Below are 230,686 nucleotides of genomic sequence, written 5' to 3'. Positions count from 1 at the left end.
GAGATAAGCGTAGGGCCAGCCGTAGAATGCGCCCGCTTCGACCTGAGTGAGATAATCGGGGACTAAGCCATCTCCGAGGTTGTCACGTTCGTTTACCGTGGCGAATAATGTTCCAGTTTGGGGGTTGAAGTCGAGTCCAACTGGATTTCTCAGCCCAGCGGCAAAGGTCTGCCGATCGCTCCCGTCTAAATTCATCACCTGAATCGAGGCGCGGGGTAAAGGTTCTTCATCGGCATTTGATCGCGATCCGACAGAAACGTAAAGCTTCTGTCCGTCAGGGGATGCTACAACATTTCTCGTCCAGTGCTGGTTATACCCTTGTCCTGGAAGCTCTGTAATTTTTTCGCCTCGTCCTGAAATTTGATTATTTACGTAGGGAAACCGTAGAACTGCGTCAGTGTTGCCGACAAAAAACGAATCACCTGCAAACGTCATTCCAAGCGGTAAATTTAATCCGTTTTCGGCGGTGGCAAAGGGTCTACGGCTAAACACAGCACCATCTCGGTGCTGAAGCAGCATAATCCGGTTTTGGCGAGTTTCAGTCACCAAGACCTCGCCGTTCGGAGTAAGTGCTAGCCAGCGCGGTCGATCGAGTCCTTCGGCAAAGACATTGACCGTGAATCCTGCCGGAACCCGCAGCACCGGATTGTCTGGAACGGGCACGACAGATGGAGGCTTTGAAGCTCTATCTGGCTGACTCGGCGGTGGAAGTTGCGCCAAATTCACTCGGAGCGGCTGCGGTTCAAGCACTTCTGTGCGAATTGTGCGGCTTGGGGTAGAAGAAGCCTGTGCGGGTCGAGGCTCGCTTCCCGTTTCAGAAGGTTGCGTTGTGCAGGCACTTAATGCTGCGATCGCCAGCAGCATTGCAGCGAAGGCACTTTTAGAAGAACGAATCAGCATGAAGGCAGGAAAACAGTGCAGTTTCTAGCGTACAGATAGAAACACAATTTGACATCTTTGACGAGGTAGATGTTGCTAATCCTGAAGCCTTTTGCAGAACTGATTGGGAATCGCACATAAACCGCTCAACAAAGTGGGGATTCTTCTTGCATTCTTGCCGGTTCCCCGATACGATGAGAATCGAAGAAAAATACGTAAACATTAGCGACAAACCGTAGAATAAGGAGAACACAATGAAGGGTTGGCGGTTCCAGACACAGTGGGCGAAGACTGCCCAAAGATTTCAAGCATTTTGGACACCGCGATCGCTACGCAAATCAGTCTCACTCTTTATGATTGGGGTGAGCTTGAGCTTTGCGATCGCGGCTTGCGGGGGTGGCAATGATGCTTCAACGCCTGCTGCTGGAGGAAATGCCAGTCCGGTTTCCAATTCAGCAAAAGATGTTGAATTGACGCTAGTAAGCTACGCGATTCCGAAAGCGGCGCACGATGCAATTATTCCTAAATTTGTCGAGCAGTGGAAAAGAGAGAAAGGTCAAAACGTTACCTTTAAGCAAAGTTATGGGGGTTCTGGTTCTCAAACCCGCGCGGTGATCGACGGTTTAGAAGCCGACATTACGCATTTGGCGTTAGCCGCCGACACCGAGAAGCTGGTCAAAGCTGGACTGGTGAATTCAGGCTGGGAAGCCAGAGTGTCGAATAATGGCACGGTGGCGAAAACGGTAGCAGCGATCGTCGTGCGTCCCGGCAATCCCAAAAATGTTAAAACCTTCCAAGATTTGACCCGCGATGATGTGAAATGGGTCACGGCTGATCCGAAAACCTCAGGTGGCGCACGCTGGAATTTCCTAGTGTTGTGGAATGATGCCCTCAAACGCAACAATAATGATGAAGCGAAAGCGAAAGAGTTTGTGACTCAGGCCTACAAGAATGTGGCAGTGTTGGCGAAAGATGCTCGCGAATCAACTGACGCTTTTGCGAAACAAGGTCAAGGGGATGCGTTGATTCAATATGAAAACGAAGTCATTCTGGCGAAGCAAAAGGGAGAAGCGCTCGATTATGTTGCGCCCGACGTGAATATCTCGATCGATACTCCGGTGGCTATCGTGGATAAAAACGTAGACAAGCATGGAACCCGCGAGGTGGCTGAAGCCTTTGCAAAGTTCTTGTTTACTCCCGAAGCCCAGGCTGAATTTCTCAAGCTCGGCTTCCGTCCGCTCGATAGTGCTGCTGGAACGAAAGCGGATACGGCAAAACTGCCTCCTGTAACGAAATTGTCATCCATTCAGGATTTTGGTGGCTGGAGCAACGTGCAGACGAAATTCTTTGAAGATGGCGGCGTATTTGATCAGACGCTCGCTGCCTCCAAACAATAGTAGAGTTGATAGTTGATCCGCGATCGCGAAGCGTAGTGTAACTCTCGCTCTTGACGATCGCGGAATTTCTCATTTGGAGTGATTGATGATGGTTGCTTCCAGTCCTACAGGATCTGAGAAAGTCCCAGTTTGGAAAATGATGGTTCGATCGATTGTGCAAGCTCCATGGACGTGGCGCATCATGATCGGGTATCTCGCCGTGATGCTGTTTGTGCCTGTTACCGCAATGTTCTTAAGGGCATCGACGGTTGGCGTGGAGAGATTTTGGCAAATTGCGACCAGTCCGATCGCGCTTGCTACGTATGACATTACGTTTACAACTTCACTGATTGCAGCATTAATCAATGGTGTGTTTGGCACATTGATTGCTTGGGTGTTAGTTCGCTATGACTTTCCGCTCAAACGATTTATTGATGCGTCGGTTGATTTACCGTTTGCGTTGCCCACTGCGGTAGCGGGGTTAACGTTAGCCACGGTTTACAGCGAGAATGGCTGGATCGGTTCGCTGCTTACACCCTTTGGAATCAAAGTCGCATTCACACGATTAGGAGTGGGAGTTGCGATGATCTTTATCTCATTACCGTTTGTGATTCGCACCGTGCAGCCTGTACTCGCTGAAATGGAAAAAGAAATCGAGGAAGCGGCTTGGAGCTTGGGCGCGTCAGATTGGCAAACGTTTCGGTATGTGATTCTGCCGCCGTTGTTGCCTGCAATCATAACGGGTGTGGCGCTAGGATTCTCGCGTGCAGTCGGTGAATATGGCTCAACGGTGATCATTGCTTCAAATACACCGTTTAAAGATCTAATTGCGCCTGTGTTAATTTTCCAGCGTCTTGAGCAATACGATTATGCGGGCGCAACTGTGATCGGAATTGTGTTGCTGTTTATTTCGTTAGTGATGCTGTTGGGCTTGAACCTCTTGCAAGCTTGGGGTCGTCGCTACGATACAGGTTCTTCAACTCGACGAGTAGGACATTAATCATGAGTACGATCGTTTCTTCGCCCCGCTCTAAATCAGGAGCGAAAAAGAAAACTGAGTGGGTGCCGATCGTGCTGATTACGATCGCGATCGGGTTTCTCGCTCTGATTATTTACATTCCTGCGATTAACGTTTTTTACCAAGCGTTTAGGAAGGGAATGGGGCCATTTCTGGCAAATATACGGCAGCCGAATTTTATTACTGCGGTGAGATTAACGATCGCACTGGCAGCCATCTCAGTCCCGCTGAATACCATTTTTGGACTGTGTGCAGCCTGGGCACTGGCGCGGAAACAGTTTCGCGGTCGTACACTGTTGCTTAGCATCATCGATTTGCCGTTTGCCATCTCGCCTGTGGTTGCTGGGTTAATGCTGGTGTTGCTGTATGGGCGAAATGGTTGGTTTGGACCTGCCCTGCAAGCGGCAGATATCAAGATTATCTTTGCGTTTCCGGGGATGGTGTTGGCGACGATGTTTGTGAGCTTGCCGTTTGTGGCGCGGGAAGTGATCCCGGTGCTAGAGGAAATTGGTCCAGAGCAAGAAGAAGCAGCAAGCACACTGGGAGCTAGTAACTGGCAGACTTTTTGGCGGGTCACATTACCCAGTATTCGTTGGGGATTGCTTTATGGGTTGATTTTGACCAACGCAAGGGCAATGGGCGAATTTGGTGCGGTGTCGGTTGTGTCCGGGAACTTAGCTGGAAAGACGCAGAGTTTGCCGTTGTTTGTGGAAGAAGAGTACAAGCAATATGCGACTGAATCAGCTTACTCGGCGGCGGTATTGTTGGCGCTGTTAGCAGTAGTAACGTTGGTGGTGAAGGAGATTATGCAGCGTAAAACGCGGGTTCAAGATGAGCAGGAATAGGAAATCATCGCGCTAAGTGTTCTTCAATCAAGCATTGGTGCTTCGTTTTAGGCGGTCTCAGCCCCCTGGATCTTTTATTCTGGGGGATTTTGAGAAAGATGAAGAAGGCTCGATCTCTAGAACGCTCTAATCGCAAAGTTGAGAAATGCTTTCTCAAGCAGAATCGAGCCAATGAAAGTCTTAATTAATCTCCTTAAAGTTCCCCACTCGTGGGGGATTTGGGGGTACAATCCACCCAAACCGAAGCAAAAAAAATCAGGGCGTAATACCCTGATCCATGTGAAGCGTTTATCAACGGAAACCTAAAAATCTATAAAAACATCCGAGAAGCGAACTTCTCAAAATTTGCTTGTGTTTGATGAAGGAGCTGTTCTCGACTATCTGGCGTATTCGTTAAGCTAGGAACTAGATTCCGGGCTTGAAGCGCCATATGCAATTGGAGATGAGCAACATACTCGCTGAATTCTTCTTGGGAAGCTGATTGTGTCAACGAGGTTTTTAATAACTCTGATGTGCGCGAATCCAAAGTGTTCTCTCCTAGACGATCGACAAATTACCGTCGGTGGTAGTCGAACGAAGCTGAATCATCCGACAGATTGATTATTCCAGCAAAGTTAGGGTTTGCGCCACACTTCTTCAAAGATGTTTACGTTATTCATTAAATTTTCTGATCAAACCTTCGATTCCTTCAACGATCAAGATCTTCGTGCTTAACTTTTGCTCAAGTTCTTCGACGCTCATATCGTCGAGAAATACAGCCTCACCCTGCTTGAGCATCACAGACGGCAACAGAATGCCATCGCCTAAATTCTGCCCCTGAAGCGCAATCAAGATGTCTCGACCCGTGAGCAATCCGGTTACAGTAATGCTTTGCCCCCAGTAATCGCTGTTGAGGGCAACCATGCGAACGGTTAAGCCTTCGACTTGATTGAAGCGATCGAGCAGTGGCATAAAGGCTTTCTCAACTGCATTTCCCAGAACCCAAATATAACTTCGACTACGTGTAACTTTCTTTGGCAATCGTTTTGCTGCCGTCTCAAATTCTTTTAAAAACAGACGAATGGAACCGACTCCGTTTCCAATCTGCGGATAGTCTCCGTAGTCTGCTTCAGGCGGTAAGTCCATTCCCGCGATCAAAAACCACTCGTCGGCTAACCAAACGATCGTCGCTCCGTATTCTTTCCGAAATCGGGCTTGCAGTGCTTGAACTTGGGCGATCACCTCTCGCGCCTTCTCTGGTGAAACGGGAATTAATTCATCTTCAGTTGGGCGAAATCGAGTTAAACCGACCGGGACAACCGCGATCGATGCCACCGCCGGAATTTCTTCTTTATGAAACTGGGCGAGATCTTCGATCGTCCGGGTGAGATGTTCGCCGTCATTAATTCCAGGACACAATACAACTTGAGCATGAACCTGTAAAAGCCGCTCTTGGAACCAGTGCAATTGCTCCAAGATTTGCCCTGCGCGGAGGTTCTTGAGCAAGCGAATTCTCACCTCTGGCTCCGTCGCATGAACCGAAACATAGAGCGGCGAAAGCCTCATGCGCTCAATTCGACTCCATTCGCGCTGAGTCAGGTTGGTTAGGGTGAGATAGCTTCCGTAGAGAAAGCTCAGTCGATAGTCATCATCTTTGAAGTAAAGACTTTCCCGCTTTCCGGGGGGCTGTTGGTCAATAAAGCAGAATGGACAGCGATTTGTACACTGCATCAAGCCATCAAACAAGGCTGTGTCGAACTCTAAGCCCAGATCCTCATCGTAATCTTTCTCGATCTCGATGTGATGGGTTTTGCCTTTCTGATCCAGCACTTCGAGTTCTATGAATTCGTCTGCACATAGAAACTGATAATCAATCAAATCGCGGGGCTTTTCACCGTTGATCGACACAACTCGATCGCCCGCTTCAAACCCAATTTCTTCTGCGATCGACCCTGATAATACACGGGTGATTAAAGCTGGACGGATAGAAAGCTCGCTCATGACTCGAAATTACACGGCTTTTCTAGTCTAAACTTCCTTCAAAACCTTTGTGGCGATCGCAAGCAACAACGTAATACCCAACGCCAAACGATACCAAACAAAGACCCAGGTACTCTGACGCTGAAGGAATTTCAACAACCAAGCGATCGATAAATACGAAAAGATAAACGCCGATACAACGCCCACAAGCAGCGGTAAACCTTTATCGGCTTCTTGTAGCACGTCTTGCGCTTGAACGAGAGTTGCAATTGCTAGCGTTGGAATGCCTAGTAAAAATGAAAATCGTGCGGCGGTCTCTCGACGCAATCCAAGAAATAACGCTGCGGTTAAAGTCGAACCCGATCGCGAAGCTCCGGGCAGCAAAGCAATCATTTGTCCTAAACCTACGAGAATTCCATCTTTAATCTCCAGTTCATCAAAGCCGCGTTTCCGAGTTCCAATTTTCTCTGCCAATCCAAGTAAAAGCGACATGACGATCGACATCGTGGCGATAATCATCACGCTTTCTGGCAGCATATTTAATTTCTTCAGCACAAAGCCCACTCCCAGTGCTGGAATTGTGCCGATCGCAATACCGACCAAAATTTTCCATTCCTCGCGATTCCAGTCTTTGCGCTTAAATGCCGTCAATGCGCCTGACAGAATTGCCCGGATATCTTTCCAGAAGTAAATCACTACGGCAATCACGCTGCCGAATTGAATCGCATCGATCGCGGCTTTATTCCATTGATTCTGCCAGCCGAAGATGTCTGTAAAAATAATCAAATGAGCGGTACTACTAATTGGCAAAAACTCTGTAATGCCTTGAACCAAGCCCAGCACAATGCCTTGAAACAAAGCAAAAAGACCATCGACCTGATTTGCAACGAGAAAAACTGGCATCATGCGCTTCCTTAAACCTACTGAGGGACAACACTCTCGCTGTGAGTTTACAGCCTTTCTAAAAAATGCTGATGATCAATTCCGAAATTCTTCAGCGATTTCCGTAAAATTCCACTACGATTAGAGGTATCCCCCCAGGGGGTATCCGCCGAAAGGAATGATTCAGCCTTTTCGATTGACAGCCTGAAGATTTCCTATGGTAGTGTTAAGTTAAGTTAACAAAATTAACAGGTTTAAGAATCCTTGCTTACCTATCCGCCCCATTCCAAAACCACCTACTCTCCAGAGGCTGAAGTGATTGCGGTTTCTGAATCTTCTTTCGTTGAGTGCTCTGCTCCCCCCCGTGGGCTTCTCATTTTCGGTGCATCGGTCTTTTTAGTTTCGGTTCCCGTTTTTTTTGAAGCTCCCCTTGTACGATCGCTCCCTCTCCTCTGCCTGATGCTAACTTCAGTCTGGGTTTGGCTCTCGATCGCACTTTCCGCAAAACCTCACACAAAGCACTGGGGCGAACTCCTCACAGGATTTACCTGGACTTGGTTGGCTGGATCGCTCTACTGGGGCTGGATGCGCTGGGAACCGACGCTGCACCTCCCGATCGAAGCCATTGGACTGCCGATCGCGATTTGGGGTCTCAGACAAAATTGGTGCAAGCTGGGAAACTTCTTCTACTTAGGCTCGCTGTTTGGGACTGCACTCACCGATCTTTACTTCTATCTCACGGATCTGATTCCCTACTGGCGCAAACTCATGCAGGTTGAACCCGATGCCGTTCAGCCTGTCTTTCAGCAAGCTCTGATTCAGATGTACACACCGTCGGGTATCTTCTGGGTGATTGTACTAGCAGCTTCATTACTCATTGTTGGTATGGCTTCGCTACGAATGAAAACAGCACCTTGGATTGCGTTTGGTGGCGCGGTGCTGAGTACAATCTTGGTTGACAGCTTATTTTGGGTTGCAGCGACCCTGGCATAGCTACTTAGAGTTCATGAATTTCTTCTAAGTAGCTACGCCAGAATTGCGGAAATTACGGGCAAAAATAATTTACCTTACTTTCATATTCCAAGCGCTACTACTGAAACATTTCCGCGTTGAGCGTTGCATCATAAGGGAGGATGCACTCTTTCCTTGTTGAGCCTGTGGTCATTCTCCAACCCATTCCCCACCTTGTGCTGCACAGCAGCGATCTGAATAGCCGCCAGCTTCCGTTGGTGGGAAACAATTGCTGGACGATCGGACGGAGCGAAGACAATACCTTTGTGATTCCCGATCGCTGGATTTCTCGAAATCACGCAATGCTGCAATCGATGGAAACCGGGGAATTTTACCTGATCGATTTGGGCAGTCGGAATGGAACTTTTGTCAATGGGCGACGAGTGAGTATCCCGGTCACTTTGCGGAATGGCGATCGTTTAACCTTTGGGCAAACTGAACTGGATTTTGTTTGCCCCCAAAATCGCCCAACCGCCAACGCTGACGATTCTGACTCTAGAGACTTCACAGCGACCGCAACCCTTCATGTCCGCCGTTTAATCTCAGTTTTGGTGATTGATATTCGAGACTTTACGGTTCTGACGCGCCAACTCGACGAGAAGGTGCTGTCTGAAGTGATCGGGACTTGGTTTCGGCAAGCAGGCAATATTATTCGGGAGTATGGAAGCTGGGTTGACAAGTATATTGGCGATGCGGTGATGGCAGTCTGGACGCACGGAGCGCAGGGAGTCGATCGAGATGAAGCACTGCGGATTTGTCAGGCGATCGCTGCACTACACCAGATGACCAGTAATCTGTATCATCAATACCCGCTACCCTTTCCGTTAAAGATTGGGGCAGGGGTGAATACGGGATTTGCGATGGTGGGCAACACTGGAAGCGGCGATCGACCAGACTATACAGCATTAGGCGACACGGTAAACGCTGCATTTCGGCTGGAATCCGCGACCAAGCAGCTTGGACTAGATATTGCTTTAGGTGAGCGAACTTATCAACATCTCGCGGAACAAATCGGCAATGTGCAGTTTTTGGAGCGCTACTGCGTTGACCTCAAAGGATATGACACGCCGACTCCGACTCATGCTTGCTCGTTTGCCGATCTCGATCGCTTCCTCCGAGCAACGCTAGGGACTGTCCGTTGATTTCGATGCAGCAAGATTCTCCGATCGTATCCGCAAGATGATAGGCTCTAATAAAAGCTGTGTATTGCGTTTGCTCGATCCAGTTGGGAGGGACTAACAATGAAACGTTTGATTCGCTTTTTGGCGGTTTTTAGTTTGGTGGTGGGCTGTCTGGGTTGGTTATCCCAAACCGCAGTCGCAGCAAACTTGAATAGAGTGACGGTGTTAGCGGCAGACTACCGCAACGTCGTGGAAGATAAAATGGCGACCGAGTTCGGTAAGAAGCTCGATTTGAACAACACGAATGTTCGTGCTTTCCGCCAACTGCCGGGATTGTATCCGACTTTGGCAGGCTTGATTGTGAAAAATGCGCCTTATGAATCGGTAGAGGATGTACTCAACATTCCAGGCTTGAGCGACAAGCAAAAGGAACTTCTAGAAGCGAATTTAGATAACTTCGTGGCGACTGAAGTGTCTAAAGAGCTAGTGGAAGGGGGCGATCGCTATAACAACGGCATTTACCGCTAATATAGTTTTCACTTTGTAGGCTGACGCTCTATGCAGGGTTTAATCTGCATAGAGCGATTTTTTATTTCAGGGAAAGCGATGTTGCAATCTGCGTATGATGTGTTGGTGGTCGGGGCAGGCGCGGCAGGGTTATACACAGCGCTCTCGCTGCCCCAGCATTACCGAGTCGGTTTGATTACGAAAGATAGTGTGGCTCGCTCTGCCAGTGATTGGGCGCAGGGTGGGATTGCGGCGGTGATCGACCCACAAGACTCGGCTTCGCTCCATATTACCGATACATTAGTTGCGGGAGCGGGCTTATGTGACGAGGATGCGGTTAAGTTTTTAGTTGAAAATGCGGCGGAATGTATTCATCATCTGGTTGATTTGGGGGTGGCGTTCGATCGTCACAATCATCAACTAGCGCTGACCTTAGAAGCAGCTCATTCCCGGCGGCGAGTGCTTCATGCGGCAGATACGACTGGGCGAGCCGTAGTGAGTGTTTTAGCCGAACGGGTGCTAGAACGACAGAATATTCAGGTTTTAGACCAAACCTTTGTGCTGGATTTGTGGTTGGATTCGGAAAATCAGTGTCAAGGCGTTTGTTTGATTTACAAATCTGAGGTGCATTGGGTTCGTGCTCAGGCAGTGATTTTGGCAACTGGGGGAGGGGGACAGGTTTTTGCTCAGACGACCAATCCGGCGGTGAGTACCGGGGATGGAGTGGCGATCGCGCATCGAGCCGGAGCGATTCTGCGCGATTTAGAATTTATGCAGTTTCATCCGACGGCGTTGACCAAACCGAGTGCGCCAAGATTTTTGATTAGTGAAGCAGTGCGGGGAGAAGGGGCGCATTTGATCGATCGCTCCGGGTATCGGTTTGCGTTTGATTATCATCCTTCGGGTGAACTGGCTCCCCGTGATGTGGTGAGCCGCGCTATTTTCAATCACATTCAAAAAACTGAAGCCGATCCTGCGACTGCTACCGTTTGGCTGGATTTGCGCCCGATTCCCACCGAGACGATTCAGCATCGATTCCCAAACATTATTCAGGTTTGCCAAAAATGGGGAGTCGATGTGTTCAAAGAGCCGATTCCTGTTGCACCCGCAGCACACTACTGGATGGGGGGAATTGGGACGGATTTAGAGAACCAGACTTCGATCGCGCATCTCTATGCCGTAGGTGAAACTGCAAGTACCGGAGTTCATGGAGCCAATCGCTTGGCAAGCAATTCGCTGTTGGAATGTTTGGTGTTTGGAGCGCAGTTCCGATCGCTATCGCTAGACCCGATTTCCGCAGCCCCTCTAAAAGCGGTTGAAACCTTGTCAGTTGAGTTCGACCCGGAGCCAATTGGGCAATTCCGTGCTGCTTTACGTCGGTTGGTTTGGCAGAGTGCAGGAATTTCGCGAGAGCAGAAAACGCTAGATGCTGCGATCGCTCAAGTTCAATCTTGGCAGCAGGAATTTCTGCAACTGCCGCTGAGCCAGCTTTTATGCAATTTCAAGCTCGATCGCGCTCTTAAGCTGAATCTTTCTGCTCAAGATCTTCGATCTTGGGGTGAACTGTACAACTTATTCGATATTGCGGTGTTGATCCTAAAAAGTGCAGCGCTCAGAACGGAAAGTCGCGGCGGACATTACCGATCGGACTTTCCTCAAACGTCTGAAACTTGGCGAGTCCATACGATCGTCAAACAAAATCACTGGACAACTGCGCCCGTTAGAGATATTTCTGCACCACCTGCCAACCCGTGATCGATACCCAGACGAGGCTCAAACACAGCAAGAAGTTTACGCCTACATGCACTGATCGCGCCCAAGGCTGACTCGGAATTTGCACCGCGCTCCAAGCCGAGAGAAATATGAGTTCTACCACTGCCAGCCCTGACCAAAGATGGTTAGAATGCCCTAAACTGCCGTAGTGACCTAGCGTTCCAACGATCCCAATGCCGAGTAAAACTAGAACGAGAACCGCGATCGCAATTCCTACACCGATATGGATCGATCGCAGTCGCTTCGCTCCAAACAGCAACTCTGATCCAGTCGCAACTTGAACCAGATACGCGGCGATCGTTAGACCCATTGCCCAAGCTGCAATCCGCCACAGCCAAATAAAAGAAGGTAAATCCAAAGCCTTCACCGAACTTGTCTTCTTCATTGTGCAAAAAAACAGCCACGATCGGTCATGGCGATCGTGGCTATTGGTTTGAAATCAGTCTTTTAACCCGTAAGCGGTACTCTTAAGCAATGACTAATCTTAAAGAAATGTAAGTATACAAAGCTTTATGAGTCTGTCGAAGCCATTGCTAATCCTAGAGGTTTGGAAAACGGTTCGTCCTCGCCCTCCTCGCTCACCATCAAGCTTGAACAGGGAATAGTGTCCGACAAGATCGCGCTTGCCATCATTCCTGTATGAATTTCAAGTTGAGCGTTTGCGCTCGCTTCAAAAAGCAACCGTTGCCCCGGAAAAACTACACGCTCAAAATACCAATTCGGTACATTTGTAATCCGAGCAATTTGAATTTGACTTGTTGCATTCACATAACAACAAAGAATGGGATCAGATCCACCCAATGGTAGAGGATCAAGAGTTTGAGGCATGGCAGTTAAAGACCCTACGTTAAATAACAGGCTGTTTCTGAACACTAACACTGGGCGATCCCTGACGACTGTAAACGCGATTACCAATGTTGCTTTTTAAGACGATTTGTGCGTTGAAATTGAGCCATATCAAGCGATTAACAAACAATTAAGTCTGCTTAATTTCTGAATACTGAATACAACAAACTTGCATTCAATATTTAGTAAGAAAAATTAATCATGATTGACGACTGCGCTTCTGGAGATAAAACTGGCGCTTAGCCATGCAGAGAACTGAAGTCAGTGATATCGTAAAGTTATGTGAAATAAATTCAGGATCTCGATGCAGGATCTTGCATCGGGTGACTGTGAGTAAAATGCTATGGAAACTCGAATTCTCTACGTTCGACTGCCTTGTAATCCCATTTTTCCGATCGGCGTGGTTTATCTTGCCGATCATGTTCATAAACAGTTTCCAAACATTACGCAAAAGATTTTTGATTTAGGCACGGTTCCGCCCCTGGATTATGTCTCAGCGCTTGATGCTTGCATTGATGAGTTTCAGCCCACTTTGCTGGTGTACTCTTGGCGCGATATTCAGATTTACGCTCCGGTCGGTGGACGGGGAGGCAACCCGCTTCAGTATACGTTTGAATACTATTACGCCTCGAATCCGCTACTGAAAGCGCGAGGCGCAATGGGTTTACTCCGAATTGCATCAGGCTATTACGGGGAACTGTGGCGCAATTCTAATCTGATTCAACGCGGCGTGAAACGCGCCAAACGCTACAATCCCGATGCGAAAGTGGTTGTGGGTGGCGGTGCGGTGAGCGTGTTTTATGAGCAAGTGGCGAAAAGCTTGCCAAAGGGCACGATCGTCTCAGTCGGTGAAGGTGAAACACTGCTAGAGAAATTGCTGCGGGGTCAGGATTTTCTCGATGAACGCTGCTATATCGTGGGTGAAACGAAGCCCCGCGATCGCATGATTCATGAGTTTCCAACTCCGATCGAAAAAACTGCCTGCAACTACGGTTACATCTCTCAGATTTGGAAAGAGTTTGAATATTACTTTCAGTCTCAGGATTTCTACATCGGAGTGCAAACGAAGCGCGGCTGTCCGCATAACTGCTGCTACTGCGTTTACACGGTAATTGAAGGGAAGCAAGTGCGGATCAATCCCGCCGATGAAGTTGTTAAAGAAATGAAGCAACTTTACGACAAAGGCATTCGTAATTTCTGGTTTACCGATGCTCAGTTTATTCCAGCTCGGAAATACATGGATGATGCGATCGAACTGCTGCAAAAAATTGTCGATGCAGGCATGACGGATATTCATTGGGCAGCTTACATTCGCGCGGACAATCTCACGCCGCAGCTTGCGGATTTGATGGTCAAAACTGGAATGAATTACTTTGAAATCGGCATCACGAGCGGATCTCAAGAACTCGTTCGTAAAATGAGAATGGGCTACAACCTCAGAACCGTTCTAGAGAATTGTCGCGACCTCAAAGCCGCCGGATTTAACGATCTCGTTTCCGTGAACTATTCGTTTAACGTAATCGATGAGCGACCGGAAACGATTCGCCAAACGATCGCCTATCACCGTGAACTCGAACGCATTTTTGGAGCAGATAAAGTTGAGCCTGCAATCTTCTTTATCGGTCTGCAACCGCACACCCATCTAGAAGAGTACGCTTTCAAAAACGGCATTCTTGAGCCAGGATACGACCCAATGAACGTCAAACCCTGGACAGTCCGAAAACTGCTTTGGAATCCAGAACCGCTCGGCTCATTCTTTGGGGAAGTGTGTTTGCAAGCATGGAAACGCAATCCCAATGATTTTGGGCGCGAAGTTATGGATATTCTAGAAGAAAGACTCGGATGCGCCGACCTTGAAGAAGCGTTAACCGCGCCGATCGACAAGCCCAACTCTCAACTCGTTACCGCCTCTTAATTCCCTCGCTTTCTTACTTCTCCCACTGATATGCTGGAAGGTTCGATTCTCAATGATCTCCGAGTGGCTCACCAACCGGGAGCGATCGGCAAGCGCCCCCTTAATTTTGGTGTGTACTACAAAAACACGCTCGTTTCGCTCTGTCACGCGCTGGAAGACTGCATCCTCAGTTGCTCTAGTGCGCCGCTAGTGATCACTGCCTTCCAACGGGGAAAATGGTACCTCGCAGAAGCCGATCGCTACGGTGAAATCGCCGATCATGCTCAACAGATTGTGATCATGGCTTCTGGAGATACAGGCTTTGCGGAACATCCCACTAGCCAGCGATCAAATGTGGCATTAGTTGAACTGGAAAAATCCGATCCGGTGGCGCAAGAATGGCACTTGATGATTCTGGCTCCTTCCTATACTGCGATGGTGCTGTGTCAGGAGCTGACACCGGAAGATTACGGGGTACAAGGCGTTCCGACTGAAGATCTAGAGCGGAAATTTTACGGATTCTGGACATTCGAGGCGGGGTTAGTTGAAGAAACGGTTAATATTGCGATCGCTCATATCGAGCGGTACAATCCCGACTTGGCAAATCAACTGCGATCGCGAGTGGCTGAAATTTCTGTTCAAACTAGCGAACAAGACGAGATTTATCAAGCCGTTTCGATGGTCGTGAACTATCTTCAGGTGGGACAGGAAGATTTGCGAGCGCGCTCAAAGCACGAAGCATTGGATAACAATCTGACTTCCAATGAGCTTCAAGCCTTTCTCCGACTGGCTCAACTGATCGATCAAACCGATATCAGCAATCCAAATGCGGCGGCTGAAGTGGCAACCTTGTCTGAGGCAATGGCGCAACTGCTCGATCTTCCCGCGTGGCAGTTGAATCGATTAAAACTCTCAGCCTTGCTGCACCGATTAGCATTCCTGCGGCGAGCGGATAGTGTTTTGAGCCCAGGAAGTTTTGGACGAATTTCTGAGCAGCAAACCGAAGAAGCGCCTTGCTGCCCGATCGTTCCCGGTGCTCAAATTTTGCGGAATATGGGACGAATGAACGCGATCGCCACGATCGTCACGCACCAATCTGAGCAATGGAACGGGCAAGGACAACCCGCCGGACTTGCAGGCGATGAGATTCCCCTAGAATCAAGAATTCTCGGGTTACTGGCAGAGTTTCAGCAGCGAGTCACCCAGGAGCAATCAACGAATCCTGAGACGGCTTTGAACCATGCCCTTGCTCAATGTCAGGCAGAAGCAGGCGATCGCTGGGATAGCAAGCTGGTTGAAGCTTTGGGTCTTTTAGTCAGTGCCATGCAGCAAGGATTGAGCTTACCGATTCAAACTCCCAAAATCGCGGCTGGAATGTGGCTTCTGGATTCACACTCGGATGACGAGCTGTTAGATTTGTCTGACAAAGTAACGGAGCAGGTGTGATGGACATTGGGGCAATTCGATCGGGGAAAGTCAAACAGCTTGCAGGTGCGGATCTCCAGGATGAAGATCTCTCGAAAGCTGAATTAAGTGGTGCGAATCTTGCAGGTGCAAAGCTCTCTGGCGTAGATTTCACAAACGCAAAGTTATCCGGTGCCGTACTAGACGGTGCGAACCTAGTCGGGTGTCAATTGATTGGCACAGATTTGCGGGCGACCTTGACAGGTGCGAACTTGATGCAGGCAGATTTAACCGAGGCGGATCTGCGCGGGAGTAACTTGCGGGGTGCGAACTTGATGCGATCGCGCCTCACTCGTGCCAACTTAGCGGGTGCATTCCTCAGTGGCACAAATTTAATGGGAGTCAGTTTACAAGGCGTTGATCTGCGTGGGGCTGACCTGCGGGGTGCGAACCTGAGCGGTGTTAACTTGCACGGAGCAAACTTGTGCCAAGCCGATCTGCAAGGCGCACAACTCACCGAAGCAAACTTAGAGGAAGCTGACTTACAGGGAGCGAACCTAGCAGGCGCAAACTTGGCAGGCGCAAATTTACTTTGTGCTGACCTCCAGGACGCAAATCTTGAAGGCGTGAACTTGATCGGAGCTTGTACGGTCGGAACAGCGATCGATCAAGCGAGCAATCAAGGCGCGATCGCCTCTAAGCTCTCTTAGCTATCGGCTGGTAAGCTGGTTACAGGCTGCATAGTTGCGAGACCAAGGTGGAGTAGCGCATCTTGAATAATTAGATCCGGCGAGATTTCTGTAAACATCTGCACGCTTTGCCGAACTGGGTTGATCGCTTTGGGATCGTCGAGCAAATCGCGAATTTCTTCACAGAACGGGAGCGATCGCCGAATCTCGTAATTTCACCCCTAAGGTGGAATCGCTTAGATAGAACGGGAAGCTTAGAACTGTTGGCAACAGTTCAGAAATGTTTATGCCTATCTCTTCCCGTCTTTTATCGATCACAGGCTGGAGCTATTTGGTGAGTCTTTTGCTGTGGTTGAGCTTTCGTTTGCTGTTTTTCGATCGCTTCTGGTGGTTAGCGCTGCTCAATACAACTGCACCATATCTGTTCTTGCCGTTAGTCATCCTTCTGCCTTTGGCGCTTTGGCATCGAAGGCGAACACTATTTTTTGGGATGATTCTGGGTTGTCTGCTGTTTGTGATGTGGGTACAACCTCGACTGCACTTTTTCTCTAAGGCTGTACCCACAACTCCAGCAGGTTCGCTACTTAAAGTGATGACGTTTAACATACTGTGGAGCAATCAAGACTACGACAAGATTGCACAGATGATTCGTCAAACAAAACCAGATTTGATTGGGGTACAGGAGCTACAACCGAATCAGCTATCCAACTTGCTCAAAGCGATCGCTCCAGACTACCCGCATCACACAATTCATCCGGTCGATCGCTTTCATACCGTTGCATTGTTTAGTCGCTTGCCCATTGAAACCGCTAAACCCTTACCTGAACCGCCGGTAGAACGCGGAATTCAAGCGATAGTCCGCATCGGGGATCAGCACCTCAATGTTTTAGTCACGCATCTTGCTCCGAATAATATGCCACTATTGCCGATCGATCAATTTATTGCTGAAACTCGCGATCGCTATGCACGCCGAGCCGCAGAAGCGACTTATCTCAAAGAACTGGTACAGCAGCGATCGCTGCCCACCCTGATGCTGTGCGACTGTAATCTAACCGACACTTCTGAGGCTTACCAACAGCTACGCAAGCACCTCAAAGATAGTTTTCAGGAGCGAGGTCAGGGATTAGGACACACACTCTTTATCAGTGGTGTACCCTTTCCAGTTCAACGAATTGATTACATTTGGCACAGTGAGGAGCTTGAAGCGATCGATGCCTCTGTTGCTCCCGATGGCGGCTCGGATCATCTCCCAGTCGTCGCGACCCTAAAGATTCGCTAGGGATTATTTCAAATCAGCGTGTCTGCTGAAATGAGTTCCAACTGATGCAGTTAGCTCGCTGATTGCTTGCTTCACTTCGTTTAAGAACAATGTTTGTCGATCGTAATACCACTGCTGAGCTTCTTGAGCGGCTTCTGGTGATTGTTCAGCGTTAATCGCTGCCATCAACTGTTGAGCAAAGCTTCGCGGCAGATCCGCGATCGCCACAGTTTGCGGCGGATTAGCAATGCCTCGCAGCGCGATCGCAGTCGCTACAATATGAGATCCCGAAGCGATCGCATCCAACGTCTTGATTTGAATTCCACCGCCGCTCAAGGTCGGAATCGCCATCACTCGCGCCTGCATCATAAACACCTGCGAATCTTCGACAAATCCTTGATAGACCAGATTCGGATAGCGATTGCTCAGCCAATCTGCTCCTCGACCCGCGACGTGAATAGTGAGCGACTCTGGAAGCAATGGATACACCGCTTCTAAAAACCATCGCAACCCTTCTTCGTTTGGCTTCCATGCCCAGCTACCAATAATGCCAATGTCAAACATCTTCGCAACAGTTTCAGTCTGTCTGCTGACAAACCCCGAAGGCAAGCTCAGCGTTCTTGCCTTTGTGAATTGAGCAAAATAGTTCGCATCATGCTGCGTCAACGCCCAGACTTCTGCGACTGAAGCTGCCGTTTTTGCTTCTAGCGCCTCAACGGTTGCAGCTTCACGTCCGTAAACCCACTTTGCCAGCCTATTGCTTGATCGCTGATAGTGTTGGCGATACATATCATGTTCTAGATTGTGAGCCACTAAAATCACTCTGGGATGATCAATTACATCGAGCAACCAGCCAAGCTGGGCGTGATCAATCACGATCGCATCATACACCTCAGCCGACAACAGCGACTGAACTTGCTTGATATAGCGGCGTGTGAGATATTTCGCGGCAGAATAAGGCATCCGCTTGATCAGGCTCAGCGCAAACCAGCCCATTGCTTTGAACTTTGCTTTTTTCGTCTCAACAGCACGATCGGCAACGAGTACCTCATGCGCTGCCTTGTGTAATGCACCATCCTCTTTTCGACCATAGCCCAGCACAGTGACCGTGCATCCCGCTTGCTGCAGCGCCTCGACGATGTTTTGAGACGCAATTTCACTGCCATGCAGCTTACGAGCAGGAAGTACAGTGGTGAGAAACAGAACTTTCATGATGATTTAGCTTGGTGAATATAAAGGACAGAAAAGACAGTCAAGGCAACTATGATCGCTGAGGATAAGGGTTCGGAGACAATGCAGCATTCTGGTCAAAATCCGAGGAAGGACTGCCTAAACGATCATCGATCTTGAGGCGGCGATACTGAAGCGCGATCGCGATCGCAAAAGAGACAAAGATACTCCATTCTCCCCCGGCACTCGCCACGCTGAAGCTATCCGCGGAATTAATGCAAGCTGCAAGAATGAGCGATTGAAACACCCAAAACAGTTCTACAGTTTTGAGCCGCAACAGCAAGTAAAACGCTCTGAAAAACAGCGTACACAAGCTAATGAGATAAAGCGTGAGTCCCACAATACCTAACTGTAGAAATAGTTCAAGAAAACCATTGTGAGCATTAAAGCGAACGCCAGCCCGAAAAGAATTCACTGCCCAGGTCTGCGTCAGAATTGGATAAGCTGCACCAGAAGTCCAAAATCCGGAGTATCCATGCCCCAGCCAAAAATGCTCTAATCCCTTCTCTAGCACCATATTCCAGATGGGAAGCCGCCCGTTAAATTCAAGGTTCTTACCCAATACATCGACCACAATGAACTGCAAATTCAAGAAGATTGATAGGGCGACACCTAGACTTACGGCGAGAACGATCGCCGTTGAAGCCACGCGCAGCCTGTAATCCTGCTTGAGAATGCTGTAAAGCGGAAAGAGATACATCGTGATCAAGAGCGCTGCCAAAGCAGTTCTGCCTCGACTCAATAACAACAGCGCCACTGCAATTGCACACACGCTCCAAATCAGCCAGCGCCATCTGGAGCGCTGCAACCCCAGCAGCGTCAGCAACAGAATGGCAGATGTCATTTGAGCCGCAAACAGGTTCTTGAACCCAAAAATACCCTTCCAGGCTCCGATAAATTCACCATCTGTTTGGATGCCATACGTGGGAAAGGCAACCCCTGCGATCAAGCTCAAGACAGCAGCGATACCAAGAACTTTAGCGAGTAGCCGCATTTCACCGCCCAGACCAAAGCGCACAGCAATGTAAACACCGAAAACTCCGGCTCTTATGAATGCTTTGGTTTCGTCGCCCGTGACCTCCGGAGCCATAGACCAAAACACGGAGACAAGCGCCATGACATGTAGCAGCAGCAGAGGAATGTCTCTGGTCATCGCGAACAAGATTTTCTTCCAACAGCCTGAGACTAAAATCAGAAATGCCAGAATTGGATAGCTTATTAGGTTGGCGATGCTCACTGCTTGCGGGGGAAGCGCGATGCCTAAGAAGTACGCAAAGAAGAGTCCAGCGAGCCAGGGTTCTAATTTCTGGATGAGCAGTAGTAGATCTTTGAGTTTCAAGGGTCTGCCTCCGGTTCTAATCTGAGTAACGGGTTTTAGTGTCGCTTGCGATCGTTGCTCTGTAGGATATCTTCAAACAGAGACTGATAGCGATAGGCTTGCTGCGCTTGGGTAAATTCGTGCTCGACTTTTTCGCGAGCACGATCGCTTAATCGACGATGACGATCGCGGTTTTCAAGTGTCCAGGCAATCCCCAGCGCTAAATCGTCGATCCAATAAGGCTGCGCCAGATAGCCCGTTTTCTGATGCTCAATCAGGTCGGGCATTCCGCCAATTTCAAATGCAACACAAGGCGTTCCACAAGCCATCGCTTCCATGATCGTATTGGCAAGATTCTCCTGCGTCGATGGCAGGATAAACACATCTGCGGCGGAGTAAATCAAAGACAGCGATAAGTCATCGCGAAAGGAACCGAGGTAATGGGTTTTCATCCCGAATTCGGGCGGATGCTGCGGACGATCGGCACCGAACACTACTAATTCCAGCGATTCACTCCATCCTGCCTGTGCCAAACTCTGGAGAGCAGGCTGCAACAGATGAAAGCCTTTACGCCGATCGCTCGTCGCTGCCATCGCCCCAAACAGCGCTAGATGCTTGTCTTGGGGCAGACCCAAGGCTTCACGGGCAAGGGTGCGGCTGATCGGTCGGTACCGGGTGATATCTAAACCGTTGGGAATCACTTCAATCCGCGAGTTGCGAAACAGTGAACTCGATCGCGCACAGTCTGCCAGCCATTGGCTCAGCGCCACGATTGTCAAGTCGATCGATTGCCAACTACGGGCTTTGCGCTGCCAGATTGAGCGCGATAAGTCCCGCGCTTTGGAACTCTGCAACTGTGGACAACTGCCGCACGATTGCGTGTAGCGATCGCAGGACAAGCCCCCTGTTGAATCACTTACACCCGTATAGTGACAGCCGCCAGTGAACGCCCACATATCATGCAGCGACCAGACGATCGGACGATTGAATCGGGCGATCGATTCAATCTGAATAAACGCATCGTTAATCCAGTGCAAATTCACCAAATCTGGATTGATCCGATTCACACGAGCAGCGACGGTTTCTGGTAGCCACTGCACCGAAAAGGTCGTGGGCTGGCGCTGGCGATAGCGTTTTAAGGGCAGTGCATCAAAGGTCAACCTCGCTTTTGCGATGCCTTGTTCAAGCTGCGTTCGAGGCGCGACGATCGACTTGTCCCCGCTCGTCTTTGCCTGCACGAGCATCTGAGACGCTACCCCAATCTGGTGCAGCCCCTGATGCAGTCGATACGCCGCTCTTGCCGCACCGCCTTCGACATCATAACTACTTGCCAGTAAAATCTTCACGCTCCCTCCATGATTGTGGCGACTTCCTGAATCGCTCGTGCTGCTGCTTATCTCGGTTATTGCTGCTTGCCCAACGAAAATCTGAGCGGATTCGGGATAATTTTCAGCGTTTGATAAGTGCGAGTGCTAAAAATGGCTCCCCGGATGATGAGGCTAGTGGCAGTGGCGATCGCGGCCCCCTCTAGCCCAAAGCTTGGAATCAATAGCGCGTTCAGCACCACGTTTAAGCCCGCCGTTATCCCTGTGCCGATCGCGGTTTCTCGCTCTCGTCCTGTCATCAGTAGGAGCAATCCAGATAGCTCAAGCGGTGAACTGATTAAGTAACCGAGGCAAAGAATCGTCAGCGCGGCTTGCCCTTGAAGAAATTCTGAACCAAAAATTAGTAAGAACCAATGTCCAAGTACAATCAGCGAGGTTGAGATTGCACCGCAGGCAAGAAACAGCATTCGAGCACCGCTGTGTGCCACCTGCTCCACTTGTGATAGATTTCGCAGTGCATAAGCTTGCGCGATCGCAGGCCCGGTTGCAGCAGAAACGGCTGCTAAGCTGAACTGGATCAACTGCGCTCCTCGCCCAACCACCGTGTAAATTCCTGCCGCACTGGTTCCTTTCATCGCGCCTAGCATCAGCACATCGATTTGCTGATTGATCGTAAACATGGCAACGATCGCTAAAAACGGCAAGCTGCCCTGAAACCAAGCGTTAGTGTGATAGACCGGGGAAGCTTGCTTTGTCTCAACAGGCAATGCGGCATGAAGCTGCTGTGAGCCAATCCAATAGGCCACGCCAACCGTAAGAACATAGATGCCCATGACGGAATACACCGTGATGAACGGGCGGTGAAAGACAAACAGCAGTCCGAGCAAAACTAGGAATAGAATCGGCTTGATCAACAACTCCGGGAAGTCGCTTTTGACGACCTGATTGAGTCCCCGCATACTGCCTTGCCGGAGTGCTGTTAATGTTCCCAAGGGCAGAGAAAACAGACAAAGCCAGAACACCACCAGCGTTTCAAAACTGGCGCGGTTGAGCCACCAAGCAGTGACAGCACCGATCGCACCAATTGTAATCGACAGCAGCAGCACCATCTCGTTCGCTCGCCGCAGCAATCCCTTGAGTGCTCCCCAGTCTGAGTTCGCGTGATAAACCGCAACCTCACGCACAAGATATTCGGGTAAGCCTAAACAGGCGGGCACTCCGAGAAAGCCGACCCAGGTAATTGCATAAATATAGTCTCCATAGCCAGAAGCCCCCAAAGCTCTCGCTAGACAGACATTCGTGATGAAGGCGATGCCGAGCGAAATGACTTTTACAGCGAACGATCCAGCGGCTCGTTTTGCGATTGAATTACGAAGCGCGATCGTTTTAACTTTTCTCAAGCCTTTGATCAGTGAGCTTTGATTCAGCACTCGTGCATCCCCATATCAGTGTCGTCAGTCAATCTGTTATGTGTGCAACCCAGATGCTCAATCCAAGCTGCTTTAGAATTTCTTTCAATCAACGCCCCGCTCTTACCGGAGCCGCGGGTTGGCTTGCACGATTGGTTTGTTCAAGCATTGCCTGGCTCAGTTGGTGGAGCTGAGTTTTTCGATGCTGCATCTGCGGTGTTGGCGGTAAACCAACCGTTGCAAGGATCTTCTCCCAGCGATAAACCCAATCGTGCTTCTGCAAGGCGTGAGCCGCATTGTTGACGTGAATTTGATTGAGGCGATCGGGCTGAGCCTCAAGCTCCGCTAGGAACTGGGCGATATCTGGCGCATGAAACGGCATCGGAATCACTGCATCCGGCCAATCAAAAAGCTGCTGGAATTCCTTGCTCTGGGGCGCACAGCCGATCATAATTGTTCCTGCTGCCGCGCCTTCATAAAAGCGGTAGCCAATTTCCTGAGCAGATGAGGATTTATCTGGCTCATCGGCACAGGCATAGTTCGTAATGAAATAGCGACTTCGTTTCAGCAGATTGGCGTACATGCTGCGATGCTCCTGCGGCACCATGGTTCTTAGGTTTGAGCCAGTATCGTAGTAGTAAAAGAAGTTTGCGCTTTGGCTGAGTTCGAGCAGTGCTGCATGAGTAATCTCCGATCGCCGTCCTAATGAGGCGAGATCAATACTGCGCTTTGGTAGACCCAGGGACGGGGAGAATTTTAGGGTATCGAGTCCGAAGGGCATCCAAGTGCAAGGACGGCGAGTATAGTAGCTCATCGGCTCAACGCTGTTTGTTGATCCCATCAAGATGGCATCAAATTGCTTCAGGGGTTCTAATAGATGACGGCGCTTGTGCAGCCATTCATCGTTAGGCCAGGATTCGGTGATGAAGCAAATCGCAGTCTTACATCTGCTGCGCCAGTTTTTTAGAGACTTTAGCGCTTGCAGTTCAAAGATGTTTCTAAGTACGACAAAGAATAAATCGTAATCTTGCTCAAGGGTCTGAACTGCGTTGAATGCAGGCGTGATCCACTGCGATAACCGTCGCGATCGCGTAATTTTGTACGCTGCCGTGTACATCCGGCGAGAGCGATCGGGAGCACGATCATAAGTGAGTAAGTCTGCTTGATCAAAGTCGCTAATGAGATCTTCAATCTCATAAATCATGGCATCGGTGACGCGATCGCGCACATTCCGTGCGGACAACAAACAGACGCGAGACTGTTGTTCAGAGGCGGGGTGGGACAGTTTGTTTTCTACAACAAAGTTCACTGTATTTATCCTATGCTTTAAAGTTGACAGCATTTCTAGATTTGCCCACAGCCGTTGGTGACTGCTCACGCTCAGCTAATAGGCACCCGTCTTTTGCAGGACAACACTAATAGTTTGTAAGATGATTTTTAAATCCAGCCAAAGCGACCAATCTTTGATGTAAACCATGTCTAATTGCAGCACATCATCAAAATTATCGACATCTGATCGCCCTGAAACCTGCCACATTCCGGTAATTCCAGGTAAAACCGCATGGCGAATGAAGCAGTGTTCTGAAAACTTTTCTACATCCCGCACAGGCAGCGGTCGCGGCCCCACAAAGCTCATCTCGCCAAGCAACACGTTAAAGATCTGCGGGAGTTCGTCTAGGCTATAGCGGCGCAAAAACTTACCAATGCGGGTGACACGCGGATCGTCTTTGATTTTGAAGAGAACGCCATCGCGGGTTTCGTTCTGGCTCTCTAGCTGCTTCTGTAGCTCAGGTGCATTCACGACCATCGTGCGGAACTTCCAGACGCGGAAGGGACGGTTGTGCAAGCCGATGCGAGTCTGACGAAAGAAAATCGGGCCTGGGGAATCCAGCTTGATCAGCAGCGCAATCACCAGATAAACGGGGAAAGTCAGGGCGAGAAACACAACCGAGGCAAGGAAATCAAAGCAGCGCTTCACCTGAAACTCAACGCCAGCGATCGCAGGTGGCGCAAATGTCGAGCAATAAAAGTCAGGCAATTGCCAAACCCGTGAATCAGAGCAACTTTCATCCCGACCCAGTAGCACACAAACATGAAGCGTTATTCCCGCGTTCCGTAGATCCCAGTAGAGCAGCATCAGCTCTCGCGCAGGCAACTGTGAACATAAATAGACTTCAGATACTCCCATCCGCGCCAACCTACGAATGGTTGCTTCTCGCTGCTCATCGCTTAACTGCTGCGAATCATTCCAGCCTGCCACAGTGTAGTAGGATTTCTGCCCCAAAAGCGGCACAATCCGCTTTGCTTGCTCTGGCTGACAGAAGATGAACACCGTGTGCCGCCCCGCTCCGGCTTGGCGCACGCATTGGATTAAAACGCTGGTTAAGCATCGCCCTAAAACGAGGAACACTGTGCCCAAAAGCGCAAACCAAGCGAAGGGAAGCAGTAAACGGGCATCTACCGAATCGGTGAATAGGGTAGTTACTCCGATCGCGCCATCGACCAGCAGTAGCGTTCTGCCTAGCTTGCCAAAGTCCCGCCAGCCGTTGCCTTCGCAATAAAGCCCCACAACTGCAAACACCCCGACCGTCAAAATGGCGGTGGGTGTAAACGAGATGATGCGCTCCTCAACTCGCAAGGAGACGCTGAGATCTGTGCCGCTGACTTGCGCGATTCGCCAAGCGACATACAAGAGCACAAAGTCAAGTGCCATCAAGACCGAAAAGCGAAGCCAATTCATTACGCTTCTTTGATGAATCTGAAGCGAGGCGGGAGAGCGCAAGTCCCTGACTCGTTGCTCAGGTAGAGGGCGCAGAGTGCGGAGGCGCGACTCTGGTGGACGAGAAACTTGAGAGGTCATATAGTGTCTGAATCGTGCAGGAATGAGGAGCAAGAACGGGGTTATAACGCCGGGGCTGTGCTGCTAAGCAGCGAAACAACCCTTCAACAACGATCGACAGCCTTCTCCGAAGCAGCCAGCCCAGCCAGACTAAATTCAGGCAGTCTCCTGCATCAAACATCAACTCAACATTCAGTCTGTTCAAACATCCGTATTCCTATGTAACAGTGTTTAGGAGGTAGGTGCTTGAACGCTGGATTGATGCTTGTATCATTACTGAAGACTTTGCATCAGCTTTGCCTCTCGTTGCCTGGACTGCATCTTAGTACAGCGAAGACAAAGTAGCCAAGCACACGCTAGGGTGACTTCACTTAAACTTTACGCAGTCATCCGTGATATGAGGGAGTGATTAGATAAATTTACGGAAGTCGATACGGTATTCCGCTCAAAATTCAAATCGTTTTGAACATCCTTGAGGAGGTAGCCCCTGAATAGAGCTGGAGGTAGGGTACTGCTCCTTATAGCGCAGGATGAGCCAATCCGACTTGGCGTACTGAATGTCATAGCGCTTCAAACCCTCTCCAGATGAGCAATTACCGACTTTTTAATGGCTTAAACTGTCGAAACTGTAGAGGTGGACCGATCGTTAACTCAGGGTGTTACGGCTTCAAGCGATAAGAAACGCCATATTTTTTGAGCCAGTTCTTCTATAGATTGCACTATTTTACTAACTTTAAAGAAACGGTGAAATTGCGGATATTTGCTTGATTCAGGCTGAGAAAATCATCTAGATTGCGTCCATCTAGCAACGTTATCAGCAAAACGAGAATTGATTACATGAAAGTACTGGTTACTGGCTCTAGTGGCTTGATTGGTTCGGAAGCAGTGGAATATTACGATCGCGCTGGTCATCAGGTCATCGGCGTAGACAACAACATGAGAGCCAAGTTCTTCGGCGCTCAGGGTGACACCCTCTGGAACCTCAAGCGACTGCAAGGTAATACTGCTCAGTTTCAACATTACAGCATCGACATTCGCGATCGCGATCGCTTATTTGAATTGTTCCAAGAACATACATTTGACTTGATTATTCACTGTGCGGCTCAGCCCTCACACGATAAAGCTTGCCAGATCCCCCTCTTGGACTTTGAAGTGAATGCGCTTGGAACGGTCAATCTGCTCGAAGCCACTCGCCAGTTCTCCCCAGAAGCGGTGTTCATTCACATGAGTACCAACAAAGTGTATGGCGATTCCCCCAATGAGATTCCCCGCGCAGAGCTTGAAAAGCGTTACGACTACGCCAACGCAGAGGATTATCACGGTGTGGCTGAAACCTGCCGCATCGATCGTACCCTGCACTCCCTGTTTGGTGCATCGAAGACGGCAGCCGACGTGGTAGCACAGGAATACGGACAGTATTTTGGCATGAAGGTTGGCGTGTTCCGGGGCGGCTGCTTAACGGGTCCGTCGCACTCAGGAGTTGAACTGCATGGATTTCTGTCGTATTTGGTGAAAGTTGCACTGACGGGCGGCACCTACAAAGTCTTTGGCTATAAAGGTAAGCAAGTCCGCGATAATATTCACAGTTACGATGTTATCCAAGCCTTTGAAGCTTTTCGCAATGATCCGAAACCGGGCGAGGTTTATAACTTGGGCGGCGGACGCGACAATAGCGTTTCGATCCTCGAAGCCTTTGACTGGGTGGAGTCGATCAGCGGCCGGAAAGTGAACTGGGTCTATGTGGATCAAAATCGTATTGGCGATCACATTTGCTACATCTCTGACCTGCGGAAAATGAAGTCGCATTTTCCCAACTGGACAATCACGCGCAGCTTGCCGAGCATCTTCGAGGAGATGGTTGCCGCAGAGTCTGATCGCTTAGCAGCACTGGTGTAGCCTTACACCGAAAAATCGTAATGATAAACAATTGGATGCTCCAGCTTCCAGAATTTCATTGCTAGAAAGCGGCAGAGTCGCTACAGGCTGGATCTGAATATCACACACGAAAGCTTGTCTAACTACATTTAGGGTTGCATTGATTTAGTCTTAGTCAGCGTGTCAGTTGACGGGGAATTTATGACAAAAGATTTGCTCAGGACAGACCTCGCGATCGCTGCGTCGCCCCGAAACATCTATTTAACCCTTTTTCGAGTTTGAGCGATGCGTTGAATTTGCATTGCAGTGACTCATGCTTCTTGCTAGGCTTCGTTGATCAAATTAAAACGCTACGGAACTTGAGGCGCTTGGTTATGTTAGAAACACAGGCAATGTACCCCATTGCAAATCGAGGGCGAAACGGGGATCAGGAGCGGTTCCTGCTGTTTGAACTCGATACTCGCGGACATCACCCTGGCTATATTCAGCATCTCGTCAGGTACTGGTGTCAGCACAATCTGCCTGGACAGCTAGACGTGCTAGTTTCGCCAAAGTTTATCCAGCAGCATCACAACATTGTCAAGCTGGCTGAATCCTCCTCAACAGTCCGATTTATATCGATTACCGAGGCTGAAGAAGCGGCGCTATTCAACAGCTTTGATTTAGCACATTCCTTTCGCGGTCGGATTGTTCGAGCATTTCAGGAGTGGCGCTTGTTACGTCAGTATGCACTCTCGCTAGGGACGACGCATATCTTTGTGATGTATTTGGATACAGTTTTACTGCGCTTGGCGCTGAAGGTGACCTTGCCTTGTCCGGTGAGTGCGATCTACTTTCGACCGATTCTGCATTATGGGACGTTTCCAAACTACGTTCCTGAAGGTAAAGAGAGTGCTTGGCAGTGGCGCGATCGCGTCTGCCTAGCTCGGTTTTTACTTTACCCGAATCTGCAAACCCTATTCTGCCTCGATCCGTTTGCGGTGGAGTATATCAATCAGGTCTATGGCACCACTAAGGCTGTGTATCTGCCTGATCCAGTTCAGCGATATACCTATGCTGAGAGTGAGTATGAGCAACTAAAAACGCGCCTAGGCATTCAACCGAATCGAACAGTATTTTTGCTGTTCGGAGCGCTAAGCAGCCGCAAAGGGTTAAGTCAAGTGCTTGACGCGATCGCGCTATTACCCCCCGCCTTGTGTCAGCGAATGGCCCTGTTGTTAGTGGGGCCAATGGAAGAACCCCAACAGCTTGAAGCGCGAATTGCTGAATTATCTACAACCAAGCCGATTCAGATCATCACCGAGCATCGATTTGTGCCAGATGAAGCCATTCATCCCTATTTTCAAATTTCTGATGTCGTCTTAGTGCCTTACCAACGACATGTTGGTATGAGCGCGATCGTCGTCCGAGCGGCAGCGGCACAAAAGCCCGTGCTTGCCTCAGATTTCGGCTTAGTGGGAGAGCTGACTCGACGCTATCAGCTAGGACTCACGGTTGATTCAACGCAGCCAGATGAAATTGCCAAGGGAATGACTCGCTATCTGCTGGAAATTCCTAGCGAGTTATGTGATCCGGCACAGCAAAAGCAGTTCGCCGATCGCAATACAGCGGAGCAGTTCGCTGGCCAAATCTTTCAATGTCTACAGCGCAGTCCTGCGCGTAGAGATCGCAGTTTTGCGAATCCAGCATCCGATTACTCGCAACTCAGCAACTCACAAATCTTATGAATTCTACAGTGTCACCCTACCAGCGCTTCGGGGAAGTCCGCCTCTTAAACACAAAATTTCACAAGCTTACGGTTAATGAGCTAATTGAGTATATTGTTGAAGCTGCTCAGTGGAATCAGAAAACAGTCGTTGCCCATACCAACGTGCGCGGCATGAACTTTGCATGTTCGCTGCCTTGGTACCGTCGCTTCATCAACCAGGCAAATTTGGTGTTTTGCGATGGTTTTGGAGTCATCCTCGGCGCAAAGCTCAATGGCTATGATCTTTGTTCGTGTCATCGCATGACTTGCCCAGATTACATTGAGTCGCTTGCCCAAGCTTGTGAGCGGCAAGGCGTGTCGCTATTTTTGCTGGCAGGCAAGCCAGGCGTGACCGATCAGGCGATCGCCAAGCTCAAGACGGTCGCACCGAATCTTAAAATTGAGGGACATCATGGCTACTTCAGCAAAGTCGGTGCGGAAAACGATGCGGTGATCGAGCAGATTAATCGCTTTCAGCCCGATGTTTTGTACATTGGGTTTGGGATGCCGCTACAGGAGCGCTGGATTGTTGATAACTACGATCGCGTCGATACCCGTGTGTTTCTGCCCCTCGGAGCCTGCCTTGATTTCTACACCGGCACAGTGTATCGCGGTCCGCGCTGGTTAACAGACATGGGATTTGAGTGGTTAACGCGACTGGTGACAAAACCAGGACAGCTTTGGCAGCGATATATTTTGGGGAATCCACTGTTTTTCTCGCGGGTTTTAGCTGAAGCCTTGAAAAGACGGTTAGGCATGAAGAAGTGATAGCGATATTGCATCAGAATTGATTCCTTATTGCCAAGCGATTCTTAGGAGAGCGTGTATGACCCTTTCAAGACGGCGCACTCTACAACTGGGTTTAGGAGCAGTTGCAGCAGGATGCTCTGGAATTGAGCGACAACCCGTTCGCGCATCGGACAATCCGAAACAAACTTTTTCTATGGCCGGAGAGATGCAGCTCAAGCAACGGGCAGCTGCAAAAGGACTGATTTATGGTTCAGCCGCAAGCTATTCTTCATTGAAACAAGATCCGCAGTTCGCTAAGCTCTTTGCTGAGACTTGCGGCATTTTAGTCCCTGAGAACGAACTAAAGTGGGGAGCCTTGCGCCCTGCATCAGATCGCTATGACTTTACACAAGCAGATTGGATGGCAGAGTATGCTCAGCAGAACAACATACTGTTTCGGGGACATAACCTAGCTTGGAAACATTTCAATCCAGACTGGCTAGAAGGTGTAACTAGCCGGAATGCTGAGCAAGTCCTTACCCGACACATCACGACGGTTATGAAACGGTATGCGGGACGGATGCACTCTTGGGATGTCGTGAACGAAGCGATCGCGGGTATTCCAAGTTGGCGGTCAGATGGGCTTCAAACTTCTCCGTGGTTGACGATGCTCGACAAGGACTACATTGATATTGCATTTCGAGCAGCAGCAGCAGCCGATCCGAAAGCGATGCTAGTTTATAACGACACGGCACTCGAATATGAGAAGCCCGAAGATGAGCGGACGCGATCGGCGGTACTGGCTCTGCTGCGGGATCTCAAGTCGCGTAAGATTCCAGTCCATGCCCTCGGCATTCAGGCACACTTAGATGCTGCGGAAACGCGATTTAACGCCAACAAGTTGAGGCGGTTTCTCAGTGATGTGGCCAGCCTGGGTCTAAAAATTCTGATTACAGAGATGGACGTAAAAGATCAGAATCTTCCCCCAGATAGGGAACTGCGCGATCGTAGCGTTGCGCGTACTTATGAAGAATACTTGTCAGTGGTACTTGATGAACCTGCTGTGGTTGCCGTGATGACTTGGGGACTTAGCGATCGCTACACTTGGCTGGCTGAGACTAACCCCCGTAAGGATGGTTTAGCGATCCGTCCATTACCATACGATGAGAATTTAGGTCGGAAGCCAGCTTGGAATGCGATCGCTCGTGCCTTTGATGCCGCACCTAAACGGAGTTAGATCAAACCCCTTGTAGTGAATTCTGTCGAGGGCGAGAACACACGCTTGAGGTACCTGAAATTTTGGGATGTGCTGGTTCCCGCCTAATTCATACTCCTATTTAGCAACGCCCGTTTCCTCAGTACCTCTAACAAAGTTGTAAAATAAGCGGGAACAGGCGCGATCGCTTCGACCCACTTCTCAGTTACAGGATGAATTAATCGCAGCCGCCAAGCATGAAGGGCTTGTCCGGGAAGATTGACCCCAATCGATCGACCAGAGCTATAAACCGGATCGCCCACAACTGGATGCCCGATAAAAGCACTATGCACTCGAATTTGATGTGTTCTTCCGGTTTCTAGCTCGAATTGCAGCAGCGTATAGTTTCCTAAGCGCTCTTTGATTTGCCAATGGGTGATTGCGCGTCTTCCGCCTTTTTCTTCGGGAACGATCGCTTGTTTTTGTCGATCGACGGGATGCCGCCCAATTGGTTGATCAACGGTTCCGCTCTCTTGTTTTGGCGCACCGTAGACGATGGCGTAATAGTCTCGTCGAGCCGTTTTAGTACGGAATTGTTCTTGCAGGTGATGAAAGGCTTGCTCGGTTTTCGCGACAACGATCGCGCCTGTGGTGTCTTTATCTAATCGATGCACAATTCCAGGACGCTGTACCCCATTGATTCCTGGTAGCGTTTCGCAGTGTGCTAACAAGGCGTTTACTAATGTTCCTGATTCATGTCCGGCGGATGGATGCACGACCATTCCCGCAGCTTTATTTACAATGATCAATGAATCATCTTCATACAAAATGTCTAACGGAATTGGTTCTGGTTTTAGTTCAAGGGGTTGTGCGTCGGGTAGTTCAATCTGAATCAAATCACCGTCTTCGACTTCTGCTTTTTTTGATTTGCAAAGTGCGCCGTTGACTTGAACGTGACCGAGTTCGATTAATTTTTGAATGCGCGATCGTGACAGATCGGGAAGCTGATCCGCGAGATATCGGTCGATGCGCTCACCGCTTTCTTCAACATAAAACTGAATCAATTTTGTCTCACTCGCCTAGACAGTCATAATCTATCTTACGCTCTCAATCGAGGCTCCAGCTTTCACGGTTGTGGTTCCAGAATCTGAAAAATACTCTCGCGACTAACCTGTTCTGTTGTTTCACCTTCTGCGCTCGCTCGTTCTCCTCCCGTTTTAGCAAGTCCTAGCTCCTATCTAATCATTTTCCTTGCCTTTGATCGATTACTTCTCATACTCTGAAATAATGCTCCGAATGTCGTCTGCGGCAATATCGACTTGCTCAGATTTTGTGTAAATGGTCAGCAAAATAATGCCCGTTACTGTTCTGAGGTAATAAATTAAGCGATAGCCACCACTTTTCCCTTTCTGAGTATCACTGTTCCGGACTCTGAGTTTGAAGACTGGATAGCCCACTCCCGGTATTTGATCTCCTGGTTGCTCTCCTTGCTGAAGTTTTTCGATGATGGGCTGAATATCTTTCTGAACGCTTCGATATTTCTTGGTTAAGTCCCGCAGATTTCGTTTGAGTGTAGATGAAGTTGAACTTGAATTAAGGGTTGCTCAGTCATCCTCAAGCCCTTCCCAAAGCTGGCTGACTGGAATTGTTTGTCCGGTCATTGCTTCATGCCAAGCTTGCCGAAAATCAGCTAACAGTTCTGCTTTAGATTTATCCTCTATGTCTGTCTCTTCTGGAATGAGAACAATTACTTCTACACGGCTGTTCTTTTCTTGTAGAAGTGGTTGATCTCAGGATAATTGTCCTTGATCATCGATCGTTGCCATGACTTTTAGTGCCTTCATTGCGCCTCCAGCTAGGTCAAGTTGATCTCTAATACTTCAATCTGCTGATTAATCCAGGCGATCGCGCTTTCTTCGTCGGTCTCGATCACTCGTTCTACTCCTGTTTTAGCAAGTTCTAGCAGTTGTTTCGATTGCTATCTCTTTTGATGGGATTCTTCAACCTTGTGACAAAAAGCTTATAAATCCCCTCAATTACGCAGGATTACTTTTCACAGCTAGAATTTCACATCTAGAAATTGTGGGCGACACTGCGACAGAATTTCATGCAGATTGACAACATTCCCGATCACCGCGATCGCAGGCGCACCAAAATTTGCAGACTCCATCTGAGCGCAGATCGTTTCCAGCGTTCCGATCAATTCTTCTTGCTCTGGACGAGTTCCCCAACGCACCATTGCGATCGGTGTTGCTAAACTCATCCCCGCTTGATGCAATTGTTCAATGATGTGCGGCAAATTGTGAACACCCATATAGATGACGATCGTTTCTGACCCCTGTGCGATCGCGCCCCAATTTACGGCAGGGCGATACTTTCCAGCTTCTTCGTGTCCGGTGACAAACGTCACCGATGAACTATACGATCGATGCGTCAGTGGAATGCCTGCATAAGCTGGAGCCGCAATCCCAGAGGTAATTCCGGGAACCATTTCCACAGAAACTCCTGCGGCAATGAGATCCGTCATCTCTTCGCCACCGCGCCCAAAGATAAACGGATCGCCTCCCTTCAACCGAACAACGATCGCCGCTTCTTGAGCTTTTTCGATTAATAACTGCGTAATCTCCTCTTGCGCCATCGAGTGCCGTCCGCGTCGTTTTCCTGCGTCAATGCGTTCGGCGATCGGATTAATCATTGCCAAAATTGGCTCACTCACCAAGGCATCATAAACGACCACATCAGCGCATTCTAGTAAAGCCTTTCCTTTTAGAGTCAGCAACCCCGGATCACCTGGCCCCGCACCGACGAGATAGACTTTACCGATGCAATCTGTGTTTGTTGTAGTCATCGTTAGGAAGATTAAGAAAACGAGTGAAGACTGAGTACCTCACAGTAATCAGTCTAGCCGCTTAAATTTGCTACTTTCGATACATGACGTTTGGAAAATTTGTAAATTTCGTCACGTTTTATCTCAGGATAGGAACTGATTTGTCGATCGCGCAATTGAATTCGGCTGGAGATTGCACCGTAATAAAATCTGTAATCAACCACAGCAAATCTTCACAGAAATCAAATGGAGCCAACCATTGCAGCGTGAGGTCAGGATGTTCTTCGGAAAAAGCCTGAATTGCTCGCTCGATCGCATCTGTAATCCCGCCTGAGAAGAGAAAATATGGCAAGATCGCAATTCTCTGACATCCTTGCTGGTTTAGCTCAAGCAAGCGTGTTTCTAATTTCGGCTCAACTGACCAGTAAGCAGAAACCGCACTGATCGCATTTGCAATTTCTTCAATGGGCGCATTCCCACCCGATCGACGACTGCCATGAGACATCAGAATTCGAGCATCAGCGGGAAACTCACCCAATCTTGAAGCAAGAACCTCTGCCATTCCAGAATGAGTTCCTAGATGCGGCAGAATTTGAAGTTTGGTATCAATCCGAGACTGAGCGATCGCAATTTGTGTGGGAATATCTTCCATTACATGAACCCCCGGCAGCAGAAACAGCGGCAGAATCTGAATCTGCGAAACGCTTTCATGCTGGCGACTAAATTCCTCGATTTGCTCATGCAGCGCAGTTGGGGCGCATTCTAAAACAGCCGCTCCTACCGGAACAGATAACCGTTGCTCTAAGCGATCGCGCAGTTGATCGATCGCCACTTGGGGACGAATATCTCGACTTCCATGCGTAACGAGAAGATAGGCAGAACGCAAAATGCAAGCCTCAATCTACAAATGTAAAGTTAAGTAACATTCTAACGGCTCCGCTGCACCCTCAACACAAGCAATCTTTAAACAGAGATAAAAAGTGAATTGATCAAGACGCTGCGTGCTACACTGACCGAAATTTTATCTTGTCGCTTGGGCATCTATGCGAGTTCAATTGAAACAAATCGGGATTAGAACTGCTGTACAGCTTAGCGTTGCCGTCGTGAGCCTATCAGTTGAATCTAGTTTTGCTCAAGCGCAGAGACTCCCCCCGCCGCCGAATGTCCCCCCCATTCCTACCACTCCTAGTGCGCCGCTTCCTTCAACTAGCCCAGACTTCCCACCGCAAGCCCCCATCAATGTTGCTCCCGATGAACGGATTTACACGGCTCCAGGCGTGAGTCCCGTCAATCCCGTTGCGCCTGTGAGCGGTCGATATCGCGTTTTCGTGGATAGCGATAGTCCATTTGTCTTGCAGCGGGTGCGGGTGATTCAGCCGGATGCTTTTCTTCAAAATGCCAGTGGACGCAGAGTGATTCAAGCAGGGATATTTAACAATGAGGTGAATGCTCGGCAGCAGGTTTCACGTTTATCTACTCAGGGAATTTATGCCCGAATTACAGGGGGACTTTCTCAGCCCGGAAACCCGCAACGGGGCTATTATGCGGTCGTCCCCGGCAATCAATTCGAGGTGCAGGAGCATCGCAATCGAGCCATTCGTCTAGGCATCTCTCAGTCTGCGGTCAGGATTCGCAATCGCCCGCTTGGATTGCATCTCGCAGTGGGTCCTTTCTCGGATGAGGGGGAAGCAGAACGAATGGTGCGAAATTTGCGCGATCGCGGCAGGATGGATGCTCGACTGTTTTATGCTCGCTAAGCAAACGTTGCGAACACCCAACCGAGTCCGAGTCCCAACCACGCGACGACCACGAGAATGATTAGAGCTTGGTGATGAGTATATTCAGCCGTTTGCAAGTCCAATCGCACCAGGGATTCTGCACTCAGCACCATAATGATCGGTACAAAAATCTTAAACCAGTTGAGCAGGATCGATGCAAACGCTGCGATTGCCAACAGTGAAGCAAAAGCAACCGTGTCTGACTTAAACCACTTGGTCAGCATTTTTTCCGAGCTAGTAATCGGGTGCATCAAGATCAGAGCCAGAATTACACCGATGCTCGCAGCAGAAGCAAGCGATGTCCAAAGGTGGGCAGTGGAGATGATTAATTTTCCGAATGTGGCATATGCCGCAAATAGCAGAGATGCAGACAACCAGGGAAATCTCTTCATACAGGCGCTAAACTATGCGGTTTTGGCGGATACACTCAGCGTACCAGTGATAGCTTGATTTCGGTATCCGTCGCTGGGTTTTGTAATCGACATAGGTAATGCCAAATCGCCGATCGTATCCCCATGCCCACTCAAAGTTATCCAGTAAGCTCCAGACAAAATAACCGCTGATCGGATAACCTTCGCTCGCAGCTCGATGAACGCCTTGAAGATGCTGACGCAGATAGAGAATGCGATCGGTGTCAAACACTTCACCAGAATTGGTTAATTCATCTTGAGCAGCACAGCCGTTCTCGGTAATGAAAAGTTTGAGATCCGGACGATTTAAGGTTTCGCTAACGTGCCGAATCCCCCAATACAAACACTCTGGAACAAGATGTAACCAAGGCATATGTAATAGCGGATAGCCTTTGGGAAAATTGATCCATTCACAGCCTTGTGAATTGTCCGCAGCACGAATGTAAGCGCCGGTGTAAATATTTAGACCAAGAAAATCTAAAGGTTGATGAATGATTTCTAAATCACCGGATTGAATGTCTGGAGCATCATTGCTTAACTGTTTCAGAAAGCCTGGATGGTATTCACCTGTTAATGCGGGATAAATCATTCCACCATTGCGAAAGTGATAGGGAAAGGCTTTTTTTGCAGCTTCGATGTGTTCCGGTGCTTCGATGATGGGCACAGTGACTCCAAAGTTATCGACTAAGCCGATCGACGATCTCGCTGAATTTGCTCGAATTGCCTGGCACGCTAATCCATGTGCTAACAACGCATGATACGAGGTTTGCCAGACTTCTTTCAGCGACTTTACCCGCGTTCCTGGAGCCATTTCCGGCTTCTTGTTCACCGCGTAGGCTAAGTGCGTAAAGCAAGTAATTTCATTCAGTGTCATCCAGTTCGTGATCCGATCGCTCAATCGAGCTACGATCGCACCGACATACTCTGCAAAATCCTGCGCCATTTCGCGACTGCGCCAAGATCCGTATCGGTCTTCCAACGCTTGGGGGCTATCCCAATGAAACAGCGTTGCCCAAGGGGTAATCCCGTGATCCAACAGGCAATCGACTAATCGACGGTAGAAATCGACTCCAGCTTCATTGACTGCACCGCGTCCATCCGGGACAATCCGACACCAAGAAATGCTGAAGCGATAGTTCTTGATGCCCAACTCTGCCATCAATTTAATGTCTTCTTCGTAGCGATCGTAATGTTCGCAAGCGATCGCGCCTGTTTGCCCTCGAAAGGTGTTGCCCCGCTTGGCGCTAAAAGTATCCCATACGCTTGGTTTTCGTCCGTCTCGCTTAACCGCTCCTTCGATCTGATATGCCGAAGTTGCAGCACCCCATTCAAAGCCCGTTGGAAACTGATGGTTAACCATGATTGCGTGAGAACTTGAATAAAAGTACGGTTGCTAAAATCAATGCAGGAGATAACACAGCAAACAATACATTAAATAAGGTGGGTTCGATCGCTGCAAAAGGAGCTAGATACTTAATTGCGATCGACACCAGCAACGATACGCCCATCACTTTGAGAATTACATTGAGCGTGTCCATATTACTTCTCGTACTGCTCATAAGCTTCCACAATTCGCTGCACCAGTGGATGTCTGACTACATCAGCTTTGGAGAGCGTACAGAATGCGATCGTGTCGATCGATTGCAGAATCCGATTCGCCATTGCCAATCCTGATTCCTGATGCATTGGCAAATCTGTTTGCGTCAAATCTCCAGTGACAACCATTTTGGATTTAAACCCAAGCCGAGTCAGTAACATCTTCATTTGCGCTGGCGTTGTATTTTGTGCTTCGTCCACAATAATAAACGCATTGTTCAAAGTGCGTCCTCGCATGTACGCGATCGGTGCCACTTCAATAATCCCACGCTCCATCAAGCCGCTAATTTTTTCTGGCTCAACAAACTCATATAGTGCGTCGTACAGGGGACGCAGATAAGGATCGATCTTCTGCTGCAAATCTCCGGGTAGAAACCCTAGTCTTTCTCCGGCTTCCACCGCTGGACGAGTCAAAATCAAGCGCTCATACTGATTCGATAACAGCGCTTGAATCGCCAAAACCGCAGCGAGATAGGTTTTTCCAGTTCCCGCAGGCCCGATACAAAAGGTTAAATCGCGCGATCGTACCGCTTGAATATACTGCCGTTGCTTAAACGTCTTCGCCCGAATGGCTTCACCGCGCCGCGTCTTCCCCAATACGTCCTGCTGAATCGTCTGAAGTTCGCCTTCTTGATGCGTATCCAAGGCATGACGCGCCGTGAGAATATCGACGCTTGAAATCGCTTGTCCCTTGCTCCAAGAAGACTCTAGCGAACCGACTAACCCCTTGACTAGCTCAATCTGATTCGGCGTTCCCGTAATCATCAACTCCTGCCCGCGCAGCACAACCGTAGCTCCAGTCTGACGGGCAAGAATTTTCAGATTGTCTTCTCGATCGCCAGAGAGTGCGATCGCGCTTTCAGGACTTGGCAGGGGCAGCGTAAATGTTTCCATGCAGTACCAAATAAGGATTCTGCTTCTAGTCTAGGACATTCACAATTGTCCCAGCAAAAAAGGCATCTACAGATGAGATGCCTTAATCGATTAATTTCTGGTCGGTCGTCGGGGTGCATCTCCTCGCGGCGAGGGGCGACCTTGGGGACGGGGCGGACGTTCTGAGTCGCCATTCTCTCGCTGCTGACCGCTCCCGTGAATATCTAAATTCACCGTCTGTCCCGCAGCTTTGGCAACCCCCTCGATCGCGCTCCGAATTGCCTGAACATTTCGCCCACCGCGCCCAAACACGCGCCCTTTATCGGTTCCTTCAAACGCTAAACGCACCCAAATTCTCGAACCGTTGGCTAAGACTTCACAGTCGATTCGTAGAGCATCGGGCGTTTCTAGAAAAGGTTGAACAAGAAACCGGATGAGTCCGGCGTAGTCTGGAGTTACAGGTTTCACAAGTCTTAGACGGATTCAGATTTCAGTTGCTCAAGCACGTTGTTCTTGAAGAGGATGTCGCGAACGGTGTCGGTCGGCTGTGCGCCTTTCTTTAACCAATCGAGAATCACAGGCACATCCAGACGGACTTCATCCGATCGGGGGTTATAAAATCCGACTTCTGCCAAAGGGCGACCATCGCGACGGCTGGTGCTTTGAGCGACGACAATCCGATAGCTGGCTTCGCGCTTTTTACCGAAGCGCTTTAATCTCAATTTGAGCATGACTAGAACCGAGGACTCCTTATGAATAGTTACAAAGTGATATGGCGTTTTGCCATACTTCCCGGAATAGACATCCTAACACGGTGAGGGTAGATAAGCGCGATCGCGGCGGATTTCAACGAATATTTCTTGAGAGGAACTGAAAAACGCTTGAGAAGAAAATGACGATCGCGCCGGTCATCAGTGCAAGAATCACTAGAGCAGCAATCGTACTAAACACAACCAATACGCCATCGGCTTCGATTAATCCGAGACTAATCGCGACGATCGCGATCGCAGGCAAGATATTCCCAAACGGAATCGGTAGCACAATCACAAAGGCAAGCAGCAGGAACAGCAAGCCGAGCGATCGTTCTACGAACGGCGTTGTTGCAAAGTGCCAGCGCGGGCGAATCAACCGTTCAAACTTTTGAAGATACCGCAAAATTTGCCGGACAATTTTCTCGAAATCTTTGCGCTTGAAACTACGATTTGCTAGCCAGCGCGGAAGTCGCGGACTGGAAAAACCACACAGTAACTGAATTGAGAAAACGACCAGCGGCAGACCAATAATGGCAGAAACACCTGCGATCGGTAATGGCAAGGCTTCCGGTAACGCGCAAATTAACAATGTTGGCCCAAACGCCCGACTTCCTAAGCTCTCAATCAGTTCACCCAAACGAATTGTTTCGCGATCGTGCTGCTGCAATAAATTCTGCAACATTTCCGAAGTGTGTAACTGAGGCGGGGAGTTGTTTTGAAATTGGCTCATGTTGTATAGGGCGATCTCAGAACCTTTACTGTTGAGCTTGCGCTAGCAGAACAGGATTGAAACAGCAATGCTCAGCAAGTAACCCCCACTAAATTGATTCTTCAAGGAGCAAAACAATTCGATGTTCTCCAGGTGTAATGTCGCTAGGAAGTTGAATCGTAAGATTGCCATCCTCTGCAACGATCGCTCGAACTTCAACCGTTTTAATCTTGGCTTCTCTTACTCCGGCATCAGATTCAATTCTGACTGTTGGTGAAGTTAATCTCTGATGATTTACGTCGAGTTGCGCGGCTGAAATCATACTCAGCGCTTAATTCCTCGCCATCGGAATCCAAGGTTGGTTTAGAGCCCTTGGTCATACATTCTTTTTTCTAATGAGGTTGCGAGTCGAACGCTAAGAATGCAAATGAGATTTAGCTTTTTTCTCATCCCACTTTCCTCATCCCACTCGAACCCAACAGTCAGGGCTTCGCGTTAGTCTCTAACCTCACAAATTACCAAAGCCTTTCTTCTTCTTATCTTTGCCGCCTTTCTTCTTCTTGCCGCCGCCTTGATAGCCTCTATATCCAGGCTGAGGGGGACGCATTCCACCGCCCATGCCGCCGAACGGATTGCCGCCACCAAACGGATTGGGAAGTCCGCCCATTGGCATTCCACCCATACCGGGGAAGCCCATCTGGCCGGAACCCATTTGCTGCATCATCGATCTCATTCTCTGGAAATTCGTCACCAGTTCGCTGACTTCTTTATCCGAGTGACCTGAACCCCTAGCAATGCGCTTGCGGCGACTGGGGGAATTGGAGAGCAGATCGGGATTTTTGCGCTCTTCAACGGTCATCGAGCCGATCATCGCTTCAGCTTTTTTCAGTTGCTCTTCGCCTTTTTGAAGCTGTTCTTCGTTCACCATCTTGCCCATGCCTGGAATCAGCTTCATCACACCACCGAGCGATCCCATGTTTTTGAGCAGGCGGGTTTGTTTGAGAAAGTCTGTGAAGTCAAATTGTGCAGAGAGAATCTTCTCCTGCATTTTTTCGGCTTCTGCCATGTCTACTTCTTCGCGGGCTTTTTCCACCAGCGTCAAGACATCACCCATACCAAGAATCCGCGATGCCATGCGATCGGGGTAGAACGGCTGCAACGCATCCACTTTTTCCCCGATCCCGATAAACTTGATCGGCTGACCTGAAATCCGACGCACCGAGAGTGCTGCACCCCCGCGAGTATCGCCGTCCATCTTGGTCAGAATTGCACCTGTGACACCGATTTGCTCGTGGAACGTCCGAGTCAAGTTTGCAGCTTCCTGACCCGTCATGGCATCCACAACCAGCAGCGTTTCGTGCGGTTTAATTGTGTCTTTGATGCGCTTGAGTTCGCCCATCATCGATTCGTCAATCTGCAAACGCCCAGCCGTATCCACGATCACGACATCAAAGCCGTCGGCTCTCGCTTTTTCCACCCCTTGACGCGCAATCTCAACTGGATCAGCGTCTTTGCCCAACTCGAACACAGGCACATTGATTTGCTTGCCCAGCGCGACTAACTGGTCGATCGCTGCCGGTCGATAGACATCCGTGGCAACCAATAAAGCTTTACGATCTTCTTTCCGCAGGTGTAGCGCCAGCTTGGCAGTGGCAGTCGTTTTACCCGTTCCTTGCAGACCCGCCATGAGAACGATCGTTGGAGCCGTCTCTGCCTCAGCCAAGGGGACGTTGGCATCACCCATGACTTTGACAAGCTCGTTGTAGACGATCTCGATAAACTGCTGATCGGGTCGCACTCCAGCAATGACTTCTGCCCCAAGCGCGTTTTGTTCAACTTCTGCGACAAAATCTTTTACCACTTGCAGGTTGACATCGGCTTCGAGCAGCGCGCGACGAACTTCTCGCAAGGCATCTTTCACATTCGAATCTGTGATTTTGTCTTGACCGCGAACTTTTTTCCAGGCTTGTTCTAAGCGATCGGCAAGAGCGTCAAACATAGGAGGAACTGATCAGGAGTTATCTTTTCCAGAGTAGCGTGTTTCTGGACGTGAGGGGCGCGATCGTAGGGACGGAAATCCCTAATCACTAGGAATGCCCGCGCATTTGCGAAAGGAATAGGGAGTAGGGGGTTGAACAGGGGAACAACGTACCACTTCCCACTTCAATTATTGCTTCACCAGCCTGTAATATCTGTATTCCTCGGTGAGCGGGAAAGCTTCGAGTTTGTACCCTTGTTTTTGCACGTCTGACAACAGAGGCTCGTAAGCGTCGTATAAAAATACTTCAGTGAAGTTATCGGGGATTTTCGGAGCCGTACCCGGTTTTGCTAACAGAAACTTGGTTTTTGGATCAAGGGCGTAGCTCAAGGCGATGATCAGGTTGGGAAAGGGTGAGTTACTCACCACTAAAGGCCGAGCAGTTCGACCCAGGATTGTGGCGGTTTGCTGGGGATTGATTGGAATGGCTTTGTTCCACCAATAAGAGGCTTGTGAACTCGCTGCACCAGAAAATACGCCAGCTAACAAAACGCAAATCAGTGCGGCTTGCCATACTGTCGATTGCCAGCGGGGGTTAGAAGCAGAAGCGATTTTTTTAGTAAATAGATAGGCGATCGCAAATTGAATGCCCAAATAGATCAAAAACAAATAGCGAGTCTCACCGGAAAAGCGATATCTTCTCAAGATTAAGTCTGGCAGCATCAACATCACAACTTGAACGCCGATCAAGCTCAAAAGCAGCAGCGAAGTTTTCTTTTCAGTATGCGTCCACAAGTAATAAAGCGCGTAGCCAGAGAGCAGGAGAGCGGTCAGCGCAAAAGGAACGTGATAGGGAATATCAAACTTGGGGTACCCCAGCCCATAATCTAGAAAAACTCGCGTCATGTTGATTACCCAGCGGTTCACCAAATGCTGCAAGCTGACGCTGTTATTGAAGAAGCCTGCAATATGGCGTGGAGAAAAGTTGTTATAAATGGCGAATCCAATCCAACTCGCAAGCGCCAGTCCCCACATTAGCAGTGAGACCGCAAAGCGACGGACTGATTGATTCCACTGGAGCTTTTGTGTGAATAAAAAGTAGATTGAGTGCGCCACCAGCACTAAACCAAAATAGAGATACGAGTAAGCGCCAACGACTAGAGTGAGTCGATAAAGCCACCAGTGGCGATTCGAGGGGTATCGCAGGGCACGGAGCAGTGCAGCACTAGACACTAAGGTCAGAAAGATCCACAAAGTGTAAGGGCGTGCCTCTTGTGCATAAACGAGATGGGCTGGTGAAAGCGCGATCAGGGCTGTCGTAATCAAGCTTGCGATCGACGAGCCAAACAATTCCCAGGCTAACCAGTAAGCCGCAGGCAGCACCAGCAGACCAAAGAAGACCGATAGCCCTCTGGCAACTGCGATCGAGTCCTGGAACCGCATTCCCCAGTGGGTTAACACAAAATAAAATGGCGGGAGTTGCGGCTCTTCTTTTGCCAAACTTGTGACTACATCAGTGGTCGTTCGGCTTAAATCCATCCGCTGATACTTCATCAGGGCTTCGCGACCGATTACTTGCTCATTCACAATGTCCTGAAACATCTGCGCTTCAGTGTGACCTGTGCTGCGTAGAAGGGTGTAAGACTCATCAAAGGAGATAGATTTGAGATCAAGATTGACAAATCTAAAGCAGATTCCCACGACAAGCAGCAGGATTACTAGAAAACGAAGCTGTTTTGGGAAAGTCATAAACTACACCATTCGTCTTGAGAAAATATCGAATGCGCGAAGAACCCGCGATCGACGAGCTTACTGAAATTCGGCGACAGTCATGAGCAACCGCACACGATCGCACTTTCTAACAAGGTTGTAAAGCGGTTCAGAACACCTGTCTAGGCGATCGGATAGGAACCTTATCCGTACTACACAGAAGGAGATTTTTTATGAAACTCCCGTAAAATTACTGATTCAGAAATCTTCTTCCGATATATTGACAGAAGTGATTCCACAGCGATCTTCGCTTCGCCTATGCCTACCATTTCTGAAAACTCCTCGTTTCTTCCCACACCTTCTGGTGCGCTCAGGATCGATGGCCTTGCATCACTCAGTTCAATCGGGGTTGATCGCAACTCGGCAGATACACTGACTGAACAGGTTCAGCTTTCGTTGATCGTTCCGACCTACAACGAAAGCGGCAACATTCACCGGATTATTCGGATTCTGTGTAATCTTCTCGATCAGGCTTTGCCGAATGATTACGAGTTGATTGTAGTGGATGATAACAGCCCCGATCGCACCTGGGAACTGGCGCAAGCGTTGATGCCAGACTATCCGCATCTGCGCGTGATGCGTCGTCAAACCGAGCGAGGACTTTCAACCGCAGTCATTCGGGGGTGGCAAGCGTCGAGAGGGCGAGTGTTGGGTGTGATTGATGGGGACTTGCAGCACCCGCCAGAAGTGTTGATGAAGCTATTTGCGGCGATCGCTCAGGGTGCAGATGTGGCGGTTGCGAGTCGTCATGTTGAAGGAGGCGGAGTCAGTGACTGGAGCGCGGTGCGACGGTTTCTGTCACGAGGTGCTCAGACGCTGGGCTTGGTGATTTTACCCAATGTGCTTAGCCGAGTTTCAGATCCGATGAGCGGCTATTTTATGGTGAGACGCAGCGCGATCGCAGGACAAGTTCTCAATCCATTGGGCTACAAAATCCTGATCGAAGTGCTGGGGCGTGGTGATATTGCACAGGTTGCGGAAGTTGGATATGTCTTCCAAGAGCGAGAAGAAGGTGAAAGTAAAGTTACTTGGAAGCAATACAAAGACTACATTCACCATCTACTGCGGCTGCGCTTTTCAACTGGTCGGCTGGGGCGAATTTCACACAAATTGGATTTTCCACTGGGGCGCTTTATCCGCTTTGCGTTAGTCGGATTTAGCGGGCTTGCAGTGGATATGACGGCGCTCTACTTGCTTTATGATGTCTTGGGATTTGGGCTGACTCGCAGTGCGATTTTGGCGGCGGAACTGGCGATCGTCAATAACTTTTTGTGGAACGATCTTTGGACATTTAGAGATTTTTCTAAGCAGCAGCGAAAACGGCGACAGATTGTTAAACGGTTTGTGAAGTTCAACATCATCTGTCTGATGGGGCTGATCCTGAAAATCTTGCTGTTGAATCTCCTGTTCAACGGTCTGCATCTCAACGCTTACGTCGCAAACTTCCTGGCAATCATCGCTGTAACCATCTGGAATTTCTGGATCAATCTGAAGCTAAGTTGGCGTGTGACTGAAGTGAAGTAGACTGAAGTTATTTTAGTTTTTCAGTAACGGATAATATAACTGTCCGGTTGCATTAATTAGCCCTGCTTCGTTCCCTGCTTGGGTTCCGGTTCCGGTGAAAATATCCACTCGTCCTGCGCCAATAATCGCGCCGCCTGTATCTTGATCCAACATAAAGCGACTGACCGATCGCGGCTCATACTGCCGATCCGCCTTCAAAATCGGTAGCTGTGTTTGAATCAACGCTAATGCTCCGGGCGGCATGAGTGATTTGTCCGTTGCGATCGAGCGATCGGCAGTCACCGGAACTCCCAGACTTCCCAAGGCGGGCGCTCCGGAGGTATTTCTAAAAAACACAAACCGACGATTCCGAGGCAAATAGATATCTAGGTCTTTTGGATTCTGTTGAAAATACTTCAGCACGTTCGGGAGGTTGAGATCCTTTAGCTTCAGCTTGCCGTCTTTGACTAATTCGCGTCCGATTCCGGTGTAGGGCTGATCGGTTAATCCTGCAACGCCGATCGTCATTGTGGTTCCGTCAGTCAGCGTTAGGCGGGCGGAGCCTTGAACTTGAATCAAAAAGGCTTCTAGTCGATCGCGCATCCACACTAATTCCGAGCCGCGCAGCTTACCTTTACTACTCTGTAATCCGTCTGTACCTTCTAGCTCTAATCGGGTTGGGTGTGGCTTTTTCCACTGTGAGAAGTCAGCAGGAAGTGAGTATAGCGGGTAACGATAGGTAGCGGTTTGAGTGCGACTAGCGGTATGAACTGGCTCAAAATACCCCGTAAACGCAACCGTTCCTTGGTTGTCTTTGCCGATCGATTGATAAAACACAAATTCTCGTGCGATCGCTCTTGATAGCGCTCGGTTCGATTTCGCGGTTAACAGCAATTGTCGAAAGCGCTTCAAGCTGCGAATCACGCGATCGCGAGTAACGGTTTTGACCGGATATTTCTCATAGGCTTGAATTGCTTTCGGAGTTTCTAAGTATCGCAAGCTGTGATCAATCGCGCTTAGCATGGCTCGACGATCGCGCAAAATCTGATCATCAATTGCGACCGGAGATTTCACGAGCGGTTTGAGTGGTACTTGAACCGGAGCAGTAATCGGTTTGGGCTGTGCCAGCAGCGGAACAGTCGGCACCCCAAAAAGTAACAAACTGAGAATGAGCGATCGTTTCATGAATGATTCGGATAAGAACACGATCGGATTTGCCCCACCAGACGTTCATCAAACAATCAAAGTCCCCACTCGTGGGGGATTTAGGGGGATTTCCGCAGACTTCAACGCAAGCCAAAGGCTTTTATCAAACTTATGTCAATGCCATTTGACTCAGAAAATTCGTGCAAGTTCCTAATCGTCTGCGCCACGATGCACTGTTTTCACCCACTTCAAGCGCTTCGGGCGAATTGACATTCTCAACGTTGCCGTAGACACGATCGCAAACCAGTGCAGCATATAAATCGCGCCCCGCAAACCCTGAACCATCAGCGTTGCCCAATCGAGCAACGATTGATGTTTTGCACTCTTGAGCCGTCGAACACGGCGCAAGCCCCCGATCGCGCTGAATAAAAACAGCAACATCATCATCGCGGAAATCGGACTGGTCAGCATCATTCGGTGACGCAGCACTGCCATGAGAAAATCGGGAATTGCAGCAGTCGGCATCACATACTGAAGCGTCCAAAACATCACCAGATCCAGCGTTTTGCGGGTTCCCATGCGGTTTTGCAAAATTAACCGCCAGTAGTCGAGATAGCGCTGATAGCCACCTTCCGCCCAGCGATTTCGTTGATGCCAAAGCGCGATCGCGCTCGTCACACCCTCTTCATACACCGCGGGCTCCGTCACCACTTCAATATCCCACTGATTCAGATGCAGCCGGAAAGTCAAGTCCAAATCATCGGTGATCGTTTCCTCGTTCCAGCCGCCGCAATCGATCAACGCTTCTCGGCGTACCAGTTGACCATTGCCGCGCAGTTCACCCAATCCACCGATCGTCGAACGCTGCTGGTGAATAAACGCATCCAGCGCCATTTCTGCCATTTGTCCTCGAATCCAGAAGTTATTTGCATCTTTTGAATGAAACTCTGGCTCGGCTTGAATAATGGCTTTTCTAACCTGGATTGCACCGACATCACCGCGATCGAACACAGGCAATACGCGCCGGAGAAAATCGGGTTCTACTTGAGCATCCGCATCAAACACAACAATGAATTCGCCTTGTGTGAGCGGCAATACCTGATTCAGCGCGCCGGATTTACCACCGCCTGCATTGGCGGGACGATGAAATACGTTTAACTGCGGGTACTGCGTTGCTAACTGATCGAGAATTTCAGCCGTTTGATCACTACTGTCGTCGTTGATGATCCAAACTTCGTAGCGATCGTTTGGATAATTCAATCCGCACAGCATTTCGACTAAGCGCCCAACGACCGCTTCTTCGTTTTTGGCTGCCACCATCAGCGACACCCTTGGGAAAGCATCATCATCTTCGAGCGGTTTAGGCAAGCTGCAAGGACGCGCCAGAATCAATCGAGCCGCATGAAGGCTCATCAACGTGGTCACACCCAAAACTAACCAGTAGCTCCATGCCATTAGATGCAGCGCGATCGTACTGCCCCAAATCGCAGCAAACACGACCGCCGCTTTCTTCCTACGTCCTTGAAATCCGCGAAAGGTTTTCGGTTCTTCCGGATCGGGTAACTCCGTCATTAATGCGGTCAACGCCTCAAGCTCAAAAGAATCGTTTTCTTGCCAAGATTGCTCGGACATAGTTGCAGTGTCTAACGCCCAGTAAGTGTTTCGTGTCGCTAAAGTTTCGTGTCACTAAAGATTCAAATCGAATCGTAAAGTTTTCGCTACATTGACAGCTTACCGTGCGATCGCTCATTTGCGCGGATTTCTTCTAGCGCTCCTAATGGGCTTTTTCTTCCCACAAATCTGGCACAGACTTTCCACATTGCCGCAGTTCGGAGTCTAAAAACAGCCAGTAAAGAATTTCTTCTGCGCGATCGCGCTCTTCGCGAATTTCGTCTAACTGACGCTTGATCGCTTCATACTGGTTCTCATCAGCACATTCAAACGCCTGCTCAAACTGAACCCGATGTCGATCTTGAATTCTGAGAAATTGATAAGCATACTCATCGACACGCGGATCTTCAACCATCCAGCAGTGATCAATCACATACAAAATATCGGATCGCGACACAGATTGCAGGTTCACTCAGTATCCTTAAACACATGGGTATTCTGTCAGGCAACGCGAAAAATGACGCAGCAGTCGTTGGATCGTAAACAAATTAAGTACCATTGAAGTGTCATCTAGATTACAAAAGATAAAATTCTTTAAGCTCAAAGAAAACAGTTTTTAATATAGAGAATTGCAAAACCTCTTAAGGTTTGAGGATAAAATCCGTTAATTTAAGAGCATTAAAGCTCCTTAACCTCTCATTCCGCATATGAGAATTCAATTAGATCGAAAGTTAACAATCCGCCCTAAAAAACTGCTCTGCACTATCCGCAACACTCCCTTCGAGATGGGTAAAATTCGGCTCTTGCTCTACACCGATCGCGGATTGCTTCTCGGCGATATTTCTCCGGAGTGCCTCAAGCTTTCTTCTGCTGAAATTCGCGCTAAGCTGCGAGAAAGAGCCTGCATCCTGCTGCAAGAAGATGACACTTCACCGAATGACAGCATCAGAGAACGCGCTCTTGAACTTTTGCAAGCGACGCAAGAAGACGTGAAATTTCCAACAGCATTGGACTGGTGGTTTAAGAAGTTTGAGATTTTTTCCGAAGAATCACAAGAACTCGAAGCCACTCGCACAGGACTATCTGACTACTATTTGATGGAGCGATCGCGCTTACAAAAGATTCTTGACGACGATCGCGACTAACTCAAACCCGCAACCCAAACACACCACCCAAGCACACCACCCAAACCTAAAGCGATTTGCGCTAGTGTTGAGGAGTGGTGATGGACAGTTGATCGTGATACCGCTTCAGAAATTAACGGCTTCTTTGGGGTTGGCAATGCTGTGTGTGTTGCCCTTATCCAGTTGTTCTAACCTTCCCGGTGCAAACTCGCTGCGGGATTCACTTGCGGCTGACCCGCGACTGGATGGATCGCCGAGTCCGCAAGCTTCGAGTCAACCGCTCGTCCAGCTGCCCCCGAAGTTTCCGGCAGAAATTCCCAAGTATCCAAATGCCACGCTGATTGATGTTCAATCAACGGGTGAACTCTCCACTGAGCAAAGCGCTGATTTGGTGACGCGATGGAAAAGCCTGGACGCTCGCGATCGTGTCTTCAATTTCTACCGGGATGAACTGCAAAAGAACGGGTGGACGCTCGATCAGCAGAACGCGGATCAAGGACAGTTGATTGCATCGCGGCAGGGGTTGAAAGCCGCGATCGGCATTCAGGCAGCGCAGAATGGAACGAATTTTACGATCGAAACCAAGTCCGACGCGAATCAAGCTCCGAATACCGCACTAAAACCGAGTGATCCTAACTTTGTTGGGCCTGTGCCGCAGACTAATGCTGCTCCACCTGCGAATACTTCTAACGTCCAGTTTTCCGATCTCGACCAAGCACCACAGGAACTCCGCAGCTATCTCAAAGATTTAGCTCAGCTTGGCATCTTTGACACTCAAGCGAAGTCAAACAATAACCGCTTTGACCCGAATAAAAACATTACTCGCCGCGTTTATGCGCGGTGGCTTGTGACAGCAAACAATCGGATTTACAGCGATCGTCCCGCTCGTCAAATTCGATTAGCGGTGAATACGGGGCAAGCTGCATTCCGGGATGTCAACGCCAAAGATCCAGATTTTGGGGCGATTCAAGGATTAGCAGAAGCGGGGTTAATTCCGAGTCCGTTGTCTGGCAATAGTGGGGCTGCCTTATTTCGCCCGGATGCGCCCCTGAGTCGAGAAGACTTAATTTTGTGGAAGATTCCGGTGGATACGCGGCAAGCGTTACCGAATGCCACGATCGAATCTGTGAAGCAATCTTGGGGATTTCAGGATGCCAATCGGATTGATCCAAGAGCGCTCAGAGCCGTGTATGTTGATTTTCAAAATGGGGATCAATCCAACATTCGGCGTGCTTTTGGGTATACGACACTCTTTCAGCCGAAACGCTCGGTGACTCGTGCGGAAGCAGCAGCGGTACTTTGGTACTTTGGATTTCAAGGCGATGGGATTTCTGCTCAAGAGGCGTTGAAAGGTGGGGCAAAGCCCGGATAATGTTTCTGGACAGAAAGTGATCTTACGATTATGAAGTTTCGCTCTTTTCTCAATGCCGTGGCTGCGATCGCGGTCGTTCTCCTGCTAGTGGCAACGATCGGGTTTAGCTGGATTTTCGCTCAAAGTCCGTTCAGTTTACTCAAGGGCAGCCCAAAGAGTACGCCGACTGCGGCGATGTTTGTTTCCAGGCAAGCGCCTCTGATGGCTTCGTTGTTAGTCAATCCAGACCGATTAGAGAGTTTGCGTCAAGTGGTGGCAAAACCGAGCGATCGTGCTGCGACGCGCCAGGAATTTGAGCGGTTTGAGCAAGGCATTTTGGGGGCGGAGCTGGATTATCAACGAGATGTGAAGCCGTGGTTAGGCGATGAGATTACCGCAGCGATTACCAGTCTGGATGTCGATCGCGATGACGAGAACGGCAAAGAAGCAGGTTACTTGCTAGCGTTGGCGACTAAGGATACCGAGCGATCGCGGGAGTTTCTTCAGCTTTTCTGGCAAAAACGTGCGATTGCTGGAGCCGATTTAGCGTTTGAGGATTACAAAGGTACGAAGATTATCTACGGCAAAGTAGAGACGGAATCTGTACCAATGACGATCGCAACCGCCGTGGTGGGTCGTCAGTTTGTGCTGTTTGCGAATAGTCCGAAAGTGCTGCGGAATGCGATTAATAATGTTCAAGCTGTAGAACTCAATTTGGAGAATTCAAGCGAATATCAGCAGGCGATCGCAGAGCTCGATCATGGGCGAGTTGGCGTTATGTTTGCAAATCTGCCGCAGTTGGCTGCGTTGAATGGTCAGGACATCAAAGAGGCTGGCTCTGCCGCGATCGCGCTCGCTTTGGATCGCAAAGGATTAGTTGCGGAGACTGCGCTGATTCGGAGCGGTACAGAGTCTCATTTATCGAAACAGGCGATCGATGCGCTGAAATACATTCCCGCGATCGCGCCCGTTTCAGCAGCCGGAGTGAATTTAGATCAGTTGTGGTCAGGATTATCGAGTGAGCAGGTAGTTTCAAAATGGATTGATTCCTCGATCGCGTCACTTGGAAAGCGATGGAATCTAAACTTACCGCAAGATATTTTTAGCTGGGTCAAAGGTGAATATGCGCTGGCATTGATTCCAAATGCGAAATCATCGGATTGGGTGTTTGTGGCAGAGAAAACCGCAGATGCGGACAGCGCGATCGCACATCTTGACGACTTGGGTAAAGCACAAGGGATTACGGCAGGAACGCTGCAAGTTGGAGATCAACCTGTATCGGTTTGGACGCGATTGGATTCTACCAATGCCGCCAAGAAAATTGATGCTGAAGTGGTTGGAGTTCACACAACGATCGGAAACTACGAAGTTTTCGCAACTTCGATGAATGCGATGAATACGATTCTGAATGCGAAAAAGAACGTCTTAGCAAATAGCAAAACATTCGATCAAGAGATCGCAGCATTACAAAAAGAGAACACCGGATATCTATACGTTGATTGGGAAACGGCACAGCCGATTTTAGAGCAGCAATTACCGATTCTTAAAGTTGCAGAACTCGCAGCCGCGCCAATTTTTGAACATCTACGATCGCTGACCATTAGTAACTACGGCAATCGATCCGGGGTGCAGCGCGGTGGTGTATTTATCCGACTGAGCTAAAGCGATCGAGTGAAACCTGATTTAGCAGTGAATCAGGTTCACCTTTTGCTTGACGTGCAAAACGACGCGCTAGAGGCGGCACGATCGCCAGCGGATTACCAAACCCTGAGAAAACATGAAGATTTTCGCGCCCTGGAATCTTGCCCACCAGGGGGAGACGATCGCCGCTAAATGCCACTAAACAATGCTGCCAATTGCCCGCTAACGCTCCAACTTTCGGCAACACCCGACTAATCTTCTTTCGCAAGTCTGCTTCACTTTGAGTTGCATCGATCGCTGCATTCGGCTCAGTTAAGGTGCGGCTGACTTGTCCAATCAGCAGCCGTCCATCGAGAAATTGCACGGCTCCAGCATCGAGAATAGCAGGTGCAGGTTCTGCGCCCGGTTGATCCCAAATCACATCATCTCGACTGGCATTCGCTTCGAGTTGAAATCGTTCCGCTTCAGCAGGCATCACTAAGGTACTGAGGCGTAAATCCGTGGCTGGAATCTCGATGATTTCAGCATGGGTGAAATATTGGGCGATCGCAATTCCCGCTTTTTTCAAGAATTGTCGCGTCACTCCACCCAGACAAAACACCACATTTTCCCCAAAGAACTCGCCTTCTGTAGTGTTGACTCCACCTTCAATTAAGTTTGTCACCGTAGCAATCTTGTAAGTTCCGCGCGGCGCAAGCACCGCGCTCCGCGTTCGCTGCATTGCTCCAATGTAAGCCTGTGCTGTTTTTCCCGCATCGATATGCCCATGTTTAACCGTGAGCGCTCCAGCAATTCCCGCCGGATCAAGTAAGGGTTCGAGGCCACAAGCGGCTTCAACGGTGAGAAATTGGGGTGGTGTCGCAAAATTGGCGTAGGCGGCGACCAGTTTTGCAGGATCGGATTCGGGGGCGATCGTCAGCAATAAATCAATTTCACGAAATTCTGTTTCGCCGTCCAATTCAGCCGAGAGTGTTGGGTAAATCGCTTTACTTTCAGCACAGAGTTGGCGAGTTAGATCGGTTGTGCCTGACCAGTAAGCAATGCCTCCGTAACTTAATCGAGTTGCAGATTGAGAATTCGGATCAGCCTCTAGGAGAAGCACCGAAAAGCCTTGCTGCGTCAGTTCATAGCTGAGCGATGCGCCAGTAATGCCAGCACCGATCACAATCCAATCGTAAGTCTGCATAAAAAGATGAGGAATGATAGGGCGAATTGATCTTCGGACTAACCCGCTTTTTGCAGTTCATCCAGTTTTGCAAGCACTTCGCGACTATGGATGATCGGGTTCACACCTGTAAAAGTGGCTCGAAGTGTTCCTTCTGGATCAATGATGAAGGTATGACGCGCCGATCTCGCTCCCATCCAAGATCCGTAAGCCTTGCTGACTTTTCCCTTGGCATCAGCAAGGAGCGGAAATCTCAAGCTTTCCGAATCGCAGAAATCTGCATGAGAGTTCACGTCATCTGCACTGATCCCCAGAATTTGAGCGTTGCGATCGAGATATTTCGGCATATCTTCCTGAAATTTCCGCGCTTCTAAGGTGCAACCCGGAGTAAAGTCAGCCGGATAAAAATAAGCAACGACCCATTTACCGCGATAGTCTGAAAGCGAAACCGCTCCGCTCCCTTCATTACTCGGTAGCGCGAATTCCGGTGCGGGCTGATCGATCGGTGGCAGTGTTCCACCCATTGCAAACGCAGGAATCGTTAGATTCAAGCTCATGACGATCGCACAGACACTCACAATCAAACCCTTAAGCAAATTTCGATGCAGCATAGAACTTATTGAAACAAAACTTAATTAGAGTCTACCGTGATTGATGACCGCTAGGATTTCGGGATAGGAGCGCAATCGTATCTATGTCTTACAGCAGAACTTTGTAAGACTGACCAATTCTGGGTATCTCGCAGGGTTTTGCATCTGTCATTGTAGAAGAAGCAATTACGAAAAAATGTAACGAAAGTAGATGGTTTTAGCTTCTAAAGTCAGTATCCGTAAGGAACTCAAAGCGTTTTTACAACTTGCAGTCCCACTCGCCAGCGCTCAAGTTGCCCAACTTGCAACTGGGTTTGTCGATACCGTGATGATGGGGCATTTGGGGCAAGAGACTCTAGCGGCGGGCGCATTAGCAACGATTACATTTTTTTCGTTTGTAGTCACTGCGAGTGGGATTGCAATGGGCGTAAGTCCACTGGTTGCAGAAGCATATGGCGCAGGAGACAAAGCGCGAATTGAGCAAGTCACGCGCCAAGGACTTTGGCTCTGTGCGGGGTTGACCATTCCGCTGATGATTGCGATCGCCCTATTCGATTCCGTGATGCAATCCTTGGGTCAAGAAGTGGCGATCGTCAAACTAGCAAATGTTTATCTCGATATTTTGCTGTGGAGTGTGTTTCCATTTTTGGGGTTTGCCATGCTGCGGGGTGTGGTTGCAGCAATTTCTGAAACCCGCCCGATTATGATCATTGTGATTGCTGGAACTTTGTTTAACATTGTTGGCAACTATGTGCTGGGGTTTGGTCAATTTGGGTTTCCGCGTTTAGGGTTAGCAGGACTCGCGATCGCAAGCGTGCTGAGCTTGTGGGGCATGTTTCTCGCGCTGATCGGCTATGTCTTGAGCCATCCGAAGTTAAGGCAATATCGATTCTGCGATCGTATCTATCCGCCTCAACCGCAGGAGATTTACGAATTGCTCAAGATTGGCATTCCGATCGGTGTGTTCTCCGCGCTTGAGATTAGTGTTTACACCGCTTTGACCTATGCAATGGGACTTTGGGGTGCAACGGGTTTAGCAGCACATCAGATTGTGATGCAGACGATCAATCTGATCTTTATGGTTCCATTGGGAATGTCCTTTGCGACAACAGCGCGAATCGGACAATGGTTGGGACAGCGTAACCCTGTGGGCATTTGGCAGGCAGGAAAAGTAAGTCTCAGCGTCGGAGCGATTTGGACAGGATTGATTGCACTGTTGCTGGTACTCTTTCCGCGCCCGATCGTCGGACTATATCTTGATGTTCAGTCACAAGAAAATGCGGAAGTCATTGGATTAGCGGTCTCAATGTTGCGGATTGGAGCGATCGCGCATTTCTTTGATGGGGTGCAAAAGATTGCGTATGGTGCGCTGCAAGGTTTGAAAGATACTCGTGTTCCAATGATCGTGAGTTTGCTGTGCTATTGGTGCGTGGGATTGTTTACGGCTTATGTGCTGGCGTTTCCGTTGCAGTTAGGCGGAGTCGGATTGTGGCTGGGGATTTTGCTTTCGGTTGCGATCGCGGCTGTTGCGTTTGTATGGCGATTTCAACGATTGACCTCGAATCGAATTGCGAATGCGAGTTGATAGGTTAATACCAAATTGATTTTTGAGTGCTACAGATCTTGGAAGCCCCCTACATCCCCCACGAGTGGGGGACTTCAAGCCAAATCTGTTTCGGATTCTCAAAGTCCCCCAGTATGGGGGATTTAGGGGGCGAAGGATCTGTCGCATCAACAAATTGATTCGGTATAAAACGTTAATGGGTTAAAACAATGAGACATCCAGAATCTCCTCCAGATGTCTCATTGTTTTAGCGATAGTTCACACCTAAACTTTCTCAGCAATCTGATACGGATTGGTTAGTTTCTCAAGCTGTTGAATCAACAAGCTTAGGAACAATCCTACATCTGTCACCACGCCAACCGATTCGATCGAACCTCGATCGCTCAGCTTCGTCACTACGGCTGGATTAATATCCACACAGACCATCTTCACACCAGAAGGAGTCATGTTCCCAACTCCGATCGAGTGCAGCATCGAAGACAGCATCAAAATCATGTCTGCCCCTTCAATCAAACGAGCATAATCCTGCTGTGCTTCGAGCAAATCCATTTTCGTATCGGGTAACGGGCCATCATCTCGGATTGATCCCGCTAACGAGAACGGGATGTTATTACGAACGCACTCATAGAGAATACCGTTCTTGAGAACACCTGCTTCAACCGTTTTGGCAATGCTACCGTAACGGCGCACCATGTTAATCACCTTCAAGTGATGGCGATGTCCACCCCGCACTGAAACGCCGCGCTTCATATCCACCCCGAGCGACGTTCCTAGCAGCGATTGTTCCATGTCGTGAACCGCGATCGCATTTCCACCCAAAAGCGCTTGAACATAGCCTTCCCGAATCAGTTTCGCTAGATGTTCACCACCGCCTGTATGAATCACAACAGGCCCTGCTGTCACAACTACACGACCGCCTTGGTCTCGAATTTGCCGCAGTTCCCAAGCGATTTGCTCGACGACTAATTCAACCCGCCGTTCGCTCGATACACCTGCACCCATAAAGCTGAATTCCTGAGTGTTGCGTTGTTCACGCGAGGATGACTTACGGATTGTGCGAATGCCTTCGACTCCGACCACGACACGATCGCTCGTCGTCAAATCTCGCAGCAATTTACATTGTGCGGATTGACCATCCGGAGAAACCGCGATCGCGCCGTCCATGCGTTGACGATCGACTTTTACCCATTCGCCGTTGACTCGAACTTCAGTTGGGTAAATCGTGGTCACATAGAAATCATCGGGCGCAACGCCATTTTGAATGACAGGTTCAAGCTCGGCATCACAGACTTCTTGAGGACGCGGCAATGCACCCAGATCAATCAACTGCGACATAATCGTTTCCATCACTTCATGCGATGGAGCCGTGACTTTCACTTCTGCCGATGAGGTACTTTGACGCTGAGTCCCTAAGTTGAAGTTCAAGACTTGGAAGCTACCGCCTGCTTCGACAATGATATCGAGCGTGCGATTGATCACACCCGAATCGAGCAAGTGACCATCAAGTTGCACAACTCGGCTTTCGATCGTCGCACTCGCATGGAGTTCCACACGGACGGGTTCTGTCACGCGCAACGTTAAGCATTTCGCGGCACCCCCGGCTTTGAGAAATTCGGTTAGCGGGGTTTCTAGTACCTGAAATCCTGCATCTGCCAAGCGCTGTTTCAGGTCGGCGCTGGCTTTGTTCATGATCACAATGTGATCCACGTTTACCGCATTACAAGCAAAGTTGACGGCATCTGGCTCAGAGATTGCAATGCGCTTTTCAGCCGGAACCCGCATTTCGATCAACCGATTAGAATACGCATCAAACGCAGGTGGATAGTACAGCAGATAGCCATTGTTCAACGGGCAGAAGCAAGTATCGAGATGATAAAACCGATCGTCCATTAATCGCAGCGATAGCACCTCGACATCGAGCCATTTTGCTAAATAAGGATGCGAATCGAGTTCTGACCGAAAGCCATATCCCGCCCAAAGCCAGCGACCTTCGCGATCGAACAGTGCATCGCCCGCGCCTTCAAACGGCAATTCTGGCGGCAGTTCGTGAACCGTAAAGCCATTCTCCTCAAACCACGCTTTGAAATACGGTTCTTCGCCTTGGCGCTCTTTGTGGTAGAAGCGACTGAGAACAGCAGTTTCACCGAGAACTAAGCCTGCATTTGCTGTGAACACCATGTCTGGAACGCCTTTCTGAGGCGGCACCAAATCAACGATCGCGTGTTCCTTGATCAAGTGATGCAGTCCTTGCCATTGCTCCACCGCGCGATCACGTGAAGACTTGTGAATGTTGCCTTCCATCCACGGATTAATCACATAATCCACATCGTAATGGTCAGGCGCACACATCAGAATCCGAATCGAGGAGGTCATAGAAAAATCTGGGTAATGGGATAATCTAGGCAATCTACAAGAGTGAACGTGAGTTTGATCCGCGAAGTTGTATCGGTCAATACGGAAGCTCTAGGACACGGTTCGTGTTAGAAAGCGTGAATCCAATCCATTCTATGAACAAAAGGGAGTGGTTCTCGACAAATTTTAGGGAATAGTTTGAAAGGCGTTATTCACAAATCAAACCACATCAAATTGGGATACAAAAAATTGGGATACAAAAAACCCAGTGGCGCGACACCACTGGGCTGGTAGCTGTGAAAGTTGATACTCTCTAATGAAATGACTTATGCGCTAATCATCGCAGCGCCGATGCAATTCCTCATCTGTAGAATCACCGAAATCTGGTCTGCAAAACGCTGGAAGCTTCGAGAATCATGTCAGAGAATCCGTATTCACACGGTATATTTTTGTGCTGCGTTTGAAGATGATTAGAAGTTTTTCGATCGTTCATTATGCAACGGCGTGCAACTCTGTCGCATTTTGAGTAACCTTACCCGTCTTTAACCAAGCTTCTAGTTCAGCAGGCGGTTGTACTCGACTTAACTCAGCCCGCAATGCTTCACCTTCAAGCACTTCTCGCTCCAGCAAGGATTGAGATAGTTCTTCCAGCAGCGATCGATTGTTCTTCAGAATCGCTAAGGCAATGTGATGCGCGTTATCGACGATCGCTTTGACTTCGCGATCGATTTCTTCAGTCACTTTCGCGCTGATCTGACGACGCGAGGGAGCGTATCCTTCGATGAACTGCTGCTGCATTTTCTCAAAGGCAACCGGGCCTAACTCCTCGCTCATGCCGTAGATAGTCACAGTACGTTCTGCAAGATCCGTGGCTTTTTGAATGTCGTCACTGGCTCCGGTTGAAACCTTACCGAAAATGACTTCTTCTGCCGATCGACCGCCCAGCAAAGTGGCAATCCGTCCCCGAATTTCGTCTTCTGCCATGAGGAAGCGATCTTCTTCTGGTAATTGCAGCGTGTAGCCTAATGCACCTACACCACGCGGGACGATCGAGATTTTCTCAACCTTACCCGCACCGGGCATCAATACCCCAATCAGCGCGTGTCCCACTTCATGATGGGCGACAATCTTCTTCTCAGTTTCGTTCAGGATGCGCGATCTCTTCTCAAGTCCTGCGATCACACGCTCGATCGCCTCATTGAAGTCTGCCATCACCACAGAATCGCGATTGTTTCGAGCCGCAAGCAGCGCTGCTTCATTCACCAAGTTGGCTAAGTCTGCACCTGCAAATCCGGGAGTGCGAACCGCGATCGTTGAAAGATCAACATCGCTTGCTAATTTGACGTTGCGAGCGTGAACATTGAGAATCGCTTCACGCCCAATCTTGTCAGGACGATCGACGACTACTTGACGATCGAACCGTCCAGGACGACGCAGCGCTGGATCTAACACTTCTGGGCGGTTGGTTGCTGCCAGCAGAATCACACCCGTATTCGCATCAAAGCCATCCATCTCAGTCAGCAACTGGTTTAGCGTTTGTTCGCGTTCATCGTTGCCACCGGCGAAGTTTCCAGAACCGCGAGACTTACCAAGCGCATCTAACTCATCGATAAACACGATACAAGGCGCTTGTTGTTTCGCTTGTTCAAACAAGTCACGAACGCGAGAAGCACCAACCCCGACGAATAGTTCAATAAACTCAGAACCTGAGATCGAGAAGAATGGAACCCCTGCTTCTCCAGCGATCGCTTTGGCTAACATCGTTTTCCCGGTTCCAGGAGGCCCAACCAGCAAGACTCCTTTCGGGATCTTTGCCCCTAAGCGTGAATATTTCTCCGCATTCTTGAGAAAATCAACAATCTCTTGCAGTTCGGCTTTAGCTTCGTCTACCCCTGCCACATCAGTAAACTTAACGCCCGTTGTGCCTTCTGAGTAGATGCGGGCTTTACTTTTTCCAACGGTAAGCGCTGCGGCTCCGCCTCCTTGACGGTTAATAAAGAAGCTGTAGATTCCAAAGAAAATCAGCGGCGGTAACACCCAGCTAAAAATTGTACCAATCCAGCTGTAAGGACTTGGCGTAGGCGCGCTAAATTCAACATTGTTATCGCGCAGAATCTTCGGCAAATCGAGGTCGATCGCCACCGGAGCTGTGGTATACACCGGAGCACGAGTCCCATCCTGAGCAGGCTGTGTTGACTTCAGTGTAAATTCAATTTTGTCGTTTCCAATAATTGCCCGATCGACATTGCCTGATCGCACTTGAGAGACGAAATCACTATAAGCAACTTGCTGAGATTGTGAACTAAAGCTTGGCACCACAAAATTCAGCAGTAATAGTAACGCAAATACAATCAGCAATCCGCCTCCGAACTGCCGAGGGCGCTGAGTGCGCTTATTGTTTGTTTCTACTGGCATTGCGGATTTATCCCGAATCGTTTTCTCCATTGTAGAAAATGCACTGCGATCGCTCCCGTCAGGACGCTCTGCCAAAAGGTAAGGATTTCCGTACTTTATCTGTTGTTATTGTTTCAAAATTCGAGGAAACGGCTGTTTTCTGTATGATTGAAGAATGATGGCTAGAGGAGTTCGGTTTTTTGGAGTTTGAGTTTGACCCCAATAAGAGTGCGGCTAATCAAGTTAAACATGGAATCGACTTCAATCAAGCTCAACGGTTATGGACAGATTCGGAGCGCGTTGAGATCCCAGCCAGAACAGAAGATGAACAACGATTCCTTGTCATTGGTAAAATCTCTCAGCAATATTGGGCAGCAGTCATAACATATCGAGCCGAAATGGTACGGATCATTTCCGTTCGACGTGCAAGAGATAGCGAGGTAGAACTTTATGAAAGCAGAAGAATTTGATAAACGGTTTGACAACGCCGAAGATATCATCGAGTTTTTAGACCTGTCAAAAGCATCACGTCCAGGATTAGGACAGAGATCAGTAAGAATTGACTTTCCAGACTGGATGGTTCAAGGAATCGATCAAGAAGCAAAGCGCTTAGGCTTAGATCCGTCAGACAATCCGCTCAAAGGGTTGTCTGACGCGATCGAGGAACACATGACAAAGCTTGGGGCTGAGGATGTGAAAGAGTACGCGATCGCATTCTTTAAGTCTTTCCACTACGCGATCGATCACCCTGACATCCCAATTTTTGAGACGGGCATCGAGATGATTTTGAACGATCGGGTTTTGCCAGATATTGACAGCGCTGTTTTTGCAGTGACGATGAGCTATCTGGCAAAAAGCCTGAAAGACAAAAAATATAACGGCGATGTCGGTGTTATGCTTGCCGAACTTTTGACGGGAAAAATTTCGCAAGCTCCGGCAAGAGAACCAGTGGAATGACGCATTCTTCTCTGCCGCAGTAATATCGCACTCTGTCGATCGCGAATCGTTCTGGGTGCTGCTGGATGCAACAGGCGATCGTTGGATGCAATTCTCTGACTAGGGTTGTGCTCGTCCCCGGTGAATCGCATTTAATCTGAAATGTGCGGTTTGAAATTGTTAACGGTAATCTGTCTAAAAGTTGTGATTTGTCCCCAATCGTTTCGAGTAAAAATTGGATCTCAAATTCCTGCCAGTCAGTCAATCGCTTCTAAAAATCTGGGTTGCAGGCAAATTAAGACAAGATTCGCCGTCCTCTCAGTATTGAGTTGAATGATTGAGGCTTTAATGACAGCTTTACACCATTAAAAATATTAAGATTCAACCTTTATGCTTTTAGAACTAAAGCGAATTGAGGTTCCACCAGGGCAACGAGTGTTGTTACAAGAGGTTTCATGGGAAGAATTTGAGCAAATTTTAGAAGAATTGGGCGATCGACGCTCCACTCGAATTGCTTATGACAACGGAACGCTAGAGACTATGACCCCACTTCCTGAACACGAAGGTGACAAAGAGATTATCGGAGATCTAATCAAAGCGTTATTAGAAGAACTGGACATTGAATTTCTGACATTAGGTTCAACGACTTTTAAGAATCAAGGAATGCTGAAAGGAATTGCACCCGCTCAGTGTTTCTACATTCAGAACGAGTCCAAAATTCGAGGCAAGAAGCGTCTAGATTTGAGTGTTGATCCACCCTCCGATCTCGCGCTTGAAATTGATTTAACGTCTCGGACGCATCCAGCATTTATCAAGCGCTAGGAGTTCCGGAGCTATGGCGATTTGAAAAAGGAAAACTTCAAATCAATGTGTTGCGAAACGGTCAGTAGAAGTTTCAGAGCGAGGAGATATTTTTGCAAATCTATCGATCGCACAAGTCATTCCACACTACCGAGAGCAAAGCGACATCATTGGCAGAAATGCAGCTTTGAAAGCATTTCGACAGTGGATTAGGCAACAGCTTGCTTAATTGGGGCGACCCATAGAAGTTTTGCCAGCCAAATTCGTCAACCTGCGGCAAGATAAGATAAATAACGCACTTGATTGAAATTTTCTGGACTTCAATGGCTACTCCTCTTAGCGGCGCTCAAATTCGGCAGACATTTCTTGATTTTTTCGCACAGCGCGGTCATCAACCGCTACCCAGCGCGTCGCTTGTGCCTGAAGATCCAACTGTGTTATTGACGATCGCCGGAATGCTGCCGTTTAAGCCGATTTTTCTCGGTCAGCGTCAGGCTGAATTTCCTCGCGCTACGACTTCGCAGAAATGTATCCGCACGAATGATATCGAGAATGTGGGACGCACCGCTCGACATCATACGTTTTTTGAGATGTTGGGAAATTTCAGCTTTGGTGATTATTTTAAGTCACAGGCGATCGCGTGGGCTTGGGAGCTTTCGACGAAAACGTATGGTTTGCCGCCAGAGCGCATCATCGTGAGTGTGTTCGAGGAAGATGATGAAGCGTTTGCCATCTGGCGCGACGAGATCGGGATTCCGGCGCATCGGATTCAGCGCATGGGTGCAAAGGATAACTTCTGGAATTCAGGTCCCACAGGTCCTTGCGGTCCTTGTTCTGAATTGTATTACGATTTTCATCCGGAACTCGGAGATGATCACATCGATCTAGAAGATGACACACGCTTCATCGAGTATTACAACCTGGTGTTTATGCAGTACAACCAGGACATCGACGGCAACTTAACACCGCTTCAGAACAAGAACATTGATACCGGAATGGGTCTGGAGCGGATGGCACAGATTCTCCAGCAAGTGCCGAACAACTATGAAACGGATTTAATTTTTCCGATCGTTCAAACCGCTGCAAAGATTGCTGGAATCGATTACGCGATCTCAGATGAATCGACCAAAGTCTCGCTGAAAGTGATTGGCGATCATGTTCGCGCTGTCGTTCACATGATTGCAGATGGCATCATTGCCTCGAATGAAGGACGGGGCTATGTGCTGCGACGATTGATTCGCCGGGTAGTGCGTCATGGACGTTTAATCGGAATCAATCAAGATTTCACGCCTGATGTTGCAGAAACTGCGATCGCACTGGCTGAATCGGCTTACCCGAATGTGCGAATGAAAGAAACCGTGATCAAGTCGGAACTGAAGATCGAAGAAGAACGGTTCCGCAAGACGCTCGATCGTGGCGAAAAGCTATTAGAAGACATCTTGAACCAAGAACAAAAGCAGATCTCTGGAAAAGATGCGTTTGAGCTATATGACACCTACGGCTTCCCGGTTGAACTTACCGAAGAAATTGCGGCTGAAAAAGGTTTAACTGTTGATATGTCGGGCTTTGAAGCTGAAATGGAAGCTCAACGCCAACGGGGACGCGATGCTCATAAAACGATCGATTTAACTGTTCAAGGAACATTAGATACGCTGGCAGAAACCCTCCAGGAAACAGAATTCTTAGGCTACAAACAACCTTCTAGCCAAGCGGAAATTCAACTGTTGTTAGTAGATGGCGAAACGGTTGAGCAAGTCGAATCTGGAACCGAAGTGCAAATCGTTCTGAACCAAACGCCGTTTTATGCAGAATCTGGGGGTCAGATTGGCGATCAAGGTTATCTGTCTGGTGAAGATTCGGTGATTCGGATCGAGGATGTGAAGAAAGAGTCAGCGTTCTTTGTTCACTTTGGACGAGTCGAGCGCGGAACGGTGCGAGTGAGCGATCGTGTCACCGCTCAGATTGATCTGTCCTGTCGTCGTCGCGCCCAAGCCAATCACTCTGCCACACACTTGCTACAAGCAGCACTGCGTAAGATTGTCGATGAAAGCATTTCGCAGGCGGGATCATTAGTTGACTTCGATCGCTTACGGTTTGACTTCAACTATTCCAAGCCCTTAACACTGGAACAACTGCAACAAGTTGAAGAACAAATTAACACCTGGATTGCAGAAGGACATCAAGCAGAAATTGCCATTATGCCGATCGCAGATGCGAAAGCAAAAGGTGCAGTCGCAATGTTTGGTGAAAAGTATGGGGATGAAGTTCGCGTGATTGATTTCCCTGGGGTTTCGATGGAGCTATGCGGCGGAACTCATGTGAGTAACACCGCAGAAATTGGGTTGTTCAAGATTGTTTCTGAGATCGGAGTTGCGGCGGGAGTTCGACGGATTGAAGCAATCTCCGGAGCATCGGTGCTGGAATATCTCAATGTTCGCGAGGCTGTTGTTAAAGAGTTAAGCGATCGCTTCAAAGTCAAACCCGAAGAGATTGCCGATCGCATTACTTCACTCCAAACCGAACTGAAGAACACTCAGAAGCAATTGGAAGCGGTGAAAGGACAGCTAGCGATCGCCAAAGCCGATCAACTGTTAGCTGAAGCTGAAACCGTTGGAGACTTCAAAATGCTGGTGGCTCAACTCGAAGGCGTTGATCCGGCTGCGCTTCAGAAAGCCGCAGAACAACTGCTGCAAAAATTAGGTGAAGGCGCGATCGTCTTGGGTTCAATTCCCGAAGCGGGTAAGGTGAGCTTTGTGGCGGCGTTTAGTCCAGCAGTCGTAAAGAAAGGACTGCAAGCGGGGAAAGTTGTCGGTGCGATCGCAAAAATCTGCGGCGGTGGCGGCGGGGGTCGTCCGAACTTGGCACAAGCAGGCGGGCGAGATACGAGCAAACTACCGGAAGCCTTGGCAGAGGCAAAGCAGCAATTGCAATCTGGCTTAATTTAGGAAATTCGCCCTACCTTCAGCAGCTGAATTCAGCTGCTGAAGGTAGGGCATCGGCTGTGCTAATGTTGAGCTATCTTTGTGCAGGAGAGTTATCATGTCTCCGATTCACCAAATCATTCTCGGAGAGTTACAAAAACTTCCACTTGAGAAACAGGGGGAAGTTTTAAATTTTATTGAATCGTTGCAACAAACAACAGAAACAAAACTTGGTCGTCCCATGCTCAGGGGTATTTGGGCAAACGTAGAAGAAATTACAGAAGAGGACATTGCAGAGGTGCGACAAGAAGTGTGGAGCAACTTTTCAAGAGAGATTGAATGAGTTCAGTTGTTGCAGACACCCATACAATCATTTGGTATCTTCGCAATTCGTCTAAGCTTTCAGTAGTTGCACGCGAAACGCTGGATCGAGCAATTCAAGCGGGTGATTTAATCTACATTTCAGCAATTTCATTCGTAGAAATAGTTTATCTGGTTGAAAAAGGAAGGATTCCTAATGCAGATTTTACTAACCTTCTGAAGCTTACCTCAGACTTTTCGATAGGAATTGCGATCGCACCGCTGAACCTAGAAGTCGCAATAGCGATACAGCAAATTCCGAGAGAGACAGTCCCCGAAATGCCTGATCGCATTATTGCAGCAACAGCTTTCTCGCTAAATCTGCCGCTGATTACCTGTGATCACAAGGTTCAAGCTTTGGCAAACGTTCAGACGGTCTGGTAGTTTCTCAATTCAATTTATCGATGCTTGCTTTCGTTGATGGCGGCGGTAACGAGCTAGACAAGCTTCTAAATCAGTGCAAGACTCAGCATCAGTGCTTAAATCTCCCTGACGATGACACAGTTCTAGGCAGTGTTGTGGCGATCGTGGTTGCGGTTGACGCATTTCTTTGAATAGTAAAAAACAGTCGCGAAACATCTCTTATTAAAGGTGTAAACAACAAAAAACAGATCTCCAACAGCTTAAGAATGTTAGAGATCTTTAACCGTACCTAATTATTGCGATAGTTCGCATCCAGCCAGCAGCGGGGTAATGCCTCACCAGAAGGAAACACTAAAGCAGTTTTGGTATACTTTTCTGGGTCTTGCTCTTCTTGCCCTGCTTGATCGCGGGCAGGAACCATCTCTTCGTTTGGATCAATCAAAAGCTTCACATCCAGAACTTCGAGTAAGTTACCCGTTTCTTTTTCTTGCAGCAACATACAAAGCCTTCCTTGCGACACTGTGATTAGAATAAAGAACAATCAACGAATCGAAATTCCTCCTAAGACAGAGTTTCGTCAGGATTAATCGCATTCTTGAAGTCATCGGCGATCGGCTGTGCTGCTCCAATTACATCTTGCTTCATGCCATCCATCATCTGCGAAAGCTCTTCGCGAGTTTCAACTTTCAACAGGTAGCGGTTCACAAACCAAACCGTGTAACCGATTCCAACCAGTTCTAACAGCCCGCTAATGATTGGAAGGCTCGTCACAAAGCCAATGACTCCGAAGATAAGATTCAGCGCAAACAAGGAGACTAGAATCGCACCAAGCACATAGACGATCGGCTTATACTCTTGCCAGAATGCCGAAATGTACTTCATTGGATCACTGAAAAAGTCTTCGATCTGAGCGCGATCGCGCTCCCACGCAGCAAGCCGACGCGCTTCGATCATCTCTTGCTCAGTCATTTGCTCAGCCGTTGTAGGCGTGGACTCAATAGCAGAGCTAGATGGCATTTCAATTTGAGTAGTCATGTTAGTTTCCTCTAGGATTTACGACAGCGATCGAACCAGGCTTGATAGGTTTCTTTGTGTTTCGAGTCTTTGAGCGTGATTTCGATCCGAATTTCGGCACAGTTATGATCGGGAGTCCGGGCGATCGCGTCGAGCAGATCACTCACTGTTTTAGGTGAATCGAACTCACCCTGAATCGTGTTACCGTTCGCGATCGCGGTTCCGTTCGTGTGCTCTTTGCCATTAATTTGGCTCTGACCCAGATCGATTTCTGCAATCCGCTCGTAAGTCGGGTCAACCCGCTCAACAATCAATTTTTCTCGTCGAACAGGAACCTCAACAATTCGAGTCTCGATCTCTTTGCGGACAACAATTTCGCCAACTTTACGCTTATCAGAACGAACAACTAACCGTTCTTCTAACAGTTGAATAACTTCTTCAGGGGTAAGAACCTCAGAAGTCAGGGATTCATCAGCTTGGGGGATCATAGCGGCAGGATGAAGAATAAAGGATCGAAGGATGAAAGGTAACTTTCATCCTTCAGCAGTCATTGAGATTAGAGTTTCTTCTCGACGATCGGAGTACCATCGACATTGAGATCAACCTCTTCGCGGCGGATTTGATCTTCTGCGGTGACAACATCGTGATCGACAACCTTCTTCACGCGCACTTCTTCACGCACAAAGGCTTCTTTCTGGATGTCGGCTACTTCTTCGTAAACTTCGACTCGCGCCACTTCACCTTCATGAAAATCAGCTTCACCCACAGTCACAGGCATTCCTCCCATCACCGGAGTCCGTTCAATGACGACGCGCTCTTTCTCGATTGGCACAGAAACACGAGCGGTTTCAGTCTCGGTATGCTTACCGACGGTCACTTCACCCGTTTTTTGGCGAGTCTTGCTAGCAATCAAGCGCTCTTGGTAGAGACGTAAGGTTTGATCATTGTCCAATCCATAGAGATCCGGATCGCGATCGTAGCCATAGCTTGAGCGATCGTAGGTCATGTCTGCACTCATTGCAGCGGTTGTCGGGCGATACACTCCCCGAACTTGTTCTTCATGGTCATAATCGATCAATCGCTCTGGATCGTAGGTCGGTAAACTTTCCACTTGAGCCTTGGTCAGACTGTTTGCATAAACCCGATGATCGGGATATGCAATGCGCCCTTGCGCGATCGGCATCAAGACTTTTTTGCCCAAGATCCACAACCCCGTGTTGATCACGAGATAGCGAAACGATCCATCATCATCAACTAGAACATCATCGACTGAGCCGACCTTTTCGTTACCAGAATACACATCAAATCCAATGACATCATTGTTATCGAAGTGTGTGCGGTAGTCAGGGTCAAAATCCTTAATCTTATGAAGAGCCATAGCAGTATTTCATGGTTAATTGTGAATTATTTCTACAATAGAAACCAAAGCGATTGGCGACATCATTCTTTTGGAGCGTCAAATCAAGCCAAAAGCAGTAGTTTTTGAACGGCTTCGGCAGAAATCTATGTGAGAATCAAGAAAACGATCGCCACCGTTTATTTTATGGCTCAAGTTTTATCAAAAGACCTTGATCAACAATTGGTGATTCAAGGAACCTGGGAGCATTTCAAGCACATCCAACAAGGATTTGCAGAAACGCCAGGAGTAAAGCTGTCTTATTACAAGGGAACGATCGAGATCCTTATGCCCGGACTAGACCACGAACGTTTTTCCTGCATTATCAATTATCTAGTCTCAACATTCCTGCTGAAGCAAGGAGTTTGGTTTCAGATGACTGGCTCAGTAACACAAGAGCGGAAACGAGAAGTTTCTGCTCAAGCAGACGAATCTTTTTGTCTGGGCAGATTGAAGCCGATTCCTGACTTATCTATTGCAGTTGTCTTCACCAGTGGCGGCGTGAATAAATTGGCGAAGTATCGGGCGTTGGGTGTACCTGAAGTGTGGTTCTGGGAGGATGGCGTTCTAAAGCTTTATCACCTGCGCGAAGAAGGCTATCACCAGATCGATCGTAGCGAACTACCAGGACTCGATCGCTTGGATATCAATCTATTGCAGCGCTGTATTTTAATCGCTGAAACCGACTTTGTAGAAGCAGTACAAACCTTTCAACAATCGATTTAAAAGCTCCATTCTCGAAGCGCGATCGCAATTCCTTGTCCTAGCCTGGACTCTTCTGGCTCAACTTTGGCAAGTCGCTTCAATTGTTGATGAGCTAACTCTGCGTTCAGTGTTTTCAATGCCGAAATCGCATGAAACCGTACACTATCCTCTGCATCTGCTAAGAGTGCTATCAGAGGACTTAAAGCTTCCACATTGCCTAACTGTCCTAAAGAAAGCGCGATCGCTTGTCGAGTCACAGCGGAACGCAAAAGCGGCAAAACATTTAACAGAATTCCGGTTGCTTGAAACTTTAGGGTGTCTGAGTCAATCCGCCCCATCGATTGAATAATTTCGAGTTGAATCGCCTCCGGCAGCGCCAACTGTAACAACGCATCTTCTAAGTAATTCAAAGATTCAGGCAGTTTCATCCAGCTTAATGCACGCACTAGCTCGATCGCTAAATTTTTTGGAGTATGCGGCGATCTCAAAGTCTCGTATAGTGCCCTTGCTGCTTCAGAAGTTCCCCGTCTGCCAAGCGAGATCGCAGCTTGCCGACACACCTCAAGATTCAAGTCCAGCAGCATCGGGCGAAGATAGATCACTAAATTTGGGTAATCTTGACAAAACCCTAATCCAGCGACCGCAGCTAATCTAACCTGTGTGACTGGATCTTGCAGTGCATCAATGAGAACAGTCACAACCTCAGGTGCATGAAAACTACTGAGCGCTTCGATCGCAATGGCGCGAACCTGAGCGTTTGAATCATGAACCACCTGCATCAACAATGGAACCGTTTCCGATCGCCGAATCTGTCCCAACGCTTGAACGGCAAACAGTCGCGTAGAAACTTCTACCAGCAATGGCTCTAACATCGGAACAGCAGATTTTCCCATGCTGGCTAACACTGAAACTGCCATCGAATTTAATTCCTGACTCTGGGAATTTTTTAGCAGTTCAATCAAAGCCTCAAGCACTTGTGGATGCTTAAAGCTGCCTAAAATACGAACCGCAAACCATTGTGCTTCTAACTCCGCTTCTTCATCGTTTAATAGTTCAATTAAGGGTGCGATCGCATCCGTCCCAAAGCTTGGAAAGAGTTTACCAATCTCCCAGCGCTCCTGAAAACTGCCGCCTTCTAGCACCTGCATTGCTAAGTCGAGCAGCACAGTCGTAGTGTTTGGATTGCAGAATAACGATCGTTCAGTCTCACCCAGTTCATCGTTTAAGAGAATCTGCTGCAATCTGTAGGTCAACTGTCCCCAGTCCTGCTGATTTGCTGCGGACTGAGCCTGCTCTAAAATCTCGGAATAGCTTAAGTTCTGCACAATTTTTGCCTGCCGTTCTGATCACACATCAGCATTTATCGTCTGATGTTACTGTGCCACAGAAGTCGGCGATCGTCTTGGCAGTCATTGACAAAAACGCATCAATTGATTGCAATGTTTACATGAGTGCGGTAGAGCATCAATCCCTACCGCACTCATTGTTTTAGATTCTGTTTTACATTTTACCGTTTTGCATCACTTGTTGAAGATGATGACGGATTTCTTGAGCCGTTTGCATGTCTGCGTCTCTCAGCTTGCGGAATAGTTCAGCACAGGGCTGAGACTGCATTTGTTCTGCGTCTTTGATGTACGTTTCGTATGCTTTTACCGCTTCTGCCTTATTTTGCAACGCTGTGAGCAAGTCATACTCAAGGTTACTAATGGCTTCATTCCGAATTGCAGCCTGAGTCATAAGCCAAACCTCCAATGATTTAGGTCTGATTTAACAGTGGATCAATGCCGATCGACCTTCCTCTATCCAAAAGCGCATTAACCTAATTTCACTTGAACATTCTGTCCATCTATCTGAACCGGATAAGTCTCTAACGGTTTCGCGGCTGGTTCTTTTTGCACTGTACCGTCCGCAGCAAATGCCGCGCCATGACAGGGACAGACGAACGATTTACGCTCTTTACTCCAACCGACCAAGCAGCCCTGATGGGTGCAAGTCGAATTGACTGCAATCAGCGTTTTTGGATCAGATGGACTGCGAATCACCACGATCGGAGCCGGGGACTCGGTTTGTAGGAAACCTTTGGCATCGAGTTCTGCGATCGTTCCCACCGTCTCAAATCTCTTAGCGTTTGCTTGCTCATTGCCCCGCCCCGTGCAAGCCGCAAGAAACGCAGTCAATCCGGCTGGAACTCGACTCATCAGCCAACCCACTCCAGCCCACGATAAAAATGTTCGACGACGCATCGCGTTCTCCTTTTCCTCTTTGTTCTAAGGTACGGTGGCGAACCTCTTTCTAGGGGCAGATGACGAAAACGAATAGCCATTATGCAAAAACGTCATATTACGACATACTTTGTAACAACAGCTACGAATTTTCTCTCTTATCCCGCTTACCTTTACTGCATGGTCAACGTCGCATCCAAAGACATCGAATTGGGGAGACGAAACGATCAGACTTGTGTTCGCTCTGGAACACCTTTATCTATAGGCTCAATCCATGACAGACACCCTTGCATCTGCGCCCACTCAGAATAAGTTTGAAAAACTCAAAGCAGAGAAAGACGGTCTTGCGGTGAAAGCAGAGCTAGAGCAGTTCGCTCATCTCGGCTGGGAAGCAATGGATGAAACCGATCGCGATTATCGCTTGAAATGGCTGGGCGTATTTTTCCGCCCCGTTACCCCTGGCAAATTCATGTTACGGATGCGAATTCCGAATGGAATTTTGACCAGTGGGCAAACGCGAGTGTTAGGAGAAATCCTACAGCGTTATGGCGATGACGGCAATGCGGACATCACCACGCGCCAGAATATTCAACTGCGCGGCATTCGGATCGAAGATTTACCGGAAATCTTCCGCAAGTTCGATCAGGCTGGATTAACGAGCGTTCAGTCCGGGATGGATAACGTTCGCAACATCACCGGATCGCCCGTCGCTGGGATTGATGCGGATGAGTTGATCGACACCCGCGGACTGGTGCGAAAAGTGCAGGATATGATCACGAACAATGGTCGTGGCAATCCGAGCTTTAGCAATCTGCCGCGTAAGTTCAACATTGCGATCGCGGGCTGTCGCGATAACTCGGTTCATGCAGAAATCAATGACATCGCGTTTGTGCCTGCTTACAAAGAGGGGACGCTCGGCTTTAATGTCTTAGTCGGTGGCTTCTTCTCAGCAAAGCGCTGCGATGCAGCGATTCCCTTAAATGCCTGGGTTGATCCGCGTGATGTCGTCGCCGTTTGTGAAGCGATTTTGACCGTGTATCGTGATTTGGGCTTGCGATCAAATCGACAGAAAGCCCGCTTAATGTGGCTGATTGATGATTTGGGTCTCGATGCCTTTCGCGAAGCCGTGGAAAACCGCTTAGGCTACAAATTCACGCCTGCTGCTCTGAAAGATGAGATTCTTTGGGACAAACGCGATCACATCGGCATTCATGCTCAAAAACAGCCGGGACTTAACTATGTCGGATTGCACGTTCCCGTGGGACGATTATTCGCTCAAGACTTGTTTGATTTGGCTCGAATTGCAGAAGTTTACGGCAGCGGCGAAGTTCGCTTTACCGTGGAACAGAATGTAATCATTCCCAATGTTCCAGACTCTCGCGTTTCGGCATTGCTGAGAGAGCCGATCGTCAAACGGTTTTCGATCGAGCCGCAAAATCTCTCCCGCGCTTTAGTTTCTTGCACAGGCGCACAGTTTTGTAACTTTGCTCTGATTGAAACCAAAAATCGTGCAGTCGCTTTGATGCAAGAACTCGAACAAGAATTGCACTGTCCGCGTCCGGTGCGAATTCACTGGACAGGCTGTCCGAACTCTTGTGGACAACCGCAGGTGGCAGACATCGGACTGATGGGTACAAAAGTTCGCAAAGACGGTCGCACCGTGGAAGGTGTGGATCTCTACATGGGTGGCAAAGTTGGCAAACACGCTGAGCTTGGAACCTGTGTGAGAAAAAGCATTCCCTGTGAAGACCTTAAGCCGATTTTGCAAGAGATCTTAATTGAGCAGTTTGGCGCACGTCCTTGGTCAGAGTTGCCCGAATCCACCCGACTTGCTCAAACGGCATGGATTACCCTCGATCGACCCGCAACCGAAACGCCCAACGGTCAATCGACAACCGAAGACTTTGAGTATGTTCTCAGTTCTCCCATGGTCGTGCCAACGCCAGTGGTAACACCCGCTACCGTAAGTTTCGTTCGGTCAGGTAAAGATGTAACCTGTACTCAAAATGACTTCATTCTTGATGTTGCCGATCAGGCAGAGGTTGCGATCGATAGCTCTTGCCGCTCTGGAACCTGCGGTAGCTGCAAATGCACCCTACTCGAAGGTGAAGTTAGCTACGACGGTGAACCGGATGCACTAGACGAGCGCGATCGAGCTGCCGGAAAGATCCTAACTTGCATTGCTCGTCCCGTCGATCGCATCGTTCTCGATGCCTAAGTTTGTTCGCCCTTACACATCAGCACTTGCTGTGCTTTCCCTTTTATTCCCAGTACACTTTCTCTAACCATCATCCATGTCTAATCTTTCAAGACGTAAGTTTCTCTTGACCGCAAGTGCTTCCGCAGCAGGTACGCTGATTATCAATGGTTGCAGCACAGGCTTGAATAAAAGTGCTTCGAGCAGTTCATCTACGACGAATGCGGCTCCTGCTGTGAACGTAAGTGCAGCAGATGCACCAGAAACGACCACCGCTAAACTTGGCTTTATCGCGCTGACGGATTCGGCTCCCTTGATTGTTGCGTTGGAAAAAGGCTTCTTCGCCAAGTACGGCATGAAAGATGTGTCTGTCGCCAAGCAGACTTCCTGGGCAGTGGTGCGCGATAACTTAGAGCTAGGTGCCGAAAGAGGCGGCATTGATGGATCTCACATTCTGTCTCCGATTCCCTACTTCATGACCACCGGGAAGATCACCAAAGGCAATACGCCAGTGCCGATGAGCATTCTGGCGCGGATGAACACCAACGGTCAGGGCATATCGATCGCCAGCGACTACGCAAACCTCAATCTCGGTGCGGATAGTACGCCGCTGAAGGCAAAAGTCGATGAGATGAAAGCTTCAGGCAGAAAGTTCAAGTGTGCGGTGACTTTCCCGGGTGGAAACCATGATTTAATTATGCGCTATTGGTTAGCAGCAGGTGGGATCAATCCCGAAACCGATGTCGAAATCGTGGTAGTTCCGCCGCCTCAGATGGTTGCGAATATGCAAACCAAGACGATGGATTCTTTCTGTGTGGGTGAACCGTGGAACGATCGCTTAGTCAACAAAAAACTCGGCTACAACGCGATCACGACCGGAGAATTCTGGAAAGACCACCCCGAAAAAGCGTTTGCAATGCGGAAAGATTGGGTCGATAAGAATCCGAAAGCTGCCAAAGCCTTGTTGATGGCAGTTCAAGAAGCGCAGATGTGGTGCGACAAGGACGAAAACAAAGAGGAAATGTGTCGTATCATCTCGGCTGAAAAGTATGTTAATGCTCCAGTCGAGGACATTCTAGAGCGGATGAAAGGGAACTTCGACTTTGGCAATGGTCGGACACTGCAAAATAGTCCCTTGTTGATGAAGTTCTGGCGCGACCAAGCTTCATATCCGTTCAAGAGTCATGATCTGTGGTTTGTTACCGAGAATATGCGCTGGGGCAAGTTTGAAGCCAGCACCGATGCGAAAGCATTAGTTGATCAGGTCAACCGAGAAGATCTTTGGAAAGAAGCGGCAAAAGCGATCGGACAAGAAGCCGTGATTCCGAAAGAGACTTCGCGTGGAGTCGAAACCTTCTTCAACAACGTCACCTTCGATCCGGCAAATCCCAAAGCTTACCTCGATAGCTTGAAGATCAAAGTCGCGTAAGTGAGTTCAGCCTGAAGGGTTAGCCAACTGGTTAGTCAACTAGCCCTTCACAGTTCACCGTCATCCTCATCAACTATCTCTTCTGCCATGACTATCAACCCGTCTCTTCGTCCCGCTCGATCGTCCAAGTTCTCAAAAGCGCTGAAAAATTACGGCAATAATTTGATTCCGGTAATTGTCTGTGTCATGGCTGCATTAACGGTCTGGCAACTGCTGTGCATGAGTCCGGACTCACAAATGCCAGGCCCGATCAAGGTGATTCAACAAACCTGGATATTAGTGCTTGATCCCTTCTCGGTCGGGGAAGCGGGTACAGGAGTTGGTTTTCTGCTATTGGCAAGTTTGCAGCGTGTTCTAATTGGATATATGCTGGCGGCTGTGGCTGGGATTGCTATCGGTGTTTTGCTTGGAGTCAGCCAATTTATGCGAACGGGTGTTGATCCGATCGTTCAAGTTCTGCGAACGATTCCGCCGCTGGCGTGGTTGCCGATCGCGCTGGGTATCTTTCGTGATAGTCGCCCTGCGGGTATCTTTTTGATCTTCATCACCGCAATTTGGCCGATCGTAATCAATACGGCTCTCGGCGTACAGCAAATTCCGCAGGACTATAACAACGTGGCTAAGGTACTGAAGCTGTCAGGCAAAGAGTATTTTTTTAGCATTCTGGTGCCTTCGACTGTTCCTTATGTGTTTGGCGGTTTGAGGATTGGGATTGGGTTGGCGTGGTTGGCGATCGTGGCGGCAGAAATGATGACACCCGGCGATGGTATCGGGTTTCAGATCTGGGATGCCTACAACTCCGGCGGCGATCTAGGCATGAGTAAAACGATTATCTATGTTTTCTCGACGGGTCTTGTGGGTCTAGCGCTCGATCGTCTGGTTGGTTGGATTGGCTCACGCATTACTTCGGATCACTAAACCCTTCACCCCATTGCTGCATATGTCTGTTTTTCTAGAAGTTGACCACGTTGATAAGGTTTTCCCGCTCAAGGATGGCGGTGAATACATTGCGCTCAAAAACATCGAACTCAAGATCAAACAAGGCGAGTTCATTTCATTCATCGGACACTCTGGCTGTGGTAAGTCCACGCTGCTGAATATCATTGCGGGACTCGATCAAGCATCCACAGGCGGTGTAATTCTCGAAGGGCGACAAGTCACAGAGCCAGGACCCGATCGCATGATGGTGTTCCAGAACTATTCGCTCTTACCCTGGAAGACAGTCCGCGAGAACATTGCATTAGCAGTCGATAAGGTGATGAAAGATGCACCAAAATCGGAGCGGCAAAGTGTAGTTGAACATCACATTAATATGGTAGGACTGCGCCATGCAGCCGACAAAAAGCCGAAAGAACTATCCGGAGGGATGAAACAGAGAGTTGCGATCGCTCGCGCTCTGGCAATTCGTCCGAAGCTGCTCTTACTCGATGAACCCTTTGGAGCATTAGACGCATTAACGAGAGGCAATCTACAACAGCAGTTAATGTCGATCGCACAGGAGAACAATGTCACCTGCGTTATGGTGACCCATGATGTCGATGAAGCTTTGCTGCTCTCCGATCGCATTGTGATGTTAACGAACGGCCCGGAAGCTCACATCGGACAAATTCTATCGGTGCCGATTCCCCGTCCGCGTAATCGTTTAGAAGTAGTGAATCATCCCAGCTACTATGCGTTACGCAATGAGATGATCTACTTCCTCAATCAGCAGAAACGGGCGAAGAAACGCCAAGTCAAAGAACGAGTGTCGATCGCCCGCAATGGCTTAGAGAAGGTCAATCTCGAAATCGGTTTTGTTCCCCTCACAGACTGTGCACCGCTCGTGGTTGCACAAGAAAAAGGCTTCTTCAAGAAGCACGGGCTAGAACAAGTCACACTCAGCCGCGAACCAAGCTGGAAAGCGATTTCGGAAGGCATTCGCACCGGACGACTCGATGCAGCGCAAATGGTAGCAGCGATGCCGTTAGCCATGACGTTGGGCTATGGAGGTCATGCCCCTCAGCCGGTCGTGACTGCACTGGTGACATCGCGCAATGGAAATTCGATTACGCTGAAAAAATCTTTCTTGGAGCAAGGAGTCCGATCGCTCTCTGACTTCAAACGCTTCCTCGAAGAGACGCAAGATCGCGCTCATACTTTGGGTGTGGTTTATCCGACTTCAATGCACAATCTGATGCTGCGCTATTGGTTAGCATCCGGGGGCATTGATCCCGATCGAGATCTAGCCATCACCATTGTTCCACCACCGCAAATGGTTTCTAACTTAGTGGCAGGCAACATTGATGGTTACTGTGCGGGCGAACCCTGGAACTCTCGCGCTGTCAAAGAAGGATCAGGCTATGTGATTGCAACCGATTTAGATATCTGGCAAGGACATCCTGAGAAAGTGCTAGGCGTGCGCGAAGATTGGACACATCAACACCCAGAGACGCACAATGCTCTAGTCAAAGCTCTGCTCGAAGCGTGTGAATACTGTGACGATCGTAGAAACCGCGAAGAAATTCTCAGTCTGCTAGCGCGCCCTCAATACGTGGGTGCAGCCGCAGAATACGCCCGCCCTGGATTCATTGATGCTTACGACAAGGGCACAGGCGAAACCCCAGCCAATCTCCTCCGCTTTAATCAGTTCCATGTGGACAATGCGAACTGTCCCGGTCGCGTTGAAGGACTCTGGATTCTAACTCAGCTTGCCAGATGGGGCATTACTCCCTTCCCGCGTAACTGGATCGAAGTCACCGATCGCGTCCGTCGCGTCGATCTCTATGGTCGTGCTGCCCGTGAAGTTGGCTTCCCGGACAATGAAGGTGATCGTAGTTCCTTCTCCCTTTTCGATGGCAAAGTGTTTAATCCTGATGATCCGATCGGCTACCTTAACAGCCTAGAAATCCATCGCGAGATTCGCATCGAAGAAGTCAACCTTGATGCAGTCGAATCTCCGATCGCAGCCTAAACTTCAAGGATCAGAAACCTTCTGATCCTCTATTCTTCTCACTCCTCTACTCCCCACCTTATGCAAATTCTCTCCGCTCAAACCTCTCAAACCGAAGCTCTCGCCGTCGCTCCTTTTGTCGAGATTGACGGAGTTTCCAAGGTCTACCCGAAAAAAGATGGTGGCGAAGCTGTCATTCTTCAAGATGTGAATCTGACTGTTGCTGAAGGTGAGTTCGTCTGTGTCATTGGTCACTCCGGCTGCGGTAAGTCTACCCTGCTGGACATGGTTTCAGGGTTTGGTCAGCCTACTACGGGCGAAGTGCGCGTTGAGGGTAAACGAGTGCTGCAACCGGGGCCTGATCGCATGGTCGTGTTCCAAAACTACTCGCTTTTGCCTTGGAAAACTGCATTCGAGAACATTTATCTCGCGGTAAATGCAGTCTATCCAGAGAAGTCTAAAGCAGATAAAACCGAGATTGTGCATCAGCACTTAGCAATGGTTGGACTCGAAGAAGCAGCCAACAAAAAGCCAGGACAGCTATCGGGAGGCATGAAGCAAAGAGTCTCGATCGCTCGCGCCCTTGCGATCTATCCACAAGTGCTGATTCTGGATGAACCGTTTGGTGCGCTCGATGCCATCACTAAAGAAGAACTGCAAGAAGAACTGCTGCAAATCTGGTCACAGCACAAAGTTACAGTGCTGATGATTACGCATGATATTGATGAAGCCTTGTTTCTTGCCGATCGCGTAGTGATGATGACTAACGGGCCTGCGGCAAACATCGGCGAAATCATGACTGTCCCATTTGCTCGTCCCCGCGATCGAGCGGCACTAATGGAAGACCCGCAGTATTACACCCTGCGGAACCAGGCACTTGACTTTCTATTTGGTCGCTATGCTCACGATGATGAGTAAACGTTGACAAAGCGGATCGTACCGAACACATCCTCAGCTTTGTTCGGTACGATCGCAATCAGATGCGCTTGTAGCGGTCGGATTTAATCTTGAAGAAGTGTCAGCTCGTAACTGATAACACAGTTCAACTCGAAGCACCCCAATCAGAATGAACTGAGACTTGAAGGCTCTATCTCTCACTGTTGGCTTTGTGGGATTCATGGTTCGGATTTGTTTTCTTTCAGGGCTGGCTCCCCCCTTGATTTCATGACTCCAATCTTGTGCTACTACATCAACTCAACTAGACAGCTTCAGCAAATCCGGTTACAAAACAATCCTGATTTATCCCTCGATCGCATTGTATTCCCTGGGGAAAAACTTATTTTTGAAGCCTTACCCGAAGAACTGCTAGAAATTTATATGTTTACTGCAACCGGATTGCAATTGCTGCAAACGATCGCTTGTCCGCACCTTCAAGTCCTTCAGCGTCCGCCAGCAGAACTTGAGACATAACAGGGAGAGAACCATTTATGGCTGAACCAACTAAAACGCTCTGCCCCTACTGTGGGGTTGGCTGCGGCTTAGAGGTGCTGCCGCCTGCCTTGCCGGGTAAAGCCATCAACCGCGCCTCAGATGGAACACCGATTTGGAATGTGCGCGGCGATCGCGCTCATGCTTCCAGTCAAGGATTAGTCTGTGTCAAAGGAGCAACGATCGCAGAATCCCTCCACAAAGATCGCCTGCGCTATCCGATGCTGCGGGATTCACTAGATGAGCCGTTTCGACGGGTGACTTGGGAAGAGGCGCTTTCTAAGATTGTCGATCGCATTCGTTTAGTGAAGTTTACGCAGGGCGTAGATGCGATCGCGATGTATGGATCGGGACAGTTCCAGACTGAGGATTACTACATCGCGCAGAAGCTAATGAAAGGCTGTCTCGGTACCAATAACTTTGATGCGAATTCCCGATTGTGTATGTCTTCGGCAGTTGCGGGATATCTTCAAAGCTTTGGCTCAGATGGCCCGCCCTGCTGTTATGAAGACTTAGAGCAGACCGATTGTGCGTTTCTAATTGGAACGAATACGGCAGAATGCCATCCGATCGTCTTTAACCGCTTTCGTCGCTACCACAAGAAAAATCGCGATGTGAAGCTTGTGGTTGTAGATCCTCGTCGGACTGAAACTGCTGAAGTGGCTGATCTGCATCTGGCAATCAATCCCGGTACGGACATCGACTTGATGTATGGCTTAGCTCACTTATTGCTGCGCTGGGGAGATATCGATCCGGCATTTATTGATGCCCACACGAACGGGTTCGAAGACTTCAAAGAAGTGATTCGCCACTATCCGCCCGATGTCGTATCTGTTCGGTGTGGCATTGCTGAAGTGGATTTGCTCACGGCTGCACATTATTGGAGCCAATCGAAGCGGGTGCTGTCCATGTGGTCGATGGGGATCAATCAGTCTTCAGAAGGCACAGCAAAGGTGCGATCGATTATTAATCTTCACTTGCTCACCGGACAGATTGGCAAACCAGGAGCAGGCCCCTTCTCACTCACCGGACAACCGAATGCAATGGGAGGACGGGAAGCAGGTGGCTTGTCTCATTTGTTGCCGGGATATCGATCGGTCATGAACGCCGAACATCGCGCCGAACTTGAGCAGCTCTGGCAGCTTCCTTCAGGTGCAATCTCGCCGCATCCCGGTCGCACAGCTTGGGAGATGATCACAGGGCTGGAAACCGGGGAAATTGGGATGCTCTGGGTAGCAGCAACAAATCCAGCCGTAAGTATGCCAGATTTGGAGCGGACAAAAGCGGCGCTGCGTCGATCGCCTTTCACGGTGTATCAAGAGTGCTACTATCCAACCGAGATGGCAGACTATGCTCATGTGTTGCTACCGACAACACAATGGAGCGAAAAAACGGGAGTCATGACCAATTCTGAACGGCGCGTGACGTTGTGTCCTCAGTTTCGGGTTGCTCCGGGTGAAGCGCGAACCGATTGGGAAATTTTTGCAGAAGTTGGACGACGATTGGGCTATCGCAAGCAGTTTGCGTTTAACTATTCGGCTGAAGTCTATGCGGAATTTGTGCGGATTACCCGCGATCGACCTTGTGATCAATCCGGATTGAGTCATACTTTCTTACGCGAAATGGGCGCAACGCAATGGCCTTTTTCCAACAAAGCCGAACCAACTCCACAAAAAACCGAAAACGCGAAACGCCTTTATACCGATTTGAAGTTTCACACTGCTGATGGCAAGGCACGGTTCTCTAACGTCTACTCGCGTGGATTAGCAGAACCGCCCGATGACACCTATCCGTTTGTGTTAACGACAGGTCGATTGTATGGACATTGGCACACTCAGAGCCGCACCGGACGAATCGAGAAAATTCGCCAGATGTATCCGAATCCATTCATTGAGATTCATCCCAAGGATGCAGATCAGTTAGGCATCGAAGCTGAGGAATGGATTGAAGTGCGATCGCGGCGAGGAAAAGCAAGATTTCCGGCCAAGATCACAAAAGCGATTCCGCCGGGAACGGTGTTTGTGCCGATGCACTGGGGCGCATTGTGGGCAGAGCAATCCGAAGCGAATGCGTTAACGCATGAAGTCGCTTGTCCAGACTCGAAGCAACCCGAACTGAAAGCCTGTGCGGTTCAATTGATTCCGATCGCAGAGATCGATGGCTCCGATTGTGAAAGCGACACCAGCGAGTCAACGCAAGCTACACTTCTTGCCTCTGCTTCTTAGCGGTTTCTTCAAGTATAGATTCTACCTAATTGTTGTTGATAGAATCCGCGATGTAACAAAGCACATGATTCTCTTTACGGCGATCGCCGTGACTCGGTATGCTCTCAGCAGTAGAGGTGGTAGGTATTTATGCGGCGATCCCTGTGGAAATCCTTGCGTGAGGGACTGAGAGACGATAATTTTCTCGGTTTCCTCGAACGAATTGAAGGCTGGGTTTCCAAGATCCTGTCGATCATGATGCTGCTGGTGATTTTTTTATCAGTGTTTCAACTCGGCAGAGTGCTGTTTGTTGAACTCACCTCGATTTCACCGAATGACAACTCGACCAGAGTTCTGTTTACAATTTTTGGTTTGTTTTTGAATGTTCTGATCGCGTTTGAGATTCTAGAAAACATTACCGCTTACTTGAAAAAGCACGTCATTCAAGTCGAGTTGGTCATTGTGACTTCACTGATTGCCGTGGCTCGAAAGATCATCATTCTCGATTTAGAGAAAACGGCTGGACTCGATTTAATTGCGCTGGCAGCCGCGATTCTTGCCCTTTCGGTTAGCTATTGGCTGGTTCGCAAAGTTCCCCCAAGAAATCATCATTAAGGAAGCGATCGATGAGTCCTTTTTTTCAGTTTGAATCTGATTTTGTTGATTCGCTCCGCTGCATTCCAATGATTGTGCGATACAAGTTAGATACTTGTGGTGTCAAACTAAAGTTACATCAGTGGAATAAGTTTAGTGAATCCGATCGACAACAGACCGTTGATGCACCTTGCAGCACAGAAGATGAAGTTCGCAAGTACAAAGAATTATTACACCAGCTAATCGAGCAGCGTACAGGAGAGACAGCAACGGACTTAGCGATCGACGAGAATCCCTCGTGGAATGATGCGGTCAATATTCCTGAAAGCGTGATTCAACAAGCTGAAAGAGTTGGCGTGAGGATTACACCCAAGCAATGGGAATCGCTCACACCAATTCAACGGTTTGTATTGATTAAGTTAAGTCGATCGTCGCATGAGAACGCGAATTTTCTACCTGCTGTGAAGGAGTTTCAGTTGATTCCGGTGTGAACTCTAACCACGCTTGGTAAAGCACTAAACGATTTCTTGACTTGTGGGTGACGATCGAACCGATTGGAACGGTCGTTCTTTTTGCGGCGTTATCAACACATCTATCGCCAACGCAACGTCGCGCTCAAGGCTGTTATTTACTCCACAAGCATTCTATTGGGGTCGATTGTGGTAGGACAAGCAATTCTGGCAGCAATGGATATTCAGTTGATTTCTTTGCAGGTTGCAGGGGGGGTGATCTTGCTTTTATTTGCCTTGCAGATGGTTTTTGGACTGGCTGTCGAACTGATTATGCAGGCAATTGGTGTTCAACGGTGGCTTAATTAACCATCCCAAGCAATGCACTATCTCTTGCTCAAATCGATCTCTCTTCTCATCCACACCCTCAAGCGACGATAAATTCCGGCGCGATCGTCTCCCCACTCTGCGTTTCACAATTCACCACTCAAGCGCGAGTCTCAAACACTCAAGCGCGAGTTTCAAATACTCAAGCGCGAGATTCAAAGACTCAACGACGAGTGTTTGAGACTCAAGCGCGAGTCTCAAACACTCGTCGTTGAGTCTTTGAATCTGATTCACGAGAATTGATCACTCGCGCTTGAGTCATTAAGACTCGTTCACGACTGTTTAAGCTGCATTGATGAGTCATCAGAGTTCAGTGTCGAAGAAGAGAACGTCGATCGCCCTTCTGATCCATACAATCAAACGCTGAATTTCAAACGCGATCGTGCATTCTCTAAACCGATGCGCGATCGCTAAACTATAAACAGATTTATTTCTAAGACAGACATGACCAACATCACCCTCGCCCTGTCTCCAGAACTCGAACAAAGACTTCGCATTGAAGCCGCCAAGCAAGGGCTTGAACCCGATCGCTACATTCTCAACACCCTACAAGAACGTTTACTCAGTTCCCCGACCTCGCTACCGACCGAAGCCGAACTGCTTCAAAAAATCAACATTGGCTTTTCCTCAGAAACTTGGCAGCAATACCACGCTTTGATCGCCAAACGTCAAGCTGAAATCCTCACTCCCGCAGAACATGAAATTCTCATTCAATTAACCGATCGCCTTGAACGCCTCAACGTTGATCGCATTCGAGCCATGATCCAACTTGCAGCGCTAAGGAATCAACCCTTAACCGAGTTAATGCAATCTCTAGGCATCAATCCCAATCCAGAAATTATGGATTATGCCTGAATCACGCCTCACTTCAGAGCAACGAAAACAGATCCAACAACGCGCCCGTTATTGCTGTGAGTATTGCCTGAGCCAAGCAAAATTTTCGCCTGATCCTTTCTCGATCGAACATATCATTCCTCATTCAAAAGACGGTACGAGCGAGTTAGACAATCTTGCGGTTGCCTGCCAAGGTTGCAACAATTTCAAATACAACCACACAGAAGCGATCGATCCAATTACAGGTGAACTTGCTCCGCTTTATCATCCCCGACAACACAATTGGCAAGATCACTTCACTTGGAGCGACAATGCAGATCAAATTCTGGGGCTAACCCCGACTGGACGTGCCACGGTTGAGCGTCTACAGCTTAATCGAGAAGGAGTGGTCAATCTTCGCCAAGTTCTACGCTCGATTAATCAACATCCTCCATAACTCTCATCGCTAAATTTCAAACGTGATCGCTAACAAGAAATCAATTTGGCGTACAGTGATCAAGAGTTGGGATCGCCCAACGGTAGCGCCCCTTGTTTCCCAGATTTTTGTCCCCAAATTTCTATGTCGATCGCGTCTTCCCTACCCGAACAACTGCTTGATCTTGCCTTACGCTCCGGAGCCGAATGCGCTGAAGTATTTCAATCGCAATCGCTGTCTCGTCCCGTCTTTTTTGAAGCCAATCGCCTCAAACAACTCGAAAGCACCGAAGCCGAAGGAACCGCCTTACGCTTGTGGAAACAAGGTCGCCCAGGGTTAGCTGTAGCGTATGGAGCCGTTGAACCGCAAGCACTCGTCGATCGTGCCCTTGCCATCAGTCAACTGAATGAACCCGAAGAAATCGAACTGTCTCCCGCTTCGCAATTGTCTTATCCCGATGTGGGGCAATCGGTCAGCGTGGAGCAGTTAGTCGAATGGGGCAAAACCGCGATCGAACTGGTGCGCGATCGTTATCCAGAAGTGCTGAGTTCTAGCGGTTGGGATTGTGAAGCGGAAACGACGCGCTTGATCAATTCCCACGGACTCGACTGTGGCTATATGGATACAACGTTGAGCGGCTTTCTTGAAGTGGAATGGGTTCGGGGCGATGATTTTCTCAATGTCTCTGATGGTCAGACTGAGCGCGATCGACTTGATCCGGTGGCGATCGCTCAACAAGTGTTACAGCGATTAGACTGGGCAAAAGAAAATGTCTCAACTCCGGTCGGACGAGTGCCAATTTTGTTCACCTCGAAAGCGGTGGATATGCTGTGGGGAACGGTGCAATCGGCGTTAAACGGAAAGCAAGTGATCGAAGGCGCATCACCTTGGAACGATCGACTCGGTAAGCTTGTGACTTCAGAAGCAATCACGCTTTCACAACAACCGAATGCAGGCCCCTTTAGCTGTCCATTTGACGATGAAGGCACACCGACTCGGATGATTACCTTTATCGATCGCGGCGAACTCAAGCTGTTTTACGCCGATCGCACGACTGGAAAATTACTCGGTAGCGGCACGACCGGGAACGGATTTCGATCGGGCTTAGGCAGCTATCCCACACCGGGATTATTTAACTTGCTGGTTGAGCCAGGAAAGAAATCGCTAGAGGAATTAATTGCGTCGATCGACAACGGCTTGATCGTGGATCAGATGCTCGGTGGCGGTGCGGGAATTTCGGGTGAATTTTCGGTGAATGTCGATCTCGGTTATCGCGTTGAGAAAGGTCAGATTGTGGGACGGGTCAAAGACACAATGGTTGCAGGCAATGTTTACACCGCATTAAAGAATTTAGTCGAATTGGGTGGCGATGCAGACTGGAACGGCTCTTGCTATACGCCCTCGGCGATCGTCGAAGGCTTATCCTGTACAGGTCGCGCCTAAATCCCACTTTTGAAGCGTCAACCAGAGGCGCTACAATGTGACGGTTGAATTCGAGAACCTACCTTGATTGAGCGTTACACCCTGCCTGAGATGGGCGATTTGTGGACGGATCACTACAAATTTAAAACCTGGCTACAAGTTGAAATTGCAGTGTGTGAAGCACAAGCAGAGCTAGGTTACATTCCCCAAGAAGCCGTCGAAGAAATCAAAGCCAAAGCGAACTTCGATGTCGATCGCATTCTCGAAATCGAAGCGAAAGTTCGTCATGATGTGATCGCATTCCTAACCAACGTCAATGAATATGTTGGTGATGCGGGACGCTATATTCACCTGGGCATGACCAGTTCAGACGTGCTAGATACTGCGCTGGCACTGCAAATGGTGGCAAGTCTAGAGGTGATCATGACGCACGTAGAAGCGCTGATCCAAGCGATCCGATACCAAGCCCAACAACATCGCAATACGGTGATGATTGGTCGATCGCACGGCATTCACGCAGAACCGATTACCTTTGGATTCAAGCTTGCAGGCTGGTTAGCAGAAATGCTGCGTCATCGCGATCGTCTCTGTGCCCTGAGAAAATCGATCGCGGTTGGTCAAATCTCCGGAGCCGTTGGAACTTACGCCAATATTGACCCACGCATTGAAGCATTAACTTGTCAGAATTTGGGACTAGAACCCGATGCCGCTTCAACGCAGGTAATTTCCCGTGATCGTCACGCTGATTTTATGAATGGCTTGGCATTGTTGGGAGCCTCGATCGAGCGGTTCGCGGTTGAAATTCGCAACCTCCAAAGAACCGATGTCCTCGAAGTTGAAGAATTCTTCTCGAAAGGGCAGAAAGGCTCGTCTGCGATGCCCCACAAGCGGAATCCGATTCGATCGGAGCGCTTGACCGGAATGGCGCGTCTCCTCCGGGGTTACGCAACCGCCGCACTCGAAAACGTAGCCCTCTGGCATGAGCGCGATATTTCGCATAGCTCAGTTGAACGAGTTGCCCTACCGGATGCCTGCATTCTGGCGCACTTCATGCTGGTAGAAACCACAGATTTGATCAGAAACCTGCTGGTCTATCCGGAGAACATGGCGCGGAATATGAACGTCTACGGGGGTGTTGTATTCAGTCAGCGCGTCATGTTAGCACTGGTGCAAAAAGGGTTGAGCCGGGAAGATGCTTATGCGATCGTCCAATCCTGCGCTCACCAAGCCTGGAACCGTGAAGACGGCAACTTCCGCAAACTCTTGAGCGAAGACCAGCGCGTGACTCAAACCTTATCGCCTGCCGAACTCGATGAATGCTTTGATCCACAAGTTCACCTGAAGAACTTAGATCAGGTCTATCAGCGCTTAGGCATTTAGCGTACTTTGACTTCAAAGGTGTATTCGTACCCTTTGAAGTTTGAGTCAAACTGGAGCGTGTAATCTCCGGTTTCAGGGAGTGTGCCCGTCCAGGAACTAGGCTGCTCCAGATCTGCAATTAATGACTTGCCACTGGGCGAAATGACTGCGGGAAGAAGCTCACCACGATTGCTGCCACTCGTTAGCGTCATTTTCTGCCCTTTGGCAAGATTAAAGCGGTAACTATGCGTTCCGCCGCCCACGAAGCGATCGCGAATCTCGATCGAGTCTTGTCCCCTGCCAAACTGAACGCGCTCAGTTTTTTCACCACAGGTCTTGTCCGTTCTGTTTTTAGCAATCCATCCCGGCGTTTCACCACTGATTCTAAACCAGCCATTTTGCTCTTCTTTGACATCTACATATGTCCCATTTTCCAGCTGTCCGACAATGTTCTCGGTTGTGGTTGCTTTGGGAGACGATCGTACATTGAGCGGGGAATCCGGATCATTCACTCTCGCCATCAAAACTATGCACTTTTCAACCGTTCGAGTGCCCTGAGTAGGTGTATCGCGTGGTGTATCAGGTTCAGGAGTGGGTTGAGAAGTCTCGTCGTTTGTGTTGCTCTTTGCGATTGGCGCAGAAGATTCCGAAACAGGTGGAGAAGGGCTAACAGAAGGGCTAGGAGTAGCAGTGTTGCTCTGTGCATTGGGTTGAGATTGAGGCGTAGAAGAACAGCCTGCAACCAGGGCAAGAACTGTAATAACTCCAATCAAGCGTGACCAGGAACCGTGAAGCAGCATAATGTAAAAACCGAGTAATATCGTAAAGTCTGCTTCAATAGCAATTGCACGAATCACGGAAACATCTGCAAGCGCTAAACTAGGAATCCGAACTGTCTTGATGCTTATGTTGGTCGCTACTTTTTATAAATTTGTTCAACTGCCAGATTACGTAGAGCTACGATCGCCCCTGCTTGCCCTCTGCCAAGCCCAGAATTTGCGGGGAACGATTCTACTGGCACAAGAAGGAATTAACGGTACGATCGCTGGTTCAAAGGACGCGATCGACACCATTCTAGAGTTTCTCAAGCGCGATCTACGGTTTGCAGATTTAACGATCAAAGAATCTGAAACAGGATCGCAAATGTTCGATCGCATGAAAGTCAAGCTCAAAAAAGAAATTGTCACTTTGGGACGTGCAGAAGCTGACCCAACTCAGCAAGTCGGAACGTATGTAAAACCGCAAGATTGGAATGCAGTGATTTCTGATCCGGAGGTGACGGTGATTGATGTGCGAAACCAGTTTGAAGTGGCGATCGGTAGCTTTGAGGGCGCGATCGATCCGCAGACCGCTTCGTTTCGGCAGTTCCCGGAGTATGTCCAGACTGCGCTTGATCCAACCCACCATAGAAAAGTTGCAATGTTCTGCACAGGCGGAATTCGCTGCGAGAAAGCTTCGTCCTACATGCTTGCTCAAGGTTTTGAGCAGGTTTATCATCTCGAAGGTGGCATCCTCAAATATTTAGAAGAAGTACCCCCCGAAGAAAGTTTATGGCAGGGTGAATGCTTTGTGTTCGATCAGCGAGTCGCAGTGACTCATAGTGTTAGCGATGGTTCCTATACAATGTGCCAAGCCTGTGGTCATCCAATCTCACAGGATGAACAAGCCTCGCCGCAGTATCAACCGGGAGTATCTTGCCCGTATTGTGCAGACTCCTAAAGAAACTGGTGTTTATCCTCCAAGTGGCAGACTGCACTTCTGCACTGGATGATAAACACCAACTCAACTGCTCGAACTCCTTCACCATAAGCAAGCCGCACAAGAAACAGTATTCCCCAAACGGGTACTTCGACTGGATGGAATTCTCCCCACAGGTTGACGGATTACCACGCTCGATCGCAAACAATAAGGAGTTCAACTTTATAGGATGCGACTATGGCAAACTCAACTCAATCTGCAAATCTTGATCAAACGATCGCCCTGTTCAGCTCTGACCTAGTTCAAATCGATCCAGAGGCTGCACTTGCCAATATTGAAGCTTGGCAAGCCCAGTTAAAAGGAACCGAACTCGCAGAAACTTTGGGAGAACTTAAGCTCGCGATCGATGGCGGGATGCGTGGTGGTGAAATTGGATCGATTCTGTCTGATCTCGGAAAGCAAGCCACTGCTGCCGCAGCGACCGAGCAAGGAGAAGCAGCAACAAAGCTGCAACAGTTAGGACAGATCCTTTCTAACGCAGTGAAGTAAACAAATAGAACGCTAAGAGGATCAAGGCTCTTCTTAGCGTTGATTCTTAATAAAGGAAAACTGAGCCGTTGTTTTCGACTCGCATTGTGATGCTGTCGGTTGCTAAGTTGGTTGTTGCATTCAGTGTTACTTCGATCGTGCCAGGCAAGGTGGCGGATTGTTTCGGAGTGACATTCAGCAAGCCCGCATCTTGACGATCGAAAGTCAAAGTGGTTGGAACCCGCAGTCCTCGCAGCGTCACGGTTCCGCGTCCAGGTAGCGTTCTTACCTGCGTATCACCAATCGCTTGATAGAGAACTGCGGCATTGGTTTGATTAATCAATGTAACATCCACGCGATCGCCGCTGAGGGTCACTTGTGCTTTCGGTGAAAACTGTGCTTCGGGTGCAGGAGCGACTGTAGGTTGGGTAGATTGAGAAAATACGGGAGTCGTTGCTCCACCGATTGCGATTGCAGTCGCCAAGACTCCAACCCCGATTTGTCTCAACATAATCAATCTCCTTGTTCTTAAATTCGATTAAATTTAGGGACATTAGTGCGTCTTTCCCATCAAATTAATGATAATTAAAAAATCGTATTTGTCATCATTACAACATTCTCTCTACTGAAAAGAACACTCAAAAAGGTGGGCAATCTTAATGGATTGCCCATCGCTAAATGCTCAATTTTAGTGATATCTCAAACAGTGTTTTAACGTTCTAGTGATATCAGCGAAGAATTTCTGCTATGCCCGTTTTGGCTATACTTCTCAGCTAAAATCTGACGATAAACCGCTTCATAACCATCCACCATCTGCTTCACACTAAAGTTATTTTCAACGTGCTTGCGACAATTAAATCGATCGATCTCATGAACTCGATACACTGCTGCAACACATTCATCCACGTTTTGACACAAAAATCCAGTTTCTTCATGTGCAATCACCTCGGAAGTTGCTCCGAGTTCCAGCGCAATCACCGGAGTTCCCGCTGCCATTGATTCAACCATGACGAGTCCAAACGGCTCCCGCCAGGTAATCGGAAATAGCGTTGCGATCGCATTTCCCATCAGTTGATTCTTCTGAGCATGATTTGCCTCACCCAGATATTGAATCTGCTCCCCGTCAATGTGCGGCTTGATTTCCTGCTCAAAATAGTCCACATCAACTCGATCGATCTTACCTGCCATTTTCAGCGGGTATCCAGTGCGCTTAGCAATCTCGATCGCGTGGTGCGGGCCTTTTTCCGGTGAAAGTCGCCCTAAAAAAGCCAGATACGGAGGCGTGTCTGGCTGGGAATAAAATCGATGGGTGGAAGGATCAATCCCGTTATAGACGGTGGCAACGTAATTTAATCCTAATCGGGGTTCTCGTTGTGATTTAGAGATACTAACGTAAGGTTGTGATTTCGCAAAACTAAAGGCTTTCTGATTATCTAAGCTGAATGTGCCATGTAGGGTGTGTATGGTGGGCGTTTTGACCAACTGAGCGCAGGCTAAAGCGGCAAAACCGATATGTGAATGAATAATGTCAAAGTTGTGAGCATTTTGATAAACGCGATTTAGCTCGATCGCTTCATAAACATTAAATTCTTGAACCGATGGATCAAGGCGTAGTGCGCTAGGATGAATCGCATCGAGTTTTGCCTGAGTTGTAGAATCCCCAGTCGCAAACAAGGTTACATCATGTCCTCGACGAACTAGCTCTTCGGTTAATAGACTCACCACGAGTTCTGCACCTCCATAGGCTGGAGGAGGCACCGTTTCCCATAAAGGAGCAATTTGAGCAATCCGCACGTAAACCTCCGTAATAAAAGGGTCAGTGAAGAGCATACGAGTATTTACGGAACTTCCACATCTGGCTATCGAGTTACGGCATTAGGTAGATGAGCTTATGGCGCTAATCGCTCTGTGGACTTCAAATCAGACTAGGAGCGATCGTTGCTGCGATGGTGGAGAGCGTTTTATTGTCAGCGGCAGGATGATCAGCCGTCTTCAGACATTAGATTCTTCAATCAGCTGAATTCGACCCAAGCGGACGGCGTAGAGTAAACGATCGATTGCTTGTTTTTCTTCGTCGCTGGTCTGGTCGTTGAGCAGAGCATCTCTAAGATGCTGACAATCACGCAGGGCAATTTTTCCAGTGCTGCTGACTTCAGCAAATAATTCAGAAAGCGTATCTGAGGGCAATGGAAGATTGTTCATTGGGAAGCATGGGAAATTATCGTAACCTTAGTATTGACGCTCTACCCCGTGAAGTCGGTGACAGGCTGAGGACTGGCTTGTGACTTTTTTTTACTTCAAAAGTGATTTACATCACAATGGACTGAAATCACGCTGCTTGTTGCTTCAGATAGTTTTCGCGATTTAAACGGTGGAACGTTCCCTGCTTAGTTTTATAGTTTGACAGCCGCATCATCCTCGATCGACAGCATAAACTGAATTAGATCGGTTTGATCTTGAGGCGTAAATCTAGCCGCTTGATCCACCCACGCTTGATCCACCCAATAGTTGTGCTCACTGTCATTACTATTGATGTTGATGTGTGTTTGATGTATGTTCCGACTAAAAAAGTCCACCGGGAATTCCAGTGGACTTGATTGCTTTCTAAGAGTTAGGGACTATTGACCGAACGCATCTTTGATGCCGTCAACTGCTCTTTTCACAGCGCCCATGTTGTTGTCGATCGCGTCTTTTGTCCGAGACGCATCTTCATCTGCTCGCTTCTGGATGGTTGATGCATCTTCTCGTGCTTTACGTGCAGCAGTGTTATCTCCGTCGGTCGAGCTATTGACCTTGCTCGCATTGCTCTTCGCCGCGTCTTTCACTTTGTCTCTAACGTTGTCCACTAAGCCCTTGGAGTTATCTTCAGTTGCTTGTGCTGCACCTTTAGCGGTTGTTAAAAGCACGGGAGATGCGTTTGCACTCGGAGTCGAGAACCAAAGCGAGGTCATCATTAGAACAGCAAATAATCCAGTGATTAAACGCTTTACAAAATAATTGGGTTTCATAGAATACAGTCTCCGTAAAAATTAGCCTCTTACGTTTTACTGGAAGCAGCGAACTCGGCATATCGTTCTCGCGATAGAAGTTCTTGTGTCCCAAGGCTTACTTAAGCTTGCCTGAGCGATCGTACGGTTTCTCTAACACACAAAGCCGCTTGATCGATCTCCTCTTCAGTGTTAAATCGTCCAATTCCAAAGCGAATCGAAGCATAGGCTAACTCATCAGGAACTCCGATCGCGCTTAACACATGAGAAGGTTCTATCTTGGCAGAGGTGCAAGCGGAACCGGATGAAACCGCGATCGTCGATTGTAATCCCAGCAGTAAAGCTTGTCCGTCTACGCCTTCAATGCTGATGTTCAAATTTCCCGGTAGACGCTCTTGTGGATGCCCGTTGAGATGAATGCCATCCCTGTTTAATTGCTGCCATAAACGATCGCGTAATTGCTTGATCTGCGCCGCTTCAGAAGTTGGATCAGCAATTTCAACTGCTTTACCGAGTCCAACAATCAAAGGGGTGTAAAGTGTTCCCGATCGCATTCCTCGCTCGTGTCCGCCTCCGTGTAACTGTGCTGAGAGTTGAACTCTCGGATTTTTTCGCCGCACATACAATGCACCAATCCCTTTTGGCGCATAAAGCTTATGTCCTGTGATTGACATTAAATCAATGTGATCGACCGTGAGCGGAATCTTACCGATCGCTTGGGCTGCATCAGTGTGAAAAAGAATGTTGCGACTGTGGCAAAGTTCACCGATTTTGCCGATCGGCTGCAACACACCAATCTCATTGTTTGCTGCCATGACTGAGACGAGAATTGTATCTTCACGCATGGCTTTTTCAAGTTCAGTCAGATTGATCATGCCGAAGCGATCAACTCCCAAATAAGTTACTTCAAATCCTAGCGATTCTAGATAGCGACAGGGGTCTAAAACGGCGTTATGTTCGGTTTGAACCGTAATAATGTGCCGTCCTTGATTGAAGTAAGCTTCGGCAACCCCTTTGATCGCTAAGTTATTAGCTTCAGTTGCACCACTGGTAAAAATAATCTCTTCGGGTGTGGCGTGAATTGTTTCTGCAATGATTTGGCGGGCTTGTTTAACAGCAGCTTCTGCTTCCCAACCATAAGCATGAGTTACACTTGCGGGATTGCCATAATGCTCTGTGAAAAAGGGCAGCATTGCGGCTAAAACGCGATCGTCTACCCGTGTGGTTGAATGGTTATCAAGATAAATCGGACGCATCTACAGTTCAATCCTTATGGATGTCTATCTAACAGCACCTGATACTTTGTTTCAGATGCCCAGAAAGAGGTACTTTGGAAAGAGGGACTTTGAAGGCTCCGAATCGCACTAGGGAGATCAATCAGTTTCATCGATGCGGCTTTCTAAAATTTCGAGGATGCCTGTGATCATGAAGCCTCTATGTATTGCAACTCGACGTAGCCTAAGATTAGTCGCACATCGCGTTAGGTAATACCCTTCTTAAACAAGGTTGGTAAGTCCTGTTCGAGCGTATGAACGATCGCGTCAATCCGTTCTTGTTCAATCATCCCAATCTCCGGTCGCTTGGTTTAATCCCATCCAATCGAGACATCTTTGCATTGCTTGGTACATCGTTTCAAGGTCAGCATGATAGCGCCGTCCATGCCCCGGCAGCACCCATTCAAAATCATAGTGACTCAGTTTCTGCATTGATCGCTTTAATTCATCCCAAGAATACCAACACGCTTCACGAAATCCGACCAGATGATTTTGTCTTGCTGACCATGCCAGATGATCGCCTGTAAACAGAAACTTATTCTTATACAGTAAAACCGTGTGTCCTTTGGTATGCCCAGGAACTGGGATAATCAACAACTCAGAATCAAGCTGAAATGGCTCCGTTCCTGTGAGTTTAATTTCAACGCTCTGCGTACTGCGGGTGATCTCGTCGGAATGCAAAATTCGATCGCATTCAAAATGATCGTGAAACTTCTGATGATCCGCAACATCATCACGATGCGTTAAGTAAAGATAACGCACTCCACCCATTGTCTCTAATCGTTTTACCAATGGAGGCGTGAACCTTGGCGAGTCTATTAAGATATTACCTTCGGGACGCTGAATCAAATAGCTTGCAGCACCATAAGAATTCTCAGCGTGATAGCCGCAATGGTAAACATTTTCAGCAACTAAAACTGGAAAGCTCGCTTGAGCAAGTTTAATATCGGTTGGTTTTTCAACGGTTCCGATCGAACCTGTTGGACAGGCTAACAAGGCTTGCAGTGCTTGGAGCCGCTCAGTTTCATTCGCGGGTTGATGAAATACGATCGATTGGCTGTCTTCGCGAGCAAAGATTTCTGGAGACATCCAGCGGCAAGTATCACAATCAATGCAAGAACGATCAACATAAAAATCGCCTGCCACATTCTGCGATCGACGGTCTGCTAAGTGAGCCATTTTCGACTCCATAAAACAATCACCTTGATCATAGCGAATGCAAATCCGATCAAGGGGAGCGGTAAAAATGGGTCGCCTAGGATTCGAGCGAAAGAACGATTCTATTAAACAGAGCTGAAGTAAATCGATCAAAGAAAAATTAGCATTCAAATTCTGTTACAGCCCTCAAAAAAACATGAGCTCGACAAAGTTCTCCGCTGCGTTGCTATTCCACCAAGTGATTAAAAATCCGGGGCGGGACGCAAACGCAGCAACAGGCTCGTCGAACTCATGTCAAGTTGAAAAAGGGCTTGCCATTGGTCACTTGCAGCATCAATTCTGCTCATGGTTCTGTTTTGCTAGGTCCAAATTGGAAGATCTCAGTCAGCACGAACGGCGAGAGTTTGCGTTGGTAAAGTCTGACAAATTCTGACAACACTTCACGCCTGTCCCCGATCGTGCTTATGAATCCCTGAGCCGCACTCACTTCATGGTTGTGAGGGGATCACTGAGCGCGAATTGACTGAACGATCGATCCGAATAACACCCCAGTTCTGGTGTGAGTGGCGATCGTCCAGTTCCCAGCCCCGCAGGCAGTGAGATATCCTCAGATTGCAGCAACCGACTTTGAGCCGGAGTACTGACAGCCGCTAAACCCACACGCGGATCAAGATTGAGAGGTTGTTCAAGTTGCAACCGAATAATTTCGTTGTTATCAATATTAGGTGGACGACCTACCGAGAAGGGATAGTTATTGTCGTTTGCAACCAAGATTGTGAATGGATCGATGACTAAAACATCTTCGATCGTTTCAAACGGAAATCTAAACGTTGTACTGCCATCACCATTAAGGTCATCTGGATCTTCAATCTTTAGTAGATCGACAATTTCCTGTTTTGCAACAAAGCCATTGGCATCTTTTTGAGAGAAGTCAACCTTAAAAATCTTCTTGAATTGAGCCGCATCACCCTGGTTAGGGTCACGCTCAATCACCAGATATTCGTTGTCATTCACAACGGTAAAATCGCCGATCGCATGGTTCGGACTCGACAAAGGATAGTAACCTACTAGCCCGGTATATTGCTTTGATGCAACATCAAACTCATAGATTCTTAAAGCATTACTCGGATCGCCAACCACAGACCCTTCTAGCAACGGATACAGCTTGGATTGATCCGGGCTAATTGCCATTCCTTCAAATCCCCTCGATTGCCCTAAATTTGCAACAACTAAATTGCCGTAGTAAGGCTGATTCGCATCGGTAACGTAAGATTGGGATGCACTCGGACTTAAGTTTGGACGCGAATAGCCTGTTCCGGCAAAGTAATCATCGATCAAGACCGATCGACCTGTTCCCGGAAAATCAGTAAAGAAGCCATCTACGCCTAAATCAATGAACTGCTTAAACTCAGCTCTAGGATTGTTCTGATAGTCCGAAGCTAGGAAAAACGGATCATTTCGCAGCGTGTACAAGTGTACGAGCAAACCTGCACTGTGAGCATCTTGAATCAGCGTCGTCGGTGTACCTAGAACACGATCGACATCACTGATTTGTCCGTCTCCATTCAAATCATCAGGTCTACTATCATTGTTACGATCGACCGTGCTTGCTGGAATAATCAATCGCTTGTCGGGACCGATGCCTGTTGCATAAGTCGCAATCTCTGCAAGTCCTTCCGGTTTGACCAAGTCTGCATAAGTGCGAGCGTTACCATTTGCAACAAAATCGAAGGGGCTGCCTGATCCACCAATCAGTTGAACGAGCGGCAGATCAACGCCTGCATTAGGCATGATGCTGTGATTGAGGTCTTTTAGATTGCTCACTTCAAACGATTGAACATAGACCCGGGATGGGTCAGTAAAGCCACTTGCAACGAGTGTATCGATCAAGAGTTGACTCGTGTTATAGCCTTGGTTTGCGAAAAAGGTTGGATGCTTTGTTTCTGGATAGATGCCAATCTTACGTCCAGTTTCTTTCTCGGTTTGCTTGACTAAGTCAATCACTTCTTGCAAGGTTGGAACTTTTAGCCCATCATTATTGAACTGAGTTCCACGCAATGCAGGCAATCGCTCGATCGCGCTTAGCGTCTTGATTTCTTCTAAGGTGAAATCTTCCGCAAACCAACCTGTGACAGAGCGACCATCGAGAATTTTCGTTGTTTTACGATCGGCGAACTCTGGACGTTGATAGATATCAGTACTGGTGTCTGTTGTATTGAGTGAACCATCTGCATTGAGAACAGCGAGCATCGGTTCATGACGAGCAATCAGAACGCCATCTTTTGTAACGACTAAATCCGGTTCGATGAAATCGGCTCCACCTGCGATCGCAACTTTGTAGGATTCCAATGTATGTTCAGGACGTTCGCCCGAAGCACCTCGGTGTCCAATTACGATCGGTGCATTGCCAGTTAGCGTATCGAATTCTGGTCGCTTCAAAACATCAGGGTTTTGGGGCGATCGCACAAACGGAGCCGTGATTTGATCGCGTACTAAGTCGCCTGTGCCTGGAAAATCATCAAAGAAGCCATCCACACCCAATTCGATAAACTGGCGCAGTTCTAGTTCTGGATTGCCTTTATAGTCCGAGGCAAGGTAGCGGCTTTCGTTGCGGAATGTGTAAGGGTGCACAAGCAAGCCTGCTGCGTGAGCATCATCAACCAACGAGCTAGGCGGCAGCGTTACTTTATCTGCGTCATTGATAGTTCCATCGTTGTTGAGATCGTCGGGTTGCCCGTTGCCGTCACGATCGACGGCCTGCACCGACACAATCATTCTTTTCCAGGGACCAATTCCGCTCGCATAGGTAGCAATTTCTTTTAGACCTTCTGGAGTTCGTAAATCACCATAGGTGCGAGAATCGCCACTGACTACAAAATCGTAAGGTTGAATCTCAATCAATGTGCCATCGTTTCGCACATCACTTGCATCAAACAACTGAACCAGCGGAATGTCTACACCTGCATCCGGCATCAAATTGAACTTGAGATCTTTGAGATTTCCAACTTCAAAGGATTGGATAAAGATACGATCGGGATCAGTAAAATTGTTCTCGACCAGCGCATCAATGAGTTGTTCACTCGTGTTGTAGCCTTGGGTTTCAAAAAACGTTGGGTGCTTTGTTTCTGGATAGATACCAATTTTGCGCCCGGTGTCTTGTTCAACTTGCTTCACTAGCTCGATGATTTCATCGAGCGTTGGAATCTCGAATACGCTGTTATAGATAGTTGAACGAAATGGCAATTGCTGGATCGCTCGAATTTGCTTGATTTCAGCTAACGTAAAGTCTTCCGCAAACCAGCCCGTTACAGGTGTGCCATCGAGAATTTTCGTTGTTTTACGATCGGCAAATTCTGGGCGCTGATAAACATCGGTTGTCGTGTTGCTTAGATCAACTGTGCCGTCATCTTTGACCACCGCTAACATTGGCTCATGACGAGCAATCAGAACGCCGTCCTTTGTCGTTACCAGATCCGGTTCAATAAAGTCGGCTCCGCGCTGGATTGCTAGCTGATAAGCTGCGATCGTATGTTCGGGACGTTCTCCAGAAGCACCCCGATGTCCGATTACAATTGGAACTTCGCCGTTGAGCGTCTTGAGATTAAAGAAGTTCGGAGTCGGGATCGGCGCGTCTAACACTTTCCCGGTTGCATCCGTGTTTAGCAAGAACGGGCCAAATTCGTCTCCGAACCACAGGGTTTTATCTGCCCCAATCGCAAAAGATTCGATGTCGAAATCTGCTCCAGTTAATTGGCGATCGCTTTGCGTTTGATTGACGATCGAGAATGGAATCTTTTGATCAGAATCATTCAGTTGTAAATAGTTGAGAATTTGAACACTGCCGTCTCCGGTTTCGCGCTCCCGGAAATTGGGCTGAAGTTCATAAACTCGCAGTTGAAAATCGGAACTATTTTCTTTACGTCCAAAGCCATTATCGGACATGAACCAAAAAGAGTTCGGACTCGCAAACTGAACCGCACTAAGTCCTTGCACAGGCTGCCCAGGGAACGGGCCTGTTCGCCCATTCCCTGAGATGTCTTTACCTGAATCAGGACCTTCTGCAAATGTATCGGCGGGTAATGATGCGAATCCCTTTAATGTAACGATCGTCATAAATTTCTATACCTAAGTAACACAGGTGAATAAAAATCGTGTTCACCGCAGTATTACATATCAAGATTAAGAATGATTTATGTAAGAGAGAAGAGTTAGGTTAAAAAATAGATTGCTGCAATTAATAGAAAATGTGCAAGGAAAGGCATCTAAAATTTGCATGAAAATCAACACTTAACTAACACTGATTGATGTAGTTAAGAATCAATTATTGAATCAGTATTAACTATGGTATTCGTTGTAATAAAAAATACGGCAGGAGCTAAAAGAACGTGAGTTCGACGCAAATTCTTGACTACGTTTAGATCTGCGCGTTGCCCCCTAAATCCCCCACGGGTGGGGGACTTGGAGAAGCAAAATTCCCCAATCTCATGAGTTCTCCCGACCGTCAAAGTCCCCCAAGATGGGGGATTTAGGGGGCAGGATCGAGCCTAAACGCAGCGAGGAAATCCGTCGAGCTGACGTTAAAAGATGTTGCATACTCCTGCCCGAGTCATACCGAATTAAACATAGAATGCGACAGATCATACTCAAAGTCCCCCAGAATGGGGGATTTAGGGGGCGAGAATCTGTCGCATCCACAAATCAATCTGGTATCAGTTCAGAAAGAGAGCAGGCTGTTTTCAATCTGCTCTCCTTCACGCTAAGCAATCAACATAAAGCTAGATTGTGTCAGACTGCTTGCTTGAACTCCCACTAACGTTGCTAACAACTCATTGCTAGTTCCCGCTTGAATGAGCGTATTGTTAGCATTCGCACCTGTCCCTTGGAGAAGGCTTAACCGTCCAAAGGTCAATCCCCCTGACAGAGCAATCTTATCGCCTTCGGAGATGTTGAAGTCTTGGATTGTGTCAGAACCATTCCCTGTTGCTAGCGCAAACACATCAGCTTCTGTACCGCCTACCAGGATGTCACTGCCGAGGCCGCCATCGAGATAGTCGAAGCCAGCACCGCCGCGCAGAAGATCATCACCGCTAAGTCCGAAGCTGCGATCGTCACCCCCTTGAGCATTCATTACATCATTCGAGCCGTCAAACCCGCTCACCGTATTATCTAAATCATTGAAGAAGGTCACAGAATTGCGGTTCAGGATTTGAGCGAGATCTGCATCGGCTCTGAACACATCAAAGCTATCTTCAACACTGCTCTGCCCGTCAAAGATCAATTTTCCAAGGTCAATAGATGCTCCTGTTGCTTGACTCAGATTATTTAGATTCTCCGAGTGAAAATTTCGTAGAATCACACCTGTATTGGCAACACCCTCAAAGCTGATCACAAGATCATCACCTTGCTCAGTCAGCAACAGATTGCGAGCCGTCAAATCCGCACCCCTAAATTGAATTGTGTCTGCTTCAGCGATCGTGCTTTCTGAAGGATCAACACCGACACCACCAAAATTCACAACAGCTAGATAACCCTCGCCTGTCGTTACTTCAGCCGTCTTTTGTCCACCCTCAGCCTTAAGCACCTCCGAAAACCGTACCCCAAACATCGTTTGGTACATGAGACGGTAAATTTCAGTGTTGTCTAAAGTACTGGGCAGTAGGTCGGCATTCATACCATAAGCTTTGGAAACGATGCTACCCGGAAAGTCGGGTGTCCCAACCCAGCCGACTCCAAAATTCCCCATCGGGCCATCCAAACTATCCATTGATGCAAAAGGTTTCCAAGGAGCGTCAGCGCTCGCTGTGCTGCCATTCACACCATCGAGGAAATTCCGAGTCGTGTTTGTCGTGGTGGGATTGACATTAATGAAAGGAACTTCAGTTTCGCTATCGAGCAATTCTGGCGTGGTAATCGCGCTTCCGGTCGGACGAGTGTAAGGTTTAAACTGGGAAACCTGCAACCCTCCAGCATCACTATCAGCAGCAGTAATAACTAACGTGTTGGGGTCTTGTGTATTCACGTAATTCATCGCAACCCCGATCGCCGCATCCGCCCGTCGGACTGCTTCAACCGTTCCAACGGCATTGTTGTTGTTCGCGAAGTTATCGCTTCCTTCCTCTTCAACTACTGCAAAGAAACCATCCGGGTCTCGCTGAATAATTTTGAGAGAGGCATCGAGCATTTCCGCAACTGTCGGAGCGGTTTCGACATAGAGCGGCTTCGGATTTGCTGTATTTAAGCCCAAGGCTTCTTCGGTACGATCGTCAAACGTATGAATCGCAGAAAACACGCCTAAGAGCTTTTCTGGTGGGGTTGAGCCATTCACCGCAGCATTCATCTGCTCCTCGGTGTAGACTACCGTGTAGCCTAAAGACTGTGCTAGTTCGATCAAGTTAGTACTTGGGCGACGCTCTGGGCGGCTTTCACTGGCATCTAATTCAGCCGTGACGTGAAAGCCGGTCGTTCCTTTGGGGAGCATGTAAAGCTCACCACCCCCCAAAATCACATCCGTACCAGAGCGAATCACTTGTTCAATGATTTCAGAAAACTTGTCTCGCGATCGGATATCGTCACCTAAACGATTTGTGGTTTCAGCCGCAAAGGCAGCAGAGCCTGGTTCTGCCAAATGTCCGGATTGAATCAAAGCAGTTGCTTTTCCAGCGTCGATCGCTTCTTCGAGAATTGTTTTGCCAGCTTTACCAGACAGTGGGACAATCTCGGTGTTATCTTCCTCCAGACCAAAGGATTCATCAAACACCTTAACACCATTGGCGTGAGTCACAGCACCCGCGTTGGACGTTCCAGTCAGCTGGTTTTCCATGTGTCCCAGGTAAACACCAGCGTTGGACATCATATCCCAGTTCAATCGACCGTCTGGCCCTTTGTCGATATTACGTACCGCCATGTAGTGCGAGGGGCTAGTGCCATCTGGGTGAATAAAGATGACGTTCCCTGTGTCTTTCGTTGCAGCCGGAGCCGGGGTAGGAGGCGTAACGCGAGTGGGCAATTCAGTATTGAACAGCGTCTCGTACATCAACTCGTACATGCCTGTGTTATCCACAGTGGCAGGTAGCTTTTCTGCATTCAGTCCGTGAGCTTTGCTGACGATCGAGCCGCTAAAGTCAGGCGTTCCGACCCAGCCTACAGCAAAGGGAAAAGCATCGCCACTTGCATCAGGAGCTGCAACGAAGGGCGTAGTGTTTGCTCCGGTTTGACCGTCAAGGGGAACAGGACGGGTTGAAGTGGTGAGATTGGCATTGACAGTTCCAACAGGTGCAGCGGGATCATCGCGATCGGTGGTTTGCAATCCGCCTGCATCACTATCTGCGGCGGTTAACAGCAGGGTATTGGAATACTTATTCACAAAGTTTAATGCAATCCCGATCGCTGCATCTGCGCGGCGAACGCCTTCGATTGTTCCAGCCGCGTTGTTGTTGTTGCCGAAGTTGTCGGAGCCTTCTTCTTCGACGATCGCAATGGAGCCATTGTTGAAGTTGGGGTGCTGTTCCATCAACTTCTGGGTGACATCCAACATTTCACCGACCGTTGGAGCAGTTTCAACGTAGAGCGGTTGCCCACGTTGGGCTAGAACTTCTTCAGGTCGATCGTTAAAGGTGTGGACTGGAGCAAAGACTCCTAACACTTTGGTTGGGGGTGTCGGGTACTTGGTGGAATCGAGCAATTCGTTAAGCTGTTCCTCGGTATACACCACGGTGTAACCTAGGCTCTTTGCTAGCTCAATTAAGTTTTCAGAAGGACGTTGCAGCGCGTTGGTACTTAGAGCATCATACTCAGCAGCCGTGCCGTGGAAGCCACTTTGCCCCACGGGGATCATGTTTAGTTCACCGCCACCTAAAATAAAGTCTGCACCAGATAGAATCACTTCTTTAGTAATGTCTGCTAATCGTTGACGAGGGGGAATTCGCTGACCATTGACAGTGATCTCGCCAACTTGAGCCACGAATGCAGCCGTACCGGGTTCATAAGCTGCTCCTGACTGAACTAAAGCGGTTACTTTATTCGCAGCGATCGCTTCTTGAACGATTGTTCTACCTGTGTTGCCAGATAATGACTCAACGGGAGAACCATCGGCATCAAGACCAAACGATTCTGCGTAGGTTTTTGCACCTGTTGCGTGGGTTACGGCACCGGCATTAGAAGTTCCTCCTAACTGGTCTTCCATGTGTCCTAAGTAGACACCTGCACGATCGAGATTGTCCCAGTTTAATCGTCCATCAGGACCTTTATCGATGAAGCGGGTAGCTGCGAAGTGAGAAGGACTTGCACCATCTGGGTGAATGAAAATAACGTGATTACCAGTTGTCATAGTGTCTCAAGGGGAGATTGTATATTGAACTGCTGAGGAACGGGTCTGTACGAAAGCCTGAAAAATTTCCGCATAAAACTTTCCAACGGCTAGTAAGCGTTGGAACATGAAAAGAATGGGAAAAGCTCGATCGAGATATGAGTAAGCAGCGGCTTAATAGTGATGTGAGCCTTTCATTTCTTAATCTCAGATGTTTATCTAAGCTCTAAGAGAAATTACTAAAGCTTCAACACCCACAATTCCACACTAAACAATTCCACACTAAACAATTCCACACTAAGGTTAAGGCTGGTCTAAGGTTTGCTTGTTAATCAGATAAGCTATGTCAGAGAAAATGATCATTGGTAGGACATGCACTAGAACTATACTTTGGCAACTCTCTTAAGTTAAGTAGCTATCATCCAGAAACACTTCGATAAAGATCTTATACCTGCCGCAGCGACGATTATTCGTAGCATTGAGTGAGTGATACCTCAAACACATCTGCGAATGCGATCGCAATTTCTCGCTTCACTTCCTCGATCGTAATTCCTGGTACAAACTGCTCCAAACTTCCCACAGCCTTATCTGCAATGCCACACGGCACAATGCGATCGAATCCACTTAAGCCAGGATTAACATTCAAAGCAAAGCCGTGCATTGTGATCCAACGGCTGACTTTGATGCCGATCGCGGCTAACTTTCGATCTTTTACCCATACTCCGGTCAGTCCCGGAATTCGCGTTCCCATTAACCCATAGACTGCTAACACACGAATAATCACTTCCTCTAACTGCCTGAGATACCAATGCAAATCTTTTTGATAGTAATTCAAGTTCAGAATCGGATAGCCTACAACCTGACCAGGACAGTGATAAGTCACTTCTCCGCCGCGTTCGATGCGATGTAGCTCATACTCAGATTGATTTGGATCGAACTTGAGAAATCCTAAATCTGAACCTTGACCCAATGTGTAAACTGGAGGGTGTTCCAATAATATTAAAACATCATTAAGGTCGGGGTTTTGTTTCCGGGCATCAGCTAGCGATCGCTGCCACTCCCAAGCCAGTTTGTAAGGCATTAAACCTTGAGTGTAGAGAAGACACGATCGCATCTACGTATTAATCCTCAAACATTTCACTCTGGATTACTTTTACAAAAAAATCAAGCGGAATCAAGATGAAATTACCGAACATTTCAAATCAAGAATTGTCAACAGATGCAAAACATTTTTAACCAGATGGTTTGCTCCAATACAAAGTGCTAGTGTGAAGTTAATCACCCACCACTTCACGGGAGGAAATAGCTTATATGAAGCTTGTGATCCAGGGAAAGAACATCGAGATTACAGATGCAATTCGAGAGTACGTTCATCAAAAAATTGAGAAAGCGGTGAGCCACTATCAAACCCTCACAACTGAGGTCGATGTTCATCTCTCTGTTAGCCGCAACCCCCGTCTGGTTAAGCAGATTGCTGAGGTTACGATTTACGCAAATGGAACTGTTGTCCGAGCAGAGGAAGGGAGCGAAAATTTATACGCGAGTATTGATTTAGTTGCAGATAAAATTGCACGTCGTTTAAGAAAATACAAGGAGAAACGATCGAACCATCGCCACGACAAATCTGTTGCAACCGTGGACGATCAGCCGATGATTGAAGATCTGAATCTTGATCGAGAGCCAGAACTTCCAGCGCAAGTTGTTCGCACCAAGTATTTCTCTATGGCGCCGATGACCGTGGATCAAGCGATCGAGCAGCTTGAACTGGTGGGACATGATTTCTATATGTTCCGCAATGTCGAAACGGGTGAGATCAACGTCGCCTACGAGCGCAATCACGGTGGATACGGTGTAATTCAGCCCCGAAATGGCAACGGACACACCCATCAAAACGGACACCAAACCCAACAAAACGGCAGTGGTAAACACACAAGCGACAATGTTGAATCGCTTATAAGATAACAAAAGGGGGTGCGTTCAATCGCGCCCCTTTTTGTTAGGACAGTTTTATTAAGACAATCTGAGGTTTTGATGTAGCGAATCAAAACAGTTTGATAATCCAACATTATCAGTTCTCAGGTTGAACAATCTTTTTCTTTCAACAAGAGCAGATATTTTATCAATCGCTTCAATTTAGGTGCTGAACAGTCTTGATTTTCACACTCTTCACGGTGAAGAATCGAGCCTATGTTTCTGCACTTTGAATTGAAGTAAAGATTGCTATTTCTATTCATGCGATCGCACTGGATACGATCGCGCATTCATTTACTTCTAGGAGGATGGTATGCAAAGTAATTCGATTGGCATCCGAAGCGTGGCGATCGTAGGCCCTTACCTCAGCGGCAAAACGACTTTACTAGAAAGTTTGCTTTGGGTCACAAATGCGGTTACTCGCAAAGGCACAGTGCAAGACAAAAACACAGTCGGAGATAGCAGCCAAGAAGCCCGCGATCGCCAAATGACGGTTGAATTGAACACGGCTTATACCACTTATGAAGGAGTGCGGTTTACGTTCCTCGATTGTCCCGGTTCGGTTGAATTTGCTCAAGAAGCACTGAATGCACTAATCGGTGTGGATGCGGTTGTTGTGGTGTCAGAACCTTTAGTCGATCGCGTTCTCACCTTGTCGCCATTGTTCAAATTCTTGGATGATTGGGAAATTCCGCACTTAGTTTTCTTCAACAAGATGGATCGCGCCGATGTGGACTTTATGGAAGTTCTACACGCGCTGAAAGCGGTTTCAAGTCGTCCATTGGTGCCGCATCAATACCCGATCGGACGCGGAGAAACGCTGACTGGCTTTATCGATTTAGTCACAGAACAGGCTTATCACTATCATCCGGGTGCGCCTGCTGATCCGGTGGCTTTCCCCGCAGACCTCAAAGACCAAGAGCAACTAGCGCGGATGGAAATGCTCGAAACCTTGGCAAATTGGGATGATCATCTCTTAGAAGAACTCCTCGAAGAAATCGAGCCACCCCAAGACGAAATTTTGCAAGACTTGAAGATGGAACTGGGCGCAGATTTGATTGTGCCTGTGTTCTTTGGCTGTGCCGATCGAGACTTTGGAGTACGACCTTTACTCGATGCCTTGCTGCGTGAAACTCCGGAACCAGAAACGATCTCAGAGCATCGTGGCATCAAAGCTGGCAACACCGAAATTGCTCAAGTGCTGAAAACCTACAATACTCAACAGGGCGGTAAGCTTTCGCTGGTTCGAGTGTGGCAGGGAACAATCACGGATGGCATGACCTTAAACGGAGTTCGCATTGGTGGAATGTATCGCTTGATGGGTCAGCAACAACAAAGTGTCAATGCGGCTCAAGCAGGGGAGATTGTTGCGCTGGCTCGGATGGAAGGGATTAAAACTGGAGATACACTCACTACTGGACAAGCCCTCTCACTGCCGAAGCCAGAGCAAATCAAACCTGTCTATGCAATGGCAATCCAGGCAGAGAAGCGCAATGATGAAGTGAAGCTTACTGGAACATTAGCGAAACTGCTTGAAGAGGACTGTGGTATCTGTTGGGAGCAGCATGGCGATACGCATGAAATCATCTTGTGGGGACAAGGCGAAATTCATCTGCAAGTGGCGCTCGATCGCTTACGCCGCAAATACAACCTGCCCATGACCACGCATCTACCGCAAGTTCCTTACAAAGAAACTGTCCGTAAATCGATTAACTCACACGGGCGCTACAAACACCAGACCGGTGGACATGGACAGTTTGGAGATGTGTATCTCGATATTCAACCTGTCACGCGTGGTGAGGGCTTCCAGTTCGGTGAGAAGATCGTTGGCGGTGTGGTTCCCAGGCAATACATTCCTGGTGTTGAAACGGGAGTGCGAGAATATCTCTCACATGGCCCGCTTGGATTCCCGGTGGTTGATGTTGCCGTGACTTTAACTAATGGCTCCTACCACAGCGTTGATAGTTCAGAGCAAGCGTTTAGACAAGCGGCTCGAATTGCAATGCAAGAAGGTATGGCGAAATGTGAGCCTGTGTTGTTAGAACCCATTGTTAAAGCGACAATTTCAGTTCCTTCAGACTTCACCTCGAAGGTGCTGCGATTGTCGAGTGGTCGGCGGGGTCAAGTGCTGGGCTACGATGCCAAAGATGGCTGGGTCGGTTGGGATGATGTGATTGTTCTACTGCCGCAAGCTGAGATGCACGATTTAATTGTGGAACTACGATCGCAAACTATGGGAGTCGGCTTCTTCCAATATGAATTCGATCATCTACAAGAAGTCCCCGATAAGTTAGCGGAGCGAGTTTTGGTGACAACCGGACACAGCAACGGGAATCGATCGAAGTAAGCCTGGTTGATATTTTGCTTGGAAACACTACTGAGCGATCGCAAGGTGAGCCGATCCGTCTACTTCTGTAATTGAAAAGTTCAAACCCGTAGTTTTGTCATTCATACGCTACGGGTTCTTTTTGTGTCACATTAGCAGTATGTGATGTTTTGTGAAGCGCTAATGGAACTCAAAGTTTTACCGAAACAGGCAATTCTGGCAAAAACATTTCATTGGATTAATGTTGTCAGCCTGTTTGTCATGCTGACGAGCGGATTGCAAATCTACAATGCCAATCCGGTATTTGGCGGTAGAGCAGGAATTCCAATTCCGCCACTCTTTACGTTAGGCGGCTGGCTTGCAGGCGGGCGAGATTGGCACTTCGCTGGAATGGGATTGTTTTCGCTGAACCTGCTCTGGTATGGAATTTATGTCGTCGTAACGCGACGGTGGAAGCATCGATTCGTGGGCACAAACGATATCAAAGCCCTGCAAACCGGAAAAAACCCAAAGCGAAAATATTACGCATGGCATCGGGTTGCTTACACGGCGATCGTTCCCATCCTGCTGCTTGCGATTCTGAGCGGCATTGGAATGTATAAACCTGCTCAATTTCCCTGGATTGTCGAGATGTTTGGAGATTGGCAGGCGTTAAGAATTGTGCATTTTTCTAGCGTTCCGACCGTGATTGGATTTGCGATCGTTCATTCCGTTCTCGCGCTCAAAGTTGGTGGCTCTCGCTTGATTGATTCAATGTTTTGGTAGTCGTAATGCAGAATTTTTCGCGGCGTGAATTTCTCAAAATTGCTGGAGTTTCAAGCTCAGGATTGATTCTTGGCGGCTGTGGCGTTCCGATTTTTGCCGACATGGTGGGTGCAGCCACAGAACCGCTCAATCAAAAATTCGAGGAACTATTATTTCAGCCTGAAAAACCTGTTCCTGAATTTGCAGTCAGTCAAATCGAGCCAAATCAGCTTATTGTCAATACGTTTGGCTTTACCCCTGTCCTTGATCCAGCAACCTTCCGATTAATTATTGATGGCGAAGTGAATCAGCCATTATCCCTGAGCCTGAACGACATTTACAAATTACCGCTGACCTCGATGGTCATTCGTCATGTCTGTGTGGAAGGATGGGCAGCGATCGTGCAGTGGGGCGGAGTGCGGCTGCGAGACTTGATCCAACTGGCGCAACCGAAACCGGATGTTAGATATGTTTACTTTCAGTCCGCCGATCGCTATTCCGAAAGCTGGGACTTACGATCGTGCCTGCATCCTCAAACACTGATGGCGTACCAGAAAAACGGCGAACCCCTGCCGATTCAAAACGGGGCACCTTTGCGGGTAGCTTCCCCGATTAAACTGGGATACAAGCAGAGTAAATGGGTAACGCGAATTACCTTAGTCAATCAACTCGGACGATCGCGGGGCTATTGGGAAGACCAAGGTTACGAATGGTTTGCCGGATTGTAACCCGAAATCTGAAGACAATCGGGAATCCCGCCCTCCATTGTTTGCTGTGAGCGATATGCTGAAACACAGATTTGAGGAAACTTCATGCCCTGGCAGCGTCCAGACGGTCGGCAACCCGATCAACTCCGTCCCACCACTTTCACCCGTCGATTTACTAAATTCTCCGCAGGTTCGGTTCTCGTTTGCTGTGGAGATACTCAAGTGCTTTGCACGGCCAGCGTCAAGCCTAAAGTGCCTCGATTTCTCGAAGGTAAAGGGCAAGGCTGGCTCACCGCAGAGTACCGGATGCTACCGGGAGCGACCCCCGATCGCCAAGAACGCGAACTGCTCAAACTCTCCGGACGCACCCAAGAAATTCAGCGCCTGATTGGACGCAGTTTGCGATCGGTGCTCGATATGACAGCACTCGGAGAACGCACGATTACGATCGATACGGACGTGCTGCAAGCCGACGCGGGAACCCGTACCGCTGCTATCACAGGTGCATTTGTAGCGCTGCATGATGCGATCGACTCGTTGATTCAGTGCGGCGACCTCGATCGCTCTCCGATTCGGCATCAAGTCGCCGCCGTTTCGATCGGCTTAATCGAAGGCGATGCGTTTCTCGATTTGAATTACCCTGAAGATGTCACTGCTGACATTGACTGCAATGTGGTGATGAATGATGTCCTAGAAATCATTGAAATTCAGGGCACAGCAGAGCAAGGCAGCTTCACCCGCCGACAATTAGATCAAATCATGGATCTTGCCGAAAAAGGCATCAAAGAATTGTTAGAATTGCAACGGCAAACGCTAGAGATTCATCCCAGTCATTAAAATCCACGCAACAAACTGCTGCGATGTGCCAAATGTTTCAGCAGAGTTCAGGAAAAATACAAAGAATCGCCGCTAAAAAGACACGTATCATAAGTACAGTTAAAAACTGAGACCACTAGCCCCGCGATCGAGTCAACGCATCGGAGTATGTTTCAGCAAGAGCATCTGTCAGTTAACAGTAATCTTACCGTATTGAACCACGTCCAAAGGTGGTTCGAGGGATTTTGGCATCAGCACGACCCTCACTTTCCCCGTCGCGACAATCAGCTTCACCGTCTTAACCTCGCTTTGGCAGAAGGATTCACGAATGCAGTGCGCCACGCTCATTCTGGACTTTCAAATGACACCTCGATTGACATTGAGGTCGCCCTACACGACGATCGTATGGAAATCCAGATCTGGGATTGGGGACAACCTTTTGATCCCAACAATATCCGAGAACCCCAGCCCGGAACTCTACAGGAAGGAGGATATGGCTGGTTCTTGCTGCGCCGCTTAGCCGATGAAGTGAGCTACGATCGCCAGGGACAGCGGAACTGCCTCAGAATTGTAAAGTACACTCCCGAAAGTCGAACGGCTCAGGTGTCGAATTCGTGTTGACGGGGCTAGACTAGAAAAATAGAGACGCTTTTTCAGTAGCATAACGTCTCTTGACCCGCTATAGTTTTCCTGCACTATAGTTTCCCCGTATTATAGTTTTTCACACTGTCCCACAGGCAAAAGGCAACTCATGATGAAAGGCTCCCGCAACCTCGCGCAATCACTGCCCCTCACTAAAGCGAAATCCAAAGTGACAAAAGCTGCGCTTGTGGGCTGGCTGCTAATTCAGACTGTGCTGATGAGTGCTCCGGCAATGGCTCAAGCCCGCCAGAACTTGAACTATACGGGATTGCTAAAAAAAATTGATGCAGGTGAAGTCGAGCGAGTCGAAATTGATGAAGCTCAGAGCATTGCGCGAGTCCGCCTCCAGGGACAGAACAAGAACGAGCCACCGATCGAAGTGCAGCTATTAGAGCGCAATCCAGAGCTAATCGATCGCCTCCGCAAGAATAAGGTATCTTTCGATTCTCAGCCCACCGCCGATAATAGCGTCGTTGTAGGACTGATTGCGAATCTACTACTGTTTATGTTGCTGATTGCTGGATTGCTCTTGATTCTACGTCGATCGAGCAACTCTCCGGGTGGGCCTGGACAGGCGATGAACTTTGGTAAGTCTCGCGCTCGATTCCAAATGGAAGCCAAAACGGGGGTCATGTTCGATGATGTCGCAGGCATCGAAGAAGCGAAAGAAGAACTTCAAGAAGTCGTCGCTTTCCTAAAGAAGCCAGAACGCTTTACGGCGGTAGGAGCGCGAATTCCGAAAGGTGCGCTGCTGGTTGGCTCACCCGGGACCGGAAAGACGTTGCTGGCTAAAGCGATCGCAGGTGAAGCAGGTGTTCCGTTCTTCTCGATCTCTGGTTCTGAGTTCGTCGAAATGTTCGTGGGTGTGGGTGCCTCCCGCGTCCGCGATCTGTTTAAGAAAGCGAAAGAGAACGCACCTTGTATCGTGTTCATTGATGAAATTGATGCAGTAGGACGACAACGGGGTGCCGGAATTGGGGGCGGCAACGATGAGCGTGAACAAACCCTAAACCAGTTGTTAACCGAGATGGACGGGTTTGAAGGCAACGCTGGAATTATCGTCATCGCCGCGACAAACCGCCCAGATGTTCTAGACTCTGCTTTACTGCGTCCAGGACGATTCGATCGCCAAATTACGGTTGACTTACCTGATCGCAAAGGACGACTAAAAATCCTCGAAGTCCACGCCCGCAACAAGAAACTTTCAGATGAAGTGGATTTAGAAAAAATTGCACGTCAAACTCCCGGCTTTTCGGGGGCTGAGTTAGCTAACTTGCTGAATGAAGCTGCGATTCTTACTGCACGTCGTCGTAAAGATGCGGTGACGATGCTGGAGATGGATGATGCGATTGATCGCGTGTCGATCGGGCTTGCGAAAAATCCGCTGCTGGATTCGACTCGGAAGCGAATGACTGCCTATCACGAAATCGGACACGCTTTACTCACGACCATTTTAGATAATGCTGATCCGCTCAATAAAGTGACCATCATTCCGCGGGCGGGTGGAATTGAAGGATTTTCTCAGACGGTTCCCAATGAAGAAACGATCGATAGCGGCTTATACACTCGCGCTTGGATGCTTGATCGGATCAAAGTGATTTTAGGGGGTCGGGCAGTCGAAGCGGAAGTGTTTGGTGAAGACGCGATCGACGCTGGAGCGGCAAGCGACATTGGCAAAGTCACTCAGATCGCTAGGCAAATGGTGACGATGTTTGGTATGTCGGATTTAGGTCCGGTGGCCCTGGAAAGTTCAGGCGGCGAAGTATTTTTGGGGCGGAACATGATGCCACAATCCGAATATTCTGAAGAGCTTGCTAGCAAGATTGATCAGAAGGTGCGCGAGATTGCGAAGTTCTGCTACGCAGAAGCGCGGCGACTGATGCGGGAGAATCGCCCTCTAGTCGATCGCTTAGTTGATGTGCTGCTGGAGCAGGAAACGATCGAAGGCGACCAATTCCGCAAGATTGTTCAAGAATACCGCGATAGCTTATCGCAGACTGCAAGCATTACAAGCTGAGATTAGAAGAAGCCCTTTCAAGATGCAGAAAGGGCTTTTTAGATCGTCTCTAATAACATTCAATTAACGCGAATTCGATAATTTTTTGCGCTTCGTTGTTCACTTGCCCTGGAATAGAATTTGGGGTGAGTCAGCAACGCAGCGAGGAGACTCGTCGAACTTACGTTCAATTAATGTGCGCCTTCCTTGGAGACTCATACCAAATTGATTTTTGAGTGCTACAGATCTTGGAAGCCCCCTAAATCCCCCACTCGTGGGGGACTTCAAGCCAAATCTGTTTCGGATTCTCAAAGTCCCCCAGTATGGGGGATTTAGGGGGCGAAGGATCTGTCGCATCAACAAATTGATTCGGTATCACGTAAAAAAAAGCAGTTGACCGTAAAAAAAGCAGTTGACCGTTTTGATCAACTGCCTCAAAAATCTAAGCGTTGGCAGACTACATCATTCCCATGCCGCCCATACCGCCCATACCGCCCATGCCACCCATGCCGCCCATACCGCCCATATCAGGCGCAGCAGCAGACTTCGGTTCAGGCTTCTCAACCACAAGTGCTTCAGTTGTCAGCACCATCCCCGCGATCGAACCTGCATCTTGAAGTGCCGATCGCACCACTTTTGCCGGATCAACAATCCCCGCAGCTAAAAGATCTTCGTACTGGTTGGTCAGCGCGTTATAGCCCTGGTTAAAGCTCATTTCTCGCACTTTCTCAACCACGACAGATCCTTCAACTCCTGCGTTATCGGCAATTTGGCGCAATGGAGCATCGAGCGATCGCACAATGATATCAACACCAATTTGCTCTTCCGGATTAAGACTCGCTTTCAACTCTTGCAGCTTGCTCGCTAGGTGGATCAGCGACACGCCACCCCCCGGAACAACCCCTTCAGCGACCGCCGCTTTAGTTGCGTTCAGCGCATCTTCGATCCGGAGTTTGCGATTTTTTAGTTCGGTTTCGGTTGCGGCTCCAACTTTAATGACAGCAATCCCACCTGATAACTTAGCAATCCGTTCTGCGATCTTTTCCTTGTCGTACTCAGAATCACTGCGCTCAACTTCTTGACGCAACTGAGCGACACGCTTCTGCACATTCTCACCACTGGAATTATCAGAAACGATCGTGGTCGCATCCTTGGTTACGATGATTCTTCTGGCTGTTCCTAGCATTTCTGCTGAAACTGCATCTAAGCTGAGACCAATCTCTTCTGAAATCACTTGTCCATCGGTGAGAACCGCAATATCTTGCAGCATTTGTTTGCGGCGATCGCCAAAGCCCGGTGCTTTGATCGCCACCACATTTAACACACCGCGCAGACGGTTCACCACCAGCGTTGCCAGTGCTTCTCCTTCCACATCTTCCGCAATGATCAATAGGGGTTGACCCGCTCTTGCGACTCGCTCTAATACCGGAACCAATTCTTGAATCGAATTGATTTTCTTGTCGCACAGCAAGATTGCCACGTTTTCGTATTCGACAATCAAGCGTTCGGTATCGGTGACAAAGTAGGGCGAAAGATAACCGCGATCGATTTCCATCCCCTCAACCACTTCGAGTTCAGTTGCCAAGGATTTCGATTCTTCAACCGTAATCACACCATCGCGACCGACTTGATCCATTGCAAACTGAATCATCTGTCCGACTTCTTCGTCGTTTCCAGCCGAAACGGTTGCCACTTGAGCAATTTCGGTGCCTTCAACGGGTTTCGCTGCTGCTTGAATCTCAGTGACCATTTTAGCGATCGCTTTGTCCATGCCGCGCCGTAAGCTAATCGGGTTTGTGCCTGCGGCAACGTTCTTTAAGCCTTCGCGAATCATGGCTTGAGCGAGAACCGTTGCGGTTGTGGTTCCATCTCCGGCTAAATCTTTGGTTTTAGAAGCAACTTCGCGGATCAAAGAGGCTCCCGTGTTTTCGAGTGGGTCTTCGAGTTCGATTTCTTTTGCGATCGTCACCCCGTCATTCACAATCTGAGGTGCGCCGAATTTCTTTTCCAATAAGACGTTCCGACCCCGTGGCCCTAACGTGACGCGCACTGCATCCGCGAGCGCGTTTACGCCGCGCTCTAGCGCCTGCCGGGACTCTTCATCAAAGACAACAATCTTTGCCATAAATTTTAGCCAGTTCTCCACCTAGAAATTTAGCACTCACTGGGACAGAGTGCTAAAGACTCGGAAGATCGGAAAACCGTATGCTCTAGAAATTATTGGGATTTTAGGTACTGCTTCAAGCTCAATAACGTTGCCGTTTGTCCAAGGCTGATCGGCAAAAGCGAAATTCCTTCGAGGCGGGATTGTACCCAACCGTTGCCCCATGCCCATTCATGAAAGCCATCAATTCCTTGACTCAGAAGAAATCGAATCCGGTTTGGTTCTGCAAGTTCGACTTCGTGCTGAATGGTAACAAGCCCAATTCGTCCAGTTAACTTTGTGCCGGGAGTGAGCGTATCTGAGATACCGATCGAGAACCGCTCAAACCACAGCCAGTTCTGTAATTCTTTCACTTGAGTCAAACTTTTCGTCAGCGCTTCTTCCGAGGCTTCGAGTTCAATGCGGAGGCTGCTTTGCTGAAATGTGCCAAACATAGTCAAATCGACCCGTACCGTACTGTTTCAGTATGGCAGATCGGCAGAAGGGAGCGCAGGGCTTTAAAATTGATAAGTCGTTATTTGTGACTGTCGAGATGAGTAGCGTTCTTGTGATTAGTGACGCAGAGTTTGAAACTGAAGTAATGAACGCCGCTCAGCCTGTGCTGGTGTATTTTTGGGCAGAGTGGTGCGGCCCCTGTCGATTGATGGCTCCGGTGATGAATGCGATCGCGGCGGAGTATGGCGATCGTTTAAAAGTGATCAAGATGGAGGTTGATCCCAATCCTGAAAGCGTGGCGAAATGCAAGATTGAAGGCGTTCCGGCGTTTCGGGTTGTGCAAAAAGGTGAGATTACACAATCGGCAGAAGGTGCGATGAATAAGGAGAAAATCAAAGACCTTTTAAATCAAAGTTTGATTACCGCGTAAGAGGGAAAAATGCAGTTTGCCAAACGCTTAGAGCCGCTTCAAGCTAATGTTTTCGCAGATATGGATCGTGCTAAGTCGAAGGCGTTATCTGCAGGACAGGACATTATTGATCTATCGCTGGGATCGTCTGATTTGCCAACCGAACCGCACGTCATTCAGGCGATCGAACAGTCCTTGCATGATCCTTCGACGCATGGTTATTTGTTGTTTCACGGCACACGAGCGTTTCGACAAGCTGCAGCGCGTTGGTATATCGATAAGTTTGGGATTGCGGTTGATCCAGAGACTGAAGTGTTAGCTCTGGTTGGATCGCAGGAAGGAACAGCTCATTTACCCTTAGCTGTGTTAAATCCGGGTGATTTTGCCCTGTTGCTTGATCCCGGATATCCGTCTCATGCGGGCGGAGTTTATTTAGCGAGTGGGCAAATCTACCCGATGCCGCTTCGGGCTGAGAAGGGGTTCCTTCCAGTCTTTGAAGAGATTCCGTCTGCTGTGTTGGCTCAGTCTCGGATGATGGTTTTGAGCTATCCGCACAATCCGACGACTGTGATCGCGCCTCTGTCTTTTTTCCAAGAAGCAGTGCAATTCTGCCAAACTCACGATTTAGTGCTAGTTCACGATTTTCCTTACGCCGATTTTTATCTCGGCTCTGATCCGATGCCCTCAGTGCTGCAAGCTGATCCAGAAAAATCAGTGTCAATCGAGTTTTTCACTTTCTCAAAGTCCTATAAGATGGGCGGTTTTCGCGTGGGTTATGCGATCGGGAACGCAGACTTAATTCGAGCATTGAGACAAGTTAAAGCAGCGATCGACTTTAATCAATATCGAGGCATTTTGAATGGGGCGATCACAGCCCTAACCGGAGATCAATCCGGAGTGCAAAAAGCGGTTGAAATTTATCGGCAGCGGCGGGATGTGTTTGTCGATCGCTTGCATCAGATCGGTTGGAAGGTGCCGATGCCTGAAGCGGCAATGTATGTTTGGGCAAGGCTGCCGGAACCTTGGGTGAAGGATTCGATCAACTTTGCGGTCAAACTTGTAGAAGCTACAGGCGTTGCAGTCTCTCCGGGTGCAGGGTTTGGTAAATCCGGCGAAGGATATGTAAGATTTGCGCTGGTGCATGAGCCGGAGCGATTAGTCGAAGCGGTCGATCGTATCGCTAAGTTTTTGTAGAAGTGAATCGGCTTCTAAGAATTGCGGGAACGAGTGTTAGATTTCAAATCACTTGTCGCATACTGTGAACGAACTCGTAGACAGTGAGCCGTTAAAGTGACCTCTTTTGGAATCTATACCCTTGCAAATGATGCAGTCTTTGATCAGCTTGTTGCCCTGCTAAACAGCATTAAAGCAAACGTTGATCCGGATATTCCTGTCTGCGTGATTCCCTTTGACGATCGCCTCGATCGCGTCAAGGCGGAAATTCAGGCGCGTCCGAATGTGACCCTATTCCAGAATCAGTCATCAATCGATCGTTGGGAAAACTTCGCTCGTGAGTTTGTTAAGGCTCACCCAGAAGCACAACGCACTCAGCAGGCTCATCCTCGTTGGTACAAAGGCAAACTGCATCGTAAATTTGCAGCATTCGACGGGCAGTTTGAGCAGTTCGTCTTTTTTGATGGAGACAGTCTAGCAATGAAGCCTTTGACCCAAATTTGGGAGCGGCTAAAACTGTATGACTTTGTGTTTGATGACTGGGAACATGCTAAGTCAAGCCAGAATGCAGCCCTGAACATTCCGCTAATCGAAGCAACGGGCGCGTTTACAGAATCTGAAATTCGTCCTAAACTCCATTGTTCTAGTTTCTTCGGGTCAAAACGTGGAATTTTTGATGATCAAGAGCTGGCAATCCTACAAAAGCAGATCGCGATGCAAGCTGGGGCAGCATGGGTGAATAATCAGGGTTGGTGGGACGATGCCTTTTTATTTAATTACATGACCCTTCGATGCGATCGCCCCCTGTTTAACTTCACCCTCAGTCCGAATGGTCAAGAGCGGACTGGAAACTGTGCGAATCGAGATCCATTTGTTTTAATCGATCATGTTCTTTACAATGAACAAGGGCTGAAACCAATCCATCGGATTCATTACATGGGCTATTCTTCTACTGACTTTGCAAGATTGTGTCACGGAGAAGATGTAGAGATTCGATACAAAGAGGTTTTCTTGCACTACCGATTTCTCGACCGACCAGAGCAGAAACCATCGGTTCTAAAACCTCCTAGTGTTCTCACTAAAACAGGTCGATTGTTTCAAAGAGCAGCACAGAAACTTTTGAGGTAGTTTTTTTAAGATTAGTCTCTGACACTAGCAAATCGCAGAGATAACTCTCAAGGCTGCAACATTACAGGCGCTTTCTGATCCCCACTCAACACAATCACTTTTGAATTCTGAGATGTCGCCAGTTGTTGCATAGCTTCAATTTGCTTAAATCGCAGGGCTTGATCGGTCAATCCTTGCGACAGAATTCTCTGTGCATCTGCGTTTCCTTGAGCTTCGATGCGTTTGCGATCGGCTTCTTGCCGCTCTCTGTCGAGAACAAACTTCATGCGCTGGCTTTCTTGCTCAGCTTTGAGTTTTTCCTGTACCGATCGTTCTAGCGCTTCAGGAAGCTTGACATTCCGGAGGGGCGCTTCTTCGATAATGATGCCGCGATCGCGCAAGCTCTTGTTCAGATTGTCGCGAAGCTGCTGTGCAAGTTTTTCTCGATCGCTGGTGTAAAGGGTTTTCAGTTCATAAGTTGCAGTTGCACCTCGAATCAGCGATCGGATCTGAGGGGTAAGAATGACCTCTTCGTAATTCGTGCCCACGGTTTGATAAAGCTGTTTTGCCTTTTCAGAGTCAATACGATAAAGCACGCTGACATCGACATTCACCATCAAGCCTTCTTTGGTTGGAGTTTCCAGGGTTTCTTTGACTTCGCGAATTCGTGTTGAAAACTTGGTTAACCGAGCCAGTGGATTTTTGAGGTGAATGCCTGGAGTGAGGGGTTGAGCTGACACTTGACCGTAAAGATCAACAATGCCAATTTCTCCAGTTTTAATCACCGTCACACAGCGTAGAAGGGCAACCAGTCCACCAAATCCAAGCAAACCAGACACAACTAGCATCGGAATCATTGTTTTGCGATTCAGCGCAAATGCTTGCATATCAATTGTCTTTTATGAGTTGGATAGAGTTAGCTTGCCCAAAAGCGATCAGATGCTTTCTATGAAGCCTCTACAAGCACGATCGTCTTTACTCCGAAAGCCCTAGCTCATTTCTGGTGCGAGCGGACGACGCTGTGAGGATTTCTCTTTTGCGGTTGCTTTAGTAAAGAGCTTTCCAGCTTCTTTCAGATCGACATTACCGCCGCTAATAATCACACCAATTTTGGCATCTGGAAAAGAAACAATTCCTTCGAGCAATGCTGCTGCTGCTAGAACGCCTGTGGGTTCAACCACAATCTTGAGCCGCTCCCAAACGAAAAGCATCGTGCGTAAGATTGCGGCTTCGGACACTGTAACCATCTCATCAACGTACTCCAGAATTAACGGAAAGGTGAGTTCTCCGAGCGAAGCTGTTCTGGCACCATCTGCGATCGTATTCGGATGCTCAACGGTTTGCAGGGTGCGGCTGTAGAACGATCGCGTGGCATCATCTGCACGTTTGGGTTCAACTCCAATGGTCTGACAGTTCGGAGAAAGAGTATCGGCAGCGATCGCACAGCCTGAAATCAATCCACCTCCGCCACAGCAGACTAGCATGACATCTAAGTTGCCGACTTCTTCGATCAATTCTTTTGCAGTGGTTCCCTGCCCTGCGATCACTGGCGCAAAATCAAAGGGTGGAATTAAGGTTAAGCCACGATCGTCTGCGATCGATTGTGCGACTTCTTCTCGCTTTTGTAGAGTGCGATTGTAGAAGATTGTCTCAGCGTCATAGCTTTGAGTTGCGGCTTTCTTTACCTCTGGCGCGTCGTTTGGCATGACGATCGTCACAGGAACATTCAGAATTTGACCTGCTAAGGCTAACGCTTGCCCATGATTGCCCGATGAAAACGCAATCACGCCGCGCCTGCGTTGTTCATCGCTCAGTTGAGCGATTGCATTGTAAGCACCTCGGAACTTAAACGACCCCGATCGCTGAAAGTTCTCGCACTTGAAAAACACCTGAGCGCGAGTGCGCTGATTCACTGTGTTTGAAGTGATCACGGGTGTTCGGTGGGCAACACCTGCGAGACGATCGGTAGCCGCTAAGATATCCGAGTAAGTGACAGACATTACTTGTTGTAGAAAAAGGCGATTTCTTTCTCTTTCAGCGGTGCGAATCCTGCGGCTTCCAGCATTTGATTCAGTTCAGCTTGAGGAATGTGCTTTGCTCCGATGCGAACAATCCGCGATCGCATCGTGTTTGACACTCCACTGCGTTGCCGTCCCGCTTCTAGCGCCATGACTTTGTTGTATAAGTCCAACTTCTCAGACGGAATCGGAGAGCCATCAAAATCAATTCCTTTGGCGATCGCAACATCGATCGCGTCTGCACCTGTTGTATTTTGATCTTTTGTACTTTGATTTTCGGTACTCATGCTTGTCACGTTCCCATAACCCGTTTTATACCAAATTGATTTTTGAGTGCGACAGATCTTGGAAGCCCCCTAAATCCCCCACGAGTGGGGGACTTCACGCCAAATCTGTTTCGGATTCTCAAAGTCCCTCAGTATGGGGGATTTAGGGGGCGAAGGATCTGTCGCATCAACAAATTGATTCGGTATTAGGCATCTTATCAGGCGGTGATGCGATTTCTACTCTGGTAGCTGATTCGGATCGATGCCTTGGGTTCGCAAATAGTTTTCCAATCGCTCCCGTGCTTGGCGTTCTTGTTCTGCTCGTTGGCGCTCGGCTTCTTCGGGTAAGGGAATCAACTCGCCTTCTGCAGTGAACCAGCGCAATTGGTGATCGTGAATGCCCAGTTCTAGCCCTAGTTGCTCACTCGATAATCTGCCGCTCTCGTTGGGTGCGATCGCGCCGTAAGTTCCGCCGATTAAGGGAAATCCGGCAAACTCCATTGTTTCTGGGTGAAACCAGTAATACTCTGGAACGCGCCAAACATCTTGATAAAGGTCTTTCTTCTTGCCGCGATCGACCGTAGCAGTCGCGCTTGACAGTAACTCGATTACCACGTTTGGATATTTGCCGCCTTCCTCCCAAATCGCCCAACTGCGACGATCGCGCTTTTCGGCTCCTAACACAACAAACACATCAGGGCCGCGAAAGTCTCGCTTCTTTAATTGCTGTTCGTTGTAGTAAACGGTCAGATTGCCTGAAATGTAAAAATCTGAGCGATCGCGCCACCAGAATTCGAGTAACCGAATCAGCAGATCAATTTGACGGCGGTGAAAATCAGTTTCTAAGGGCGGCTCATCACTGTAGAGGTTAGTCGGAGGAAAAGTAATATCCTCCGGTAAATCTGGTGCTTGAGTTTCGTCCACAAGCGGGGGCGTCTCTTGACGAGATTGGGCAGGAGTCGCATCGAGTTGAACCATATCGGCAGGCTCCAGTAACGCTGTTTTTAGTTTAACGGGTGGCGATCGCAGCGCAAATCGAAAACTTTTCCAAGAATGCACGAGGGGCGATACCGGGATCTACTAAAATGACTATCTGTGGAAAACGGCTCAAAATAATCATTGTGCAAATCTCCACACCTACTCACTCTGCCTTTCGCCGTTGTTATGCCCAAGGTTCTTGTTTCTGATCCGATCGACCAAGTTGGAATCGATATTCTGTCGCAAGTTGCTCAAGTTGATATCAAAACTGATCTGACTAAAGAGCAGCTTGTTGAGATGATTCCAGAATATGATGCGCTGATGATTCGTTCTGGGACTCGCGTGACTGCTGAAGTAATCGAAGCCGGACGGAAGCTCAAAATTATCGGACGCGCGGGAGTCGGGGTCGATAACGTCGATGTGCCGGCAGCAACCCGAAAAGGCGTAATCGTTGTGAACTCGCCCGAAGGGAATACGATCGCGGCGGCAGAACACACGCTTGCAATGATGCTGTCCCTGTCTCGCTACATTCCCGAAGCGAATGAAAAACTCAAACAAGGCAAATGGGATCGTAAAAGCTACACCGGAAACGAAGTTTACAACAAAACTTTGGGTGTCGTTGGTCTAGGTAAAATCGGTGCTCACGTGGCAACTGTGGCACGCGCAATGGGGATGAAGCTACTTGCGTATGATCCGTTTATCTCGACCGAACGTGCAGAACAATTAGGTTGTAGCTTGGTGGAACTTGATGTCTTGTTCCAATCGGCGGACTACATTACGCTGCACATTCCCAAAACTCCAGAAACGACGAATCTGATTAACGCAGATTCGATCGCCAAAATGAAGCCGAATGTTCGGATCATTAACTGTGCGCGGGGCGGCATTATCGATGAAGCCGCGATCGCTGAAGCCCTGAAAGCTGGAAAGATTGCCGGAGCCGCGCTCGATGTGTTTGCAGCAGAACCGCTCGGAGAATCGCCGCTCAAAGCGTTGGGTAAAGAAGCCGTGCTAACGCCACATTTGGGAGCATCAACCGAAGAAGCTCAGGTGAACGTGGCGATCGATGTGGCAGAGCAAATTCGGGATGTCTTGCTGGGTGAGCCTGCACGATCGGCGGTCAATATTCCGGGCTTGCGTCCTGAAATTATGGAGCAGTTGAAGCCATACTTGCAGCTTGCGGAAACGCTCGGCAAGATGGTTGGGCAGTTGGCAGGAGGTCGGATTGAATCGCTGAACATCGGACTGCGTGGAGATCTAGCAACCAATCAAAGTCAGCCGATCGTGATTGCAGCGCTGAAAGGATTGTTATCGCCTGCTCTGCAAGAGCGCGTCAACTACGTGAACGCCAGCATCGAAGCAAAAGAGCGGGGAATTCGCGTGATTGAAACTCGTGATGCTTCGGTCAAAGATTATGCAGGTTCGCTGCATCTATCTGCCAAAGGAACACTCGGAGAACATTCAGTGACGGGTGCGTTGCTGGGTGACGATGAGATTCGGATTACCAGTATCAATGATTTTCCGATCAACGTTCCGCCAAATCGCTATATGTTGTTCACCTTACACCGCGATACACCGGGCATCATTGGGCGGATTGGCTCATTGCTGGGTGAATCTAACGTCAACATTGCCAGTATGCAGGTGGGACGCAAGATTGTGCGGGGTGATGCTGTGATGGTTCTGAGCATTGATGATCCGCTACCAGAGAACATTCTGAATCAAATCAAGGAAGTATCTGGAATTCGCGATGCTTATACGGTCACGCTGTAAGCGATCGTCATTGTGAGAGGGAGTCGGTTGCCCGGAATCATCCAATCGATCGTTGGCTTGATTCTCCTACTCCCTACTCCCCACCTCCCTATCCTTCATCTAATCGCGCACCCTATGTCAAACAGTTGGTGGGAAATTCAAGTTCTCTGTGATACAGCATTAGAAGAAACCGTGATCTGGCGCTTTGATAACTTTGGTTGTCGGGGTGCTTCGAGCCAAAGCAAAGGATCATCGTCCTTGGTGTCCGCCTATGTACCACAGCAACAGGTACAGCTATTAGATCTATCGGCGCTGGCATTGTTGCTAAAACAGGATGGGCTTTGTATGAAGTTGTCAGCGCCGATCGTGCAGTGGCGCATCATCGACGAAGAAGATTGGGCAAGTAGCTGGAAAACCTACTGGAAACCGCAGGAAGTCGGCGATCGATTCTTGATTAATCCGGCTTGGTTGCCCCTGCCCGAAAAGAGCGATCGAATTATAATGCAGCTCGAACCCGGAGTCGCCTTCGGAACTGGCGATCATGCCACCACGCAACTCTGCTTAGAAGCGTTGGAGATGCGGGTGGGTGCTGATTCGGAGAATGTGACGATCGTGGACATTGGCTGTGGATCGGGTATTCTCTCGGTCGGCGCATTGTTGCTTGGAGCAAAGAAAGCCTATGCGGTTGATACTGACCCACTGGCAGTAAAAGCAACCCTAGAGAATATCGAACTCAATCACATCGATTCGAGCCGATTAATCACGGCTCAAGGCAGCATTGAAGAATTGGTGAAAATGATTGATCAGCCCGTCGATGGTTTAGTGTGCAATATTTTGGCAGAAGTAATCATCGATTTAATTCCACAATGGGAACCGCTTGTTAAACCAAGCAGTTGGGGAATCTTAAGCGGAATTTTACTCGATCAAGCAAAGCCTGTTGCGGACACCTTAGAAGCAAATGGTTGGATCGTCGCCGCACTCTGGAAACGGGGAGATTGGTGCTGCTTGAATGTGCGTCGATCGTAACCCTTAACCCCGTGGTTGCGGGGCCGAAGCCGTTCCCGTATTCGGTGCTTTGAACTGAAATTCGTAAACAAACACTCGAATCTTATCTTCAGCGATCGCCGGAAATCGATCTGGTTGGTTCGCGTCTTTCTGCACGTACTCGATCGCTTTGTCGTTGAGAATCGGGTAGCCTGTGCTGTTGAGAATTTGCGGTTTGCGATCAGCGAGAGGCTTGCCATCTTTGCCGATGAAGATCGCGATCGCGATGGGATGCTGTTTGTAGTTGCTCAGTGGAAATGCTAACGGATAGTCAACCTCTTTGAGCGGTTCTTGAGGCTGACGCAGGCGAACATACTCCCAAGGCGTATCTTTTGCCGTCAACTCTTCGGTGAGCTTTTGAGCCGCTTGAACGCTGTCCTGCTGGGATGTACCTTCAGGATTGTAGCGAGTTGCAGCAAGAAGCTGATCGTTTGAGGTTGTAGGGGCGGGGGATTGAGTTGTCGCAGGGGCGGGGGATTGAGTTATCGCAGGTGCGGGAGATTGAGTTGTGGTGGGTGCGGGGGACGGTGCTTCAGTCGATGGTGGTGTGACTTTGGCAACATCATTCGGATTGGCTGGAGTTAAGCCCGCGATCGATGAATTAGGACTAATCGAGATATTGGGTTGCGGTGACGGTTGGGTCGTAGGTGTGGGTGCAGGAGGCTTAGGCGGCGGTACAATTCGCGGCTGTTGGGCGGCAAGTCGGCGCAGCAGTTCATTAAAGCGATCGGCTTGTGAGATCTGCGGTTGCGTGGGAGTCGGAATCGGCGGCGGCGGATTCAGGGTCACCGGGGAGTTTAAGTCGGGAATCGTGTAGAGCGGATTCGGGATGGCGGATCTGCCTTGTGCCGTGATAGGAAGCTGTGTTTTGCTGTTCGGCGGGTTCGGCACAGGCGGCAGGGCAAGCTGCGACGAGGCTTGAGGGTTGCTTCCTTGAGACGGTTCGAGTAGGCGGACTCGTCGAACTTCTGCTTCTGGGCGCGGTTCGCTTGAGGACGTAAAGGCAGGTAAGGTGGCAAATATCAGAAGATGCGCCCCGACTGATCCCAACATTGCGAGTGCAGTAGGTTGCTGAAGGGTGTCCGGCAGGGTGCGAAAGAAGCTTGCAAAAGAAGACATAGTTAAAGCTGAGGTTGGGCGGTCAGCTTCGCTGCGCTGAAGGCGTGCGTCGCTCGAAGTTATTCAGCATTTTAGGACAGGGTGAGCGGAATTGGGGGTTGGTTCTGGAAATAGAAACGCGATCTGCTGCTCGTATAAACAAACTTTTGGGGGAGTGAGAATTGTAAATTCCCTGCCATTGTGAAACGAGTAGTGCAAATTTACCGCTATACTTTAGCAACGATTTAGTACGTTCGGGCTAACTGGAAATCACTTGATCATTTTTCGTACCAGATGTAGAGTAGTGGCTATTATGTAAACACTACTCGTAGCGCTCTTAAATCAAATTTCATTTAGCGCCAAGTCCACGAAAGGAGTCCCACATGGTTCAGGATATCACCCGTCCAAAAGAGTTCTCTGGCTCTAGTGTGCCAGATGACGACAATAGCAGTCAATTTCCGGCTTCGGCTCCTGCTGCGAATCCGGTGTTTTACAGAACCTACAGCCGCAAGCTGAGCGAAACTCGGCGCGAGTCGTGGGCGCAAGTGAGCCAGCGTACCATGCAAGGACTCGCTGACCTTGGACGGTTTACAGAAAAAGAGCAGGCATTGATTGAATTAATGCAGCGATCGATGCGCTGTTTGCCGTCGGGTCGTTGGCTCTGGGTCGGTGGCACGGCTTGGATTAATCGTTCAGAGAATTTTTCTGGCTCGTATAACTGCACCAGCACGAATTTAACCGACTGGCGAGCGTTTGGTCTGATGATGGATCTCGCCATGATGGGAAGCGGTACGGGTGCGGTGCTGGAGCACAAATATACCGATCGCTTACCCGAAATTCGCAATCGGTTGCATGTGACGATCACGCGAGAAATTGGCGAAGTGCCGGATTTCCTTAGAGCCGATCAGACCGGGGTTGAAATCGAGGGTAATTCGGTGACGATCTCGGTTGGAGATAGTCGTCAAGGTTGGGTGAAGTCGTATCAGACTTTATTGGAACTATCGAGCGACGATCGTTTTACCGCAGATGTGGAAGTTTCGATCGATCTCGGTTCTGTGCGTCCTGCGGGTGAGCGGTTGAAGGGCTTTGGCGGAGTGGCGAATCCGATTCGATTGCCTGCTTTGTATGAGCGCTGCGCCAAAGTGTTGAATCGCGCGATCGGGCGTAAACTCTCTCCGATTGAGTGCTGCTTGTTGATTGATGAAGCTGCGGCTTGCGTGGTGGCAGGTAACATTCGTCGCAGTGCGGGGATGCGTCAGGGCAGCAGTGACGATGCTGAGTTTGCGGTTGCAAAAGATAACTTGTGGCAACAAGACGATCAAGGCAACTGGCGGATTGATCCCGATCGTGATGTGTTGCGGATGGCGAATCATACTCGCGTTTATCACCACAAACCGACGCTGCAAGAATCGATCGATGCGGTTCGTAAACAGTTCTATTCGGGTGAAGGCGCAATTCAATATGCACCGGAGGCAATTGCTCGATCGAATGCGGATATCCTGAACACTCCCAAACTCAAAGCTGAATTTATCCAAGCTTATGAAGCAGGCAACGGTCAGCAGTGGATTCAGAACAGATATCCGAGCATGCCGACTGAAGAATTGGAGCATCGATTACAACGTTACGGACTTAACCCATGCGGCGAGATCCTGGGTAGTAATTTCCACTGCAATTTGTCTGAAGTCCACTTAAATCAAATTGATCCGTTGGATTACGAAGCTCAAGAGCAGGCGTTTACGGCAGGTGCGCTCTCGGTTGCAGCATTGTTGAATCATCGGTTTAATGAACCGCGCTATCAATATTCGCGTGAGCTTGATCCGATCGTCGGTGTCTCGTTCACCGGACTGTTTGATTTCTTTGTTCATGCGTTTGGTGTGGAATGGTTGCGCTGGTGGGAGGCAGGTAGACCCGATACTGTCACCGGATTGCAGTTCAAAGCGCGAGAGCAAGAGTATCTATCGCGCTGGAAAGAAATCGTTCATCGGGTTGTGGGTGAATATTGCGATCGACACGGTATCCGTCGTCCGAATCGCTGTACGACTGTTCAACCTGCGGGAACGAAGTCTCTGTTAACGGGTGCAAGTTCTGGCTGGCATCCTCCGAAGGCTCAACGCTTCATTCGTCGGATTACGTTCCGCAAGAATGACCCGGTTGCTCTAGCTTGTTTGGACTATGGGTACAGCATTGTTCCGTCGCAGTCGGATAAAGATGAAAACGGCAATCTGTTAAATGATCCGTTTGATCCGCGCTGTACAGAATGGCTGGTTGAGATTCCGGTTGAAGTGCCTTGGGCAAATCTTCCAGGAGCTGATCAGATTGAGATTGAGAAATTCTCGGCTTTGGCACAGATGGATTTCTATCTCCAAGTCCAGAAATACTACACGGCTCACAATACCAGTGCGACGATCGAACTTCGCGAAGATGAGATCGAAGGTCTTGCAACTCGGATTCATCAAGCGATCGAGAACAATGAAGGCTATATCAGTGCGGCATTGTTAGCGCGATTTGATGCACCGTTCCCCAGACTGCCGTTTGAGAAGATTGATAAGGCGACCTTTGATCGTTTACAAGCGGAAGTGGTAGAGCGTCGATTGATCGATGACTTTTATGCAGCATTAGTGCGGCATGATGGCGGCGATTTAATCGAGGCAGGCCCAGCAGGCTGTGATTCGGACAAATGCTTGTTCTCTGACACCAAGAAAGAGAATGCTTAATTGATAGCAAAGGATTCCGATCTGACTCGGAATCCTTTATTTCTTATCGATTGAACGCAGATTTCACAAAGCCTCCAGCATCACGAAACGGTTGCAAGAAAGACTGCTTAGACTGAAGAAACACGCGAGCGCAATTTCTTCCAGGCATCCCCGAAATCGAGCCGCCTGGATGTGTTCCTGCACCTGTGAGATAAAGGTTTTCGATCGGCGTTTTATAGTTAGCAATCTCCGGCAGCGGTCGAAAGAACACCATTTGTTCTAGCGTCATATCAATATGATAGTAGTTGCCTTTATATGATCCGAGCCGTTCACCAAGTTCAGCCGGACTTTCAACAGCGCGTCCGATCGTTGCCGTTTTCACATTCGGCGCATAATCCGCTAGTTTATCAACCACACGATCGGCAACTTTGTTCTTGAGTTTATCTGTCCAACCTGTGCCATTCAATCCAGTTCCTTCCGCATTTTCGACTTGATACGGTGCAAAGAACTCAATCCAAACTGTGTGATGTCCTTCGGGAGCCATTGTGGGGTCGAGCATTGTTGGTTGAACAATGTACATCGATGGATCAGCATCGGGAATTCGACCGATCGCCGGATCAGTATGAGCAATCTCAACGTGCTTAACGGAATCTGCAATCAGCACTGATCCGATCAGGTATTCATCTTTGTGATCATGATGAATAAACTTTAACGGTTCTGTCATTGCTAAATCGATTTTCAAAATCGTTTCATTGTTGTTCACGATTCTACGATCGAGCCGTTCTCGCAAATGTTCATCAGCCGCATCAACCTCGCTTGGATCAATCAACTGTAAGAACACTCTTCTGGCATCAATGTTAGAGATCACACCATGTTTTGCGCGATATTCCTGACCTGTCGCCACTCGGACTCCAACTGCGCGACCGTCATCAATCAAAATCTGCTTGACCATTTGTTCCGTCAAGATCTCTCCACCCAAGCTTTTTACCAATCGCACCAATGCTGCGGTAAGGGCACCTGTTCCGCCTTTCGGACGTGCCATTCCGGGATGATGTCGCATTGCCATCATCATCGCTCCGATCGCTAGATTCTTCTGCGAGGGTGGAACCCCCATTTCTGCGGCAAGCCGAGCCAGAGGAGCTTTTACAGTCTCGGTATCAAAATATTCATGCAGAATATCTTCTGCACTCGACAGCATCGTTCTGACAAAATCTAAAGCTTTGTTTGTCGAACCCACAACGGATAGAAAATCTTTGACCTTCTTAACGTCATAGTTCCGGGCAATATCAATAATTGACTTTGGCGGCGCATTAAAAATCGGAATCATGGCATTGATCGTGCGCTGCCATAGATCCACAAACTCGGCGTACTTCCTAGCGTCTCGCTCACTATATTGAGCAATTCCTGCACAAGTTTTCTCAACGGATTGATGCGCCAGAAAATAAGTTCCATCAGGATGCGGACAAAAGACAACTGGATCGCAGTAAAGATACTCTAATCCATACTTCGTGAGTTCTAGTTCCTCAACCACCGGGCCTAAATGAATGAACTCATGATCGATCGCGCATCGATTAAACCTAAACTCTGGCAACTCTGGAATGAGTGCTTCAGTCGTTGCCGCTCCTCCCGGAACCGGACGCTTTTCCAATAACAGAACTGTGTAGCCCGCTTTGAGCAAATAAGCAGCACAGACCAAACCATTATGACCTGCACCAATGATGATCACATCGTAATTAGACATCCTGGCTCTCTCCGATCGCTAGATCCTAGCTTAGAAGAATCTATCGACAAGTTGCCTATTGTTAATTTTCTAGTACGAAGAGCCAATCTTCCCCGGCTGGTGGCTACGTCTTATCGAAGCTAGGGCGATGAAATACTAGCAGAAATATCGCACCCAGTTTCACATCGAACAAAGCTGGGATATAGATAAGACGACGGTAGAGCGAATTGTCCGCCATGTCGAGAACCTTTTGATTCAGCCGATAATTTTGCTTGCCGAAAGTAGTTATTATCACATAAATTAATCATCCAGCTAAATCTGCACTTTCCCTGAGGGTTGTGTAGCTGCTACCGAAAAATCAGCGATATGTCAGCGAAAACTCTGGGAAAGAAGATGTAAGAATTCAGTATTTATACGAGATCTGTACGGAGAAGATGACGTTATCGTACAGCAGTCAAAATCGGCTTAAGACCGTGTAAACGTGATTGCCATCTTCTCAGGAATCTCCGATGAACTCTTCTCAAACTCCCGCGCCCATCTATATTCTTGGAGCAGGTCCCGCCGGGCTAGCTGCGGCTTATCATCTGACAAAACAAGGTCAGCCGATCGTCGTAGTAGAACTCGATGCTAGAGTCGGTGGTTTAGCCAAAAGCTTTGAATACAAAGGATTTATTCTTGACTACGGTCCTCATCGCTTTTTCACCAAGATTCCACCGGTGCTCAAACTTTGGAATGAGGTGTTAGGCAATGATCAGGTTACAGTGAATCGCTTAACTCGAATCTACTATGGTGGTAAATATTTCAGCTACCCCTTAAAAGCATTTGAAGCACTGTTGACTTTGGGAATTGTTGAAAGTGCTCGGATTATCATGTCATACCTGACCGTCCGAGCATTTCCCAATCACAAGCCCAAAAACTTCGCCGAATGGGTGACGAATAATTTTGGTCGGCGACTATTCGAGATATTTTTTGAAGCCTATACAGAAAAGCTTTGGGGGATTCCCTGTACTGCAATTAGTGCAGATTGGGCAGCACAGCGAATCAAAGGTTTATCGCTCTCAAAAGCAGCGCGAAATGCTCTATTGGGCAACAATGGCAAAGTCAAAAGCTTAATTGATCAGTTTCAATTTCCTCGCTTGGGATCGGGACAGCTTTACGACAAAATCCAGGATTATCTTGAACAGCACAACCAGACCGTTCTACTCAACACCGAGGTCGTTCAGGTTCATCATGATGGAACCGATATCACGCATGTTACGCTGAGAGACCGTAAAACTAAGGTCGAGCAAACCATCCCCTGTGGAGGTGTGATCTCCTCGATCCCACTCACAAGATTGGTGCAGCAGATGGATTCACCTCCGCCTGAGCAGGTCATTGCCGCCACCAAATCGCTCAAGTTCCGCAACACAGTCCTAGTTTATTTGCTCGTTGAAGGAGAAAATCTTTTTCCTGACAACTGGTTGTATATCAACGAACCCAGTGTGCAGGTTGGACGGGTCACTAACTTTGCCAATTGGTCGAGTAAAATGTTGCCGAATTCCCACCAAACCCCATTGTGTTGTGAATACTGGTGCAACACCGATGAACCGATGTGGACTGAGGATGAAGAGCAGCTTGTATTACAGGCTGAACAGGAATTACGCAAAATTGGATTGTTACGACGTGAAAAGGTATCTGATGGATTTGTCGTACGGCTGCCCCAAACCTATCCAATCTATGCCGGACAGTATAAGGAGGCTTTAGCAGAGATCCAATCGTACTTAAGCCGATTCGAGAATTTGCAGTTGATCGGTCGCTATGGTGCCTTCAAATACAATAACCAAGACCACAGTTTGTTGATGGGAATTATGGCAGCAGAAAACGTGCTGCTGCCTGGGAAGCACGACCTATGGGCGGTCAACGCAGACAGCGAGTATCAAGAAGAAGCAAGCGACAATACTGTGACAACTCCAGTTCGGACAAGACGACGCTCTTCAAGTCGTAGACGGGTCGCTCAAGTCTTTCAACAGTTTGCTGGCTACTTATTTACAGGAGGCTCAGCGACGGTTGTGGATCTGCTGGTGTTCTCATTCTTGATTGCATCGGGCTTGTGGTATCTTCCGTCGATCTGTATCAGCTATTCGATCGGCTTAGTTGTAAACTTCCTGCTGACTCGACAGTTAGTGTTTGGGGTGTATTGGAATAACTGGATGATTCAGTTTGCCGTCTTTACGACTGTCGCACTCAATAGCTTTTTGGCGCATCTCGGATTGATGCAGCTTTTGATTAATCAGGCTCAATGGCATCCTACCCTGGCGCGTTTAGCCAGTTCTGCTTGTGTAGCGCTGCTCAGTTTTGTCGGGCATAAATTGTACTCGTTCTCCTCCAATCAACAAGTCCAGGACGCTACAGAAAAGGCATATAAGGCATGATCAAAACTGTTCATTTCCCCCCAAGGACTGTTCGTTCTCCGATTCAGCAAGGAAATCGGTTGAAGAGGGCATTCTGGATTTTAGGGTTGTCTCTGGGTCTATTTCAGGCATGGGCGTATCGATTCGCTTTAACTGCAGGAGATGCAGTCTCATATCTCGACATTGGCGATGCGTATGTCAGCGGTGCTTGGCAGACTGCTATCAACTCCTATTGGAGTCCGTTGTATTCGTGGCTGCTGGGGATAGCACTGCTTGTGCTTCGCCCCTCGCCTGAGTGGGAATTTTTTGTAGTTAAGTTAGTCAACTTTGGTATTTTTGTCATCGCGTTCATTAGCTTTGAATTCTTCTTGCAGCAATGGACTGAAGGCCGTCAGCACTCGCGGCAACTGAGTGAAGAGTGCTCCATTCAGATTCCAGAATGGGCATGGCTGACAGTGGGCTACTCGTTGTTTCTGTGGGCGGCATTGGGACTAACAGGGGTACAGCTAGATGTACCGGATAATGCAACCAGCGCGTGTGTTTATGCCACGAGTGGCTTCTTGCTAAAAATGCGCAGTCGGACAGCGACATGGGGCACGTATCTTCTATTTGGAATGGTGCTGGGATTGGGCTATCTGTCTAAAGCTGTCATGTTTCCCCTGGCGTTTGTCTTCTTTTTGGTTGCCATTGTGGTCAGTCTGTTTGAAGACAATAAAGAGTCAGGACAAGGATTAACGGTGTGGGGCAAGCGATTAAGAGTACGACGATCGCGCGCGTTGAAGCTGATTGCAGCAATGCTCGCATTTATCTTGGTGGCTGTACCCTTTGTTACAGCACTGTCTGTGACAAAGGGGCGCTTAACCTTTGGCGATAGTGGAAAACTGAACTATATTTGGTACGTGAGTAGTACCAGTCCCAAGCACACGCTTTGGCAGGGTGAGGAGCCGAATTCAGGCATCCCTAAGCACCCGCCACGACAGATTGTGGATCGCCCAGCGACCTATGAATTCGCAACCCCGATTAGCGGCACACTCCCCCTCTGGTTTGATCCGTCCTACTGGAATGACGGTTGGAACGTCAGATTTGACTTGAAGCGACAGTGTAAAGTTTTAGCTGCAAATTTACGGTATTACTACCAGCTATTTTTAGGTCACTTGATTCTTAGTTATTGCCTTTTGGTTTACGCAGGCGGCTACGTTCGGGCTTCGTTGCAACAGCTAGCGGTGCGTTGGTATGTGTGGTGCCCGGGTGTAGCAGGTTTGGCTGTCTACCTGTTGGGAATGGATATGTCAAAGGCATATGTGTCGTCTCGGTATGTTGCGCCATTTGTGGTGCTTGTTTGTATGGGTGTGCTTTCAAGTGTATGCTTACGGAATGTGCGCACAACTCAACGTCTTATTGTTGGGCTAGCTGCGGCTGCGCTGAGCGCGCTGGCTGGACAGTTGGCGTTACAAACTTCTTTTAGTGTGGCTCGCATTGCGATCGGGTTTCAACAAACGCCAATTTTTGCACAGATTGCAGAAGACTTGCAGCGGCTCGGCGTGAAGCGAGGAGATTCGATCGCTGTGCTCGGTGAGAGCAGTGTCATGGATGATTCTGCACGATTGGCACGTATCCGAATCATCGCTCAAATCCCCAATGTGAGTGAGTTTTGGAAATCTGATGTTGCATCTCGAAATCGAGTGTTGCAGGCGATTGAAAAAACAGGGGCAAAGGTCGTTGTGCAGGAAATGGATGCACCCCTACCTGCTCAAGCAACGGGTTGGCAAAAACTGAAAAACAGTAATTGCTATGTCTATTTCTTCAATAGACCTTCTGCACGAATGCCTTCCGGGTGGAATTCGGGGCTAGACAAAGGAAGTCTGCCTCAGCAGACTAATAATGCAGCTCCTGATTAATCAAGCTCAATGGCAACCCATCTGGCTCGTTTAGCAAATTCTGCTTGTGTGGCGCTGCTCAGCTTTGTCGGGCATGAATTGTACTCGTTCTCTTCTAACAATCAAACACAGGACTCGGTAGATAGAGGTTCCAAAGCATGACTAAGACTGTTAGCTTTTCTACAAAGGTAATTCGCTTAGTTGGGAAAACCATACCACTAAGGACAGCATTCTGGATTCTAGGGCTGTCCCTAGGTTCATTGCAAGCCTGGTCACAGCGATTCAATATTAATAATCCAGATGGGGTTTCATATTTGGACATTGGGGATGCCTACATGAGGGGTGATTGGCAATCTGCCATCAACGCTTACTGGAGTCCGTTATATTCCTGGTTGCTAGGCATCGCAATTTTTGTTCTTCATCCCTCCCCTTACTGGGAGTTCTTTGTTGTTAAATTGGTTAACCTCGGCATCTTTGTTGTTGCATTCATCAGCTTTGAGTTCTTTTTAAGACAGATGATTAAATGGCAACAGAATTCGCATCAAAAGAACGCAGGGCAAGCCGTTGAGATACCAGAGTGGATGTGGCTTGTGATGGGCTATTTTCTATTTCTATTGACAGCGTTAAAGTGGACACCGGTTCATTTAGTTTCACCAGATGCTCTAACAGTCGCTTGTGTTTATGCGGCTAGTGGTTTCATGCTGCAAATGCGAAATCGGACGGCGAATTGGGGAACGTATCTTCTGTTTGGAATGGTGCTGGGTTTGGGCTATCTCTCCAAAGCCGTCATGTTTCCACTAGCGTTTGTTTTCTTTTTTGTTGCCGTTGTGGTCAGCCTGTTTGAGGAGGATGGTGCTAGGCAGGCATGGAGAATTTGGCAGAATCGATTAAAGATCGATCGCTCCCTTGTTCTCAAGCTGACTGCATCAATACTCGTGTTCATCCTGGTTGTTGCACCCTTTATAACGGCGCTTTCCTTGTCGAAAGGACGACTGACTTTCGGCGATTCAGGAAGACTGAACTATGTCTGGTTTATTAATTGGCATGAGAGAACCTTTTATAACCCGTCTTCTATCGAACATTGGCAGGGTAAAGAGCCAAATTCAGGAATCCCTAAACATCCGGTGCGGCAGATCCTCGACGATCCGGCTGCCTATGAGTTTGCCACGCCCGTTGGCGGCACATATGCACCTTGGACGGACGCGTCCTATTGGCAGGAAGGAATAAAGCCCAACTTTAATCTATTGCAACAGCTTAAAGTCGCAGGGATCAACTTAGTTTATTATTGGCGGCTATTTCTAGGTGGTCTGCTCTTGAGCTATTGGCTTCTAGTTTATGCAGGCGGCTATGTCCGAACTTCATTACAACAGCTAGCTGCTCGTTGGTTTTTATGGCTGCCAGGTTTGGCAGCCTTAGTGATTTACACACTGGTCATAGATTTGCGGGCGGCACCTGGCTCTCGATATGTTGCCCCATTTGTTGTCTTAATTTATGCTGGGGTGTTTTCAAGTGTATGTCTGCGCTATTCACAAACCGCCAAACGATTGCTCATTAGTTTTCTGGGCATTGCTCTCATAGTGATGAACATACAAATTTTTGCGAACGCCGCTCTTCAGGTTCAGCGTATTATAACTGGGAGTGAAACTCCAATTTATTCACAGGTTGTAGAAGAGTTACATCAGTTAGGATTAAGGTCAGGGGATTCCATTGCTGTAATTGGTAGGGCTCATGCTAATTCGAGTGGCTACTGGGCAAGGTTAGGAAGAATACGAATTATTGCTGACGCTCTTAATGCAACCAGATTCTGGTCGGTTGATGCTGCATCCCGAAGCAAAGTTTTGCAGGCCTTTGAGAAGACAGGAGCAAAGGCTGTTTTTTCAGGGGAAGCAGGTATACCAATTAATGAAATAGGTTGGCAGAAACTTGAAAGCGGTGTTGGTTATATCTATTTCTTCAACAGAGCGTAAATTCGATTTATCCAATATACAACTATTGGTGTTTTCATTGCAAAGAACGATGGCGATGAAGGGATGCCTTATCTGCGCCGCCACGAATCCAGCCCAATTGCAGCAATTCGCGCGGGAAGTTTACTATCCAAAGGTCAGTCTTTTAGTCCTTTGTGAGGTAACTTAGCGCACTTTTAAGTCAACCAACGGAAAGATGTTGCTTTCGGGTGGGTGCGGCAAACTCAGAATTGAATGGATGCCGATCCTGAGAATAATTAAACAAGTGGAGAACACAAAATGGTAGCAACAATGGATGATACCAAGCGTCTAGCGATCGCGATGAAGCTTGCAGACATCAAAGCTGTCCAAGAATTTCTTATTGCAAACGAACAAAGATTCATCTCGGCAACCACTGACTCTGAGTTGGTGAAGCGTTTTCAAGATATGTTGAAGGACGACCAGAAGAACCTGGGCATCCTGGATACAGTAATTGTGCAATACGGCGTTCAGTCTGAGCCGAAAGAAACGATCACCGAAATGGTGAAGAAGCTTGATGAAATGATGTCGGGTTCTGAACTTACCTTGTTTGAAAAGGTCTTCCAGCATGAACTGCTGAAGCACCAACAAGTGATGTCGGGAATTGTTATTCATAAAGCGGCTCAAAAAGTTGGCGCAGACATCGAAGCTGCAATCGCTCCGCTCAACACCGTTAACTTTGAAAACCGTGCTCACCAAGAGCAATTGAAAGGCGTAATCGAACTGTTGGGTGTGCGTGAACTCACCGGAATGGATGCAGATCAAGGGCTGTGGGCACGAGTTCAAGATTCAGTTGCCGCGTTGACGGGTGTTGTGGGTAGCGTGGTTACTCAAACCACCGACAAGTCTGACATGAACATTCAAGACGTGCTCCGCATGGATCACCAAAAGGTGAATGTTCTGTTTGCTGAAATCAAAGGCACTCAAGATCCTGCAAAGCGCAAAGAATTCTTCATGCAATTGAGCGGCGACCTTCGCGCTCATGCGATCGCAGAAAACGAAGTGGCTTATCCGGCAGTTCGCGGTAAGTATGCAGAAAGCGATCTGCAAGAACTGTATGATGAGCAAAATTCCTGGTTCCCCGCACTCGATGCGATGGAAAAAATGGATATGACGTCGGATGAGTTTATGTCCTCGCTGAACCGCTTGATGGACGAAATCATGGATCACGTCCGCCAAGAAGAAAGCACTTTCTTTGCTGCACTGCGCGATAACTTCAGCGATCAGCAACTGGAGCAAATCGCCTCTGAGTTCAAGGCGAAGAAGAGCGAAGTTCAACGTCAAGCTGCGGGCATGTAGTTTGAGTAATGACTGTCTTCTAAATCAGGGTTTGATTTAAGGGGTTTTAAATCGGGGGGTTGGTTGCCAGCCTCCCGATTTTCTGTAGATAATCATCTTATGACTCTAGAAGAACTAATTCGCTCTCATGATCGATCGCGCTTAGAATCCTTTGCACTACAAAATCCTACTTTTGGAATTGATGCAAGCAATGTTCACGATCGCATTCAGTCGCGCTTGGCACTGTTTGATCGGAGCTATAGTGCGATCGTTGAGCTTTGCACTGAACTAAAACTACCTCCTGCGATCGATACTCTCTGGAATCTATGGCTACCCCTAGCTATGCAGATTGCCGGCTGGAAACCGAGTGATCGCGCTTTAATTCAAGGCTTTTTAGGTGGGCAGGGAACGGGAAAGACGACCTTAACGCGAATGCTGACTGTGATTTTGAGTCAGCTTGGACTGCGTGCGGTTAGCTGGTCGATCGATGATTTGTATTTGCCGTATGTCGATCGAGTTGCCCTCAGAACTCGTGATCCGCGCATAGTGCGGCGAGGGCCACCCGGAACGCATGATGTTCAACTCGGAATCGAGATTCTGACCCAATTTCAGCAAGGTCAATTTCCGATCGCGCTGCCTCGATTTGATAAGTCTGCCTTTGGTGGAGAAGGCGATCGCACTCAGCCGCAAATGATTGATCATGCAGATATCGTATTGTTTGAAGGCTGGTTTGTTGGAGTGCGTCCGATTGAGTCTGAATTTAGGATTGCGCCGATCGTCACCGAGGACGATTGCCAGTTTGCGCGAGATATGAATCGGCAGTTGAGGAACTATGTACCCCTATGGGAATTGCTCGATCGGTTAATTGTTTTGTATGTTCCAGACTATCAACTCAGCAAGCAATGGCGTAAACAAGCAGAACATCAAATGGTCGCTCAGGGCAAACCAGGTATGAGTGATGCAGAGATTGATCAATTTGTTGAATATTTCTGGAAAGCATTGCATCCCAAATTGTTTATTACACCGATGGTGGAACAATCGAGGGATGTAGACTTAGTGCTTGAAATCGGAGCAGAACATACAGTTACGCGAATCCTTTAACCATGTCAGGGATGAGCCGCTCTAAATCTAAATTTGCCGCCGCTTGAGCCAATTTTTCTACATCAGTTGGATCACTTAAATAAGGCAGCAATCCGAGAACGGGTATTCCGGTTAATCGTTCGATCAAGCTGACCGATGCCCAGTTTTCAATTTCTTCATCGGAACTCGATCGAATACAGTTCAACACAATTCCTTTGAGGTGAACTTTCGATTGTCGCGCCAGTGCCACATTCGCCACCGCTTGCCCGATCGCGCCTAATCTCACAGGCACCACTAATACAGCGGGTAAATGCCAATCCCAAGCCCAATCTGCAACGGTGGTTTCATGCGTCACAGGCGATCCTAATCCGCCTAATGCCTCAACCAGCACAAAATCACGCTGGCGCCGCAACGCCTCAAACGCTTTCCAGACAGGCTCAAGGGCGACTCGCTTGCCCTCCAAATCGGCTGCGATCGGGGGCGCAAGTGGAGCCTCAAAATGCAGTGGATTTAACTCTTCCGGGGTTTGATCCAACTCAAATAATTGACGATACAGTTCACGATCGCCCACTCCCGTCTGCAACGGTTTCATTACGCCTAGAGAACGCGATTGACAATACTTTTGCCAATATGCAATCAACGCAGTCGTTAATACCGTTTTACCGGCATCAGTATCCGTTCCCGTGATTAAAAGTGCATTCGGAATCATTTCGCATCCACACTTAATGTGAAATTAGTTTCGCGATCGCTGGTGACATCCACTTGATAAGCACCACCCCGCGGGACAATACCCTGCCACGATCGCAGATTTACTGCATCTTCAACAGGCTCCCCACTGGGGTATCTTACTGTAAACCTTGCACCTTGAGAAATATTCAGCGATAAAGCTTGGTTGGGTCGAACATTAATTAAATAACGGCGCGTTGTATTCGCATCTGCCGTATTACTCACTTGGGTTCCGGTTTGACCTTGAGGAATCGTAATCACTTCTTCGGTCACAATAGGATTAGGAGATGGAGGAACTGAGGGCGACGGAGGCGTGGGCGTTTGCAGCGTCACGTTCAGCTTAAAGTCGCTCTTAGGAATTCCTTTAACGGTTCTGAGTTGTACCGTGTAGCTTCCTGTAAAGGGAAGTTCGCCAGCCCAGTTAGAAACGCGACTGGCAGCGTTATCGACTGGATCACCATTCGGAGCTAACACACTGAGCAACACGCCTTCGCTACCCAAGCTGGTATTCAAGCGCTGTCCTTGATTCGCAGGAACAATGAAGTTTAAGGTTTCATTCGATCGCAAAGTTCCACTCCGATTGACCGTTCCACCCGATAAATCTAATTGTTGACTGTAGCTGACTGGACTGGGAGTGGGAGTGGGAGTGGGTGAAGGGCGAGGCGTGGGGGGTTTGGTCGGAGTGGGAGAAGTTGTGATCGTTGGAGTCGGAGTGGGAGACGCGATCGGTTGATTCGCGTTCATCAAAGCGCGGGTAATTGTCCAAGCGCCTAATCCGGTGAGCAGCACTAATCCGGTGCCGATCGCGAACACTGCCCACGGATCATCCCAGAAAGAACTGCGAGTCGGAACCGAGGAGTCGCGTGCTTGTAAGTTTGTGGGCGCAACGGTGGGAGAATTGCGATGACCAACCGCTACCGTTTCAGCACGAGAAATATTCGTGGGTGGTACGTTGGTGGGCGGTGGAGTTGCAGGCAAGGGTGCGATCGTTGCGGGGGATTGCAGCGCTTGAATCACTTCGGTTGCAGACTGAAAGCGATCGCCGACTCGATAACTCAACATTCGATTCAGCACTTGCGCGAAGGTTGGCTCTAGATTGACGAATCGCTGCCAGCGCCAGGTCATTGTATTTTCGTCAAACAAATCTTGTGGCTCTCGTCCGGTGAGTAACACGACTGCCGTGACTGCTAACGCATACAAATCGCTATTCGGATAAGCGCGTCCGGTCTGCATTTGTTCGGTTGGGGCATAACCGAGTTTGCCAACCGTTGTATGTTGTTTATTGGTTTCTTGTGCCTGAATGCGAGTGGCGAGATCTTTGACCACACCAAAATCGATCAGTACGGGAAGCTTGTCACGATCGCGCAAAATAATATTATCCGGTGCAATATCCCGGTGAATAATGCCTTTGCCGTGAATGTATCCCAGCACAGGCAAAACCTGCCGAATCAGCTGCGTTACTTCACTTTCTGAAAACACATATCCCCGCGCTTTGCGTTCATCCAGAAGCGATCGATACGTACTACCCTCGACGTAATCTTGCACAATAAAAAAGCGCTGATCCTGCTCAAACGTGGCGCGAAACTGCGGGATTTGGGGATGCTGAATTTGATAAAGCGTTTGGGCTTCTCGCTGAAAGAGTTCTTTAGATTTCTCCAGGGCGTAAGGATTATCTTGCGGCGGTGTGAGTTCCTTAATCGCACACAGTTCGTTGAAGCGTCCTTGATCTTCTGCAAGGTATGTTCGTCCAAATCCTCCCTGTCCCAAGACGCTGAGAACGCGGTAGCGGCTTTGTAAAATTGTGGAGGCTGGAATAGGTGGCTGCATATCGATCTCGATCGCGTACAAATCACTAGAGGGACAAGAAAGAACCGGAGTTCCAAGTAATTAGTTATATCGTATTGCAGATAATTTAGATTAGGACTCGATCGGGCAGTCGAGAACTGAAATTTCAAGGTAATCTAGGAAATCTATCGCGCGTACGATTGCCGTTTTCTGAAGTCTTACCCAATTTCCATGCACACTTTTCTTCCCATTGCGTATTTCAAGAATCAATTTGTGCCGTTTGCTGAGGCGAATTTGTCGATCGCAACGCACGCACTTCATTATGGAACGGGCGCGTTTGGCGGATTGCGCGGCATTCCTAATCCTGAAAATTCCAATCAAGTGCTGTTATTCCGGCTCGATCGACACTGCAAACGCCTCAGCAGCAGCGCCAAATTCTTGAGCTACGATTTGCCTGCGGATAAGATTGAGAGCATTATCACCGAGTTTGTGAAGAAGAATCGACCGGAGCGATCGTTCTACATCCGTCCGTTTGTCTACACTTCAGATCTGGGAATTGCACCCCGTCTGCACAATATTGAGAAAGACTTTTTTGTTTACGGGCTAGAGTTAGGCGATTACTTGTCTCCAGAAGGAGTGAGTTGTCGGATTAGTTCCTGGTATCGCCAAGAAGACCGCAGTTTACCGTTACGCGGCAAGATCAGCGGCGCTTATATCACGTCCTCACTTGCCAAAACTGAAGCAGTTTCCTCTGGATTCGATGAAGCGATTTTGCTCAACTCGCAAGGCAAAGTGAGCGAGGCATCGGGCATGAATATTTTTGTGGTGCGAAACGGGGAATTGATTACGCCCGGATACGACCAAGATATTTTGGAAGGGATTACGCGGGACAGCATTTTGACGATCGCTCGTGATTTGGAAATTAAAGTTGTGGAGCGCCCAGTCGATAAATCAGAGTTGTTCATCGCCGATGAAGTCTTTTTGAGTGGAACCGCTGCGAAGATTACTCCAGTGAAGCGGATTGAAACGTTTGAATTTGGCACAACTCGACCGATTACCGATCGCTTACGCGAAGTGCTAACGGCTGTAACTGAAAACCGGGATGAACGCTATCGGGAATGGGTGAACACGATCGATATTGGCTAGATAGGCGATATGCAACTTTAGAGTTCAGTTGACGCTCCCGCTTGCTTTAGCGACGGGACTGTCAACTGTTTAATAAGTGCAGGAGTTCTTTCGGGTGATGAATCAAAAAATCAGGATCGTTCTGGCTCAAAATCTCAGCCGCATTTAATCCCCAAGTTGCCGCAACAGAGTAAACGCCGCTTTTTTTGGCGGCTTCAATATCGCGAGTTTCATCGCCGACATAATAAATCTGATTGGAATCAAACTTTCTGTGTCGGATGATTTTCTGAATTAATCGACTTTTACCAAATAGGGCATAATTTGCAGAAATCAGATCAAACGTGGATGTCAGGTTTTGCACCCTGAGAAACTCTTGAATGTTCTTAACAGAATTGGTTGAAACAATTCCTAAACAGCATCCTTGCTGTTTTAGTTCTAGTAATGTTTCTTGCATTCCGGGAAAGAGCTGCAAATTTGGGATTTCTTGATTCAGCTCTTGAGTAAAGCGACGAATCAGAAAAGGCAACTGCCAGACGGGAATCTGCGATCGCTTGAGGGCTTCTCTTGATCCCAAATATTTGAGTTCTTCTAAGGTTTCTTCGTCAAAAGGAGGAAATCCAAATCGAATCGCTAAACGATTTGTAATTGCAATCCCAATTTCAACGCTATCAACAATGGTTCCGTCAAAATCGAACAAAATAACTTTCACAGGTGAAGTTCAAAAATCGCAAGAATAGGGTTAATCTTCATTTACAGTCTAATCAATTTTCATGTCAGTCTGAATCACTCCTCTCAGAATTCTTTAGGCTGAATGGGTAGAGATCTTAGCACCACGTTCTTTCTCTATTTTGCCAGTTTAATATTTGCGAGGAACTGTATTATGTCGCAACATCATGCTGCTGAACTGTTTAAAGCGGTTCAAAAAGATCATGCGCTCAAAGTTCGCTTACAAGCAACGAGCGATCCTGAAACCTTTGTCAAGATTGCCAACGATCGCGGTTACGCAGTCACTGAGTCGGAGGTGGAGGAGTGGGTCAATCGTTTTCCTGCGTCGGAGCTTGCGGCTTTGTTTAATCCAGGAGTGGGTGGGCGACAGCGTTTGATTCCCCGATAGGTGAGGCGCTACTGTATACACACACCTCTTTCCCGCTTCGTTGTTATCGGTTTCAGCCCCTTAAATCCCCCAATTTGGGGGACTTTGAACTTGAAGAAATCATCGCATTAGAAACCTCTTTTTTCCTCAAAGTCCCCCAAATTGGGGGATTTAGGGGGAGAAGGGGTTAGGGGATAAGGGCAGCAACCGACGCAAACGGAGAGAGAACACACTCCAATTCAGCAACGCCACCAAAATAAGCTAAGCTGAATTCCGATTCTGTTGCTGATTCTCTCCATGCGCCACTCTGCTTTGCTTGTTTGCCTGCTGCTGGTTGGATGCACCCAGTTAGAAGCGGCAAAATCGCCCCCTGCTGACAGCCCTAAACCTGAAGAAGCTAGCCGTAAAGTTGTATTTCCGCCTCCTGCGCCAACGGCACCGCTAGCTCTTGCACCCACTACCCCTGATCCCAATACCAGCGCGATCGTTCAGCAATATCTCTCAAAGCTGTCGGCCCAAGGGTATTCGCAAGCGGCTCAAGGCATTTGGATTCAATCGGGTGATACCCTACTGGCAAATCATCAGGGCACAAAGCCTTTGTCAGCTGCTTCCTTAACCAAGGTTGCAACTTCTCTCGCTGCACTGCAAACCTTTGGCGCGGATCACCGATTTGAAACGGTGATTGGAACAACTGGAACAGTTGAAAACGGCATTGTTAAAGGAGACTTGATTGTTCGGGGTGGGAGTGATCCGTTTTTTGTTTGGGAAGAAGCGATCGCGCTGGGGAATGCGCTGAATCAGCTTGGCATTAAACAAGTCACAGGTGATCTGATAGTGACTGGACAGTTCTTTATGAACTTCGAGACGGATTTGGGCAAGGCAGGAACATTGCTCAAAGAAGGATTGAATTCAAAAACCTGGTCGGGTGAGGCGATCTCGCAACATCAAACGCTTCCTGCTGGGACTCCGAAGCCTCAGATAGCGATCGCGGGTCGTGTTAAAGTCGCCGCGAATCCTCCGCAGTTTACACAGATTGCGACACATCGATCGCTGCCGCTGGCTGAACTATTGAAGAAGATGAATCGCTTCAGCAATAACGCAATGTCAGAAATTGTTGCAAGCTCGGTTGGGGGTGCAAAGGTTGTTTCACTCAAAGCAGCGCAAGCAGCAGGCGTGCCTCAGAATGAAGTCATTTTAGTCAATGGTTCAGGTTTGGCGGTTGAAAATCGTATTTCTCCGCGTGCGGTCTGTTCGATGTTTCTTGCGATCGATCAGTTGCTTAAGCCTGCCAAGATGACGATCGGGGACATTTTCGCGATCGTGGGTAATGATCAGGGCATTCTTGACGGGCGTAAGCTGCCAACCGGATTAGTGACAAAATCCGGTAGCTTAAACGAAGTGAGCGCACTCGCAGGAGCATTACCGACCAGTCAAAAAGGCATTGTTTGGTTTGTGATCATGAACGGTGGTGGTGCAAACTTAGAAGGCTTTCGGGCAGGGCAAGAATCATTGCTGAATACCTTGGCGAATCAGTGGGGACGAGTGCCAACGGCTCCAAATGAGCTTGCGTCCAATCGCGATCGAGCGAATCTTAAATCTGTGATTGAGAAAGCAAACTAGCTCATAGCGGGTGGTACATCATTGACGATCGCACCCCCCGCTGTAAGTTCGAGTCGCCGCCCTCGCCATTCTACAGTATTGCCAAAGAAGCTATAACACCACAGACAGAAGCTTAAACCATCCCGCAAGGGCACAAGTAATAGAAGTTGTTTCGCGATCGCGTCTTGTAAACAATGCACTCCAATCAACCAAGCCGCACAGTATCTCACTGTCCAAGTTGTAATTAGAACAATCCAACCGAGAGCAGAAGCTTGTGTCATTGTGAAAAATAACAAACTGCTGATGGTTCCGTAAGTGAAAATTAATCCAAAATAACTCGACGATCGTGCAAATCGCGTGTTGCGAAACCAGCGTGTTTGATGCTTTAGAAGTTCTGAAATTGTTGCCGTTGAAAGAACATGATCAACGACATACTCTGAAAGTACAACTTTATAACCTGCTTTCGCTGGGAGATAGCCAAGCTGAAAATCATCTCCGATATAGTTCACGATCGCCTCAAAGCCTCCAATCTCAGCTAAGACAGATTGCCTGAGTGCGATCGTTGCGCCAAACGCGAACGCCATTCCCTCAAGCCTTCGAGCCACAAGCACACCCGGAAAGAATTCCGTTGAAATACTCAGGGCTTCAAATGCAGAAATGAGATTTTGAGAGCGCGATCGATACATACAAGTGACAACGCCAACGGTTGAATCGCTCAAAGGTTGTATCACTTGCTTGAGATAGTTCGGCTCAACCCAAATATCACTATCTGCCAGAACTAAAAGGTCATGCTTTGCTTTAAGGGCAATGTTATGTAAGTTATTTACTTTGGGATTGATGCCGATCGCGGTTGGATCAATCACGAATTGAATGTCTTGGTCGGGAAAGTCTTGGATTAATTGCTGGACGATCGCAGTACAAGGATCATTCAGATCTTGGGTTCCAAAGATGATTTGATAGTTCGGATAGTCTTGTTTGCAGAATGATGCAAGATTCTCATAAGTGTTCTCATCAAGTCCACAGACGGGTTTGAGGACTGTAAGGGGGGGCTGAAAATCAAAATTCTGCTCGGGCTTAGCGCTAAAGAACTGTATGGCAGCCGCGATCGAAAACAGATAAAAAATAACGGTTGATAGACTCAGAACAAAAAAGATTGCAAGAAGCAAAGTTCCTGCAATCTGAATTAGGGTTGGAACAAGCGAGTCATTCATCTGGATTTAACCGATCGACACAAGCGCGACACCCACACCGACTAAAATCGTTCCAAGCAGTCGAGCGCGTGAGATATTTTCGTGCAGAATGAAACGTGCACCAAATAGGCTAACCACATAGGTTAGAGAAGTTGAGGGATAGACCAAACTCAGATTTGCCCAACTCAACAGAGAAATAAATAGAAAGAAGCCGACTACTGTAGAAAAGATGCCACAGCTAATTTGAAAGTTATTGAACACATGCAACAATCGGCGCGGTAATGTTTTCAACGGAAATGGATGAAACTCGCCCATCTGCTTCATGCCTGCGCTGATGAAGATATTGCCGATCGAGTCTGCAAAGACGAACCCTAATAATGCAATCCAAACTCTCGTATCCATGATGCCCCGCTATGATTGATGTTTCCGATCGTCCCAACCGACCACAAACGCGCCTGCTGTGATCACACAAGTGCCTAACAACCGAATCGCAGAGACTTGCTCACGCAAAATCAGGATCGCCATTGCTGTACTGAGGACATAAGTAAACGCAGTCATCGGAATCACATAGCTTAGATCAAAGCGTGACATCGCAGCCAGATACAACAATAAACTGCAAATCAGAAAGGCAATTCCTAACCAAATCCAAGGACTCGTCAAAAACTTAACTGCAACCATCAATAGTGCGCCAATTTCGACAGAATTGATCGGCCCAATTTCGCGCATTCCCCGGCTGATCCACAAATCTCCAAATACCTGACAGATAACCAGAAGCAGCATGATGACTGTTCTATTCATGGATTAGAACCTACTGCTAACTCAAATCCATGAGCTTCAAGGGCAGCGCGAACACGATCGCTCAGCAATGCTTCTAGCTCGATAAATCCCAGATTGAGCGGGGCATTACTCGGCTCTCCAGGAACAGTAATGGCGGGATGAGAATAGATTTCTACCCGATCGGCTGTAATTTTTGGAATCAGTTCGAGCAAATATGATTCTGTGATTTGTCCTGTCTGGAGCAATCCATAAACGCGATCGGCAAATTGAATCCGGTGCTTCTTCAAAAGGTTCTCTCCATAGCGTCGCAATCCAGAAAATACTAATGATCCTACAGTTTTTGCAATCCAACCGGAGCGATCGATCTCCAGTGCAATGCTCAATTCTTCTGAGGGCAAGCGGATTTCTGGGATCTCGAATTCTTCTGCCAAATCAACTAAATGCCGCAGAATAACGGGGTGAGCATGTAAATGCAAATGTCCATCCACATGAGACAGCTTTAAGCCCGTTTGCCGAAATTTCTCAAGCTGGGCACGAATTTCAAGCGGTAATTCTTGTCTCGCTTTGGCACTGAATTGATATCGCAATCCTGCCCAAGCCGGATCATCAGGAAAGTTTCCCTCAGCATCAACCAAGTGGGGAATCTGTTCGGGTGGCAGTGCCGATCGTCCCATTCCCACGACTAAATGCAATCCTACTGCTAGAGAAGGATTGGCTTTCGCAAGCTCGATCGCTTCGTCGGCGGCATCCCCCGTCACCATGAGGCTGGTGCTGGTGAGAACGCCCTGCTGATGTGCGGTGATAATTGCCTGATTGACTCCGGTTGAGAAGCCAAAATCGTCGGCGTTGATTCTCATCCACCGACGATCGACTTGAGTTGATGACTTTAACATTAACGACTCACTTCTGCTTTCATCTCGGTGGGGCGATTGGGCAGGAGTGTTGTCGCTCGGAGCGCGATCGAGGCAAGTCGCGGTAATAATTTCGGTTCGAGTAAGCGATCGTCAAATCGGCTCATGCGCTGCTGATTTTCGCTAATGGTTGCCGATAAAAACTGTGGCAAGGTCAAATCATCGACAAAGGTTTTTGCGCCTGTTGCCGTAAAACCTTCATTTCCATCCTTTGCCAGCACCATTTTGCCTAAGTTAAACAAAGCACGTCCGTAATGGAAAGCAGAATGCACACCTCGTAAAATGTCCGATCGTCCTTGTTGCGCTTGAACATAAGTAATCCAATTGACGAAGAAAACAATGTGCCGTGCTTCCTCATCCAGAATTGGATCAAACAGCGTAAACATCGATTCAGGTAAATACTTCGCTTGGCGAGCTAAGCCAAACATTCCAAAGGCAAAAAATGAATCTAAGCATTCTCCAAATCCGAAGTCTGTGAAGGCTTGAGTAATATTTTTCGGTAGAACGGGTGCGGGGGGTTCTTCGACTTGTAAATCGTAGTGGCGAATCAGACATTCGATTAGGCGAGCGTGGCGGGATTCTTCTTCGCCTTGGAGTGCGATCGCGGCTCGAATCTCAGGATCGTCGATCGTGTCTGCCATGGCGCTAACCATCATGCCCGCTTCTCGCTCGGTGTCGAGGGCAATTCCCCAGAACGGAATCCGCCGCAAGCGATCGAGTTCGGCTTCATTGAGTTCTGGAAAGCTCATTGTCTCTGGCTCATACTCCAGATGAGTTGCCATAAAATCTTGGCAAAAAAGCTGCTTATGTTCCTCAGATCCAAGCTTCATAACCGCGTCCACACCACTAAATGTTCAGAGAAGGCTCTCTATATGATGGTATGACCTTTTGAGAATCGCAAGGATCTATCGCACTCAAAAATCAATTTGGTATCAGTGCTCCGGAGCGCTGTTTTAGTTCTCACGATCGCTATTTCAGTGCTCCGGAGGGCTATTCCAGTTCTCGCGATCGCTATTCCAGTTCTCGCGATCGCTATTCCAGTTCTCGCGATCGCTGTTTTAGCTCTCACGATCGCTGTTTTAGCTCTCACGATCGCTATTCCAGTTCTCGCGATCGCTGTTTTAGCTCTCACGATCGCTGTTTTAGTTCTCGCGATCGCTATTTCAGTGCATCGCACCCGTGTTTACCGATCAACGTTGAGTAATTTTTGCTCATGATTGTACAGTGACGATTCACCGCGATCGCTTCGATGCTGATTCCAGAGACAAGTAATTCCCCCCTCTAAACAAGTCCCCTACCTTTCAAAGTCCCCCACTCGTGGGGGATTTAGGGGGGCATTCATCCGCCCAAACCGCAGTGAGAAAACTGATCGCTCTCACGCATGTCTAGCACTACTCCTAAATCCTAGCCGATCAAAAAAGCTCACGAAGTTCAGCGAATCAAAGTCGCCTTTCGTGAGCCTAGATTGTTGAGCGATCGTGCTCTAAGTTTAATCCCGCTTACACCGAAGCTTGCTGACGCTGATACAGCGACCAATACAAGCCCTTCTTCCGCAGCAGTTCATCGTGTGTTCCTTTCTCAGCAATCAATCCCTTCTCCATCACCAAAATCAAATCTGCCCGCTTCAGAGGTGCAAAGCGGTGAGCAATCAGAAACACCGTGCGATTGTCTGAAATCGACTGCAAATTCTGTAAAACCTGTTGCTCGGTCTCACTATCGAGTGCGCTCGTCGCTTCATCTAATACCAAAATCGGGCTATTCGAGAGAAACAATCTCGCCAACGCAACCCGCTGCCGTTGCCCCCCAGAAAGGGCTGTTCCCCGCTCTCCTACATTCGTTTCGTAACCTTGAGGCAGTTCGCTAACAAAGTCATGCGCCGCCGCCATTCGCGCTGCCTCAACTACTTGTTCGGCTGTAATGTCCGGACGACCAAGACTGATGTTATCAATAATGTTGCTATTAAAGAGAAAGTCCTCTTGCAACACAACACCCATCTGGCTGCGTAACGAATGCAGATCTGCGCTCTTGATGTCGAAGCCATCGATCGTGATTTGTCCCGCCTCCGGCAAATACAAGCGCTGCAGCAATTTCGACAGCGTACTCTTACCCGATCCGCTGCGTCCGACCACGCCTACCAGCATTCCTGGCTGCACATCGAACGAAATGCCTTTCAGCACAGGTTCTTGGTTCGGGCTATAGCGGAAAAACACTTGATCAAAGGAAACCTGCCCCTTCAACGGCGGCAACACCAATCCGGTTCCGGGTTCTGCTTCCGGCGCAACGTTGAGGATATCCCCGATACGATCGACCGACAATAACACTTGCTGTAGGTTCTGCCACAGTTGCACCAATCGCAATAAAGGCCCCGTCACTCGTCCAGACAGCATCTGAAACGCCACCAACTGACCCACGGTTAGCTCTTGCTTAATCACCAAATGCGCCCCAACCCACAGAATCAGCAGATACGAGAAATTCGTCAGAAAATCACCCAAGTTATTGCTGATATTAGAAGTCGTCGAAGCCTTAAAGCTGGTGCGAATATAGCGAGCAAACAGACCCTCCCAGCGATCGCGCGACGGCTTTTCAGCACTGTGCGCTTTCACCGAATGAATCCCTGTAACTGTCTCCACCAAAAAGGACTGACTATCCGCACTCCGGTTAAACGTCTCATTCAGCCAATTTCGCAGAATCGGTGTGGTTGTCAGCGTCAAAGCCGCATACAAAGGCAAGACCGCCAAGGCAACACCCGTGAGCGGAATGCTGTAGAAGAACATCAACGCCAGATAAACGACTGCAAAAATCGAGTCGAGAATCACGGTTAAAGCCGTTCCCGTAAGGAATTGCCGAATATTCTCTAATTCCTGCACCCGCGCTACGGTGTCTCCAACCCGCCGCGACTCAAAATAAGCTAACGGCAGCCGCATCAAATGCCGAAACAACTGGGCAGAAAGGCTCAAATCCAACCGTCGCGCCGTATGCGTAAAGATAAATAGCCGCAAAATCCCCAGTAGCGCCTCAAACACAGCGACCCCTAAGAGCGCGATCGCCATCACATCCAGCGTCGGAATACTGCCCTGCACCATGACGCGATCGATCACCACCTGGGTAATCAGCGGAGTCGCCAATCCCAACAGTTGCAGCGTAAATGAAGCGAACAGCACTTCTCCGAGCAAGCCGCGGTATTTCCACACCGCAGGCAGGAACCAGGTTAAATTAAATTGTTCTTGCTTCTGAACGGCTTCAACCTGCCACAGTTGCCCATCCCACACCTGATCCATAAAAGATCGATGCACCGCTTGCGGAGTCATGATGGGATCTTGCGGATCAGAAATAATCCAGCGATCGCCCCTCACTCCATATGCCACTACCCAATGCGGCTCTGCCGTATCATTCCACAGCATCAGCGCCGGAAAATTCAGCAGCCGCGCCTCTTTCCAGGTCGTTTGAATTCGGCGCAACTGTAGCCCCAACTTTTCGGCTGCATCCACCACATTCGTCGGGCGCTGTCCACGCAATTGGCGCTGCACCCAATCAAGCTGCACGGGATTTTGCAGATGATTTGCAACCATCGTTAAACAAGCAGCCGCGCTATTCATCCCTGACACAAAGGGAAATCCAGACACAGGCTGCGGCGACTGATCCAGTTGCGGCAAATAGCGAGATCGCGTAATTGCCCAAAAGCGATCAACATCCGGTGAACGTACAGTCAGCCACTGTTCACTGCGCCACTGTACTGCCTGCACATCACCACTAGCGGCTCTCGCTTTCCATCCGGGTAAGTCTAATAAATCGCCAATCCAGTCTCCGGGCTGCAAAACGCGGGAACTGTTATCTTCCCCGACCAGGCGCACTTTGCCGCTGAGAACAATCATTTGCACTCCAGCGTCTTCACTCGACCAAAGCACCTCGCCTAGCTTATAGCGACGCGCTTCGGCGGTGGTCTTAAATTGCACCTGTTGTTCAGGACTGAGAAAACAGAGGGGCGGCGATTCCCAGGGGAGAGTTGTCGCGAGGTCGTTCGTTAGCATGGGGGCAGTTGAAAACTAGGGGGCTAAAATACGGAAAAGGCGTTGCCGTTCTTCAGTCTAATCGTTTACCTGCAGTTTCACGGTCATCTTTTGAATTTTCTCAGCGAGCCAACGATCGAACAATTCCGTCGTCAGCATTTGTTTTAATTGCTGATTATCTAAAGTTGCAGGGATTACTTCCTCAATCCGGAAAAGCGCCCATCGATTTTCGAGTTCAATCGGGCCGACAATATCCCCCACATTGGCAGAATCGATCACCGCTCTGACCGCGTCGGGCATTGTACCGCGACTGACAGGCCCCATCATGCCGTTTGCGATCCGATCGTCCGCGATCGAATGCTCCCGTGCCAGCATCTCAAACCGCTCTCCCTCGCTAATTTGCAGCTTCAATTCGTCTGCTAATTCTTGGCTTTCGACAATAATCCGAGACAGCACCACGCGATCGAGAAATACTTTACGCTCAATAAAATATTCCTGTAGGCGCGGTTCGGTCGCCAAGATCTTTAGCTTCTCGTTCTTAAAGTTGGTTGAAATTTGCTCGTGAAACGCTGTGTAATCCAGCCCATTGCGGTTGAGCCACTCTTGGAACTGCTTCGGATCGGTGAGTTGCTGCTGAATCCGAAAGTCAACGACCGCCTGTTCGATTACAGCTGGATTAATATCAAGGTCATCGCGATATTTTACTTCAGTCTCGATTACGTACTGACGTAAAATATCCCCAATAAACCCTTGGAGCTTTCCAGAGGTTTGGAGATAACGCAGGCAATCGCGCAGGCTGAGTGAGTCGTCGTCAATCGTGAGAAAAGTGTTGGTTTCCATACGGGTAATCTGTTGCGGGTGTCCTAATCGATGGTATCGCGCCCGGATCGCCTAAGAAGTTTGCTACAGGTTAAGAACAGCTTAGCGATCGCGAGACCACTGCGATTAAACTAGAATCCTGCACTTCTGGAGTCCGCAATTTCAACCAAATCCCATAGGACTTCACGGCATCTTCAAGGAGGGTACGGAGAAAACTCGAAATTTGAAGCTGAAGTGTTGTATCGTACCACTGGATTTCTGCGTAAATGCTCTGAGCTTGAATTCTGATATTTCAGTCTGAAATCTTTACGAAGTTCTTCATCACCTATAGAATCTTTAAAAGATCTAAACTCCGACCGGGAAACCGGGATTTATGGCATGATCGATCAGTAACTATTTGCGATCGACAGACACTCAAAAGGAAATTACGCGATATGGCTCTTCGACTAGGTGATAGCGTTCCCAACTTTACTCAGGACTCTTCTGAGGGAACGATCGATTTTTATCAGTGGGCAGGCGATAGCTGGGTGGTTCTCTTCTCTCACCCAGCAGATTACACTCCAGTTTGCACTACAGAATTGGGTGAAGTGGCAAAACGCAAGCCCGAATTCGACCAGCGCAATGTGAAGGTAATTGCGCTCAGCGTGGATGATGCAGAATCCCACCAAGGCTGGATCGGTGATATCAACGAAACCCAAAGCTGCAACGTCAACTACCCAATCTTGGCAGACAAAGACAAAAAAGTGTCTGAACTGTACGACATGATTCACCCGAACTCCAGCACAGGTTCGACCCTGACGGTGCGATCGGTGTTCATTATCGACAACAACAAGAAACTCCGCTTAACGCTCACCTATCCTGCTAGCACCGGACGCAACTTTGACGAATTGCTGCGCGTGATTGATTCGCTGCAACTAACCGACAACTACAGCGTTGCAACCCCGGCAAACTGGCAAGATGGCGACGATTGCGTTGTCGTGCCTTCGATTCCGACCGATCAAGCGCGTGAAAAATTCCCCAAAGGCGTCACTGAGGTGAAACCCTACCTCCGCATGACTCCGCAACCGAACAAGTAAGCTTTCAAATTGCTGTGATTTCATTAACTGGGTGAGTTTCCTTACCCAGTTTTTTCTATAGCGTTGAGATTTTTGATCGCCTGATTCACCCAATCAGACAGCGCCGCTTGCTCCTCGATCGAGATGTCGGTCATCATCATTTCGATCACGGACTGGGCGATCGGGGGCAGCGTCGTTTTCATTTGCGCTCCGGCTTGCGTTAGCCAAATCCGCCAAATTCTTCGATCCTGGAAGTCGCGTTCCCGGCGAATCAAGCCGCGCTCACTCATGCGATCGAGTACCCCGGTTAAAGTGCCGCCGACTTGCTGGAGTTGATCGCTAATTTCAGAAGTTGCCTGCCCGTCTTCTTGCCACAAACAGCATAAAACGACCCAGTGAAACGGCGTGAGTTCGTGCGGATCAAGCTGTTCTTGAAATCGGCGGGTTCCTAGCTGCGCAATAATTTTGATGCGATAACCGAGATTATAGGGAGCTAGCAAAGCCCGCCAACCATCTGCATGGGGGGTAACGGCAGAATGAGACAAATTGGCAATGATACGATCGATGATGCTAGACAAGTGTTCGCGCTCTGGAAGCGGAATTCCCTGCAAGGTGGCTTCTCGAATTTCGACTGCGATCGGCGGGAGGATATCTTGAAGCTGTCGTCCTGCATCAGTCAGCCAGATTCGCCAAATTCTTCGATCCTGGAAGTCGCGTTCCCGGCGAATCAAGCCGCGCTCACTCATGCGATCGAGTACCCCGGTTAAAGTGCCGCCGACTTGTTGGAGTCGATCGCTAATACTCGATGTCGCCTGCCCGTCTTCCTGCCATAAACAGCACAAGACCACCCAATGAAACGGAGTCAGCTTATAGGGATCAAGCCGTTCTTGAAATCTGCGACCAAGCAGTTGAGAAAGGAGCTTGATGCGGTATCCGATGCCATGTGGAGCTAGTAAACGTTTGAGATTAGCGGGAATTTGTTCGGTGTCTGAAGAGATCATCTCATTCCTAAAACTGCGTATTAAACGATTTAGATCTCGAAGCTCGGCGTAGCAAAAAGCAAAGTAGGAAAATTTTAGCTTAATTAAATCGCTTAAGACAAAATTAAGGGATAACGATCGCCATTCGGATCGTAATACCAATTTAAAAACAAATTCAGCAGATCACCGATTCTTCGCATCCCTTAATCGTAGAGACACAATTAATCGTCTAATCGTCCTCCTACCAAAAGTTTCGCAATAATCTGTTGCCTGCAGCCTTCACAAATCGAATTGCTATCAGGAATGAGTAGAGCGACAAATCGACATTGATGACACTTTCTCAGAAAATTTCTCACAAGTCGGTTCTATTCTCATAGCAGAAACTTAGGAGGAGTCAACCAGAATAGGCGGCTATTGCCGATCGCGCCGCCTGTATCCGGCAGCTCTAGCCCGACTACACCCGCTTTTTTCAGGATGAGACGATCGCGGACTTCTCCCCAAATTAGCAGTTCTGCCCACCCGCTTAAGTCCGGCTCATGTCCCACCAGCGCCAGTGTCTTCTCCGGTGTGCGCCACGCTTCAAGCCAACTGATCCAGGTCTGAATATTTCCGCTTGGTGCAAGATATCCCTCAACTTCGAGTGCATTGCCCAAGCCAGCCGCTTTTAGAATTTCAGCCGTTTGCATAGCGCGAGTCAGGGGGCTTGTCAGAATTAGATCAAACTCCACTCCAAACGATCGTAGCTGCTTTGCGACCTGCTCAGTTTTACGCTTTCCTTCGGAAGTTAGGGGTCGCTCGTCATCGTTGGCGTAATCGCCGTGTTGTCCTGCCAGTCCATGCCGAATCAAATAAAGCTTCATACACCTATCAAACGTCTAGGGGCTATTTGGATCTTTACCAAATTCGTTGCCCTAGACGCTTCTTGCTTTAGATTAATTTACTCCTTTGGGATAGTGCTGCTCTGGGTTGACCAATCGCAGTAATTTCTGCTTCACCTGAGCATCGAACACCGACCATTTGGTTTTGGCGTATTCGCTGTTTTCTGTAAAGCCTGAAAGAAATCCCATCGGAATCTCAAAGCCGCCTGCTTGCGATCGTCCCCCGCCAAAGAAGCGTCCTTGAGCATCTTGCCCAAATGCCTCTTTGATAAATTCGTCCGGGTCAAGCGTCAATTTGTTCGTGCGAAGCGATCCGACGACGAATTCGAGTTCTTCGTCTTCGTCGTGAACGATGCCATAAACTACAGCAGTATGGACATTCTCTTCTGTCACCAAGAAGTCTGCTGCTTGAGGAATTGCGTCACGATCGTCGTAGCGCAAATAGCCCACGCCAGCGATCGAAAAGTTGTTGTGAACGGTGCGATTTTTCAGCGATCGTTCAATCACTTCCATCACCTGCTTTGATCGCGAGGACTGCATCACCGCGTTGAGCAACTGCGCGTCATAGTATCGACTTAAAAAAGCAGCCGCGAGAAAATCTTCTTCCTGCGCCTGCATCAATCGATTTGTGTCCGATCGTAGTCCGTGCATCAGCGCAGTCGCGCACTTAACATGCTCAGGGGCGCTGGTATCAAATTTCAGCATTCCCGCCTGAATATATTGCGTCAGGATCGTCGCGGTGGCGCGAGTATAGGAGCGAATGTCAGCGAATTCAGCGTGGAGGTCGTCCTGCATACTGTGATGATCGATCACAACTGTAATCGGGATATTCGATTGCAGAACCGACGGTAGAAGCTGGCTTGTGGTTCCCTGGTTGTCAATCAGCACACAGCCTTTGTAAACCGAGAAGTCCTTTGTTTTTGCGGTTTGTATCGTTAATCGTTGAAGCGGTAATGCGGTTAACTTCACAAGCGCAATGTTTTCCTGATGCGAAAGCGTTCCAGCATAGGCAATTTCGGCTTGAATGTCGTATCTTTGGGCGATTAGTTTATAAGCCCAAGCCGAAGAAAGTGCATCGGGATCAGGAAAATCCTGTAAAAGTATTAGCTGACGCTCACCACGATGCCGCTCTAGAACTTGACGAAATCCTTCGATTTTCTGCTCTTGCTCCGGAGAACGCATGACATCGTAAGGGTAGCGTCCTCGCTGGTCATGAGCCGCGCCATTTGAGGCTTTTGGAAGATCGTTGCTCTTGGCTACAGCGAGGCTATGCGATAGAGGCTCAGTTGGATTCAGCCCAGAAATACCAGAGTCTGGTTCCATTGTGATGAGTGAAGTGAATGGCACAGTCGAATCAGATTGCATACGTTGAAGTTGTGCGGAAAATAGAACCAGCCTCGGTCGGCAGCTTCGCTTCACAGAGTGTTCTCGCCTGGTTTGAGCTGCTCGATCGTAGGCACTCTCTGATCTTCGCAAAAAAGTTCAAAAAACGGCAGAGCGATTTGTTCAGTTTCCCTCATTTGATAGAGCGGAAACCGATCTGGAGCCGCGATCGCTCGAATCCTATTCTTCTCGCACTCCCCCGATGACATATTTTTGCCATTCTTGGTTTACGCCGTTCTTGACGTGCTTGGTGACTTCAAAATAAAGACTGCTGTGCGGGCGATGCGGCGGATTTCGCAGCGGCATAACGGCTTCTTTGGGGGTGCGGCTGCCTTTTTTGACGTTGCAGCGCACACAAGCCGTAACGATGTTTTCCCAGGAATCTCCGCCGCCTCTCGATCGTGGGATCACATGATCCAGCGTCAGATCGTCCCCGGTGTAGCCGCAGTATTGGCAGGAGTGCCCGTCGCGGTGCAGCAGATTCTTGCGAGTGAGCGGAATCTCTTTGTAGGGGACGCGCACATAATGGCGCAGGCGAATCACGGTGGGGAGTGGAAACCCCGAATAAATCATCTTTCCGTTATGCTCGACTTGCTCAGCTTTGCCTTTGATAAGCAGGACAACTGCTCGCCGCCAACTGGTAATATTGAGCGGTTCGTAGGAGGCATTGAGCACCAGAACCTTTCCCATTCGGATTGTTTTAAGACACGCTTATTTGCACTGATGCTAACATATCCAACCCATTCGGTGATGGCTAGGGCGATCGTCGAAAGAAGCGATCTCCACTCACTTTTCTCCGTTTGGTCTTTTTTGTAAAGTGAGAGTCAAGCAGTTGAGAGATGACCGGCGGTGGCTTCGGGATCGAAAATTAAATTTTCCGATTTTGAAAACATTGTTGAAATAGAATCAAGAGCCGACAGGCAAATGGTGGCTGAGGAGTAGGAGTGATGCTGAGTTGGGATCAAAGTTCGAGTATTGCCTTGATGCAGCGGGAACGCGCTTGGGTTGAGATTGATCTGGCGGCACTGTCTCATAATGTGCAGCAGATTCTTAGCCTGATTTCTGCCAAAACTGAGCTAATGGCAGTGGTGAAAGCTGATGCTTACGGCCATGGGGCGGTGACGGTGGCGCAGACTGTTTTGCAAGCAGGAGCGACTTGGCTAGGGGTGGCGACGATTCCAGAAGGGATCGAGCTACGCGAAGCGGGAATCGAAGCGCCGATTTTAGTTCTAGGCGCGACACATACCGCCGAGCAGATTCGAGCGATCGAGCATTGGCAGCTTCAACCTACTCTCTGTACTCCCAAGCAAGCCTTAGTATTCTCAGAATCGGTGCGACAGAGTGTGTTGCCGATTCATCTCAAACTAGATACGGGGATGTCGCGTTTAGGAACTTCTTGGGAAAATGCAGTCGAGTTTGTGCAGTTAGTGAAGAGCTTGCCGAATCTGTCGATCGAGAGTATTTATTCACATTTAGCAACTGCCGAAGATCTTGATCCGACTATCCGGCAACAACAGCAGCATCGCTATGAATCGGGACTTCGTGCCTGTGGTTACAACCTGAGTGGAAAGCATCCCCGCTTTCATTTAGCGAACTCAGCCGGGACGATTGTTGATCCGAGCTTGCACTATGACATGGTGCGGACAGGGCTTTTGCTGTATGGACTTTATCCGGCAGAGCATTTGCGGTCGCGCTTGGATTTGCGTCCGGTGATGCAGGTGAAAGCGCGGGTGACGCAGGTGAAAACCATTCAAGCGGGAACCGGAGTGAGCTATGGATATCGGTTTATTGCCGATCGTGAAACTCAGATTGCGGTGATTGGAATCGGGTATGCAGATGGTGTACCGCGTAATTTATCGAACAAGATGACTGCGTTAGTTCGGGGACAACACGCAAAGCAAATTGGGTCAATCACAATGGATCAGTTGATGCTGGATGTGAGCCATATTCCAGCATTGCAGGAAGGTGAAGTTGTAACGCTGTTGGGGCAGGACGGCAACGAAAAGATTTTGGCAGACGACTGGGCGAATCTACTCGGCACAATCTCTTGGGAAATTCTGTGTGGATTTAAGCATCGGCTTCCACGGGTTGCAGTGGGTAAGCCGTTGGTGAGGCGAGAAATGATTGAGCGTCGATCGAGCCAAAGTAGGGGAAGTTAGTAAAGATCACGTTCCCAGGTGACGGCGATGTTGAGTTGTTTGAAGGTGTCTTCAACCCTAATTCCTTGCAATGACTCCAAATTTGTGGACTCATCGCGACTCGAACGTTGGCATCACTTCGGGTTCAGAAATCGCACTGTTCAACCATTTTTGCATGGCTGGCAGCGCGAGAACCATGTCGGCATAGTCCTGCCATACCGAATCAAGCTTGACATCATAAGTGCGGAATCTCAGCCCAACTGGAGCAAGTCTTCCAAATTGTTGTAATTGGACGTGAGTTCGATACAAGTCTTGGCTGCGTTTGGATCTGCGGGTAGCCCCCTAAATCCCCCACAAGTGGGGGACTTTGAAGCTTAGAAGGCTCTTAAATTTGGGGGATCACGATTCTCTAAGTCCCCCAAAATGGGGGACTTAGGGGGCCGATCGGCTCAAATCGAAGCGAAAAAACTCATCGAACTGACGTTAATTGGAACATTCATTGTCGTATGGCAATATGATCCAAGCATTTCCGTTCAGTAAATCATTCCATCGCAATTACAACATCGCTCGACTTAATCACTGCATAAGCCGTTTTACCTTCTTGGAGTTCCAAAACTTCGGCTGAGGTCGTTGTAATCGTCGAAATTAACTCTACCCGATGCATCACTTCGATCGTCACCTCCGTATGAATCGACCCTTTCACCAGTCGCTTCACTTTCCCTTCCAAAACATTGCGAGAACTCACCTTGAGCGGTTTCTTCGATGAACTTACAGCCCGATCGACAGCCGCTTCTTGAGCTATTTCCTTGGTCGTCTCGGAATCGCTGGACTGCTTTAACCCCCGCAGCATCTCCCGCAGCACCTCAGTTTTGGTGCGCTGCGATCGTTGGCATATCGCCTCTAGAAGCTGCCGCTCCTCCTCAGAGGTTTGAAATGTGATCCATCCTTGATCTTTTCTGGGCATTACGCTACCAATTTAGTTGGTAAGGGCTGATAAGTTGGTAAAAGTCTATTGGCGTTCAGGATTCTTATCCTAAACAGAATTGTATGAAACGTAAACACTTCCTGACGGTTTTGAGTGTTGCTCTGATTAGCTTCTCGATCGTGCTTGGCTTACAGTTCGCTCAACCCACCACAGCAAACACCACTTTATTAGTCTCTGCGGCAGCCAGTCTCAAAGAGGTGCTAGAGGAAATTGAGCCTCTGTATCAAAAGACTCGCGCTGATGTGGATTTGACCTATAACTTCGGTGCCTCTGGTGCTCTACTTCAGCAAATCGAGCAAGGCGCACCTGCTGACATTTTTATCTCAGCCGCAAGACGGCAAATGGATACACTCGATCAAAGAGGCGCATTAGTTCCGGGAACTCGCGGTAACTTAGCAAACAATCGATTAGCGATCGTCGTTCCCAAAGCCTCAAGAATCGTCACAAGCTTCTCAAGTCTTAAAGAGCCGGAAATTAAGCGAGTGGCGATCGGCGAACCGAGAAGCGTTCCTGCCGGACAGTATGCTGAACAGGTGTTGCAAAAGCTGAATCTGTCCAACGATCTCAACTCTAAGCTCGTTTATGCGAACAATGTGCGGCAAGTTCTCGCGGCGGTTGAAAGCAGCAATGCGGATGCAGGGTTTGTTTATGTGACCGATGCTCAGATCTCCGATAAAGTGAAAATTGCTGCCATTGCTGCTGAGAGCTTTCATTCGCAAATTGTTTATCCGATAGCAGTGTTGAAGAGCAGCAAGAATGCCGATGTAGCCAAATCCTTTTTGCAGTATCTATCCAGTAATGAAGCGAGAGGCGTATTCCGCAAGCACGGATTTATTGTGCCGAAATAGCAATTTTGTCGAATGAATGTAACAATGACTGTTCCCCTTGATCTGGCTCCATTGTGGATCTCGCTGAAAGTAGCCGCGATCGCAACTGTCTTTACCTTCTTTGCAGGAATCGCTGTTGCCTATTGGATGCTGAACTATCGCGGCAAGGGGAAATTCATTCTTGAAGGAATCTTTGTCTCTCCGTTGATCCTGCCGCCGACTGTGGTGGGTTTTTTGCTGCTGCTGGTGTTTGGTAAGAATAGCTGGGTGGGGCAGTTGTTGGGGTCGATCGATTTCAGCCTTGTATTCACCTGGTATGGAGCCGTGCTCACGGCAACAGTCGTTTCATTCCCCTTGATGTATCGAACCGCATTAGGAGCGTTCGAGCAGATTGACGAGAACTTCTTAGCCGTTGCTCGGACTTTAGGAGCTTCAGAATGGACAGTGTTCCGTCGAGTTCTGCTGCCTTTAGCATTGCCGGGAGTGTTAGCAGGTGCGGTACTGGGGTTTGCCAGGGCATTAGGTGAATTCGGGGCGACCTTGATGTTAGCAGGCAACATTCCTGGACAAACGCAGACGATTCCAATGGCAATTTATTTTGCTGTAGAAGCGGGCGCAATGAATGAGGCTTGGTTTTGGGCAGTGATGATTCTATTGATTTCGCTGTCTGGAATCTTTGCGGTCAACTTCTGGCAAGACCGACAGCAGCAATTGAAACTGCTGCGAACCGCCAGAAAGCCAAATCATAAAGCAGTTGCGGCAATTTCTCCAACTTCATCCGGTTTATTTGTTGACATTCAAAAGCAGCTTGCAGCCTTCGACTTAGATCTGACTTTCAGTGCAACAAAATCAACACTAGGAATGCTAGGGGGATCAGGTGCAGGAAAGAGTATGTTACTGCGCTGTATTGCAGGAATGGAAAGTCCAACACAAGGACGGATTGTACTCAACGGGCGGGTTTTGTTTGATGCAAAGGCAGGAATTAATGTACCGAGCCGCGATCGCAAAGTCGGTTTTCTGGTGCAGAACTACGCTTTATTTCCGAACCTAACTGTTGCAGAAAACATTGCTTTTGGCTTACCGAGGTCTCTTGCTAAACGTGAAGCACGTCAGCGCATCGAAGCTCAGTTGAATTCAGTACAATTACAAGGGTATGGCGATCGCTATCCGCATCAGTTGTCTGGCGGACAACAGCAGCGGGTTGCATTAGCGCGGGTACTTGCAAGTGAGCCAGAGGTAGTTCTGCTCGATGAACCTTTTTCAGCCTTAGATACCCATCTGCGGAGTCAAATGGAACAAGAAGTGATTGCACGACTCCGAGAGTTTAAGGGCGTGAGCTTGTTTGTCACCCACAACTTAGAAGAAGCGTATCGGGTGTGTGATGATTTGATTGTTCTGGAGCAAGGACAGACGCTTGCATATGGTTCAAAGTATGACATTTTCGCAAGACCCGGTAGATTAGGTGTGGCTCAACTGACCGGATGCAAGAACATTTCTCCAGTCCAAGTCATCACAGAACAAGAGATTTATGCAATAGATTGGGGCATTCGCTTACGAGTAATTGAACCCTTACCCGATCGATTCGCTTATGCCGGAATTCGTGCCCATCAGATTCGATTTACAGACGATCTAACTGCGGAAAATGCGTTTCCTTGCTGGTTGGTTGCCACAAGTGAAACGCCGCACCGAATGACCGTTTTTCTGAAGTTCACATCGGATATTGTCGATCGACAGGATTATCACATTCAAGCTGAAGTTTTCAAAGAGAGATGGGACGTTATAAAATACAAAGATTTTCCTTGGTTTGTTCAGCTTGAGCCGACTCGGTTGATGCTACTACAAGCTTAGATGGAAAGATTGGTTAATAAGCTTTCGTTGTTAACATAATCTAAGTTGTTGTATTTCTAATGAGGGGTATTACTGATTTTGCTCGATCGACAACAGAAATGAAAGCAATATTAATACCTTCGATAAGAATTTGCCAAGTTGTCTATTCTGTAGAAAGCTTCTCCAGATATAAGGTGGGAAATATGTTGAAATTTTCCGTATATTCATCTACATGAGCTTACTATGCGGAAGAATTTCCGTCTAAATATGTCAATAAGGCGTGATACGCCGAAAACGTTCCATGTAGTACGTCAATATGGAGTGATATATGGAAAGATTCAGTGTAATAAGAGTTGGGCTGCTTTATTTTTTGGTTGTGGCTGTACTTGAAGGTGTTTTGCTAAAATTGCGAAGTTTTCATTATTGAGATTTTTCATGCAACCCGGTCTCCGCAGTGGAAAGCTGACAAAATGGAAAGATGAGCGTGGCTTTGGTTTTATCCAACCCGTTGATGGGAGCCAAGAAGTTTTTTTGCATATTTCTGAAGTGCGAGATGCAACTCGCCGTCCACAAGAAAACGACATGATTTATTACCACTGCGTAGTTGACTCAGATGGAAGAGTCCGCGCTTGCAACGCATTTATTCTAGGAGCAAGAAACAAACCAGCGCCTTTGAGTCATCGCGCTACATCTTCTGATGCTACGGCTTCAAGCTTCCCGCTAGTTGAGGTAGTCTTGTTGTCACTTCTGCCTTTGGTTGGAATCATTCATTTTACGTTGACGACGCGCAATCCTTTTCCAATTGTCCTTTACCCTACGATGAGTTTAGTAACCTACGCGCTATACGCTGATGATAAATCTCGTGCTAAACGCAAGGACTGGCGCACCTCTGAACAAACGCTACATCTATGTGAACTTGCAGGTGGATGGTTGGGTGGGTTTATCGCCCAGCGAATGCTGCGGCACAAAAGTCAGAAAGAGTCTTATCAAGCTGCGTTTTGGGCGATCGTTATCATTCATTACATTGCATGGTTGTTTTGGCTGTTTTTGGGAAGAATGCTATGGGCTTAGCTTTGTTCCTACTAGCCGCCATGACTTTGATCTAGCTTAAGATGGGATGGTGCAGAGGTTTACCCCGTTTCTAAGGAGTAGAGCCGCAGCATTTGCCAGATAATTACAGCCATGTAATACCAGATTGATTTGTGGATGCGACAGATTCTCGCCCCCAAATCCCCCATACTGGGGGACTTTGAGAATCCGAAACAGATTTGGCTTGAAGTCCCCCACGCGTGGGGGATTTAGGGGGCTTCCAAGATCTGTCGCACTCAAAAATCAATTTGGTATGAGTTACCGACAGTATCCTATAGTTACTTGAAGTAAAGCATTGTGACCCACATAGGGTTATAGCAATCTTTGGAGAAGTGTTACATCATTGGTGTTTGTCAAAAAACGTTACAAGTTGCAATCTAATTCATCGGCTGACACAATGACATCGTTGACCTTCTTAGAATAGTTATGTCTTTGTCCTCTGCGATCGCTGGAATTTACGAAGTCTGTATCGGTGTTTCTGACATAGAATCCGCGATCGAGTATTGGCAGCAGTTTGGATATGAGATGGCTCAAGCAGGAAAACTTTCTGCTGCGATCGCCCAAACCCTCTATCAAGTGGACTCTTCATTGCAATCCGTTCGCCTGAGTCACCAAGCATCTGATCACGGCTTAATCCGTTTAATGCAATGGGAACAGCCCCGAAATGAGGGTTTAGCGCTGGAATCAATGAAAGTCAGAGGGAATCGATGGGCAACGACTATGACAGCAGATGTTTTAACGCTTCTCAATCATGCGGAAGAAGCCGATCGAGCAGGACTTCCAATTCGTTATACATTGCCGCACTGGGAAAAGATTTACAACAAAGAGCACCAAATGCGCCCGTTTATTGATTCCGCGATCGGGGTTCGAGAAATGCTATTGCTGCAACCGCTCACTCGACAGGTACTGTTTCAACGCTTTGGATACACGGTGCTGAACTATGGTCAAATTAATCAGCAGGCAGCCTTGAAAGCGAGTCAGATTACGCATATGGGGCTGATTGTTCAAGACGATCGCAAGGAAACGCTGAGGTTCTATGAAGATGTTCTGGGACTCTTGCGCGTTCGGGATGATGTCGAGACAAGTTATGAATCTTCGCAGGCAGGACGGGAAATTTTTGACTTACAACCCGGCGAAAAGTTCATTGTGACTGCATTTGATGATCCACGATCGTCTGTTACTGATTGGCAAGCAGTGCGATCGGGACGATTGTATATTGTGCGATTTCCAGAAGCTTATTCATTGCCGAGTCGGTTCGATCAAGCACAACCTGGATGCTTAGGTCTGTCGCTCTATACCTATCGGGTAAGAGAGATTGAGAACTATCACGATCGCATCACAGCAAGTTCGGCTCGCAGCGTGACTGAGATTGTTCGGGATGAGTTTGGCGATCGTAGTTTTTCTTTTATCGCTCCAGATGGTTATTTTTGGACACTGATTGAAGGCTAAGCGGCTGGAATCGGAAACGTTTCCTTAGCGAGATACGCATCAAAATGCTGCTGGAAATAGAGCCAGGAAGTCATATCTTCCGTATCCAGCGGTGCTGTCGGTGCATCCCGATAGAGCGGCATTCGGGTATTAATTTCGTCTTGAAGTAATTGCGGTAGCTGATCAAATCCCGCTACTTTGCAGCCTGAAGCGCTGTAAATCAAGTGCCCAGCCCGATCGCCCATTTTCATCCAAGGTAGCCAAGGGCCAATCCGATCCCAACCTAACCATATTTTTGAAACGGAAGGTTGCTGCTCATCAAAGAGTTCGGCAGATGGAACAACAAATTTGAACAATTCTGCCGCTTGATAATTAGGATTTGGAAAGTATTCCGCGAACTTTGGATCATTCAATGGATTTGGATAAGCAGGAAAGATATCAAATGTAAGCGTTGTGGTTTCGTCATCCAGTTGAGCAGGAAATTGTCCTTTAAAAGTTCCTTGAATTGGATTGTTGGCAACGTGCATCACAGGTACAGTTTCTTCAGTCCAAGGATTTGTCCAAGTTTGAAGCTTTTCGCCCGTTTTAGGATCTAAGTAATACGTTAACTCTCTGGAGGTAAACGCCCAGCAATTTTCTTCAGTTGGAAGACAACGGCTCACACTCATTCCAACCATCTTGAACAAACATTGCCGTTTCTCACCGGGGACAAACGAGTAAATCGCGCCTGTCCAGATTAAATAGTTCGATCGTGCCGGATCAAGCGACGATCGAATCTTCACCCAGTATTTAGCATCCAGAAGTTGAGTTGAAACCATCAGCCTGCCCAGATTAAATTTTTAAGACGATCGTGTAAGGTTCTTGCTTTCATCGCCTTCAATAAGAATGAGTCCCACACATCATTCTAGAGTCAAAGAATAACCGACATCGCTTAAATTAACATGAAACTGATGGAAAACGGGCTGGCTTACAAGGCATTAGCACTTCAAGTCACCTGTCACGCGATCAATCAAAGCCGCGATCGCGCAGAAGCGCGATTAAAAATGCAGCAAGCCCTCGATCGTTTAGATCAGCAGATTGCTGTGAGCCTAGCTTTTATTGGGTCTGATTGTCGTTTAATCGTATTACCAGAGTATTTTCTCACAGGCTTTCCGATGGGCGAATCTCTAGAAGATTGGGCAGACAAAGCTTGTTTAGAAATATCAGGCGCAGAGTATGAAGCATTGGGAAAGATTGCTCAAAAACATCGCATCTTCCTAGCAGGCAATGCTTACGAACTTGATCCACATTTTCCGGGCTTGTATTTTCAAACTTGTTTCGTCTTAGATCCAAGTGGATCTGTCGTTCTACGGTATCGTCGGTTGAACTCGCTGTTTGCGCCAACGCCTCATGATGTTTGGGATCAGTATCTTGAACATTACGGGCTAGAGGGTGTGTTTCCGGTTGCGAAAACTGAGATTGGTAATCTTGCCGCTGTTGCATCGGATGAGATTCTATTTCCAGAAGTCGCACGCTGTTTAGCAATGCGGGGAGCAGAAATCTTAATTCATCCCACTTCAGAAATTTATGGACAAGCACGATCGCCCAAAGAAGCTGCAAAAGTTAGCCGGGCAGTTGAAAATATGATGTATGTGATTTCGTCGAACACCGCCGGAATCGCGGATAGTTCAATTCCGATCGCATCAGTCGATGGGGGTTCAAAGATTGTGGATTATCGAGGATTAGTGTTAGCTGAAACCGGAGCAGGGGAAAGTATGGCAGCGTTTGCCGAAGTTGATTTAGCGGCACTCCGTCGCTATCGTCGGCAGCCCGGACTAGGAAATATGCTTGCACGCCAGCGATTTGATGCGTATGTGGATAGCTATCATAATTCCGAGTTTTACCCCCGCAATACCATGCTAAACGGTGAAATCGAGCGAAAACACTTTATCCAAACTCAATTAGCCACGATCGAGCGCTTGGCTCAACGAGGAGTGATTTAAATGCCTCAGATTCCTGTTCGCAATCCTCGCACTGGCAAAGTCGATGCCTGGATTATGCCTCCTATTTCAGCAGACCTTTCTCAACAGTGCGATCGCCTGCGTTTGGCTCAACCTGCTTGGCAATCCGCTGGGTTAGGGCAGCGAATTGCAGCCTTGCAGCAGTGGAAACATGCGATTCAACAGCATTCCGAGCCATTAATTCAGGCATTAGTCGCAGATACAGGACGATTGGACATTTCGGCATTAGAAGTTGATTCGGTGCTGTCGAGTCTCGATCGCTGGTGTCAACTCGCTCCAGAACTATTACAGGAAATCGAGAAGCCTACAGCAATTCCATTTATTCACCTACAGCAGGATTCTGTTCCCTATCCGCTTGTGGGTGTGATCAGTCCGTGGAATTTCCCATTGTTGTTATCTCTGATTGATACGATTCCAGCCTTATTAGCGGGTTGTGCTGTGATTGTCAAACCCAGTGAGATTGCGCCTCGTTTCATCAACCCATTACTCGATACCGTCAATGAAGTTCCTGAACTACGAGACATCTTGACTTTTGTTGAGGGGGATGGAGACACAGGAGCCGCCTTAATCGAGCAAGTTGACTTAATCTGCTTTACAGGCAGTATAAAAACTGGGCGACAGGTGGGAGAAGCTGCCGCAAAACGATTCATTCCAGCATTTTTAGAGCTTGGAGGAAAAGATCCAGCGATCATTCTAAAGTCCGCAGATCTCGACCTTGCAACTTCCGCAATTCTATGGGGTTCAGTGGTGAATACCGGACAATCTTGTTTGTCGATTGAGCGAATTTATGTCGATCAAGCCATTGTTCAACCCTTCACCGAGCAACTGATTGCCAAAGCAACACAACTTAAATTAGCTTATCCAACCCTTAATGATGGTGAAATTGGCCCGATTATTGCCGAACGACAAGCAGCAATCATTGCAGATCACCTACAAGATGCGATCAACAAGGGCGCGATCGTGCAGTGTGGTGGAAAGATTGAGACTTTAGACGGTGGTTTATGGTGCTACCCCACAGTTTTAACTGGGGTAAACCACACCATGAAAATCATGACCGAAGAAACATTTGCGCCGATTATGCCCATTATGCCTTTTGCAACGGTTGAAGAAGCGATCGAGCTTGCAAATGACACAATTTATGGTTTAGGTGCAGCCGTATTCGCAGGCTCAACCTCAGAAGCATTGGAAGTTGGCGATCGTATTCAAGCAGGCGCAATCAGTATTAATGATGCAGCCCTCACAGCTTTGATTCACGAAGGAGAAAAGAATGCGTTTCACTACTCTGGAATAGGAGGCTCACGCATGGGAGCCGCAGCCCTAAAACGTTTTATGCGAAAGAAAGCGTATTTGATTAAAACAAAGCCTGTGTTTAATCCTTGGTGGTATGTATAGGAGGTCATCATGTTAGATATTCGGACTGAAATGCCGGTTCTTGCTCGACACGAAGGCGACTGGATTGGAACTTATACCTTGATCGACTGTAACGGAACCATTCTCGATCGGCATCAATCTCATCTCACCTGTGAATTTCCCCAAGATGACCTGTCATCCTACTATCAAATCAATCGCTACACCTGGGACAACGGCAAGCAAGAAGAACATCGCTTTCCCGGAGCCTACTGCGATAAAAAGCTGTGGTTTGATACAGAGCGTATTAAAGGTCATGCTTGGGAAGTTGATGATTCCACGGTAATTCTTTGGTTCAGTTACAAATCAATTCCAGACTTTTACCTTTATGAAATGATCCAAATTAGTCCTTGTAACAACTATCGCGCTCGCACTTGGCATTGGTTCAAAAATAACCAAATCTATCAACGCACGCTCATTCAAGAAGAGCGACAACGCCCAAGTCAGCCTGAATGACCATAGGACAAAACCGTTCCAGCTTGGGATAAATCTCTATCGACCCGGACAAAGAATAAACCACCATCTTCTGAGATATGTCTGGGAAGTGTGCTAAAGCTGGGGCTATAGCAAAAGTGATTTTTGGCGAATCTGTAGTCGCCGATATCGCACCATCCCGCCAAGCCATATGCCTCTTCGTTATAGGACTGAATCATCATCTGCTTGCCGTCATAATGTGGCAAAAGGGCGAGTAACCACACTCCACCTCCATTCGCTGCTTTTCTCAGCCACTTCTTGTTTGCTGCGATAAATTGTGCTGTGTCTGTCTTTCCCCAAGGCAGCAATTTGCTATCCAATACAGGAATGTACTCACCGAGTCTAGCTTCTGGATGATTCGGCAAATCTTGATACTGGAGACGACCATTTTCCATCCATAAAACTTCCGCGCTTTCACCGTTTAGCACTTTCCAGTCTCCGACTCTCACTCCTGCTGGAATGAAAGAGTAGCAGTGCTTGCTGAGTTTCCATGCTCCCACTTGAATCGCACCGCTCAGCACAAAGATCTCCAAGTCTGCTGTGAATCTGCCTGCAGGAATTTCAAATTGGGCTGGCAGCAAAACTTTGGCTGTCGATGCGCCATGATCATTCCAGGAAAGCATTCGGCAGATCGCAGGCTGCTCTGGTATTCCCTGAATTTGCCACGCTTGTTCAGGGACACGATGACTATCAAAGAGTTGATATTGACGAGGCACATACTCTGAAGCGGGAGCTTCGCTGTTGCCGAAGGCAATCGCCGTTCGTCGTCCAGACAAATTCATCCGTCCTCGACCGTCTCCACCCCAGTCTTCTGGGATTAAAGCTGCCTCTAAAAAATCATTGGTCGCTGCTGGGAATCCAGAGGATTGATCGGCTTCGCCCATACTTTTACAGTTTTTAAGTAGACCTGAAAGCGTATCGTCATACCGAATCAATTTGTTGATGCGACAGATCCTTCGCCCCCTAAATCCCCTATACTGGGGGACTTTGAGAATCCGAAACAGATTTGGCTTGAAGTCCCCCACGAGTGGGGGATTTAGGGGCTTCCAAGATCTGTCGCACTCAAAAATCAATTTGGTATCAGATGGCTCGTCGAGCCGCCAGTCAGTCTGAGTCAGTCAATTTTTAATGCTACAGCCTGATTGCCAACCGGACTCATGATTGAATGAAATGCGTAATCAAAAGCGTCGATCGATTCAACTGTTGCCATGCCTTCTAGAACCTACAAAAAGCTTGTTGCTCAACGCTTCAGCGATGATTTCCGTTCGGCGATCGCCCTTGAAGAACTGCCGATTCCTACCCTGAATCCTGGAGAAGTTCTAATTCGCAACAAGTTCGCTGGCATCAATGCTGGATTTGATACTTTGCTTTGTAAAGGAAACGTTCCCTATGTGAATCTTACGCCACCCTTTGATCTAGGTGTCGAAGCCGTGGGCGAAGTGGTCGCGATCGCTCAGGATGTTCATACCCTGAAAGTTGGAGATGCTGTTGCAACCACAGTCCGAGGGGGAGGCTATCGGGAGTATCAAGCGATCGCGGCAAATCTAGCTGTGAAAATTCGTGCGGCTACGCCTGAAGTTTTAACCCTAATGCCGACCGGAGTTTCAGCCCTAGTCGCACTTGAGCAAGTGGGAGAAATGACGAGCGGAGAAGTTGTTTTAGTCACGGCAGCAGCAGGCGGAGTCGGACATATTGCGGTACAACTCGCCAAGTTAGCTGGAAATCATGTGATTGGGATTTGCGGCTCTGAGGCGAAGGTGAAGTTGTTAAAGAGTTTGGGCTGCGATCGCATTATTAACTACCGAACCGAAACACTCGATACAGTTCTTCAACAAGAATATCCCAATGGAATCAATTTAGTTTTTGATTGTATTGGTAAGCAGGTCTTTGATACTTGCGTGAATCATTTAGCCATACGAGGGCGATTAGTAGTGGTGGGTTTTATTTCCGAGTATATGAGTAATTTAGAATCTGTTACTCAACCTCGAATTTATCAGAAGTTGTTTTGGAAATCGGCTTCGGTGCGTGGTTTTTTGATGCCGCATTTCGCCGAATTTGCAGAGGAAGCCCGCGATCGCTTACTCGATTTGTTTTACGCAAATAAGCTCAAGGTTGCAGTTGACTCTACCCTTTTTAATGGCATTGAGTCGATTCCAGATGCCGTAGAATACCTATTGAGTGGTCAAAATTGCGGTAAGGTCGTCGTGAGGTTCCAAAAATGACTATAGAATCAGTCAATACATTAGCCGTTGCTCGACAAGCCTTTGCGCATTTTGAACATGGACTTGCAACGGGGGAGTGGCAAGCCTTCTTCGATATGCTCACCGATGATTTTTCATTCTGGTTTCCGTTGGGCAAATTTCATGGATTAAATGTTGGAAAAGCAAGAGCGATCGAGTTTTTCAACTATGTTTCCGAAGTGTATGAAACGGGGTTGAAATTGACGCTCGATCGCGTCACCAGTAACGAAACGACCGTTGTATTTGAATTTCGCGACGAGGGATTGATGTGGGGAAATCCTTACAAAAATCGCGTCGCAGTCTCTTTTGATGTCCGGGGTAATCAAATCTGCGGCTATCGAGAATATTTAGGCAGCGACGGCAAATCTAACTGATATAACGATTTACATATGCTTCATTTTTTGATTAGTGTCTAGCTTTCCTACTCTAGATAGATGTGTTTAGCGGGTTAAATTCTTCATTCTGCTATTGGCAAAAGGCTTGCACAAAAAGTATTCAAAGACGTATGAGTGACAATTAAACTTTGATAGACAGAAAGGCAGTGTTATGCAGAAGTAATCGCTTTTTAGGATACCTGAGTGATGAGAATAAAATTGGCAAGACCGACTTCTAACACACTGCGAATCGAACTCATTTTTGTATCGCTGTTATTCATTGCATTTCTATTTCTAGTGCGTAAGTATCAGCAATACGATATCAGCATTTATTACGACTATTCGCTCAACTTGTTAAAAGGACAATTTCCTTATACTGATTTCAATTTTGAATATCCTCCTTTGGCGCTGTTATCGATCGCTCTTCCCCAATTGCCTAGCATTGTGCAACCGCTGAATTTTACAGCGTATGCAATTCTTCTATTTATTCAAAATGCTTTTTTTAGCCACTTGATTGCAGTCGTACTTTCGCGAATTATTGCGGCTTGGCAGACTAAAAAAGCCGCGATTAGAACGATCTCTTTCTACGCAGCACTGATTGTGCCTAACCTTATCGTTGTGTTTTGTCGATATGATATCTTCGCAGCGCTTTTAACTGTGATTGCATTTTGGGCTGTCCTAAAACAGCGCCCAACTCAGGCGGGAATTTGGTTAGGATTGGGAATTGCTGCAAAACTTTATCCAGTCGCTCTAATTCCTATCTTTTCGATCTACTACTTCACAAAGCGGCAATATCAGGCTGGCGCAAAATTTTTACTTGGAAACATTCTCACCGTTGCTGTGATTTTTTTACCTTTTGCATTAGCTGCACAAGAAAAGTTCTTCAGCTTTCTGACTTATCACCGACAACGAGGACTACACATCGAGACCTTACCGGGTGGAATTCTGCTACTGTTGAGCAAGTTCGGCTTCATTGATGCTTCCTTTGAGCTAAACTATGGAGCCTTTCATTTCACATCAGAGATTGCGACTCCAATCCTCAAAGTTCTACCCATACTCACTTGGAGCTTATTAGGAATTACGCTGTTTTATTGCGTAAAAGGATTTCGGCAGGAATACGCAGCAAGTGGAGAAATCACCTACAGAACTCTAGCAACTTACATCACAATCACGCTGCTTGTGTTTATGATTACTGCTAAAGTTTTCTCACCCCAATATCTCGTTTGGGTGTTACCCTTTCTACCGCTCTTGCGATTAAATCGAATTACGATCGCCTTTATTATCGCAATCTCTGTGACAACTTTTCTGGTGTATCCAGTGTTATATGGTAGATTGCTTAATTTGAGAATCATTGCGCTTTTTGTTCTCAATATTCGTAATGTTCTAATCGCTGCATTCGCAGCCTACTTGCTAGTCGAGCAGAGCCGCAATTTGTCTAGAGAAGCAAAGAAAACGAGCGTAGAGAAAGCCTTTACTGCTCAGTAGCAGACCGCAATTCCCTACGCAAATTTCTATTACTCATTTAGCTTGAATTAATCTGCTAATTCAGGCGCTTCCGAGCGCTCTATCCCATTCTAACTGGTGGCTCAAACCATACTTAATAAAGTCTTCTGGGGTCGCTTTATCATTCTTACCAAAAACGCCCAAACTGTAGGGATTCTCTTCCATACGCTGTTTGACTAATTCCCGTTCAAACTGAATCACTTCTGATTTAGGCTGATCCGTTTTGAAGAAATCAACTACTAGGACTGTTCTTTCGTCATCCGTGTAATTATGTGGACAGTGCGGATAGCTGTGGTCTAGAACCATGAATTTGCCTTCGTGCCAGTAAAGTTTGTCATGGCAAATTTTCATCGCGATATCGCCTTCTGGCACAATCAATCCCAGATAGCCGCGATTCATGTGAGGGTTATAGTTCACATGAAGCTTGACATCTAGCCCCGGAAGAAACGTTCCGAAATATACGTTTCTCAGGATGCCATCATAAGCTGAATTTGTTGCAACGATCGCTTCTGTCAATGTTGGGAAATATTGCTCTTTTAACTCAAATACTTTTTCTGACACATCTTGTAACTCATACTGGGGATATTTGATTCGATGTGCCTGAATGTATTGTTCAATAAACATTCCTTGAAATAACACACCAAAGGCACTATATTTCGATTTACCTTTGGTCTTGATCGTTTGGCTTTTAGGCCCCATGACATCAAGAGCAAGCTGCATTTCCGCTGGGGAAGCATTTTGCTTAAATGCGATAAATTCATCGCGAATCGCTTGCCACTGCTCCTGAAGCATATTCAGAAAAGTAAACTCCTTGGGATCTAAATGATACTCGTTAAATTGCTCCATTGTTCTTTCTCCTAGCTTAGAAGCAAACTCGTCACGATTTCATTCTAAGAGTTATGAAGAAATTGTTCTTATTGATTTTGTAGGAGGCGCTGTGTCTGAACCTTGCATTCTGGATAAACTGATCAAAAACGTGCGTGTCGTTCGTCCACATCAATCTAGTGTAGAGCACTTAGATCTAGGCATTAAGGATGGTAAGTTTGCCCAGATCGCGTCACAGATCAGCCCAGAACAGGCAACAGAGGTCATCGATGCTCAGAATCTACTCGCTTTTCCTGGATTGATAGATGCTCATATGCACATTGGCATCTATCAATCCTTAGAACAAGATGCGATCGCAGAAAGCAAAGCCGCCGCAATGGGAGGCGTAACTACCAGCCTCAACTACATTCGGACTGGACAATACTATCTCAATAAAGGTGGCTCTTATCAGCAATTTTTCCCAGAGGTGCTATCCCGATCGGAAGGTAACTTTTTCGTCGATTATAGCTATCACATTGCACCGATTAGCGCTCAGCACATTGATGAAATGCAATGGTTGTTTGAGCAATATGGGGTCGCTTCGTTCAAAATTTTTATGTTTTATGGCGGTTATGGTCTGCATGGTCTATCCGATCAGCAGAATCTATTTTTGATGATTAACAAAGAAGAACGCTATGACTTTGCTCACTTTGAATTCATCATGCGGGGTTTAGCTCAACTACGAGAGCGCTATCCGGCTGATTCAATCAGCCTTAGTCTACATTGCGAAATTGCTGAGATTCTCAATGCTTATACCAAAATCGTTCAGCAGGACTCAAGCCTGACTGGACTCAGTGCTTACAGTGCTGCCCGTCCTCCCCACTCTGAAGGGCTTGCTATTTGCATTGCCTCCTATCTCGCTCATGAAACAAACTGTATTAACATCAATCTGCTGCATCTAAGTTCTCGTAAAGCGGTTGAAGCAGCGCTAATGATGCAGTCTACATTTCCGCATATCAACTTTAAGCGAGAAGTCACAATCGGGCATTTGCTTCTTGATGTCGAAGCTCCCACCGGGAAATGGGCGAAAGTCAATCCACCGATTCGATCGCGCGCTGATGTCGAGTTTCTGTGGACTGCGGTGCTACAAAATCAGATTGATTGGATTGTTAGCGACCACGCTTGCTGCTCTGCCGAAAAGAAAGCCAGTCTCCAAGACCCAGACAACATCTGGCTAGCAAAATCGGGCTTTGGGGGCACGGAATATCTCCTCTCAGGCGTTCTGAGCGAAGGCAGTAAGCGGGGAATGTCCTACGACCACATGGCGCGATTGCTCTGCTGGAATCCTGCACAACGGTTTGGACTCTGGCAAAAAGGGGACATCGCGATCGGATATGATGCTGACCTTGTGTTAGTTGATCCGAATGAACGCTTTGTAGTTCGAGCTGCTGAATCATTCTCTAAGCAGGGCTATACACCGTTTGAGGGGATGGAACTGACCGGACGGGTCAAGCAGACGATGCTGCGCGGTAATCTCATTTACGATCGAGGACAAATTCTAGGCTCACCGCAAGGACGTTATTTAAAGCGATCGCAGTCGAGCCGTTAACTTCCGATCAGCCGCGATTCCATATCATCCGTAGAATCTCGGTAAAAGTATTGGGGCTGAATCCGAATTCCTACTGGGTTTTCCGAGAATTCACCTAGAATACAGCCGGAATTGTATGTTTTTTATGAATTCAGCCTGGGAATACTGAGGGTGTCAAACCTCAAAGACATTCCGATGCTGCTGTTATTGTTTTGCGTTGGTAAAGATCCTTACGCGATCGAAAGTTCTCATATCGTGGAGGTGATTCCGAGCGTACCGCTGCGAAAACTGCACTACGTTCCTAAATACGTCGCAGGATTGCTGAACTATCGCGGCACGATCGTTCCCGTGGTTGATCTGTGCGAATTGATTCAGGGAACACCGAGTCGCTTCCAGTTGAGTAGCCGCATCATCATGGTGAAGTCTGCGGAAGCATCTACGGTTTCTTATCTAGGATTATTAGCAGAACAAGTGATTCAAACCCTGGATAAACCCAAAACAAAATTTGTTGCGTCTAACGCCGTTCATATGAATGCCGCTCCCTATTTAGGAGGAATGATCCTAGACGATTGCGGCATGATTCAGCAGATTCATCTTGATCGATTGTTTGCGGATGTACAGCAGATTTATCTAGCAGCGTCAGGGGAGTCGCAACTGAAATGAGCTTCGCCGCGATCGCAGCCTTACTCAATCAAACGATCGGGATCGATGTCGAGGGAATTGGAACCCGCAACCTCAAGCGAGTCATTGCAGCCCACTGCGATCCTGAGGATATTCCTGCTTACTTCAGGACGCTACAGTCCTCTCCACAAGCCCTAGAGACGCTGATCGAGCAGATTGTTATACCAGAAACTTATTTTTTTCGCGATCAAAAGCCGTTTGAGTTTCTGATCGAGCAAGCACGATCGCGGGAATCACTGCGAATTTTGAGCGCTCCCTGTTCAACAGGCGAAGAACCGTATTCGATCTCGATTTCGCTGCTCGAAGCAGGTTTATCCGTTGATCGCTTTAATATTGATGCGATCGACATTAGTAAGACAGCGATCGCCAAAGCCAAGCGGGGCATTTACGGCAAAAACTCGTTTCGAGGTGAAGCTTGGATCGATCGCGACCGCTATTTTCAACCGGCTCAAGACGGGCATGAAGTTAAATCATTCGTTCGCAGAGCAATCAATTTTTATCAGGGAAATATTTTAACTGCATTCCCAGCAGCCCAAGTGACCTACGACATGATTTTTTGTCGCAATTTGCTGATTTATCTCAGTCGTGCTGCTTGTGAGCAAGTCTTTAACACATTAGAACAATTGTTATCACCCAACGGATTACTATTCGTCGGTGCATCTGAAGCCGCCAAGGTTCCGGGCGATCGCTTTACTTCAGTCCGTCAACCGTTTACCTTTGCGTTTCAAAAAACTGCTCCAGTCAAGCAGCAGAGCGATCGTGAGCATCGCGACATACCAGAGCGACCAATGATGACGAAGCCTAGCGTCACACCCTCAAAACCAATCCAGCAGCCCACTGGTTTAACAGATTTAGAACTAGCGCGACAATTTGCCAATGCTGGAAAAATTGATGCCGCGATCGCCCATTGCAATGCTCATCTACAGCACGATCTCACCAATGCTGAAGTTTATACACTTCTGGGAACCTTGCATCAAGTCAAAGCCGAAATTACTCACGCCGAACGCTACTTCCAAAAAGCACTGTATCTCAACCCAAATCATTATCAGGCCTTAGTTTCTCTTGCCTTGATCAAAGAAGGGCGCGGCGACCTCAGCGGCGCAAAACTCCTTCAGCAGCGGATTCAGAAGCTCAGCCCCTAACTCCTTGAACCACAACCGAGCAACAATGATGAATTATCTATTAAAAGACAAGTCTCTCAAAGGTCGGATCATGAGCGCCTTTATTTTCATGGGCGTGTTAGTGCTAATTGTGTCTTTCGTGGGTCTAGTCAGCACAATTCGCCTGAGCAGTGGAATCAACACGCTGAGCAGTAACAGCCTGCCGAGCTTAATTGGACTCTGGAAAGTCAATGAAGGACAAACACAGATCGAATCCTCAGAACGGGCATTGTTAATTCCGGGACTGACTCCGCAGGAGCGTCAGACAGAGTTCGATCGCATTAAAAAAGCATGGGCACAGATTGATGAGGGCTTCAAGCAGTACGAGACTACACCACGTACTGAGGAAGAAGACCGCAACTATAAGAAGCTATTGGAAAACTGGAACCGCTGGAAGACTGACCACGAAGAATTGATTAAGCTCAGCCAAAATCTAGACAACAGGTTTACTCCCACTGATCCGAATGCTCAAAGACCCGATGTGTTGAACCAACTGCGCGATCGTGCTAGAGCAAATCGCGTTTCGTTTGAAGCAGCAACGACCTCGCTACTCGAATCTCTCAAAATCAACGAGGAGGTCGCAAAACAAGCTGAAAAAATCGCTGATCAAGATGTCAATCAAGCAAGATCTTGGACTATACTCGCGATGATTTTGGGGCCTACAAGTGCTATCTTGCTCGGACGCTATCTTGGTAACGCTTTGATCCGACGCTTGCAGCAATCCGTGGTGCAAATTACCACCTCTGCAACGCAAATTGCGGCATCTGGCAAAGAACTCGAAGCAACAGTAGCCGAACAGCTTGCCTCTACTAATGAAGTCACCGCGACAGCCCAAACGATCGCATCGACCTCCCGAAAATTGGTTAAAACAATGGAGCAAGTTGCAGGAATGGCGCAAACCACTGCAACTTCTGCAAATGACAGCCAGGACGAACTGGTAGAAATGGCCAACGTAATGCGTCAATTAACTGATGCAACAGCAGCAATTTCATCCAAGCTGGGTGTAATGAATGCAAAGGCGAACAACATTAACAATGTCGTGGTCACGATTACCAAAGTTGCGGATCAAACCAGTTTGCTGTCGCTCAATGCAGCGATCGAAGCCGAAAAAGCAGGAGAATATGGAGCAGGATTTGCAGTCGTAGCGCGTGAGATTCGTCGCCTTGCGAATCAAACCGCCGTTGCCACGCTTGAAATCGAGCAGATTGTTAAAGATATGCAGTCCGCGGTTTCGGTGGGAGTGATGGAAATGGATAAGTTCAATCGATCCGTAGGTGACAGCGCCGATCGGGTGAGCAAAATCGGAGATCAAGTCGCGAAAGTCATTCAGCAAGTGCAAAGTTTGCCGCCGCGATTCGAGCAGGTTAGCCAAAGTGTGGAAACTCAGTCAGAAAGCGCGTATCAAATCAGCGAAGCGATGGAACAACTCAGTCAAGCATCGCACCAAACTGTCGATGCTCTGCGAGAAACAAACAGCGCCTTAGATCAGTTAGATGATGCAGCGCAAAATCTCCGTCGTGAAATTGCTCGCGCCCGCTAACGTTTGAATCTGGTTGTGACGATGATACAGCAAGACTTAGTAACTTCAGGTCAGACGATCGACTCTACAGCTTTGAATGATTGCTGGAATCAGATCGGCGTAATGGGCGATCGATCTTGCGATCGCTTATCGACTGTGATGCACTGTTATGACTGTCCGGTGTATGCAGCAGCGGGAGATAGTTTGCTCCAGCGCGAACCCCAGCAGAACTATCTCGATGAGTGGATTCGCATTCTTTCTGAAGCACCGAGCGATCCAGAAGATACGGAAAGCGAAGGCGCGATCGTGTGTACAGCGGATGCAATTTCTGTGATGATCTTCCGCTTGGGCAAGGAATGGTTATCTCTGCCCGTGCGGATTTTGCAGGAAGTGACAGCGCCCTGTGTCATTCAGCCCGTTCCACACCGCAGCAATGAACTCTTTCTCGGATTAGTCAATATTCGGGGAGAAACTTTGCTGTGCGCCTCGTTAAGCTATCTTTTGAACTTACGTGCGGATGAAGATGCGGCGACAGGTTCCTCTAAGCGGATGATTCTGGCGGGTCAAGGTGATGAGAAGTGGGTGTTTCCGGTAGACGAAGTGCATGGAGTCTTTCGCTTTCATTCATCGGAGCTACAAGATGCCCCGATCGTGGTGGCAAAAGCGGCTGAAGCATATACACAAGGGATTGTGCATTGGCAAAATCAGAAAGTGAGCTATCTCGATTCTGAACTATTGTTTTACACGCTAAACCACAAGATTTTTTAATCGATGAACACTTACTCAAAGCTGGAACTGTTTTGCCGCGAAGTGGAAGTTCAGGTTGGTGTTCTCACCGAGTCGCTTTCTGTTCTGAAAACGCAGCCGTTGTCGATCGTAGAGTTGAATCGATCAAGTCAAGCAGCCCATGCAATTTTGGGAGCAGCGCGACTGATGAAATTGGAAGCGATCGTAGAGTTAGCAAATTTAATCCATCAATCCTTGCTCGCGGCTCAAAACAAAGCGGTCACGCTTTCTCCGGAGCAGGTTGAGAATTTGCTGTATGCTAGCCGTTTTCTGTTGAATATGAGCAAGGCAGCAACAGGAGATCTTGATCAATGGTTGAATGAACATTCCTGGAGTTTAGCCATCATTCAAACTGCCTTAAGAGCGACTGCTGCATTAAATCATGGTTTATCCAGCAACCACTTATCAGTAGGGCAATCAGTAGAGGCAACAGTTGATCAAGTTACTGCATCGCATCGGATTGCAGCTTCTACAAGTTCTTTACCCTCTACAAGTTCTTTACCCAGTGAGGCAACCGTTGATCAAGCTAAATCAGAACCCCCGATCGCGCTCATTGAAGCACCGAAATCGCCTGAAGCATCGCCCAGCGTAGATGCTTCGATGCTAGATTTATTTCGGTTGGAAGCAGAAGCACAGGTCGTAATTCTGAATGACGGAATCCTTGCCCTGGAAAATAATGCTCAATCTGGGCAAGCGCTAGAAACATTGATGCGAGCGGCTCATTCCCTCAAAGGGGCAGCGCGAATTGTCTTGCTTGACGCGATCGTTAACCTAGCTCACGTTATGGAAGACTGTTTTGTTGCGGCTCAACAGAACAGAATTACACTCAATCCAGATAATGTTGATGTACTGCTGCAAGCGGTTGATCTGATTCAGGGCATCAGTCAAGTTAGCAATTCAGAGCTTTCTCAATGGTTAAAGCGCAATCACTCAGCATTTGAATCGATACGATCGACGATCGCTGAAATCCTTGATCCAACTGTTCAAGCAGCCCAATCCAGCCAGAAGACCCTGATCAAGCCTGAGCGCTTAGACCGTGAACCAAACACCGAAGAAGCTCTTCACCTATTGGAAGCAAACCGCTCAAAACAATCTGCAACCGTTGAGCAATCCGAGCAAGCCATCCAAGATCGGGTAGTGCGAGTCAGCGCAGAGAACTTAAACCGCATTATGGGACTCGCAGGAGAGTCATTGATCGAAGCAAACTGGCTTCAACCTTATGCAGACTCAATGATGCTGCTGAAGCGACGACTAGGGGAACTGTCGCGCAGTCTAGAGCAGCTTCAAACTTCGCTCGATCGCGGCATCTATGACCAAGAAAGCAGAGAACGACTGCACGAAGCTCGCCAGCGCGAACAGGAATGTTTCGGCTTCTTGGGCGATCGCTTAACCGAGCTTGAACTCTATGCCCAACGCACCGCAAATCTCTCTGATCGCCTCTATCGAGAGGTCATTTCCTCAAATATGCGCCCGTTTAATGATGGAGTGCAGGGCTTTCCGCGCATGATTCGCGATCTTGCTCGGAAGCTGAATAAAAAAGTCAAGCTAGAGATTATTGGCAAATCTACCCCTGTCGATCGCGACATCCTCAAAAAGCTTGAAGCGCCCCTCACTCACATTCTCAGAAACGCCACCGACCACGGCATCGAATCCCCTGAAGAGCGCATTGCGGTTGGAAAACCCGCAGAAGGCACAATTCGCCTCGAATCGCTGCATCGAGGGGGAATGTTAGCGATTACGATCGCCGATGACGGTAAAGGAATCAATCTAGAGCAGTTGCGTCAAAAGGTGATTCAGAAGAACCTAGCAACATCAGAAATGGCAGCACAATTGAGTGATAGTGAACTTTTGGAATTTTTATTCCTGCCAGGGTTTTCTACTGCCAAACAAGTCACGGAAATTTCTGGACGGGGAGTAGGCTTAGACATTGCGAAAAGCATGGCGCAAGAAGTCGGAGGAACCGTCCGCGCCATGTCTCAAGTTGGTAAAGGAACAAGCTTTCACTTTCAGTTACCGCTGACTTTATCGGTGGTACGAACCTTGTTAGTTGAAATTTCAGGGAAACCTTATGCAATTCCCCTAGCCCGAATTGATCAAATCGTCAGAGTAGAACGATCGCAAATTAGTGATGTCGAAAACCGCGAATATTTCACCCTGAATCAACAGCACATTGGTTTGGTTGCCGCGCATCAAATTCTCGAATTGCCAGAGCTAATGTCTCAGGATGCAGCCCTTTCTGTGGTCGTGGTTAGCGATCAATCCCGTCCTTACGGGCTGGTTGTGGATAAGTTTTTGGGCGAACGTGATCTAGTGGTGCGACCCCTTGATCCCCGTTTGGGAAAAGTGCGTGACATCAGTGCAACTTCACTGCTTGCCGACGGAACTCCGATTTTGATTGTAGATGTTGCTGATATGGTGCGATCGATTGATATGCTGCTGAATTCTGGACAGCTCGCAAGAGTGAATTCTCTCGAAGCCGATGTTCCTCTTGAGAAGCATAAGAGAATTTTAGTGGTAGATGATTCAATTACGGTGCGCGAAATGGAACGTAAGCTGCTCGAAAATCGCGGCTACACCGTGGATGTTGCCGTGAATGGTGCAGAGGGCTGGAATGCCATCCGAACGAACCAGTATGACTTAGTGATCAGCGACATCGATATGCCCCAAATGAATGGAATTGAGCTGGTGAAGCACATTAAAAATCATTCTCGCTTGCATTCGTTACCTGTGATCATTGTGTCTTACCGCGATCGTCCAGAAGACCGAATTCAGGGACTCGAAGCAGGCGCAGACTACTATCTCACCAAGAGTAGTTTTCATGATGATGGGTTGATTGATGCGGTTGTCAGTTTGGTAGGTCGTTGAACATGAAAATTGCGATCGTCAATCCTTCTATGCACCAGATTGCAGCACTCAAGCAAGCGCTGGCGCAGTATCAGTTAATCTGGACAGCGCAGAGCGCTACAGAGGCAGTCGCAAAATGTCTTCAGACTCTACCTGATTTGATTCTGATCGATGCTCAGTTACCTGCTGCGACGACTGAGCAGATTCTAAAACAGGCTGCCTGTAGCGTTCTGATTACAACAACAAACCTGCGGGAACATATTTCGGCTGTTTACGCTGCGATCGAGCAAGGGGCGATCGATGTTGTGGATATCTCTGGTCTAAGTGATGATCGCGCTGGAACAACGGAGCTTCTAGCCAAAATTTCGAGAATGGGTAAGCGATTGACCTCAGCGCATCGCAGTTCATCTGCTTACAGTCGAACCGCTCACAAAGATGGATTGATGCCGCTGATTGCGATCGGCTCATCCACCGGAGGGCCAAAAGCACTCGCTACGATTCTTGCTGACCTTCCAACCAACTTTAGAGCCGCGATCGTCATTGTTCAGCATGTGGATGCTCATTTTTCGGTAGGCTTTGCAGACTGGTTAAGCCAACAAACACGCTTATCTGTGAGAATTGCAATGGCAGGCGATCGACCCGAACGCGGAACAGTGTTAGTTGCAGGCACAAACGATCACCTCTATCTAAAATCCGACCTCACGCTCGACTATACACCGTACCCGATCGAGTACGTGTATCGACCCTCTGTTGATGTGTTTTTCAAAAGTCTAGCTCAACACTGGAACCGTCAAGGAACTGCAATTCTACTCACCGGAATGGGACGCGATGGCGCACAAGGATTACAAGCACTGCGCCAGCAGAACTGGCAAACAATCGCGCAGAGTCAGGAAAGCTGCGTGGTTTATGGAATGCCGAAAGCCGCAGTCGAGCTAAACGCTGCGATCGAGGTGCTTTCCCCAACCGCAATTGCTGCAACTCTATCTACCTTAAGATTCACATAACTATGACTTCTTCACTCGATGAACAAATCACAGTGCTACTCATCGATGATCAAACGATTATTGCTGAAGCAATCAGGCGAATGTTGGCCTCAGAAGTAGACCTTGCCTTCCACTACTGTAGTGATCCGACTGAAGCGCTAGACTTTGCTGCACAATGCCATCCAACAGTGATTCTACAAGATCTAGTCATGCCGCAAATGGAGGGACTATTACTGGTTCAGTTCTTGCGATCGCGCGATGCAACAACGTGCTTTGTTCCCTTAATTGTGCTGTCGAGCAAAGAAGACCCAACGATCAAAGCGAAAGCCTTTGAATTAGGCGCGAATGACTATTTAGTAAAGCTTCCTGATGCAAGAGAGCTGATTGCTCGGATTCGCTATCATTCCAAAGCTTATCTAAATTTTCTGAAGCGACAAGAAGCAGAAGCCTTGTTTAAGGCTGAAATTCTCCGCCAAGCAGCTTACATCGAGCAAGTCGGTAAAGTGACAACTGCCGCATCCGATGTCGAACGGGATGCGTTTCAACCTGATGTTTTATCTGAGGTTGCAAAGCGCGATGATGAACTCGGACAGTTGGCGCGGGTGTTTACTCACATGGTTAAAACCGTTAAAATTCGGGAAACTCAACTGATTGAAGCGAACCATCAGCAAGAAAAATTACTAGAAGCCTACAGTCGCTTTGTGCCGAATGAGTATCTGCGCTTTTTGCGAAAGAAAAGCATTACTGAGGTGAAACTCGGCGACCATGTGAGTAAAACAATGGCAGTCATGTTTTCAGATATTCGATCGTTCACGACTCTATCTGAAAGCATGACACCAAAAGAAAATTTTGCCTTTGTAAACGCCTATCTACAGCGAGTCAGCCCGGAGATTCGCAATCATCACGGCTTGATTGTTAAATTTCTCGGTGATGGAATGATGGCTGTGTTTCCAGAGGGTGCAGATGATGCGATCTCAGCAGGGATTAATCTATTTCGAGCCGTTGAACAATTCAACCAAGACCGTCAAGGTGAACAACCCATCCAAGTTGGAATTGGCATTCATGTGGGTCATATGATGTTAGGCATGATCGGCGAAGAGAGTCGAATGCAGGGTGATGCTTTTTCCGATAATGTCAATCTGACGGCTCGTTTAGAAGGTTTAACTAAGTTCTACGGTGTATCACTATTGCTCTCACAGCAAACGTATGAGAACCTAACTGCTCCAGAGCAGTATCAACTGCGACTTCTCGATCGTGCCATTGTCAAAGGCAGAAGCGAACCCCTCTCAATTTATGAGGTTCTAGATGCGGAGCAAGAAGCAGTACGATCGCTCAAGCTTCAAACACAGCCAGACTTTGAGCAAGGCATAAAACTTTACTGTCAGGGTGATGCGATCGCGGCGAAAACATCCTTTGAGAAAGTTCTGGCGGTGAATGCTATGGATAAAACCGCACAACTTTACCTCAGCCGAGTCAATCAACTGATCGATCAAGGAATACCCAAACAGTGGAACGGAGTTTGGGCGTTTACTGAGAAATAGACCTCTACTTGAGAGGTGCGCTATTCACAATCACGCACCTCTCAAGCGATGACATTAGCGACTACATTGAGGACATCTCCTGCTGTACTCTTGTTTTCACCGCTTTAAACTCAGTTGCCATTTGCTCCTTCTCTTCGGTGCTGCAATTTTTGTCGATCGCAGCAAACATAGTGCTTTCTTCTTGGCGAATATGGTCGCCCAAGTGCTCCATTAAATCTTTGATCTTGGAGCGAAACTGATCCGCCGATGCAGGATCGATCGACTTAATTTCCTCTAGCATCGGTCGCCATTCAGCTTGTTCGTCGTAAAGTTCCTGAGTATTTTCGTCGCCGTAGAACGATCGAATTCTCGGATAGACGACTTCTTCCTCGGCTTTCGCATGTACCAAGATGTCTTTGTAGAGCTGCCCGAAATACTCTTGCAGCTTCTGCGGATCTTTTGTTGCGCCAATCTCAGTGAAGATGGTATTCACTTTGTTGTGATCCAACCGAATCAGGGTTTGGATGTTCATGTCCTGTTTATCGGTGTTTTGGGTAATCACACTCCCTGCAACACCTGATAAAGCGGCAACTGCGTCTTGTACCCGCGCCCAAATTCCTTGATCCGCATCCATCCCAGTCATTTCGCGGACTCCAACTTGTTCGAGCATTCCTTTGAGTTGTTCTTGGTGCGCTCGACCTTCAAAGTTGACAGTATTGAGCGGCGCGATCGCAACTTCGATATCTGCTCCAACTTTCTGAGCCGCTTTGTGAATGTTGATGCCGCTCATCGCTTGACCATGCTTCATCAGTTCATGGTGAATCAGCTTTTGATAGTACGTAAACTGATCACCCTCCATCATCTTCTCAAAGTTCTCGATAAAGATGCGAGTCGCTGGACTTGGCTCAGTTTGAATCCCGTATTGCACAATCACGGTTTCAACGATGCCCAAGTTTTTGCGATCGTCTTCGAGCATGTTCTGCAATCGTTCACGAACATCGTCGTAGGGGCAAGCATCAATTAGTTTTTGATCGTTTGAGAGAATCAGGCTTTGAAACGCTTTGAGATCTGCTAACCGTTCGCCGATCATCAATCGTTTTGTATCATCTAAGGTTGCAACCATGTTTAGTTCTCCTATAGGTACTGATTTGTTTGAGGCATCGACAAAATAACGCTAGAGCTTGCCGATCCCCTGAATTTTGAAAGGGACTGCACCACTATCCACCTAACTGGAGTTAGATCTTGTAAATATAGCGCTCTTGTTTGAGCCATAAAGGCTAGAAGGAAATGGCCCTCCTCAACTAATTGAGAACTGCCATGTAACTCAATCACTGATTTCGCTCTCTAGACAGAGGTCTAGACGGTCAAGGCATTAGTAGGTTTGTTTAATTTAACTATTAATTTAACTATGGCGAACGTAACTCAAGCACCGCTCGAATCAGCTACTCTACCGAAGCGATTCGTTTTAGCCAGTATTTTATTAGGAATGGGCTTTGCAGGATTTTTTGATGGCATCTTTCTCCATCAAATTTTGCAGTGGCATCATATGTTAAGCACTGTGCGACCGATGACAAATATGGCAGATGTGAAAGTGCATTCGGTGGCGGATGGTTTGTTTCATGCTGCGGATTATTTCTTGACGATCGCAGGTGTGACGCTGTTGTGGCGCTCGCATCTATCCGATGAACTGCCAAAATCGAGTCAGCCCTTTATCGGTTTAATCTTGCTAGGGGCAGGGTTGTTTAATACGTTTGAAGGGATTATCGACCACGAAATTCTGGGAATTCATCATGTGCATTCCGGTGCTCACTATATGCTGTGGGATCTAGCATTTTTGGGGTTTGGCATATCGCTGATCATTGCGGGATACAAATTAGTTGAGCGATGGAAAAACCCTCAAGAATCTATGTCTTGAGGGTTCAACTATAGGCTGATTTAGTTAATAGATTGGGCCGCTAGAAATGAGATGTTCGGACTTAATTAGGTTGCTTACCCAAAGCAATCTAAGCAACTGTTGAACACTCTTTTTTTTTGGGGAATATCATGTTTTTACATACGAAGCGTTTGCAATATTTTACGCCACCCTCTAAACCCGATCCAATTTACGCTAAAAAGCTACAAGAGCTAATTGGTGGCTCAATGGGTGAAATGACTGTGATGATGCAGTATCTATTCCAAGGTTGGAACTGTCGCGGCCCTGCAAAATACCGCGATTTGCTGCTAGATACTGGAACCGAAGAAATTGGCCACGTTGAAATGCTGGCAACAATGGTGGCGCATCTATTAGATAAAGCACCTGTTGAGATGCAGGAAGAAGGAGTTAAAGATCCGGTTGTGGGCGCAGTGATGGGTGGAACAAATCCTAGAGATGTGATTGTTGCTGCAATGAACCCTCAGCACGAAATTGTGTCAGGTCAAGGTGCAATGCCTGCCGATAGCGTCGGTTTCCCTTGGAATGGTCGCTTTATTACTGCAAGCGGTAACTTATTGGCGGATTTCCGATCGAACTTACATGCAGAGTCTCAAGGTCTGATGCAAACTGTTCGCTTGTATGAAATGACGGACGATCCAGGCATCCGCGATCATTTGAGCTTCATGATTGCACGCGATACGATGCACCAAAACCAATGGTTAGCAGCGATCGAAGAATTGAGAAGCGATGGTTTTGAAGATGTTGTGACTCCGAAGATTGCTCATGAATACGGTAAGCGCGAGTATGCTTATCAGTTCTGGAACAATTCGGAAGGAGAAGACAGCGCAGAAGGACGCTGGGCGAAAGGACAATCGATGGATGGTAAAGGACAGTTCGAGTATGTCGCAAATCCTCAACCGCTCGGCCCGATTCCTGAACCGCCGCAACCGAAGCCCAAACTTCATGCAACTCCGGCTACAACTGCAATGCAGAAGACTAGCGATAATCCGGTGAAGAACATTGTCGAGGGTGTTAAAGACGCGATCGACGGCTTCAACAAATAGTTAATTGAATCGGGGTAAGCACAGAGCTTACCCCGATCGTTCCAATTAAAACGAGGATTGTTTGCCTTGTTTTAATTCCTGCTGCAAAACACGCTGATAGATTCTGGGCAAGGCATCACTCATTGAGTTGGTTTCAATCCCATAGCCTAAGCTTGTCCAAGTCGGAGACAAAATCTTCAACACTCGATCGACCTGTCCTTTTCTGAGCAATTGAGGAATATCTACCCCCCAAGCTTGGGAGTCACTGAGCCAGCGATAAACCACTTCATCTTGATACTGCGGCTCAAAGCTGTAGTTCTGCCACATGAAAAAGCCATCGGGAGCCGGATGATAGCGTCTTGCTTTCTCTTGCCAAGTGGTCGTGATGAACTGATAGCGTCCTGCTGCGGTCGTGCAGTTTCCAATATTTGGGCCATTAACGATCGTAATACAGCGATCGGGATGCTCGTTTAAGCTCTGTGCATAAGTGCCACCATACATTACACCATAAGGATTTCGCACGTTTGACTCACTCGCCGAGATGGTTCGCATCAGCGCCCGAACGTATGGATCGCCACCCTGCTTAACTAAGGGCGCATCTGCTCCGCGTCCTGAACCTTCAAACGTCAGAAATTCGGGGCGCTTCCCTTGCAAATGCCCAATGATCAGAACGATCGCCAACAAAATCAAGCTGCGAACGAGCCAACTACCGACATTTTGCTCAAGCGAATCGGGTTTTGGAGCTTCTGGCTTTGGAGAATTTGCTTTCGTCATACAACAGATTACGCACTCTTGAGCATTTTAGCTTCTTTATTAGCCAGTCATCTTGTTTAACAAGGGTGCAGCTCCTAACAGCGATTGGGTGTAGGGATGCTGAGGATGTTTAAACAAAGTCTGAGTTTCACCGAGTTCAACAATTTTGCCGCCGTTCATCACTGCAATGCGATCGCAGAAATATCGCGCTACCCACAGATCATGCGTGATGAATAGGTAAGTTAAGTCAAATTCTTGTTTGAGATCCTGCATCAATTGCAGCACTTGAGTTTGCACTGTAGCATCTAGCATACTGACAGGCTCATCACAGATTACTAATTTAGGACGAGTGATCAGAGCACGAGCGATCGCAACGCGCTGCTGCTGTCCTCCGGAGAGTTCGCCCGGATAGCGATGGTAAAACGATTCAACTGGAGTGAGTCCGACTCTTTCTAGAACATATTCCACTTCTTGCCGCGCTTTTTCTGGGGTTGCAAGGTGGTGAATCAGAAGCGGGTCAGCAATACTTTCGCCGATCGTCATGCGCGGATTCAGACAAGCGTGGGGATCTTGAAAGATCATCTGAATTTGTCGTCGCTGTTTTTGCAGTTGTTCGCGATTGAGGCGGGTTAGATTTTGTCCAAAAAATTCTACTTTGCCGCTAGTCGGTCGAAGTAAGTGCAAAATCGTGCGAGATAAGGTGCTTTTACCACAGCCTGATTCTCCGACTAAACCCAAGGTTTCACCCGGATAAAGTTCAAGATCAATGCCATCCACAGCGCGGATAGTGCGATCGTTTTTGTCGAACAAGCGAGAGATAAAGTTAGATTCGATCATATAGTGCTGCTTCAGTTCAGATAACCGTAAGATTGGTGCAGCACTAGCATGATTATTTTCAACAATAGAACCGGAATCTTTTTGCAAATGCAACGCTGAATTGATTAATGTACGAGTATATGTATGTTGAGGAGAACGAAAAACGGATTGCGTTGAACCTGCTTCAACAATTTCGCCGTCATACATCACAGCAATACGATCGCAGTATTCCGCAATCATTGCGAGATCGTGAGAGATTAAAATCAGCGCCATATTTCGCTCACTACATAGGCGCGTCAACTCTTTCAAAATCTGGGCCGCAACCGTCACATCTAAACTTGTTGTCGGTTCATCTGCAACGATCAGTTTCGGATTTAGTAATAAAGCAAGCGCGATCGCGACTCTTTGCCGCATTCCACCACTAAATTCGTGCGGATATTGTGACCAGCGACTTTCGGGAATATTGACGGCTTTTAAGGTGTCGATCGCTCGTTGTTTTGCGGCTTTTGTCGATAAGTTTGGTTCGTGCGATTTCAGGGTTTCTAAGCAATGATCGCCGATCGTCATGAGCGGATCGAGTCGCGTCATTGGGTCTTGAAAGATCAGCGCCACCGCTTCACCTCGAAACTTCTGAAGCTCAGTTTCGGACAAATCAAACACCGATTTACCCTCAAACTTCACCTGCCCTTGGATTTGGGCATCAGATAACAATCGCATCGCTGCCCGTCCGAGCGTGGACTTACCACAGCCCGATTCACCGACTAAGCCGAGTCGCTCTCCGGGTTGCAGCGTAAACGAAACATTTTTCACAACTGCGTTTTGTCCAGCCCGATATGCAACGGTAAGGTCTTCAACGCAGAACAAAGAATCGTTCATGATGGTGCGATCGCTATTTTTTGACTGCAATCACTTTAGCTCATCTCGTTCAAATCGCCTGACTCAACTGGCGAAATCGATGAGTTTCTCAAGTCAAGCAAATTTACCAGCCTTGAGTCGCTAACCATCCAAGACTGTTATCGGTAGCCTATTGACGCGGGATTATCAGCGATCGGACTCATACCAAATTGATCTGTCGCATTCTATGTTGAATTCGGTATCACTTTATTTTGTCGAACGATGTCCGCTCATACCAAATTGATCTTTAATTGCTACAAATCTTGGAAGCCCCCTAAATCCCCCACGAGTGGGGAACTTCAAGCCAAAGAAGGATTAGGTTCTCAAAGTCCCCCAGAATGAGGGATTTAGGGGGCGAAGGATCTGTCGCATTCACGAATTGACTTGGTATCAGATATAACGATCGCGCTATCAAGTAGCAGAATTCCTAAACTCGATACCGTAATTGCAAAACTAAAAGACGGAATTCCTAAACTCGATACCGTAATTGCAAAACTAAAAGACGAATTCGTCAACTCGATACCGTAATTGCAAAACTAAGTAACAGAATAGAAAAACTAAAAAACGAAATTTCTAAACTCGATACCGTAATTGCAAAATCAAATAATACAACTTCTTAACTTAATGCTCTGGGTGAAAGTTAGAAACTTGAATCGCGAAGTTCTACATTGGCGTTGGCAATCGTGAAACGTCACTCTACGCATTGAAACAGGGTAATTCTATGGCTGGTTAGATCGGTAAACGATCGATATCTCGATTCGTTCCAATTACCACGATTGCGGTTCCCTTCGTAATGTACATATTTGGGTTGGGATTGATGATGAATTTCCCATCCTTGCTAAATGCAAGCAGATTTAAGCCATAGTGTGATCGCAGTTGTAGCTGCGCGATCGATTTACCGTGGAAGCTTTCGGGGGCAATCATTTCGACGATGCTGTTTTCAGGATCGAGGTCAAACCGATCTAAAATTCCGGGCTTAGTCAGCGATCGTGCCAAAGTACAGCCCATTTCATGTTCTGGAAACACCACATGATCCGCGCCCACTTTCTTCAGCAGCTTTTCGTGGATTTCTGAAGATGCTTTTGCCACTACATGCGGCACACCGCCCTCTTTTACGTTCATCGTTGTAATAATACTTTCCTGAACGTAATTGCCGATCGCCACAATTACTGTATCTTGCTCAAAAATTCCCGCTTCTCGGAGTGCAGCAGGCTGAGTCGAATCGATTTGACGAGCATGAGTGACGATGCGATCGTTCAACGCTTGGTCAACTCTGCCTTTATCAGAATCGGCAGCCAGCACTTCATAGCCAGAATTGTGCATCGTCGCGCAGACTGCTCGCCCGAATCGCCCCAAGCCAATCACCGCAAATTGTCGATTTTTATTGTTCGATCGCAAACTGTGAAAAAATCCCAAAGATGATAGATTCACGATCTCTTGTGCCTCTCAATGATCTCGATCAATCATAATAGTTTGAAAATGTTACCCGACTAGCAAGTTTTCTTCAGGGTAATTTACAAAGCTCGGCTTCGGATCACCCAGAACTGCACTCATCAAGAGCAAAACGCCCACCCGTCCGACATACATGACCGTCACGATCAGAAGTTGACCGGGAATGGATAAGTTTCCAGTGCCAAATGCGGTTAAGCCGACTGTCGCAAACGCAGATACGACTTCAAATAAGATATTGATAAAGCTAATCTCCGGATCAGTCAGCGCAATTAAGACTGTTGCAGTAATAACCGTTGTAATCGAGCCAATCAACACAGCAACCGCTTTCAAAATCAGCGCCACTGGAATCTCACGGTTTGACGACAGCACTACTTCTTTTCCTTGCAGTACCGCTCTTGTACTATCCAGCAGCACTCGCAGCGTTGTGGTTTTAATACCGCCGCCTGTACTACCCGGACTTGTACCGATAAACATCAACGCGATCGTAATAAATAATCCAGCAGTGGTCATTTTAGTAATGTCGATCGTGTTGAATCCAGCCGTCCGGGGAACAACCGCCTGAAACCAAGCTGCCATGAGTTTGTGAGGAAAACTCATGGCACCGAGCGTATTCGGATTGCGGAATTCGGTTGCGAGAATGGCGATCGTTCCCATAATCAACAGCACGATCGTCATACTAACTGCGACGCGAAAATTCAACGAAAAACTGGTTCGTCTGGGATTACGGCTGAGGCGATCGCGTCCCCAAAAATACATCTCCATAATCACCTGATAGCCAATTCCGCCAAAAATAATCAATCCTGACACGGTGAAATTGACGATCGGATTGGTAGCGTACTGGATCAAATTATCCGAAAACAAGCTAAATCCAGCATTGTTAAACGAATTAACACTGTGAAAAATCGATTGCCACAGCGCCCAAAGCGGTCGATCGCTAAACTGCGGCAGAAACACCGTCATCAGCAAAATCACCCCAGTTAGCTCAAACAGTAGCGTGGTGGCGATAATCGACTGTAACAACCCCGTCAATCCCGACAATCCCGGCACATCGAGCGACTGCTGCACCGCAATTTTTTCTCTTAGTCCCAACCGTCTACCCAGAAATAACAGCAAAACTGTCGTTGCCGTCATGTATCCCAGTCCACCCACCTGTACCAGAATCACCATAAATAATTGGCCCCAGAAGGAATAAAACTTTCCCACATCCACGACAGATAGCCCGGTTACACAGACGCATGAAGTTGACGTAAATAAAGCCGTGACGAGGTTGTTCCATTCGCCACTAGCAGTCGAAATCGGCAGCATCAAAAGACCCGTTCCGGCGAGAATAAGAGCAAGGAAACCTAGGCAAATAGTACGAGAGACAGTCATAAACGAAGTGCGAGAAAGAGTACGATCGAGCAAAATTGTAAATCTATTTTGCTGTGAATCTTCTATTTAAGCTGCTCAAGCTCTGGATTCGGATTCAGTTTCCCACAGTCCGATCGCTTTCCACTCAAAATCTCGATCTCTGGCTGCAAGATCCCGCCCGAATACCTCCTATTCTTCTGGATGCTCGCACTGTGCCAGAATTTACGGTGAGTCATCTTAAAACTGCCCAGCGAATTGATCCGCGTCAGCCAAACTGGAAGCACTTACCCAAGAATTTTGCGATCGTCGTATATTGCTCGGTGGGATATCGCAGCGCTAGAGTTGCCCAACAGCTTCAGAAGCATGGCTTTACTGATGTATGGAACCTAGAAGGCAGCATCTTTCAATGGGCGAATGAGGCGCGATCGCTTTACCAAAACAACGGGCGATTGGTGCGATCGGTTCATCCCTACAATGCCCGGTGGGGAAAGCTGCTAAACCCTGAACTCAGAGCCGCGATCGATGAATAAACGACGGAATGATTTAGACTGGCTGCGCGTTTTTGCGGTTGCAGTATTGATTTATTTTCATGCAGCCGCAGTGTTCTATCGCGGCGATCTGGGTGAGTTTTATGTGGTGAATCAACCCACCAATTCAGCGTTGGAATTCCTGATTTTGTTCATTCATCAGTGGCATATGCCGCTCTTTTTCTTTGTTTCTGGGGCAGCAAGTTGGTTTGCTTTAGAGAAGCGATCGTCCAAAGATTATCTTAAAGAAAGAGTGCAGCGATTATTAATCCCGTTCGTGTTTGGATTGTTTGTGCTTGTCCCGCCACAGGTTTATCTTTCACTGCTTTCACGATCGCGCTTTCAAGGCTCTTACTTCGAGTTTTATCCCCAGTTCTTTAACGGAATTCGTCCTGCTGGAAATTTTGAATGGGCGCATCTTTGGTTTATTGTTTACCTGTTTGTTTTCTCGCTAGTTGCACTACCGATATTCTCATTTCTAAAGTCTGCGAATTACCGAATCAACTTGATTCTACTCGCATTACCTCTTGCGTTGATTGAAGCGATATTTCGACCGAAATGGATTGGATTTCAAAACTTATACGATGATTGGGCAAATGTGTTACTATACCTGACTTACTTTATTTACGGGTATGGATTAGTCGCTCGATCGCAGTTTACCGAACTGCTCGATCAATATCGTTCTTGGATTATCGGAAGCGCGATCGGGCTGATGTCAATTTTCATCGGATTATGGATTGCTGATGTCGTTCCCGATCGCGCTTACTCACTTGCATACATGAGCTATCAAGCCTTTCGAGGAATAAATTCTTGGGTCTGCGTTCTCGCATTTCTCAGCTTAGGACAACGCTTTTTCCAACATCGCAATGCAATTCTGAATTACCTAAATGAAGCAGCATATCCAGTGTATTTGTTACACCAAACGATTCTAGTCACGATCGCGTTTTTCGTGGTGCAATGGAGCGTCAATATTGCTGCAAAACTCCTTATCATCAGCAGCGCAACCGTCTTGATCACGCTCTTGGTTTATGAATTGTTTGTGCGTAGAATTTGGATCACGCGATCGCTTCTCGGATTGAAATAATATGTCTCGTGTTTCCATTATTATCCCGACCTTAAACGAAAGCCGCAGCATTGATCGCACCCTCAGACAGCTTGCAATTCTCGCCCCCGCTGCTTGGGAAATCATCATCGTCGATGGCGGCAGTACAGACAACACGATCGCTCTTGTCAAGCAAACTAATCTCGCTCAAATTCTTCACTGCGATCGTCCCAGTCGTGCCATTCAGCTCAATCACGGAGCCGCCCAGGCAACGGGTGACATTCTCTGCTTTCTCCACGCCGATACCCAAATCCCCGACGACGCGATCGCGCTAATCCGCGAAACTCTAGCCGATCCGGCTATCGCCTGCGCTGGCTTTATCTCGATCATGACCGGCGATCGCAAAACACGTTGGGGAATCTCTCTGCACAACTTTCTCAAAACCTACTACGCACCCCTACTTTTTCGCCCTCATCTCTTTATCAAAGGGTTGCGTTTACTATTTGGCGATCAAGTCATGTTTTGTCGCAGATCTGACTTCTGGGAATGTGGCGGATTCGATGAAGCACTCCCCATTATGGAAGACGGCAACCTCTGTTTACGGCTGATTCGCAAAGGCAGAATTCGTCAAATCAATCGCATCGTCCAAAGCTCCGATCGTCGAGTCGCAAAATGGGGAGCCTGGAAAGCGACCGCTCTCTATCTATACATCGGCATACTCTGGGGGCTTGGTGTCTCTGCTACAAGATTGAAACGCTTCTATAACGATATTCGCCAACCCTAACCTTTAAACAAACCTAATGGTAGAGCAAGGTGTAGAGATCCCAGTGCCACAATAAAATTTATTCATCAAATTTTAGATCTGTTCTGGAGACTCTTTTTTATGCACTCGGATTTTCGGGCGATTCAAGCCTCATCGCCGATCGCAACTATTCGCGTTGATAGCGATACTACCGCCATTTCTGAAGGACTGATTGCGATTGCGTTGCCTTTTAGCATATTTTTTGCAGTTTTGGCCCATAAAAAGCAAAAACGCCAGACTTTAAAGCGACAAATTGAAATGTTAGAACGCCTGTGGCAAAAGAGCAGCGACAGAATTCAATAGTCCAGTTCAGAAACAATCCAAAAACGAATAATGACTGCGTTAGATTTTGCAATCTAGGGTAAATTATGGTGTCTCCTCCGAACAAAGAATCTATTAGGACTTGAGAAACACCATGAAGAAATCAAACGCGATCGGCATTCTAGCTGGACTCGCTCTAGCAACCAGTCTTACTGCATGTTCCGGTTCAGAGCAAGCAGCTCCCCCTTCACCTCCTGCATCGCCCGCTGCACAGCCTGCGACACCAGTTGAGAAAGCCGGAGATGCCAAGAAGCCAGGTACAGCAGCTAAAAAGTCTGGAGAAGCGACAAAAGCCAAAGCAGGCGAAGCAGCTAAAAAGACAAGCGATGCAGCCAAGAAAACTAACGATGCTGCAAAAGAAAAATCAACCGAATCCGTTCAGCCTCCTGCTCAGAAGAAGCAGTAAGCCTAGAGTCACAAATGGGGTGGAAGAATTGAGAATAGACTTTCCAACTCCAAACTGACCCGCTACAATAAATGAAGGATTTGCTGCGGCGTTGGTGACTGCCAACAATGTTTTATGATCTATGTTTTTTGAATCTGGGAGTCAAAAAAGGCTGATGGCAGTAGACCGAGCTTGTACTCGGAAACTTCAAATCCGCTACTTCGACACCCACCTGGTTTTAACCAGGTCAAAAGCTGAGGTAAGACGGCGCTGCGGTGTCCTACTTTTTCGATCCCTTACTGATTAAGTGAGGGAATTTTTATTGCAAAAAATTCTATTATTTCTTGCTCACGAAAGTTTGATTAAAATTTATTATGAAATCGATTTTTGATTGAATTTTATGCCAACAATGTTTTAATTCAGAACTCTGGAAAATCCGTCGATCGAGAGATCAAATCTCTGCATTTTGGCGCGAGGAATTTAGCATAAATGATTAAAAAATAGTCTTGATCGTTTTGATCTTCTCACACCTATTTCAGTGTTGTAAGTTAACAGGATCACATACCGCAGCTTCTAACCCTTTCTAACCATTGTCCTCTACTTGTATCGATCAGTTAATCCCTTGAATATTTACCGATCGCCCCAAATCCCTCTTGCTTTGCCTGCAACCGTACATCAGCTAGACAATGGACTAACGCTGATTCACCATCATCTCCCCGCAACTGGAGTCAGCGCAATCGATGTCTGGGTGAATGCAGGCTCGATCGTAGAACCGAATGAGTGGTCGGGAATGGCTCATTTCCTTGAACACATGATTTTCAAAGGAACGAGTAAGCTTGCACCCGGAGCATTTGATCAAGCGATCGAAAACCGGGGCGGAATGACGAACGCAGCCACGAGCTATGATTACGCGCACTTCTATATGACGACCGCATCAAAAGATTTTGCGGAAACCCTACCCTACCTGGGTGAACTGTTGCTCAATGCGGCAATTCCCGATGATGAGTTTGGGCGGGAGCGCGACGTTGTACTGGAAGAAATTTTGCAGACTTATGATGATCCCGACGCGATCGCGTTTCAGGTGCTGTCGGAATTGGTCTATCAGCGGCATCCCTACGGCAGACCGATTTTAGGAACAGAAGAGAGCTTAATGCCGCGATCGGCAGAGGAAATGCGATCGTTTCATCGCACCCACTACCAACCGGAAAATATGACTGTGGTGGTTACGGGCGATATTGATCTCGACGAAGCAAAACTTCAGGTCGAAAAAGCATTTCATCCATTCCCCAATTCAATGTCCTGCCCACGGCACGAAGCGGAAGCCGAACCGCCAATCACCAGCATCCGACGCGAAGAACTCTATCTACCCAGACTCGAACAAGCTCGATTGCTGATGGCTTGGATTGCGCCAGGAGTTGAACCGCTCCAGCAGGATGATGCCGACGAGCCGCTCCCCTGGAAACGATTTGAGCGATCGAACCAACAAGATCCATTAAAAGCAGCCTGTGGACTAGATTTGCTCTCAGCCGTTCTTGCCTCTGGGCGCACCTCACGATTTGTTCAAGAACTACGCGAAGAGCGTCAACTGGTGCAGGCGATCGACTGTAGCTTCTCTCTACAACGGGATTCGAGTTTATTTACAATTGCCGCTTGGCTCGATCCCGAAGATTTAGAGCGAGTCGAAGCGCTGATTTGCGATCGCTTGTCTCATTTGATGACGATCCCCATTGCTCAGGCTGAACTCGATCGCACAAAACGACTACTCTGCAACGATCACGCCTTCTCAACCGAAACCCCCGGACAGCTTGCAGGACTATACGGCTATTATCATTCTCTCGCTCAAATCGAAGCCGCGATCGCTTACCCTCATTGGATTCAATCATTCACAACCGAAGATTTACGCGATCTGGCGAGTCACTATCTTTCGCCCTATCACTATGCTGCTATCGTCGTGAAACCGATGTAACTAGGTTGCTAGAATCAACGCATGTAGTTTTCAGAACGATCGTGACTTCAACTATCACCCTGTCTCAAAATCGAATGGTTCACCACACTGTGTTAAGCAATGGCATCACAGTGCTTGTCACCGAAAATCCGTCGGCTGATATTATTGCGGCTCGTTTGTTCCTGAAAACTGGAAGCCGTTGGGAGCCATACGATAAAGCGGGACTTTCGCACCTCGTCGCAGCGGTGATGACGAAAGGCACAGAAGAGCATTCGTCCTTGGAAATCGCAGAGCGAGTTGAATCGATCGGGGCGAGTCTAGGCACAGATGCCGCTTCGGACTATTTCCTACTCAGCTTAAAAACTGTCTCCGCCGATTTCCCTGAAATGCTGGACTTGGCAGGAGAACTTTTACGATCGGCAACTTTTCCAGAGGCAGAAGTTGAGCTAGAACGACGGCTCACACTCCAAGCCATTCGCTCTCAGCAGGAGCAACCCTTCACGGTTGCGCTCGATCGTTTACGCCAGACAATGTACGGCGAACATCCTTACGCGCTTTCAGGTTTGGGAACGATCAGTACCGTCGAGAAGTTGACCCGTCAGGATCTCCAAGACTACTACAAAACATACTTCCGCCCCGATAACTTGATCATCAGCATTGCAGGTCGAATTACACCGGATCAAGCGGTATCGCAGGTTGAAGAAATTTTAGGAGACTGGAAGGCACCCTCGACACCGGTTGCGGATCTCACATTACCGATCGTCACATCCAATCCAACCCGCAACAGCATTCCTCAAGAGACACAGCAATCGATCGTCATCCTCGGCTATCTTGCGCCCTCGGTTCAATCGAGTACGATGGCAGATTACGCTGCTCTCAAGTTGCTAAACACCTATTTAGGCAATGGTTTATCCAGCCGGCTGTTTGTTGAACTGCGTGAGAAGCGAGGTTTGGCTTATGAAGTGTCTGCCTTTTACCCGACGCGGCTTGATACCTCATATTTTGTTACCTACATGGGTACGGCTCCAGGAAATACAGAGATCGCGCTTTCCGGCTTGAAAACAGAAGTCGATCGCCTGTGCGATGCACCTTTGAGCGAAGAGGAGATCCAGACTGCCAAAAATAAGCTACTCGGGCAATACGCCCTGGGTAAACAGACCAACTCTCAACTCGCACAAATTTTTGGCTGGTACGAAACCTTAGGATTAGGGGTCGAATTTGACGCGCAGTTTCAAGCCGCGATCGCCAACGTCACCCCAGAAACCGCACAAGAAGTTGCTGGTCGGTATTTTGGTTCTCCTTACGTTTCTTTACTAGGCCCAGCAGAGGCGATCGAGAATTTGCATCTTGCCTAATCCTTGCTGCCATACCACTGTCCCCGAACGCTTATTTCTTTTTGACATCTTCAGGCATTCACCCCTATCCCGCGTTGAACCAGCTATACCGTTCAAATTTGGATAGTCAACTAATAGTCAAAAGGTGTCTAAAGACCTTCACAGTCACCCAATCGATCGCCCAAAAAGAAACCCTCGAAACTTCGAGGGTTCTCTAAAAGCCGTGATACACCAAAGTTTTAGAACGGAGAGAGAGGGATTCGAACCCTCGGATAAGTCACCCCATCACAGCATTTCCAGTGCTGCGCCTTAAACCACTCGGCCATCTCTCCAGATGGGCAGCTTTTTCAAGCCACAGAATTCATACTATAGCAGAACTTGGTGCATCCTGATTTTTTTCTTACACGATCGCCCAAATTTCCAAAATTCCATCTCGATCAAGCCGTGCTGACCGGAACGTTTTGCGGTATGAATAGTGAGTTCACGCCCTCAGTTACTGCGATATATGAGTTGGAATCGTCGTCACGTTCTCTCGCTGGCTGATTTCTCGCCTGCGGAATATGATACCGTTCTGCAAACGGCGAGCAGTTTTCGAGAAGTCTTAACGCGCCGTACTAAAAAAGTCCCGACGCTGCAGGGGCAAGTGGTAGCAAATTTGTTCTTTGAACCCTCAACCCGCACCCGCAGTAGTTTTGAGCTTGCGGCAAAAAGATTATCTGCCGATACGTTAAATTTTGCAGCCAGCACTTCTTCAATTACAAAAGGCGAAACCATTCTGGATACAGCGAAAACGTATCTAGCAATGGGAACGGACATGATGGTGATTCGGCATAAAGAAGCGGGAGTACCGCAGGCGATCGCCGATGAGATGGATCGCTTAAACGTAAAAGTTGGCGTGTTAAACGCAGGCGACGGACAGCATGAGCATCCCTCGCAGGCGTTGCTGGATTTGTTTACGATTTGTTCGCTGATTGATGTGGAGAAGCCGCGCTCGGCGTTATTAACTGGAAAGAAAGTCGCGATCGTGGGAGATATTTTGCATTCGCGAGTAGCGCGATCGAATATTTGGAGCTTGACAGCAAGTGGTGCAGAAGTGCATTTAGCTGCACCTCCAACCTTGTTACCAAAAGCATTTGCAGCGTTTGTGAAAGACAGTAACCCGGAAATTTCGCGTCAGTTGTTCATTCATTGGACGTTAGAACCTGCTCTGATTGATGCGGATTTTGTCATGACGCTGAGATTGCAGAAAGAACGGATGACCAGTCATTTGCTACCGAGTCTGCGGGAGTATCATCAGCAGTTTGGGATTACTCGCGATCGCCTGAAGTTGTGTAAGCCAGAGGTGAGAGTTTTACATCCAGGCCCCGTAAATCGTGGGGTCGAGATTAGCTCGGACTTGATGGATGATCCGGTTTTGAGTTTAATTTCTCAACAGGTGACGAGCGGAGTCGCTGTGCGAATGGCACTGCTCTATCTCATGGGCGGCGGTAAGGTCGGTTAAAGCTGCCGAATTGTGACCGAATCTGGATACACTGAGAACTGTTGAGCGATCGCGGGTTTCATGAATTCTACCGACTACGATGTGATTGTAATTGGGTCAGGCATTGGCGGCTTGGTGACAGCCACTCAGCTCGCGGCAAAAGGAGCCAGCGTCTTAGTTTTAGAGCGGTATCTGATTCCTGGAGGCAGTGCGGGCTATTTCGATCGTGAGGAAGGCTACCGCTTTGATGTCGGGGCATCAATGATTTTTGGGTTTGGGGACAAGGGAACGACGAATTTACTCACCCGCGCTTTGGATGGCGTGGGAATGTCGATCGAAACGATTCCCGATCCGGTTCAGGTTCACTATCACTTGCCGGATGGATTGGATCTGAAAGTTCATCGCGATTACGAGAAGTTTTTGCACGAATTGATCGCCTACTTTCCACACGAAGAAAAGGGAATTCGGCAATTCTATGATGAGTGCTGGAAGGTATTTAATTGCCTGAATGCGATGGAGCTGCTGTCATTAGAAGAACCGCGATATCTGACGCGAGTGTTTTTCCAACATCCCTTTGCTTGTTTGGGCTTAGTGAAATATTTGCCGCAGAATGCTGGAGATATTGCCCGTCGATATATTCACGATCCGCAATTGCTGAAATTTATTGATGCGGAATGTTATATCTGGTCGGTTGTGCCTGCCGATCGTACTCCGATGATCAATGCGGGGATGGTATTTAGCGATCGACATTACGGCGGCATCAACTATCCGAAAGGCGGTGTCGGGCAGATTGCACAAAAATTAGTCGAAGGATTAGAGAAGGCTGGAAGTCACATCAAGTACAAAGCAAGAGTGACGGAAATCGTCACTGAAAACGATCGCGCGGTGGGAGTTAAGTTAGCCTCTGGGGAAACATTCCGAGCAAAGCGGATTGTTTCTAATGCAACACGCTGGGATACGTTTGAGAAATTACTTCCCGAAACGCAGAAGCCAACTTCTGAGAAAAAATGGCAAAAACGCTATCAGCAATCCCCAAGTTTTTTGAGTTTGCATCTTGGAGTCAAGGCTGAATCATTACCTGCTGGAATCGAATGTCATCACATCTTGCTAGAGAATTGGGAGGATATGGAAGCAGAACAAGGAACGATTTTCGTCTCGATTCCGACGCTGCTTGATCCGAGTTTGGCACCAGAAGGACATCACATTGTTCATACCTTTACCCCTAGCTGGATGCAGGAATGGGAGAACTTGTCTCCGAGCGAATACGCCGAGAAGAAAGAGAAAGCCGCCGGTCGCTTAATCGATCGTTTAACACAGATTATTCCGGATCTCGATCGCGGCTTAGATTTTGAGGAAGTTGGGACACCGAGAAGCCATCGCCGCTATCTGGGGCGCGACAATGGTACGTATGGCCCGATTCCCTCGCGTAAACTGCTGGGATTATTGGGAATGCCGTTTAATCGGACTGCGGTTCCTCATCTTTACTGCGTGGGTGATAGTACCTTTCCCGGACAGGGTTTGAATGCGGTGGCGTTCTCAGGATTTGCCTGTGCGCATCGGATTGCAGTGGATTTAGGACTGTAGCAGCTTACGGGGTAGGACTAAGCGGTTGAGGAACGGGAGCAAAGACGTTCATACGATCGCACCCCTCCACCGCAATCTGCACATACGCTGAAATCCATTTAAAGTAGCTTACTGTTTCTAGAGAAATCGGAACTTTGCTGAATAAAAATAGGAAGAAATCGATTCGCTGCCGTGATACCGAATCAATTTGTCAATGCTACAGATCCTTCGCCCCCTAAATCCCCCATACTGGGGGACTTTGAGAATCCGAAACAGATTTGGCTTGAAGTCCCCCACTCGTGGGGGATTTAGGGGGCTTCCAAGATCTGTAGCACTCAAAAATTAATTTGGTATGACAACAGCGATCGGAGATTTGATGAGCATTGCTGTGCGGATTTCTTTTTTCTCAGATGAGACGATCGACGCTAGAATCAGTTCCATTCCGATCTAAGATCAGAACATCTGATCTGCGCCCCGAATCAGTGTATGGAAATACTCTCGGTTAGTCTTAAAAACTTCAAGTTTCACAGCGATCGCTCCTTTTCGTTTCAGCCGGGGACAAATGCGATTTGTGGTGAGAATGGTGCAGGCAAGACGAGCATTCTCGAAGCGATCGCGTGGGTATTGTTTGACTATACGGGCGCGTACACCAAAGATGATTTGATTCGCAATGGCTCCAATAGTGCCCAAGTGCGGGTAAGCTTTGTTTCGAGCCGGGATCAGCGCACCTATGATGTAAGTCGCTGTACGCGATCGAGCTACACCATTTATGATCCGGAACTGGGCGAAAAGCTCAATTACACCAAAAAAGAAGATGTCCTTCCCTGGCTGAGAGAACATTTGGGAGTGCCAGTAGGGACAAATTTATCTGATCTGTTTCGCAATACGATCGGGGTTCCGCAAGGCACGTTTACAGTTGATTTTCTCAAGACCGCAGAGGAGCGCAAGAAGGTCTTTGATCCGATTCTGAAGGTTGAAGAGTACAAGAAAGTCTATAAAGAGTTAGGCGACTTAGAAAAGTTTGCCAAAGCTCAATCTGAGAAGTTAGAGCGTGATATCCAGCAGTATGAGGAATCCCTGCAAGAATGGGATGAACTGAGTCAGCAGAAAGAAGCGCTCAGTCAGACGATCGCGCAGATTCAAATTGACCTGACACATTGGGAGCAGCAATACGATCGGCTCAAAGCAGATCAAGAGCAGTACAGTGTGATCGCGGCTCAGGTTCAGCAACTTACTGCTAATTTAGAAGCGATCGTCAGTCGAATGCGGGCTGAGGAACTAAATGTCCAGCGATTGAAGCTAGAACTAGAGACGGCGGAAAAATCGGTTGCTATCTGTACAGAGCGCCGTGAGAGTTATCAAACTTATATGCAAGCTGACCAAGCTTTGCAAGCATTCGATCAGAGTCGGACTCAGCAAGAGAAACTATTGCGCGATCGCCAAACGCGAATTGAATCTTTCAGTGCCTATCAATCCAAGTTAGCGGTTTTAACTCAAAAAGGAGAGCATCGATCGCAAATCGAAGCGGATCTCAAGCAATTAGAACCATTAATCCAGCAACAATCTGAACTAGAGCAACAGCAAACCCAACTCAATCAGCAACTCCAAACCTGTCAAAGCTGGAAGCAAACCATGCAGCGCGATGAAAAGCGCCTAGTGCAACTTCAGCAGAATCAAAAACAACTGGGCGATGAAATCGAGCGATTAGAGGGATTAGGCGCGATCGTCAAACAAATTCCTCAGCTTGAGGAACAACAGCAGCGCTATCAACAACAACTCAGCCGCATCGAAGCTGCTACTCAATTCGAGGCAGACTTGCGCCAAATTATCTCGCAAGCCCAAAAGCGCGAGAACATTCAAACCCAACACATTCGAGCGGCAACCGTAACGTTAAAAGAACTGCAACAAGCAACACCGCTTTGGCAATCTCAGCTTGAAACAGTGTTAACCACGATCGCCCATAGCTCAAAGCTGAATCATCTTTTGATGCAGGATCTTCAAGAAATCTTAGATGATTTATCCCAGCAGCTAGTGGTCGATCGCTTAAAACAATTACTCAAAGAAACTCAAATTCAGCTTAAAACAGTTCGCGATCAAGAAGCACAGTATCGCAGTCTAGATGCGAAGTTTGATCAAGAAGAAAGACTTGCTGCGGAAGTTGCAGAACTTCGATCGCTGATTGCTGAACATCAATCCCAACTGCTCACAGAACCCGAACTCACAGCAAAACTCGCTGAAATTACAGCACAACTACAAGCACTAGACAATCCTCGCGATCGTAGTCGGTATCTCACACGCGATCTAAAAGCTTTAGCAGGTCTGGATGCTGAACTTACTCAACTCCAATCAGAACTGAAAAACGGGCAAGACGCAATCACCGCGATCGACTTGGAGTTGAAGACATTTGAGAACTTAGCCGATCAAATTCAGGAACAGCAGAACTTACGCGATCGCTACAGAGAAGACTATCAGCTTTATCTAGCTCACCAGCAATCCGCAAACAGCTTCAAAGACCGAAAAGCACAGCTAGAAGATGCGATCGCACAGTTAAATCAATATCAATCACAACTTCAAACATTAACCAATCAAAAAGCACGGCTAGAAGAAAGCTACGATCCAGAGCAAGTTAAACAGATTAATGCTGAGTACGAAGAAGCCAACCGTCAAAAAATCTCACTTAGCACAACACTCCCGATCGAAACCAAGCGCCTAGAAGAATGCGAAACCAGGCTATCTCGCCTACAAGCCATTCAGCAAAAGCGAACCGAAGCCCAAGCCCAACTCAAGCAAAAACAAAAGACTGAACGATTTATCAAGTTTGCGCGAAAATCCTACAAAGAAGCCGCACCTAGAATCACAGAACGCTATGTGCAAACAATTTCTCATGAAGCCGATCGCTTGTTTAGAGAATTGCTCAACCGTCCGAATGTTGCCCTGCAATGGACACGCGATTATGAAATCATGGTGCAAGAAGGCGCACATTCCCGCAGATTCATCAATCTATCTGGCGGTGAGCAGATGTGTGCCGCTTTAGCCGTGCGTTTAGCCCTGTTAAAGGTACTGGCAGACATCGACATTGCTTTCTTTGATGAACCCACTACAAACATGGATCGACCCAGACGAGAAAGCTTAGCCGAAGCGATCGGTAACATCAAATCCTTCCGTCAACTGTTTGTGATTAGCCACGATGACACCTTCGAGAAAGTCACAGAAAACGTAATCCTCGTTGAGCGAGAATTTAGCGGCTGAGATTGAAGAGGCTTGCGAGATAGGCAGCCTACGATCGCAAATCCGGTAGGTATTCTGCCACGATCACACCTGCAATAAACAATCCTAAGAGAGAAGCAATTTTGCACCGGGCTGCTTACGCTAACGTAGCGCTAAACTGCCGCTCAAGGACGAACCTCTATGAACTGGGAAAGAAAACCAGATTCGTCCAGAGACACGATCGCGTCTCTGGTGTTACCGCTCACTCTGATTTTAGGTCTCGTACTCTTGCTCAGCCTCAATGCAGGACAGACTAGCTCAGAAACGACAGAAAGCAGTCCGTTGGAGGCTTGGCTGAAGTTGCTTGTGAGTTACTTAGCCGCCGGGGCGGAAATGGCGGCAGCATTTGTAATCGGAGCGGCGGTGCTTCGTGGCATCGTGAGCTATGGGCGGCAAGTGTTTTCTCGGAGGCAACATTTGGATGCCACCGAAGGGATTCGCCTACAATTGGGGCGAGTTCTGGCGCTGGGATTAGAGTTTACGGTTGCGAGCGACATTCTTCGTACTGCGGTTGCTCCAACTCGTCAAGACATTCTAAATTTGGGTGCGATCGTGCTGTTGCGAACCCTGTTGAACCATTTCCTAGAGCGCGAAATCCAGCAAGGCGAACAAAATCGGATGTCCGAGCAACCTGCACAACCGAGAGTGTGATGAGTCGAAAAAGCTTAAAGCCGATCGAAGGTGCAAATCGCACAATGCGGCGCAGATTGGGAATTAAAGGGGAACTCTTGCTGGCAACGGCTCCAACCGTCGTTGTATTGAGCGTGTCCTAGCTCTGGTTGAAGTGCTGAGTCGGCAACGCCTATTGTTTGCTTCTTTAGCTGCAAGTGCGTTTTTGATTTATCTCGATCCGCAGCATGGAACAAACTCCGTCCGAACTTTGGTTTCAGCGCAAATTATGTCAGCCGTGATCGGTTGGCTGACGTTTTGGTGGTTGGGAGCAGGGTATTTCGCCGCCGGAAGCGCGATGATTCTGACGATCGTGTTGATGATCTAGATGTTGTTCATCCTCCTGCGGTTGCTACTTCGCTCAGCTTTGCTCTCAGAGCAGGCGGCGAAAATAACCTCGTTTTGTTTGCCTTAGCAGTAGGGATCACTGCGGTATTGGTGGGGCTAGAGCGAGTTGCGTTGTGATTGATTGCTCGCTTTGATCGGTAACGAAAGAAATTTGGTATTAGAAGTTACGATCGACAGAACAAATTTTTATCAGTCTTTTTTTGTAATTCACATCTATCATTAGGAATAGCTTGCCCTAACTTAGACGGTGATTCTCTATGATGAATGCTCAACGCTTAACTTTCGAGGGAATTTATCAATTTTTTCAAACCCCGCAGCCGGTCTTTCTCAATCAAGAACTCACAGTTTGCTATTTGATGTCGGTGCTAGTTCGCTCTGAGTCCTATGGGACAGAACTGGTACAACAGCTACAGCAGGACTACCCCAACTATCGGCTGTCAGACACGATTCTGCAAAATTCGCTGCGGTTTCTGGAAAAACAAGCCCTGATCACAAGCTACTGGAAAAAACTAGAAAAGCGGGGTCGTCCGCGCCGAATGTATCACCTGCGCCCGGAAGCTCGGTCTAAAGCAGAAGACTTGGCAAAACTCTGGTGGGAGCATATGGGACTCGCTTCTGCCGATCGCTCAACTCCAGAGCCAACCCCCGTGGTTTAAGTTTCTCAAAAACAATTGTCCGCCGATCCTGCGATCGGCGGACAGTCTAATGCGTTAAATCTAATTAAAGCGGATTAAGCGCTAGCGATGAGTTAAGGCGGAGATTTAGATCGCTTTGAGAATTAACCGAAATGACCTGATTTGTGTTGCGTCCGAAGATCAAGCCGCCTAATGCACCTGCGCCTGTTCCGATTAAAACCTTACCCAGGGAAACCCGACGGTTTCCACTGACAGCGGAAATAATCGCCGCCGCACCAGACCCGATCGCGGCTCCTTTGAGAATGGCATCGGTGCTGACTCCGCGTCGAATCTCTTCAGTCCGGCTGATCACATCGGTTTGGGCATCGAGTGCGAGTTGAGTGCCGTTGGTCAAGACCAGCGTATTGGCGACAAAGCGCGTTCCACCGCTAGCGGGCTGAAATTCGCCTTTGACTTGGCTACCTGCGGGAATGAGCAGCGCTCCGTTTGAGGTGCGAACGTTATTGGGAATCGTTAGGGTAATGGGAAGGCGCTCATTGGGGGCAACCAGAATTTTTTCAGCATCGCGGTAAGCTAGGCGCAGAGTAGTATTGGCGGGGATGCGAACTGCTCCCGTAGAGCGGGGTTGCGAGGGAAAAAGCTGAGCAATCTGCATGGAAGCAGGGGCAGCAACCACGTCTTTTGCCAAGACGATCGGGGCAGCTCCGGTTGCTGTTACACCTAATGTCAGGGCAAGTGCAGTCCCGGACTGTAGTTTTTTCAGGTTCAACATGATTTTTGTCCTTCAAGTCTGAATCTAGCGGCGATGTCTTGATTGACTTTGCCGCTAGAAGTTAAGTTCCTTGAGTTGAACATGGTTATTTCGTATTAACAAAAAACCTGTCTGAAGCCGGAGATTCGAGCAGGTGGGAAAAAATCAATAATTCTAGACCTTGCACCTTACAATTCAGTCTAGTGACTTCCTCTAGAAAATCAATCCTGAACAATCCGATCGCTCCCCAAATAGCGGATCATTTTCAGCTATGCTCGATCGCCGAAAGTACCTGCATCGGTAAGTACACGGTAAACTTTGAGCCAACCCCAACCGTCGATTCAACCTCGATCGAACCTCCATGTAGCTCGACTAATTGCTTGGTGAGCGCGAGTCCTAACCCCGTTCCTTCATACTTGCGGTCATACGACGCATCTAACTGCTGAAACTTCTGAAACAGAAACGATCTCTGATGGCTAGGAATGCCAATTCCCGTGTCTTCGACTTGTAAGACTGCGGCTTCTCGGCTAATTCTGACGCGCATCGTGACGCGACCTTGCGCTGGAGTGAACTTAATCGCATTGTTGAGCAAATTGAGGCAAATTTGCTGAACTCGCTGTGGATCAGCTTGAAATAGAAAGTCTTGCGATCGCTCTATGGCACTTTGAGAGCGTTGTGGCAGCAGTTCTAGCGATAGTTCTACCTGTTTCGCATCGGCTTTATCCCGTAGCAGTTGAATGGTTTGCTGAGCTAGGTCAGCGAGGGAAAATCGTTGAATTTGCAGAAGCATTCTCCCCGCTTGTACTTCTGACAAATCGAGAATGTCGTTGATAAGTGTCAGCAAATGTTCGCCGCGACCTTGAATCGTTTGGAGATATTCCCGCTGCTTTTGGGGAGCCAGTGTATAACTGACATCCTGGTTATAGCAGCGTAATAGCGTTGAAGCCATGCCGATAATCGTCGTGAGGGGAGAGCGTAGTTCGTGACTCATCGTAGCGAGAAATTCTGATTTAGCACGGCTAGCAGATTGAGCAGCGATCAAAGTATCTCTCAGTTCTTGAGTGCGATCGATAACTTGCTGCTCTAGCGTGTCTTTCTGCTCTTCTAGTTCGCTGTAAAGTTTTGCTTGATAAATGGCAATCGCGAGGTGTTCGGCGATGCGCTGAAGCAGGACTTTTTCGCGATCGTTCCACTGACGAGGCTGTTGGCACTGATGCACAATCAGCAATCCCCAAAGCTCATCTTGTACAACGATCGGAGTGACCAGTTCTGCTTGCATATCGAGTGAGAACTGATCCAACAACGAGGCAACCGTTGAGGATTTATGTCCGTTCACTGTCCAGGTAATCGATTCGTGCTGAGTTTTCTGAAGACGCTGTAGACTGGCAGCACTATATTCACTCATCACATGCAGAATCGAAGCAATCGCGTCACTACTGCGGGACTCATAGGTAATACCATCCAGCTTCTGAATCATGCCGTCAGCGATCGAGCTTGTCATCGGATCGATTGCACAAGAAGGAGCCGGAAAGTTGAATTGATAAATGATTACACGATCGGCTTGCAGAAAATCGCGCACTCGGTGAACTGCGGTTTCGAGAATCACAGGCAGATTTAAGCTGTGCCGAATTAAAGTCGTGACCTGGCTCAGTAGGCGTTCTTGCTCGACTTGATGAAACATTGCAGCATCCGGTGCAGGATGGGACAGCAGTTCGATCAGTTTTAGTGTGAATTCACTTTGGCGATCGCTGTTGTTTTCCTGTAGCTCGAATGAAAAGGTAGGCGGATGGCTTAAAGTACTGAGAAAGTCGGCGATCGCAGCAGGCGAAAACGATAGTTCTAGACAACAGTGCTCTGAATCTAGGGGTGCTCCTAGCAGCAAGGCGCTAAAGTCGGGCGATGCTACAAGAACAAAGCGAGAGGCAATTTGAGGAAAATTGGCTTCTGTCAATACGATCGCATCTGATCCAACCATCTGTTGGAGCAAGCTTCCGACTTGGTTAAACACAATCCAGGAAGAAGTTTGACTCAGGTTCTGGAAGCTAGGCATATCCGGGAGAGCAAGCGGCAGGTTTAGAGGAAGCGATTGACTCTATTACACTGCGGGGTGTTGAGCATCGTCCGTCGGAAGTGTTCCTTTATTATCAGTCTGATTTCAGGCGACCTGGACTTTATGAAGGTTCCCTTAATGTGATGATTACTCTGTCTGTAATTCTAAATAGATCGTAATACCAATTTGATTTATGAGTTTTGCGCCCGATTGATCGCTGCGGAATTTGTTTTTGAATCGGTATCAAAACAGGGAGAAATTTTTGACACAAAAAAGGGGCGAATCATTCGCCCCTTTTCTCAATGGCTTAAACCATCTTTAAGTTCGGATACTCTGCCAACAGATCATCGCGAGTCAGAACATCACCTTCAGCTTGCGGAGTCCATAGCACTTCCAAAGCTAGAAGCTGATCGCTTGAAACACTACCCAACTGACCCAGCGATCGTCGCAGGTCTTCAGCACTATTAATCTGTGGAAGCTGCAACTTACCTTGAGTTCCCACCAGCAGTGTTACAACAATGTACTCGCCGGAAGTCTCTGATAATGCGCCACCTTTTTCTGCAACAGTCAACGCACTCGATGAAGCAGGTTTCAGTTGATTGTTTACGTTTGAGAGGGTTTCTGCATTGAACTTGCTGCGCTCAGATAACGCCAGACGATTGAACTCTGCACCTGCGGCTTCAAGTCGAGCTTGGCTCGATTCGGCAATGCCGTACACCCAATACTGAGGATTACGCAACAGAGCCAGCGTCACTTCTTGCAGCACTTGAGCCAAGCCTTCCGAAGTCTCAGTGTCAGCGCGTTCACCGATGCGATCGAGATCGGCTTTCAGTTCCCGTGCTTGAGCTAGCAGCCCGACTTGGACTTTCGCTACCGAAACGGTCGAAGAGCCGTAATCCAGTTCGCCATCGCTGCTAGCGCGGCGGAAGCTGTTGACCAAGAAGCCTGCAACCGAAATCAAAATGAACAGCGAGAACACGCCACCCAGTCCGCCTCCAGTGCCAAAGAACGGGAAATAGACAAACGGGAAGAACCCACCGCCACCGGGGTAATAGCCACCACCGTAACCGCCTCCAGGTGGAGAATAAGTCCGGCTGGGAGGCGAATAGCTCCGAGCCGGCGCTCTAAATGAGCCGCCACCAATCCGTCCACCGCTTGCTGCCAACGCACCATCCGCATGACCAAACGCCAGCGTAATCACTAGCGCCAGTGCGATCACCAGACGGAGCAAGGCTTTAAATCGTTTTGAAATCTTCATAAATCTTTCCCCTATCGCTTCCAGACGGAGAGAAGTCAGGTTCAGCCGTCCGGCTTGTCTTAACTCTTTGTTACAGAGTTTTAAGCTCACAGATCTACTGTATCGCTTTCAATAGAGGTTGCAAATGTCCTAAGCGATACGTTTTAGGAGAGATTTCCGTACTAGAAGTTAGCCGCCACCGACGATCGTCACGATCTCTAGCCGATCGCCGTTTTTCACTTCGGTTTCGTCCCAAAACTGGCGATGCAGGATTTCGCCGTTGTATTCGACGGCGACTAAGCGGGGATTTAGCCCTAACGATTCGAGAAATTTCGGCAGCGTTAAAGCTGCCTCACAGGTTTGAGTTTCTCCGTTCACTTGTAGCGTGATCATGTCTCCCCCCACGGATCAGGCGTGGTGTGCGCCCGAAATCGGCGTTTTTGCTCTAATTGGGCGACAAAAAACTGGGTCGCAAAGGTGGGCTGGTCGGCTTGCATAATCGCTCGCACCACAGAAATGCGATCGGCTCCGGCGGTTAACACTTCATAGACATTTTGCGTATCAATCCCACCGATCGCATACCAGGGAATCGAGCAGTGTGCGGCTGCGTATCGCACATAGTCTAAGCCTGCTGCGAGTCTGCCTGCTTTTGTCGGGGTTTCGTAAACAGGCCCGACTCCAACATAGTCGGCTCCCTGTGCGATCGCTTGCTCTAATTGCTCTGGGCTGTGGGTCGATCGACCAATAATTTTGTGTTGACCGAGCATTTGGCGTGCCCACTCTAGCGGCAGGTCGTCTTGTCCGAGGTGAACGCCGTCAGCATCCACGGCTAATGCCAGATCGACGCGATCGTTGACGATAAATAGCGCGTTATATTCCCGGCACAACTGGCGTAACTTTTGAGCATTCTTGAGCCGGACAGAATCGTCTGCTTCTTTATCGCGATACTGCACCAGGGATAGTCCACCTTGTAGGGCTGCTTCTACGGTGCTGAGTAGGTCGTCGGTCGGTGAGGTGATGAGGTACAGCCGTGCAGATTCTAATTGCTGACGGCGCTGGATCGAGAGTAAATGGCTTTCGAGCGTGTAGACTTGGTAGCGCATTTGTTTGACCGCGCTTGCCATCTCCGATCGATAGACTTTGCCATATTCTTCCAGCACTCGAAGTGCCTCTTCTACGCGGGCAAAATTCACTTGTAGCACTTGTTCGACGCTAGTGCGGACTGCTTCCTGGGGATGGGTTAAGTCGGTGCCAGGATCATCCGGGGTATTTCGAGCCGCACGCAGTTCTGACTCATGCCAGTGGGCGAGTTCTTGCCGCCAGTCTTTGCACTGTTCGGTTAACGTGGCATCCTCTAAGCCAAAGCGACACCATTCCTCAATCACCCGTAAGCCTTCGCGGGCACGATCGAGGTTCGCATCTAAAATTCGGTATAGTGCTGGCTGCATAAGGGGTTGAAACTGCGCTGAATTGCCCATTCGATCAGTCCTATTGATTGTTTATCGTATCAGGGGTGCGAGACCTAACGCTTTTATAAAGAATCTTTAACTATCTGTCAGTAGATTAACTGAGAGAATTTCATCCCAGCGTGGTAATTTACGTAGAAATCGCCTCTTGCTCAAGGTTCCAGTAGTTCTACAGAGGTCGATTTAGATTTCCTATGTAGACTGAAATCTCTGTAACCGATCCATTTGCGTGCGCCATGTTATCCGAACAAGCCGTATGTAGGAGAACAACTGTGAATCGCCCTTTTCAGCCCCGTTTTGCTTTCTCGGTATTTGCTGTCTTTAGTGTATCGGGACTCGCTGCACCGCTTGCCAGTGCAAATCCGATTCCTGATCAGATGATTCGCTCGACTGGCTCTGTAATTTATGTGAATCCCGCGATCGGTAGTGATAGTGCGTTGGGTCAAGCGAATTCTCCGCTTAAAACGATTACGGTGGCGCTCGATCGTGCGGCTCCAAATTCGACGATCGTTCTCTTACCTGGAGTCTATAGTGTCGAAACTGGGGAGGTTTTCCCGATCCAGCTTAAACCGAGCGTCACGATTCAGGGTGAGCCTCGCGATCGGGGACAGAATGTGGTGATTCGCGGCGGCGATATGTTTTTGAGTCGATCGTTTGCGCGGCAGAATGTCACGATTTTGGGGGCGAATGGGGCGACTTTAACCGGAGTTACAGTAACCAATCCGAACCCGCAAGGATATGGACTTTGGACAGAATCGAGTAGTCCGGTGGTTGTGGCGAATACTTTCGCCGGGAGCAGTCATGACGGCGCTTCGATCGTAGGCAATAGCGCTCCGATTCTGAAAAACAATTATTTCCACCAAAATGGTGCAAACGGCATCACAATTTATGGCACTTCACGCCCTGAGCTTCAAGAGAACATTTTTGAACGGACTGGATTTGGCGTAAACATTTCTCAAAATGCGGCTCCGAGGCTGATCGGCAATCGGATTACTCAGAACAAAGACGGCATTGTGATTCAGGGTAATGCTCAGCCGATTTTGCGAAACAATGTGATCGACAGTAACGATCGCGATGGCATTGTTTCGATCGCGCAGTCTCGTCCGGATTTGGGTACTTCGGCTGATCCGGGTAACAATACGTTTGTGAGTAATCGTCAGTTTGATGTCAATGCTCAGAGGACGACGCAAACGGTTCCAGCCTTTGGGAATCAACTCTCTGCCCGAACGATCGGACGGTTGGATTTATCTGGAATTGACAACACTCCACCGATTACAACAAATATTGCGTCTTCGACTGGGTTCGGACAGGCGCGACCTTTGACCAGTCTGACTCCGATCACCATTAATGCCAGATCTCCAGTTGGTCGTAGTCGTTCCGCCTCGGCTTCAGGCGCGATTGAGATTCCGGTTCCAGCTCCGATGAGCAATCCGACTCCTGTGGTGCAGCGCCGAATTGCACGACCGGCGTTCCCGCGCCCAATGAATTTTGGACAAATGGATTCTGGACAAGTGGATTCTGGACAATCTGCACCCCTGCCGATCGCACGATCGACGTTTGCACGCCCAATGGATTCTGGGCAATCTGCATCATTGCCGATTGCGCGATCGGCGTTTCCGCGTCCGACTGAACCGAGACAAAGTGCGTCGCTCCCGGTCGGGCAGAGCATTCTACTGCCGGCATCGGCGTTTCCTCGATCAGCGACACCAATCCAGATCAATAGCATCTCGCGATCGCCGGTCTCGCAGCCTTCTGCGTTTCAGGCTCGGCGCGCTGTTCCAGCAGGACTCTTACCTGTGCCTCGTGCTGTGCCGCCGATCGGGAATACACGCGGAACGACGGTGCGGGTTTGGCGAGGAGGGGGAGCGCGGAGCGCAGCGGTGGTGAGTCAAGCGGCGAGTTTAGGGTTTCGGTTTCGGGTGATTGTGAGAGCGAATACGGATATTGAACAGTCGCAATTGCGATCGGTAGTTCCGGGTGCGTTTTCGCTGCGGGGACGGAATGTGATGCAGGCGGGTGCGTTTCGCGATCGCACCGAGGCAGATGAACTGCTGCAAGTGCTGATGAGTCAGGGATTGCAGGCGGCGATCGAGGGGATTTAACGATCGGTCTGGGAGAGTTTTTCGCTGCGGCTGAGTCGGGTGATGTCTCCTCATCTAACGTCAGTTCGACGAGTTTTCCTGCTTCGTTTTACCGGCTTCTTGCCCCCTAAATCCCCCATTCTGGGGGACTTTGAAGGTTGGAAAACTCCCAATTTTAGTTTTGTTTTCTAATACCAGATTGATTTGTGGATGCGACAGATTCTCGCCCCCTAAATCCCCCATTCTGGGGGACTTTGAGTATGATCTGTCGCATTCTATGTTTAATTCGGTATAAGTCCCCCACTCGTGGGGGATTTAGGGGGCTAGCAAAGGCAATCAACGAAGCGGATAATTTTTATCGAACTCCGTGAAATCGACTAGGACTTCGGACGATTGTGATCTGATGCACTATTCCAGTGGTCACGATCGCTATTTCAGTGATCCGTTGCACTGTTTCAGTTCACGCGATCGCTAAAACAGTTCACGCGATCGCTATTTCAGTGATCCGATGAGCTATTTCAGTTCACGCGATCGCTAAAACAGTTCACGCGATCGCTATTTCAGTGATCCGATGAGCTATTTCAGTTCACGCGATCGCTAAAACAGTTCATCGATGAGCTATTTCAGTTCACGCGATCGCTAAAACAGTTCACGCGATCGCTATTTCAGTTCATCGATGAGCTATTTCAGTGATCCGTTGCACTAAAACAGTGCAATTCTTCAGTCCTACCAATTAAACGCTGGAAAGAAGTTCTCCCCGACCGATCGCTTCAACCGCTTCATCGCTCGACCCGCCATCTCGGTAAACAACAACTCCCCGCACAAAAGCTGCGTTGCATACCGCGTCGCCTTGTCATACTTCACACCGTACTTGTAGCAAGCCCCCGTCCACTGATAGAAAATCCGCGCCAAATTCAACGCCGCATCGAAATTTGCCGCAAATTCCGCATGAATACGATTCGTGTACTCATCGGTTGCCTCATCAATAATCGAATCTGCCGCGATCGCACCACTCTTCACCGCGTGTAAAATTCCATCACCAAACAGAGGATTAATCAACCCCGCCGCATCCCCAACGAGTAAAATTCGTCCTTCATGCAGTCGCTCTTTTCCACCCCAAATCGGCAACGGATGAGCATGGAACTTCAGTGCATCCGGGTCGTATTTCACACCCAGCGCATCCATATAATCCAAAATCGTTTGCTTCAACTGAGCGGGGAGCGCGCGATCCTTTCTTGCATCCAGCGAATTCGGACGAAACGCACCTGCCCCAATATTTAAATGATCACCCTTCGGAAAAATCCAGCCATAGCCGCGTTTAACTGCCCCATATTCTAAATGAGCAATATCCGGACGCAAATCCGCATGACCCTCGCCCCATTGATGCGGATGCTCAATCTCCATCGCCAGCGCGATCGTCGGCTTCTTCCTTAGCTGTGTTGCCTTCACCACGACTCCGTTTGCGCCATCTGCGCCGATCACATATCGCGCCTTTGCGGTAAATTCACTGCCTGTCTTAAAGCCTTGCGCTCTCACGATCACGCCATTCGATTCTGGCTCCACCGATCGCACCGCAATCCCATCCCTTAACTCGGCTCCAAATTTCAGCGCTCTCTGCGCCAAAACCTGATCAAAAATCGGGCGCTGCACCATCCACAACGACAACCGCTCATCTGTCGATCGTGGATTCATCAAGCCCAAATACGCATCCTCAAACTTCCAGGTGTGCCGCATCATCGTCACATCCGACTCCACAAACGCCTCCGGAGCCAAATCTTGCAGTTGATCCTGCATCACCATCGGCATTCCACCACCGCAAGTCTTGTGACGCGGTAAAAACTGCTTTTCCAGCAGCGCCACTTTCAATCCTGCTTGAGCCAACTTTGCAGCTGCGATCGTTCCAGACGGGCCCGCACCGCAAACAATAACATCGTAATTTTGCATGAGCGATCGGTAAAATTTCGCTTTCTAGCCTAATCGAAAATCGCTTCCTACAGTAGCGGATGTCGTGCCAACTCTGACTCCTGTAGGGGCGACCCTGAATCAGTCGGGGAGTGGGATGTCGTTTTAGCGTTCCCAACTCAAACTCGATCGCTGTTCAGCCTGCTCAATCACTTCTCAGTAATTCCAGGGATCGATTTCTAACCAGTAATATTGCTCTGAATAGCAAATTAATACGGAAACCTAACCGTGAATCAGCTTCGTAGTGCTCAACATAATGACCTTTAAGCTATATTAAGCAACCGCTTTAGAGATAGAATCGGATCTATCTCAGGGACAACCTTTCTACACAGAAGTAAAAGTATTGAATTTGTGCAAATAAACTGATGTAAATTTAGCGATGTTTTTATGAAAAAACAGTAGAAGCTTTCAGGATTCTAGGTTTCTGGCTAGAAAGATCATGAGTCTCTGCAACTGATACAGCATCTTTAAGATGAAATTTTTAAGGTGACATTCCACTTATACAGAATGTTTTGGCTAACGCTAAAAAGCGGTTTCATCTAATGAGCAGCACAGCTAATACCTACCAGAAAAATGACCGGATTAGTATAATACCGCTAATTTTCCAGCAAATCTATCTTCAGATTTAGTCAGCCGTGCAATGACTCGAAAGAATAACCCTCAATCGCTGCAACCGACGCTAAGGGAAGATTTGATGCAGATTTTAGTCATCGAAGACGAAAGGGACGTGCGCCTCAATATTGTTGAGATTTTGGCTTCTGGAGGATTCGACTCGCTGAATGCAGACAATGGACGAATGGGCGTAGAACTGGCAAAAGAACGATCTCCCGATCTGATCTTGTGCGACATTAAAATGCCCGATTTTGACGGCTACCACGTTCTAGAAGCCCTGCGGCAAGATCCCCAAACCGCTATGATCCCGTTCATCTTTCTCACGGCAAAAGCGGACAAAGCCGAAATTCGGCACGGCATGAATTTAGGAGCCGACGACTATCTTGTCAAACCGTTTCGGCGCGTCGAATTGCTCGATACGATCGCGGCGCGCCTCAAACGCCATCGCGCCCAAGTCGAAATTCAGAAGAAAGTCGATCAGCTCCAACAGCTCAACAGTCAAAAAAACGATCTGCTCAACACAATTACGCACGATCTCCGCGCTCCACTCACCACGATTAAAGTCGCGCTGCAACTGATGGAAGCCGTGCCCGAAAATCGAGGGCAATATACCGAAATTGCGCTGACTGCCTGTGAGCAAGGCGAGGAGCTGATTCAAAATCTGCTTGACTTATATCGACTAGAGGCGGGTGAGGCATTATCTCCTGCAGAACCGCTCAACTTAAAGGAACTGATGCGCTTAACGACCGAGGGGTTTCGAGTGCGAAGCCGCGAGGGTCAGCAACGCTTCAGAGTCAATTTGCCAGAAACGCTACCCACGATCGTAGCCGATAGCATCAGCTTACGACGCATCTTGGTGGAGCTGCTCAACAACGCTTGTAAGTACACCGAAAGCGGCGGCGAAATTTGCTTTCGAGTGGATGAAATTGCCCGCTCAACTCGGAGAACCGTGCTGAGATTTACGATCGCCAATCAAACCGAAATTCCCTCGCAGAGCCTACCGCAGATTTTCGACAAGTTTTACCGAGTTCCGGGTCGCGATCGTGCGCTCAAAGGTGGAACAGGGTTAGGACTAGCGGTGGTGAAAAAATTGGTTGACCAACTCCAGGGCACGATCGCGGTCAAAAGCGAAGCGGGTTGGACAACTTTTGTGGTTGAGCTTCCTTTCGAGGCGCTTTGAGTGCGATGAGCAAGGTTTTGATTCTCGGCATTTCTGTAGGTTTGATCGTGGGTCTATTGTGGGCGGGGGCGCACTTTATCGACTCGATCGGTGAACTGGTTCATTTCAATGCTCGTCCTCAATCCGATCGAGTGGTTTGTGAACTCACCCGCGAACCACTCATCGGCAAGCTAGAAACGCAGCAGTTTGATAAATCCCGGTTGCGATCAACCGCAATCCAGCGCAACTCTAATCAAATTCGGCTTGCTTTAGTCACACAGTCTGGGGAGCAAATTCCACTCACCCGCAATTGGTCAATTAGCAACAATCAGCAGCTATTGCAGCAGCGGGAATCCCTCGATCGCTTTCTTGCTGACCCGAAGGCGACGACGATCGAGATGCGAACGCATCGCCCCGGCTATCTTTGGGTTATTCTGGCGGTGTTAATTGGAGCGATCGCCCTAGTTGGGAAAATTGCGCTACACCTGATCAAACCTTAGCGACAGCCTAAACTTTCGCGGCTGTCTACTCCGGTTGTGGGATTCGTCCCAGCCGCACGTTTACACAATTGCGTTATCGTGTAGCGATCGAGGATGGCATCGGTAAAGTCAACCCCTGTAATGTCCGCCTCATCGAGAATGCTATTCGTCAACGTTGCACCGACTAAAATCGCATTCGTCAAATTCGCTTTGTAAAGCGTGACGCGATCGATCAGCGATCCTTCCAAATTTGCGCCGCTCAGATTTGCACCCAGTAAATTCCCCTTGGTCAGCATTGAATTTTTCAGGTTTGCCCCCTGAAAATTTGCCTCCCGCATCTCGGCAGCGACAAACACCCCGCCCTCAAAATTTTGGTTGGAAAAATCCTGTCCAGTGAGTTGAGCATTGGCGTAGTTGAGAAACCTCGTCTCAGCGAATGCCGGATTTGCCGCCAGCAAAATCCAAAACCAAGCCAGTGCGACAATCAACAGAGCGTAAACGATACGCTTTACCGTGCGGGGAATTGGAACAAGAAACATCAGACCAGCGTGAACGAAAGAGCTACCATCAGCCTAACGCTTACTGCGGGAGTTTCGATCGCTGAGCTTGCCAATCATCCCCAATCCGAATCGTCAAATCCGAGTCGAGTTCCCCAGTCGAATTGGCTTCAACGTTGCCAAATCCCAGCGCACTTTGCAGCACTTTCGCACCCTGAAGATCGCCGCGCTGCACGATAATTTGCGTTTTCTGCTGTGGGTCTTGCCAATTCTGAGCCTGATAAACATTCGTATATCCAAGCGTTTCAAGATACTGAGCAAACTGAGTTCCAGCCTTCGGATCGCCGGACGCATTCTGAACGGCAATTTTGAGATTCGCTAAGGGAGCTTCCAGTCCGGTTTCCGTTGCGGCAGACTTGAAATATTCCTGCATCACGCGATCGCGCCCCTGCGTATCCATCATCCAATAGCTGGCACGAAATTCATTCGGAGCGCTAAACCGACCCGGCAACAGCACCATCTTGAAATCATCTTTGTCGAGCTTCTGCCCAAAATTCACCAGCGCCAGCATCTCTTCCATCGTCAGATTCGTGTCGATGTACTTCTGCATCAAGCTGACCAACCTGGGAATGCGCGGCAAAACCATTGGGCTGGTCAATTTCGATCGCAGCGCTTTGATTAATGCCTGCTGCCGCTGTACCCGTCCAATATCGCCGATCGAGTTATGCCGAAATCGAGCAAACTGCTCTGCTTTTTCTCCGTCTAGCGTCTGCCAACCGGGTTTGAGATCAATTTTGAGCTTTTGCGTGTTGTCGGTGTACTGCATCGCTTCGGGCACATACACTTCAACTCCACCAAGCAGATCGACCAGTTCGCGAAACGCATCGGTACTGACGCGGACATAGCGATCGATCTGCACTCCATTTAACGCCTGACTCACGGTTTCTCGCGCTAAAAGCGGCCCACCGCTGGCGTTGGCTTGATTGATCTTGGTGACTCCCACGCCCGGTATTTCAACTTGAGTATCCCGTGGAATTGACAGCAAACTCACCGAATCATCGGTTGGATCAACTCGGAGCAGCAGCATCGTATCACTTCGACCGGAGAAGATTTCGCTTGAACCCGCAGGAGCATCCAGCACGCGATCGATCCCCATCACCAACACATTCACGGGACGAGACACTTTGTACCGAAACCCACTGCTCCAAAAATCTCCGAGCAATCTTCGCCCCTGGTCTGGAGCGACACCGGGAAGCGGGGCGATCAGCGCCAAGGTGGTTCCAAGCGTTGCCGAAATCGTCGCGGCTCCCAAAAATCCAGCAATCCAAAAGAGCGATCGTGCGATCGCAGGCTGCTTAGGAGAGTTCACAGGCGCGATCGGGACGGCAGGGCGAGATTGAGCGGTCAATTTCTCAGTCGCGCTAGACGGATCTAGCGTAGATGGTCGCTTAGACTCTTTCACTCCGTTCACACCTCAAAAAACTTCGCTCAAACGCTCTACCAAGCTGTTCGTCGTTATCCTAGCCAGAAAGTTTCTAATTTTCTTCAGCTTTTGGAGATATTCTCTCCTGCCAAACTAAGTAAATTAATTAACACTTGAATTATCACTCGGTAGATGAAATTCTGAGCAACCAGGCTTGGGTCATTCCAGGGAATTCTACACTCCCCTTCCGACATTCGGCTAGTGTTGTCTATCAAAATTGCACGATTTGGGGTCAAAGAAAACCGCATCTTTCGCATCTGCCAACCGAAGGAGCATTCTCAGAGTCAGGCAAGCTGCCTGATTCCCACGATAAACCTTGAATATTGCTGATCCGCCTAGACCGATTGGGGAAGAATGAGAAGAGTCCGCAAAGATAGTAATCAACAATATACGAATAGTCGTGAATTGATTAAAATCTGAGCGTTGTTCTAACCCCAATGGTGTGACGCGATATGACCCCATCTCTTGTTCCGATTATCCTTGCTGGCGGAAAAGGTGAGCGCTTTTGGCCCCTCAGCCGCAAACACCGTCCAAAACAGTTTCTCTGTCTAGATGGCAGCGGACGCAGCCTTCTACAAACAACCGCCGATCGCTTACTTTCGACCGCAGGCGATTGGAGCAATCTTTGGGTGGTGACGGCTTCCCATTTAGCCGATGGGGTGCGTGAACAGCTTCCCGACTTGCCGATCGAAAACATCCTAGTAGAGCCAGAGGGGCGCGATACGGCTCCGGCAGTGGCGTGGAGTACGATCGAGGTTGCAAAGCGCTACGGTGAGGACGTTGTAACCGGATTTTTTCCAGCCGATCACTGGATTGCAGAACAAGACATTTTTGAAGCGACGCTAAAAGCCGCAACAGACGCAGCCGTCCAAAATGCAGCGATCGTCACTTTGGGAATTGCGCCAACTCATGCAGCAACGGGATATGGTTACATTGAGCAGGGTGAAAAGATTGGAGTGTACGACGATTATCCTGCTTATCGAGTCGATCGCTTCACAGAAAAGCCCGATCGCGAGACCGCAGAAGCATTTGTTAGTAGCGGACGGTTTAGCTGGAATGGTGGCATGTTCGTATTTCAAGCAAAAGTGATGCTTGATCAGCTGCACAAACACGCCCCAGAAATCATTCAATTATTAGAAGAGAAAGGCATCGAAGCATATTCAACTGTTCCTAAACTTAGCATCGATTACGCGGTGATGGAAAAGACCGATCGTGCTTGTGTGCTGCCAGTGCGCTTTAGCTGGGATGACTTGGGCGATTGGGGAGCGATCGAGCGTTTAATGAAGTCCGATAATCCAAATGTGGAGTTAGGGCAGCATGTCGGGCTGGATACCAGTGGCGCGATCGTTTATACCTCAGATGATGATGAAGTGGTGGTGACGATCGGTTTAGAAGACACAGTGATCGTTCGCGATGGCAAAGTGACGCTGATTGTGAAAAAAGACCGGACGCAAGAAATTAAATTGGTGTTGAAAACGATTCAGGCGCGATCGGAATTTCAGGATTTGTTGTAAAAAATCCCAATGGATGTAGAGGCGCGATTAATCGCGTCTCTACATCCTGGTAACGATCAATTGATGTGCAACACACCCAAGGGGCATCACAACACATTACACTGCCGAAATTCGACATGATCCCGACTAATCGAAATATCGCAATTGCCAAAGAAATCATGACCGAGTAACCCCACATCCAACGGGCCGATCGACACCGGAACCTCGCGAATCGTACTCCCTGCAACGGTGATCGACTGCACCACCGCAACTCTCACCGTCGTCACACCTGCTGCGGTCATCGCCTGAGCCTCACCGACGACCCTAACTCCCAATCGCCGCGCCATTTCCGCCGTGATCATCGTCGCGGATGCTCCCGTATCAACCATCATTTCATAGGGTTGATTGCCGTTAAAAACCACATCGATCACAGGAATACGATTCTTGCGATACTTAATCGGGACTCGAATCCCTTGCTCTTTTTGAGCCGCGATCGCGCTTAGTTCCTCGGCTGAAATTGCGCGATCGATGCGAATGCCTGGATCTTGCGCGGCGATTTTTTCTTTTCCGGTGCGTGCCGCTCGATCTTCCGTTCTTGAAAGGGCTTGCTGAAATTCAGAGAGTTTTTGATTGGCTCGCTTGCGGTTTGGATCAGATTTCGGCACTTGTTTGAGCGCTGCGATCGCACTCTTCCACCGACTCGCAACCAGTTGCCAATCCTCCGGAGACTGCGCCGATTGACTGATCGTGCGGGCACTTGCCGCTCGATCGAGCGCCGTTTGATAGAAATCTTCAGTCGGTGCCGCAGGAGTGGCGGCCGTTTGAACCGGAGAAGACGAAACCTGTGGAGAAACTCGCTGCGTCGATCGCTCCTGACTACACCCCGCTGCAATCGCCGCGAACACGATCGCCGCCCCAACCCAAACACCAACTCTGAGCATACTGAGAATTCCAAGGACTCAATCCTGACCGTCTTAGAGTTCCCTAGAATTCTTTGCAAAAGCTTAGAGACCCCTTGCAACCCGCAATAGACATGATAATAATGATGAGATCTTTGTAATTGACTGTGTTTATGTCCTCTGCTCAACCTGCGTTACTTGTGCTGGCTGATGGCACAACTTATCAGGGTTACTCGTTCGGTGCAACGGGAACCACGATCGGAGAAGTCGTGTTCAATACCGGAATGACGGGTTATCAAGAAGTCATGACTGATCCAAGCTATCGGGGTCAGATTGTGACATTCACCTATCCAGAACTGGGCAATACGGGCGTAAATCCCGACGATGAAGAATCCGACGTGCCGCATGTCCGGGGCGTGATTGCCCGAAATATTTGCGAACGTCCGAGCAACTGGAGATCGACGCAATCCCTGCCCGACTATCTCAAACAGCACCACTTACTCGGCATCTACGGCATCGATACTCGTGCCCTAACGCGAAAACTACGATCGGCGGGTGCAATGAACGGCGCGATTTCAACCGAAGTGCTCGATCCCAGCGAACTGCTCGAACAAGTGCAGAACGCACCGAGCATGGCAGGATTGAACCTCGTCAAAGAAGTTAGTACGACCCAAGTTTACGAATGGTCAGAAAAAACCGAGACGATTTGGGAATTTAGCCCGACTGCTCTGAGCCTTGAAGACCCGATGACTGTGGTTGCGATCGATTTCGGCATCAAGCGCAATATTCTGCGACGGCTTGCGAGTTATGGCTGCCGTGTGATCGTTGTTCCGGTCAACACTCCGCCTGAAGAAGTCCTTAAGTATAATCCAGACGGAATCTTTCTCTCAAACGGGCCGGGCGATCCGGCTGCTGTCACCGAGGGCATCGAAACTACAAAAGCACTCTTGAAGGCTGAGAAGCCCGTTTTCGGGATTTGTATGGGACACCAAATTCTCGGCTTATCACTGGGTGCCGAAACCTTTAAGCTTAAGTTCGGACATCGCGGCTTGAATCAACCCTGCGGTCTGACCCAGCAAATCGAAATCACCAGCCAAAATCACGGTTTTGCGCTCGCTGCCGATTCGCTCCCGGATGCCTCGGTCGAAATCACTCACCTGAATCTCAACGATCGCACCGTTGCCGGATTACGGCATAAAACCCTGCCGATGTTCTCAGTGCAGTATCATCCGGAGGCGAGTCCTGGGCCACACGATGCTGATTATCTATTTGAAAATTTCGTGCGATCGATGCGCGAACATAAACAATCAGAAATCAGGCAATAGAAAATATTGCTGCAACGGTGTATACTGGAGCGTCAAATTAAATTTAGAGTTTAAACGCGGTAGGAGGGGGCTATTCCTGAGCAACTAACCCTAACAGTCAGTCTTCGGGGCACACGCGAAGTTAGGGACAATACATATCAACTCTTTCGCCTCGTCGGGCAACTTGATGCTTTTTCTGAACCAACCTTCCGGAAGGTTCTGACAAAATGCGTTGAAGATGGCCCTAAACACGTCATTTTAGATCTGTCTAAAATTGACTTTGTTGATAGTTCCGGTCTGGGCGCTTTGGTGCAAGTTGCCAAAAAAGCGCAGCAGGCATCGGGAACCTTACAGATTGTGACGAATGCGCGAGTCACACAGACGGTCAAGCTTGTTCGTTTAGAACAATTTTTGGCGCTGCAACCGTCCGTGGAAACCGCTATCGAGAATGTTCAATCTGCCTAAGTCGCATCATCTCAGAAAAGAACCGCTGTCCAAATGGTTGGATAGTCGGTTTTTTTCGTAGTCTGTTACGATAAAAAAGCGTCTTACGGAGTCGGAAAAGATGTGATCTCATCGAATGAGTTAGGGGTTCTAGAATTATCTACAGGCTTGCCTGCGCCATCGATGTCTGAGATCCAGCGGCTCTCTCCGGCTGCGTTCGCGTATTTAGGCGATGCGGTTTACGAACTGTATATTCGGAGGCGTTGTCTGTTGCCACCGAAGCGTTCTGAAGTCTATCATCAACAAGTTGTGTCGAACGTGAGGGCAGAAACCCAAGCCTTGCACCTGCGATCGCTCATGCCCCATTTAAGCGAGTCTGAACATGAGTTTCTCAAGCGGGGACGCAATGCTGCTGTAAATCGCCCAAAACGACTTGACCCCGAAATTTACCAACACGCCACCAGCCTAGAAGCCCTAATTGGCTATCTGTATTTGACTAACCCTGCCCGCTTGTTTGAATTGTTAGGGTTTCTCAACCTTAAGTAAAAAATTAGAAAAAGCGAGATTTGACGAGATCGCTTTTCTTTGTCGTCTTTTTGCCTGTTCCTTCTGCCTCTTCAACCAGGATTAAATTACTATGGCTACTCCCAATAACCGCAACGCTGGCTCACAAGGTCGGTCAAATCGTGACTTTGGCGGTAAAAAACCCAATTTCAAAAAGTCGGGCAATCCCAAACGCAACAGCGAGGGAAGCTTTGATCGCCCTAAAACTGACGATCGCCGATTTGAAAAGCGCGACCGCAACTTCGATGGGGATCGAGATCAGCGCAGTGCCGGTGCTGACGGCTCTAATCGGGGTCGCTCAGACTCAAGCGGTGAAAGACGCTACGAACGCAAAGAAAGAAGTTTTGATCGTCCCAGAAACGACGATCGACGATTTGAGAAGCGCGATCGTCCTAGAGATGATTTCAATGGAGAGCGGCGCGGACGGGATTCTGATCGTCCGAGGGGCGAATTCAACGGAGAACGAAGAGAGCGGAATTTCGATCGCCCCAACGGCGAAAGACGCAGCTTCGATCGTCCAAAAGGCGAATTCAACGGAGAACGAAGAGAGCGGAATTTCGATCGCCCCAGCGGTGAAAGACGTAGTTTTGATCGTCCGAAAGGCGAATTCAACGGGGAACGAAGAGAACGGAACTTTGATCGCCCCAATAGTGAAAAACGCAGCTTCGATCGTCCGAAAGGCGAATTCAATGGAGAACGAAGAGAACGGAACTTTGATCGCCCCAGCGGTGAAAGACGCAGCTTCGATCGCCCCAGAAGCGAATTTAACGGGGAACGAAGAGAACGGAACTTTGATCGCCCCAATGGTGAAAGACGCAGCTTCGATCGCCCCAGAAGCGAATTTAACGGAGAGCGGAAGTTTGATCGTCCTCGAAATGACGGCAGTGCGAGATTTGAGAAACGCGATAGCTTCGCTCCCCGCAAGCCTGACCATTTAGCGGAGCAAGCCCGCGATGATATCCCGCAGCATTTTGTGTCACATGATGAGCCATTTGAAAGCAACGAAGCTCCCGATCTAATCTATGGTCGTCATCCGGTGTTAAGTGCGCTGCAAGGGGAGCGATCGCTTAATCGCATCTGGATCACAGAAAAGCTTCACTATGATCCCCGCTATCTTTCATTGCTGAATCAAGCGAAAGCAAACGGAACAGTCATCGATGAAGTCACACCAAAGCGATTAGATCAGCTAACACATGGTGCAAATCATCAGGGGATCGCAGCGCAAATTGCAGCTTATGAGTACACTGATCTTGGTGATTTGATTGTTCGTGCGAAAGCTGCAACCGATCAGCCTGTGATCGTGGTTGCAGATAGCATTACCGACCCCCACAACTTAGGCGCAATTATCCGGACAGCTGAAGCGTTAGGAGCACAGGGAATCGTGATTCCACAGCGTCGTGCGGTGGGCGTAACTTCGACTGTGATGAAAGTGGCAGCAGGCGCGATCGAAAAGCTTCCCGTGGCTAGAGTGGTCAATCTGGCTCGTGCGCTGGAAGATCTCAAGGCGGCTGGATTCTGGATTTATGGCACAGCCTCCGAATCAAGCCAGCCGATTCATACGGTCAAATTTGCTAAAGCCTCGGTGTTGGTTGTTGGTGCAGAAGGGGAAGGTTTAGGATTGATGACGCAGCGCGGGTGTGATGTACTGGTTTCGATTCCACTACAGGGCACTACGCCTAGCCTCAATGCCTCAGTTGCAGCAGGAATGGCACTTTATGAGATGTACCGTCAACGCTGGGAGAACACCATTCATCTGGATGGATTTAAGACATCGATCGGATTGAAAAATCAAGTGTGACGGAGTATAAAGAGACTTGAACTCCGATTTGGAGCATCAAGCACAACAATCTCCCAGCATTCTGTTGCAAGATTGAATCTGATGCACTGGTAGCTTTCCCCTCTGACGATGTTCGCCGCGGATCGCAGGTCGTTCTTTGATTGAATTAGCTAGCTTATGAATGAACTCTTGACAGGTTTTCTTAGCTCGATCGGTCTTGCTTGGTGGGTTGAGATCACGACTGATAGCCCCCGATGCGTCTACTATTTCGGCCCTTTTCCCAACAAGAAAATGGCTCAAAGTCACCAGTCGGGCTATCTCGAAGATTTGGAGCGCGAAGGCGCGACCAACATCAAAATCATGATCAAGCGCTGTAAGCCCTCGAATCTCACAATTTACGATGAGAAAGCGGATGCGGGGTTTAACAAGATGCCCGGTGTTTTGAGCGGTCAGTATTAAACATAAGCTGGCAAAGCGCTTGGGAAAGACGCGATGTGCGATCGCGTCTTTCCAGCTACTGACACACTTCGGACTGATACACTTCGGGATGTCGATCGAGCCATTGATCGATATCCGTTAGAATTTGATTCGGAATTTCCCACGGCAGCAGGTGTGCTGTGTCGGAATAGACTTTACATTCACAGTTCGCCAGATGTTTTGCGGTTTCAAGACTTGACGCTGCGGTAATGTGGCGATCATGTTCACCCGCTAACATCAGCACCGGACAGGTAATCTTTTCAAAGTTTTGCACTCGATAATACCCTTCGCTTAGTGCTGCATTCAGCGCTCGATTTGCAGCGACTGAGGTATTCAGAAAAGCATAGACTGCATCACTCGCGATGTATCGGTAGGTTGCGGGGGTGTGTTGCTGAATGAGGTGCCGGAAGAGCGATCGCTTTGCAAAGGTGTCAATATTCCAGCGCCATCCAGGTTTAATCACATTCAACAAGGCAGCGATCCCAGTATAGAGATTGTCTTGCAGGTTAATTCGAGGATGATTTCCCCAGGGGCGCGCAGACGTAGCAACGAGAATCAAACCGCTCACTTTTTCGGGGAAGCGGGCGGCAAGTTCGAGCGCAACAATTCCACCGAGCGACCAGCCGAGGATTAAGGCACGATCGATGCCGTACTGCTCCAACACCCCTTGCAAATCATCCAGGTGATCGAGCATAGCAAAATTGGCGCGGGTTTTTGACTGACCATAGCCGCGTAGGTCGGGCGCGATCGTTTGAAACCGCTTTGATAAATGTTGAGTAAATACGCTCATACTGCGACCCGATCCCGGATGTCCATGTAGACAAACGATCGGATAGCCCGCTCCATCAATCCATACCTTTAAAGAAAATCGATTCATTTCTACCCCTAATTCTCAACGTTCGCTTCCCGCTCTCCGATATCATGAGAGACGAATACTCGCAAACAAACTGGTGTTATGGCAACGGAAGAAACCAAGCCTCAAGGCGAATCGGAACTCCCCCCGACGGTGGGCGAAAATGTACCCGATGTCGTCAAAGAAAACCTGCATGGGGAAGATGTACCCACCACCACGGAGATTCCGACGGCAAACGCACCTGATCCCACTGCCGTAAATGCTGGAGATAATCCTAACGCAGCGAATCCCGCAACCGGAAAGGCTCCAAAAGAAGATGCGGGAATCAAGCCTGCGAAGGCGAAGAAAGAAAAGGCTCCAGGCGTTGAGGATAAGCCTTTCGGTGACTTTATTCAACAAGATTATTTGCCTGCTTTGAAGCAAGGATTAGAGAACCTGGGAACGCGATCTCTGGAACTGCATTTCGAGAAGCGCAAGATTCCGATTAAGGGTTACGACCAAGCGCCGGAGTGCTGGCAGGTAATTGGCAAATGGCAACCGAGCTATAAGCAATTGCGGGAATTTAATATCTATTTTTTCGATGAAAATATCAATGGTTTGAAAGGATTTGCTTGTGCAGAGGGCGATCGTCTTAGCACTCTGGAATCTTTTTTGATTGATGAGCGCAAAGTTACGCTAGAGCTGCTGGTGTTTGGTACAGTTCAACGCCTGAACGGTCAGAAGTGGTTAGCTCGCAACTAAGATGAAAGCTTAGAAAGCCCTCGATCGTGAGTTTACGATCGGGGGCTTTTTGCGGGGTTCTGGCGATCTGCTGATCTATTCTGGTGGGGAAAAGCTGAAGTAGACTGCAATGGAGCTAGAAGCATTATTAGAACAGCGTCGATTGATTCGAGCGATCGGGTTTGATGATGCACCGTTTATCCGCAAGTCCGGAGAACCTGTGTCGATCGCGGGCGTGGTTTGTGCCGGGACACGATTTGAGGGGATGTTGTGGGGACAGATTGAGCCTGATGGTTGGAATGCCACCGAGACGATCGCAAACATTCTGTTAAACAGTAAGTTTTTACCCCAAGCTCATATTGTGCTGCTCGACGGGATTTCGCTAGGGGGCTTTAATGTGGTGGATTTGCCTGCATTATCGGGTGAGATCGATCGTCCCTGTGTGAGCGTAATGCGTCGCTATCCGAAGTTAGAGAAGGTTGAATACGCGCTTAGACGATTGCCAGAGCCAGAACGCCGATTAAAGTTGATTGCGCGAGCGGGGGAAATCTATCAATCGCCGCCATTTGTGTTTCAAGTTCAGGGTGCAGCACCGGACACGACAGCGCGAGTGTTGGCGAGATTAACCGATCGGGGTCATGTTCCCGAAGCCTTAAGATTAGCGCATCTAATTGCTTCGGCTGTTATTAACGGCGAAAGTGGTCATCAGGCGTAAATCCGATCCCGGTTGTGAGGTGCGAGTAAGTTTTGGGAATCGCTATCGATCGGAATGATCCCACCTGGATTAAGCGGAAATAGATTACCGTAATAGTCTCGTTTTATCGCTTGTAAGTCGCACGTTTCCGCAACGCCAGGAAGCTGATAAATATCTCGAACATACGCGCCTAAATTTGCATAATCTTGAATGCGGCGGCGGCTACACTTGAAAATGCCGTAATAAGCAGCATCAAAGCGAAATAGCGTTGTAAAGAGGCGAATATCTGCAAGCGTTAGAGTATCACCACAGAGGTAGCGATTTTTTTCTAATGTGTTGTCGATCGTATCCAGCGTTGTAAATAACTCGTTGCAAGCGGATTCATAAGCAGCTTGTGTTTGAGCAAATCCACACCGATAAACGCCATTGTTGACTGGATTATAAGTTTTTAGATTCCAGCGATCGATCTGATCGCGTAATGCTTCTGGATATAAATCAATTTCTGGATGCGCTGCAAATTCGTTCAACTCAGCATTGAGCATCACAATAATTTCAGAACTTTCATTATTGACGATCGTATTTGTTTCACAATCCCACAGCACTGGAACGGTCGATCGCCCTGTATACCCTGGTTTTGCTAACCGATAGAGTTCCGTTAAAGTAGAGCAGCCAAACTCAGGTTTCTCTAAAATCCAGCCGCCATTCTCCGGAGAAGGAGAGACGATTGAGACCGCGATCGCGGCTTCCAATCCTTTCAGCGATCGTGTGACTAAGGTGCGATGCGCCCAAGGACAACTCATTCCCACGAATAGCTTATAGCGTCCTGAAGCGGCGGGGTAATTCTCTGATCCAATGCGATCCCGAAACTGGCTTTCAGGACGAGTATAAGCACCAGACGCATCACGCGGCGCAAGTTTGGACATCATAATCCGCCACATCGTCGTCCAAACAAAACGCCCTAGTTGAATGATCAGCTTTGGAGGCATAGGATGAGACCAGCGCAATAATTCAAATTATGGATAATAAGCCGAAAAATGTAATTGATGTTGATGCTGGAACTTTATTAGTTGTTGCGATCTCAGTTCTACTGATCCCGCTATTGCTGGCAGGCTTCTTGTCGCAATAAAAACCGATCCCCTCTGTAAGACTGAATCCAATTTACAGAACCCAATCCGACAAAGGGGACAGATTAGTGCGAGAGCCGATTATCGTGCAATTTTCACCGGAGTCCGGTTTGCTCTGACATCAAACTCAGCTTTCTGAATCAGCGATCGACCCGTCATTTCTTCAGGAATCGGTAGTCTCAGAATATCGAGAATGGTTGGTGCGACATCCGCTAATCGTCCATCATCTCGTAGTGACACTTCAGTTCCATGTCCCGGAATCTTTAAACCTTCGCCTTC

The 230,686-nt window shown here is 48.3% G+C and carries 206 protein-coding genes, 1 tRNA gene, 1 other RNA gene and 5 pseudogenes (2 of these 213 cut by a window edge); 115 read left to right on the top strand and 98 right to left on the bottom strand.

Going from position 1 to position 230,686, the window contains the following annotated elements; genetic code table 11:
* Positions 1-900, bottom strand: the 5' portion of a protein-coding gene (locus tag NC981_RS15190; RefSeq protein ID WP_348243717.1) for a sorbosone dehydrogenase family protein. Its footprint begins 417 nt before the window's first position; only the first 900 of its 1,317 coding nucleotides appear in the window; its start codon is at positions 898-900; the stop codon falls past the left edge of the window.
* Between the two features lie 233 nt (positions 901-1,133).
* Here NC981_RS15190 and NC981_RS15185 point away from each other — a divergent pair, with 233 nt between their 5' ends.
* The 3 genes from NC981_RS15185 to cysW all read left to right on the top strand — a co-directional run bounded on the left by NC981_RS15185 (position 1,134) and on the right by cysW (position 4,118).
* Entirely contained in the window at positions 1,134-2,276 is a 1,143-nt protein-coding gene (locus tag NC981_RS15185; RefSeq protein ID WP_348243716.1) for a sulfate ABC transporter substrate-binding protein, read from the top strand.
* Positions 2,277-2,361: 85 nt separating this feature from the next.
* Positions 2,362-3,255: a sulfate ABC transporter permease subunit CysT gene (cysT, locus tag NC981_RS15180; protein ID WP_348243715.1), complete on the top strand. Its 894-nt coding sequence runs from the start codon at positions 2,362-2,364 to the stop codon at positions 3,253-3,255.
* Between the two features lie 2 nt (positions 3,256-3,257).
* Positions 3,258-4,118, top strand: a complete 861-nt coding sequence (gene cysW, locus NC981_RS15175; protein ID WP_348243714.1) for a sulfate ABC transporter permease subunit CysW — start codon at positions 3,258-3,260, stop codon at positions 4,116-4,118.
* Between the two features lie 310 nt (positions 4,119-4,428).
* Here cysW and NC981_RS15170 read toward each other — a convergent pair whose 3' ends face one another.
* The 3 genes from NC981_RS15170 to NC981_RS15160 form a co-directional block, all read right to left on the bottom strand.
* A complete protein-coding gene (locus NC981_RS15170; RefSeq protein ID WP_199298601.1) occupies positions 4,429-4,644 on the bottom strand; it encodes a hypothetical protein in 216 nt (71 codons plus the stop codon).
* Positions 4,645-4,769: 125 nt separating this feature from the next.
* Positions 4,770-6,098, bottom strand: a complete 1,329-nt coding sequence (locus NC981_RS15165) for a TIGR03279 family radical SAM protein (protein WP_348243713.1) — start codon at positions 6,096-6,098, stop codon at positions 4,770-4,772.
* Positions 6,099-6,125: 27 nt separating this feature from the next.
* On the bottom strand, positions 6,126-6,983 hold the full coding sequence (locus tag NC981_RS15160; protein WP_348243712.1) for an undecaprenyl-diphosphate phosphatase: 858 nt from the start codon (positions 6,981-6,983) through the stop codon (positions 6,126-6,128).
* 294 nt (positions 6,984-7,277) lie between these two features.
* On the opposite strand from NC981_RS15160, the gene NC981_RS15155 reads away from it, so the two are divergent.
* The 4 genes from NC981_RS15155 to nadB all read left to right on the top strand — a co-directional run bounded on the left by NC981_RS15155 (position 7,278) and on the right by nadB (position 11,353).
* Positions 7,278-7,952 (top strand): DUF3120 domain-containing protein, encoded by a 675-nt coding sequence (locus tag NC981_RS15155; protein WP_347272646.1) that lies wholly within the window; start codon positions 7,278-7,280, stop codon positions 7,950-7,952.
* Between the two features lie 140 nt (positions 7,953-8,092).
* On the top strand, positions 8,093-9,112 hold the full coding sequence (locus NC981_RS15150) for an adenylate/guanylate cyclase domain-containing protein (protein WP_348243711.1): 1,020 nt from the start codon (positions 8,093-8,095) through the stop codon (positions 9,110-9,112).
* 99 nt (positions 9,113-9,211) lie between these two features.
* Positions 9,212-9,619 carry a photosystem II complex extrinsic protein PsbU gene (psbU, locus tag NC981_RS15145; RefSeq protein WP_190377773.1) on the top strand — a complete coding sequence of 136 codons (408 nt, stop codon included), beginning with the start codon at positions 9,212-9,214 and terminating at the stop codon, positions 9,617-9,619.
* Positions 9,620-9,697: 78 nt separating this feature from the next.
* Positions 9,698-11,353, top strand: coding sequence for an L-aspartate oxidase (nadB, locus tag NC981_RS15140; RefSeq protein WP_348243710.1), 1,656 nt, complete (start codon positions 9,698-9,700; stop codon positions 11,351-11,353).
* Here nadB and NC981_RS15135 read toward each other — a convergent pair.
* A complete protein-coding gene (locus tag NC981_RS15135) occupies positions 11,319-11,729 on the bottom strand; it encodes a DUF4079 domain-containing protein (RefSeq protein WP_348243948.1) in 411 nt (136 codons plus the stop codon). The genes nadB and NC981_RS15135 overlap by 35 nt on opposite strands.
* 152 nt (positions 11,730-11,881) lie before the next feature.
* Positions 11,882-12,199: a DUF1830 domain-containing protein gene (locus tag NC981_RS15130; RefSeq protein WP_242027052.1), complete on the bottom strand. Its 318-nt coding sequence runs from the start codon at positions 12,197-12,199 to the stop codon at positions 11,882-11,884.
* A 361-nt stretch (positions 12,200-12,560) separates the two neighbouring features.
* Between NC981_RS15130 and NC981_RS15125 the strand changes: the two genes are divergently transcribed.
* The 4 genes from NC981_RS15125 to NC981_RS15110 all read left to right on the top strand — a co-directional run bounded on the left by NC981_RS15125 (position 12,561) and on the right by NC981_RS15110 (position 17,483).
* The gene (locus tag NC981_RS15125; RefSeq protein WP_348243709.1) at positions 12,561-14,132 is read left to right on the top strand and encodes a photosystem II high light acclimation radical SAM protein; all 1,572 of its coding nucleotides are present in this window, start codon (positions 12,561-12,563) and stop codon (positions 14,130-14,132) included.
* Between the two features lie 30 nt (positions 14,133-14,162).
* Positions 14,163-15,557 (top strand): DICT sensory domain-containing protein, encoded by a 1,395-nt coding sequence (locus NC981_RS15120; protein WP_348243708.1) that lies wholly within the window; start codon positions 14,163-14,165, stop codon positions 15,555-15,557.
* The gene (locus NC981_RS15115; protein ID WP_348243707.1) at positions 15,557-16,225 is read left to right on the top strand and encodes a pentapeptide repeat-containing protein; all 669 of its coding nucleotides are present in this window, start codon (positions 15,557-15,559) and stop codon (positions 16,223-16,225) included. Before NC981_RS15120 ends, NC981_RS15115 begins: the two co-directional genes overlap by 1 nt.
* Before the next feature lie 265 nt (positions 16,226-16,490).
* Complete coding sequence (locus NC981_RS15110) at positions 16,491-17,483, top strand: endonuclease/exonuclease/phosphatase family protein (protein ID WP_348243706.1); 993 nt, start codon at positions 16,491-16,493, stop codon at positions 17,481-17,483.
* A 3-nt stretch (positions 17,484-17,486) separates the two neighbouring features.
* Here the strand turns inward: NC981_RS15110 and NC981_RS15105 are convergent, their stop codons facing one another.
* From NC981_RS15105 to NC981_RS15080, 6 genes are all read right to left on the bottom strand, one after another.
* On the bottom strand, positions 17,487-18,674 hold the full coding sequence (locus tag NC981_RS15105; RefSeq protein WP_348243705.1) for a glycosyltransferase: 1,188 nt from the start codon (positions 18,672-18,674) through the stop codon (positions 17,487-17,489).
* A 49-nt stretch (positions 18,675-18,723) separates the two neighbouring features.
* Positions 18,724-20,031 carry an O-antigen ligase gene (locus tag NC981_RS15100; protein ID WP_348243704.1) on the bottom strand — a complete coding sequence of 436 codons (1,308 nt, stop codon included), beginning with the start codon at positions 20,029-20,031 and terminating at the stop codon, positions 18,724-18,726.
* A gap of 35 nt (positions 20,032-20,066) precedes the next feature.
* The gene (locus tag NC981_RS15095; RefSeq protein ID WP_348243703.1) at positions 20,067-21,356 is read right to left on the bottom strand and encodes a glycosyltransferase family 4 protein; all 1,290 of its coding nucleotides are present in this window, start codon (positions 21,354-21,356) and stop codon (positions 20,067-20,069) included.
* A 56-nt stretch (positions 21,357-21,412) separates the two neighbouring features.
* Positions 21,413-22,765 carry a flippase gene (locus NC981_RS15090; RefSeq protein WP_348243702.1) on the bottom strand — a complete coding sequence of 451 codons (1,353 nt, stop codon included), beginning with the start codon at positions 22,763-22,765 and terminating at the stop codon, positions 21,413-21,415.
* An 88-nt stretch (positions 22,766-22,853) separates the two neighbouring features.
* The gene (locus NC981_RS15085) at positions 22,854-24,053 is read right to left on the bottom strand and encodes a glycosyltransferase (RefSeq protein ID WP_348243701.1); all 1,200 of its coding nucleotides are present in this window, start codon (positions 24,051-24,053) and stop codon (positions 22,854-22,856) included.
* 75 nt (positions 24,054-24,128) lie between these two features.
* Positions 24,129-25,604: a sugar transferase gene (locus tag NC981_RS15080; RefSeq protein ID WP_348243700.1), complete on the bottom strand. Its 1,476-nt coding sequence runs from the start codon at positions 25,602-25,604 to the stop codon at positions 24,129-24,131.
* 816 nt (positions 25,605-26,420) lie between these two features.
* On the opposite strand from NC981_RS15080, the gene NC981_RS15075 reads away from it, so the two are divergent.
* From NC981_RS15075 to NC981_RS15060, 4 genes are all read left to right on the top strand, one after another.
* Complete coding sequence (locus tag NC981_RS15075) at positions 26,421-27,479, top strand: NAD-dependent epimerase/dehydratase family protein (RefSeq protein ID WP_190377759.1); 1,059 nt, start codon at positions 26,421-26,423, stop codon at positions 27,477-27,479.
* Between the two features lie 353 nt (positions 27,480-27,832).
* Complete coding sequence (locus NC981_RS15070; RefSeq protein WP_348243699.1) at positions 27,833-29,185, top strand: glycosyltransferase family 4 protein; 1,353 nt, start codon at positions 27,833-27,835, stop codon at positions 29,183-29,185.
* The gene (locus NC981_RS15065) at positions 29,182-29,973 is read left to right on the top strand and encodes a WecB/TagA/CpsF family glycosyltransferase (protein ID WP_348243698.1); all 792 of its coding nucleotides are present in this window, start codon (positions 29,182-29,184) and stop codon (positions 29,971-29,973) included. Before NC981_RS15070 ends, NC981_RS15065 begins: the two co-directional genes overlap by 4 nt.
* A gap of 58 nt (positions 29,974-30,031) precedes the next feature.
* Positions 30,032-31,171 (top strand): endo-1,4-beta-xylanase, encoded by a 1,140-nt coding sequence (locus NC981_RS15060; protein WP_348243697.1) that lies wholly within the window; start codon positions 30,032-30,034, stop codon positions 31,169-31,171.
* A gap of 83 nt (positions 31,172-31,254) precedes the next feature.
* On the opposite strand, the gene NC981_RS15055 is transcribed toward NC981_RS15060, so the two are convergent.
* The 5 genes and pseudogenes from NC981_RS15055 to NC981_RS15035 all read right to left on the bottom strand — a co-directional run bounded on the left by NC981_RS15055 (position 31,255) and on the right by NC981_RS15035 (position 34,842).
* Positions 31,255-32,193 carry an RluA family pseudouridine synthase gene (locus NC981_RS15055; protein ID WP_348243696.1) on the bottom strand — a complete coding sequence of 313 codons (939 nt, stop codon included), beginning with the start codon at positions 32,191-32,193 and terminating at the stop codon, positions 31,255-31,257.
* Between the two features lie 201 nt (positions 32,194-32,394).
* Positions 32,395-32,741: pseudogene (locus tag NC981_RS15050) on the bottom strand (type II toxin-antitoxin system RelE/ParE family toxin).
* Positions 32,734-32,973: pseudogene (locus tag NC981_RS15045) on the bottom strand (hypothetical protein). Before NC981_RS15045 ends, NC981_RS15050 begins: the two co-directional pseudogenes overlap by 8 nt.
* 215 nt (positions 32,974-33,188) lie before the next feature.
* On the bottom strand, positions 33,189-33,977 hold the full coding sequence (cobA, locus tag NC981_RS15040) for a uroporphyrinogen-III C-methyltransferase (protein WP_348243695.1): 789 nt from the start codon (positions 33,975-33,977) through the stop codon (positions 33,189-33,191).
* A 118-nt stretch (positions 33,978-34,095) separates the two neighbouring features.
* Positions 34,096-34,842, bottom strand: coding sequence for a sirohydrochlorin chelatase (locus NC981_RS15035; RefSeq protein ID WP_348243694.1), 747 nt, complete (start codon positions 34,840-34,842; stop codon positions 34,096-34,098).
* A 157-nt stretch (positions 34,843-34,999) separates the two neighbouring features.
* Between NC981_RS15035 and NC981_RS15030 the strand changes: the two genes are divergently transcribed.
* The gene (locus NC981_RS15030) at positions 35,000-35,713 is read left to right on the top strand and encodes a hypothetical protein (RefSeq protein WP_348243693.1); all 714 of its coding nucleotides are present in this window, start codon (positions 35,000-35,002) and stop codon (positions 35,711-35,713) included.
* On the opposite strand, the gene NC981_RS15025 is transcribed toward NC981_RS15030, so the two are convergent.
* The 10 genes from NC981_RS15025 to NC981_RS14980 form a co-directional block, all read right to left on the bottom strand.
* Positions 35,710-36,126 carry a hypothetical protein gene (locus tag NC981_RS15025; RefSeq protein WP_348243692.1) on the bottom strand — a complete coding sequence of 139 codons (417 nt, stop codon included), beginning with the start codon at positions 36,124-36,126 and terminating at the stop codon, positions 35,710-35,712. The two genes, NC981_RS15030 and NC981_RS15025, sit on opposite strands and share 4 nt — an antisense overlap.
* A 7-nt stretch (positions 36,127-36,133) precedes the next feature.
* Entirely contained in the window at positions 36,134-37,504 is a 1,371-nt protein-coding gene (locus NC981_RS15020; protein WP_348243691.1) for a GH1 family beta-glucosidase, read from the bottom strand.
* Positions 37,497-37,703: a hypothetical protein gene (locus NC981_RS15015; RefSeq protein ID WP_348243690.1), complete on the bottom strand. Its 207-nt coding sequence runs from the start codon at positions 37,701-37,703 to the stop codon at positions 37,497-37,499. The genes NC981_RS15020 and NC981_RS15015 overlap by 8 nt, the downstream gene beginning before the upstream one ends.
* The gene (locus NC981_RS15010) at positions 37,684-38,634 is read right to left on the bottom strand and encodes a PhoH family protein (protein WP_190377748.1); all 951 of its coding nucleotides are present in this window, start codon (positions 38,632-38,634) and stop codon (positions 37,684-37,686) included. The genes NC981_RS15015 and NC981_RS15010 overlap by 20 nt, the downstream gene beginning before the upstream one ends.
* A gap of 90 nt (positions 38,635-38,724) precedes the next feature.
* Positions 38,725-39,081 (bottom strand): KH domain-containing protein, encoded by a 357-nt coding sequence (locus NC981_RS15005; protein ID WP_348243689.1) that lies wholly within the window; start codon positions 39,079-39,081, stop codon positions 38,725-38,727.
* A gap of 5 nt (positions 39,082-39,086) precedes the next feature.
* A complete protein-coding gene (gene rpsP / locus NC981_RS15000) occupies positions 39,087-39,344 on the bottom strand; it encodes a 30S ribosomal protein S16 (protein WP_190377746.1) in 258 nt (85 codons plus the stop codon).
* 115 nt (positions 39,345-39,459) lie between these two features.
* On the bottom strand, positions 39,460-40,095 hold the full coding sequence (locus NC981_RS14995; RefSeq protein ID WP_348243688.1) for an exopolysaccharide biosynthesis protein: 636 nt from the start codon (positions 40,093-40,095) through the stop codon (positions 39,460-39,462).
* Between the two features lie 88 nt (positions 40,096-40,183).
* Positions 40,184-40,396 carry a hypothetical protein gene (locus tag NC981_RS14990; RefSeq protein ID WP_348243687.1) on the bottom strand — a complete coding sequence of 71 codons (213 nt, stop codon included), beginning with the start codon at positions 40,394-40,396 and terminating at the stop codon, positions 40,184-40,186.
* 186 nt (positions 40,397-40,582) lie between these two features.
* Positions 40,583-42,073 (bottom strand): signal recognition particle protein, encoded by a 1,491-nt coding sequence (gene ffh / locus NC981_RS14985; protein WP_348243686.1) that lies wholly within the window; start codon positions 42,071-42,073, stop codon positions 40,583-40,585.
* Between the two features lie 168 nt (positions 42,074-42,241).
* The gene (locus tag NC981_RS14980) at positions 42,242-43,801 is read right to left on the bottom strand and encodes a glycosyltransferase family 39 protein (RefSeq protein WP_348243685.1); all 1,560 of its coding nucleotides are present in this window, start codon (positions 43,799-43,801) and stop codon (positions 42,242-42,244) included.
* Positions 43,802-44,080: 279 nt separating this feature from the next.
* Here NC981_RS14980 and NC981_RS14975 point away from each other — a divergent pair, with 279 nt between their 5' ends.
* Positions 44,081-45,346: a glycosyltransferase gene (locus tag NC981_RS14975; RefSeq protein ID WP_348243684.1), complete on the top strand. Its 1,266-nt coding sequence runs from the start codon at positions 44,081-44,083 to the stop codon at positions 45,344-45,346.
* A 12-nt stretch (positions 45,347-45,358) separates the two neighbouring features.
* Here NC981_RS14975 and NC981_RS14970 read toward each other — a convergent pair whose 3' ends face one another.
* The 3 genes from NC981_RS14970 to NC981_RS14960 form a co-directional block, all read right to left on the bottom strand.
* Positions 45,359-46,510 carry an MltA domain-containing protein gene (locus NC981_RS14970; RefSeq protein WP_348243683.1) on the bottom strand — a complete coding sequence of 384 codons (1,152 nt, stop codon included), beginning with the start codon at positions 46,508-46,510 and terminating at the stop codon, positions 45,359-45,361.
* A 171-nt stretch (positions 46,511-46,681) separates the two neighbouring features.
* The gene (locus NC981_RS14965; protein ID WP_348243682.1) at positions 46,682-48,103 is read right to left on the bottom strand and encodes a glycosyltransferase family 2 protein; all 1,422 of its coding nucleotides are present in this window, start codon (positions 48,101-48,103) and stop codon (positions 46,682-46,684) included.
* Between the two features lie 142 nt (positions 48,104-48,245).
* Positions 48,246-48,554 carry a hypothetical protein gene (locus NC981_RS14960; RefSeq protein WP_190377739.1) on the bottom strand — a complete coding sequence of 103 codons (309 nt, stop codon included), beginning with the start codon at positions 48,552-48,554 and terminating at the stop codon, positions 48,246-48,248.
* 235 nt (positions 48,555-48,789) lie between these two features.
* Here NC981_RS14960 and NC981_RS14955 point away from each other — a divergent pair, with 235 nt between their 5' ends.
* From NC981_RS14955 to NC981_RS14945, 3 genes are read left to right on the top strand one after another with little or no spacing between them, the layout of a single operon-like run.
* Positions 48,790-49,227, top strand: coding sequence for a hypothetical protein (locus NC981_RS14955; RefSeq protein ID WP_348243681.1), 438 nt, complete (start codon positions 48,790-48,792; stop codon positions 49,225-49,227).
* A complete protein-coding gene (locus tag NC981_RS14950; RefSeq protein ID WP_348243680.1) occupies positions 49,208-50,578 on the top strand; it encodes an S-layer homology domain-containing protein in 1,371 nt (456 codons plus the stop codon). The genes NC981_RS14955 and NC981_RS14950 overlap by 20 nt, the downstream gene beginning before the upstream one ends.
* Positions 50,579-50,608: 30 nt before the next feature.
* Positions 50,609-52,219, top strand: coding sequence for a DUF3352 domain-containing protein (locus tag NC981_RS14945; RefSeq protein WP_348243679.1), 1,611 nt, complete (start codon positions 50,609-50,611; stop codon positions 52,217-52,219).
* On the opposite strand, the gene NC981_RS14940 is transcribed toward NC981_RS14945, so the two are convergent.
* On the bottom strand, positions 52,203-53,384 hold the full coding sequence (locus tag NC981_RS14940) for an FAD-binding oxidoreductase (RefSeq protein WP_348243678.1): 1,182 nt from the start codon (positions 53,382-53,384) through the stop codon (positions 52,203-52,205). The genes NC981_RS14945 and NC981_RS14940 overlap by 17 nt on opposite strands.
* Before the next feature lie 38 nt (positions 53,385-53,422).
* Positions 53,423-53,974, bottom strand: coding sequence for a peroxiredoxin (locus NC981_RS14935; RefSeq protein WP_348243677.1), 552 nt, complete (start codon positions 53,972-53,974; stop codon positions 53,423-53,425).
* A 190-nt stretch (positions 53,975-54,164) separates the two neighbouring features.
* Here NC981_RS14935 and NC981_RS14930 point away from each other — a divergent pair, with 190 nt between their 5' ends.
* Complete coding sequence (locus NC981_RS14930) at positions 54,165-55,538, top strand: MATE family efflux transporter (protein WP_348243676.1); 1,374 nt, start codon at positions 54,165-54,167, stop codon at positions 55,536-55,538.
* Between the two features lie 243 nt (positions 55,539-55,781).
* On the opposite strand, the gene NC981_RS14925 is transcribed toward NC981_RS14930, so the two are convergent.
* Both NC981_RS14925 and ftsH (NC981_RS14920) read right to left on the bottom strand, forming a co-directional pair.
* The gene (locus NC981_RS14925; RefSeq protein WP_348243675.1) at positions 55,782-57,890 is read right to left on the bottom strand and encodes a TIGR00300 family protein; all 2,109 of its coding nucleotides are present in this window, start codon (positions 57,888-57,890) and stop codon (positions 55,782-55,784) included.
* Between the two features lie 471 nt (positions 57,891-58,361).
* Entirely contained in the window at positions 58,362-60,284 is a 1,923-nt protein-coding gene (gene ftsH, locus NC981_RS14920; protein ID WP_348243947.1) for an ATP-dependent zinc metalloprotease FtsH, read from the bottom strand.
* A gap of 179 nt (positions 60,285-60,463) precedes the next feature.
* Between ftsH (NC981_RS14920) and NC981_RS14915 the strand changes: the two genes are divergently transcribed.
* The 7 genes and pseudogenes from NC981_RS14915 to NC981_RS14885 all read left to right on the top strand — a co-directional run bounded on the left by NC981_RS14915 (position 60,464) and on the right by NC981_RS14885 (position 65,835).
* Positions 60,464-60,733 carry a BrnT family toxin gene (locus NC981_RS14915; RefSeq protein WP_348243674.1) on the top strand — a complete coding sequence of 90 codons (270 nt, stop codon included), beginning with the start codon at positions 60,464-60,466 and terminating at the stop codon, positions 60,731-60,733.
* A complete protein-coding gene (locus tag NC981_RS14910; protein ID WP_348243673.1) occupies positions 60,714-61,220 on the top strand; it encodes a hypothetical protein in 507 nt (168 codons plus the stop codon). The genes NC981_RS14915 and NC981_RS14910 overlap by 20 nt, the downstream gene beginning before the upstream one ends.
* Positions 61,221-61,589: 369 nt before the next feature.
* Positions 61,590-62,229 (top strand): annotated as a pseudogene (locus tag NC981_RS14905) (Uma2 family endonuclease).
* 94 nt (positions 62,230-62,323) lie between these two features.
* Entirely contained in the window at positions 62,324-64,945 is a 2,622-nt protein-coding gene (gene alaS / locus NC981_RS14900) for an alanine--tRNA ligase (RefSeq protein WP_348243672.1), read from the top strand.
* Positions 64,946-65,039: 94 nt separating this feature from the next.
* Positions 65,040-65,264, top strand: coding sequence for a hypothetical protein (locus tag NC981_RS14895; RefSeq protein WP_348243671.1), 225 nt, complete (start codon positions 65,040-65,042; stop codon positions 65,262-65,264).
* On the top strand, positions 65,261-65,665 hold the full coding sequence (locus tag NC981_RS14890) for a type II toxin-antitoxin system VapC family toxin (RefSeq protein WP_348243670.1): 405 nt from the start codon (positions 65,261-65,263) through the stop codon (positions 65,663-65,665). Before NC981_RS14895 ends, NC981_RS14890 begins: the two co-directional genes overlap by 4 nt.
* A gap of 20 nt (positions 65,666-65,685) precedes the next feature.
* Positions 65,686-65,835 carry a hypothetical protein gene (locus NC981_RS14885; RefSeq protein ID WP_348243669.1) on the top strand — a complete coding sequence of 50 codons (150 nt, stop codon included), beginning with the start codon at positions 65,686-65,688 and terminating at the stop codon, positions 65,833-65,835.
* Positions 65,836-65,933: 98 nt separating this feature from the next.
* On the opposite strand, the gene NC981_RS14880 is transcribed toward NC981_RS14885, so the two are convergent.
* The 4 genes from NC981_RS14880 to NC981_RS14865 all read right to left on the bottom strand — a co-directional run bounded on the left by NC981_RS14880 (position 65,934) and on the right by NC981_RS14865 (position 68,036).
* Complete coding sequence (locus NC981_RS14880) at positions 65,934-66,143, bottom strand: acetyltransferase (protein ID WP_190377730.1); 210 nt, start codon at positions 66,141-66,143, stop codon at positions 65,934-65,936.
* A 62-nt stretch (positions 66,144-66,205) separates the two neighbouring features.
* The gene (locus NC981_RS14875; RefSeq protein WP_348243668.1) at positions 66,206-66,679 is read right to left on the bottom strand and encodes a CAAD domain-containing protein; all 474 of its coding nucleotides are present in this window, start codon (positions 66,677-66,679) and stop codon (positions 66,206-66,208) included.
* Positions 66,680-66,690: 11 nt separating this feature from the next.
* A complete protein-coding gene (locus NC981_RS14870) occupies positions 66,691-67,146 on the bottom strand; it encodes a DUF2382 domain-containing protein (RefSeq protein WP_190377728.1) in 456 nt (151 codons plus the stop codon).
* A 68-nt stretch (positions 67,147-67,214) separates the two neighbouring features.
* A complete protein-coding gene (locus tag NC981_RS14865) occupies positions 67,215-68,036 on the bottom strand; it encodes a YsnF/AvaK domain-containing protein (protein WP_348243667.1) in 822 nt (273 codons plus the stop codon).
* Between the two features lie 129 nt (positions 68,037-68,165).
* Here NC981_RS14865 and NC981_RS14860 point away from each other — a divergent pair, with 129 nt between their 5' ends.
* On the top strand, positions 68,166-68,780 hold the full coding sequence (locus NC981_RS14860; RefSeq protein WP_348243666.1) for a Uma2 family endonuclease: 615 nt from the start codon (positions 68,166-68,168) through the stop codon (positions 68,778-68,780).
* On the opposite strand, the gene NC981_RS14855 is transcribed toward NC981_RS14860, so the two are convergent.
* The 3 genes from NC981_RS14855 to NC981_RS14845 form a co-directional block, all read right to left on the bottom strand.
* The gene (locus NC981_RS14855) at positions 68,777-70,084 is read right to left on the bottom strand and encodes a HEAT repeat domain-containing protein (RefSeq protein WP_348243665.1); all 1,308 of its coding nucleotides are present in this window, start codon (positions 70,082-70,084) and stop codon (positions 68,777-68,779) included. The genes NC981_RS14860 and NC981_RS14855 overlap by 4 nt on opposite strands.
* Before the next feature lie 175 nt (positions 70,085-70,259).
* Positions 70,260-70,496 carry a hypothetical protein gene (locus NC981_RS14850; protein WP_190377725.1) on the bottom strand — a complete coding sequence of 79 codons (237 nt, stop codon included), beginning with the start codon at positions 70,494-70,496 and terminating at the stop codon, positions 70,260-70,262.
* A gap of 77 nt (positions 70,497-70,573) precedes the next feature.
* Positions 70,574-71,002 carry a ubiquinol-cytochrome c reductase iron-sulfur subunit gene (locus tag NC981_RS14845; protein WP_348243664.1) on the bottom strand — a complete coding sequence of 143 codons (429 nt, stop codon included), beginning with the start codon at positions 71,000-71,002 and terminating at the stop codon, positions 70,574-70,576.
* A gap of 253 nt (positions 71,003-71,255) precedes the next feature.
* On the opposite strand from NC981_RS14845, the gene NC981_RS14840 reads away from it, so the two are divergent.
* The 14 genes from NC981_RS14840 (at position 71,256) to purB (ending at position 86,649) form a co-directional block, all read left to right on the top strand.
* Entirely contained in the window at positions 71,256-73,199 is a 1,944-nt protein-coding gene (locus NC981_RS14840; protein WP_348243663.1) for a ferredoxin--nitrite reductase, read from the top strand.
* Positions 73,200-73,275: 76 nt separating this feature from the next.
* Positions 73,276-74,607, top strand: coding sequence for a CmpA/NrtA family ABC transporter substrate-binding protein (locus NC981_RS14835; RefSeq protein WP_348243662.1), 1,332 nt, complete (start codon positions 73,276-73,278; stop codon positions 74,605-74,607).
* Positions 74,608-74,694: 87 nt separating this feature from the next.
* Positions 74,695-75,525 carry a nitrate ABC transporter permease gene (gene ntrB / locus NC981_RS14830; protein WP_348243661.1) on the top strand — a complete coding sequence of 277 codons (831 nt, stop codon included), beginning with the start codon at positions 74,695-74,697 and terminating at the stop codon, positions 75,523-75,525.
* 22 nt (positions 75,526-75,547) lie between these two features.
* Positions 75,548-77,557 (top strand): nitrate ABC transporter ATP-binding protein, encoded by a 2,010-nt coding sequence (locus NC981_RS14825; protein WP_348243660.1) that lies wholly within the window; start codon positions 75,548-75,550, stop codon positions 77,555-77,557.
* A gap of 60 nt (positions 77,558-77,617) precedes the next feature.
* Complete coding sequence (locus NC981_RS14820) at positions 77,618-78,454, top strand: nitrate ABC transporter ATP-binding protein (protein ID WP_190377719.1); 837 nt, start codon at positions 77,618-77,620, stop codon at positions 78,452-78,454.
* A 246-nt stretch (positions 78,455-78,700) separates the two neighbouring features.
* Positions 78,701-78,946 carry a DUF1830 domain-containing protein gene (locus tag NC981_RS14815; protein ID WP_348243659.1) on the top strand — a complete coding sequence of 82 codons (246 nt, stop codon included), beginning with the start codon at positions 78,701-78,703 and terminating at the stop codon, positions 78,944-78,946.
* A gap of 17 nt (positions 78,947-78,963) precedes the next feature.
* Positions 78,964-81,189: a nitrate reductase gene (locus NC981_RS14810; RefSeq protein ID WP_348243658.1), complete on the top strand. Its 2,226-nt coding sequence runs from the start codon at positions 78,964-78,966 to the stop codon at positions 81,187-81,189.
* Positions 81,190-81,318: 129 nt separating this feature from the next.
* The gene (locus tag NC981_RS14805) at positions 81,319-81,783 is read left to right on the top strand and encodes a phosphate-starvation-inducible PsiE family protein (protein ID WP_348243657.1); all 465 of its coding nucleotides are present in this window, start codon (positions 81,319-81,321) and stop codon (positions 81,781-81,783) included.
* 11 nt (positions 81,784-81,794) lie between these two features.
* Positions 81,795-82,253, top strand: a complete 459-nt coding sequence (locus NC981_RS14800; protein WP_348243656.1) for a nitrate reductase associated protein — start codon at positions 81,795-81,797, stop codon at positions 82,251-82,253.
* Between the two features lie 63 nt (positions 82,254-82,316).
* Positions 82,317-82,580 (top strand): MarC family protein, encoded by a 264-nt coding sequence (locus NC981_RS14795; protein WP_348243655.1) that lies wholly within the window; start codon positions 82,317-82,319, stop codon positions 82,578-82,580.
* 462 nt (positions 82,581-83,042) lie between these two features.
* On the top strand, positions 83,043-83,453 hold the full coding sequence (locus NC981_RS14790) for a hypothetical protein (protein WP_348243654.1): 411 nt from the start codon (positions 83,043-83,045) through the stop codon (positions 83,451-83,453).
* Entirely contained in the window at positions 83,446-83,868 is a 423-nt protein-coding gene (locus NC981_RS14785) for an HNH endonuclease signature motif containing protein (RefSeq protein WP_348243653.1), read from the top strand. The genes NC981_RS14790 and NC981_RS14785 overlap by 8 nt, the downstream gene beginning before the upstream one ends.
* Before the next feature lie 123 nt (positions 83,869-83,991).
* Positions 83,992-85,290 carry a TldD/PmbA family protein gene (locus tag NC981_RS14780; protein ID WP_348243652.1) on the top strand — a complete coding sequence of 433 codons (1,299 nt, stop codon included), beginning with the start codon at positions 83,992-83,994 and terminating at the stop codon, positions 85,288-85,290.
* A 63-nt stretch (positions 85,291-85,353) separates the two neighbouring features.
* The gene (purB, locus tag NC981_RS14775) at positions 85,354-86,649 is read left to right on the top strand and encodes an adenylosuccinate lyase (protein ID WP_348243651.1); all 1,296 of its coding nucleotides are present in this window, start codon (positions 85,354-85,356) and stop codon (positions 86,647-86,649) included.
* On the opposite strand, the gene NC981_RS14770 is transcribed toward purB, so the two are convergent.
* Complete coding sequence (locus tag NC981_RS14770) at positions 86,646-87,485, bottom strand: SH3 domain-containing protein (protein WP_348243650.1); 840 nt, start codon at positions 87,483-87,485, stop codon at positions 86,646-86,648. The genes purB and NC981_RS14770 overlap by 4 nt on opposite strands.
* Positions 87,486-87,528: 43 nt before the next feature.
* On the opposite strand from NC981_RS14770, the gene NC981_RS14765 reads away from it, so the two are divergent.
* Positions 87,529-88,347 carry a rhodanese-related sulfurtransferase gene (locus NC981_RS14765; RefSeq protein WP_348243649.1) on the top strand — a complete coding sequence of 273 codons (819 nt, stop codon included), beginning with the start codon at positions 87,529-87,531 and terminating at the stop codon, positions 88,345-88,347.
* Positions 88,348-88,563: 216 nt separating this feature from the next.
* Positions 88,564-88,875: a hypothetical protein gene (locus tag NC981_RS14760; RefSeq protein ID WP_348243648.1), complete on the top strand. Its 312-nt coding sequence runs from the start codon at positions 88,564-88,566 to the stop codon at positions 88,873-88,875.
* A gap of 46 nt (positions 88,876-88,921) precedes the next feature.
* Here the strand turns inward: NC981_RS14760 and NC981_RS14755 are convergent, their stop codons facing one another.
* The 10 genes from NC981_RS14755 to lipB form a co-directional block, all read right to left on the bottom strand.
* Entirely contained in the window at positions 88,922-89,365 is a 444-nt protein-coding gene (locus tag NC981_RS14755) for a hypothetical protein (protein WP_348243647.1), read from the bottom strand.
* Between the two features lie 200 nt (positions 89,366-89,565).
* On the bottom strand, positions 89,566-90,648 hold the full coding sequence (locus NC981_RS14750; protein ID WP_348243946.1) for a glycosyltransferase family 4 protein: 1,083 nt from the start codon (positions 90,646-90,648) through the stop codon (positions 89,566-89,568).
* Between the two features lie 198 nt (positions 90,649-90,846).
* Complete coding sequence (locus NC981_RS14745) at positions 90,847-91,056, bottom strand: hypothetical protein (protein ID WP_348243646.1); 210 nt, start codon at positions 91,054-91,056, stop codon at positions 90,847-90,849.
* 191 nt (positions 91,057-91,247) lie between these two features.
* Positions 91,248-91,430 (bottom strand): hypothetical protein, encoded by a 183-nt coding sequence (locus tag NC981_RS14740; protein ID WP_348243645.1) that lies wholly within the window; start codon positions 91,428-91,430, stop codon positions 91,248-91,250.
* 42 nt (positions 91,431-91,472) lie between these two features.
* Positions 91,473-91,862, bottom strand: coding sequence for a hypothetical protein (locus NC981_RS14735; protein ID WP_190377708.1), 390 nt, complete (start codon positions 91,860-91,862; stop codon positions 91,473-91,475).
* 101 nt (positions 91,863-91,963) lie between these two features.
* Positions 91,964-93,097 carry an aminotransferase class V-fold PLP-dependent enzyme gene (locus tag NC981_RS14730; RefSeq protein ID WP_348243644.1) on the bottom strand — a complete coding sequence of 378 codons (1,134 nt, stop codon included), beginning with the start codon at positions 93,095-93,097 and terminating at the stop codon, positions 91,964-91,966.
* A 300-nt stretch (positions 93,098-93,397) separates the two neighbouring features.
* The gene (locus NC981_RS14725; protein ID WP_348243643.1) at positions 93,398-94,294 is read right to left on the bottom strand and encodes an MBL fold metallo-hydrolase; all 897 of its coding nucleotides are present in this window, start codon (positions 94,292-94,294) and stop codon (positions 93,398-93,400) included.
* 462 nt (positions 94,295-94,756) lie between these two features.
* Positions 94,757-98,380: a glycerophosphodiester phosphodiesterase family protein gene (locus NC981_RS14720; RefSeq protein WP_348243945.1), complete on the bottom strand. Its 3,624-nt coding sequence runs from the start codon at positions 98,378-98,380 to the stop codon at positions 94,757-94,759.
* A gap of 649 nt (positions 98,381-99,029) precedes the next feature.
* Entirely contained in the window at positions 99,030-102,599 is a 3,570-nt protein-coding gene (locus NC981_RS14715; protein WP_348243642.1) for an alkaline phosphatase, read from the bottom strand.
* A gap of 445 nt (positions 102,600-103,044) precedes the next feature.
* Positions 103,045-103,692, bottom strand: a complete 648-nt coding sequence (gene lipB / locus NC981_RS14710) for a lipoyl(octanoyl) transferase LipB (RefSeq protein ID WP_348243641.1) — start codon at positions 103,690-103,692, stop codon at positions 103,045-103,047.
* A 197-nt stretch (positions 103,693-103,889) separates the two neighbouring features.
* Between lipB and raiA the strand changes: the two genes are divergently transcribed.
* The 7 genes from raiA (at position 103,890) to ftsH (NC981_RS14675) (ending at position 111,801) form a co-directional block, all read left to right on the top strand.
* Positions 103,890-104,540 (top strand): ribosome-associated translation inhibitor RaiA, encoded by a 651-nt coding sequence (gene raiA, locus NC981_RS14705; RefSeq protein ID WP_348243640.1) that lies wholly within the window; start codon positions 103,890-103,892, stop codon positions 104,538-104,540.
* A gap of 322 nt (positions 104,541-104,862) precedes the next feature.
* The gene (locus NC981_RS14700) at positions 104,863-106,896 is read left to right on the top strand and encodes an elongation factor G (RefSeq protein ID WP_348243639.1); all 2,034 of its coding nucleotides are present in this window, start codon (positions 104,863-104,865) and stop codon (positions 106,894-106,896) included.
* A gap of 162 nt (positions 106,897-107,058) precedes the next feature.
* Entirely contained in the window at positions 107,059-107,640 is a 582-nt protein-coding gene (locus NC981_RS14695) for a cytochrome b/b6 domain-containing protein (protein ID WP_190377700.1), read from the top strand.
* 5 nt (positions 107,641-107,645) lie between these two features.
* Positions 107,646-108,347: a molybdopterin-dependent oxidoreductase gene (locus NC981_RS14690; RefSeq protein ID WP_348243638.1), complete on the top strand. Its 702-nt coding sequence runs from the start codon at positions 107,646-107,648 to the stop codon at positions 108,345-108,347.
* An 84-nt stretch (positions 108,348-108,431) separates the two neighbouring features.
* A complete protein-coding gene (gene rph / locus NC981_RS14685) occupies positions 108,432-109,163 on the top strand; it encodes a ribonuclease PH (protein ID WP_348243637.1) in 732 nt (243 codons plus the stop codon).
* Positions 109,164-109,310: 147 nt separating this feature from the next.
* Complete coding sequence (locus NC981_RS14680) at positions 109,311-109,763, top strand: ATP-binding protein (protein WP_348243636.1); 453 nt, start codon at positions 109,311-109,313, stop codon at positions 109,761-109,763.
* A gap of 130 nt (positions 109,764-109,893) precedes the next feature.
* The gene (gene ftsH / locus NC981_RS14675) at positions 109,894-111,801 is read left to right on the top strand and encodes an ATP-dependent zinc metalloprotease FtsH (protein WP_348243635.1); all 1,908 of its coding nucleotides are present in this window, start codon (positions 109,894-109,896) and stop codon (positions 111,799-111,801) included.
* A 436-nt stretch (positions 111,802-112,237) separates the two neighbouring features.
* Here ftsH (NC981_RS14675) and groL read toward each other — a convergent pair whose 3' ends face one another.
* Together groL and NC981_RS14665 are read right to left on the bottom strand one after the other, a co-directional pair.
* Complete coding sequence (gene groL / locus NC981_RS14670; RefSeq protein ID WP_348243634.1) at positions 112,238-113,905, bottom strand: chaperonin GroEL; 1,668 nt, start codon at positions 113,903-113,905, stop codon at positions 112,238-112,240.
* Positions 113,906-113,997: 92 nt separating this feature from the next.
* On the bottom strand, positions 113,998-114,378 hold the full coding sequence (locus NC981_RS14665; RefSeq protein WP_348243633.1) for a hypothetical protein: 381 nt from the start codon (positions 114,376-114,378) through the stop codon (positions 113,998-114,000).
* 98 nt (positions 114,379-114,476) lie between these two features.
* Between NC981_RS14665 and NC981_RS14660 the strand changes: the two genes are divergently transcribed.
* The 3 genes from NC981_RS14660 to NC981_RS14650 all read left to right on the top strand — a co-directional run bounded on the left by NC981_RS14660 (position 114,477) and on the right by NC981_RS14650 (position 117,089).
* Positions 114,477-114,809 carry a thioredoxin family protein gene (locus NC981_RS14660; RefSeq protein ID WP_190377693.1) on the top strand — a complete coding sequence of 111 codons (333 nt, stop codon included), beginning with the start codon at positions 114,477-114,479 and terminating at the stop codon, positions 114,807-114,809.
* Positions 114,810-114,818: 9 nt separating this feature from the next.
* Positions 114,819-115,982 (top strand): LL-diaminopimelate aminotransferase, encoded by a 1,164-nt coding sequence (locus tag NC981_RS14655; protein ID WP_348243632.1) that lies wholly within the window; start codon positions 114,819-114,821, stop codon positions 115,980-115,982.
* A gap of 96 nt (positions 115,983-116,078) precedes the next feature.
* Positions 116,079-117,089, top strand: a complete 1,011-nt coding sequence (locus NC981_RS14650) for an Npun_R2821/Npun_R2822 family protein (protein WP_348243631.1) — start codon at positions 116,079-116,081, stop codon at positions 117,087-117,089.
* Positions 117,090-117,136: 47 nt separating this feature from the next.
* On the opposite strand, the gene NC981_RS14645 is transcribed toward NC981_RS14650, so the two are convergent.
* The 4 genes from NC981_RS14645 to NC981_RS14630 form a co-directional block, all read right to left on the bottom strand.
* The gene (locus NC981_RS14645) at positions 117,137-117,955 is read right to left on the bottom strand and encodes a prohibitin family protein (RefSeq protein WP_348243630.1); all 819 of its coding nucleotides are present in this window, start codon (positions 117,953-117,955) and stop codon (positions 117,137-117,139) included.
* A gap of 102 nt (positions 117,956-118,057) precedes the next feature.
* Positions 118,058-119,068, bottom strand: a complete 1,011-nt coding sequence (locus NC981_RS14640) for a threo-3-hydroxy-L-aspartate ammonia-lyase (RefSeq protein WP_348243629.1) — start codon at positions 119,066-119,068, stop codon at positions 118,058-118,060.
* A complete protein-coding gene (locus NC981_RS14635; protein ID WP_348243628.1) occupies positions 119,068-119,373 on the bottom strand; it encodes a DUF4090 family protein in 306 nt (101 codons plus the stop codon). The genes NC981_RS14640 and NC981_RS14635 overlap by 1 nt, the downstream gene beginning before the upstream one ends.
* A 216-nt stretch (positions 119,374-119,589) precedes the next feature.
* Positions 119,590-120,411: a Uma2 family endonuclease gene (locus tag NC981_RS14630; protein ID WP_348243627.1), complete on the bottom strand. Its 822-nt coding sequence runs from the start codon at positions 120,409-120,411 to the stop codon at positions 119,590-119,592.
* Positions 120,412-120,516: 105 nt separating this feature from the next.
* On the opposite strand from NC981_RS14630, the gene serA reads away from it, so the two are divergent.
* Together serA and prmA are read left to right on the top strand one after the other, a co-directional pair.
* Entirely contained in the window at positions 120,517-122,097 is a 1,581-nt protein-coding gene (gene serA / locus NC981_RS14625) for a phosphoglycerate dehydrogenase (protein WP_348243626.1), read from the top strand.
* A 114-nt stretch (positions 122,098-122,211) separates the two neighbouring features.
* Positions 122,212-123,102, top strand: a complete 891-nt coding sequence (gene prmA, locus NC981_RS14620) for a 50S ribosomal protein L11 methyltransferase (protein ID WP_190377686.1) — start codon at positions 122,212-122,214, stop codon at positions 123,100-123,102.
* Positions 123,103-123,105: 3 nt separating this feature from the next.
* Here the strand turns inward: prmA and NC981_RS14615 are convergent, their stop codons facing one another.
* A complete protein-coding gene (locus tag NC981_RS14615; RefSeq protein ID WP_348243625.1) occupies positions 123,106-124,239 on the bottom strand; it encodes a hypothetical protein in 1,134 nt (377 codons plus the stop codon).
* Between the two features lie 362 nt (positions 124,240-124,601).
* Here NC981_RS14615 and nrdJ point away from each other — a divergent pair, with 362 nt between their 5' ends.
* Positions 124,602-126,932 carry a ribonucleoside-triphosphate reductase, adenosylcobalamin-dependent gene (gene nrdJ, locus NC981_RS14610; RefSeq protein WP_348243624.1) on the top strand — a complete coding sequence of 777 codons (2,331 nt, stop codon included), beginning with the start codon at positions 124,602-124,604 and terminating at the stop codon, positions 126,930-126,932.
* Between the two features lie 43 nt (positions 126,933-126,975).
* Here nrdJ and crtO read toward each other — a convergent pair whose 3' ends face one another.
* Positions 126,976-128,652, bottom strand: a complete 1,677-nt coding sequence (gene crtO / locus NC981_RS14605) for a beta-carotene ketolase CrtO (protein ID WP_348243623.1) — start codon at positions 128,650-128,652, stop codon at positions 126,976-126,978.
* A 488-nt stretch (positions 128,653-129,140) separates the two neighbouring features.
* On the opposite strand from crtO, the gene NC981_RS14600 reads away from it, so the two are divergent.
* The 5 genes from NC981_RS14600 to NC981_RS14580 all read left to right on the top strand — a co-directional run bounded on the left by NC981_RS14600 (position 129,141) and on the right by NC981_RS14580 (position 137,259).
* Positions 129,141-131,042, top strand: a complete 1,902-nt coding sequence (locus NC981_RS14600) for a GtrA family protein (protein WP_348243622.1) — start codon at positions 129,141-129,143, stop codon at positions 131,040-131,042.
* A complete protein-coding gene (locus NC981_RS14595; RefSeq protein WP_348243621.1) occupies positions 131,039-132,919 on the top strand; it encodes a hypothetical protein in 1,881 nt (626 codons plus the stop codon). The genes NC981_RS14600 and NC981_RS14595 overlap by 4 nt, the downstream gene beginning before the upstream one ends.
* A 137-nt stretch (positions 132,920-133,056) precedes the next feature.
* Positions 133,057-134,865, top strand: a complete 1,809-nt coding sequence (locus tag NC981_RS14590) for a hypothetical protein (protein ID WP_348243620.1) — start codon at positions 133,057-133,059, stop codon at positions 134,863-134,865.
* A gap of 276 nt (positions 134,866-135,141) precedes the next feature.
* Positions 135,142-136,179, top strand: coding sequence for a hemerythrin domain-containing protein (locus tag NC981_RS14585; protein ID WP_348243619.1), 1,038 nt, complete (start codon positions 135,142-135,144; stop codon positions 136,177-136,179).
* A gap of 99 nt (positions 136,180-136,278) precedes the next feature.
* Positions 136,279-137,259 (top strand): glycerate kinase, encoded by a 981-nt coding sequence (locus tag NC981_RS14580; RefSeq protein ID WP_348243618.1) that lies wholly within the window; start codon positions 136,279-136,281, stop codon positions 137,257-137,259.
* On the opposite strand, the gene bioD is transcribed toward NC981_RS14580, so the two are convergent.
* Together bioD and NC981_RS14570 are read right to left on the bottom strand one after the other, a co-directional pair.
* Positions 137,243-137,947: a dethiobiotin synthase gene (gene bioD, locus NC981_RS14575; protein ID WP_190377681.1), complete on the bottom strand. Its 705-nt coding sequence runs from the start codon at positions 137,945-137,947 to the stop codon at positions 137,243-137,245. The two genes, NC981_RS14580 and bioD, sit on opposite strands and share 17 nt — an antisense overlap.
* Positions 137,944-139,791 carry a serine/threonine-protein kinase gene (locus tag NC981_RS14570; RefSeq protein WP_348243617.1) on the bottom strand — a complete coding sequence of 616 codons (1,848 nt, stop codon included), beginning with the start codon at positions 139,789-139,791 and terminating at the stop codon, positions 137,944-137,946. Before NC981_RS14570 ends, bioD begins: the two co-directional genes overlap by 4 nt.
* 189 nt (positions 139,792-139,980) lie before the next feature.
* On the opposite strand from NC981_RS14570, the gene NC981_RS14565 reads away from it, so the two are divergent.
* Complete coding sequence (locus NC981_RS14565) at positions 139,981-140,895, top strand: branched-chain amino acid transaminase (protein WP_348243616.1); 915 nt, start codon at positions 139,981-139,983, stop codon at positions 140,893-140,895.
* A 61-nt stretch (positions 140,896-140,956) separates the two neighbouring features.
* Here NC981_RS14565 and NC981_RS14560 read toward each other — a convergent pair whose 3' ends face one another.
* Positions 140,957-141,583, bottom strand: a complete 627-nt coding sequence (locus tag NC981_RS14560; RefSeq protein WP_348243615.1) for an HAD hydrolase-like protein — start codon at positions 141,581-141,583, stop codon at positions 140,957-140,959.
* 171 nt (positions 141,584-141,754) lie between these two features.
* Here NC981_RS14560 and NC981_RS14555 point away from each other — a divergent pair, with 171 nt between their 5' ends.
* Positions 141,755-141,988 carry a Nif11-like leader peptide family natural product precursor gene (locus NC981_RS14555; RefSeq protein ID WP_190377678.1) on the top strand — a complete coding sequence of 78 codons (234 nt, stop codon included), beginning with the start codon at positions 141,755-141,757 and terminating at the stop codon, positions 141,986-141,988.
* Positions 141,989-142,264: 276 nt separating this feature from the next.
* Entirely contained in the window at positions 142,265-143,587 is a 1,323-nt protein-coding gene (locus NC981_RS14550) for a D-alanyl-D-alanine carboxypeptidase (RefSeq protein WP_348243614.1), read from the top strand.
* On the opposite strand, the gene hpnI is transcribed toward NC981_RS14550, so the two are convergent.
* From hpnI to NC981_RS14525, 5 genes are read right to left on the bottom strand one after another with little or no spacing between them, the layout of a single operon-like run.
* Positions 143,584-144,777 carry a bacteriohopanetetrol glucosamine biosynthesis glycosyltransferase HpnI gene (hpnI, locus tag NC981_RS14545; protein ID WP_348243613.1) on the bottom strand — a complete coding sequence of 398 codons (1,194 nt, stop codon included), beginning with the start codon at positions 144,775-144,777 and terminating at the stop codon, positions 143,584-143,586. The two genes, NC981_RS14550 and hpnI, sit on opposite strands and share 4 nt — an antisense overlap.
* Positions 144,778-144,783: 6 nt before the next feature.
* Positions 144,784-145,158, bottom strand: a complete 375-nt coding sequence (locus NC981_RS14540) for an EamA family transporter (RefSeq protein ID WP_190377675.1) — start codon at positions 145,156-145,158, stop codon at positions 144,784-144,786.
* Between the two features lie 9 nt (positions 145,159-145,167).
* The gene (locus tag NC981_RS14535) at positions 145,168-145,554 is read right to left on the bottom strand and encodes a hypothetical protein (protein ID WP_190377674.1); all 387 of its coding nucleotides are present in this window, start codon (positions 145,552-145,554) and stop codon (positions 145,168-145,170) included.
* Positions 145,551-146,426 carry a hopanoid biosynthesis-associated protein HpnK gene (gene hpnK / locus NC981_RS14530; protein WP_348243612.1) on the bottom strand — a complete coding sequence of 292 codons (876 nt, stop codon included), beginning with the start codon at positions 146,424-146,426 and terminating at the stop codon, positions 145,551-145,553. Before hpnK ends, NC981_RS14535 begins: the two co-directional genes overlap by 4 nt.
* The gene (locus tag NC981_RS14525; RefSeq protein WP_190377672.1) at positions 146,426-147,274 is read right to left on the bottom strand and encodes a ferritin-like domain-containing protein; all 849 of its coding nucleotides are present in this window, start codon (positions 147,272-147,274) and stop codon (positions 146,426-146,428) included. The genes hpnK and NC981_RS14525 overlap by 1 nt, the downstream gene beginning before the upstream one ends.
* Before the next feature lie 147 nt (positions 147,275-147,421).
* Here NC981_RS14525 and NC981_RS14520 point away from each other — a divergent pair, with 147 nt between their 5' ends.
* Positions 147,422-147,661 carry a hypothetical protein gene (locus NC981_RS14520; RefSeq protein ID WP_348243611.1) on the top strand — a complete coding sequence of 80 codons (240 nt, stop codon included), beginning with the start codon at positions 147,422-147,424 and terminating at the stop codon, positions 147,659-147,661.
* 282 nt (positions 147,662-147,943) lie between these two features.
* Here the strand turns inward: NC981_RS14520 and NC981_RS14515 are convergent, their stop codons facing one another.
* Together NC981_RS14515 and NC981_RS14510 are read right to left on the bottom strand one after the other, a co-directional pair.
* Positions 147,944-150,472, bottom strand: a complete 2,529-nt coding sequence (locus NC981_RS14515) for a peptidase domain-containing ABC transporter (protein WP_348243610.1) — start codon at positions 150,470-150,472, stop codon at positions 147,944-147,946.
* Between the two features lie 57 nt (positions 150,473-150,529).
* A complete protein-coding gene (locus NC981_RS14510; protein ID WP_348243609.1) occupies positions 150,530-151,291 on the bottom strand; it encodes a peptidylprolyl isomerase in 762 nt (253 codons plus the stop codon).
* A 413-nt stretch (positions 151,292-151,704) separates the two neighbouring features.
* Here NC981_RS14510 and NC981_RS14505 point away from each other — a divergent pair, with 413 nt between their 5' ends.
* Positions 151,705-152,346 carry a peroxiredoxin gene (locus NC981_RS14505; RefSeq protein WP_348243608.1) on the top strand — a complete coding sequence of 214 codons (642 nt, stop codon included), beginning with the start codon at positions 151,705-151,707 and terminating at the stop codon, positions 152,344-152,346.
* Between the two features lie 41 nt (positions 152,347-152,387).
* Here the strand turns inward: NC981_RS14505 and NC981_RS14500 are convergent, their stop codons facing one another.
* The 5 genes and pseudogenes from NC981_RS14500 to NC981_RS14480 all read right to left on the bottom strand — a co-directional run bounded on the left by NC981_RS14500 (position 152,388) and on the right by NC981_RS14480 (position 156,256).
* The gene (locus NC981_RS14500; RefSeq protein ID WP_199298617.1) at positions 152,388-152,870 is read right to left on the bottom strand and encodes a MarR family transcriptional regulator; all 483 of its coding nucleotides are present in this window, start codon (positions 152,868-152,870) and stop codon (positions 152,388-152,390) included.
* Positions 152,865-153,326 (bottom strand): annotated as a pseudogene (locus NC981_RS14495) (MarR family transcriptional regulator); the annotation flags it as partial. The pseudogene NC981_RS14495 and the gene NC981_RS14500, both read right to left, overlap by 6 nt.
* 350 nt (positions 153,327-153,676) lie before the next feature.
* The gene (gene sixA, locus NC981_RS14490) at positions 153,677-154,165 is read right to left on the bottom strand and encodes a phosphohistidine phosphatase SixA (RefSeq protein WP_348243607.1); all 489 of its coding nucleotides are present in this window, start codon (positions 154,163-154,165) and stop codon (positions 153,677-153,679) included.
* 72 nt (positions 154,166-154,237) lie between these two features.
* Positions 154,238-155,506, bottom strand: coding sequence for a bifunctional oligoribonuclease/PAP phosphatase NrnA (locus tag NC981_RS14485; RefSeq protein WP_348243606.1), 1,269 nt, complete (start codon positions 155,504-155,506; stop codon positions 154,238-154,240).
* Positions 155,507-155,746: 240 nt separating this feature from the next.
* Entirely contained in the window at positions 155,747-156,256 is a 510-nt protein-coding gene (locus NC981_RS14480; RefSeq protein WP_190377665.1) for an HNH endonuclease, read from the bottom strand.
* Between the two features lie 257 nt (positions 156,257-156,513).
* Here NC981_RS14480 and alr point away from each other — a divergent pair, with 257 nt between their 5' ends.
* A complete protein-coding gene (gene alr / locus NC981_RS14475; RefSeq protein WP_348243605.1) occupies positions 156,514-157,725 on the top strand; it encodes an alanine racemase in 1,212 nt (403 codons plus the stop codon).
* Positions 157,726-157,815: 90 nt separating this feature from the next.
* Here the strand turns inward: alr and NC981_RS14470 are convergent, their stop codons facing one another.
* A complete protein-coding gene (locus NC981_RS14470; RefSeq protein WP_348243604.1) occupies positions 157,816-158,013 on the bottom strand; it encodes a hypothetical protein in 198 nt (65 codons plus the stop codon).
* A 232-nt stretch (positions 158,014-158,245) separates the two neighbouring features.
* On the bottom strand, positions 158,246-158,668 hold the full coding sequence (locus NC981_RS14465; protein ID WP_348243603.1) for a molybdopterin-binding protein: 423 nt from the start codon (positions 158,666-158,668) through the stop codon (positions 158,246-158,248).
* A gap of 83 nt (positions 158,669-158,751) precedes the next feature.
* On the opposite strand from NC981_RS14465, the gene modA reads away from it, so the two are divergent.
* The 4 genes from modA (at position 158,752) to NC981_RS14445 (ending at position 163,881) form a co-directional block, all read left to right on the top strand.
* Positions 158,752-159,537 (top strand): molybdate ABC transporter substrate-binding protein, encoded by a 786-nt coding sequence (modA, locus tag NC981_RS14460; RefSeq protein ID WP_348243602.1) that lies wholly within the window; start codon positions 158,752-158,754, stop codon positions 159,535-159,537.
* 24 nt (positions 159,538-159,561) lie between these two features.
* Complete coding sequence (gene modB, locus NC981_RS14455) at positions 159,562-161,364, top strand: molybdate ABC transporter permease subunit (RefSeq protein ID WP_348243601.1); 1,803 nt, start codon at positions 159,562-159,564, stop codon at positions 161,362-161,364.
* 414 nt (positions 161,365-161,778) lie between these two features.
* Complete coding sequence (locus NC981_RS14450) at positions 161,779-162,414, top strand: cold shock and DUF1294 domain-containing protein (RefSeq protein ID WP_348243600.1); 636 nt, start codon at positions 161,779-161,781, stop codon at positions 162,412-162,414.
* A 444-nt stretch (positions 162,415-162,858) separates the two neighbouring features.
* Positions 162,859-163,881, top strand: coding sequence for a VOC family protein (locus NC981_RS14445; RefSeq protein WP_348243599.1), 1,023 nt, complete (start codon positions 162,859-162,861; stop codon positions 163,879-163,881).
* On the opposite strand, the gene NC981_RS14440 is transcribed toward NC981_RS14445, so the two are convergent.
* Positions 163,878-164,681, bottom strand: a complete 804-nt coding sequence (locus tag NC981_RS14440; RefSeq protein ID WP_348243944.1) for a DUF1838 domain-containing protein — start codon at positions 164,679-164,681, stop codon at positions 163,878-163,880. The two genes, NC981_RS14445 and NC981_RS14440, sit on opposite strands and share 4 nt — an antisense overlap.
* Positions 164,682-164,801: 120 nt before the next feature.
* Between NC981_RS14440 and NC981_RS14435 the strand changes: the two genes are divergently transcribed.
* From NC981_RS14435 to NC981_RS14425, 3 genes are read left to right on the top strand one after another with little or no spacing between them, the layout of a single operon-like run.
* Complete coding sequence (locus NC981_RS14435; RefSeq protein WP_348243598.1) at positions 164,802-165,842, top strand: nitrilase-related carbon-nitrogen hydrolase; 1,041 nt, start codon at positions 164,802-164,804, stop codon at positions 165,840-165,842.
* A complete protein-coding gene (locus tag NC981_RS14430; protein ID WP_348243597.1) occupies positions 165,843-167,252 on the top strand; it encodes an aldehyde dehydrogenase family protein in 1,410 nt (469 codons plus the stop codon). It begins immediately after the preceding gene.
* Positions 167,253-167,261: 9 nt separating this feature from the next.
* Positions 167,262-167,723 (top strand): DUF3598 family protein, encoded by a 462-nt coding sequence (locus NC981_RS14425; RefSeq protein WP_348243596.1) that lies wholly within the window; start codon positions 167,262-167,264, stop codon positions 167,721-167,723.
* Here NC981_RS14425 and NC981_RS14420 read toward each other — a convergent pair.
* Positions 167,711-168,625 carry a DUF4437 domain-containing protein gene (locus tag NC981_RS14420; RefSeq protein ID WP_348243595.1) on the bottom strand — a complete coding sequence of 305 codons (915 nt, stop codon included), beginning with the start codon at positions 168,623-168,625 and terminating at the stop codon, positions 167,711-167,713. The genes NC981_RS14425 and NC981_RS14420 overlap by 13 nt on opposite strands.
* 324 nt (positions 168,626-168,949) lie before the next feature.
* Here NC981_RS14420 and NC981_RS14415 point away from each other — a divergent pair, with 324 nt between their 5' ends.
* The 3 genes from NC981_RS14415 to NC981_RS14405 all read left to right on the top strand — a co-directional run bounded on the left by NC981_RS14415 (position 168,950) and on the right by NC981_RS14405 (position 171,840).
* The gene (locus tag NC981_RS14415; RefSeq protein ID WP_348243594.1) at positions 168,950-169,963 is read left to right on the top strand and encodes a zinc-binding dehydrogenase; all 1,014 of its coding nucleotides are present in this window, start codon (positions 168,950-168,952) and stop codon (positions 169,961-169,963) included.
* Complete coding sequence (locus NC981_RS14410) at positions 169,960-170,355, top strand: nuclear transport factor 2 family protein (protein ID WP_190377652.1); 396 nt, start codon at positions 169,960-169,962, stop codon at positions 170,353-170,355. The genes NC981_RS14415 and NC981_RS14410 overlap by 4 nt, the downstream gene beginning before the upstream one ends.
* A gap of 207 nt (positions 170,356-170,562) precedes the next feature.
* On the top strand, positions 170,563-171,840 hold the full coding sequence (locus tag NC981_RS14405) for a glycosyltransferase family 87 protein (protein ID WP_348243943.1): 1,278 nt from the start codon (positions 170,563-170,565) through the stop codon (positions 171,838-171,840).
* A 60-nt stretch (positions 171,841-171,900) separates the two neighbouring features.
* Here NC981_RS14405 and NC981_RS14400 read toward each other — a convergent pair whose 3' ends face one another.
* Positions 171,901-172,704, bottom strand: a complete 804-nt coding sequence (locus NC981_RS14400) for an aspartyl/asparaginyl beta-hydroxylase domain-containing protein (protein ID WP_348243593.1) — start codon at positions 172,702-172,704, stop codon at positions 171,901-171,903.
* Between the two features lie 91 nt (positions 172,705-172,795).
* Here NC981_RS14400 and NC981_RS14395 point away from each other — a divergent pair, with 91 nt between their 5' ends.
* From NC981_RS14395 to NC981_RS14360, 8 genes are all read left to right on the top strand, one after another.
* Entirely contained in the window at positions 172,796-174,271 is a 1,476-nt protein-coding gene (locus NC981_RS14395; protein WP_348243592.1) for an amidohydrolase family protein, read from the top strand.
* A 150-nt stretch (positions 174,272-174,421) separates the two neighbouring features.
* On the top strand, positions 174,422-174,913 hold the full coding sequence (locus NC981_RS14390; RefSeq protein ID WP_348243591.1) for a chemotaxis protein CheW: 492 nt from the start codon (positions 174,422-174,424) through the stop codon (positions 174,911-174,913).
* Positions 174,910-176,073 carry a CheR family methyltransferase gene (locus NC981_RS14385; RefSeq protein ID WP_348243590.1) on the top strand — a complete coding sequence of 388 codons (1,164 nt, stop codon included), beginning with the start codon at positions 174,910-174,912 and terminating at the stop codon, positions 176,071-176,073. The genes NC981_RS14390 and NC981_RS14385 overlap by 4 nt, the downstream gene beginning before the upstream one ends.
* A 25-nt stretch (positions 176,074-176,098) precedes the next feature.
* Positions 176,099-177,631: a methyl-accepting chemotaxis protein gene (locus NC981_RS14380; RefSeq protein WP_348243589.1), complete on the top strand. Its 1,533-nt coding sequence runs from the start codon at positions 176,099-176,101 to the stop codon at positions 177,629-177,631.
* 21 nt (positions 177,632-177,652) lie between these two features.
* Complete coding sequence (locus NC981_RS14375) at positions 177,653-178,378, top strand: chemotaxis protein CheW (RefSeq protein ID WP_190377646.1); 726 nt, start codon at positions 177,653-177,655, stop codon at positions 178,376-178,378.
* A 3-nt stretch (positions 178,379-178,381) separates the two neighbouring features.
* The gene (locus tag NC981_RS14370; protein ID WP_348243588.1) at positions 178,382-181,261 is read left to right on the top strand and encodes a response regulator; all 2,880 of its coding nucleotides are present in this window, start codon (positions 178,382-178,384) and stop codon (positions 181,259-181,261) included.
* 2 nt (positions 181,262-181,263) lie between these two features.
* Positions 181,264-182,244 (top strand): chemotaxis-specific protein-glutamate methyltransferase CheB, encoded by a 981-nt coding sequence (gene cheB, locus NC981_RS14365; protein WP_348243587.1) that lies wholly within the window; start codon positions 181,264-181,266, stop codon positions 182,242-182,244.
* Positions 182,245-182,246: 2 nt separating this feature from the next.
* Entirely contained in the window at positions 182,247-183,764 is a 1,518-nt protein-coding gene (locus tag NC981_RS14360; protein WP_348243586.1) for an adenylate/guanylate cyclase domain-containing protein, read from the top strand.
* A 61-nt stretch (positions 183,765-183,825) separates the two neighbouring features.
* On the opposite strand, the gene NC981_RS14355 is transcribed toward NC981_RS14360, so the two are convergent.
* Positions 183,826-184,866 (bottom strand): hemerythrin domain-containing protein, encoded by a 1,041-nt coding sequence (locus tag NC981_RS14355; RefSeq protein ID WP_348243585.1) that lies wholly within the window; start codon positions 184,864-184,866, stop codon positions 183,826-183,828.
* Positions 184,867-185,151: 285 nt separating this feature from the next.
* On the opposite strand from NC981_RS14355, the gene NC981_RS14350 reads away from it, so the two are divergent.
* Both NC981_RS14350 and NC981_RS14345 read left to right on the top strand, forming a co-directional pair.
* On the top strand, positions 185,152-185,658 hold the full coding sequence (locus NC981_RS14350; protein ID WP_348243583.1) for a DUF2243 domain-containing protein: 507 nt from the start codon (positions 185,152-185,154) through the stop codon (positions 185,656-185,658).
* A 128-nt stretch (positions 185,659-185,786) separates the two neighbouring features.
* Positions 185,787-186,719, top strand: coding sequence for a manganese catalase family protein (locus tag NC981_RS14345; protein WP_190377640.1), 933 nt, complete (start codon positions 185,787-185,789; stop codon positions 186,717-186,719).
* Between the two features lie 45 nt (positions 186,720-186,764).
* On the opposite strand, the gene NC981_RS14340 is transcribed toward NC981_RS14345, so the two are convergent.
* The 4 genes from NC981_RS14340 to NC981_RS14325 form a co-directional block, all read right to left on the bottom strand.
* Complete coding sequence (locus tag NC981_RS14340) at positions 186,765-187,472, bottom strand: glycoside hydrolase family protein (RefSeq protein WP_348243581.1); 708 nt, start codon at positions 187,470-187,472, stop codon at positions 186,765-186,767.
* A 39-nt stretch (positions 187,473-187,511) separates the two neighbouring features.
* Positions 187,512-189,143: an ABC transporter ATP-binding protein gene (locus NC981_RS14335; RefSeq protein ID WP_348243579.1), complete on the bottom strand. Its 1,632-nt coding sequence runs from the start codon at positions 189,141-189,143 to the stop codon at positions 187,512-187,514.
* Between the two features lie 747 nt (positions 189,144-189,890).
* Positions 189,891-190,592: a TrkA family potassium uptake protein gene (locus NC981_RS14330; RefSeq protein ID WP_348243577.1), complete on the bottom strand. Its 702-nt coding sequence runs from the start codon at positions 190,590-190,592 to the stop codon at positions 189,891-189,893.
* Positions 190,593-190,643: 51 nt separating this feature from the next.
* A complete protein-coding gene (locus NC981_RS14325) occupies positions 190,644-191,984 on the bottom strand; it encodes a TrkH family potassium uptake protein (protein ID WP_190377636.1) in 1,341 nt (446 codons plus the stop codon).
* 53 nt (positions 191,985-192,037) lie between these two features.
* On the opposite strand from NC981_RS14325, the gene NC981_RS14320 reads away from it, so the two are divergent.
* From NC981_RS14320 to NC981_RS14285, 8 genes are all read left to right on the top strand, one after another.
* Entirely contained in the window at positions 192,038-192,493 is a 456-nt protein-coding gene (locus tag NC981_RS14320; RefSeq protein WP_348243575.1) for a rhodanese-like domain-containing protein, read from the top strand.
* Positions 192,486-193,574 (top strand): acyltransferase family protein, encoded by a 1,089-nt coding sequence (locus NC981_RS14315; protein ID WP_348243573.1) that lies wholly within the window; start codon positions 192,486-192,488, stop codon positions 193,572-193,574. Before NC981_RS14320 ends, NC981_RS14315 begins: the two co-directional genes overlap by 8 nt.
* Before the next feature lies 1 nt (position 193,575).
* Positions 193,576-194,316, top strand: a complete 741-nt coding sequence (locus NC981_RS14310; protein ID WP_348243571.1) for a TIGR04283 family arsenosugar biosynthesis glycosyltransferase — start codon at positions 193,576-193,578, stop codon at positions 194,314-194,316.
* 99 nt (positions 194,317-194,415) lie between these two features.
* Positions 194,416-194,637, top strand: coding sequence for a hypothetical protein (locus NC981_RS14305; protein WP_348243569.1), 222 nt, complete (start codon positions 194,416-194,418; stop codon positions 194,635-194,637).
* Between the two features lie 112 nt (positions 194,638-194,749).
* On the top strand, positions 194,750-195,061 hold the full coding sequence (locus tag NC981_RS14300) for a hypothetical protein (protein ID WP_348243567.1): 312 nt from the start codon (positions 194,750-194,752) through the stop codon (positions 195,059-195,061).
* Positions 195,062-195,138: 77 nt separating this feature from the next.
* Positions 195,139-195,323, top strand: a non-coding RNA gene (ssrS, locus tag NC981_RS14295) — 6S RNA.
* Between the two features lie 339 nt (positions 195,324-195,662).
* A complete protein-coding gene (locus tag NC981_RS14290) occupies positions 195,663-197,006 on the top strand; it encodes a pitrilysin family protein (RefSeq protein ID WP_348243565.1) in 1,344 nt (447 codons plus the stop codon).
* A gap of 41 nt (positions 197,007-197,047) precedes the next feature.
* The gene (locus tag NC981_RS14285) at positions 197,048-198,340 is read left to right on the top strand and encodes a pitrilysin family protein (protein WP_348243563.1); all 1,293 of its coding nucleotides are present in this window, start codon (positions 197,048-197,050) and stop codon (positions 198,338-198,340) included.
* 224 nt (positions 198,341-198,564) lie between these two features.
* Here NC981_RS14285 and NC981_RS14280 read toward each other — a convergent pair.
* Positions 198,565-198,651: transfer RNA gene (locus NC981_RS14280), tRNA-Ser, on the bottom strand.
* A gap of 173 nt (positions 198,652-198,824) precedes the next feature.
* Between NC981_RS14280 and NC981_RS14275 the strand changes: the two genes are divergently transcribed.
* The 6 genes and pseudogenes from NC981_RS14275 (at position 198,825) to NC981_RS14250 (ending at position 206,302) form a co-directional block, all read left to right on the top strand.
* Positions 198,825-199,820, top strand: a complete 996-nt coding sequence (locus tag NC981_RS14275) for an aspartate carbamoyltransferase catalytic subunit (RefSeq protein WP_190379302.1) — start codon at positions 198,825-198,827, stop codon at positions 199,818-199,820.
* Between the two features lie 60 nt (positions 199,821-199,880).
* A complete protein-coding gene (gene crtH, locus NC981_RS14270; RefSeq protein WP_348243561.1) occupies positions 199,881-201,383 on the top strand; it encodes a carotenoid isomerase in 1,503 nt (500 codons plus the stop codon).
* A 465-nt stretch (positions 201,384-201,848) separates the two neighbouring features.
* A complete protein-coding gene (locus NC981_RS14265) occupies positions 201,849-204,611 on the top strand; it encodes an SMC family ATPase (protein WP_348243559.1) in 2,763 nt (920 codons plus the stop codon).
* Positions 204,612-204,770: 159 nt separating this feature from the next.
* Positions 204,771-205,280, top strand: a complete 510-nt coding sequence (locus NC981_RS14260; protein WP_348243557.1) for a DUF1622 domain-containing protein — start codon at positions 204,771-204,773, stop codon at positions 205,278-205,280.
* Positions 205,280-205,763 (top strand): annotated as a pseudogene (locus NC981_RS14255) (HPP family protein). Before NC981_RS14260 ends, NC981_RS14255 begins: the two are co-directional and overlap by 1 nt.
* A 140-nt stretch (positions 205,764-205,903) precedes the next feature.
* Entirely contained in the window at positions 205,904-206,302 is a 399-nt protein-coding gene (locus NC981_RS14250) for a PadR family transcriptional regulator (RefSeq protein ID WP_347273130.1), read from the top strand.
* Positions 206,303-206,366: 64 nt separating this feature from the next.
* On the opposite strand, the gene NC981_RS14245 is transcribed toward NC981_RS14250, so the two are convergent.
* From NC981_RS14245 to NC981_RS14225, 5 genes are all read right to left on the bottom strand, one after another.
* Positions 206,367-207,053, bottom strand: coding sequence for a hypothetical protein (locus NC981_RS14245; protein WP_348243555.1), 687 nt, complete (start codon positions 207,051-207,053; stop codon positions 206,367-206,369).
* A gap of 244 nt (positions 207,054-207,297) precedes the next feature.
* Positions 207,298-209,082, bottom strand: coding sequence for an ATP-binding protein (locus NC981_RS14240; protein WP_348243553.1), 1,785 nt, complete (start codon positions 209,080-209,082; stop codon positions 207,298-207,300).
* A 307-nt stretch (positions 209,083-209,389) separates the two neighbouring features.
* The gene (locus tag NC981_RS14235; protein ID WP_348243551.1) at positions 209,390-210,340 is read right to left on the bottom strand and encodes a DUF1517 domain-containing protein; all 951 of its coding nucleotides are present in this window, start codon (positions 210,338-210,340) and stop codon (positions 209,390-209,392) included.
* 168 nt (positions 210,341-210,508) lie between these two features.
* A complete protein-coding gene (gene thiS / locus NC981_RS14230; protein WP_348243549.1) occupies positions 210,509-210,712 on the bottom strand; it encodes a sulfur carrier protein ThiS in 204 nt (67 codons plus the stop codon).
* Positions 210,709-211,767 (bottom strand): thiamine phosphate synthase, encoded by a 1,059-nt coding sequence (locus NC981_RS14225; RefSeq protein ID WP_348243547.1) that lies wholly within the window; start codon positions 211,765-211,767, stop codon positions 210,709-210,711. The genes thiS and NC981_RS14225 overlap by 4 nt, the downstream gene beginning before the upstream one ends.
* A gap of 290 nt (positions 211,768-212,057) precedes the next feature.
* On the opposite strand from NC981_RS14225, the gene NC981_RS14220 reads away from it, so the two are divergent.
* The gene (locus NC981_RS14220) at positions 212,058-213,887 is read left to right on the top strand and encodes a DUF1565 domain-containing protein (RefSeq protein ID WP_348243545.1); all 1,830 of its coding nucleotides are present in this window, start codon (positions 212,058-212,060) and stop codon (positions 213,885-213,887) included.
* 705 nt (positions 213,888-214,592) lie between these two features.
* On the opposite strand, the gene NC981_RS14215 is transcribed toward NC981_RS14220, so the two are convergent.
* A complete protein-coding gene (locus NC981_RS14215; RefSeq protein ID WP_348243543.1) occupies positions 214,593-215,810 on the bottom strand; it encodes a geranylgeranyl reductase family protein in 1,218 nt (405 codons plus the stop codon).
* 658 nt (positions 215,811-216,468) lie between these two features.
* On the opposite strand from NC981_RS14215, the gene NC981_RS14210 reads away from it, so the two are divergent.
* Positions 216,469-217,620: a response regulator gene (locus NC981_RS14210; RefSeq protein WP_348243541.1), complete on the top strand. Its 1,152-nt coding sequence runs from the start codon at positions 216,469-216,471 to the stop codon at positions 217,618-217,620.
* Between the two features lie 5 nt (positions 217,621-217,625).
* Positions 217,626-218,099 carry a hypothetical protein gene (locus tag NC981_RS14205; protein ID WP_190379209.1) on the top strand — a complete coding sequence of 158 codons (474 nt, stop codon included), beginning with the start codon at positions 217,626-217,628 and terminating at the stop codon, positions 218,097-218,099.
* Here NC981_RS14205 and NC981_RS14200 read toward each other — a convergent pair.
* The gene (locus tag NC981_RS14200; protein ID WP_348243539.1) at positions 218,096-218,617 is read right to left on the bottom strand and encodes a pentapeptide repeat-containing protein; all 522 of its coding nucleotides are present in this window, start codon (positions 218,615-218,617) and stop codon (positions 218,096-218,098) included. The two genes, NC981_RS14205 and NC981_RS14200, sit on opposite strands and share 4 nt — an antisense overlap.
* Before the next feature lie 40 nt (positions 218,618-218,657).
* Positions 218,658-220,037 (bottom strand): LCP family protein, encoded by a 1,380-nt coding sequence (locus NC981_RS14195; protein ID WP_348243537.1) that lies wholly within the window; start codon positions 220,035-220,037, stop codon positions 218,658-218,660.
* A gap of 473 nt (positions 220,038-220,510) precedes the next feature.
* Here NC981_RS14195 and NC981_RS14190 point away from each other — a divergent pair, with 473 nt between their 5' ends.
* A complete protein-coding gene (locus tag NC981_RS14190) occupies positions 220,511-221,572 on the top strand; it encodes a mannose-1-phosphate guanylyltransferase (RefSeq protein WP_348243535.1) in 1,062 nt (353 codons plus the stop codon).
* A gap of 86 nt (positions 221,573-221,658) precedes the next feature.
* Here the strand turns inward: NC981_RS14190 and NC981_RS14185 are convergent, their stop codons facing one another.
* Positions 221,659-222,492 (bottom strand): retropepsin-like aspartic protease, encoded by an 834-nt coding sequence (locus NC981_RS14185; protein WP_348243533.1) that lies wholly within the window; start codon positions 222,490-222,492, stop codon positions 221,659-221,661.
* Between the two features lie 125 nt (positions 222,493-222,617).
* Here NC981_RS14185 and carA point away from each other — a divergent pair, with 125 nt between their 5' ends.
* From carA to NC981_RS14155, 6 genes are all read left to right on the top strand, one after another.
* Positions 222,618-223,775, top strand: a complete 1,158-nt coding sequence (carA, locus tag NC981_RS14180; protein ID WP_348243531.1) for a glutamine-hydrolyzing carbamoyl-phosphate synthase small subunit — start codon at positions 222,618-222,620, stop codon at positions 223,773-223,775.
* A 72-nt stretch (positions 223,776-223,847) separates the two neighbouring features.
* A complete protein-coding gene (locus NC981_RS14175; RefSeq protein WP_190379304.1) occupies positions 223,848-224,219 on the top strand; it encodes an anti-sigma factor antagonist in 372 nt (123 codons plus the stop codon).
* A gap of 162 nt (positions 224,220-224,381) precedes the next feature.
* Complete coding sequence (locus tag NC981_RS14170) at positions 224,382-224,744, top strand: ribonuclease III domain-containing protein (RefSeq protein WP_348243942.1); 363 nt, start codon at positions 224,382-224,384, stop codon at positions 224,742-224,744.
* Positions 224,745-224,764: 20 nt separating this feature from the next.
* Positions 224,765-225,700, top strand: coding sequence for a hypothetical protein (locus NC981_RS14165; RefSeq protein ID WP_348243529.1), 936 nt, complete (start codon positions 224,765-224,767; stop codon positions 225,698-225,700).
* A gap of 35 nt (positions 225,701-225,735) precedes the next feature.
* On the top strand, positions 225,736-226,560 hold the full coding sequence (gene rlmB, locus NC981_RS14160) for a 23S rRNA (guanosine(2251)-2'-O)-methyltransferase RlmB (protein WP_348243527.1): 825 nt from the start codon (positions 225,736-225,738) through the stop codon (positions 226,558-226,560).
* A 156-nt stretch (positions 226,561-226,716) separates the two neighbouring features.
* Positions 226,717-226,998 carry a DUF1816 domain-containing protein gene (locus tag NC981_RS14155; protein WP_348243525.1) on the top strand — a complete coding sequence of 94 codons (282 nt, stop codon included), beginning with the start codon at positions 226,717-226,719 and terminating at the stop codon, positions 226,996-226,998.
* Between the two features lie 55 nt (positions 226,999-227,053).
* Here NC981_RS14155 and NC981_RS14150 read toward each other — a convergent pair whose 3' ends face one another.
* A complete protein-coding gene (locus NC981_RS14150) occupies positions 227,054-227,893 on the bottom strand; it encodes an alpha/beta hydrolase (RefSeq protein WP_348243523.1) in 840 nt (279 codons plus the stop codon).
* A 78-nt stretch (positions 227,894-227,971) separates the two neighbouring features.
* On the opposite strand from NC981_RS14150, the gene NC981_RS14145 reads away from it, so the two are divergent.
* Both NC981_RS14145 and NC981_RS14140 read left to right on the top strand, forming a co-directional pair.
* Positions 227,972-228,610: a DUF2996 domain-containing protein gene (locus NC981_RS14145; RefSeq protein ID WP_348243521.1), complete on the top strand. Its 639-nt coding sequence runs from the start codon at positions 227,972-227,974 to the stop codon at positions 228,608-228,610.
* A 109-nt stretch (positions 228,611-228,719) separates the two neighbouring features.
* On the top strand, positions 228,720-229,304 hold the full coding sequence (locus NC981_RS14140; protein ID WP_190379219.1) for a DUF99 family protein: 585 nt from the start codon (positions 228,720-228,722) through the stop codon (positions 229,302-229,304).
* Here NC981_RS14140 and NC981_RS14135 read toward each other — a convergent pair.
* Positions 229,295-230,269: a glutathione S-transferase family protein gene (locus NC981_RS14135; RefSeq protein WP_348243519.1), complete on the bottom strand. Its 975-nt coding sequence runs from the start codon at positions 230,267-230,269 to the stop codon at positions 229,295-229,297. The two genes, NC981_RS14140 and NC981_RS14135, sit on opposite strands and share 10 nt — an antisense overlap.
* Positions 230,270-230,488: 219 nt before the next feature.
* On the bottom strand, positions 230,489-230,686 hold the 3' portion of the coding sequence (gpmI, locus tag NC981_RS14130; RefSeq protein WP_348243941.1) for a 2,3-bisphosphoglycerate-independent phosphoglycerate mutase. It continues 1,401 nt past the right edge of the window; the window shows 198 of its 1,599 coding nt (coding positions 1,402-1,599); its start codon lies beyond the right edge, outside the window; its stop codon occupies positions 230,489-230,491.

It is taken from the genome of Leptolyngbya sp. DQ-M1 (assembly GCF_039962505.1).
Classification (GTDB): Bacteria; Cyanobacteriota; Cyanobacteriia; order Leptolyngbyales; family Leptolyngbyaceae; genus Leptolyngbya.
Note: the sequence above shows the minus strand (reverse complement) of the source record. Positions and strands in the feature narration are given on the sequence as shown.

Bases quoted from the DNA above. Each gene is read 5' to 3' on its own strand.
- NC981_RS14155 (WP_348243525.1), top strand. From the start codon at position 226,717: ATGAATGAACTCTTGACAGGTTTTCTTAGCTCGATCGGTCTTGCTTGG.
- NC981_RS14215 (WP_348243543.1), bottom strand. From the start codon at position 215,810: ATGCAAAATTACGATGTTATTGTTTGCGGTGCGGGCCCGTCTGGAACG.
- NC981_RS14585 (WP_348243619.1), top strand. From the start codon at position 135,142: ATGGTAGCAACAATGGATGATACCAAGCGTCTAGCGATCGCGATGAAG.
- NC981_RS14375 (WP_190377646.1), top strand. From the start codon at position 177,653: ATGATACAGCAAGACTTAGTAACTTCAGGTCAGACGATCGACTCTACA.
- NC981_RS14730 (WP_348243644.1), bottom strand. From the start codon at position 93,097: ATGCGTCCGATTTATCTTGATAACCATTCAACCACACGGGTAGACGAT.
- NC981_RS14245 (WP_348243555.1), bottom strand. From the start codon at position 207,053: ATGTTGAACCTGAAAAAACTACAGTCCGGGACTGCACTTGCCCTGACA.
- NC981_RS14990 (WP_348243687.1), bottom strand. From the start codon at position 40,396: ATGATTTCAGCCGCGCAACTCGACGTAAATCATCAGAGATTAACTTCA.
- NC981_RS14485 (WP_348243606.1), bottom strand. From the start codon at position 155,506: ATGGAACCAGACTCTGGTATTTCTGGGCTGAATCCAACTGAGCCTCTA.
- NC981_RS14315 (WP_348243573.1), top strand. From the start codon at position 192,486: ATGAATAAACGACGGAATGATTTAGACTGGCTGCGCGTTTTTGCGGTT.
- modA (WP_348243602.1), top strand. From the start codon at position 158,752: ATGAAACGTAAACACTTCCTGACGGTTTTGAGTGTTGCTCTGATTAGC.
- NC981_RS14870 (WP_190377728.1), bottom strand. From the start codon at position 67,146: ATGATCCCCCAAGCTGATGAATCCCTGACTTCTGAGGTTCTTACCCCT.
- bioD (WP_190377681.1), bottom strand. From the start codon at position 137,947: ATGATTCCGAATGCACTTTTAATCACGGGAACGGATACTGATGCCGGT.
- NC981_RS14970 (WP_348243683.1), bottom strand. From the start codon at position 46,510: ATGAAACGATCGCTCATTCTCAGTTTGTTACTTTTTGGGGTGCCGACT.
- NC981_RS15010 (WP_190377748.1), bottom strand. From the start codon at position 38,634: ATGGAAACATTTACGCTGCCCCTGCCAAGTCCTGAAAGCGCGATCGCA.
- NC981_RS14755 (WP_348243647.1), bottom strand. From the start codon at position 89,365: ATGTTGAGACAAATCGGGGTTGGAGTCTTGGCGACTGCAATCGCAATC.
- NC981_RS14550 (WP_348243614.1), top strand. From the start codon at position 142,265: ATGCGCCACTCTGCTTTGCTTGTTTGCCTGCTGCTGGTTGGATGCACC.
- NC981_RS14240 (WP_348243553.1), bottom strand. From the start codon at position 209,082: ATGCCTAGCTTCCAGAACCTGAGTCAAACTTCTTCCTGGATTGTGTTT.
- NC981_RS14170 (WP_348243942.1), top strand. From the start codon at position 224,382: ATGTCTGAGATCCAGCGGCTCTCTCCGGCTGCGTTCGCGTATTTAGGC.
- NC981_RS15120 (WP_348243708.1), top strand. From the start codon at position 14,163: ATGCTGGAAGGTTCGATTCTCAATGATCTCCGAGTGGCTCACCAACCG.
- NC981_RS15065 (WP_348243698.1), top strand. From the start codon at position 29,182: ATGAATTCTACAGTGTCACCCTACCAGCGCTTCGGGGAAGTCCGCCTC.
- NC981_RS14600 (WP_348243622.1), top strand. From the start codon at position 129,141: ATGAACTCTTCTCAAACTCCCGCGCCCATCTATATTCTTGGAGCAGGT.
- NC981_RS14135 (WP_348243519.1), bottom strand. From the start codon at position 230,269: ATGCCTCCAAAGCTGATCATTCAACTAGGGCGTTTTGTTTGGACGACG.
- NC981_RS14190 (WP_348243535.1), top strand. From the start codon at position 220,511: ATGACCCCATCTCTTGTTCCGATTATCCTTGCTGGCGGAAAAGGTGAG.
- NC981_RS14785 (WP_348243653.1), top strand. From the start codon at position 83,446: ATGCCTGAATCACGCCTCACTTCAGAGCAACGAAAACAGATCCAACAA.
- NC981_RS14515 (WP_348243610.1), bottom strand. From the start codon at position 150,472: ATGCTAACGAACGACCTCGCGACAACTCTCCCCTGGGAATCGCCGCCC.
- sixA (WP_348243607.1), bottom strand. From the start codon at position 154,165: ATGAAGCTTTATTTGATTCGGCATGGACTGGCAGGACAACACGGCGAT.
- NC981_RS14145 (WP_348243521.1), top strand. From the start codon at position 227,972: ATGGCAACGGAAGAAACCAAGCCTCAAGGCGAATCGGAACTCCCCCCG.
- NC981_RS15165 (WP_348243713.1), bottom strand. From the start codon at position 6,098: ATGAGCGAGCTTTCTATCCGTCCAGCTTTAATCACCCGTGTATTATCA.
- NC981_RS14810 (WP_348243658.1), top strand. From the start codon at position 78,964: ATGGCTGAACCAACTAAAACGCTCTGCCCCTACTGTGGGGTTGGCTGC.
- NC981_RS14655 (WP_348243632.1), top strand. From the start codon at position 114,819: ATGCAGTTTGCCAAACGCTTAGAGCCGCTTCAAGCTAATGTTTTCGCA.
- NC981_RS14760 (WP_348243648.1), top strand. From the start codon at position 88,564: ATGGCAAACTCAACTCAATCTGCAAATCTTGATCAAACGATCGCCCTG.
- NC981_RS14415 (WP_348243594.1), top strand. From the start codon at position 168,950: ATGCCTTCTAGAACCTACAAAAAGCTTGTTGCTCAACGCTTCAGCGAT.
- NC981_RS14865 (WP_348243667.1), bottom strand. From the start codon at position 68,036: ATGGCTCTTCATAAGATTAAGGATTTTGACCCTGACTACCGCACACAC.
- NC981_RS14745 (WP_348243646.1), bottom strand. From the start codon at position 91,056: ATGAACAATCTTCCATTGCCCTCAGATACGCTTTCTGAATTATTTGCT.
- NC981_RS14355 (WP_348243585.1), bottom strand. From the start codon at position 184,866: ATGGTTGCAACCTTAGATGATACAAAACGATTGATGATCGGCGAACGG.
- NC981_RS14535 (WP_190377674.1), bottom strand. From the start codon at position 145,554: ATGAATAGAACAGTCATCATGCTGCTTCTGGTTATCTGTCAGGTATTT.
- crtO (WP_348243623.1), bottom strand. From the start codon at position 128,652: ATGTCTAATTACGATGTGATCATCATTGGTGCAGGTCATAATGGTTTG.
- NC981_RS14310 (WP_348243571.1), top strand. From the start codon at position 193,576: ATGTCTCGTGTTTCCATTATTATCCCGACCTTAAACGAAAGCCGCAGC.
- NC981_RS15125 (WP_348243709.1), top strand. From the start codon at position 12,561: ATGGAAACTCGAATTCTCTACGTTCGACTGCCTTGTAATCCCATTTTT.
- crtH (WP_348243561.1), top strand. From the start codon at position 199,881: ATGAATTCTACCGACTACGATGTGATTGTAATTGGGTCAGGCATTGGC.
- NC981_RS14880 (WP_190377730.1), bottom strand. From the start codon at position 66,143: ATGTTGCTGCAAGAAAAAGAAACGGGTAACTTACTCGAAGTTCTGGAT.
- NC981_RS14825 (WP_348243660.1), top strand. From the start codon at position 75,548: ATGTCTGTTTTTCTAGAAGTTGACCACGTTGATAAGGTTTTCCCGCTC.
- nrdJ (WP_348243624.1), top strand. From the start codon at position 124,602: ATGGTTCAGGATATCACCCGTCCAAAAGAGTTCTCTGGCTCTAGTGTG.
- NC981_RS14680 (WP_348243636.1), top strand. From the start codon at position 109,311: ATGTTTCAGCAAGAGCATCTGTCAGTTAACAGTAATCTTACCGTATTG.
- NC981_RS14845 (WP_348243664.1), bottom strand. From the start codon at position 71,002: ATGCGTCGTCGAACATTTTTATCGTGGGCTGGAGTGGGTTGGCTGATG.
- NC981_RS15025 (WP_348243692.1), bottom strand. From the start codon at position 36,126: ATGAAGAGATTTCCCTGGTTGTCTGCATCTCTGCTATTTGCGGCATAT.
- NC981_RS14725 (WP_348243643.1), bottom strand. From the start codon at position 94,294: ATGGCTCACTTAGCAGACCGTCGATCGCAGAATGTGGCAGGCGATTTT.
- NC981_RS14850 (WP_190377725.1), bottom strand. From the start codon at position 70,496: ATGACTCAGGCTGCAATTCGGAATGAAGCCATTAGTAACCTTGAGTAT.
- alaS (WP_348243672.1), top strand. From the start codon at position 62,324: ATGGCTACTCCTCTTAGCGGCGCTCAAATTCGGCAGACATTTCTTGAT.
- hpnK (WP_348243612.1), bottom strand. From the start codon at position 146,426: ATGTTAAAGTCATCAACTCAAGTCGATCGTCGGTGGATGAGAATCAAC.
- NC981_RS14800 (WP_348243656.1), top strand. From the start codon at position 81,795: ATGAGTCCTTTTTTTCAGTTTGAATCTGATTTTGTTGATTCGCTCCGC.
- NC981_RS14565 (WP_348243616.1), top strand. From the start codon at position 139,981: ATGCACACTTTTCTTCCCATTGCGTATTTCAAGAATCAATTTGTGCCG.
- lipB (WP_348243641.1), bottom strand. From the start codon at position 103,692: ATGCGATCGTGTCTTCTCTACACTCAAGGTTTAATGCCTTACAAACTG.
- NC981_RS14980 (WP_348243685.1), bottom strand. From the start codon at position 43,801: ATGACTTTCCCAAAACAGCTTCGTTTTCTAGTAATCCTGCTGCTTGTC.
- NC981_RS14715 (WP_348243642.1), bottom strand. From the start codon at position 102,599: ATGACAACTGGTAATCACGTTATTTTCATTCACCCAGATGGTGCAAGT.
- hpnI (WP_348243613.1), bottom strand. From the start codon at position 144,777: ATGAATGACTCGCTTGTTCCAACCCTAATTCAGATTGCAGGAACTTTG.
- NC981_RS14700 (WP_348243639.1), top strand. From the start codon at position 104,863: ATGCAAAGTAATTCGATTGGCATCCGAAGCGTGGCGATCGTAGGCCCT.
- NC981_RS14580 (WP_348243618.1), top strand. From the start codon at position 136,279: ATGACTCTAGAAGAACTAATTCGCTCTCATGATCGATCGCGCTTAGAA.
- rph (WP_348243637.1), top strand. From the start codon at position 108,432: ATGCCCTGGCAGCGTCCAGACGGTCGGCAACCCGATCAACTCCGTCCC.
- NC981_RS14380 (WP_348243589.1), top strand. From the start codon at position 176,099: ATGATGAATTATCTATTAAAAGACAAGTCTCTCAAAGGTCGGATCATG.
- NC981_RS14510 (WP_348243609.1), bottom strand. From the start codon at position 151,291: ATGGAAACCAACACTTTTCTCACGATTGACGACGACTCACTCAGCCTG.
- NC981_RS14805 (WP_348243657.1), top strand. From the start codon at position 81,319: ATGCGGCGATCCCTGTGGAAATCCTTGCGTGAGGGACTGAGAGACGAT.
- NC981_RS14140 (WP_190379219.1), top strand. From the start codon at position 228,720: ATGGAGCTAGAAGCATTATTAGAACAGCGTCGATTGATTCGAGCGATC.
- NC981_RS14780 (WP_348243652.1), top strand. From the start codon at position 83,992: ATGTCGATCGCGTCTTCCCTACCCGAACAACTGCTTGATCTTGCCTTA.
- NC981_RS14200 (WP_348243539.1), bottom strand. From the start codon at position 218,617: ATGTTTCTTGTTCCAATTCCCCGCACGGTAAAGCGTATCGTTTACGCT.
- NC981_RS14930 (WP_348243676.1), top strand. From the start codon at position 54,165: ATGGTTTTAGCTTCTAAAGTCAGTATCCGTAAGGAACTCAAAGCGTTT.
- NC981_RS14445 (WP_348243599.1), top strand. From the start codon at position 162,859: ATGTCTTTGTCCTCTGCGATCGCTGGAATTTACGAAGTCTGTATCGGT.
- NC981_RS14205 (WP_190379209.1), top strand. From the start codon at position 217,626: ATGAGCAAGGTTTTGATTCTCGGCATTTCTGTAGGTTTGATCGTGGGT.
- NC981_RS14480 (WP_190377665.1), bottom strand. From the start codon at position 156,256: ATGGGAAAGGTTCTGGTGCTCAATGCCTCCTACGAACCGCTCAATATT.
- NC981_RS14410 (WP_190377652.1), top strand. From the start codon at position 169,960: ATGACTATAGAATCAGTCAATACATTAGCCGTTGCTCGACAAGCCTTT.
- NC981_RS14540 (WP_190377675.1), bottom strand. From the start codon at position 145,158: ATGGATACGAGAGTTTGGATTGCATTATTAGGGTTCGTCTTTGCAGAC.
- NC981_RS14995 (WP_348243688.1), bottom strand. From the start codon at position 40,095: ATGAGCCAATTTCAAAACAACTCCCCGCCTCAGTTACACACTTCGGAA.
- NC981_RS14570 (WP_348243617.1), bottom strand. From the start codon at position 139,791: ATGCAGCCACCTATTCCAGCCTCCACAATTTTACAAAGCCGCTACCGC.
- prmA (WP_190377686.1), top strand. From the start codon at position 122,212: ATGTCAAACAGTTGGTGGGAAATTCAAGTTCTCTGTGATACAGCATTA.
- NC981_RS14555 (WP_190377678.1), top strand. From the start codon at position 141,755: ATGTCGCAACATCATGCTGCTGAACTGTTTAAAGCGGTTCAAAAAGAT.
- NC981_RS14360 (WP_348243586.1), top strand. From the start codon at position 182,247: ATGACTTCTTCACTCGATGAACAAATCACAGTGCTACTCATCGATGAT.
- NC981_RS14690 (WP_348243638.1), top strand. From the start codon at position 107,646: ATGCAGAATTTTTCGCGGCGTGAATTTCTCAAAATTGCTGGAGTTTCA.
- NC981_RS14185 (WP_348243533.1), bottom strand. From the start codon at position 222,492: ATGCTCAGAGTTGGTGTTTGGGTTGGGGCGGCGATCGTGTTCGCGGCG.
- NC981_RS14350 (WP_348243583.1), top strand. From the start codon at position 185,152: ATGGCGAACGTAACTCAAGCACCGCTCGAATCAGCTACTCTACCGAAG.
- rpsP (WP_190377746.1), bottom strand. From the start codon at position 39,344: ATGCTCAAATTGAGATTAAAGCGCTTCGGTAAAAAGCGCGAAGCCAGC.
- NC981_RS15185 (WP_348243716.1), top strand. From the start codon at position 1,134: ATGAAGGGTTGGCGGTTCCAGACACAGTGGGCGAAGACTGCCCAAAGA.
- NC981_RS14340 (WP_348243581.1), bottom strand. From the start codon at position 187,472: ATGACGAAAGCAAATTCTCCAAAGCCAGAAGCTCCAAAACCCGATTCG.
- ntrB (WP_348243661.1), top strand. From the start codon at position 74,695: ATGACTATCAACCCGTCTCTTCGTCCCGCTCGATCGTCCAAGTTCTCA.
- NC981_RS14695 (WP_190377700.1), top strand. From the start codon at position 107,059: ATGGAACTCAAAGTTTTACCGAAACAGGCAATTCTGGCAAAAACATTT.
- NC981_RS14735 (WP_190377708.1), bottom strand. From the start codon at position 91,862: ATGAAACCCAATTATTTTGTAAAGCGTTTAATCACTGGATTATTTGCT.
- NC981_RS14885 (WP_348243669.1), top strand. From the start codon at position 65,686: ATGCTTGCTTTCGTTGATGGCGGCGGTAACGAGCTAGACAAGCTTCTA.
- NC981_RS14820 (WP_190377719.1), top strand. From the start codon at position 77,618: ATGCAAATTCTCTCCGCTCAAACCTCTCAAACCGAAGCTCTCGCCGTC.
- NC981_RS14765 (WP_348243649.1), top strand. From the start codon at position 87,529: ATGCTTATGTTGGTCGCTACTTTTTATAAATTTGTTCAACTGCCAGAT.
- NC981_RS14400 (WP_348243593.1), bottom strand. From the start codon at position 172,704: ATGGAGCAATTTAACGAGTATCATTTAGATCCCAAGGAGTTTACTTTT.
- NC981_RS14225 (WP_348243547.1), bottom strand. From the start codon at position 211,767: ATGCAGCCAGCACTATACCGAATTTTAGATGCGAACCTCGATCGTGCC.
- NC981_RS14890 (WP_348243670.1), top strand. From the start codon at position 65,261: ATGAGTTCAGTTGTTGCAGACACCCATACAATCATTTGGTATCTTCGC.
- NC981_RS15160 (WP_348243712.1), bottom strand. From the start codon at position 6,983: ATGATGCCAGTTTTTCTCGTTGCAAATCAGGTCGATGGTCTTTTTGCT.
- NC981_RS14525 (WP_190377672.1), bottom strand. From the start codon at position 147,274: ATGAAGCTTGGATCTGAGGAACATAAGCAGCTTTTTTGCCAAGATTTT.
- NC981_RS15130 (WP_242027052.1), bottom strand. From the start codon at position 12,199: ATGCCTCAAACTCTTGATCCTCTACCATTGGGTGGATCTGATCCCATT.
- NC981_RS14305 (WP_348243569.1), top strand. From the start codon at position 194,416: ATGCACTCGGATTTTCGGGCGATTCAAGCCTCATCGCCGATCGCAACT.
- NC981_RS14640 (WP_348243629.1), bottom strand. From the start codon at position 119,068: ATGTCTGTCACTTACTCGGATATCTTAGCGGCTACCGATCGTCTCGCA.
- NC981_RS14260 (WP_348243557.1), top strand. From the start codon at position 204,771: ATGAACTGGGAAAGAAAACCAGATTCGTCCAGAGACACGATCGCGTCT.
- NC981_RS14935 (WP_348243677.1), bottom strand. From the start codon at position 53,974: ATGCTGCATCGAAATTTGCTTAAGGGTTTGATTGTGAGTGTCTGTGCG.
- NC981_RS14275 (WP_190379302.1), top strand. From the start codon at position 198,825: ATGAGTTGGAATCGTCGTCACGTTCTCTCGCTGGCTGATTTCTCGCCT.
- NC981_RS15070 (WP_348243699.1), top strand. From the start codon at position 27,833: ATGTTAGAAACACAGGCAATGTACCCCATTGCAAATCGAGGGCGAAAC.
- NC981_RS14665 (WP_348243633.1), bottom strand. From the start codon at position 114,378: ATGTTTGGCACATTTCAGCAAAGCAGCCTCCGCATTGAACTCGAAGCC.
- nadB (WP_348243710.1), top strand. From the start codon at position 9,698: ATGTTGCAATCTGCGTATGATGTGTTGGTGGTCGGGGCAGGCGCGGCA.
- NC981_RS14435 (WP_348243598.1), top strand. From the start codon at position 164,802: ATGAAACTGATGGAAAACGGGCTGGCTTACAAGGCATTAGCACTTCAA.
- NC981_RS14910 (WP_348243673.1), top strand. From the start codon at position 60,714: ATGAAAGCAGAAGAATTTGATAAACGGTTTGACAACGCCGAAGATATC.
- NC981_RS15105 (WP_348243705.1), bottom strand. From the start codon at position 18,674: ATGAAAGTTCTGTTTCTCACCACTGTACTTCCTGCTCGTAAGCTGCAT.
- NC981_RS14875 (WP_348243668.1), bottom strand. From the start codon at position 66,679: ATGACTACTCAAATTGAAATGCCATCTAGCTCTGCTATTGAGTCCACG.
- modB (WP_348243601.1), top strand. From the start codon at position 159,562: ATGACTGTTCCCCTTGATCTGGCTCCATTGTGGATCTCGCTGAAAGTA.
- NC981_RS14895 (WP_348243671.1), top strand. From the start codon at position 65,040: ATGTCTCCGATTCACCAAATCATTCTCGGAGAGTTACAAAAACTTCCA.
- NC981_RS14425 (WP_348243596.1), top strand. From the start codon at position 167,262: ATGTTAGATATTCGGACTGAAATGCCGGTTCTTGCTCGACACGAAGGC.
- cobA (WP_348243695.1), bottom strand. From the start codon at position 33,977: ATGACTACAACAAACACAGATTGCATCGGTAAAGTCTATCTCGTCGGT.
- NC981_RS14615 (WP_348243625.1), bottom strand. From the start codon at position 124,239: ATGTCTTCTTTTGCAAGCTTCTTTCGCACCCTGCCGGACACCCTTCAG.
- NC981_RS15110 (WP_348243706.1), top strand. From the start codon at position 16,491: ATGCCTATCTCTTCCCGTCTTTTATCGATCACAGGCTGGAGCTATTTG.
- NC981_RS14840 (WP_348243663.1), top strand. From the start codon at position 71,256: ATGACAGACACCCTTGCATCTGCGCCCACTCAGAATAAGTTTGAAAAA.
- NC981_RS14955 (WP_348243681.1), top strand. From the start codon at position 48,790: ATGAGAATTCAATTAGATCGAAAGTTAACAATCCGCCCTAAAAAACTG.
- NC981_RS14250 (WP_347273130.1), top strand. From the start codon at position 205,904: ATGATGAATGCTCAACGCTTAACTTTCGAGGGAATTTATCAATTTTTT.
- psbU (WP_190377773.1), top strand. From the start codon at position 9,212: ATGAAACGTTTGATTCGCTTTTTGGCGGTTTTTAGTTTGGTGGTGGGC.
- NC981_RS15115 (WP_348243707.1), top strand. From the start codon at position 15,557: ATGGACATTGGGGCAATTCGATCGGGGAAAGTCAAACAGCTTGCAGGT.
- NC981_RS14235 (WP_348243551.1), bottom strand. From the start codon at position 210,340: ATGAAGATTTCAAAACGATTTAAAGCCTTGCTCCGTCTGGTGATCGCA.
- NC981_RS15080 (WP_348243700.1), bottom strand. From the start codon at position 25,604: ATGACCTCTCAAGTTTCTCGTCCACCAGAGTCGCGCCTCCGCACTCTG.
- NC981_RS14975 (WP_348243684.1), top strand. From the start codon at position 44,081: ATGCCTACCATTTCTGAAAACTCCTCGTTTCTTCCCACACCTTCTGGT.
- ffh (WP_348243686.1), bottom strand. From the start codon at position 42,073: ATGTTTGACGCTCTTGCCGATCGCTTAGAACAAGCCTGGAAAAAAGTT.
- NC981_RS14815 (WP_348243659.1), top strand. From the start codon at position 78,701: ATGACTCCAATCTTGTGCTACTACATCAACTCAACTAGACAGCTTCAG.
- alr (WP_348243605.1), top strand. From the start codon at position 156,514: ATGCTGAGTTGGGATCAAAGTTCGAGTATTGCCTTGATGCAGCGGGAA.
- NC981_RS14645 (WP_348243630.1), bottom strand. From the start codon at position 117,955: ATGCAAGCATTTGCGCTGAATCGCAAAACAATGATTCCGATGCTAGTT.
- NC981_RS15020 (WP_348243691.1), bottom strand. From the start codon at position 37,504: ATGGTTAACCATCAGTTTCCAACGGGCTTTGAATGGGGTGCTGCAACT.
- NC981_RS14300 (WP_348243567.1), top strand. From the start codon at position 194,750: ATGAAGAAATCAAACGCGATCGGCATTCTAGCTGGACTCGCTCTAGCA.
- NC981_RS14335 (WP_348243579.1), bottom strand. From the start codon at position 189,143: ATGAACGATTCTTTGTTCTGCGTTGAAGACCTTACCGTTGCATATCGG.
- NC981_RS15015 (WP_348243690.1), bottom strand. From the start codon at position 37,703: ATGAGCAGTACGAGAAGTAATATGGACACGCTCAATGTAATTCTCAAA.
- thiS (WP_348243549.1), bottom strand. From the start codon at position 210,712: ATGATCACGCTACAAGTGAACGGAGAAACTCAAACCTGTGAGGCAGCT.
- NC981_RS14210 (WP_348243541.1), top strand. From the start codon at position 216,469: ATGACTCGAAAGAATAACCCTCAATCGCTGCAACCGACGCTAAGGGAA.
- NC981_RS14325 (WP_190377636.1), bottom strand. From the start codon at position 191,984: ATGACTGTCTCTCGTACTATTTGCCTAGGTTTCCTTGCTCTTATTCTC.
- NC981_RS14965 (WP_348243682.1), bottom strand. From the start codon at position 48,103: ATGTCCGAGCAATCTTGGCAAGAAAACGATTCTTTTGAGCTTGAGGCG.
- groL (WP_348243634.1), bottom strand. From the start codon at position 113,905: ATGGCAAAGATTGTTGTCTTTGATGAAGAGTCCCGGCAGGCGCTAGAG.
- NC981_RS14925 (WP_348243675.1), bottom strand. From the start codon at position 57,890: ATGACCTCCTCGATTCGGATTCTGATGTGTGCGCCTGACCATTACGAT.
- NC981_RS14835 (WP_348243662.1), top strand. From the start codon at position 73,276: ATGTCTAATCTTTCAAGACGTAAGTTTCTCTTGACCGCAAGTGCTTCC.
- NC981_RS14450 (WP_348243600.1), top strand. From the start codon at position 161,779: ATGCAACCCGGTCTCCGCAGTGGAAAGCTGACAAAATGGAAAGATGAG.
- NC981_RS15060 (WP_348243697.1), top strand. From the start codon at position 30,032: ATGACCCTTTCAAGACGGCGCACTCTACAACTGGGTTTAGGAGCAGTT.
- serA (WP_348243626.1), top strand. From the start codon at position 120,517: ATGCCCAAGGTTCTTGTTTCTGATCCGATCGACCAAGTTGGAATCGAT.
- NC981_RS14945 (WP_348243679.1), top strand. From the start codon at position 50,609: ATGAAGTTTCGCTCTTTTCTCAATGCCGTGGCTGCGATCGCGGTCGTT.
- NC981_RS14590 (WP_348243620.1), top strand. From the start codon at position 133,057: ATGACTAAGACTGTTAGCTTTTCTACAAAGGTAATTCGCTTAGTTGGG.
- NC981_RS14420 (WP_348243595.1), bottom strand. From the start codon at position 168,625: ATGGGCGAAGCCGATCAATCCTCTGGATTCCCAGCAGCGACCAATGAT.
- raiA (WP_348243640.1), top strand. From the start codon at position 103,890: ATGAAGCTTGTGATCCAGGGAAAGAACATCGAGATTACAGATGCAATT.
- NC981_RS14505 (WP_348243608.1), top strand. From the start codon at position 151,705: ATGGCTCTTCGACTAGGTGATAGCGTTCCCAACTTTACTCAGGACTCT.
- cheB (WP_348243587.1), top strand. From the start codon at position 181,264: ATGAAAATTGCGATCGTCAATCCTTCTATGCACCAGATTGCAGCACTC.
- NC981_RS14345 (WP_190377640.1), top strand. From the start codon at position 185,787: ATGTTTTTACATACGAAGCGTTTGCAATATTTTACGCCACCCTCTAAA.
- NC981_RS15150 (WP_348243711.1), top strand. From the start codon at position 8,093: ATGCACTCTTTCCTTGTTGAGCCTGTGGTCATTCTCCAACCCATTCCC.
- NC981_RS14370 (WP_348243588.1), top strand. From the start codon at position 178,382: ATGAACACTTACTCAAAGCTGGAACTGTTTTGCCGCGAAGTGGAAGTT.
- NC981_RS14430 (WP_348243597.1), top strand. From the start codon at position 165,843: ATGCCTCAGATTCCTGTTCGCAATCCTCGCACTGGCAAAGTCGATGCC.
- NC981_RS14660 (WP_190377693.1), top strand. From the start codon at position 114,477: ATGAGTAGCGTTCTTGTGATTAGTGACGCAGAGTTTGAAACTGAAGTA.
- NC981_RS14405 (WP_348243943.1), top strand. From the start codon at position 170,563: ATGAGAATAAAATTGGCAAGACCGACTTCTAACACACTGCGAATCGAA.
- ftsH (WP_348243947.1), bottom strand. From the start codon at position 60,284: ATGCCAGTAGAAACAAACAATAAGCGCACTCAGCGCCCTCGGCAGTTC.
- NC981_RS15075 (WP_190377759.1), top strand. From the start codon at position 26,421: ATGAAAGTACTGGTTACTGGCTCTAGTGGCTTGATTGGTTCGGAAGCA.
- NC981_RS14940 (WP_348243678.1), bottom strand. From the start codon at position 53,384: ATGCAGACTTACGATTGGATTGTGATCGGTGCTGGCATTACTGGCGCA.
- cysW (WP_348243714.1), top strand. From the start codon at position 3,258: ATGAGTACGATCGTTTCTTCGCCCCGCTCTAAATCAGGAGCGAAAAAG.
- NC981_RS14635 (WP_348243628.1), bottom strand. From the start codon at position 119,373: ATGAGTACCGAAAATCAAAGTACAAAAGATCAAAATACAACAGGTGCA.
- ftsH (WP_348243635.1), top strand. From the start codon at position 109,894: ATGATGAAAGGCTCCCGCAACCTCGCGCAATCACTGCCCCTCACTAAA.
- NC981_RS14150 (WP_348243523.1), bottom strand. From the start codon at position 227,893: ATGAATCGATTTTCTTTAAAGGTATGGATTGATGGAGCGGGCTATCCG.
- NC981_RS14385 (WP_348243590.1), top strand. From the start codon at position 174,910: ATGAGCTTCGCCGCGATCGCAGCCTTACTCAATCAAACGATCGGGATC.
- cysT (WP_348243715.1), top strand. From the start codon at position 2,362: ATGATGGTTGCTTCCAGTCCTACAGGATCTGAGAAAGTCCCAGTTTGG.
- NC981_RS14595 (WP_348243621.1), top strand. From the start codon at position 131,039: ATGATCAAAACTGTTCATTTCCCCCCAAGGACTGTTCGTTCTCCGATT.
- NC981_RS15030 (WP_348243693.1), top strand. From the start codon at position 35,000: ATGCGAGTTCAATTGAAACAAATCGGGATTAGAACTGCTGTACAGCTT.
- NC981_RS14265 (WP_348243559.1), top strand. From the start codon at position 201,849: ATGGAAATACTCTCGGTTAGTCTTAAAAACTTCAAGTTTCACAGCGAT.
- NC981_RS14790 (WP_348243654.1), top strand. From the start codon at position 83,043: ATGACCAACATCACCCTCGCCCTGTCTCCAGAACTCGAACAAAGACTT.
- NC981_RS14465 (WP_348243603.1), bottom strand. From the start codon at position 158,668: ATGCCCAGAAAAGATCAAGGATGGATCACATTTCAAACCTCTGAGGAG.